Source organism: Streptomyces sp. NPDC002911, assembly GCF_053591835.1.
Genome location: NZ_JBSFUO010000002.1, coordinates 56248 through 286933, shown reverse-complemented (window position 1 = coordinate 286933; position 230686 = coordinate 56248). Strand labels below are relative to the sequence as shown.

Genomic DNA, 230686 nt, shown 5'->3' with positions numbered 1-230686 from the left:
CCGCTCTCGACGCGGACGAGCAGAAGCTGACGGTCCTCACGGACGAGGACGAGGAGATTTCGTACGAATTCGACGAGCTCGACGAGCTGGCCCATGCCTATGCGATGACCATCCACCGTTCGCAGGGCAGTGAGTACCCGGCGGTCGTCATCCCCGTCACCACCAGTGCCTGGATGATGCTCCAACGGAACCTGCTCTACACCGCTGTGACCAGGGCCAAGAGGCTGGTCGTCCTGGTCGGCTCGCGCAAGGCGATCGGTCAGGCCGTCCGTACCGTTTCCGCAGGCAGGCGCTGCACGGCGCTGGATTTCCGGCTTCGGGGCGGAACGGCCGAAGACTTCCCGGGAAAATGATCGATCAAATCGGTGGGATACGTCACTGAGCCCTTCCGGAACCGCGGGGAAGGGGGCAGGATGAGAAAGTTGGCGGCACTCAGTGCCGTCGGTAGGTCCAATGGACGACCCCGAGTGCACTCTCCTGCGCCAAATGGGGGAGGGTGGAGACAGTCAGGGCACCTCGAAGAAGAGGCACTACGTCGGTGAGGGATGACGTGAGCGAGCACACCAACAACGCTGTAGTACTGCGGTACGGCGATGACGAGTACACCTACCCGGTGATCGACAGCACGGTCGGCGACAAGGGCTTCGATATCGGGAAGCTCCGGGCCAATACGGGCCTGGTCACGCTGGACAGCGGATACGGCAACACGGCCGCGTATAAATCCGCCATCACCTACCTCGACGGCGAGCAGGGCATCCTGCGGTACCGCGGATACCCGATCGAGCAGCTCGCGGAGAGCTCGACGTTCCTCGAGGTCGCTTACACGCTGATCAACGGTGACCTTCCCAAGGCCGACGAGCTGTCGGCCTTCAAGAACGAGATCACCCAGCACACGCTGCTGCACGAGGACGTCAAGCGTTTCTTCGACGGCTTCCCGCGCGACGCCCACCCGATGGCCATGCTGTCCTCGGTCGTCAGCGCGCTGTCCACGTTCTACCAGGACAGCCACAACCCGTTCGACGAGAAGCAGCGCCACCTCTCGACGATCCGGTTGCTGGCCAAGCTCCCGACGATCGCGGCGTACGCGTACAAGAAGTCGATCGGTCACCCGTTCGTCTACCCGCGCAACGACCTCGGTTACGTCGAGAACTTCCTGCGCATGACCTTCTCCGTGCCGGCCCAGGAGTACGTGCCGGACCCGGTCGTCGTCTCGGCGCTCGAGAAGCTGCTCATCCTGCACGCGGACCACGAGCAGAACTGTTCGACCTCCACCGTGCGTCTGGTCGGCTCCTCGCAGGCGAACATGTTCGCCTCGATCTCCGCCGGCATCTCGGCCCTGTGGGGTCCGCTGCACGGTGGCGCCAACCAGTCGGTGCTGGAGATGCTCGAGGGCATCCAGGCCAACGGTGGTGACGTCGACAGCTTCATCCAGAAGGTGAAGAACAAGGAGGACGGCGTCCGCCTGATGGGCTTCGGCCACCGGGTGTACAAGTCCTTCGACCCGCGCGCCAAGATCATCAAGGCCGCCGCACACGACGTGCTGTCGTCGCTCGGGAAGTCCGACGAGCTGCTCGACATCGCGCTCAAGCTGGAGGAGCACGCGCTCTCCGACGAGTACTTCGTCTCGCGCAACCTCTACCCCAACGTGGACTTCTACACGGGCCTGATCTACCGCGCCATGGGCTTCCCGACCGAGATGTTCACCGTGCTGTTCGCGCTCGGCCGACTCCCCGGCTGGATCGCCCAGTGGCACGAGATGATCAAGGAGCCGGGATCGCGCATCGGCCGCCCGCGCCAGATCTACACCGGCGAGGTCCTGCGCGACTTCGTCCCGGTCGAGGGCCGCTGAAGCTCTTAGAACCGTTGCTGCACCCCGGCCACTCCGGCCGGCATCCTTCGCCCCGCGTACCGCGCTCGTACAGTCAGAGCGCGGTGTCCGGGGCGATTCGGCGCTCCGGGGCGCCTTGGTTCCATGGCTGCGTTCCGGTGTTCGTGCGCACCCGCCTGCGGTGGACGCGAAAAACGCCCCGCCGTCGATCCCCCCACGGGTCGACGAACAGGGCGTTTCCCATATCCCGGAGCGGATTCCCCCCACGGGATCCGGCCGGGCGTCTGATGGGAGCCTGAACTCCCGTTGTTCCTCAGGTGGTGCGTATTCAGTTCGGTCCTGCTGTGCGGCTGCCGGGGTACGTACGCACGGGAGGGCCGCTCAAAGCTCCCCGGTGGACGTGCCCCGGCCAACGCTTGCCAGGAGCGTCCCCCAAGACACTCCATCGGACGTCCCCCAAGACATCCTTGGCATCGCACTCTTAGACTCACCAACCCGTCAGATGGTTACCCTCAAATCGGTGTGATCTAAGTCTCTTTGTGGGCATTGTGTGAAGGGGTGCGGCCTCGGGTCGTCCGGTCACTGCCAAGACCGGTGGGAACGCCGTTCCCGCATCCGCGATCGTGGCGCTGAACAGCCTGAACGCGGTGAGGGGCGGTGGGGTCACGCGGTGGTCGAGGGTCCGGAAGGGGTTGCTTCCGTTGAGTCACAATGTACGCCTCGATGGGCGGATGGCGGCAGTGGCCACCTTGGGATCTTCATGAACGGGCGTGAGGTCGCCCGTTTTGGATCGTCATCGAAGTGTTTCAGGCACGGCCGATGAGCTCGTAGCCCGCCTCGTCGACGGCGGCGCGTACGGCGTCGTCGGTGAGCGGCGCCGCGGAGGTGACGGTCACCCGGCCGGTGGCGGCCTCGGCCTCCACAGAGGTGACCCCCTCGATCTCCGAGATCTCCTCGGACACCGCCCCTTCGCAGTGGCCGCAGGTCATGCCCTTCACCTCGTACACCACGGTGACGCCGCCCATCTGGACGTCGGACGCCCCGTCGTGGCGGGAGCCGGTGGACGAGCAGCAGGAGCCGGTGGTCCGGGGTGTGTCGGTCTCGGCGGTCATGACGTTCTCCTCTTCGCGGGCACTATGGATGTGGCGGATGTGGCGTGAGTGGGCGCCGGGAAGCCCGGTGCGCCCTGCCCGTACCCCAATTATACCCCTAGGGGGTATGAATGCTCTCTGTCGCCACCCCGTTGGGTGTGTCACACGCCAGGGGCTCCAGGTGGCGGTGCGTCACCGTCTTCGGCGGCCGGTGACCCGGTCGGCTGGTGACCTCGACGATCACGCTGGATGCCGCCCCGGCGGCGCTCGCCGCGACGGGCACCGCGCCCGGAGCGGGAGTCGCGATCATCGAACCGGCGGGAGGGAGCCTGAGCGCGACCGGGACTGTCCTGGCCCCACCCTCCGGGCCGACCGTCTGGGCTCAACGGCCCCGGTTGCCCGGCTGGGACGCGATCCACGCGAGGACGGTGTCCACCCACCAGCGGGGCCTACCGTTGTGGACCTCGTCGGGAGGCGGGAGAAGCCCGCGTCTGCGGTACGAGCGGACCGTGTTCGGCTGGACCCGGATGTGCGCCGCGATGTCCTTGTACGACCAGAGTGTTCTGTCCGTCATGAGAACGCCCCCTCTCTGTACGTCCGTGTGCCTCTGTTCCGGTGAACGAGGGCGTTCCGGGCCGGGCAGGGGGCATCGCGAACCCGTGACACAGGCTCAGAGGAACGCGGACATACGTGACGCGGGAGTGACTGCTGCGGCAGGAGGGGGACCGGGGATGCAGGGAACTCAGGACGCCGGCCGCGCGGGCCCGCACGTGCGGAGGAACGCGCGGGTGCGGCGTGCGATGGGCAGCGGCTTGTCGGGCGGGCAGGGGTACATGTCCTGCTCGACGATGGCGAACAGGTCGGTGCCGAGGGCGCGCGCGGCGTCCAGCACAGGCTCCAGCGCGGGCACTCCGCCCGGTGGCTCGCACATCACGCCGCGCGCCACGGCCGGGCCGAACGGCACCTCGTCCGCCACGACCTCGGCGAGCACCGCCGGGTCGACCTGCTTGAGATGCAGATAGCCGATCCGTTCGCCGTAGGTCTCGATGAGCTTCACACTGTCCCCGCCGCAGTACGCGTAGTGGCCGGTGTCGAGGCAGAGGGAGACCAGGCCGGGGTCGGTGGCGTCGAGGAAGCGGTTGACGTTCTCCTCGCTGTCGATGTGCGTATCGGCGTGCGGGTGCACCACGATCCGCAGCCCGTAGCGGTCCCGCACCTCGCGAGCCAGACGTTCCGTCTGGGTGGTGAGGTCACGCCACTGCGTGGGGGTGAGCGTGCGGTCCTCCAGCACCTCGCCCGTCTTGTCGTCCCGCCAGAACGAGGGGATGACCACCAGATACCCGGCGCCCGTCGCCCGGGTGAGTGCCGCGATGCCCGCGACATGCTCCCAGGTCCGGTCCCAGACCGCCGGGCCGTGGTGCAATCCGGTGAAGACGGTGCCCGCGGAGACGGCGAGATTCCGGCGGGCGGTCTCGTCGGCGAGCCGGGCGGGGTCGGTCGGCAGGTAGCCGTACGGGCCGAGCTCGATCCACTCGTACCCCGCCTCGGACACCTCGTCGAGGAATCGCTCCCAGGGCACCTGCTGCGGGTCTTCGGGGAACCACACCCCCCACGAATCGGGTGCCGAACCGATGCGGATGCGGGCCGGAGAGGGTGCGGAGGAGGTCATATCGCCCACCCTCCAGTCCTCCGGAGGGCATGTCAAGAGTTCGTCCGAATGTCCGGACAAAGTGTTGACAGGGTTCCTGGCGAGGGCTAGACCTGGGAGCGGCCGCCCGGCCGTGGCCGACTCCCGGGACGAGGCGCCGGGCCGGAGCACCGGGTCGAAGGGATGCGTATGCCTGAGCCGTACGACGTGATCACCATGGGGCGGATCGGGGTGGACATCTACCCGCTGCAGACCGGTGTACCGCTGGCCGAGGTCGAGACGTTCGGGAAGTTCCTCGGCGGCTCGCCGTCCAACGTGGCGGTGGCCGCCGCCCGGCTGGGACGCCGTACGGCTGTGATCACCCGGACCGGACGGGACGCCTTCGGCGACTACCTCCACCAGGCGCTGGGGGAGTTCGGGGTGGACGACCGGTGGGTGAGCGCCGTGCCGGAGTATCCGACCCCGGTCACCTTCTGCGAGATCTTCCCGCCGGACCACTTCCCGCTCTACTTCTACCGGCAGCCCAAGGCCCCCGACCTGGAGATCCACAGCGAGGAGCTCGACCTGGACGCGGTGCGGGCCGCCCGGGTCTTCTGGATGACCGGCACCGGACTCTGTGCCGAACCCAGCCGGACCGCGACCCTCACCGCACTCGGGGCCCGTGGTGCGGCAGCGGTGCCGGACGCGTCCGGGCATCCGCGCGTCACCGTCTTCGACCTCGACTGGCGCCCCGTGTTCTGGGGTGAGGGGAAGGACGGTGACGGCGAAGCGGCCCGCGCCCACTACCGCGAGGCGCTCGCCCACGCCACGGTCGCCGTCGGCAACCTCGACGAGTGCGAGATCGCCACCGGAGAACGCGAACCGCACGCGGCCGCCCGCGCCCTGCTCGCCGCAGGCCCCGAACTCGCCGTCGTCAAACAGGGACCGGCAGGTGTCCTCGCCGCTCACCGCGACGGCACCACCGCCGAGATTCCGCCCCTCCCCGTCGACGTCGTCAACGGGCTGGGCGCCGGGGACGCCTTCGGCGGCGCCCTCTGTCACGGGCTCCTCGCCGGCTGGGACACGGAACACGTCATGCGCTACGCCAACGCAGCCGGGGCCATCGTCGCCTCCCGCCTCGCCTGTTCCTCAGCGATGCCGTTCCCGCACGAGGTCGAACGGGCCCTGGCCGACGGCGTGGTCGGCGCAGCCGAAGGAACCGTAGGAGCCACGGGAGCCACAGGAGCGATGGGAGCCACGCCATGACCCCGCCCGCCGCGGCCCGCGTCTCCGATCTCGTCCGGCTTCGTGCCCACCGTCCCGAGGCCGTCGCCGAGGCGGCCGCCGCCCGCCGCAGACGGCCCCTCGTCGGCCCCTCCGGCCGACTGATGATCATCGCGGCGGATCACCCGGCCCGTGGTGCGCTCGCCGTCGGTGACGACGACCTGGCCATGGCCGACCGCTTCGACCTGCTGGAACGCCTGTGCCTCGCCCTGGCCCGCCCCGGCGTCGACGGGGTGCTCGCGGGCGCCGACGTCCTGGAGGACCTGCTGCTCCTCGGTGCCCTGGAGGGCAAGGTCGTCCTCGGTTCCATGAACCGCGGCGGCCTCGCGGGAGCCGCCTTCGAGCTCGACGACCGCTTCACCGGCCACCGCCCCGCCGACCTCTTCCGCCACGGCTACGACGCGGGCAAACTCCTGCTGAGGATCGACCACGACGACCCGGGTTCCCTGGACACCCTGCACACCGCCGCGCGCACGGTGGACGAGATGGCCGCCCTCAAGCTGCCGGTCTTCATCGAGCCGTTCCTCTGCCACCGCACCCGTGACGGCCTCCACACCGACCTGGGATCCGCCGCCGTCACCACCTCCATCGCCATCGCCTCGGGCCTGGGCGGGACGTCCGCGTACACCTGGCTCAAGGTCCCCGTCACCGACGATCCCGGCGACATGGACCGGGTGATGCGGGCCTCGACCCTCCCCGCCGTCCTGCTCGGCGGCGAGGTCACCGGAGATCCGGACACGGTGTACGAGAAATGGCGCGGCGCGCTGCGGCTGCCGACCGTCCAGGGGCTGGTGGTGGGGCGTTCGCTGCTCTACCCCGCCCACGGGGACGTGGCCGGCGCGGTCGACACGGCCGTGGGTCTGCTGTGAACGAGTGGCAGGGGGATGCTGTGAACGAGGGGCACCGGACTTCTGTGAACGAGCGGGGCGACGGGTAGGGATGGAGCCATGACGACGACCGACGAGCAGTCGAGGTACCACCTCAGGGCCGGCGACGCCGCACGGGGCCCCTACGCCCTCGACATCGACCCGGAGCGCGCCGGGTGGGAGCGGTCGAGCCTGCGCGTCCTGGAGCTGGAGCCGGGTGGTGTTCATACGCTGGTCACCGGGGAGAGCGAATGGATCATCCTTCCGTTGTCCGGTGGCTGTACGGTGCAGGCAGCAGATGAGATCTTTGAACTGCTGGGCAGGAACGACGTGTTCGGCGAAGTGACCGATTTCGCCTACGTCCCACGCGACGCCCGCGCCCAGATCGCCTCCGGCGCAGGAGGCCGCTTCGCCCTGGCAGGAGCGAAGTGCGAGCGACGACTCCCCGCTCGCTACGGCCCCGCGCCGGAGGTACCGGTCGAGCTCCGCGGCGCCGGCGCCTGCTCGCGCCAGGTGAACAACTTCGCCGCCGCCGACACGTTCGACTGCGACCGGCTCATCGCCGTCGAGGTCCTCACCCCGGGCGGCAACTGGTCCTCGTACCCGCCCCACAAGCACGACGAGCACCACCCGGGCACCGAGTCCGTGCTCGAGGAGATCTACTACTTCGAGGTCGAGGGCGACGGCCTCGGCTACCACCGGGTTTCGCCGTCCCGCCCCGGAGGCACGGACGTCCTCGCCGAAGTCGCCACAGGGGACGCCGTCCTCATCCCCGACGGCTGGCACGGCCCGTCCGTCGCCCCGCCCGGCCGCACCCTGTACTACCTGAACGTGATGGCGGGACCGGGCGAGCAGCGCGAGTGGCTGATCCGCGACCACCCGGACCACCGCTGGATCCGCGACACCTGGCCCACGCAGCCCGTCGACCCACGGCTTCCCCTCCACGACGTGGAGGACGCCCGGTGACCACACCACGCAGCACGCCCCGCACCGCCTCGAAGCCGACCCGTCGGCTCACCACCGCCCAGGCCCTCATCGCCTTCCTCGCCCGCCAGTACACCGAGCGCGACGGCCGGCGTCACCGCCTGATCAACGCCACCTGGGGCATCTTCGGCCACGGCAACGTCGCCGGCATCGGACAGGCTCTCGTCGAATCCGGCCCCGCGATGCCGTACCTCCAAGGCCGCAGCGAACAGGCCATGGTGCACGCCGCCGTCGGATACGCCCGCCAGTCGGGCCGGCTCTCCGCCCACGCCGTCACCACCTCCATCGGCCCCGGCGCCACCAACCTCGTCACCGGTGCCGCGCTGGCCACCGTCAACCATCTGCCCGTACTGCTCCTGCCCGGCGACACCTTCGCGACCCGCCCCGCCGACCCCGTGCTGCAGCAGCTCGAAGTGCCGCACGCAGGCGACGTGTCGGTCAACGACTGCCTGCGCCCCGTCTCCCGTTACTTCGACCGGATCACCCGCCCCGAGGCGCTGATCCCGGCGGCTCTCCATGCCATGCGCACCCTCGCCGACCCGGCGGACACGGGCGCCGTCACACTCGCGCTGCCGCAGGACGTGCAGGCCGAGGCGTACGACTGGCCGGCGGAGTTCTTCGCGACGCGCGTCTGGAACGTACGCAGGCCGGCCCCCGACCCCCACGAGCTGGAACAGGCCGTCCGCGCGGTGCGCTCGGCACGCCGCCCCCTGATCGTCGCGGGCGGCGGCGTCCACCACAGCGCCGCCGAGGAGACCCTCGCCGCGTTCGCCGCCGACACCCGCATCCCCGTCGCCTCCACCCAGGCCGGCAAGGGATCCCTGCGCCACGACCACCCCGCCGATGTGGGCGGCATCGGCCACACCGGCACCGCCACCGCCGACGCGCTCGCCCGCGAGGCCGACCTGGTCATCGGCATCGGCACCCGCTACACCGACTTCACGACCGCGTCCGGCACCCTTTTCGCCGGCCCCGCCGTCCGCTTCCTCAACCTGAACATCACCGGCTTCGACGCCCACAAGCTCGCCGCCCTCCCCCTCGTCGCGGACGCCCGCACCGCGATCGAAGCCCTCGGCGAGGCCCTCGGCGCCCGCGGACACCGCGTCGACCCCGCCTACGAGAGCGCGTACACCGACGCCAAGGAGCGCTGGGAGCAGCGCGTCGACGCGGCCTTCGCCACCGACGACCCCGACGCCCGGCCCACCCAGGCACAGGTCCTCGGGCTGCTGGACGAGCTGGTCACCGAGGACGACATCCTGATCAACGCGGCGGGCTCCCTCCCCGGCGACCTCCACAAGCTGTGGCGGACCCGTTCCCCGCACCAGTACCACGTCGAATACGGCTACTCCTGCATGGGATACGAGATCCCCGCCGCCCTCGGGGTCCAGCTCGCGGCACCGGGCCGGCCCGTCTGGGCCCTCGTCGGCGACGGCACGTATCTGATGAACCCCACCGAGATCGTCACCGCCGTACAGGAGGGCCTGCCCGTCAAGCTCGTCATCCTGCAGAACCACGGATACGCGTCCATCGGCGGCCTCTCCGAGTCCGTCGGCGCCGAACGCTTCGGCACCGCCTACCGGCACCGCACCGCGGATGGAGCGTTCACCGGCACCCCGCTGCCCGTCGACCTCGCAGCCAACGCGGCATCCCTCGGCATGCGGGTGCTGCGCGCCGAGTCCGTGGGGGAGCTGCGCCAGGCCCTGGCCGAGGCGCGCGGCGCGGACCGTCCCACTTGTGTCTACGTCGAGACCGAAACGGCAGACACAGTGTCGGGGCCTCCGCCGGCACAGGCGTGGTGGGATGTTCCCGTAGCCGAAACCGCGACCCGCCCGTCGGCGGTCGAGGCCAGGAAAATGTACGACCGGCAGACCGCAGCCCGACGCCGCCACCTGTGAAGGAGCACGCTCATGAAGACCGTCGACCACTGGATCGGTGGCAAGCCCTTCGAGCGGGCTGCGGGCACGTCGGGCAACTACGGTCCGGTCACCGACCCCGCGACCGGCGCCGTCACGACCCAGGTCGCGCTCGCCTCCACCGAGGAGGTCGACGCCGCGGTCTCCGCCGCGAAGACGGCGTACGAGACGTGGGGCACCTCCTCGCTCTCCGCCCGCACCGCCGTCCTCTTCCGCTACCGCGCCCTGCTGGACTCCCACCGCGACGAGATCGCCGCGCTGATCACCGCCGAGCACGGCAAGGTGCACTCCGACGCGCTGGGCGAGGTCGCCCGCGGTCTGGAGATCGTCGAGCTGGCCTGCGGCATCACCACCCAGCTCAAGGGCGAGCTGTCGACCCAGGTCTCCAGCCGGGTCGACGTCTCCTCGATCCGGCAGCCGCTCGGCGTCGTCGCCGGCATCACGCCGTTCAACTTCCCCGCCATGGTGCCGATGTGGATGTTCCCGCTGGCGATCGCGTGCGGCAACACCTTCGTCCTGAAGCCCAGCGAGAAGGACCCGTCGGCCGCCAACCTGCTGGCCGAGCTGGCCGCCGAGGCGGGGCTGCCCGACGGTGTGCTGAACGTCCTGCACGGCGACAAGGTCGCCGTGGACGGGCTCCTCGCCCACCCCGACGTCGCCGCCGTCTCCTTCGTCGGCTCCACCCCCGTCGCCCGGTACATCCACGCCACCGCCTCCGCCAACGGCAAACGCGTCCAGGCGCTCGGCGGCGCTAAGAACCACATGCTCGTCCTCCCCGACGCCGACCTGGACGCCGCGGCCGACGCCGCCGTCTCGGCCGCGTACGGGTCAGCCGGTGAGCGCTGCATGGCCATCTCCGCGGTCGTCGCCGTGAGTTCCGTCGCCGACGAGCTGGTCGCGAAGATCCGTGAGCGCGCCGAGAAGATCATGATCGGCCCCGGCACGGACCCCACCTCCGAGATGGGCCCGCTGATCACCGCCGCCCACCGCGACAAGGTCGCCTCCTACGTCACCGGAGCCGCCGCCCAGGGCGCCGACGTCGTCCTCGACGGCACCGGCCACACGGTCGAGGGCTTCGAGGACGGCCACTGGATCGGCCTGTCCCTCCTGGACAACGTCTCCACGGACTCCGACGCCTACCGCGACGAGATCTTCGGCCCCGTCCTGTGCGTCCTGCGCGTCGCCACGTACGAGGACGGCGTCGCCCTCATGAACGCCTCGCCCTTCGGTAACGGCACCGCGATCTTCACCCGCGACGGCGGAGCGGCCCGCCGCTTCCAGCTGGAGATCGAGGCAGGCATGGTCGGCGTCAACGTCCCGATCCCGGTGCCGGTCGGCTACCACTCCTTCGGCGGCTGGAAGGACTCCCTCTTCGGCGACCACCACATCTACGGCAACGACGGCGTGCACTTCTACACCCGTGGCAAGGTCGTCACCACCCGCTGGCCCGACCCGGCCGACGCCCCGGCGGGCGTGGACCTCGGCTTCCCGCGCAATCACTGACCATTCCCGACACGGCGGACGCGGGCGCTCGCCGAGTGGAAGAGTGACCGCATGGAGACGGCGTCGCAGCTTCCGTTCGGCGAGATCCTGACGGACCGCCTGGGAGCGTGGCAGGGGGCGGTGTCCCCGGCGAGTTACTGGAAGCTCAGACGGTGCGGGTGGGCAGGATCGGCCGGGCAGGTGTGCACGCGCATCAGGCCGCGGCCGAGGTAGACATCAGTCGGGTCGATGACGCGCCGGTGGTTGCCGGCGTCCCGGTCCTCGATCGGCAGCCAGCTGCGCGAGGCCCCGTCGCACTCCCACTTGTCAACGGTCAGCAGGGGCGGCATCGCAGCCCCGCACACCTCGCAGTCGACCGGAGCGGGGTCGGTCAGATGCCAGGAGGCGAAGCCTCCGACTTTCCAGCCGGGTGCGATCGACAGGTCGCTCATGTAGTCGGTCTCCTCCGGTTCTGCGGCCCGGGCCACGGCCATTGCCGCCTCGTACTCCTCGTACGTCGCGTAACTCCCTGGCGAGGAGAAGCCGTCCTCCTCTTCCTCGTCGAGGAGTCCTTCCTCCCACGCGCCGATCTCCTCCTGGAGTTTTTCGTCCAGCAGTCCGAGATACTCGTGCTCCACCACTTGCTCCGGGTGCACGACGCACACGGTCGGCACGCATTCCCTGCGGCCGACCACCGGCGGCTCGGGCTGCGGTGTGAGTACGGTGCCGATGTCGGTGGAACGCCGCCATTTCAGCACGACGTCGATGGTGCGGGCGTCGCCGTGTACCTCGAAGGGACACCAGAAGACCTGCAGGAGGTCGTGGCCCTCGGGTCCCACAAGATCCGGGATCTCTCGTGCGTACAACTGGGCAACGGCCAGCATCGGCAACGGGTCGTCGTCATGAAGCCCCGGGACGTGGGTGTCCTCGGGTATGCCGTCGAGCAGGCGCTGTTCGTCCTCTGTGCGCTCCCGTCCCCGGGAGTCGTTCAGGATCCGACGGCGCAGCCGCACGTCGGAGAGCAGGTGGCCCGTGCCCTTCCGGTGGACGGCCGTGCACACCGGCCACGCTTCGTCGGCCGGCCACAGCAGAGGGCCCGCCACCGAACTCTCCTGTGCCCCGGGAGAACCATGACGTGGATGCAGCCGCGTGGCTGTGCGCCGGTGAGCCGCAAGGGCGGGGAAGACCGCTTGCACGTCGAGGGGACGTGGCGGGGTGGTGCGGGGCATGAGACAGCCTTCCAGGCGCGGCAGGTGGCGACCCGGCTCCCGTGGACAGCGGGCGCGAAACTCTACTACGTGGTGGGAGCGGTGGTGGGCCGGTGAACCTCCACCCTGCTGACACTCTGCTTGTTGGCCTCGCGGACCCTGGCGAGCAGCTCAGCCCGGCGCCGCTCGGCGGCCGTCGCGTCATCTGTGTCCAGGTCGCCCGGAGCGGCCCCCTCCGAATGCGGAGCCGTCTCGGAGGTCACTGGCTCGTTCACCTGACGCTCCGCCGGAGTGTGGCGATCAGCTGATGTGCCGTGGACAGGTTGCAGCGCCCCAGGTCCACCAGAGGCCGCGGTACCGCGGCGGCGAGTGACGGGGCGTCGAGACGGAGAGAAGGCAGCTTCACGCCCACGGCGTCCAGCGCTTCCCTCAGGTCTTCCCTGGCCGTCTCGGCCTCCTTGATCCGCTCTGCGGCGGCCCGGCGTTCTTCCGTGCTCACGTGCGGTACTCCTCGATGGTTCGGTCTCGGGTTGTTCCACCACAGAGCATCGGTCCGTATCGGTACGATCACCAGGTGTAGTCATTTTCGAGGCGCCGAGTGAAAACGGGTGACCGCTGTGCCCGCACCGAAGAAGCTGGACCCGACGCAGTCCCTGGAAGCGCTGTACGGCTCGATGCTCCGCAAACTCCGTACGAGAGCGGGCTGGACCCAGCGGGAGCTGGGGAACATGATCCCGATCGCGCACAGCCGCATCGCGCAGTTCGAACTCGGCAACGAGACGCCCGTGTTCGATGTGGCCGACGCCCTTGACCGGCTGCTCAAGGCCGACGGCGACCTGATGGATCTATGGCAGCACGTGGTGCGGACGCCGATCCCGAACTGGGCCATCCGGTACGTCAATCTGGAGCCGAAGGCGACCAAGATCCGGAAGTATGCGGCCCACTCCGTGCCCGGCCTGCTCCAGACCGAGGCGTACACGAGGGCTCTTCTGGGCGTCGCGCGACCGAGCGTGGGGGACGGGCTGGAGAAGCTGCTCGCGGCGCGGATGGCGCGGCAGGGCATCCTGAGCGGAGAGAAGCCGCCCGTGCTGTGGGCGGTGCTCGACGAAGCGGTGCTCCACCGGGTGGTGGACCAGCCGTCCGTCATGTCTGAACAGCTGAACCACCTGATCGACGTGGCCGAAGCCCGCAACGAGATCACCCTGCAAGTTCTGCCGTTCAGCGCGGGAGCCCACCCGCTGTTGGACGGATCAGCAACCGTGCTCTCTTTCGCCTCGCGAGCCGATGTCGCATACCTGGAGGGGTCTCACTCGGGCGAGTTGATCGAGCATGATGCGGGGGTTGCCGAATACGCCTTAGCATTCGATTACTTGCTCAGTCTTGCGCTGTCGCCACGTGCGTCAGTCACTCTGCTCCGTTCCGCACTGGAGGACCTCAATCATGACGCTCGTCTCCCCAGTCGCTCCGCACGCCGCCGCCTGGCGCAAGTCCAGCTACAGCAACACGCAGGGCGGCGACTGCGTGGAAGTCGCTGACGGATTTCCCCGTGCGCTGCCCGTCCGCGACAGCAAGGTGCCTCACGGCCCGACGCTCATGTTCGGGCCCGATGCGTGGTCCGCGTTCATCGGCGAGGTCAAGACGGGCCGCACCGCGTAGCGAAAACCAGGTGCTGTGATGCGCCGAGGTCCCGCATTCTGGGGCGTATGAACGACCGGACAGGCCCGCCCCGTTACGAGATCCGCGCGCAGCACACCGACTCCACCGTCACCGTGTACCAGGCGTACCCGCCGGTGATCGGGCTGCCCGCCGCCCGTGACGGGCGCTTCCCGTCGGCCTGGAAGCGCGACCGCATGACGTGGATCAAGCCGAGCTTCCTATGGATGATGTACCGCTGCGGCTGGGGCACGAAGGAGGGCCAGGAGACCGTGCTCGCAGTCGAGATCACCCGTGACGGCTTCGGGTGGGCGCTGGAGAACGCCGAACTCTCGCACTACGTACGCGACGTGCACGAGGACCAGGGTGCGTGGAAGCGGGCGCTGCGGTCCGCTCCCGCGCGGGTCCAGTGGGACCCCGAGCGTGATCTGGACCTGAATCCGTTGCCGTACCGCTCGCTCCAGCTCGGGCTCTCCGGGGAGGCAGCCCGGCGGTACGCCGACGAGTGGACCGTGTCCGTCCGCGATGTCACACCCCTGGCCCGTGAGATACACGCGGCCGTCCGGGCGGGGGACCGGGAGAAGGCCGCCGCCCTGCTGCCCCGGGAGACACCGCTCGATCTCCGTGCTCCTCGTCCGGTGGCCTCGGCCTCCCGGCTACGACCCTGACTTTCGGCAGTGCCGGCCGGGCCCCGGATTCCGTACCGTCGAGCCGGTGAACCTGAACCTGATGTCGCGCCTCGCGGCCGTGGCCGGATGCGGCGGGCTGAGCCTGGTGAGTCCGTGGTGGGCCGTGCCGACCGTGGTCACCGCGTTCCTGGCGGGGCGGGGCCCCGGGAGAACCGGAACGGTCCTCTGCGCGTGGGCCGCCGTGCTCGCCGCCGGGGTGGTGGCCGCCTCGCTGGTGCCGCCCCTGCTCGCGCTCGGTACCCGGTTCGTCGGGGTGATGGTTCTGGGCGTCCTGCTGCCCTGGTTCGCCGGGCGGTTCTGGCGGCAGTACCAGGAGCTGGTCCGGGCCGGCTGGGAGAGAGCCGAACGGCTGGAGCGGGAGCGGCAGTTGACCGGCGAGCAGGCGCGGCTGGCGGAGCGGGCCCGTATCGCTCAGGACATGCATGACGTGCTCGGCCACGACCTCAGCCTGATCGCCCTGTCGGCGGGCGCCCTCCAGCTCGCACCCGGCCTCGACGAGCAGCAGCGGCGTACCGCCCGGGACATCAGGGCACGGGCAGCCACGGCGGTCGAGCGGCTGGGGGAAGTGGTCGGCGTCCTGAGCGAGGACGCGGAACCGCCGCCGTTGCGGCCGCACGGGCAGGAGCTGACCGAGCTGGTCGGCGATGCGGCCGGGTCCGGGCTGAGGGTCGAACTGCGGGTGGACGGCCAGGCGGGCGGGCTTCCTCCCGTCGTCGCGCGGGCCGTGCACCGGGTCGTGCAGGAGGCGCTGACCAACGTGGCCAGGCACGCGCCCCTCGCGGCGACGACCGTCCAGGTCAGGCACACGGAGACCGAGACCCGGGTGGTCGTCGTCAACGGTCCCGCGAAGACCCCGGCCGGGCGGCCGCCGGGGCAGGGGGGCCGGGGGCTCATCGGACTCCACGAGCGGGTCCGGCTCGCCGGCGGCACCTTCGAGTACGGGCCCAGGGACGGCGGCTTCGCCGTGTCCGCCCGGTTGCCGCACCGTCTCCCGGCACGGCTGCCGGAACGTCGCACTCCTGAGTCCCCGGCCGGGGCGCCGACGGAGTTCCGCAGGACACGGCGGCGCGCGCGCCGCACCCTGACCGCCGCGATCCTGGTCCCGCTGTGCGCCGGCGCGGTGCTGGCCGCCGCGGTGACGGGCTGGGACATGGTGTCGGCGGCACGGTCGACGCTTGGTCCGGGTGACTACGCCCGGCTGCGGGTGGGGCAGGATCGTGCGGAGGTGCGGCGGATGCTCCCGGACCGCCAGTCGGTCCACCGGCCGTCCGGTGGCGAGCGGGCCGAGGGACGAGGAGTGACGTGCGAGTACTACGCGATGACGGCCGACCGCTTCGACAGCCGGTCCGGGGACGCCTACCGGCTCTGCTTCCGCGAGGACCGGTTGATCTCCCTCGACGCCCTGACCGGGTGAGCGCGCGATGACACGGGTCCTGATCGCCGACGACGAGCCGATGATCCGGGCGGGCGTGCGGGCCGTGCTGTCGACCGACCCGGACATCGAGATCGTCGCCGAGGCGGGCGACGGACATGAGGCGGTGGAGCTCGTGCGGCTCCACCGCCCCGATGTGGCCGTGCTCGACGTACGGATGCCGAGGACCAACGGCATCGACGCCGCGGCGGAGATCAGCCGGACCGCTCCCGCCACGGGCATCATCATGCTCACGACGTTCGGTGAGGACGACTACATCCTCCGGGCGCTCGGCTGCGGGGCCGCCGGCTTCCTGATCAAGTCGGGTGAGCCCGAGGAACTCCTCGCGGGCGTACGGGCGGTGGCCGACGGCGCCGCCTATCTGTCACCGAAGGTCGCCGCGCGTGTGGTCGCGCACCTCGCGTCGGGCGGGGCCGGTGTCCAGGCCGGGCGCCGGGCCGCCGCCCGGGAGAAGGTCGCCGGACTGACTCCCAGGGAACGCGAGGTGCTGTCCTTCCTCGGCAGCGGGCTGTCCAACGGGCAGATCGCCCGGCGGCTGCACGTGGTGGAGGGGACCGTCAAGGCGCATGTCAGCTCCGTCCTGTCCCGCCTCGGGGTGGACAACCGCGCCGCCGCCGCCGTCATGGCCCACGAGGCGGGTGTCGTGCCCGCGCATACGGCGGAGAACGGCTGACGCGACGCGCTCCACCGGCCGCTGGGCGACGATCAGGAGCGCCGCCACCACGGCCGCGCCGAGCAGTGCGCCGGCGAGCACGTCGTGCGGGTAGTGGACTCCTGTCAGGACACGCAGCAACGCTGCCGCCACGGCCAACGGCACGGTCACGGCGGCCAGACGGGGCCGTCGGATCGCGAGCCCCGTCGCCAGTGCGGCGGCCAGCGTGGCGTGGTTGCTGGGGAACGACCAGTCGCCGGCCTCCGGACACGCGGCCACGGCCTCGGCGCCGGGCACGGCCCGGCACGGGCGTTCCTCGTCCGTCACCAGCTTCAGCGCCTCACTGATGGCGTACGCCACCACGGTCCCGGCGCCGGTCAGGACGGTTCCGGCAGTCAGGCGAGCGTCCCTGCGGCGCACCGCCGTCCAGCCGAGCAGGAGCAGCAACAGGCCCAGGGCGACCAGGGTGCCCTCGGTGACCGGCTCCAGGAGGTGGGCCGGCCGGTCGGGCGCGTCCGCGACCGTCGCGGTCAACGACCGGTACAGGGACACGGACGCACCCTGGGTCACCTCGGTGGGATCGGCCTGGCCGAGCCCACCTGGTGAAAGGAACACGACGGCGCCGGCGGCCGCCGCCAGAAGGGCTGCCCCGCAGAGCAGGCGGGGGGCCAGGGAAGGTGGATTCTTCATGCCGCCGAACGTACGAGCGGTGACGGGCCGGGCACCCGGGCCGAACGGCAGGGCACGCATACGACGATCGTCAGGGGGGAGCGGCGCCCCGCGACCTGCCGTCAGGCGGTGACGATGTCGGGCTTCAGCGGCAGGAGGGTCTGCGCGATCGTGCCGATGGTGGCGTCGTCCAGGCCCGCCTCCTTCAGCGCACCGGCCAGATGGCCGACGACGCGGTCGAACGCCTCGCTCGTGATGGCCAGTCCCTGGTGTGCGCGCTGCATCGTTCGTCCTGGATACGGCGCCTTGGCGCCCAACGCCTGCCCGACGAAGAGACTTTGGTGCCGCTTGAGCCGTTCCATGTCCCGGCCCTCGAAATATCCGCTGAGTTCGGGGTCCGCGAGGACACGTCCGTAGAAGATGTCGACCACGGCTGCGACCGCGTCCGCTCCGCCGATGTTCTCGAAGAGTGTGGATTCCTTTGCGGTGTCTGTCATCCGGGCAGACTCCGCCCACCACCTTGCGGACCGGTCAGCGCGTGATTGCCCACCAGTTACTTCGCCCACACGCAGGGCCCTCGCGCGGGGTGAGCATCCGTACACACGGCGGTTACCCGGGAGCTCACCCCGGCGCACCCGGACGCGCTCAGGACGGAGTGCCGAACTCCCAGGTCAGCGTGGCGAACACCCCGTCGTCCGCCGCGCCAGCCGAGCGGTAGGTGGCGAGCGCCGCCTCGTCGTCACGCTCCACCCCGACCCACATGTCGTAGCAGCCCCGTGCCCGGGCCTCGGCGGCCAGGGCCTGGGTCAGCGCCCGGCCGATGCCGCGTCGGCGGTACGACTCGTCGACGGAGAGTTCGTACAGGCACATCTCCGTGCCCTTGTCGGGGTGCAGCATCTCGATGCCGGTGACGAACCCGGCCGGGACGGCGTCCACGTACGCGATCATCAGCAGATGGCCGTCCGCCGCCAGGAAGCGGGCCGCCCACTCGGGACGGGGCGGGGCGTCGTAGAGGTGTGCGGCGGCGAGGAGCTCCGCGGTGGTGGTGGCGGGGCGGATGTCCACGTCTGGGCCTTTCGTGTGTTCGGTGTACCGCATGCGGAGTACGTCCGGACCGTGTCGTACCTCTCAGGGAGGCCGCGGACTTCCCCCCGGTGGCATCCTGGCGCACCGTGCGTTCCGTTTAGGGTCGGGGCATGGATAAACCGACTTCCCGGTGGCGGCACCGGCTGCCCCGTACCCCAGGCCGGTGGGCCGCGGTGGTCGCCGCTCTCGCCGTGCTCGTGGGCGCCGGGACCTGGACCGCCGTCGCCGACGTCAGCGAACCGCCCGTGCACCGGCAGGACCGGATGATGAAGATGAACGGGGTGTCGGTCGACACCTCGTACTTCACGTCAGGGGGCACGCAGCGCCGGCCGGCCGTCCTCATCGGGCACGGCTTCGGCGGCAGCAAGAACGAGGTGCGCGCCCAGGCCGAGAAGCTGGCCGCCGACGGGTACGCCGTCATGACGTGGTCCGCCCGCGGATTCGGGAGGACGAGCGGGCAGATCACGCTCAACGCCCCCGACGGCGAGGTCAAGGACGTGTCCGGGCTCATCGACTGGCTGGCGGACCGGCCGGAGGTGGAGCTCGACGCGAAGGGCGACCCGCGCGTCGGTGTCACCGGCGCCTCGTACGGTGGCGCCGTGTCGCTGCTCGCCGCCGGTCACGACGAGCGGGTCGACGCCATCGCACCGGTGATCAGCTACTGGAATCTCGCCGACGCGCTCTTCCCGGACGGGGTGTTCAAGAAACTCTGGGCCGGGATCTTCGTCAGCTCCGGCGGCGGCTGCGAGAAGTTCGAGAAGCAGCTGTGCGAGATGTACGAGCGGGTCGCCGTCAGCGGCAAGCCGGACGCCGCCGCGCGCCAACTCCTGACGGAACGTTCCCCCGAGGCCGTGGCCGACCGGATCGACGTACCCGCGCTCATCCTCCAGGGCCAGAGCGACTCGCTCTTCCCGCTCGGCCAGGCCGACGCCATGGCCAAGGCCATCAAGGGCAACGGCGCGCCCGTGTCCGTCGACTGGATCGCGGGCGGGCACGACGGAGGGGACGACGAGGGTGACCGCGTCGAAGGCCGGGTCGGGGACTGGTTCGACCGGTATCTGAAGGAGGAGAAGGGCGCCGACACGGGGCCGGGGTTCCGTGTGACCCGGACCGGCGGCGTCGACTCCACCGACGGAGCCGCCCTGAAGCGCGGCGCGAGCAGCGCCACGTATCCCGGACTGACCAGCGGCGGGCGGAAGATCGCCCTGACCGGGGCCGGGCAGCAGCCCGTGCCGGGCGGCGGGGGACAGGACCAGCCCGCCACGGGCGGCGGACAGCAGCAGCCCGCGACCGGCGGTGGGCGGAACACCCCCGCCGGCGGCCCGGCCCAGACCTTCCGCAACCCGGCCGGGGCCAACCCGCCCTCCATCTCGGCCGTCCCCGGCATCGGCGGCGGGCTCTCCCAGCTGTCCTCGCTCGGCGTCGGGTTCTCCCTCGACTTCCCCGGGCAGTACGCGCGCTTCGACTCCGCCCCGCTGGACAGCGCCGTTCACGTCACCGGATCGCCCACCGTCCGTGTGAACGTGAAGGCGGACCAGGGCGACGCGGTGCTCTTCGGCAAGGTCTACGACGTCTCGCCGGACGGGAAGCAGCAGGTGCTGCCCTCCCAGCTCGTCTCCCCCTACCGGATCACCCCCGAGGAGCAGGGCGAGCCGGTCGAGCTGACCCTGCCCGCCGTCGACCACGAGGTGGACGCCGGGCACCGGCTCCGCCTCGTCCTCTCCGCGACGGACCTCGCCTACGCCTCACCCGCCGAGCCCGCGACGTACACCGTCTCCCTCGACGGGGCGCTGACCGTCCCGACGGCCCCTGCCGTGCGGACCGCCGCGGTCGTTCTGCCCTGGTGGACCTGGGGGCTCCCGGCGGCCGCGCTCGTCATCGCCGCCGCCCTCCTGCTCACCGCGAGGCGCCGCACCACGACCCCCGCCCCGGACCCGGCGCTGACCGGCGTACCGCTGCAGATCACCGGGCTGTCCAAGAAGTACGCGAAGTCCGCCGACCGGTACGCGGTGCGCGACCTCGGCTTCCGGGTCGAGAAGGGGCAGGTCCTCGGCCTCCTCGGACCGAACGGTGCGGGCAAGACCACCACCCTGCGCATGCTGATGGGACTCATCACCCCCGACGCCGGTGAGATCCGCGTCTTCGGGCACGCGATCCGCCCCGGAGCGCCGGTACTGTCCCGCGTGGGGTCCTTCGTCGAAGGCGCCGGTTTCCTCCCGCACCTGTCGGGCCGCTCCAACCTGGAGCTGTACTGGCAGGCCACCGGGCGGCCCGCCGAGGACGCCCACATCGACGAGGCCCTGGAGATCGCCGGGCTCGGCGACGCCCTGGCCCGCGCCGTGCGCACCTACTCCCAGGGCATGCGGCAGCGTCTCGCCATCGCCCAGGCCATGCTCGGCATGCCGGACCTCCTCATCCTCGACGAACCGACCAACGGGCTGGACCCGCCCCAGATCCGCGAGATGCGGGACGTGATGATCCGGTACGCGGCCGGGGGCCGGACCGTGATCGTCTCCAGCCACCTCCTCTCCGAGGTCGAACAGTCCTGCACCCACCTGGTGGTCATGGACCGCGGCCGTCTCGTCCAGGCCGGCCCGGTCGCCGAGATCACCGGCTCCGGTGACACGCTGCTCGTCACCACGGACGCCGAGGTGTCCGAACCGCTCGTGGACAAGGTGGCAGCCCTCCCGGGCATCGGCTCCGCCGCCGTCGTCCGTCCGGACGACGGCCACGGCCTGCTGGTCCGTCTCGACGGCGCCACAGCCGCGCAGCTGGTCTCCGAACTGGTACGTCTCGACGTACCGGTGACGGGTGTCGGACCGCACCGCCGCCTGGAGGACGCGTTCCTCACCCTCATCTCCCAAGGATCCGCATGAGCTCCGCACCAGAGATCCAGGCCCTCGCCGAAGCCCCCGGATACCACGCCCGCCGTACCCTGCCGCTGCGCGTGGAGGCGATGAGGCAACTGCGCAGGCGGCGCACCCTGCTCATGTTCGGGGTACTGGCAGCCCTGCCGTTCGTCCTGATCATCGCCTTCGCGGTCGGCGGCACTCCGGGCGGTGGCGAGGGGGGCGGCGGCGGAGGCGGTTCGCGGATCAACCTCATGGACGTCGCGACGGAGTCCGCCGCGAACTTCGCTGCGACCTGCCTCTTCGTCTCCGCCGGCTTCCTGCTGGTGGTGCCGGTGGCCCTGTTCTGCGGGGACACCGTGGCCTCCGAGGCGAGCTGGTCCTCGCTGCGCTACCTGCTCGCGGCGCCCGTGCCCCGGGCCAGGCTGCTGTGGAGCAAGCTCGTCGTGGCGCTCGGTTTCAGCCTCGCCGCGATGGTGCTCCTGCCGATGGTCGCCCTGGGCGCGGGAGCGGCGGCGTACGGCTGGGGGCCGCTGAGACTGCCCACAGGGGGCGAGCTCAGCACCTCGGACACCGTGCCACGCCTCGCGCTCGTCGTCGCCTTCATCTTCGTCTCCCAACTCGTCACCGCCGGGCTGGCGTTCTGGCTGTCGACGAAGACGGACGCACCGCTCGGCGCGGTGGGCGGCGCGGTGGGACTGACCATCGTGGGCAACGTCCTGGACGCGGTCACCGCGCTCGGCACCTGGCGTGAATTCCTGCCCGCGCACTGGCAGTTCGCCTGGGCCGACGCGCTCCAGCCCGAACTCGCCTGGGGCGGGATGGTGAAGGGCACGGCCGTATCGGTGACCTTTGCCCTGATTCTGTTCGCCCTCGCCTTCCGAGGGTTCAGCCGTAAGGACATCGTGTCCTGACCTTGATGTTCCGCCCCGCCCGCGCCCGTCGTTGCACCATCGAGACTGTTCCGCAACGCTTCCGACGACTCCGGCCGACCCCCTCGTACGTCACATGCACGAATGTCTACGACGCGGGGGGTACGGATGGACCGCAGGACACGGACTTATCGGGGAGCGCTCGCGCTTCTCCTGGCGGGCGGAATCCTGGTGACCGGCTGCAGCGGGTCGGGCACGAGCAACGACTCCGCCACCGCCGACCGCGGTGTCGCCGGCAGCGGCGGGCCGGCCGGGGGCAGACAGCTCCCCGCCGCTCCGTCCGCCGCGCCGGGGCCGGAGGAGGGGGCGGGCCGGGCGGAGGACGGCACGGTGCGGGAGAGCGCGGCCCCCGACTATCTGTCGACCTTCGCTCTCGACGTGGACACCGCCAGCTATGGATACGCACGCCGCACCCTGAACGACGGACAGCTGCCGGCCGCCGACACGGTGCGCCCGGAGGAATTCGTCAACAGCTTCCGCCAGGGCTACGAGCCACCGGAGGGCAACGGCTTCTCGGTGAGTGTCGACGGCGCCCGGCCCGGTGCCGCCGGATGGTCGCTCGTGCGGGTCGGGCTGGCCACCGAGCCGGCGTCGAAGGCCGGCGAACGCCCGCCCGCCGCACTGACCTTCGTCGTCGACATCTCCGGGTCGATGTCCGAACCGGGCCGTCTCGACCTGGCGAAGACCTCCCTGGGTGTCCTCGCCGACGAACTGCGAGACGACGACTCCGTCTCCCTGGTCACCTTCAGCGACGAGGCCGAGACCAGGCTGCCGATGACGCGCCTCCAGGGCAACCGCACCAAGATCCGGGACGCCATCGAGGGGATGGAACCCACCGACTCCACGAACGTGGCAGCCGGCGTGCAGCAGGGCTACGACGAGGCCGTGGAAGGCCACCGCAAGGGCGCCACCAACCGGGTCGTGCTGCTCTCCGACGCGCTCGCCAACACCGGTGAGACCGACGCGGACGCGATCCTGGAACGCATCGGTGGCGCGCGCAAGGAGTACGGCATCACCTTGTTCGGCGTCGGGGTCGGCAGCGACTACGGCGACCAGCTGATGGAACAGCTCACCAACAAGGGCGACGGCAATACCACGTACATAGCGGACGAGACCCAGGCCAGGAAGGTCTTCGTCGACCAACTGCCCGCCCACGTCGAACTGCGCGCCCGCGACGCCAAGGCCCAGGTCGCCTTCGACCGCGACACCGTCAAGCAGTTCCGGCTGATCGGCTACGAGAACCGCAAGGTCGCCGACGACGACTTCCGGGACGACAGCATCGACGGCGGCGAGGTCGGCCCCGGCCACACGGCGACCGCGCTCTACGCCGTACGGCTCCGCGAGGGGGCCTCCGGCCACGTGGCGACGGCGACCGTGCGCTGGCTGGACCCGAAGACGCGGAAGGCGCACGAGGAGACCGGGTCGGTCGGGACCGGCGCGATCGACGAGAAGCTCTGGGGCGGCGCCACGCCGCCGCGCCTCCAGGTGACCGCGGTGGCCGCGTACTTCGCGGACATCCTGCGCGGCGGCGACCTGCCGGGCACGCCCGCACTCGGCAAACTCGCCACCCGTGCGCGGAAGCTGGCGTCCTCCACCGAGGACGGCTCGGTGGAGAAGCTCGCGACGGCGATCGAGCAGGCCGACCGGATCAAGAACGGCGGACGCGCCGAACCGCCCGCCGACGAGGGCGAAGTCGGCTGACACGCCACCCCGGCTGTCCCGGTCGGTCACGGACAGCCGGGGCAGGCACCGGTCAGGCGAGGTGGAACACCTCGGTCAGCGGGACCATGGCTTCGTCGGCGGCCTCCGACTGCTGGAAGAAGCCGGCCATGTCACGCTGCCAGCGCGCGTTGACCTCCGTCGCCGCCATTGCCTCCCGGGCCGCGTCGAAGTCCTCCGTCTCCAGATAGCCGACCAGCAGGCCGTCCTCGCGGAGGAACAGCGAGTAGTTGTGCCAGCCCGCCTCCGACAGCGCGGCCAGCATCTGTGGCCACACCGCCGCATGGCGCTCGCGGTACTCGTCCTTGCGGTCCTCACGGACCTTCAGCAGAAAGCAGACGCGCTGCATGGAGCCCGGCCCCCCGGTCAGAAGTTGAACGTGTCGATGTTCTTGGAGTCGAAGACGGTCGGCTCGCCGAGGATGACCTCGCCGTCCTTGCCGACGGTGTACTCGCCGAGCTTGCCCGCCTTGAACTTCTCGCCCTCCGCACCGGTGATCTGCCCCGACGCCAGGGCGGCGGCCGCGTACGAGCCGAGGTAGCCGAGCTCCTCCGGGTTCCAGAGCGAGAACTGCTCGACGGTGCCGTCCTTGACGTACTTGCGCATCTGGTTCGGCGTGCCGAGCCCGTTGAGCACGACCTTGCCCTTGTACGAGGAGTCGCTCAGGTAGCGCGCCGCGGCGGCGATGCCGACCGTCGTGGGGGAGATGATGCCCTTGAGGTCGGGGTAGGCCTGCATGAGGCCCTGCGTCTGCTGGAAGGACTTCTGGTCCGCGTCGTCGCCGTACGCGACCTTGACCAGCTCCATCTCCTTGTACTCGGGGAGCTTCAGCTCCTCCTTCATGAACTCGATCCAGGTGTTCTGGTTCGTGGCGTTCTGCGTGGCCGACAGGATCGCGACCTTGCCCTTGTAGCCGAGCTGCTCGCCGAGGTGCTGGACCAGGCTGCGGCCGATCTCCTCGGAGCTCGCCTGGTTGATGAAGAGCTGACGGCAGTCCTTCGCCGTGTCCGAGTCGTACGCGACGACCTTGATGTCCTTCTTCATGGCCTGCTTGAGCGGGCCGCACACAGCGTTGGGGTCGTTCGCCGCGACGAGGATGGCGTCCTGGCGCTGCTGGATCAGGGTGTTGATGTAGGAGACCTGCGAGGACGCGTTCGCATCGGACGGGCCGACCTCCTTGCCCGTGCCGCCGTACTCCTTCGCCGCCGCGATGCCCGCCTCGTCGACGATCTTCTCGTACGGGTTGTTGATCTGCTTGGGCAGGAAGGCGATCTTCAGGCCCTTCTTCAGCGGGGCGTCCGGGTCGGCTTTCGCGGAGCTGTTGCCGGCCTTCGCGCTCCCGCTCTCCTTGCTGTCCTTCGTGGTGCCGGAACAGGCGGTGAGGGCGAGGGCGAGGGAGACGGCGGTGGCTGCGGTCGCGACGGCGCGGCGCCCAGCGGCATTGCGGAGCATCATGGCGGCGTGTGCCTTTCGAAGAGGGAACGAAGACGTACGAAGACGTACGCAGACGGGAGGGAGAAGACCTACGGCTGGGGTGCTGGGGTGTTCGCGGCCCGCCGGTGCCGGCGTTCGACGACCGTGGCGATGATCCGTGGGGTCAGGACGGACGCCACGAGCAGCAGCCCGGTCACGATGACCTGCACCTCGTTGGCGATGTCGTTGAGCGTGAGCAGGTTCTTCAGCAGGCCGATCAGCAGGACACCGGCGACCGCGCCGAAGAGGGTGCCCTTCCCGCCGTCGAAGTCGATGCCGCCGAGCAGGACCGACGCGATGACCAGCATCTCGAAGCCGAGTCCGTTGTCCGCGCGGGCACTTCCGTACCGGAGGGTGAAGATGACACCCGCGAAGGCGGAGAACAGGCCGGTCACGACGAAGAGCAGCAGCTTGATCCGCTTGACCCGGATGCCGGCGAAGTACGCGGCCTCCTCCTGGGCGCCGATGGCGAAGAGCGAGCGGCCCAGGCCGGTGGCGTGCAGCACCACCGCGGTGATCGCTGCCAGGATGATGAAGAGCAGCACCGGATACGTGAGGAAGGTGCCGGGGACGGTCGTGGTGTCGACGGCCCAGTCCGCGTAGACCTGCGGGAAGTCCGTCACCGCGTCGCTGCCGAGCGCCACCGAGGCCAGACCCCGGTAGAGCGCCAGGGTGCCGATGGTGACGGCCAGGGACGGCAGCCCCACCTTGGTGACCAGCCAGCCGTTGAGGAGGCCTCCGGCGACGCCCACCAGGAGCACCACCGGCACGATCGTCTCGAAGGCCCAGCCGGCCTCCCACAGCGCGCCGGTCAGGGCGCTGCCCAGGCCCAGCATGGAGGCGACCGACAGGTCGACCTGCCCGGCGACGACGAGGAGGGTCATCGGTAGGGCGATGATGGCGACTTCGGCGATGTCGTTGAAGGCGAACGCGAGGTTCTCAGCTGAACCGAAGCCCTCCGTGGTCCCCAGCCCGACGACGAGGACCGCCACCAGCAGGACACCGACCGCGGTGTCCCAGCGCAGCGCCAGGCTGCGTACGAGGGAGGGTTTCGTTCCGGCCCGCGGCGTGGGAGCCGTCTTTGTGTCAGGCGCCGTGGTCATGACGGGCGTTCCTCTTCCTCAGTGCGGCGGTCATCCGCAGGTTCACGATCCGGTCGACGCTGATGGCCAGCAGGAGGAGCGCGCCGGTGATGGCGCCCTGCCAGAACGAGTCCACCTTGAGCACCACCAGGACGCTGCCGATGGTGGTGAGCAGCAGGGCGCCGAGCGCGGCGCCCCAGACGGTGCCGGTGCCGCCGGTGATCGCGACACCGCCGACGACGACGGCGCTGACGACGGTCAGCTCCCAGCCGTGCGCGTTGTCCGCGACGACCGTGCCGAAGCGGGCCAGCCACAGGGCCCCCGCGAAGCCTGCGACGGCCCCGGAGAAGGCGTACGCGGCGAGCACCCGGCGGCGGATCGGGATGCCGGCGAGACGCGCGGCCTCGGGGCTCGACCCGATGGCGTACAGCTCGCGCCCCGAGCGGTAGCCGCGCATGAAGTACGCCGTCGCGGCGAGCAGGACGAGTGCGATCAGCGGCAGGTACGGGATGCCCAGCACGCTGCCGCTGCCGAGGCCCAGGATCGCCTCCGGCACGTCGGAGGCGCTGATCTGCTCGCCCTGCGCCCACCAGTAGTCGATGCCCTGGATGATGTAGAGCATGCCCAGGGTCACGACGAGCGCCGGTACCTTGCCGAAGCTGACGAGGGCGCCGGAGACCAGGCCGCAGACGACGCCGATCGCGATGCCGAGCAGCATCACGGTCAGCACACCGTGGTCGCTGCCCGCGACGAACTTGCCGCAGGCGAAGGCGGACAGGCCGACGACGGAGCCGACGGACAGGTCGATGTTGCGGGTGATGACGACCGCGGACTGGCCGACCGCGAGCAGCACCAGGATCGACGCGTTGAGCAGCAGGTCCTTGATGCCCTGGTCGGACAGGAAGCGCGGGTTGGCCAGGTAGGTGCCGAGGATCAGCAGGACCAGAGCCCCGGCGATGGAGATCTCGCGCGCCCGGAAGACCGCGTCCACGAGCGAGGTAGCACTCCGCTCCGGCGCTTTCGCGGTGTCCGGGGGGCTCTCGATGGTGGTGGTCATGCCGCTGCCCTCTCATTGCGTCCGGTGGCCGCGGCCATGACCGACTCCTCGGTGGCGCTCTCGCGCGGGATCTCGGCGACGAGCCGGCCCTCGTGCATCACGAGCACCCGGTCCGCCATGCCGATGACCTCGGGAAGGTCGGAGGAGATCATCAGTACGGCGAGGCCCTCCGCCGCGAGCGAGGAGAGCAGCCGGTGGACCTCCGCCTTGGTGCCGACGTCGATCCCGCGGGTCGGTTCGTCGACGATCAGTACGGCGGGGCCGGTCGCCAGCCACTTGGCCAGCACGACCTTCTGCTGGTTGCCGCCGGACAGTACGCCCACGGTGTCGGCCAGCCGGTTGTACTTGAGCTGGAGACGCACCGCCCAGTCGGCGGCCCGGTCGTGCTCCAGGGCCCGGCTGACGAGGCCGCGCTTGCGGACCTCGTCCAGGCCCGTGAGACCGATGTTGCGCTCGATCGACATATCCATGACCAGCCCGCGCTGACGCCGGTCCTCGGGTACGAGCGCGAGCCCGGCGTCCATCGCTGCCGTCGGCGAACCGGGGCGCAGCACCGTGCCGGCCACCTTCACCTCGCCGGCGTCGGCGCGGTCGACGCCGAAGACCGCCTGGGCGACCTCGGTGCGCCCGGCGCCGACGAGCCCGGCGAGCGCGACGATCTCGCCGCGGCGGACGTCGAAGGACACGTCGCGGAAGACGCCCTCGCGGGTCAGCCGGTGCACCGACAGGGCGACGTCGCCGACCTCGGCCTCCTGCTTGGGGTAGAGGTCGTCGAGGTCACGGCCGACCATCCGGCGCACCAGATCGTCCTCGGTGAGCCCCTCCAGCGGCTCGGAGGAGATCCACCGGCCGTCGCGCAGGGTCGTGACCCGCTGGCACAGCTCGAAGATCTCGTCCAGGCGGTGCGAGATGAACAGCACCGCCGCACCCTCGGAGCGCAGCGTACGGACGACGGAGAAGAGCCGGGCGGTCTCGCTGCCGGTCAGGGCGGCCGTGGGCTCGTCCATGATCAGGACGCGGGCGTCGAAGGAGAGGGCCTTGGCGATCTCGACGATCTGCTGGTCGGCGATCGACAGTCCGCGGGCGGGCCGGTCCGGTGCCAGGTCGACCCCGAGCCTCCGCATCAGCCCGGCGGTGGTCTCGTGCACGGCCTTGCGGTCGATGCGGCCGAGGGAGCGCCGGGGCTGCCGGCCCATGAAGATGTTCTCGGCGATGGACAGGTCGGGGAAGAGCGTCGGCTCCTGGTAGATGACGGCGATGCCGGCGTCACGTGCGTCCGCCGGGCCGTGGAAGACGACGGGCTCGCCGTCGAGGAGCACCTCGCCGCCGTCCGGGCGGTGCACTCCGGCGAGGGCCTTGATCAGGGTCGACTTGCCTGCGCCGTTCTCACCCGCGAGTGCGTGGGCCTCGCCGGGGAACAACTGCAGGGAGACGTCCTGCAGGGCCCGTACGGCACCGAAGGACTTGCTCACGCCCTTCAGGGCCAGGACCGGGGCCGGGCCCGGGGCGGACTTGTTCATGGGAGCTCCTCAGCGGTGGGACTGTTCCGCTCCACGCGCCGTGAAAGGTTTCAATGAGGTTGCTCGGAAGCTAAACGGGGATTGCGGGCACAGTCAATGGGTTGATGGCGAGAAGTTCCAGGAAGAGGGGCGATGTGCGACCTGAATGGGGGGAATGGGTGGGCGCCCTTGACAGTCTTTGGGGCGGCCCACTATCTTCCAGGCGTTTGAATCGATTCACGTAACGGTCGCGCATCGCTCAACTCACAAGTGCGCACCAGGTGTTCTTGCCGGAGGGCCGGGCCCGAGGAGGACGACGAGCCCCGGGCGTTCGACGTACGGCGCGGCCGCCGACGGGTGGCGGCGCCGAGATCGCCTCGGCGTACACCTGGCGGATCCCGTCGGCATACGCGGGAAGGCTCCCGCCTCGACCATGTGACGCGGGGGCGCACCGTACGCCACGAGGGCGCCCCCCGGTCTTCCGGAGGGCGCCCTCAGGCCAGGGATGTGATCAGTGGTCAGGACCCGGCGGCCGCGCCCGTGTATGCCGACGCGAACGTCCAGTCGCCCGAGCCCACTTCGTACACGGCCTCGCCGTGCCCCGTGCGCAGCAGCCGTGCCCCGGCCGTGGCGCCGGGGCGCCCGGAGCTGAACGGGACACGGACCTCGGCCGTCGAACCGGCCGGCACGGTCACCCGCAGCCGGTAGCGTTCGCCGTCCCGCCGCCAGGACGTCGTCGCCTTGCCGTACGGCGTCGTGTAGGACCCCGACGCGGAGGTGAGGTCGCCCACGACCGCCGGATCCACCAGCAGCCTGCGGTAGCCCACCGAGCCCTCCGCCTGCTGGATGCCCGCCACCCGGCCGGTGAACCAGGAGTCGATGGCGCCCAGCATGAAGTGGTTCTGCGACTGTCCCGGGCCGCCGTCCCAGCTCTCGCCGAGCGTGGTGTTGCCCGCCCGTACCTGGTAGCCGTAGCTCGGACTCGTCGTCTGCGTGGCGATCCTGTGCACCACGTCGTCACGGCCCGACTCCGACAGCACCCGGAAGACGGCAGGGAGCGAGATCTCGCCCAGCAGCAGATGATCGTCCGCCGCCTCGATGCTGCCCACCAGGTGGCCCAGCAGCCGCTCCCGCTCGCCCGCCGGGTAGGCACCCATGTCCAGGGCCAGCGACTCGGCGCCCTGTCCGCCGCCGCCGAACGTGCCGGACGCCGGGTCGTAGTACGCGTCGGAGACCGCCTTCGCGCTCGCGTCGGCCTTCGCCCGGTACCCCGCCGCCGCCTCCTCGTCGCCCAGGACACCGGAGATCTCGCTGAGCGCGTCGACGACCCGCCAGTAGCCGTACGTCCCGGCCACCGCGCGCGGGAACGTACGGTCCGGGGTGAACCAGTCGCCCAGGCCGTAGTCGAGGATGCCGTCCTTCACCTGCCGCTCCAGGAACGCGGCGTACGCCTTCATCTGCGGGTAGTACGCGGCCAGCGTGTCCTTGTCGCCGTACGTCGTGTACATCTGCCACGGGACGAGGACGACCGCGCCGCCCCAGTTGGAGTCGTTGCGGTAGCTGCCGGGAAGGCTGGTGTACTCCGGGACCGTGCTCGGGACCAGGCCGTCCTCGGTCTGCGCGTCGCTCATGTCGCGCATGATCTTGCGCAGATAGGCCTGCATGTCGAAGTTGGCCGCCAGGGCCGGGAAGACGAGCTGGTTCTGCTCCAGCCAGCCGAGCTTCTCCCGGCTGGGGCAGTCGGTGAGGACGCTCATCATGTTGCCCTCGATCGACCGCCGGATGATCGAGTGGATGCCGTTGATCAGTTCGTCGGAGCTGGTGAAGTCCCCGGCCGAGGCGTTGTCCGCGCGGAGCACCTTCCCGCGCACCGAGACGGTCGCGCCCTCGGGCAGGCCTCTCAACTCCAGGTAGCGGAAGCCGTGATAGCTGAAGGACGGGTGCCAGGTCTCCGGCCTGGCGCTGCCCGTCGTGTAGCTGTCCCACAGGGGGCCGCCCACATTGCTGATCGACTGGAAGGCGCGGCCGTCCTTCAACGACTCGGACGGGTAGATCCGCACCGCGGTGCCCTTGGGCGCCCGCACCGTGATCTCGGGCCAGCCCGCGATGTTCCGGCCCAGGTCGAAGACCCGGCTCCCCGCCGCGCCCTCGACCTCCTTCCCAGCCAGGGTCTCGACCACCCGGACCGGCTCGGTCTCCCGCGCGCTGAGGACGGCGGGCCGCTCCTCGGTACCGGGAGCGGCCACCTCGGCTGCGTGCTGCCAGCCGGCGCGCGACCCGCGTGGCTCGTCCCAGTGCGGGATCTCGCGGCGCGCGTCGTAGTCCTCGCCTCCGTACCAGTTGGACGACGTCGTCGCGCCGAGCGTGGTGCGCCAGTCGTCGCCGCTGCGGACCGTGCGCACCGAACCGTCGGCCAGGGTGACCTCCAGCCGGGCGATCAGTTTCGGGTCGCTGATGTTGCCGTACAGCTTGCGGTAGCGGTCGGCGGTGGAGACCACGTTCGCCATGCCGTTCCCGAGGGCCACCGCGAGCGTGTTGGCTCCCTTGCCGAGCTGCTTCGTCACGTCGTACGTGGCGTACTGCACCCGGTCCCGGTAGTCGGTGTTCGCCGGTTCGAGCACGGCGTCACCGACCGGCCGGCCGTTGAGCGTCGTCTCGTGGATGCCAAGGCCGGACACGTACAGCCTGGCGCTGCGCACCTTCTGCTCCAGCGCGAAGTCCTTCGCGAACAGCGGCAGCCCGGCGGGAAGGTAGGGCTCCGGCGGGCGCTGCCCGGTGACCTCGGCGATACGGGCGAAGCCCGAGTCCGGCGCGTCCGAGGCGGAGACGGTGTAGTCGACCGGGAAGTTCGGCACCTCGCCGCCCTCGGTCAGGACGTCGGCGCGCGGGTACAGGGCCACCTCGTCGAAGGTCTTCGCGGACTTCATGTCGAGGGTCAGCACGACAGGTCGTCCGGAGACATCGGGCCCGGTGTGTGCGGCGCTCGCATACCCGGCGGCCGTCTGCCGGGCGCTGTTGGGCAGCCCGTCCACGGCGAGGGCGGGCTCCCACGTCTTGCGGAGGGTGTTCGTCTCGGAGGCGGTGACCGCCGAGCCCTTCGCCAGCCCCGAGGCGCCCGTCGTCGAGTCCCGTACGTCGATCTCACCGAGCTGCACCCGCCACGCCTGCTCCGGGAAGGTGTCGGCGAGCGGCAGTCCGAGCTTCGTCACGTCCAGCCGGACGTGACGCGCGGTGGTGCGCGGCACCTTCACCACCACCGGGGTGAGGGTCCGCCCGCTCATCGCCCAGTCCTGGTGGGTGATCCAGTCGGCGCCCGCCCAGTCGCCCTGCTGCGTCAGACCCGTCTCGAAGACGGCCGACTCACTCCAGCCGGAGTCACGCCCGGAGCCGCCGGACCAGAGCATCACGCGCCAGTGGACACGGGTGCGCGACCCGAGCTTCTCACCGGCGTACGTCGCCTCCGGCACGGCGGACCCGACCCTGCCGGAGTCCCACAGGTCCGCCCGTCCCCGCCGCAGCCTGTCCAGCGAGGTGGCCGCCTGGATCCGGTAGGCGGACTGGACGGTGGACCGGGCGCGGGCGGTGGTGCGCCAGCTCAGCGACGGCGTCGTGTCGTCGACGCCGAGCGCCTCGGCGAGGTGCTGCGTGCGCAGCCCGGTCGCCGCGAGGGCGGCCGGGGCGACCGCGTCGGCGGTGACGGCCGTCGGCAGGACGGTCACCAGGGCGGTGAGCCCACTGGCGGCGAGCAGCGCGGGGCGGCGCCGGGCGCGGGAGGCGAGAGGTCTGGATCTGGGCACGCGGGTGCTCCTTGTACGTAAGGGAGGGACGGATCAGACGCGGGGGAGCGCGGCTGTCGCGCGGCGGTACGGGCGGAGGACCACAGGGCCGAGGAGTCCCGACGGGATGGGCTTGTTCCGCTCGTTGGACAGGGTGTTGGAGACCTTCACCACGAGCGTGTTACCGCCGGGACGCAACAGCTCGGTGACCTCGGCGGTGTAGGGGCTCCACAGCAGCGGCGGCAGCTCCGTGCCGTTCAGCGTGACCGCGGCGACCTCCCGTACGACACCGAGGGCGAGCCGGAACCCCCGGCCCCGCAGCGCCGCCCGGTCCAGGGTGAACGTGGTGGAGTACGTGCCGCTGCCGGAGAACAGCGGCTCCAGATCCGTCCAGCTGCCGAGCGGCCGTGTGACCGGCTCAACGCCCTCACGGGCCAGCCGCAGCGTCCAGTCGCCGTCCAGCGGGACCGGGGTGAGCGGATCGGTGACCACGACGGTGCCGCGGTAGGTGCGCGTACCGTCGGTGCCCGCCACGGCGTACCGGCCGGGTGCGTCGGAGACCGCGGTGACCCGCAGCTCACGGCCGTGCCGGGTGACGGTCTCGACGGGAAGCGCCGCATCGGTGAGGTGAGGGCCGGGCCGGGCACCGTGCCGCAGCACGACGGCCTGGGTCTCGTACGGCGCGAGCCGCAGAGGCACCCGTACACCGGCCTCATTCCGCCCCCGCCGGTCGGTGCGGTACACGGGCGCCGGGCGGGCGGTCCCGGTGGCCGGGTCCCATAGCTCAGGAACCCCGGCGGCCGGCAGTGCGGCCACAGTCTCGACCGTCTCGCCGCTCTCGTTGTTGATGAGGAAGGCGGTGTCCTTGCCGCGCACGGTGCGCAGGACCCGCAGCGCCGGTGCGGCCGGTTCCAGGACGGCGGCGGCCACCCCGGCGGCGTACGCCGCGTCCCGCAGCCCGCCGGTGTCCGCCACGCGTACGGCCTGGCCCTTCCCGTTGCGGCGACGGCTCGGCACGCTGTCCCCGAACAGACCGCTGAACGCCCGCTGCAGGGAGCGGTCCTGGCCGTTCGCGTCCTCCAGGGGCAGCTCGCCCACCGCGACGACGGTGCCGCCGTCGCGGACGAACTCGGACAGCTTCCGCACGGTCGCCGCCGTGATGGCGGGGGTCACGGGAAGGACGGCCAGGTCGTAGCGGGCCGCGCCGACCACCAGCCGGCCGTCGCGCACCGCCCCGTGCGCCAACAGCCCGCGGTCACCCGAGAGAGCCCCCTCGTGCACGAGGTCGAAGTCCACCTGGGCCTGCTCCAGCGCTTCGGCGGCGCCGTTGAACGCGCCGTCGACCTCACCCTGCCGCTCGGTGCCCGTCCACTGCTCGGCCGCCCGCTGCGGCTGTACGAGCGCCGTGCGGGCCGCCGAGGTCCCCCGGGCGAGCTCCATCACCCGCCCGATCCAGTCGGAGATCGGCTCCATCGCCCACCACCATGGCGAACGCGGTCCGAACGGCGGCGGGAAGAACACCCGGGTCTCGTCCGTCCACAGGGCGTGCAGCACGGTGAGGTTGACACCCCGGGTGGCGTGCGCACCCAGCAGGGCGCGTACGAAGTCGGGTGCGACGGCCCATCCCATGTTGCCGAAGGCTTCCATCAGCACCCGCTCGCGGCCCATCTGATGGCCGGAGGACGCGGGGTTGCGGGGCGTCATCGTCGAACCGCCCGCCTTGTACTCGGCGGTGATGACGTCCCCGCCGGGGATCTGGGCCCACTGGTTGACCTTGTGCAGGTCCCCGGTCGACCAGATGCGCTTGGAGGGCGAGGTCTCGTCGTACAGCGGATTGGTGATCAGGACGGTCTTCCGCTTCTCGTACCAGCGGCTTTGCTTCTCGAACGCCGCGGCGAAGCGGTCGGAGACCGCCTGCCAGAAGCGGCCGCGCTCGATCCGGCCGCTGCGGCCCAGATCGTCGAAGGCGGACGCGTACGCGAGACCCGGCTCGGTACCCACGGCGCGCAGGGCGTCCTCCAGGGCGGGCGACCACGGCAGCCGCCTGAAGTGGGCCTCGGCGGAGGCGAAGAACGGCTCGTCGTCCCAGAAGCCGGGAACGACCGTGCCGAAGTACCGGCCGAATCGGCGGTGGTACTCCCCCGGCACGATGTCCAGCAGCAGCTCGACCGGTTCGTCGGCGAGCAGATCGACGTAACTGCGGCTGTAGCCCTGGCTGTCGTCGATGAGCGGGGCCCCGCCGAACAGGTCGATCTGCCAGCGGCCCGCGGGGACCTGCCAGCCGTCGCCCGCACGGAGCTCGGACGTCAGATCGGTCAGCGAGCCGGTGTCGGTGGCGCCGACCGGACGGGCGGCCGCGGCGACGGGCTCACCCGCGACGCCCGGACGGGCCGGGAAGTCGCCCGCCGAGGACGGGTCGGTGAAGTCCTGCTCGTACAGGGAGGCGCCCGACGCGTCGGTGACGGTGAGGCTGTCCCACAGCGAGCGCTGGGTGCCGGTGGCACGGACCCCGGCGCTGCCGGAGCCGTACGCGGAGTCGGTGACGGTGCCCTTGTCCTTGCCGTCGAGGGTGACGGAGAGGGCGGACCCGGACACCTTCACCACGAGGGTGTGGAACTTCGTGCTGTTGAAGCCGTCGGTGCGTGTGGTCCTGGCGAGTTCGGTGGCCTCGCCGCCGGTCAGCCGGGACACCGTGACGGCACCGGTCCGGTCGAATTCGACGACGTAACCGTCCGAACCGTCCGCGTTCGCCCGTACGACGAGGGCGGCGACAGAATAATGGTCGCCCTTGGCGCTCGCGGTGACCGTGACATCGGTCCACTCGCCACCGGCCCGGAGCACGGCGGAACCGCCGAGTACGTCCGCGTCGGCCACCAGGCGGCCGGTCTCCGTGCCGACGCCGGTGCTGCTGAGGAGGTCTGTGCGGACGGGGCCCTCGACGACGGTGGTGGAGCGCCACAGAGCCTTGAGTCGCAGGTCGGGGCGGGGCTCGTAGGTTGTTGAGCCGACCGTGCCGCCCTTGACGATGTACTCGCCGGCCCGGCCGCTGGGGAAGTGGTCGTCGTTGAAGATCCAGACCCGCATGCCGGTGCGCTCCGCGACCCGCAGGACGTGCTCGACGATGTCGAACCAGCCCTCGGTGAAGAACTCGGGCTGCATCTCTGCGTTGTCGAAGGGGAAGATGATCACCTCGAACATCCCCTTGGAGCGGAGGTCGGCGAGCTGGGTGTCGACCAGTTCGGGGGTGACCGTGCCGTTCCAGTACCAGTAGACGGCGGGGCGGCTGTCGCGCGGCGGGTCGGTGAAGCGCGCGGGAGAGTAGCCGGAGGCCGGGGCCGCCGTGGGGGACTGCCCCGGTGCGGCGGACGCGATGCCGGGCGAGCCGACGGCGAGGACCGTGCCTGCCGCCCCGGCGGCGGCCACGAACGTGCGTCTGGACAGCGGGAATTCGGGCATGCGGGTTCTCCATGTATCCGTGAACGAGGTGCGCGGGGGGTGAGTCAGAGTGCGGCGACCTGCGCCGCCGTCAGGGCCCGGTTGTGCAGCCGGAAGTCGGCGACCGCGCCGTGCAGGGCCGGGTGCGTGGAGTTCTGCGAACGGCCCAGGTAGTTGCGGGTCGAGGCGCCGAGGAGCAGCGGACTCTGGGTCATCGCCGCGTTGCGGCCCACCTCGGCCCCGTCGACGTACAGGACCCCGGTGCCACCACCGACGGTCAGTGCGACGTGGATCCAGCGGCCGGTGGGCAGGGGGCCGGGTGCGTCGATGACGTCCTCGCCCTCCATGCCGGAGATCTTCAGCGCGGCGCGTGCGGTGCCGGCCCCGGTGCGCGGGGTGAGGAAGAGATAGGTGCCCTTGTGGTACCCGAGATCGAAGATCCGCGCCGAGTTCGCGAGGCTGTCCAGGCGGACGCGGACGCTCACGGTGAGTGCGTCGAGCCCGGACGGCACGGACCTCGGCAGGACGACGTGGCCGCCGGTGCCGTCCAGCTCGACGGCGGCGCGGCCGGCCGGGCCCTGGTCGGTCCAGGCGGCGCCGTCCGCGAGCCGCGCGGGCGGGAAGGAGCCGGTCCGGTCGGCGGACGTGGTGCCCACGCCTTCGTCCAGTGTGTGGCGTACGACCTCGTGCGGACGGGTCGGGCCGGGGGCGACGGCCCAGTACACCGAGTAGTTCTGGTGGTGGACACGGTGGAAGGGCAGCAGACGTATCCGCTGCCCGTCGGCGAGCGCGGTGAACTCCCCGGCCCGGCCGGACGGACCGGTGGCCGGCCGCAGCGAGCTAGGCCGTACGAGCGGAATGGTCGCGAGGTCGGTGTCACCGTGGGCGCCCGCCAGCACATGCGGCCCGTAGGAGACCGACTGGACCTGCGGGTTGTCCGGGGCGGGGCGCCAGACGGGCTCGCGCGGCAGATGGAGCTCCACGGTGTCGCCGCGCTTCCAGGTGCGGCGGATCGCGACGTAGGTGCCCGGTTCGGCCGGATCCCCGCCCGCCGGGCGCCCGTTGACGCGTACGGACGCGGTCCGGCCGTGCCCGCCGGCCAGCCAGCCCGGTATCCGCAGCCGCAGCGTGAATCTGCCGCCGCCCTCGGTGATCGTGAGCCGGGTGAGATCCCCGGCCGGGTCGGGTGTTGTCTGGCGCAGTGTCACAGCCTGTTCCCGCCAGCGCACTTCGGAGGGAATGTAGAGATTGACGTACAGCGATGCGCCTGTCGCGCTGCCGTCCGCGGACCGGAAGTAGACGGAGTCGGCGAACTTCGTGTGGGTCTCCAGACCCGTGCCGTGGTCGCAGGAGAAATTGTCGTAGTCGCTGCTGTAGCTGCCGGGCGCGGACCCGAGCCCGCCCTTGGGCTGTCTGCGCGACCCCGCCCAGAGGCCCGTGTAGTACGTGACGAAGCCGTGCGCGGAGTCCGGGTCCTGCTCGGCGAGGAGCTGGTTGACCAGGGTCCACTCGTAGTGGTCCATGTAGGCCGCCGTGTCCGGGTCGTGCAGGAACAGCTGCCGCCCGAGCTTGAGCATGTTGTAGCTGTTGCAGTTCTCGCACGTGTCCTCGGACAGCCGGCTGACGATCTCGCCGGGCGGCCCGAAGAGCTCCTGGTCGGAGTTGCCGCCGATGGCGTACGAGTGGTCGTCGACGACGGTCTTCCAGAAGTATGCGGCGATGTCGCGGTAGCGGCCCTCTCCGGTCGCCTCGTAACTGCGGGCCGCCCCGACGATCTTGGCGATCTCGGTGTTCGCGTGCCGGCCCGCCAGCTCGTCCCGGCCGGCGGCCAGTGGCCCGTACAGCTCCTCGTGGTCGAAGCGCCGGGCCGTCGCCAGGTGCGCCGGATCGCCGGTCACCAGGAAGAGATTGGTCAGCACCTCGTTCATGCCCCCGAACTCGACCTTCAGGAGGGCCTGCATCCGGTCGTACGCGAGGGGCCCGGTCCGGCCGTCGACCCAGTCGGCCATGGCGCTCAGCACGTCCAGGGCCTGGGCGTCGCCGCAGAGGAGGTACTGGTCGAGCAGTCCGGCCATCACCTTGTGCAGCGTGTAGTACGGGGCCCACGGCTTTCCGCCCGCTTCGAGCTGGTCGAAGATCTCCTCGGGGAAGGCGGAGAGATAGCCGGGCCGGTATCCGGCGGCGGGCGCCGCCGCCTGGCACTCGGCGAGCGCGGCCACGAGGTGGCGGCCCTTGGCCGCGTACGCCTCCTCGCCGGTGTGGGCGTGTGCCTGCGCCAGGGCGGACAGCAGATGGCCGGTGGTGTGCCCGCGCAGCTGGATGTCCGGCGCCTCCCAGCCGCCGCAGGGCTCGGCGTCCGAGGCGATCCCCACGTTGAGGCGGAAGGTGTGCAGCAGCCGGTCCGGGTCGACGAAGAGCAGATAGGCGCAGGTCCGCCGCATGTTCTCGCGGAACGGACTGTCCAGCAGCCGGACGTCGCCCAGGGGCAGGGGGGCGAGCGCCGGAGGGGCGAGTGCCGCTCCGGGGGCGGTCGCGGGCGATGCCGCGGTGGCTCGGGAGGCGGCTGCCGCGGCGCCGCCGGACAGCGCCAGAACCGCGGTGGTCGCCGCTGTCGCGGTCAGCACCTGGCGTCGGGAGGGGGTCGGCGGGCGGTGCGGATGCGGGGGAGGCGAGGCAGACAAGGACCGGACTCCTTCAGGCGGGGAGCGGCCGTCGGACGCGGAGGACCGGCAAGCCGTGAACGAGGCTTTCCCGAAGTTGGGTTGAAACGTTTTACAGCGTCCCGGTGGCAAGCTAAGGGCTGCCGCTGCAAGCGTCAAGACTTCACACAGGAAGTGGGCGACTGAGTAGCACGCACCAATTCATCCCTTTATGCGTCGACCGTTGACCGGTCGGGTGTCAGCGCCGACAGCTTATGCAGGGGAGAAGGCGGTGCACCCCTCTTGTGGTCGGCGCGGTGGACGCATAAGTTCCAGCCGAGATATTGAATCGTTCAAACCTTTACATGTGTCTGCACGGCGGCATGCGTGCCGGCACGGGCGAACCAGCAGGGTGGCGAGATGCAGAACAGACCGGGCGTCGGCGTACAGGCCGTGGGCGACGGGGCGACGAATGCCGAAGCGGATGGCGGCGCGGGTCCGCACACCGGCCTCGGGCGACGAGCCGTCCTCAGGATGGCAGCGGCGGCGGGTGCGCTGGCCGCTCTGCCCCTCTCCGAAGGCGCGGCGACGGCCGCACCCGCGTCTCCGGCCTCCGGCTCCGCCGCCAAGGGCGCCTTCGCCCGCCGCTTCGCGTCCCCCGCCGCTCCCGTACGCCCCAAGTTCCGCTGGTGGTGGCCGGACGCTCTGGTCGACGCCGACGAGATCGAGCGGGAGATCGACCAGATCGCGGCCGCCGGCTTCGGCGGGGTCGAGATCGCCGCGGTCACCCACAGCGTCTCCGAGCCCATCGACCCGGTGCGCCACGGCTGGGGCACCCGCGCCTGGACCGACGCCGTCGAAACCGCCCTCCGGCGGGCCCGTAAGCGGGACATCGTCGTCGACCTCACCCTCGGCCCGGCCTGGCCCGCCGCCGTCCCCGGCATCACGCCCGACAGTCCGGGCGCGGTCAAGGAACTCGCGCACGGCGTCACGGTCCTCCCGGCCGGCACCGCGCTCTCCGGCCCGTTGCCCGAGCCCGTCACGGCCCCGAGCTCCGGCGTCACCGCCCGCACGCTCCACCGGGCCCTGGCCGCCCGGGTCACCGCCGGCACCTCGCCGACCGCCACCCCCGTACAGCTCGACCTCGCCACCGTCACCGACCTCACCTCCCAGGTGCAGGCAGCCGGGACCCTGGAGTGGACGGCCCCCGACAACGGCACCTGGCTCGTCATCGCGTGCTGGGAGCGAGGCTCCGGCCAGCGCCCCGAGGGCCCCGCCCACACCGCCCCGCTCAGCTACGTCGTCGACCACTTCAGCGCGGCGGGCACCCGCGCGGTCATCGACTACTGGGAGGAGCACATCCTCACCTCCCGCATGCGCGCACTGCTGAAGGAGAACGGCGGCGCGCTCTTCGAGGACTCCCTCGAGATGGAGACGCACGCGACGCTCTGGACCCCCGGCATCGAGGCCGCGTTCGAACGCCGCATGGGCTACGCCCTCGCCCCGTACCTTCCCGCGCTCCTCCAGACGAAGGAGAAGTACGTCTTCGCCTTCGACGCCGTCACCAACAAGGCGATCCGGCGGGACTTCATGGAGGTCGTCACCGAGCTGTACGTCGAGAACCACCTGCGGCCGGTACAGACGTGGGCCCACAGCCTCGGCCTGCAGCTGCGCATCCAGCCGTACGGACTCCAGACCGACGCCATGTACAAGGCGGCCCTCCTCGACATCTCCGAGGGCGAGTCGCTCGGCTTCAAGAACCTCGACGACTTCCGCACCCTCGCCGGCGGCCGGGACATGGGCGGCAAGCTCATCCTCTCCAACGAGGCCGGCGGGACCGCGGGCGGCGCCTACGCCACCACCTGGGACGCCACGCTCAAGAAGCTCGTCATCCAGTACGCGGCCGGCGTCAACCAGGCCGTCTTCCACGGCTTCGCGTACGCCTCCGCACCCGGCGCCGCCTGGCCGGGCTTCGCCGCCTTCTCCCCGTACAACGGCGGTACCGGTTACGGCGAGGCATGGGGCCCGCGCCAGCCCACCTGGGGTCATGCCCCCGACATCGCGGGCTACCTGAGCCGCACCCAGCAGGTGCTCCAGACCGGCGTCAACAAGGTCGACGTCGGCGTCCTGTGGCAGAAGGGCTACGCCGGCTCCGGACTCGGCGCTTCCTGGTTCACCGCCGACGGAGTACCCGTCGGCTGGACCCACCTCTTCCTGAGTCCACGCCTGTTGGACCTCCCGAACGCCGTGGTGGAGAACGGCAGGCTCGCGCCCGAGGGGCCCGCCTACAAGGCGCTGCTCGTCGACGGCGACGTCATGATCAACCGTGAGCACACCCTCCAGATCGACGTCGCCGAGAAGCTCCTCGGCTACGCCCGACAGGGCCTGCCGGTCATCGTCATCGGCGACTGGAGCGACGGTCATGTGCCGGGCATGCCCCGCACCGGCGACAACGACAGGCTGCTCGCCCTGATCCGCGAGCTCCTCGCCCGGCCCACCGTGAGCAACGTCCCCGACCGCCCGGACGTCCCGCAGGGCATCGCCGCGCTCGGCCTCACCCGCGACGTCGAGTACGCCGAGTCCTCGATGCTGCTCCACAACCACCGCGCCGACACCGACGCCGACTACTACTTCTTCGCCAACGACGCCGTCAGCAAGAAGAACTCGACCGGCACCCGCATCAGCCACGACGTCACCCTCACCACCCGCCACCGTGATGTCGTGCCCTACCGCCTCGACGCGTGGACCGGCACGATCGAGCCGCTCGCGGCGTACACGCGGCTGCCCGACGGGCGCCTCCGGATCCGCGTGACCCTGGAACCCGGCGCCACCACGATCATCGCGACCGCCCGCCCCGGCCGCTGGGCCACGGGCCCGGCCCCGCAGTGGTACGCCACCGCGACCGAGGCCGCCGAGGTGCGCCGCGCGGCCGACGGCAAGGTCGAGATCCGGGACACCCGCCCGGGTACGTACGCCACGACCCTCGGCGACGGCCGTACGGTCCGGGCACGCCTCGACGACGTACCCGAAGCGATCCCGCTGCCCCGCTGGACGCTGACGGCCGAGGACTGGACCCCGGGGGCCACCCCCTCCACCACCGACAAGAACCGCCGCACGATCGAGCTCGACGGGCTCGTCCCCTGGTCCGAGATCCCGGAGCTCGCCGATTCCTCCGGCATCGGCCGCTACCGCGCCACCGTCCGCCTCGGCGTGCCCTGGACCGGCGGCCACGGCGCGACGCTGGAACTGGGCGAGGTCTTCGACACCTACCGGGTCACCGTCAACGGGCGCCATCTGCCGCCAGCCGACCAGGTGACCACCACCGTCGACGTCGGCCCGTATCTGCGCAGCGGCACCAACACCATCGAGGTGGAGGTCGCCACGACTCTCCTCAACCGGCTGCGGGTGTCGAACGCGCCCGTCTTCGGGGTGACGCAGCGGCAGAAGTACGGCCTGGTGGGGCCGGTGCGGCTCGTCCCGTACGGAAGGGCGGTGGCCCGCCGCTGAGGGAGGACCACCGGGGGAGTCAGCCGGCCGGCCGCACCAGATGCGTGGTGAACCAGTCCTGGGCAAGGTCCGCGACCCGGTCCAGGGCGCCCGGCTCCTCGAACAGGTGGGTGGCGCCCGGGACGATCGCCAGCCGGTTCTCGCACTCCAGCGCGTACTGCGCCTGCCGGTTGAGGTCGATCACCGTGGTGTCGTCGCCGCCCACGATGAGCAGGGTGGGCGCACGCACCCCGGACAGGTCCGCCCCGGCCAGATCGGGGCGCCCGCCGCGCGAGACCACGGCGCCGACACCCGAGTCCGTCCCGGCGGCGGCCCGCAGCGCCGCCGCCGCTCCCGTACTCGCCCCGAAGGAACCCACCGGGAGGGCCACGCGCCGCCGCAGCCAGCTGGTGGTGTCCGCCAGCCGCCCGGCCAGCAGGCCGATGTCGAAGACGTTGGCGCGGTAGACCTCCTCGCCGGGCGTGAGCAGGTCGAAGAGGAGGGTGCCCAGGCCGGCCCGGTTCAGCGCCGTGGCCACCGAGCGGTTGCGCGGGCTGTGACGGCTGCTGCCCGAGCCGTGCGCGAACACCACGACCGCCTCGGCGTCCCCGGGAAGCACGAGATCCCCGGGGAGCGGGACCCCGCCCGCGTCCACCTCGACCTCCTCGGACGTGGCGTGACCACCGGAAGCCCGTGCCAGCAGGGAGACGACCTCCTCGTCGGAGGTCTGGGAGAAGTCCCGGTACCACTCACCCACGGCGGAGAAAAGGCTCGGCGTGGAGAGGCACACGACCTCGTCCACGTCCTCGCCGAGCCTGACGACGACATCGGGCGACGCGACCGGCACGGCCAGCACGACATGGGCGGCCCCCTGCGCCCGTACCACCTGGCAGGCGGCCCGCGCGGTCGCTCCGGTGGCGACCCCGTCGTCCACGACGACCACCGCGCGGCCCCGCAGCGGCAGCCGCGGCCGGCCCTCGCGGTACGACTCCACTCGCCGCGCGAGCTCCGCTTCCTCGGCGCGCTCCACGGAGACGAGATCCTTCTCCCGGACTCCGGCATGGCGGACGATCTCGTCGCTGATGACCCTCACCCCGCCCTCGCCGATGGCACCGAACCCCAGTTCCGGGTGGTAGGGCACGCCCAGCTTGCGGACCACGATCACATCGAGCGGGGCGCCGAGGGCCTGTGCCACCTCGTACGCCACCGGAATCCCGCCGCGCGGCAGCCCCAGTACGACGGGATCGCGCCGCTCCAGATGCCGCAGCGCGACGGCGAGCCGCCGCCCGGCATCCGTGCGGTCGGCGAACAGCACAGTGGTTCACCTCCAACAGGGGCGCACCCTTCCACCTCCGAGACCATCGCATGTGCCCGGATTCGGCAAGTCGGGGACGGCGGGCGTACGGAGCGAATCGGGGTGGTGCTGATCGACAGGCCGGGACCCCGGGCAAGCACGGGTCGGGGCCGAGGCGCCACCGATACGATCGGTGCATGACGACCCCGGAGCGCCAAGAACCACCGAAGATTACGGAGGAGTACTTCCTCGACACCGCCACCGATGTCGAAGCGGAGGCAGAGAACGACGACGCGCTCCCCGATATCGCACGCCCGTGGAACCCGGAACAGATCAGGGTCAACACACGGCAGTTCTCGCTGCGCAACGCCCTCGACATGATCGACGACGAATCGCTGGAGCTCGCTCCGGACTTCCAGCGAGGTCGCGTCTGGAAACTGGGTCAGAAGTCCCGGCTGATCGAGTCGGTACTGCTGCAGATTCCGCTGCCCGCGTTCTACTTCGCCGAGGACACCGACGGATTCATGCGCGTGGTCGACGGCCTCCAGCGCCTTTCGACCATCCATGACTTCGTCCGGGGCGGACCCGACGCGGGATTCGCGCTGAAAGGGCTCGAATACCTCAACACGACGGTGGAGGGGAAACAGTTCGCCGATCTCCCCGCCCCGTGGAAGCGCCGCATCAACAACGCTCAGATCGTCGCGCACGTGATCGACCCGACGACGCCCACGGACGTCATGTACGACATCTTCAAGCGCATCAACACCGGGGGCACGCCGCTCAGCGCACAGGAGATCAGGCACTGCATGAGCGGCGACCGCAGCCGCGCCGTCCTCAAGGAGATGACGTCGACCGCGGAGTTCAACAATGCGACGAACAACCTCGGTGGGCACATCCGCATGAACGACCGCGAGATGGCGCTCCGGTTCGCGGCGTTCTGGCTGATGGGCACGGGCGCGTACGCGAAGTACGCCGCGATGGAGCCCTTCCTCCAGCGCACCACCTACCTGCTGGACACGGAGAGCGAGGTGAGTGACGAGCGGATCGACAAGCTGAAGCGCGCCTTCGGCGCCGCGATGGGGAACGCCCGGATGCTCTTCGGCGAGTACGCCTTCCGGAAGTGGCCGGTGGATGCGAACGGCAGGAACCCGATCAACAGGGCCCTGTTCGAAGCATGGTCGATCACCCTCGCCGACTACCATCCGGACGATTTCCGACACCGCAAGCAGGACGTCGTGGACGCGGCCCGCGACCTGATGACCCACGACTACCAGTACCTCGAGGCGATCACCTCGTCCACCGGTGACGTGCGGCGTGTCAAGTACCGTTTCGAAGCCACCGCGCAGGCCGCCGAGGCGGGCGAGTGATCAGCGCCCTGGGCATCCGCAACTTCAAACGCTTCAGCGACGCCTCTTTCGCCCTTCGGCCGCTCACGGTGCTCACGGGCCTCAACGGCACGGGGAAGAGCACCACGATCCAGGCGTTACTGCTCGCCCGTCAACTGACGGAGGCGGGCAGTGCCGGGGTGGTGCAGTTGAACGGACCGTACGGGCTGGCGCTCGGCGAGGCGCACGAAGTGCTGCACCCGGACGCCGTCGACTCGGCCATCGAGATCCGGCTCGAGAGCGACCGCGTCGAAGCCCCGAGCGTCCACCGCTTCGAGGTTCCCGACGAACAGGCTCTCTATTTGTCGGTGGCGGGTGCCCCGGGCGAGCCGCTGTCCGAACTGACTGGTCGTGGCTGCGGGTTCACCTACCTCTGCGCGGAACGGCTCGGCCCACGCGACCAGCTGGGGGTGTCCGCCGAGCACCCGGAACGGATCGGTGTAGGGGTGCGGGGGGAGTACACCGCTCAGGTTCTCGCCCTGCACGACAGCAAGCAGGTGCGCGCCGAGCTGCTCCACCCGGACACCGCCGCCACGCACGGGGTGACCATTCTGCGTACGCAGGTCGAGACCTGGGCTTCCGACATCATCCGGCCCATCAAGATCACCGCGCAATGGCCCCCTGGTATCACCGCGAGCACCATCCGCTTCCAGGAGCCAGGCCTGCTCAGCGAACCCATCCGGCCCACCAACATGGGCTTCGGTTTCTCGTACGCCCTGCCGGTGATCGTCGCGGGACTACTGACCCGCCCCGGTGATTTGCTGATCGTGGAGAACCCGGAGGCGCATCTGCACCCGGGCGGACAGTCCAAGCTGGGACGATTCCTGGCCCGGGTGGCGGGGGGAGGGGCCCAGGTGATCGTCGAGACGCACAGCGACCATGTGCTCAACGGCGCCCGGCTGGCCGTCGCGGAGGAAGGCGTACTGGCCCCCGAGGACGCGATCGTCCAGTACTTCGGCGCGAGCGGTACGGAAGTGGCGTCAGCCATCGAGTTCACCCGCCAGGGTGAACTCACTGCGTGGCCCCGGGGATTCTTCGACCAGATCCAGCATGACTTGGGAGGGCTGGCACGTGCCAGGCGAGGGGGAAGGTGAACCGTACCGGTTCGTCGTGGACGAGTCGTCCTTCGACTTCAGCGGACTCGACCCACGCCGACTGGGCGATCTGATACACCGGTTCAACGGTGCCCTCGAGGAACTGAGCACGCTGCACACGGTCGCCGTGTCGCCGTTCTGGATCGACACGGAATGCGGTGAGGGAGGGCGGAGTCTCTACGAGATCCTGTACGAGAGCGTCGAACCGCAGGGCCATGACGAACGGTTGCTGATGGGATCGCTCATGGACAGGTGCCCGTCCTGGGAGACCGGACTCGCCGGCCTGGCGGACCAGGTCGGAATCGGCAAGGCCGCACCGTGCACGGCGTGGTCGCTGGGATATGCGCTCTGGCACGGATTGCGCGGACATCGCGTGGCCTGCCTGACCTTCCCCCTGCCCGGTCCCAGGGGCTGGCACCCGGTCACGGCCGAAGGGCGGAAGACCGACGTCTATCTCCTTGCGGACACCGCCGCCCTGCCCGGCTTCTGGCGCGAGCTCTTCGCGCGCGAGAACGTCTCGGAACACGACTTCTTCGACCGGGTGGGCGAAGCCTTCCCTGACCTCGTGTTCGCGGACTCGCTCACCTTCCGCAAGTTCGACGGGGCGTACGCGGAGTTGCGTGACTGGGTCGTCCATGTGCTGACCGTCCTGCACGACCATTTCGCGCATGCCCTGGTCGCGCACCCGGGCAACACCCGTTTCGTCCAGCAGGAGATCGGGAGCCACGGCCTCACGCTGTCCCCCGAGAGCGTGAACACGCGATCGAAGAAGAAGGTGATGAAGCAGCGTGAGGTCGACCACGAGGGCGAGATCTACCTGTGCGAATGGCATGCCAAGCAGCACCCCGCGCGTAACCGGGTGCATTTCAGCCTTCCCGAGCAGCGACTCGGCGACCGCATACTCGTGGGCATCTTCGTGGACCATCTCGACACGTAGCAGGACGAAGTGCTGCGGGCCGGGAGCATGGTCCCGCTGACCTGCTGGGCAGGCCCGGCAGAGACCCGCATCGCGGTCCCTCAGTCCGCGACGTGGACTCCGTAACCACGGGCGAGGTCGGCGAGGCCGTGGTCGTACCCCTGCCCGACGGTACGCAGCCGCCATACCGGCCCGCGGCGGTAGAACTCGGCGAGCAGCATGGTGCGCTCCGTGGTCGCGGCGTCGAGAGTGGACTGGGCGAGGGGTGCGGCGCTGGTGCCGGGAGCGGCGGTGATCTGGATGGCGCCGACGTCGCCGAAGGTGAGTACGCCGTCGACGGCCGCCGCGACGACCACCCGGCGGACGGAGGGCGCGAGCGCGCCGAGTCGGACGCTGACGGTCTGCTCCGTAGGCCCGTCACCGAGGATACGCACCGTACCGGCGGGGTTCTCCGGGGCGCCGTAGAACACGAAGTCCTCGTCGAAGGAGACCTGTTCGTCCTCGTCGACGACGAACGCGACGATGTCGATCTCGCAGTCCGTCCGCTGGGCCCAGGTGGCCGTGACGGTCCACGGGCCCGAAGAGGTCTGACCCGCGGGCAGGTCCAGGACGCCACCTCGTGGCATTACGTGCCGGGCCTGTCCCCGGCCGCTCCGCCCGTTGGGCGGCTCGATGGCCGGCGCCTCGATCCAGGCGGCCGGATGCGTGGGAAATTGCAGCGCGTTGATCCGGCGCATGCGCCGGTCGGCTGCGCCGTCGGTGAGCAGTACGACATCGGTGACGCTCGCGGAGAGATTGATCGCCGCGGATCCACCGAGCTCGACGATGCGGGTGCGGGCGGCCACGGCCTCTGGGTGGGTGCCGCCGAGGACAAGGACCCGCCGTCCGGCCAGGGGCTCGGCCACGGGCAGGGTGGAGGGTGCCGCGGCCTGGGCGGGGACGGGAGCGACAACCGGTTCCGGAACGGGAGTGACAGCCGGTTGCGGAACCACGGTGTCGGCCGTCCCCGCGTGCCGGGTCCCAGGGCGTACGTCCTCGAGCAGGCGGAGGAAGGTGAGTTCGTCGATCACGGGAACGCCCTCGGCGAGGGCACGTCTCGCCTTGAGGGATCCCGAAGCATGGTCATGGGTGACCAGAACGCTGGTGTGACGGCTGACGGAGGACATCACGTTCAGCCCGGCGGAGACGGAACGTCCGACCAGCTCAGGCCGCGGGGTGGCGGTCTCCCCGGTGACGGCGACCTTCATTCCCTGGACCAACGGGCCGTCGGCAGCCAGCCGCCCCGGGTTGCGGAAGTCGCACGAGGCCTTGGGCGACCCGGGCGTGAACGTCGGGTCCTGGCGGGGCGGACAGGCGACCAGAGGCAGCGGCAGATCGAGCTGCGCAGCATCCCGCAGGGTGCCCCGCAGTACCCCCGCCAATACGCGGCTGTCGTCCAGGGCATCGTGGGCCGCCACTTGCGTGACGCCGTAGTGGGCGGCCAGCGTGCCCAGCCGTAGGTCCTCGGTCGGCGGATCCACCCGCCGGTTCAGTGCCAGGGTGCACAGGCGCTGGGTGACCGGGAGGGTCAGCCCCGCCCGTGCGAACTCATGGGCGAGGAAGTCGTAGTCGAACTGGGCGTTGTGGGCGACCAGTACCCGGCCCTGGAGCATCGCGCCGATCTTTCCGGCGACCTGATCGAAGGTCGGCGCGCCCCGCAGCCGTTCGGCGGTGAGTCCGTGCACATGCACCGGACCCGGATCGCAGCCCGGATTGAGCAGTGCCGAGAACTCGCCGGTCTGCACGCCGTCCGGACCGAGAGTCACCACGGCGACCGAGAGGACCCGGTCCCGGCGTGCCACCAGCCCGGAGGTTTCCACGTCCACCACCGCCCAGTCGTAGGCGTAATCCCGCAGACCGGGTGTGTCGAGAGCGACGGACGTGAGAGACATGACGGTAAGAATGGCCGGATATCAGGCTGCCCTTCAACCCGGATGACTATTCATCCGCATATGTCCTCGCGACGTGGTGACCGGCCGGCGGGCACCGATCAGATGCCACGCCCGTCGGGCAGGATGCGGAGTGCATGCCTGGCTTGTCTCTCGTGTGACCTGAGGGAGCTCTGCGGAACGGCTCTTCGGCCACCGCCGAACGCAGTGAGAGCGTGCCGGGTCCTCGTCCAAGGTGCTTGCCGTCATTTCCGGGCCGTTGACGCAGGTGGCTGTTTGCTGCCGTGTGGCTGGCCTGTCACGCCGTTGTGGAGGCTAGCCCGTTTCGTTCGGATCATCTGATCGGTGGTCTGGGTGTGTCGTTGACTGACGCGCAGTGGGCGTGGTCGGTGGCGACGTACGTGGGGAGCGCTCCTGCCCCGCGCTTACCGAGCGTCGGGAGCCATCACCCGGCGGGGAGCACCTGGCCGGACGCACTACGGACGGCCGTAGCCTCGGCCTGTCCCCACGTGAGCACGTCCGGCCCGCAGGGCGGGGCCGACAGGGGGAACATCCCCGACGGCCCGGCTTCCCGCAGCCGCAATCCCAGGCCGGATCCGGACCGGATGCGAATCTGACATTGTCCAGCAGTTGTCCTGCTCGGCAGGGCTCAACGATCGGGAAACGCGCAATGGGCGGTGCGAAAGACCCTTCGAAACCGACGGAATTCCCGCCCTCGGTCATCGGAGAGATTCAGTCCGCTCTGGGAAAGCGTCTGGACGACGTGGCCAAGATTTTGGCCGGCGCCCTTGTGGCGGTGGCCGGCGTCATGACCACCTTGGGGCTCAACAGCAAGTTCGTGTTCGTCGCCCTCAACAACAGATCGTGGCCGATCTACGTGGCCGCCCTCTGCGCCATCATCTCCATCGTCTGCAGCATCGCCGCCCTGCTCATCCGCCCCACAGAACGCGGGGTCCTGTGGAAAACGGGCGTGCTCGTCCTCGGCGTCATCTTCTATATGGCATCCCTGAGCATTGCCGTGGTCGGCGCCGCCCAGGCCGCAGGCGGCAACGGCCGCCCGACCATCACCGACGTCAGACTCGTCGGACCTCGCTCGCTCTTGCGGCTGCGCTTCGGTGTGCGCGCCGACGGTGTCCAGAAGTGGTCGCGCATCGAGGTGTCCGTAAGCCCTGTGAATCCCTCCGAGGAAGGGAGAGACCTCTACTGGAGTGTGCTCAGGCCTGACGAAGAGGGGAAGATCGCGCAGCAGATCGACATCCCGCTCTCGCCTCCGGCCGGAACGTCAGCGGTCTCGATTTCGGCCGCCAACCCCGATGAGTCCGAGTCGGGGAACTGCGATGCCAGGACGCAGCACGGGCCTGCGTGCACGGAGATCGACATCCCCTGACTCGGACCAACTTTGACGGGATCGCCGCTGGACTCGAATCCAGAGATGGTTGCGCCACGCTGGTCCGAGGGGCCCAGGATCCACGGTCGGTGTCGTCGTCGCGTCCGCGCTGGTGGGCGGTTCGATCGGCGCGGCGACCGCCGCACGCCAGCACAGCAAGACGCGCACCGCCCGCTGCGCGGCGGGCCAGCCCCGGCCCGGCGCCGCGCGAAAGACGCCGGCGCCCGCACTGCCGGCCGGGGACTGGCGTCGCAGAGCCGCAGCACGGCATCACGCTCCACACGCCACGACCTCGGGGCGGCACCAGGACCGGTCTCGGCAAGGCGGGCTCGGCCGGTAACCGGACAGCGCCGGACCGCCCTCGTGCTCCTACGGGGCCGGTCCGGTGCTTACGTTGGTTGAACGTGCCCCCAGTTGTAGACCTCCAGGCGGTCGAGCCGGAACCCGGGAAGGTGCGGAGCCGAAGTGCGTACGTCGTCGCGAGGGCTGATTTGCGTCGGGATCCGGGCCGGGTCAACGTAGACGGCTTCGTACAACGCGGAGGCAGCGAACTCCTCGTCTCCGGCCTGGATGTCAGTGCTGTCGATCGGGGTCCGGGTAACTGGTGTGTAGAGCGGGCGTTCCATCGGCAGCGTGACGGTCGGGGCCATGGCGTCGATCTCCGTGACCAGGTCGACGGGTATGTCTCGCAGGCTGGCGGCGCGGGCTTCGATGCCGCTCATCAATTCCATGACGCGCCGGTCCTCCGACCAGATGCGGTCATCGAGGAACCGACGCAACTGTTCGGACAGCTGCCGTACCGTTGCCTGGGTGCGTTCGGCGGCGTCCAGCCAGGCGTGGGGCATGCGCCGCATCCGCGAATCCGGCTCATCGATCGCGTCCGTGGCCTCGACCTCGGCCAGCGACTGCTTCAGTTCCTCTTGGCGCCGGTAGGACAGCAGGAAGTCGTAGAACGCTTGGAAGCTGCGGCCCTGGTCCGACTTGGAGATGCTTTCCCGGCTGCCCAGCACATCGTCGAGCAGCTCGCCCTTGGCTCCGTCCCACACAGCGATACGCTGGCGCAGGTCCCGGTCCAGATCCCGAAAGTTCGCCTCGACCTCACGGAAGTCGGCCAGCAGCTCGTGCGCGGTCGCGGTCACCTGCTGGTACCGATCTCTCAGCCCCGCGCGGTCGAGTACGGACACCTCGCCGTGCTCGACACGTGCGATCTCCTCATCGAGCTCCAGGCGTCGGCGCTTCAGCTCATCGAGCCGCGCTTCTGGATTGCTCTCGGCCCCGAACTTCATCTGCCGCAGCAGCTCGAAGACGGTGTTGAGGCGCGACTCCGTGCCGATGAAGGAACAGGCCTCCAGGGAGCGGACCCACGCGACGGCCCTCTCCACGGCGGATGTCGCGTCGTAATGCGGTTCGTCCGAATCCGGCGGATAGTACTTGCGCGCCAGCCCGCCTGCGTGGCCGACCAGTCGTCCAGGTACGCCTTCGCGGACTTGGGAAACGCCTGCGCTCCGAGCCGTTCGTTCAGCGCGTACAGCTCATCATCCAGTCGGTCAGCCAACTCCACACCTTAGATCGAACGGATTCCCTGCTCGACGAAGACCTTGTCGAACTCCATGTACCCCGCCCTCAAATGCCCGCAGTCTTCTCGGGTCGCTCCATACCCACGCATACACGGTAAAGGGCGCCACTGACAATGCGGCTGCAAACGTCCCTGACCAGCAGGTTCGCTGGCAGGCTGGAGGGAGAGCGGGCAGGTCAGCGCCGATGCCGGTAGGGGTCCGTGTACGGCTCCATGGACTGGCGGACCTCGTCCCGGACCGGATCCATGAGCGGGCCCGGGGCGTAGTACCGGGCGCGGGCCTTGCCCTGGGGGATGAGCCAGCCGCGGGCGACGAGTTCCCGGATGTCGCGGATGGCTTGCTGGTCGCTGAGGTCGGCGTCCTGCTGGTAGACGGTGCGGCGCACCTTCGCGTCCGAGAAGGCGGGCAGCAGGGCGTAGACCACCCGCTCGTCCAAACCGGCGGCCTCGACGCCTTCGACCAGGCGGGTCCAGGCCCGCGACATGACGTCGAAGCGGCGCTGGGCCTGCTGGGCCTGGCGATGGTGGGCGGTCAGGCAGAACCGGATCCATGGGCGGGTGTCCCGCTCGGGGCTCCAGTGCGGGCCGCCCACCTCCTCCAGGATCTGGTAGTAGGCGTAGGTGTTCTGTCCCCGGCCGAGCCATTCCTCGATGGAGGAGAATTCGGGCGGCATAAGGGCCTCGCGGGAGAACACCAGAGTGGACAGGGCGCGGGACATACGTCCGTTGCCGTCTTTCCACGGGTGGATCTTGACGAGGTTGAGGTGGGCCATGGAAGCGCGGACGTGGACGGGGATGTCGAGATCGCCCTCGTTGAGCCAGTCGATGAACTTCGCCATAAGAGCGGGAACGTCCGCCTGGTCCGGTGCGGTGTAGGCGGGGACCAGGGGGTCGTCGGGGCTGGTGACGTAGACGGGTCCGTCGCGCCAGCGGCCGGGGCGTTCGTCGAGGTGGTGGCCCTGAAGCATGAAGTGCAGGCCGTTGAGCAGGCCGGCGTCGTAGCGGAAGCCATCTCCGGCGTCGGCGAGGGCCTGGATGTAGGTCATGCCGCGCTGGTAGCCCTCCAATTCGGCACGCGTCTTCTCCCCGGTCTCCAGAGGCTCCTCGCCAGACATGAGAGCTTCCACGTCGTCGACCGTCGCCGCATACCCCTCGATGGTGTTCGATCCGGCAATCGCGCGGGCGGTGAGGTTACGGCGCAGCTGGCGGGTCCAGCGAGGGGTCGCCCGGAGCATGTGGCGCAGGGAGCGGCGCATGCTCTCGATCTCATCGAGGGCCTGCAGGTCGTCGGCAGTCAGGGAGGGAATCGCATACAGCATGTCTTCACGACATGATAATTGTGTCATCTAGTCAAGCGGGTGGTCCGAATTAGATCACCGTGGACGGAGCGGTCTTGCCGAGGTAGATCTTGAACGCCTCGCGGATCTGCCCACGGGTGTAGCCGACGGTGTTGACGTTGGCCGGCACGACTTCCCGCTCGTATCCGCGCTTGCGGGCGGACAGGTACTTGACCACGCTCGATGCTCCCGTGTTGGACACGAACAGGTTGCGGGTGGTCCGCAGGTCGGCGTGCAGCCCCTCGAAATTGCGCGCGTGGCCGATGCCGACCCGGCTGGCGGTGTAGTACTTGCACTCGATGGCCAACAGGCATTTGTTGCCCCGCGGTGCCATCCGGATCTGCCGTGAGAGCGCCGCCTCGTCGGCGGGCAGGATCAGGACGTCGCACTCGTGCAGCACGCCGGAGTTGCCCTGGACCTGGACGCCGAGGTGAACCTCCAAAGCCGGGGCGCGGTGGAATTCCACCACGGCGTGGGTGTACGGGTGTGTGGTGCTGTACAGCTGGCCGGGGCTGGTGCGGAACACCAGATTGTTGACGGCGTTCCCGTCGACATCCCTGTAGCGGACGGAGGCTCCCAGGCTGCTCGCGGTGGAGGTTGCCAGGGAGAAGAGGTACCCCTCATAGACGTCCCAGGGCTGAGATGCGGAGGTGTAGGAGACCCCGGGGCCGGCGAGCAGGGTCTGAATCTCGTGCAGCAGGGTGTTGACGGCGCTCATCGGCTGATCTCCTCGCGTGCTTCGCGGAACAGGTTCTGAAGGTGTGCGCGGGTGTCCTCGGGAAGGCGGGCGGCGACTTCATGGGTCTGATCGCGGCGCCCGCTGAGTTCCTCGTCGGGGACGAACCGGACGCCGCGCACGGGTGCGCGGTGCAGATCATCCTCAGCGTTCACGATCTTGAGGGTTTCCGCTTCGATCTCGGGCAGTTCCAGGAACAGCCGGCGCAGCGCGTCGAGATGCAGTTCCGTACGCTCGCGGGCGGTCATGGGGCGGGTGGTTACCACTACGGACGCCCCGCGTTTGAGGGACCTGTGAAAAGTGTCCGGGCCCATATCCGCGATGGCGAGCGCTTCGTACTCCTCGGTGTGCGTGCCGCGGCGGCGCTGAAGGAGCTTCTCCTCCGCGACGCCCGTGGCGATGGCCTCGTCAAGTTCATCGATCAGCCAGTCGAGTCCAGCGGACCTGATGAGATCCCTGAGCAGATCTTCCACTTCACGCATTTCGAGTGCGTTCACTCTGTCCTCCGGTCTCGCGTGGGATGGGCGTGGGCTGAGGGCCACAAGTCGGCTGAGCCGCCCAGCCAAGGTGGGCTTCAGGATTCACGGCGGTGCACCGGGAGCTGCTGCAGCCCGGTGCGGACGTCATTCCGTTACCAGCCCCGGATGCGACGGCCGTGGTCCGTGTCCGGGCCGAGGATCGCGTCGGCCACCCGGCCGCCGGAGTCCTTGGCGCCGCCGCCGAAGTTGAGGGTGCCGACGGCGTTGGCGCTGGCGGCGACCCCGTCCCAGTAGCGGGCCTCGCGCTCGAAGCGCACCGGCTCGAGGAGGCGTACCAGCTCCTCCGAGCTCAGCCGCGTGCTGATACTCGCCCAGCTCGTCGCCTGATGGGCAGCGATTTTAACCGCCTCTGACCTGCATAAACGTGTGCCCCCGGCAGGACTCGAACCTGCGGCCAAGCGCTTAGAAGGCGCCTGCTCTATCCACTGAGCTACGGGGGCCGGGTGTCGGCCTGGTGCCTCGGAGGGCCTGGTTCAAGCCATCCGCGACGTTTCCGGGACAAGGATAGGGCTCAGATCACCTCGTCCTGGTTGCTTCACCTGCGTGGCACGATGTGGAGGTTCAGTGAAGCGAACCGATAATCGCAGGTGGGTGCGATTCATGCATCGCTTTTCGCGCCTCGCGGCCCGGGTGTTGTGCACTCGTTATGCCTGCGCCCCACTCGTCCCCTCTGTCCCCCGGGCGGATCCGCCGCGCAGAGGGGGCCTATACGCTTCAAAAAGACGTCAAAATTGGGCATTCTTCCCATGTGGTGACCATGGATGTACGGCCCCAGCTCATCGACGCACTTTCCGCCCTGCGCGACCGTGTCGCTGCCGTGCGTCTTCCACTTCCGCTGCCGGGCGCCCCGCGCGCCCGGCAGGCGCGGACCGAACTGCTCGCCCAGCTCGACGACTACCTCGTACCCCGCCTGAAGGACCCCGAGGCACCGCTGCTCGCGGTGATCGGGGGATCCACCGGCGCGGGCAAGTCGACGCTCGTCAACTCGCTGGTGGGATGCCGGGTCAGTGAGGCCGGTGTGCTGCGCCCGACCACACGGACGCCTGTACTTGTCTGCCACCCGGACGACCACCACTGGTTCGCCGGGGTACGGGTGCTGCCGCAGCTGACCCGGGTGTGGCTGCCCCCGGGGCAGGCCCGGGACCCGGACGGGCTCGACCACCTCGGGGCCGAGGGGGGCGACGACACCGTGGTGCGTGTGGAGACCGCGGCGACCCTGCCCCGGGGGCTCGCGCTCCTGGACGCCCCCGACATCGACTCGCTCGTCGTGCGCAACCGGCTCCTGGCCGCCGAACTCATCTGCGCCGCCGATGTCTGGGTCATGGTGACCACCGCGTCCCGGTACGCGGACGCCGTACCGTGGCATCTGCTGCGTACCGCAAAGGAGTACGACGCCTCCTTGGTCACCGTCCTGGACCGGGTGCCTCACCAGGTGATCGCCGAGGTGTCCCGGCAGTACGCCGCCCTGCTCACCCGGGCCGGCCTGGGAGAGATCCCGCGCTTCACCATTCCGGAGCTGCCCGAGTCCACGGGCGGCGGCACGGGGCTGCTGCCCACCACCGCCGTCGCCCCCCTCCGAGCCTGGCTCACCCACCGGGCGCTGGACCCGGCGGCCCGTCAGCAGGCCGTGGGGCGTACGGCGTCCGGGGTCATCGACTCGCTCAGCGTACGGGTGCCCGAGCTGGCCGGGGCGGTGGCCGCGCAGTACGCCGCGGCCGTGCGGCTGACCGGTGGGGTCGAGGAGGCGTACGGGAAGGGGCTGTCGCGCGTGCGGCGGAGGCTCCAGAACGGTGCCGTGCTCGCCGGCGGCGCCCGCACCCGGTGGCGCGGATATCCGCTCTACAGCACCGCGGGGGAGCTGCTGGACGCACTGGTGGAGAGCCTGGTGGCCCTGTTGCAGTGCGCCGTGGCGGCCTCCGACGAGCAGATTCGTGCGACCTGGCAGCGCGAGCCCGCTGCCGGGATCTTCCGGTTCGAGGACGCCGGCCGGGAGGCGGGCGGATGGGGACCCGCAGAAGACATCCAGGGCCGGATCGGCATGGCCGTACGGCGCTGGCGGCGGGTCCTGGAGGAACTGGCCGAGGAGGAGGCGCGGCTGCTCGAACGCAACGCCGCGCCCGACGCCGAGACGGTGGCGGCACTGCTGGCCGCCGCACTCCTCGGCGGGCGGCGCGCCAGGGGAGCCGGGGAGCAGCTCGCCGAACGCATCGGGGCCCAGGGGGCGCTGCGTCTACGCGACAAGGGCGGGGCACTGCTCACCGACTGCCTGGACCAGGTCATGCACGGCGAGCGCGACCGCCGGCTCGCGCCGCTGGACGCACTTGAAGTCGCCCCCGAGCCGCAGGCCGAACTCATCGCCGCGCTGTCCGTACTGCAGAAGGAGAGGTGGCAGCGATGACTGCCGTCACTGACCAGGACCGGGACCACGGACAGGGACCGGAGCACGACGGTGCGGGGGAGGGCGGGCGGCGCTGGGACGACGGGCTCATCGCGCGGCGGGCCGCCGAGGCGGCACAGGAGATCGCCGAGGAGCGGGCTCTCCGGGAGGACCCGGACGACCCGGAGCCTCAGGTCGAGGCGTACGGACTGCCCGGCAGCCCCCTGCGCCCCCGGCTGGACGCCCTCCGTGAACTGGTCGGGCTCTCCCGCGCTCGCCTCGACGGGGACACGCTCGCCGAGGCGGGGCGGGTGCTCGACGAGGCGTCGGCCCGTCAGCGGCTCTCCTCCCGGCACACGGTCGTCGCCATCGCGGGGGCCACCGGCAGCGGGAAGTCCACCCTCTTCAACGCGCTGGCGGGCGTCCAGATCTCCGACACCGGGCTGCGCAGGCCGACCACCTCGGCGCCGATCGCCTGCAGCTGGACCGACGGCGCCGCCGGGCTGCTCGACCGGCTGGCCGTCCCGGGCCGGCTGCGGCGCAGGCCGGTGCAGGGCTGCACGGCCGTCGACGAGGCGCTGCAGGGCCTCGTCCTGGTGGATCTGCCCGACCACGACTCGGCGGCGACCGGCCACCGGGAACAGGTGGACCGGGTGCTGGCCCTGGTCGACGCGGTGATCTGGGTCGTCGACCCGGAGAAGTACGCCGACGCGGCGCTGCACGAACGCTATCTGCGGCCGCTCGCGGGGCATGCCGAGATCTCCTTCGTCGTGCTCAACCAGATCGACCGGCTCCCCGGCGAGGCCGCCGACCTGGTCCTGGACGATCTGCGCCGGCTGCTCGACGAGGACGGGATGCCGGTGGGGGAACACGGCGAGCCGGGCGTTACGGTCATGCCCCTGTCCGCGCTCACCGGGGCCGGGGTGAATGACCTGCGCGAGCTGCTCGGCAGGTTCGTCCAGGCCCGTACGGCGGCAGCGCGCAGGCTGTCCGCCGATGTGGACGCGGCCGCCGTGCGGCTCCGGCCGGTGTACGTCGCCGAGGGGTGGCCGGGGCTCGGCGAGCGGGCCCGCGAGGAGTTCACCGACCGGCTCGCGGACGCCGTGGGCGCGGGGGCGGCGGGACAGGCGGCGGAACGCGAGTGGCGCAGGAACGCGGGGCGGGCCTGCGGGACGCCCTGGCTGCGGCTGTGGCGCTGGTACGAGTCCACCCGGCAGCTGGGCGGCCTCGACCTGATGGCGCAGGTGCTCGCGCTGCCGGAGGAGGAGGAGCTCACCGCCCGGCAGCGGGTGGAGCAGGCCGTGCGGACGCTGGCGGACGAGGCGGTGGACGGGCTGCCCGCACCGTGGGCGCAGGCGGTGCGCGAGGCTGCGGTGAACGGGGCGAACGGGCTGCCGGAAGCACTGGACGACCTGGCACGGAACGCGCAGGCGGGAGCCGGCGGCCGGTCCCGCGGGAGGGGCGGGAGCGCGGACACGGGGTCCGCTGCGGCGCGCCCGGGCGGTTTCGCGCGCGCACCCGGCGGCGCTCCCGGCGCGGGAGCTCCGGGCGCCCGTGGCAGCAGGCCGCCGCGCCCGGCCTGGTGGCCCGCGGCGGTGCTCGCGCAGGCCTCGATGACGCTGCTCCAGATCTTCGGGGGGCTGTGGCTGCTCGGCCAGATCGTGGGCGTGCTCGATCCCGGCCTGCTCGTCCCGGCCCTGCTCATGCTGGCCGGAGTGGTCGGCGGGCCGCTCGTCGAGTGGTCGTGCGCGGCCGCGGCACGGGGGCCCGCGCGCCGGTACGGGCAGGAGGCGGAACGACGGCTCCGCGAGGCCGCGGCCGGCTGCGGCAGGGCCAGGGTCCTCGACCCGGTGGCGGCGGAACTGGCGCGCTACCGCGAGGTGCGGGAGCGGTATGTGGCGGTGACGGAGTTCTCCACAACCGGCGGGTAATCCACAGGCCTTACAGGACTTCTGGTTTCCATCCAGCATGGTTCGTAACGGATCGGACGGACGACCGGATCGCACGTCATCGCACCGCATCGGCGCAGGGCGGACAGCGGGACGGAAAGCGGACGGAATGTGGCAAGGGAATCGGGGGACACGAAATGAACGAGACCTTGGTGACGCTCGTGGGAAACGCCGCGACCGCGGTGGACTTCCGGGAGACGGCGACAGGACCGACGGCGCGATTCCGCCTGGCGGTGACGCCCCGGCGGTGGGACCGGGAGCAGCAGATCTGGACGGACGGTCGCACCGGTTTCTACACGGTGTGGGCACGGCGGACGCTCGCCGCGAATCTGTCCGGTTCTGTCTCGGTCGGGGAGCCGCTCGTCGTGCACGGCCGCCTGAAAGTGCGAGAGGAGGAGAAGGACGGGGTGTGGAGGACCTCCGTGGACATCGAGGCCATGGCCGTGGGACACGATCTGACGAGGGGGACGGCCGCGTTCCGGCGGGTGGTCAAGGGCGACCCCGCCCTGACGGCGCCTACGCATCGTCAGAAACCGGCCACCAAAATGGCATCGATGTCCTGAAGCAGAGGAGGCGCGCCGAACAGACCCATAACGATTACGAGTCGGAATGCTTATCTGACGGCATGACGGGGGATTCCTCTTCGCCCGCTCCTTACGATTCCCCCGTACTCATGCGGCACTTGAGTTTGCTGGCGAGGCCCCTTCCACACGCGCGTCATGCGTGAGGACCTCGCCCGGAGGGGAATTCTGTGTTTTCTGCGTCTTCAGCATTCACTTCGTCGTCGACGGCGGCGACGGAGGGCTCCACAGGGAGCCGGAGCGGGAGCGGGTGGCGGCACGGCCAGGAGCCTGTCGGGGCCGGGCGGGGCCGCGGCCTCGTCAGAGCGGCGGCCGCGATGCTGGCCGCCGGGCTGGTCACCGCGGGAAGCCTCGTAGGTGCGACGGCCGCAGCCGCGGACGAGACGGGTCAGCACCAGGGCGGGGCGACCGCCGTACTGGACGGGCTGAAGACCTACGACAGCGCCGTGCTGCGCACCGGCGGTGAGGACGGCAAGGCGGGCACGACGCAGGAACTTCCCGCCGGCCTGTTCGAGCTGGATGTCGACGGCGGTGGCCAGCTGAAGACGTACTGCATCGACATCCACAACCCCACACAGGACCGGGCGAAGTACCTGGAGACCCCGTGGGACCAGACCTCGCTCGGAGCCAATGAGGACGCAGGCAAGATCCGCTGGATCCTGCAGCACTCCTACCCGCAGGTCGACGACCTCGCGGAGCTCGCCGACGAGGCCGGCACCGGGCCGCTCACCGCGAAGACGGCGGCTGCGGGCACCCAGGTCGCCATCTGGCGCTTCTCGGACAAGGCCGATATCGAGGCCAAGGACGAGCACGCGGAGAAGCTGGCCGACTGGCTCGAGAAGAAGGCGGAGAGCGTCGCGGAGCCGAAGGCCTCCGTGGCGCTGGAGCCCGCAGCGGTCTCCGGCAAGGCCGGGGAGCGGGTCGGCCCGGTCACTGTCCGTACCGATGCGGGTCAGGTCTCCGTGACCCCGCCTGCCGACGCCGCCGCGAGCGGGGTCAAGATCACCGACAAGGACGGCAAGCCCGTCACCGAGGCGGCCGACGGTACCGGCCTCTACTTCGACATCCCCGAGGACGCCGCGGACGGCTCCGCCTCGCTGGCCGTCCAGGCCACCACGTCCGTGCCCGTCGGCAGGGTCTTCGCCGGGCTGACCAAGAGCCAGACCATGATCCTCGCCGGCTCCAGCGAGTCCACGGTCACGGCGACGGCCAGCGCCACCTGGGCCGAGAAGGGGGCGGTCCCCGCGCTCACCGCGCGGAAGAACTGCGCCAAGGGCGGTGTGGACATCACGGCGAGCAACAAGGGCGACGAGGCGTTCACCTTCGAGCTGGTCGGCGCCGAGCACACCATCGCGGCGGGCGAGACCCGCACGGTGACGATCCCGGTCGCCGAGGACCAGGCGTACGACTTCACGATCACCGGCCCCGGCGGCTTCAGCGAAACCTTCAAGGGCGTCCTGGACTGCGCGACCGCCGGTGCCCCCGCCTCGGGTGACGACATCGGCACCCAGAGCGGTGCCGAGCCCGTGCCCGCCCAGACCGGCACCAGCTCGACCGGCGCGGAGGGCGACCTCGCCGCGACCGGCGGCTCCAGCGCCACCCCCGTCATCGCGGGTGTCGCCATCGCCCTCGTCGTCCTCGGTGGCGGCGCGGTCTTCCTGCTCCGCCGGAAGAAGCCGCAGGGCAGCGGTGAGTGACTGAGCGCAGGCGCAGCGGATACGCGCGCCGGTGAAGAGTCGTGAAGAGCCCGGTACGGACCTCCGTGCCGGGCTCTTCAGGTACCCGGGAACGTACCGGGGACCGGACGGGTTTCCGTCAGGGTGCTGACGTCAGGCAAGATGGGTGTATCTGCCCACACCTCTATTGCTGCCGGACGGTTTCTCTTGGCTGAGTACATCTACACCATGCGCAAGACGCGCAAAGCGCACGGCGACAAGGTGATTCTCGATGACGTCAATCTGAACTTCCTGCCCGGCGCGAAGATCGGTGTCGTGGGGCCCAACGGCGCCGGCAAGTCCACGGTGCTGAAGATCATGGCGGGCCTGGAGCAGCCGTCCAACGGCGACGCGTTCATCTCGCCCGGATTCAGCGTCGGCATCCTCATGCAGGAGCCGAAGCTCGACGAGAGCAAGACCGTCCTGGAGAACGTGCAGGACGGCGCAGCCGAGATCATGGGCAAGCTCACGCGCTTCAACGAGGTCGCCGAGCTCATGGCGACGGATTACTCCGACGCGCTCATGGACGAGATGGGCAAGCTCCAGGAGGACCTGGACCACGCCAACGCGTGGGACCTGGACGCCCAGCTGGAGCAGGCCATGGACGCCCTGGGCTGCCCGCCCGGCGACTGGCCCGTGACCACTCTCTCCGGTGGCGAGAAGCGCCGTGTGGCGCTCTGCAAGCTGCTGATCGAGGCCCCGGACCTGCTCCTCCTCGACGAGCCCACCAACCACCTCGACGCCGAGTCGGTGAACTGGCTGGAGCAGCACCTCTCGAAGTACGCGGGCGCCGTCGTCGCCGTGACGCACGACCGGTACTTCCTGAACAACGTCGCCGAGTGGATCCTCGAGCTCGACCGCGGCCGCGCTCTCCCCTACGAGGGCAACTACTCCACGTACCTGGAGAAGAAGGCCACCCGCCTCAAGGTCGAGGGCCGCAAGGACGAGAAGCGCCAGAAGCGGCTCAAGGAAGAGCTGGAGTGGGTCCGCTCCAACGCCAAGGGCCGCCAGACCAAGTCCAAGGCACGTCTCGCCCGTTACGAGGAGATGGCGGCCGAGGCGGACAAGATGCGGAAGCTGGACTTCGAGGAGATCCAGATCCCGCCGGGCCCGCGGCTCGGTTCCATCGTCGTCGAGGTCGAGAACCTCTCCAAGGCCTTCGGCGACAAGGTCCTCATCGACGACCTGTCGTTCACGCTGCCGCGCAACGGCATCGTCGGCATCATCGGTCCGAACGGCGCGGGCAAGACCACGCTGTTCAAGATGATCCAGGGCCTGGAGACGCCGGACTCCGGCGCCATCAAGGTCGGCGACACGGTCAAGATCTCCTACGTCGACCAGTCCCGCGCCAACATCGATCCGAAGAAGACCCTCTGGGCCGTCGTGTCGGACGAGCTGGACTACATCAACGTCGGCCAGGTCGAGATGCCCTCGCGGGCGTACGTCTCCGCGTTCGGCTTCAAGGGCCCGGACCAGCAGAAGCCGGCCGGTGTCCTCTCCGGTGGTGAGCGCAACCGTCTGAACCTGGCGCTGACGCTCAAGGAGGGCGGCAACCTGCTGCTCCTCGACGAGCCCACCAACGACCTCGACGTCGAGACCCTGTCCTCGCTCGAGAACGCGCTGCTGGAGTTCCCCGGAGCCGCTGTGGTCATCTCCCACGACCGCTGGTTCCTGGACCGCGTCGCCACGCACATCCTGGCGTACGAGGGCGACTCCAAGTGGTACTGGTTCGAGGGCAACTTCGAGTCGTACGAGAAGAACAAGGTGGAGCGCCTGGGTGCGGACGCGACCCGCCCGCACCGCGCCACGTACAAGAAGCTCACGCGAGGCTGATCGACTTGGCCCGTCACATCTACAGCTGCCCGCTGCGCTGGTCGGACATGGATGCCTTCGGCCACGTGAACAACGTGGTCTTCCTCCGCTACCTGGAGGAGGCGCGCATCGACTTCATGTTCCGGCTGGCGCCGGGGGACGGTTCGCCGTCCTTCTCCGGCGGGTCCGTCGTGGCCCGGCACGAGATCGACTACGTGCGCCCGCTGGTCCACCGGCACGCGCCGGTGACCGTCGAGTCCTGGGTCACGAAGATAAGTGCCGCGTCGCTGACGATCGCGTACGAGGTCAAGGACCCCGAGCAGGTCTACGTGAGGGCGTCGACGGTCGTCGTGCCTTACAACCTGGCGGAGGAGCGGCCCCGGCGGATCACCGCCGAGGAGAAACTCTTCCTGCAGGAGTATCTGGACCAGGAGCCCGCCGTCGCATGACAGTGCCAGTACGGTCGCTGCGGTTCGCCGACGCGAGGGAGGCGGCGGATCTCGCCGCCTTCCTCGGCCGGCTGCTCCACTACGACCGGGCCGCGGCCGTCCGCCTCCAGGCGGGCGGCGGCGCGCTGGCCGTCTTCGGCCGGCCGCCGTCGTTCGAGGTCCTCGCGATCCGCACGGTCCGGCTGGCCGGGGCCCATGACTTCGACGTCACGGTCTCGGCCGGTGAACTCCTCGAAGCGCTGAGCACGGACGGGGCCGACGAAGCGGCCGGCCTGAGCGCCCTGCCGGTGCCCGTCACGGGGCCACCGTGGGCAGGCATGCTGCCGCCGCGCGGCGGCTGGCAGGAGCGCCCCGGACTACCGGGGCCCGTCGACCTGCGCACACAACTCACCCACGCCGTGGCCGAATTCCGGACCCGCGACGCGGCGCTGCCCGAGGACCGGCGTACGCGGGCGGAACGCGACCTGATCGGCCGCGACATCTGGTCCCGGACGGTCGGGGACACCGAGCTTCCGCTGCGCGCCGTGCACGCCGCCCAGTCCCTCGGCTTCCTGCGCCCGGCACCCGACTTCCCCGTCGCGCTGCTCACGGCCGGCCCCTGGCTGCGGCTGCGTACCCCCTTCGGCTCGATCGCCCTGCGGGGCGCGGGCGGCGGCCTCGGCACGCTCGCCGTGACGGTCGGAACGGTCTGAACCCAGGTCCGACCTCAGGTTCGGCTCCAGGTCCGACCCCAGGCCCCCCAGGCCCACCCCCGGGGTCACTCCGCGGGTGCGTCCGGCCACACCCCGATGTGGTCCTGCTCCAGCATCACCCGGCGCTCCGTCTCCGGCAGGGGAAGCCCCTTCGCGTCGCCGGCCGCGAACTCCGCATCGGTGGTGAACGTGGTGTTCGGCTCGATGAGGTCAGAACGGGACCATGGACGTTATGCGGCAGATGTGCGTACATGGGCTCAGTCGGCCGTGTTGATCATCGAGGCGGCGGCGTAGGTGAGGTAGTCCCACAACTGCCGCTCCTGCTCCGGGGGAAGCCCGAGCTCGTCGAGGGCCACCCGCATGTGGCCGAGCCAGGCGTCGTGCGCCGCCCTGTCCACCTGGAAAGGGGCGTGCCGCATGCGCAGCCGGGGATGCCCCCGCTGGTCGCTGTAGGTGCGCGGACCGCCCCAGTACTGCATCAGGAACAGCGCGAACCGTTCCTCGGCGGGGCCGAGGTCCGCCTCCGGGTACATCGGCCGCAGCAGCGGGTCGTCCGCGACGCCCTGGTAGAAGCGGTGGACCAGGCGCCGGAAGGTCTTCTCGCCGCCGGCCTGCTCGTAGAAGGTCTGCTCCTGCAGCGTGTCGCGCGGAATCTCTGTCACCCGTCCATCGTCGCAGACGCACCGGCCGAGGACCGGGGTCCTAGGACCCCGGTCCGAAACGTACGCTCCCGGGTCCCGCCTGACTCAGTCGCGGCGGACCGTGATGGTCGTCCAGGCACCGACATGCACCTGGTCGCCGTCCTGGAGCGGGACGGGGACATAGGGCTGGATCGGGTCCTCGGCGCCGTTGAGCGTGGTGCCGTTGGTGGAGTTCTGGTCGACCACGGCCCAACTGCCGTCCGGCTGCTGCACCAGCACGGCGTGCTGGTGCGAGACACCCGGGTCCTCCGGCGGTACTGCGAGATCGATGTCGGGGGACTCACCGGTGCTGTGCCGGCGGCGGCCGATGGTGATCTGGCTGCCGGTGAGCGACAGGTGCTGCTCCGGGGAGTACGCGGGCAGGTTGAGCCCGGTCGCCTCGGGGCCGCTGCGCTGCATCATCGCCAGGAAGTAGTCGCGGTCCGGGGCGATGACGGCCTTCCAGCTGCCAGGCGTCTCGTCCCGTCCGGCCTGGACGGGACCCTGGCCGGGGAACCGCTGCGGTGCCTGCGAGGACTGCGGTGCCTGAGGCGTCTGCGGGCCCTGCTGGAAGGCCTGCGGAGGCTGCTGCTGCGAGGAGGGCGGCGGCAGCATCCAGTCGTCGTCCCCGCCGGTCTGTGGCGTCTGCGGCCGCTGAGGCGCGGGCGGCGCGGACTGCTGCTGGAACGACGGCGGAGGCGGCCCCTGCCGCTGCGGCTCGAACGGCGGCGGCGGGCCCTGCTGCCCAGGAGCCTGTCGGTCCGGCTGCTGTCCCTGCGGCTCGAACGGCGACGGTGACTGCTGCTGGAACGACGGCGGAGGCGGCGGCGGCCCCTGCTGGAAGGAGAACGGGGGCGGCGGCGGCCCAGGGCGGCCTGACTGCTCGGGCGCGAGCGGCTCGGCCGGCCGGTTCATCTGCGAGGGCCGGGAGCTCTGGTACTCGAACGGGTCATGCTGCTGCGGGCTCTGCTGCTGCGGTGGTGGGCCCTGCTGCGCCTGGAAGCCGGGCGGCAGGTTCAGGCCGGGCGCCGGGCCACCCGCGCCGCCCTGCGGCGCCAGTGGGGTGTACGACGTAGCCGTGTTCGTGCGGAAGTTCCAGCGGCATTCCTCGCAGTACGGCGCATTCGCCTCACGCGGGGTGCGGCACTGCGGGCAGAGCTCGGCCTGTGCGGTCGGCCGCCCGGCGCCGGGCGGCTGCGGGTAGCTGTAACCGGGCGGCGGAGGAGGCGACGGCGGGACCGCGCCCGCGGGCGCGCCCGTCCCTGCCATGCGATGTCCGCAGACCTCGCACCAGTCTTCGGAACCCGACTGGTGTCCGTTCGGGCAGGTCGGCATGTCGGCGCTTCCCCCTCTCCTCGTCCGGCCCGGAGGCCGTCATGCTTGTCGGTGCGCCGTCCGGTGGCCCGGGGCGGCTATTTCTTGACGCGAACTGTCTTGGTCGAGCGCGTTTCGAGCGTCATCTCGTCCGCTTCCGCGACCCTCGCCTTCAGTCGCACAGTACCCGTCGCCGCGTCGACGACATCGACCACCTTCGAAAGCAGTTTCGCAGTATCCGCATTTCCGGAGGCTGACGCGAGCTGCACCGCACGGCCCAGTTTCGCCGTCGCGCCGTCGAAGTCTCCAGATTTACGCGCATCCAGTCCCTGTTGGATGACTTGTGCCAGTTCCGCCTGTCCTGTGTAGTGCGCCACCTGCGGGTTGATCGAGGTGGACGCGGCCATGTCGTCCGTCCACACGGCCCGTACGAGGCCCTGGGAAAGGGTCTGCGGGGCGCCGCCGTCCGACGGGGGCGGCAGGATCAGCGAGGCCCGGGCCGCCAGCATCTCCTGGCCGATCCCGGCCTCCGGAACCCTCACACATACGTGGTAGTCCCGGGATTCGTCGCCCCAGGAGCCGGTCGGATAGTCGCCGGTGCGCGGCCCCGCCTCGGTGCGGCGGCCGGTCAGTTCGGCGACCGTGGGCGCCACCTGCTTGACGAACACGATCTCGACGCCGACGGGTGTCCAGAGCCGCAGCGCCACATCCGCGACTTCCTTGCCCATCGCGTTCTCCATCATCTGTGTGAAGTCCGCGGCGAGGCCGGCCGGATCGGCGACGATGTCCGCCGTGCCGAGCAGGGCGGAGGCGATCGCTGTGACTTCTTTCACCTCCCAGTCGGTGCCGACACCTCTCGCGTCACAGGTGAACCGGCCCGCACAGGAATCCAGAGCGGCCAGCAGATCCTCCGGCGCTTCGTGCTCGTTGCGCCCGTCGGTGAGGAGGATGCCGTGCCTGATGTCCACCTCGGCTGCCCCGAGCAGCCGGTCGGCCAGCCGCAGCCAGGTCCCGATCGCGGTTCCCCCGCCCGCGCTCAGCCGGCGCAGGGCCTCCTTCGCCTGGGCCTTGGTCCGTGGGCCGGCCGTGGCCAGCCGCCCCTTGCCCGGGTACACGTCCTCGGCCGCGTGCGTGCCCGCGACCACGGCGAACCGCGTGCCGTCACGCAGGGTGTCGATGGCCGCCGCCGTCGCGTCGCGCGCGTTGCGCATCTTCGTCGGCGGGTAGTCCATCGAGCCCGAACAGTCGACCATCAGCACCACGGCGGCGCCGGGCGCTCCACCCGCCAGAGGTACGCCGCCGGTCGTACCCCCGCCCGTGGACGTGACGGTGACGATCGCGTTGACGTCGCGGCCGCCCTCGGGCAGGAATTCGTTCTGGTACACCTCGACGGAGAACTGCGGCACGCTGGACTTGGAGAAATTGGCCATCTGATCGGCTCCTCGATGCTCCACGTATGTCAGACGAAGGCGTATGTCAGACGAAGGCGTATGTCGGACGAAGGCATAGGTGCGGACAGAGTTCGGGGCGCGGGACGCACGCGCCGGGCTCAGGACGGGAACGGCGTAGGGACGGGGTGGAACGCCGGCCGGGCACCGGCGGACCGGGCGCGGCTCAGGCCGATCCTGCCCCTGGGGCGGCGACCGCGAACGGCAGCAGCGCCACTGTTACGTTGTCGTGGCCCCCGCCGTCGAGCGCGTGACCGACCAGCACCTGGGCGCCGTGCAAGGGGCGTTCGTATGCGTCGGGCGGCACGGCCGCGGCCATCTCCGCCGCGGATTCCGCGTAGTTCCACAGGCCATCGGTGCACACCACCACCAGGCCCGGTCGGTCCGGTTCGAACGAGGCGGTGTGCGGCTCCAGTTCGTAGGCGTCGGCGCCGAGCCAGCCCGTGATGGCGTGGGCGCGCTCGTCGGCGTACGCCTCCGCCTCGTTCATCAGGCCGGCCGCCACCATCTGCGCGGCCCAGGAGTCGTCCTCCGTGAGCCGCGCCGGCGGGTCGGAGCGGTCCTCGGGGACCCAGTAGACACGGCTGTCGCCGACCCAGCCGATGACCAGCAGGCCGCCCGCCACGATCGCGCCGACCAGGGTGCAGGCCGGGGCGTTCTGATGGCGGTGCTGATCGTGCTCCATAGCCTGACCGGGGCCCGGCGTCAGTGCGTTGACCGCTTCGGACGCGGCCGTGATCGCCTCGTGCATCGCCTGCTGCGGATGCGTACCGCGCGGGAGCGACTCGAGCAGTGCCTCGTTGGCGGCGCTCGCAGCGGCGGCCGACGCCTCGTCGGGGCGGCTCGCCGACGAGACGCCGTCGCACACGATGGCGACGACGGCAGGTGAGCCGTCCGGCAGGGCGGTGCAGGACACCGCGAACGCGTCCTCGTTGCGGTGGTGACGCAGGCCCCGGTCGCTGACCGCCGCCACCGAACCCAGCTCCTGCTCCATGTGATCGCGCTCGCGGGGCTGGGCGTGGCCGCAGTTCTCGCAGTAGCCGTCGGTGTCCACATGGCCCGAGCGGCACGCCACACAGACCTTGGCGCCGGCCGCCGAGCCACCGGCCGTGGCGTGCTCCACGGTACGGGGGTCGGGCGCGGCCAGTTCGAAGTCGCCCGAGGCGTCCGGGCCGTGCTGGGCGGCGGCCTCCGGAGCGTCCGGCTCGTCGAAGCGGACCGCCGTCCGGTCCGCGGTGGGCAGCGGCTTGCCGCCCGAGTCCACGCCCGGGAGGTCGGCCGGGCGGTGCGTGGGCGCCGGCAGGTCGGAGCTGTCCGTCTCGGAGGCGGGAGGCCACTCCACCTGGCGGGCGGCGGCAGGCGCAGGCCCGCCCTGCGCGGGCACCGTGAGGGCGACCGTCGGGCGGTCGACGGGCAACGCCGGCACGGCGGAGAGGTCGTACCCGCACGCTCCGCAGAACAGGTCGCCCGGCTCCAGCGGTTCCTCGCAGCTGGGGCACCCCGGCAAGGAGGCCTGCTGGTGGATCTGTGACATCTTCACACCCAGGTCCGGGGGCGGAAACGGTTGGCCCGCTCCACCAGTTCAATCCTCTCGTCGCCCCGCTGCGCGAGCCGGGCGAGTATCCGGTACGAGCGTTCCAGACCGAACCTGAGACTTCGCTCGTCCAGCTCACAGCCCAGTACCGTCCTCGGACCCGCGGCTGCGGGGGAGAGCGGAGCCGCCGGCTGCGCCGTGGGACTACCGGAGAGTATCCAGTCAAGTGCCGTACCCAGTACCTCGGCCGACAGTTGTTCACGTCTCACCGCGTCCAGGCCGTAGCCCTGCAGCGCGGTCACCTGGTCCGCGGCGGCGGACAGGTCGTCGATCAGCGGCTCGTGCGGGGCCCGCTCACGGAGCCGGGCCCGCACCGCGGCCACCCGGGCCGCGGTGTAGTGGATCGACGACTCCGGTACGGACTCCAGGGTCCGCACCGCCGCGGCCCGGTCACCGGCGGCGACCTGGACCCGGGCCAGACCGAAGGCAGAGCTGACGAAACCCGGGTCCGTCGCCCACACCAGGCGGTAGTACTCCGCGGCGTTGTCCAGCTGCCCCAGCACCTCCGCGCAGACACCCAGCGCGAGCTTCGGCGCGGGCTCGCCGGGAAAGGCGTCGTAGACCGCGTCGAAGGACAAGGCGGCGTTCCGGTGGTCACCGGTCACCAGCGAGGTGATCCCGCGGTACCAGACCACCCGCCAGTCGTCCGGGTGCTGCGCCTCCGCCTCCGTCAGCGTCCGCACGGCGGAGCTGAGTTCGTCCGTCTCCAGGCGGGCGCGCAGCTCGCGCAGCCGGGTCTCGAGCGAGGCGGCGGGCACGGAGTGCAGGGCGGCGATCAGCTCTGCGGACGCCGACGTCATCACCCCGGCGAGGAATCCGGCGTTGGGGTCGTTCGGGTCGACCCGGGGAACCGGCAGGGCCAGCGAGGCCGCTCGTGCGTCGAAGGCGGCGAGCCGGGGAGCTGCGCCGGGGTACGCGGCCGGGAGAGGCCCCGGCCCCGGGACCGCCGCGCGAGGTGCCGGAACGGCCGCCGGGGCCGGCGGGTACGCCGTCGCGCCGCCCCGGGTACCGCTTTCGGTGCTGCCCCGGACGTGGGTGTCCGGCGCGTGCAGCGGCCCGGCGCCCACGCCCTGCGGGGCCGCGACGGCGGGAGCGGCCGGCATGGCCGGGGCGGCCACCGGGGCAGGGGCGGGGCGGACCGTGGCCGGGGCAGCCCTCCCGCGGCGGCGCCAGGAGCGTCCCGTGCCACCGGACGGATCCGTCCGGACGCCGATCCGCGACACCTCATGGGTCAGCTCCGCGAACAACTCCGTGTCCGTCACCCGCGTTTCCACACCGAACAGGGTGGAGAGCGCCGAGCGCGGACGTCCCGTCTGCAGGGCGACCACCTCCCGCAGCACCCCCGTCAACTGCTCCGCCATCTCCGCGGCCGAGGAGAACCGGCGGTCCGGGTCCGGGTCCGTGGCCCGCACCAGCAGCCGGTAGAACGACTCGTATCTCCGGAACACCTCGATGTGGTCCGGATCGGGCAGCGAGTCCACGAAGACGTTCGTGTACCCCTGGAAGTCGAAGGTCAGCACCGCGAGAGTCCGCGCGACCGTGTAGAGGTCGGAGGCGACGGACGGGCCGACCTCCGCGACCTCGGGCGCCTGGTAGCCGACGGTGCCGTAGATGGCCGACTCGGCGTCGTCCGTCCTGCGCACCGCGCCCATGTCGATGAGCTTGAGCTGGTCCTCGGTCTGGATCGCGTTGTCGACCTTGAAGTCGCAGTACAGCACGTTGCGGCTGTGCAGGTGGCCGAGCGCCTCCAGCGCCTCGATCCCGTACGAGCAGGCCTGCTCGACGGGCAGCGGGTCCCGCTTCCCGGCGGGTGTACGGCGCTCGTTGGCGATCTCCTTGAGTGACTTCCCGCCGACGTACTCCATCACGATGTAGCCGTCGAGTGACCCCGTGCGCTGGTCGAGGTGTTCCACGAAGTTGTAGATGCGGACGATGTTGGAGTGCTCGATCTCCGCGAGGAAGCGCCGCTCGGAGATGGCTGCCGCCATGGCGTCCTGGTCCCCGGTGTCCAGCAGGCCCTTGAGGACCACCCAGCGGTCGGACACCGCGCGGTCGACGGCGAGATAGACCCAGCCGAGACCACCGTGCGCCAGGCACCCCGCCACCTCGTACTGCCCGTGCACGATGTCACCGCCGCGCAGCTTGGGTACGAAGGAGTAGGGGTGGCCGCACTTGGTGCAGAACCCCTCGGTACGGCCCGGCCGTTCGCCGCGGGCGCGGCCCACCGGCGCGCCGCAGCCGGAACGCGAGCAGAATCGCTTCCGCTCGGGGACCTCGGGATTTTCCATCACCGCGGTGTGCGGGTCGGGCCGCGGTACGTCGGGGACGAGCACCAGGCCCGCACCCAGCCTGCCGCGCCCGGAGGCGGAGCCCGTCGAGGCGCCCGAGGAGCGCACCGACACCGAGGGGGAGGTGGAGTTTCCGGACAGCGAACGGGACAGCCGCCCGGAGACCGAACGGCGGGAGGTCGACGAGCGGGACGAGGAGCGCGCGGACGCCTGTGAACCGGTCCGCTGCGAGGTGCTGCCGCTTCCCCTGCCGCCGCCCGCGACTCCGGTGGGCGGTGAACTCACCGTGCCCGTCGGCGACACGACCGGCGCGAGGCCGCAGGTGTCGCAGTACAGCTCGCCGCCTCCCATGTCCTCGTAGCCGCCCTCGCACGAGGGGCGCTGGCACTCCGTACTCATGATGTCTCCCCGTGTCCGTCGTGCTCGCTCGGACGGCGCGGTGTCAGCAGAGCCGTGGCGGCGTGCTGATAGCGCAGCACCACCTGTTCGGCGACGCGCAGATCGCACGGCGCGCTCCACAGCATCCGTCGGGCCGCGTCGTACCGCTGGATAAGGAGCGGGTCCCCGGCCAGGCCGTGCCGGGCCACCTTCGCCCTGTACGCGTCCAGCCTGCCGCGCAGCTCCGCACGGACCGCGAGCGGCGCCGTGACGGACGTCAGAGATTCGCGGGCGCGCAGCAGTTCGTCCTCGGCCTCCCGCTCCAGCGAATCCAGCAGCGGCGACAGCCGGCTCCACTGGGCGTGCCTGCGGTACTCCGACGCCACCGCCAGACGCTCCTGCAGCGCGGTCGGCGGCCCGCTGACCGCGGGTACCTCGGAGGCGGCGATCTTCGCCAGCACCTCGCCGCGCGCCGACCGGGCCTCGGCGAGCGTACGGTTCGCGCGCGACAGCAGGTCACGCAGCTGGACCAGGCGCCGCTCGGCGTCCTGCCGGACCGCGAGCACCGCCTCGATCTCCCGGCGCACGTCCTCCAGAGCGCGGGCCGCCCGGTCGTAGCGCGTCGTGTCCGGCCGCCCTCCGCCGGGTGCTGCACTGCCGGGGCCCGGCATCCAGAACGCCAGCGGATCGGAGATCACCTGCGCCCGCAGCGTGGCCAGCTCCTGGGCGATCGACTCCAGGTCGTCACCGGCCGGGTGCTCCCCGGGCAGCACCCCGACGGAGTGCGCCAGCGAGCGGGTGCGGCGCAGCTCGACGGCCAGCAGGTCTATCCGGGCGGGCAGCGCCGACCACACGGAGTCCGACGTGACGACCATGTCCAGCGCGTGGGCGTACAGGTCGTTCATCCGGGCGACCAGCTCCTCCAGCGTGATCCGCTCGGAGAGCCGGGCCGGGCCGGCGAGCGAGGTGCCCCCGGCCGCTCCCTGGTTCGCCACGGTCACACCGTCGCCGCGCAGCAGGCCGGTCAGGGCCACCAGGTCGCTCCTGCCGGGGTAGCGTCGCCTGCCCCGGATCTCACGGGCCGACGCCAGCGCCTCGCCGTAGGCGTCGAAGTACCTCCAGAGCAGCGTGATCGACTGCTCGGCGGAGGCCCAGCGTTCCTTGGTGACACCGGTCAGATCAGCGCCCTGCAGGAGCCGGCGGCCGGTGTGGTCCTGCAGGGCGAGGAGCGAACTCTCGATGGCCTCGTGCTCCGCACCGAGCCGCGCCAGCGCACGGTCCGCCTCGTCCCGGTCCATGACCGGGCCGGGGGGCCTCCCCGCGAAGCCGGGGAAGGATCCCGCCACGCCCATCGATCAACTCTCCGTTCGTGCCGCCGGGCCCGGGGGCCCGGACGGGTTCAGTTACTGCGGTACTCGGGCGCCGGGGGGCCCTCGATGCCGGGCAGCCCTTCCGACAACCACGCGCGGTACGACTTCATCCAGGGACTGTTGTCACCGCCCTGGCGGTAGGCGTCCAGCACGTGGTTGATACGGGCCACCAGATCGTCGGCGCCGAGCTTCGCCGCGACGCCGTAGTACTCGGTGGTGAACGGTTCGTCGCCCTTGAGTTCCACCGCCGGGTCCTGGGCCGCCTGGCCGGCCGCCAGCGCGTTGTCCGTGACCACCGCGTCGACCTCGCCGAGCTGCAACCGCACCAGGCAGTCCAGCTGGTTGGGGACCGTCAGCTGGTCCTCGTCGAGCTCGGTTTCGTCGTGCTCGTCCTCGAAGACCGCGCCGAAGGACTTCTCGTCCAGCGCGTCGTACGCCGTGGAACCCTCCGCCGTGCAGATCCGCTTGCCCTTCAGCGACTTGTCGTACCCGCTGATCTCCGAGTCCTTCGGGGCCAGGACCTGCTGACCGGCCTGGAAGTAGGCCGTGGAGAAGGACACCTGGGCAGCGCGCTCGCAGTTGATCGTCATCGTGCGTACGACGACGTCCACCTTGTCGTGCTCCAGCGCCGCGATGCGCTGGTTCGTGGGAATGGCGCGGAAGATCACCGCATCGGGATTCCCGAGGATGTCCTCCGCGATGGCCCGCACCAGATCGATGTCGAAGCCTTCGAGCGTGCCGCCGGCCTCCGGATCCCGGTGTGGATTCCGGTAGCCCCACTGGAAGCTGTTCTGGTCGACACCGGCTATCAGCTTCCCGCGCGCCCTGATCCTCTCGATGCTGGGGCCGTCGTCGTCCGACGCCGGCAGGCTCGCCTCCGGATCCGTGCATTCCTCGGCCTCGGCGGGCACCGCGGAGGGGGCGCCATGGCCCGCGCTCCGCCCGCCGAACGTTCCGTCGCCGTGCGCCAGTGGCAGCAAGGTGAGCGAGGCCGTGACGGCACAGGCCACCGCCATGCCCGTCACACCGCCCCAGCCGCGCAGCCTGCCGCGCGCGGCCCAGCCTTTCGCCCCGGTCATCCCTCGTCCTCTCACCGGTACTCCGAGAGCCTGCGGTTGACCCCGACGATCGCGGCGACCGCACCCAGTACGGCGAGGACGGCGGCCCCGACCGGCAGCCCGCCCAGCGCCCCGCGCCCGTCCTCCGCCGCCGCGTCGAACTCGCCCTGTTCGAGGGCGATCGCCTTCTCCAGCGCGTCGTCGACCTCCTCGAAGGACTCACCTGTGGAGTCCTTCGGACCGATGATCTGCTGCAGCGCGCTGTCGTACTCGCCCCGGTCGTCCGTGGCCCGGGCCTTCTTGTGGCGGTCCTGCCACTCCGAGACACTGGTGATGGCGTCAGCCACCGGCTTACTGCCCGTGTCGTCGTCGGCGAGCTTCTCCGCGCTCTCGAGCTGTGCGCCGAGGGCCTTCATACCTGTGCTGTAGTCGGTCTCGTACTGGTCCCGGGTGCCGTCGGGGGTGAGTACGGCACCACGGGCGACCAGGGTGAGGTTTTCATTGGCGCGTGCTTTCAGCGAGTTGATCCGGGCCTTGTTGAGGACATCGAGTGACTCCTGCCCGTGCACCATCGCGCCACGCAGCTCCGCTCTGGCCACCGTGTGCCCCACGGCCAGCCACAGCAACACCACCGTGGCAGCGGCGGTCGCCGCGAGCAGTCCGTGGTTGAAGACGCGGTTCGTCCTGCGGTAGTTGCGCCGCTGCATCCACACGAGCGCGACCAGCGCGACGATGCCGGCGGCCAGCGAGACGTAAGGCCACTGCCGCGCATCGGCCGAGTCGGTGCCGAGCCGGCCTGTCTCCTGCGCGTACAACCGCTCGGCCGCGGGGAGGAGTTCGTCCGTCATCTTCTGGTTGGCGTACCGCAGGTAGGCGCCGCCGAGTGGCAGGCCCTGGCGGTTGTTGGCCCGGGCCCGCTCGATCAGGCCCGTGTACTCGGGGAGAAGCTCGCCCAGGGTGGTGATCTCCCGGTGCGACGAGGTCGACGCATCGGTGTTCGCTGCGGCCTCGACCAGCAGCCGGGAGGCCTCCTTGATGTCCGCCTCGTACTTGGTGTGCACATCCGGGGGCTCCTGTGCCCCCGCCAGGAAGCCGCTCGCCGCCATCGTGTCCGCGTCGGCCAGCGAACGGTAGATGCCCGCGGCGCCCGCGCTCAGCGGCTGACTGCGGGTCACCACGTCGTCGGCGGACGAGGCCCGCCCGGAGGTCTCCAGGAAGGTGACTCCTCCGAACACCACGACCAGCAGGGCCAGTGCGGCGCCGATGATCTGCAGCCTGCCCGGCTCGGTCGTCGCCGCGGCGCGCAGCCGTTCGACGGCCACGGACGGGACGCCACGGCGCGGCGCGGGTACGGTCACGGGCGCGGGCGCGGACGACGGATCGTGTCCGGGCTCACGCAGCGCGGCTCCGTTCGGCGGGTGTGTCACTTGACCTCCCCCTCGGTCACCGACGTCGGCCCGGCCCCCCGGCCGATCGGGGGACGACTGGTCCTGGCCAGAAGTATGGCCCCATGGGGCCCGGTCCACCAGAAAGGCCCAAATTCCGTGCTGTCTCCCCGTATTCGATCAGGAGCAGCGCAAGTGATCAAGGCGCCCGGCCGGGGAGGCCCCTGAGCGGACCGACCTCCCCTGTTGTCTCCCCCATCATGGAACACGATCGGGACATCTGATCGGTTCCCGAACCCATCGGTTCCCGGACGCAACGGGCGTTCCGTGCGGCACGGCACGGGACGCCTTCTCGGCCGCCGGTCCTCAGACGTACTGCGTCCGCAGCCTGTTGTGCACCTCCGGGGCGGCCCCCGTGTGGTCCAGACCCAGCAGCCCGGCTCCCAGCACCGGCGGCGCCGAGACGACCCGGATCACCGCCTTCGGTGCCCGTACGGTGAGGAGCCGGGCGATCCGGTCGTCCAGCGCCGGGTGGCGGGCCGCCAGCACGCTCCCGCCCAGGACCACCGGCACCTCCTCCTCCAGCAGGCCGAGCCGGGCCAGCGAGACCGAGGCCATCGCCACGACCTCGTCGCCGAGCCGGTCCACCAGACCGCGCGCGATCCGGTCGCCGGCCGCGGCGGTGGCGAACAGTACCGGTGTCATCTCGTGCCGTCGCGCGTACGGGACGTGCCCCAGGTGCAGTGCCTCGATCAGCGCGCACATCGAGTCGAGCCCGAAGTGTCCGGGCAGGGTCAGCATCAGCCCGGTCGGCTCCCCGCGTCCGTCCTCGGCCCTCGCCGCGAACCACATCGCCTCCTCCGCGAGCCCTGCACCTCCGCCCCAGTCACCGGACATCCGGCCGATCGCGGGGAAGCGGGCGGTGGCCCCGTCCGGGCGCATGCCGACACAGTTGATCCCCGCCCCGCACACCACGGCCACCCCCCGGGGCTCGTCGGCCCCCGCACGCAGTATCGCGAAGGTGTCGTTGCGGACCTCCACGGTGCGGCCCCAGCGCCGGGCCTCCAAGGCCTGTGCCAACTCGCGTTCCTCGACCGGGAGATCCGCGTTGGCGAGGCAGGCCGACACGTGCTCGACACCGTCCACCCCGGCCCGCGCGAGTGCCGGCCGGACCGCCTCCGCCAGCCCGTCCAAGGCCGCGCCGACCCCGACGGCCGGCGGCTGGAATCCGCCACCGCGTGCGGCGCCGAGGACCGTGCCCTCGGCGCCGATCACAGCCACGTCGGTCTTGCTGTTGCCCGCGTCGATCGCGAGCACATGTGCGGTCAGGCCCACGCCAGGTGCTCCCGGTTGTGCGCGATCAGCTTGTCGGTGAGCGCCTCGGCGTACTCGAACTGTCCGATCAGGGGGTGGGCCATCAGCGCCTTGAAAACGCGGTCCCGGCCACCGTGCAACGCCGCTTCCAGAGCCAGGCCCTCGTAGGCGGTGACGTGTCCGATCAGCCCGGCGTACAGCGGGTCGAGCGCGGGCACGGCGAGCGGTGTCGCGCCCGTGCCGTCGACCCGGGCCTGTACCTCGACCACCGCGTCGTCCGGCAGGAAGGGCAGCGTCCCGTTGTTGTACGTGTTGACGACCTGCACGGCGGAGCCGCCCCCGCCGAGCAGCGAGGACGCCAGGTCCACGGCCGCCTCCGAGTAGAAGGCGCCGCCGCGTTCGCCCAGCAGCGCGGGCTTCTCGTCCAGCGCCGGGTCGCCGTACATCTCCAGGAGTTCCTCCTCCATCGCGGCGACCTCGGCGGCGCGGGACGGCTTCGTACCGAGTTCCCGTACGACCTCGTCGTGCGCGTAGAAGTACCGCAGGTAGTACGAGGGGACCACGCCGAGCCGGTCGACGATCTGCCGTGGCATGCGCAGGTCGCCGGCGATCGCGTCGCCGTGCTCCGCGAGCAGCTTCGGCAGGACGTTCTCGCCGTCCGGCCCGCCCAGACGCACCCCGAGCTCCCACGTCAGGTGGTTGAGCCCGACATGGTCGAGGTGCACCTCGGCGGGAGTCACATCGAGCAGCGCGGCGAACTTGCGCTGGAAGCCGATCGCCACGTTGCACAGGCCGACGGCCTTGTGCCCGGCCTGGAGCAGCGCCCGGGTGACGATCCCGACCGGGTTGGTGAAGTCGATGATCCAGGCGTCGGGACTGGTGCGGCGTACCCGCTCGGCGATGTCCAGGACGACCGGAACCGTGCGCAGCGCCTTGGCGAGACCGCCCGCTCCGGTGGTCTCCTGGCCGACGCAGCCGCATTCCAGCGGCCAGGTCTCGTCCTGGTTGCGGGCGGCCTGTCCGCCGACGCGGAGCTGGAGCAGCACCGCGTCGGCCCCGGCGACCCCGGCGTCCAGGTCGGAGGTGGTGACGATCTTCCCCGGGTGGCCCTGCTTGGCGAAGATCCGCCGGGCCAGACCGCCGACCAGATCCAGCCGGTCGGCCGCCGGGTCGACGAGCACCAGCTCCTCGACCGGCAGGGTGTCCCGCAGCCGCGCGAAACCGTCGATCAGTTCGGGGGTGTAGGTGGACCCGCCGCCAACTACTGCGAGCTTCATGCTTCTCAGCCCTTTACTCCGGTGAGGGTGACGCCTTCTGCGAAGGCCTTCTGTGCGAAGAAGAAGCACGATGACGACCGGCGCCTGCAGCCGGACAGCAGCACCGCGGCTGCGCCGAGCGCCAGGGGCACGCGGGTACGGATGCGCCATGGCGCCATAGCGGACTTCCTTTGCAGGGTGCGGGGAGACTTCGCGGAAGAAGCCCGGTGCGTGGGGCTCACCGGGCACGGCGGTGCCGTACGCGCCGCGGGGTACGGGCGGCACGACGAGGGCGTTCGGGCGGTGGCGGTTCAGGTGGTGTCGAAGACGCTGTCGCGCGCCTGGGCGAGGGCGGTTCGCAGGGCGCCGGTCAGGATCGGATCGCCGTCGATGTCGCTGATCCGGAGCAGCGGCCTGGGCAGCGCCAGACCGGCCATCTCGGCCTCGACCCGCCTACGGAGGTTCTCCCCGCCGGCCTGGGCCACGAGGCCCGAGAGGACGACCAGCTCGGGATCGACCACGGCGACCACGGACGCGAGTCCGGTGGCCAGCCGGCGGGCGACCTCGGCACACACGGCCTCGTCGGCGAGGGCCTCGGTCGGCGGCCTGCCGTCGGCCAGGTCGCGTACGGCGGGGCTGGAGACCTGGCTCTGGAAGCCGCCCCCCGCGTCGGGGCCGGCCCAGTCGGCCGCGCCGCCGCGGGCGAGCGGGGCACCGGGCAGCGGCATGTAGCCGATCTCCCCCGCGCCGCCCGTCGCGCCGCGCAGGAGGGTGCCGCCCAGTACGATCGCGGCGCCCACGCCCTCGTCGAGCCAGACGAGCACGAAGTGGTCGTGGTCCTGCGCGGCGCCCTCGTACTGCTCGGCGATGGCCGCGAGGTTCACGTCGTTCTCGATGACCACCGGCCTGCCGACCACCTCGGCGAGGTCGGCGGTCAGGGTGCGCGAGTGCCAGCCGGGCAGATGGGGTGCGTAGCGCAACTGGCCGGTGTGCGGGTCGATCGCGCCCGGTGTGCCCACCACCACGGCGGCGAGGTCGTCATGGCCGAGACCGGTCGGACGCAGGGCGCCGTCCACGGCCTCGGCGACGAGCTGGGCGGTACGGTGACGTACGTCCTCCGCGACCGCCTCGGCCTCCACACGGCAGGAGCCGACCACCGTGCCGGTGATGTCGGCGACCACCGCGTCGATGCCGGTAGGGCCGACGCAGAGCGCCGCGACGTGGGCGGCGGCCGGGTCGATCTCGTACAGCACGGCGTTGGGCCCGGGGCGTCCGCTCCGGCTGCCTGTCGAGCGGACCAGACCCGCCTCCTCCAGCCGTGCCAGCAGTTGGGATGCGGTCGGCTTGGAGAGCCCGGTCAGCTCCCCGACACGGGTACGCGTGAGGGGGCCTCGGGAGACCAGGAGATCGAGCGCGGCCCGGTCGTTCATGGCGCGCAGAACGCGGGGGGTGCCCGGTGTGGTTCCGGCCATGAGCGAGCCGCCTTCTGTTAGGAAAGTTTCCTATCTGTGAGAGGAAGGTATGGGCGAGTCACGGAACCGTCAATGGGAAGCGCCCCCGAGGCAACCGAAGCTTTACCCGCGGGGACGCTGCGCGCCGGCTGTTCAGTTGGTGCTGCCTGCCACGGCACCGGTCATTTCGTCATGCTCGGCGGCGGTATCGGGGTCGCCGCCAGCGACTGCGGCGACGTCGCCGAGGCGTACGCCGACGGGGCCGCCATGCCGGCCGTCGGGTCGGCGGCGCCGCCGGCCGCCTCGACGGCCAGCGGGCCGACCATGCGGATGCCCGCCGCGTCCAGGGCCTGCTTGATCCGCCAGCGCAGCTCGCGCTCGACGCCCAGGGCCTTGCCCGGCATGGTCTTCGCCGTGACCCGTACGGTCATCGAGTCCAGCAGCACCGCGTCCAGGCCGAGGATCTCCACAGGACCCCACAGCCGCTCCGACCAGGGCTCTTCCTTGGTCATGGTCTCCGTCGCCTCGTTGATCGCGGCGCGGACCCGGTCCAGGTCCTCCGTCGGGCGGACGGTGACGTCGACACCGGCCGTGGACCAGCCCTGGCTGAGGTTGCCGATCCGCTTCACCTCGCCGTTGCGGACGTACCAGATCTCGCCGTTGTCGCCGCGCAGCTTGGTGACGCGCAGGCCGACCTCGATGACCTCGCCGGAGGCGACGCCCGCGTCGACCGAGTCGCCGACGCCGTACTGGTCCTCCAGGATCATGAAGACCCCGGAGAGGAAGTCGGTGACGAGATTGCGCGCACCGAAGCCCAGGGCCACACCGGCGACCCCCGCAGAGGCCAGCAGCGGGGCCAGATTGATCTGAAAGGCGCCCAGAATCATCAGGGCCGCGGTGCCGAGTATCAGGAACGACGTGACCGAGCGGAGTACGGAACCGATGGCTTCGGAGCGCTGGCGGCGGCGCTCGGCGTTGACCAGCAGGCCGCCGAGAGCCGTGCCCTCCACCGCCTGGGCGCTGCGGTTCATCCGGTCGATGAGGTTGGTCAGGGCACGCCGGATCAGATAGCGGAGCACGATCGCGATGGCTGCGATGAGGATGATGCGGAGACCGGTGTTCAGCCAGGTGGACCAGTTCTCCTCGACCCAGCCTGCGGCGTTCCCGGCCCGTTCGGCGGCTTCGTCCAGCGAGCCCGCGGCGCCGGGAGGCGGAGCCGCGGTCAGGAGGGCGGACAGGGACACGGCGGGGACCTCCAGGTGGGGTGGCAGCGGACCAACCACAGTAACGAAGCAGGGGGAGTGGTTCGTTGCCGCTGACGGAGGAGAGACACGTCTCACCCGGGGACGCAGGGGGTGTGGCCGGTCCCACAGCGGGGCCGGCCGCCCTGCTGAAGTACTCGTTCCAGGGCGCCAGGGCCGTGCGGACGGCCGGCCGGGGAGGAAAATCCCTCCAGCCCGTTACCCGTACGTGGTGGCGCTCGGACCAGGCATGAGGAGAGACTGAGACCGGATCGTCCCGGCGCGAGCCACGCGTCGCCGGCGTACAAGGAGGCATCCACGTGCCGCATGTCCTGGTTCTCAACGCTTCGTACGAGCCGCTCGGCGTCGTACCTCTCCGCCGCGCGCTCGTCCTCGTCCTCGAGAACAAGGCCATCTGCCTCGAGGAGTCCGGCGCCTTCATGCACAGTGCCACCCGTGCCGTGCCCGCGCCCAGCGTCGTCCGCCTCAAGCGGTTCGTGCGGGTCCCGTACCGGGGTCCCGTTCCGCTCACCCGCCGTGCGCTCTTCGCGAGAGACGGTGGCCGTTGCATGTACTGCGGGGCCGCCGCGACCAGCGTCGACCATGTGATCCCGCGCAGCCGCGGCGGGCAGCACGCCTGGGAAAACGTGGTGGCGGCCTGTCGCCGCTGCAATCACGTCAAAGCGGACCGCCATCTGCCCGAGCTGGGCTGGCGGCTGCGCCACCAGCCGGCGCCGCCCAGTGGTCTCGCCTGGCGGATCATCGGGACCGGGCACCGGGATCCGCGCTGGCTGCCCTACCTGCAGCCGTTCGGCGCGGACGACGTGATGGCCCGGATCGATGGCGTCTCCGCCTGAGGAACCGAGTCTTCACGTCGCCCGTGTGCGTGCGGCCCGCGTCAGCGGCCGTCTTCCCGCCCGGCGACGGCGTAGGCCTCGACCGACCAGAGTGAGTAGCCGTACTGCGTGGCCCGGCCGTCGCCCTGGACCCTGATGAAGCGGGTGTCCTTCGCGTCCATCCTGACCGACTCGCGCCCGCCCCCACCCTCCCGCACGGTCGCCGCCGTACGCCAGGTGCGGCCGTCCGGGGAGACCTGCACGCGATAGCGGGAGGCGTAGGCGTCCTGCCACCGCAGTACGACCTGGCCCAGCCTCACCGGCCCGGGCAGCTCGGCCTGCCACCAGGCACCGTCCTCGACAGGTGAGGACCAGCGGGTCTCCGGGTCGCCGTCGGAGGCCGCCGCCGCCGGGAAGTCCGGGGTCTCGTCGCCGGACGAGGACGCCTTGGCCGTACGCACCAGGTCGGGGCCCGCCGTGCGCGGGAAAGCCCGGACGGTCAGGGTGCTCTCCTGGCCCTCGAAACGCAGCGGCACCTCGTACTCGCCGGCCGGGGTGTCGGCCGGCACGGTGATGTCCACGGGGATCTCGGTGAGGGAGCCGCGTGTCACCGTCGTCCGTTTCGGGACCTTCACCTCGATGCCCTTGGGCGCCTTCGCCGTGAGCGTGCCCTGCACCTTGCCGGGGCGCCCGCCGGCCAGCCGCGCCTCCACCCGCTGTGTGCCGCCGCCGATCACTGCGTCCGTCCTGTCGCGGACGAGGGCGAGCCGGGCCGCCGGTTCGTCGGCGAACCACGGGACGATCGCCCGGACCTCCGGGGCGCCCGAGGACGCGGGCGTGCCCGTCACCGGGGCCAGGGGCCCGACGAGGAGCGGGCGGACGGACGGAACGGTGACCCGCACCGCGTCCGCGCGCAGGCCCTTCACCGCCGTCTGCGTCCAGCCTGTTGCCGAGACCGGGCCCAGGCCGCGCCATCCCTCGCCCGGGACGTGGACCTCGAGGACCGCGTCCGCCGTCTTGTCGTCCGGCCGGGTCAGCGTGGTGACGGCCTCCAACGGGCGGGCACGGTCGAGCCTGAGCGTGTAGCCCTGCGCGTCCCGGCTCGCCGATCCCGCGTCGCGGTCGGTGCCGTTCCAGGCTTCGGCCTCCTTGAGGACCCGGTCCAGGAACGGGTCAAGGACGCCCTTGCCGACCGTCGCCGTGCTCGCCCGGATCTTCGCGCGCAGAGGCTCGAGCGCCAGCTGGGCCTGCCAGGCGGCCGCCCCGTCGCCCCGCTCCTGCGCCCGCAGGAGGTCGACGGCGAGTTCGCCCGCCCTGCCGTACCGGGCCAGCTGCTCGGTCCACGGTCGCACCTCGTGCTGGAGCCGGCCGCTCGCGGGGGCCTTCAGCCGGTCCTGGGCCTGCCGCATCACACCGAAGGCGGCCCGCAGCTCACGTGCCGCCGTGTCGCCGTCCGACGTGTCCGCGCCGTCCGCGGCCGAACGCGCGGCCCAGAACGCCTCCATAAGCGGCCGGAGGTACGCGGACTCGTCACCGCCCAGCACCGAGGTGGCGCTGTTGCCCGCCAGGGCGCCCAGCGCCGCCCGGGTGGTGGGGTCGCCGCCCGCGAGGTCGTCCATGGCGGCCTGCCAGGAGTCCTGAGGCCGGTATCCCTTCGGGTTCCAGGCGAAGTCGGCGGCCGTGAACAGGGGGATACGGGAGGCCGAGGGCTGCTCCATGGCGTTGGCCAGCAGCGCCGCGGAGCCGCTGGCCACCGCCGGGTCGCGGCCGGTGTACGGGCCGAGGAAGATCCGGTCCCGCGCGTAGTCGTTGACCGGATAGTTGTCCATGGTGACCAGAGGGTGGCGGAAGGCGTCGCGCGCACCCGCCAGCTCCCGCCCGGTGATCGTCTCGGGTACGACCCCGACCCCGGTCCAGGCCACCTCCACCCGGTCGTCCAGCGCCGCGGCGAGCGCCGTGCGGTAGTCGGTGGCGCCGTCCTGGTAGAACTCGGTCGGCATCACCGACAGCGGCTGCGCGTCCGGGTGCCGGTCCGCGAGATGACGGGCGACCGCACTCGCGACCCGTGCCTGCGCCCTGGCCGCCGCCTCGGGCCCGCTGCCGAACGTCTCCGCGTCCTGGTCGCAGTGCCATTCGCTGTAGCTGACGTTCTGGAACTGCAGCTGGAAGGCCCGTACGCCCAGCGCCCACATCGCGTCGATCTTCCGGGTGAGCGCCCGCACGTCCGCGTCGGAGGCCATGCACATCGCCTGCCCGGGCGAGACGGCCCAGCCGAGCGTCACATGCTCGGCCCGCGCCTTCTCGGCCAGCGCACGGAAGTCGGCGCGCTCGTCGGCGGGGTACGGATCGCGCCAGCGGGTCTGCCGGTACGGGTCGTCGCCGGCCGCGTAGAGGTAGCGGTTCTGCTTCGTGCGCCCCATGAAGGCGAGCTGGGCGAGCCGCTCCTCGCGGGTCCACGGCTGCCCGTAGAAACTCTCGGCCGTCCCGCGCACGGCGGTGCCCGGCCAGTCGCGGACCACGGCTCCGGCGACGGTGCCGTCCTTCACGAGCTGGCGCAAGGTCTGGACCGCGTGGAACAGGCCGTCCTCGCCGACGCCGTCCAGAGCGACCGTGGGCCGGTCCTCGGCCCTGCCCACGGCGAGGCGATAGCCCCCGGACGGCAGATCGGAGCGCTCGGGTGCGCGCAGCGCCCGCAGGGCCCGGCCCGCGTCGGCGCCACCGATCCGGATCACCGGGCCCTTGCCTGGCAGCGCGTCGTGCACCGTGTGTACCCCTGCTTCGCGCAGCAGCGTCCTGAGCGCCTGCACGGCGTACGGATCGGCTTCCGCGTCGGCGAGGAGGGTGACCTCGGCTCCCAGGGCGACGGCCTGCCCGGACGCCTTGACGGACTGCGGCCGGGGCCAGACGGCGGGCAGCAGTGTGTCACCGGCGCGATCCTCAGCCGTCGCGGCAGGGGCGACGGGGGCCGCGACGGCGGCCGGCGCGAACGGGCCGAGCAGCCCGCCGATCACCGCGACGGCGACGGCCGTCGCATGTCTCCTGCGCCCGAGCTGCACGCCGTACTCCTTCGAAGACCCTCGCCCGGCAGTGACGTCCGAGCCCACCACCAGGGCGCGGGGGTGTCAATGCGCATGGCCGGTTTGACGGAAATGCCCGCTGTATTGGCTGGTGTGGCGTGTGGGCATGTGGGGAAGGGTTGACGGGTGGCTGAAAACCGCCCATACCTGGCGTACGGGGGAACGGAGTGTGACCCACGGCACGTTGGGCTCGTTGTCATAACGCCTATGTCACGTCCACGTCTGCTCCCGCGCCCGCTGGGTAGGCCTGCTGTGTCCTGTTGTCCATGGCCAGGAGGCCAACGTGCCCGCTTCCGCGCAGCTTCTGCTCTCCGCCCTCTCCAAACAGGTACCGAGCCCCATGGGTCCCGTTCCGCCGGCAGGCGAGAAGTCCCCGTCCCTCACCACCCCTCCGATGATCAGTGAGCTCCCGCTCGCCGATGTCTCCCACCTGACCGGTGAACCCGCCTTCGCCGACAGCGCCCCGCTCACCAGCGAGCCCCCGCTCGCCGACGCCACACCTCTCACGAGCGAGCCACCGCTCGCCGCCGTCGCCCCTCTGACCAGCGAGCCGACAGCACCCGGCACCGCAGGGGGCATGGAGTCCCCAGGAGTCTGAATGGGCTTGTCCCGGCTCGCCGCACTGCACGGCGTCGCCACCTCCTTCTCCCCGTCCGCGGATGTCACGGTGTCCGTCCCCGACGACACGGTCACGTCCGTGCTCGCCGCGCTGGGCGTCGCCGCCGCCACTCCCGCGGAGGTGCGGAGATCACTCGACGCAGCCGAATCGGCAGCGACCTCCCGACTGCTCCCGTTGACGGTGGTGGCCTGGTCGGGAGAGCCGCTGCCGGCCGCGCTCACCGCACTTCCGCCCGGCGCGGCCCTGACGGTCGACCCCGAACCGGGAACCACCGGCGCGCCTTCGCCCCTGCGTATGCGGGTGCTCCCCGCCCCGGCCACGCACGCGCCGGATGCGCCCAAGACGCCCTCCTGGTGGACCGAACCGCCCCTGGGCGTCCACCGGCTGACCGTCCGTACCCCGGACCACCGCCACGCCACCGCCACGCTCGTCGTCGCTCCGGACCGCGTACCCCGGCCGCCTGCCCGTACGCACGGATTCCTCGTCCAGCTCTACTCGATGCTGTCCGCCCGTTCCTGGGGCATGGGCGACCTCGCGGACCTGGCCGACCTCGCCGCCTGGGCGGGACGGACCCTGGGGAGCGACTTCGTACAGGTCAATCCGCTGCACGCTGCCGTACCGGGCAGGCCGGCCGACCCGTCGCCGTACCGCCCCTCCTCGCGCCGCTTCCCCGACCCCGTCCATCTGCACATCGAGTCGATCCCGGAGTACGGCCATGTCGCCGAGCCCGGGAGGGCGGCCCTGGACGACCTGCGCCAGGAAGCCGCGGCACTGCGCGAAGCCGTGCTGAACAAGGGCGCGCTGATCGACCGGGACGCCGTCCGGGATCTCAAGTACCAGGCCCTGGAGATCGTCCACGAAGTCCCCCTGACCCCCGGCCGCCGCGCCGCCTACTGCGACTTCCTCGCCGAACAGGGGCAGACCCTGGAGGACCACGCCCTGTGGTGCGCCCTGGCCGAGGTGCACGGCCCCCTGTGGCGCGAATGGCCCGAAGGGCTGCGCGACCCACGCTCCTCGGAGAGTGCCCGTGCCCGCGCCGCGCTGCTGGACCGGGTCGACTTCCACTGCCGGCTGGCCTGGCTCACGGACACCCAGCTCGCCACCGCCCAGAGCGCCGCCCGGGAGTCCGGGATGGCCGTCGGGATCGTCCACGACCTCGCCGTCGGCGTCCATCCCGACGGCGCCGACACCTGGGCCCAGCAGGACGCCTTCGCGCACGGCATGTCGGTCGGCGCACCCCCCGACGCCTTCAACGCCCACGGTCAGAACTGGGGCCTGCCCCCCTGGCGGCCCGACGCCCTCGCGGCGTCCGGTTACGCCCCCTACCGCAACCTCCTGCGTGGCCTCCTCGCCCACGCCGGAGCGCTGCGCATCGACCACGTCATGGGGCTCTTCCGGCTCTGGTGGGTGCCCGAAGGGCGCCCGCCCACCGAGGGCGCGTACGTCAGCCAGGACGCCGAGGCGATGCTCGCCGTCCTCGTCCTGGAGGCACACCGGGCCGGTTCCGTCGTCATAGGGGAGGACCTCGGCACCGTCGAGCCCGGCGTACGCGAGGCGCTCGCCCGGCGCGGGGTGCTCGGCACCTCCGTGCTCTGGTTCGAGCGTGACTGGGGCGGCACCGGGCGCCCGCTCGCCCCCGGGAAATGGCGCCAGGACTGCGTGGCCACGGCGACCACCCATGACCTGCCGTCCACCGCAGCCCGGCTGACGGGTGAACACGTGACGCTTCGCCACAGGCTCGGTCTGCTCACCCGGAGCCTGGAGCAGGAGCTCGCCGAGGACGCCGCCGACACCGCCGAGTGGCTGGGCTACCTGGCCCGGCTCCGGCTGCTGCCCGAGGGCGACGGTGACGAGGAGGCGGCCGTCCGCGCCGTCCACCGGTTCCTGCTGCGCACCCCGGCCCGGATGGCCGGGGTCTGGCTCCCGGACGCCGTGGGGGACCGCCGCCCGCAGAACATCCCCGGCACCTGGGACCAGTACCCCAACTGGCGCCTGCCCATCGCCGATGCGGAAGGCCACCCCGTCACGCTGGAGGAGATCACCGCGTCGCCCAGGCTGCACAGGCTGATGGCCGTCCTGAGGGACGGCCCCGAGGCCCGTACGGCACCCCCGGGCGCGCGCCCCTCGTAGGCGTTCGCTACGTTTGCACCGTGGACAAGAAGAACGCTATGCGCGCCGGCGCCGTCGCGGCCGGTACGACGCTGATGATGCTGCTCATGTCGTCCCCCGCGCTCGCGCTCACCCGCGACGACGGCGACGACCCGGGCCCGGGCCTGAACGTGCTGGAGACCCTCGGCCTCTACGTCGCGGCACCGATCGTCCTGTTCCTGGTGATCGCGGGACTCGTCATGGTCCTCGACAAGTCCGAGAAGCAAGCCTAGGGCCTCTCCTCCGGTTCGTGCCGGGCTCGCCTGCTCCACACGCAAGCCCCCGGCCGGCCGACTGAAGTGCGCCGCCGGTACTTCGTACCGCGCGGCACACCGGCATGTCCGGGCACCCGGTAGGTTTCGGCCATGACCGAGTGGGACGTCAAGAAGCTCCGCATCCTGCGCACCCTGCGCGACCGGGGCACGGTCACCGCCACGGCCGAAGCCCTGCTCATGACCCCGTCGGCCGTCTCGCAACAGCTGGCCAACCTCGCCCGGCAGCTCGGGGTCCCGCTGCTGGAGGCCCAGGGCCGCCGTGTCCGGCTCACCGATGCCGCGCACCTCGTACTGCGCCACGCCGAGGCGGTCTTCGCCCAGCTGGAACGGGCCGACGCCGAGCTGACCGGCTATCTGCGGGGCGAGGCGGGCGAGGTGCGGATCGGTGCCTTCTCGACCGCCGTGCCCGCCCTCGTCGTACCGGCCGTGCAACTCCTGGGGGCCGAGGACCGGCCAGGACCCCGGGTGCGCGTACGGGAGGCGGAGGCGGCCCAGGCCTACGAGCTGCTGGCGGCCGGCGAGGTGGATCTGGCGCTCTCCCTGGCGGCACACGCTCCGACGGCCCGGGACCCCCGCTTCACCCTGCTGCCGCTCCTGGCCGACCCGTTGGACGTGGCACTGCCCGCCGGGCACCCCCTCGCCGGGACACCCGCCCTGCGGCTGGCCGGCCTCTCCCAGGAAGTCTGGATCTTCGGCGGGTCCGGCCCGTGGTCGGAGATCACCACCGCCGCGTGCGAGGCCGCGGGTTTCGTCCCCGAGCAGGCCCACAGCGCCTCCGGCTGGACGGCGATCCTCGCCATGGTGCGGGCGGGCATGGGCGTCGCCCTGGTCCCCCGGATGGTCTCGGCCTCCGACCGGCCGCGCGACGGCGTGGTGATGCGGGTCCTGGAGGCCGACCGGCCGTACCGCCATGTGGTGGCGGCCGTACGTCGGGGGGCGGAAAGCGGTCCGGCGCTCGCACGGGTGCTGGCGGCGCTGCACAGGGTGGCGGGCGCATCCTTTCAGCAGAACTGAAAGAACCGTACGAAAACTTTCGATGGACCTGATCGGTGGCGCGGCGGCACAGTGGACCCATGCCCACCGACAAGATCCAGACGGAGCCCGATTCCACCGACCTGCACGCCAACGACGCGGCCCCTTACGGCGGCGGTGACCCCTACGCCGACTACCGCGCGGGCGGCTTCCCCTTCACCGAGCTGGTCGACCTCGCGGACCGCCGCCTCGGCGCGGGCGTGATCGCGGCCAACGACGAGTTCTTCGCCGAGCGTGAGAACCTCCTGATCCGCGAACCTGCCGTCTTCGACCCCGAGCGCTTCGGCCACAAGGGCAAGATCATGGACGGCTGGGAGACCCGCCGCCGCCGGGGCACGGGCGGCGACCACCCCTTCCCCGCCCCCGAGGACCACGACTGGGCGATCGTCCGGCTGGGCACACCCGGGATCATCCGCGGCATCGTCGTCGACACCGCGCACTTCCGTGGCAACTACCCGCAGCGCGTCTCCGTCCAGGCGGCGGCTGTGGAAGGCGCTCCCGGACCGGAAGAGCTCCTCGCCGAGGACGTGAAGTGGGAGGAGCTCGTCCCCCCGACCCCCGTACGCGGCCACGCCGCCAACGGCTTCGAGATCACGGGCGACCGCCGTCACACGCACCTGCGGATCTGCCAGCACCCCGACGGCGGCATAGCCCGCCTCCGGGTCCACGGCGAGGTCGTCCCCGACCCGGCCTGGCTCGCCGCGCTCGGCACGATCGACCTGATCTCGATCCTGAACGGCGGCATGTACGAGGACGCCTCGGACCGCTTCTACTCCTCGCCGGCCCAGATCATCCTGCCCGGCACCTCGCGGAAGATGGACGACGGCTGGGAGAACCGCCGCCGCCGTGTCCGCGACACGAACGACTGGGTCCGCTTCCGCCTCCCCGCCCAGGGAGCGGTCCGCGCGGTCGAGATCGACACGGCCTACCTCAAGGGCAACGCGGCCGGCTGGATCGGCCTCCAGGGCCGCGACGGGGAGAGCGGCGACTGGTTCGAGATCCTGCCGCGCACCCGGCTCCAGCCCGACACCCTGCACCGCTTCCTCCTGGACACCGAAACCGTGGTCACCCATGTACGCCTCGACGCCTACCCCGACGGGGGCGTGGCCCGGATGCGCCTGCACGGCTCGCTGACGGAAGCGGGCGCAGCCGAGTTGACCCGCCGCTACGAGGAGTCGGTGGCCTGACCCGTCAGCTCTCAGTCCCCTCGCGTGGACGGCTGCGCCCCGGCGCCCGTCCGCCGGGCGGACAACGGCGCGAAGGCCGCCCGAGCCGCCGATCACCCGCGGCGTCAGCAGCGCGAGGGCTCCGACGTCGACGAGGGGGGCCGAGGTGACGTCGCCCGCCCGGTGGGGCGGAGCGCCGGTGGTGCAGCCGACGCGAAGGGGGCGCCCCACGGGGAGCGCCCCCACCGCCCGTGTTCCGGTCCGCTACGCGGTCGCCGCCGCCGCGTCCGCCGCCTGCGCCCTCAGCGCACGCTCCACGCCTGCCCTGGACTCCGACATCAGCCGGCGCAGCGCCGCGCTCGGCTGCGCCGTCGCCAGCCAGGCGTCCGTGGCGTCCAGGGTCTCCTGGGAGACCTGGAGGGCCGGGTACAGGCCGACCGCGATCTGCTGGGCCATCTCGTGGCTGCGCGAGTCCCAGACGCCCTTGACCGCCGCGAAGTACTTCTCCGCGTACGGGGCCAGCAGCTCACGCTGCTCGGTCTGGACGAAGCCGCCGATGACCGACTCCTGAAGGGAGTTCGGCAGCTTGTCCGACTCGACGACCGACGCCCACGCCTCGGCCTTCGCCTCCTCGGAGGGCTGGGCCGCGCGCGCGGCCGCCGCGTGGCGCTCGCCCGCGGCCGTCCGGTCGCGCTCGTACTCGGCGGCGATCTCCTCCTCGTCCAGCAGGCCCGTCGCAGCCAGGCGCTGCACGAACGCCCAGCGCAGCTCCGTGTCGACGGCCAGGCCCTCGATCTCCTGGGTACCGTCCAGCAGCGACTGCAGCACGTCCAGGTGGAGCGGGCTGCGCGCCGTCGCGGCGAAGGCGCGGGCCCAGGCCAGCTGGTGGTCGCCGGCCGGCGCCGCCGCGCGCAGATGTGCCAGCGTCGCCTCGGTCCACTGGTTCAGACCCGCCTCGCGCCACTCCGGGGCAGCGTAGAGGTCCAGGGCCAGCTTCACCTGGCGGTGCAGCGACTGCACGACGCCGATGTCCGACTCCTTGCCGATCCCGGAGAGGACCAGCGCCAGGTAGTCGCGCGTCGCCAGTTCGCCGTCACGCGTCATGTCCCAGGCCGAGGCCCAGCTCAGGGCGCGGGGCAGGGACTCGGCGAAGTCGCCCAGGTGTGCGGTGACGACCCGCAGCGACTCCTCGTCGAGGCGGACCTTCGCGTACGACAGGTCGTCGTCGTTCAGCAGGACCACGGCCGGGCGGGCCGTGCCGGACGGGAACGGCACGGGCGTGCGCTCGCCGTCGACGTCCAGCTCGATCCGGTCCGTGCGGACCAGCTTCCCGGCCGCGTCGAGGTCGTAGCAGCCGACGGCGATCCGGTGCGGGCGCAGCGTCGGCTCGCCCTTCGCCCCGGCGGGAAGCGCGGGAGCCTCCTGCAGCACGGTGAACGAGGTGACGTGGCCGTTCTCGTCGGTCTCGATCTCCGGGCGCAGGATGTTGATGCCGGCCGTCTCCAGCCACGCCTTCGACCAGGTCTTCAGGTCACGGCCCGAGGTCTCCTCCAGCGCCCCGAGCAGGTCCGACAGGCGCGTGTTCCCGTAGGCGTGCGCCTTGAAGTACGCCTGCACACCCTTGAAGAACGCGTCCTTGCCGACGTACGCCACGAGCTGCTTCAGGACCGAGGCGCCCTTCGCGTACGTGATCCCGTCGAAGTTCACCAGGACGTCGTCGAGGTCCCGGATGTCCGCCATGATCGGGTGCGTCGACGGCAGCTGGTCCTGCCGGTACGCCCACGTCTTCATGGAGTTGGCGAACGTGGTCCAGGAGTGCGGCCACTTCGAGCCCGCGGCGTCCGCCTGGCACGCGATCGAGGTGTACGTGGCGAACGACTCGTTCAGCCACAGGTCGTTCCACCACTCCATGGTGACCAGGTCGCCGAACCACATGTGGGCCAGCTCGTGGAGGATGGTCTCGGCGCGCGTCTCGTAGGCGGCGTCGGTGACCTTCGAACGGAACACGTACTGGTCGCGGATGGTGACCGCGCCGGCGTTCTCCATGGCCCCGGCGTTGAACTCCGGGACGAAGAGCTGGTCGTACTTGGCGAAGGGGTACGCGTAGTCGAACTTCTCCTGGAACCAGTCGAAGCCCTGCCGCGTGACCGCGAAGATCTCGTCCGCGTCGAGGTACTCGGCGAGCGACGGCCGGCAGTAGATGCCGAGCGGAACGGACTGGCCGTCCTTCTCGTAGCTGCTGTGCACCGCGTGGTACGGGCCGGCGATCAGGGCGGTGATGTACGTGGAGATGCGCGGCGTCGGCTCGAAGGACCAGACGTCGTCCTTGGGCTCGGGCGTCGGCGAGTTGGAGATCACCGTCCAGCCGGAGGGCGCCTTCACGGTGAACCGGAAGGTCGCCTTCAGGTCGGGCTGCTCGAAGCTGGCGAACACCCGGCGGGCGTCCGGCACCTCGAACTGGGTGTAGAGGTACGCCTGCTCGTCGACCGGGTCGACGAAACGGTGCAGGCCCTCGCCGGTGTTCGTGTACGAGCAGTCGGCGACGACCTTCAGCTCGTTGGCACCGGCCTGGAGGTGCTTCAGCGTGATCCGGGCGTCCCGGAAGACGGCGGCGATGTCCAGGTCCTTGCCGTTGAGCACGATGTCGTGCACGGCCGGGGCGACCAGATCGATGAAGGTCTCCGCACCGGCCTCGGCGGAGTCGAAGCGCACGGTGGTGACGGACCGGTAGGTGCCGCCCTCCTGCGCGCCGGAGAGGTCGAGATCGATCTCGTACGCGTCCACGGTCAGCAGGCGCGCCCGCTCCTGTGCCTCTTCGCGGGTCAGATTCGTGCCAGGCACGCGGTCATCTCCTTGATATGCGACGTTTTTGGCCATCCTTCCACGTGGGGCGGGCGCAGCGCGATGTCCGTTTTCCGCCGGACCGGCGGAGGCGATCGGGCCACCCTCGGATCATGACCACTTACGCGGCCCGGCCCATCGGGCCGGATGCTCTGACAGATCTCCGCACGACCGACGACGCCGGACGTCCCTGCGCCCCGTACACGGCCACGGAGAGCGGTGACCCCCTGCGCTGCTGCCTGCGCGGTGCCGGACCGGGGGAGAGGATCGCCCTCGTCTCGTACGCGCCGCTGCGGCGCTGGGCGGCGGAGACCTGGGCGCGCCCCGGGGCGTACGACGAGCTGGGCCCGGTCTTCATCCACGCCGAGGAGTGCGAGGGCCCGGCGGCGGACCGGGCCGGCTACCCGTTCTCGAGTACGGGCGCGCTGCGCGCGGTCCGGCGCTACAACGCGGACGGCGAGATCGTCGGCGGCCGGCTGCTGGAGGTCCCGGCCGACGAGGAGCGGGGCTACGACGAGGCCCTCGCGGAGGCCTTCGCGGACCCGGAGGTGGCGCTGGCGCACGTCCGGGCCGTGGAGTACGGGTGCTTCCACTTCGAGGTGCGACGGGGGTGACAGCGGTACTCAGGAGAAAACGGATCCTTCCGGCAGAACGCGCGGAATGGGATCACTGTGAAGCTGCCGCAGGAGGACATCGACTTCCTCGACGCGTATGCCGCGGCGGTCGGCCTGCCTTCCCGGTCCGCTGTACTCCACGTGGCCGTCGCACTGCTGAGGGCGGCTGATCAGGAAGCGGACCGTGGAGCGCAGTGAGCCCGGTCCGGCAGGACGGCGAAAGGGTGGCCACCGGAAAACCGGTGACCACCCTTCGCGGTGCGGGCGTCAGCCCTTCAGCTCCGCCGCCACCAGCTCCGCGATCTGCACCGCGTTCAGCGCGGCGCCCTTGCGCAGGTTGTCGTTGGAGACGAACAGCGCGAGGCCGTGCTCGACGGTCTCGTCGGACCGGATGCGACCCACGAAGGACGCGTCCTTGCCGGCCGCCTGGAGCGGGGTGGGAATCTCGGAGAGCTCGACGCCCTCGGCGTCCTTCAGCAGTTCGTAGGCGCGCTCGACGCTGATCGGCCGGGCGAAACGGGCGTTGATCTGGAGGGAGTGGCCGGAGAACACCGGGACACGGACGCAGGTGCCGGACACCTTGAGCTCCGGGATCTCCAGGATCTTGCGGGACTCGTTGCGGAGCTTCTGCTCCTCGTCGGTCTCGAAGGAGCCGTCGTCGACGATCGAGCCGGCCAGCGGCAGCACGTTGAAGGCGATCGGGCGCTTGTAGACGTTCGGCTCGGGGAAGTCGACCGCGTCGCCGCCGTGCGTCAGCTTGTCCGCGTCGGCGACGACCTTGGACGCCTGGCCGTGCAGCTCGGCGACACCTGCGACCCCGGACCCGGACACCGCCTGGTAGGTGGCGACGGTCAGCGCGTCGAGCTGCGCTTCCTGGTGCAGGGGGCGCAGCACGGGCATGGCGGCCATCGTGGTGCAGTTCGGGTTGGCGATGATGCCCTTGGGGCGGTTCTTGATCGCGTGCGCGTTGACCTCGGAGACCACCAGCGGAACCTCGGGGTCCTTGCGCCAGGCGGAGGAGTTGTCGATCACGACGGCACCCTGCGAGGCGACCTTCTCGGCCAGCGCCTTCGACGTGGCGCCGCCGGCGGAGAACAGCACGATGTCCAGCCCGGTGTAGTCCGCGGTGGAGGCGTCCTCCACCGTGATGTCCGTGCCCTCGTAGGAGAGGGTGGAGCCCGCGGAACGGGCGGAGGCGAAGAGCCGCAGTTCGGCGACGGGGAACTTCCGCTCGGCCAGGATCCTGCGCATGACTGTGCCGACCTGACCGGTGGCGCCGACGATTCCGACCTTCACAGGAACTCCCTCACAGATGCGAACGGGCACGGTTGCCGGTCCATGATGCGTATGTCCCAGGCTTCCTTGTCCAATCCATTGTCCGGCAGGCGGACGGGGTGCGCACAGAGCAGTGGGGCGGGCGCCCTTGCGAGCACCCGCCCCACTGTCCGTGCGTGTCGTGCGGATCACACGGTCGCGGTGGTTACGGCATGGTTACGGCGCGACCTTCTCGATCACGACGCTGCCGGTGCCCGCCGCGGTGCCGCGGGCGTTCGCCAGCTGGACCTCGCCGAAGAACTGCCGGCCCTCGGGAGCCGCTCCGGCGACCACGACCTCGGCGCCGACCTGGGCGGACGCGCCGTTGGCCAGGTTCACGGCCTTCGACTCGTCGACCTTGATCTCACCGAGCGACGGTGCGTAGAACACGTCGCGGTAGTCGTACTCCGTGGTCCCGGCCGGGACCGAGTAGCCCTCGATGACGATGGTGTACGTACCCGCCGCCGGGTTCACCAGGCTGACCGACTCCTCCGAGCCGGCCGTCGTCGAGGCACCCACCTCGGTCGAGCCCTTGAGGACACGCAGGTCGATGTCCGCGTTGGCGTCCGAGGTGCCTCCGATGGCGACGTCCAGCTTCTCGACGCCCTCACCGAGGGTGACCTCCTTCACGTACGCGCCGCCGGTGGCGATCGACGGACGCTCGACGTCGGCCGAGCCCAGCGAGCCGCCCTTGAGCTTGCCCTCCAGGTCACCGGCATGGTTGGTGACCGTCCAGTCCACCGCGGCCGGGGTGCCGATCTTCGCCTCGGCGATGGTCTGCACCGCAGGGTCGAAGGAGGCGCCGAGCAGCGAGACATCCAGCTTGTACGGGTTGTCCAGCAGCGGCGACGTGCGGCGGGACTCGACCTCGATCTCCCAGACGCCGGGCTGCGGGTCCTTGTAGGAGCGCGTGTCCGGGCGGCAGGTGTTGGCCGGGTTCTCGTAGTTCGGGTAGCAGTGGACCGTGGCGCTGTCCTCCACCGCGACCCCGTAGGGGTGCAGGGAGATGAACCGTGTCTGGCTGCCCGAGCGCAGGGCGCTCAGCGCGACCTCGAGGGTCTCCGCGCCCTCCGGCACGTTCAGGAAGTACGACGTGGTGCCGTTGCGCTGCACCGAGCCGGTCGTCGAGAACGCGTAACCCGGCTTCACCAGGTCCTCGGCGACGACCACCGTGGAGAGGATCTGCTGGTCCACGCCGGTGGTCTTCTTGTCGTCCACCACCAGGATCGCGCTGTGGACACCGGCCGTGCGGGCCTTCGCCTGGACCTTGACGGTCACCGGCTTGCCGAGCGGCAGCGAGACGGTGCTCGAACCGGTCAGCTTGAAGGTGCCGTCGTTGTTCTTCCAGGACAGCTTGTGGCTGACGGCCTTGTCCGGACCCGTGGTGCGGGTGACGGTGACGTCGTACGACTTCTTCTGGCCGGCCTTCAGGCCGCCCTCACGGTCGTACAGGCCCGTACCGAAGCCCGGGGTCTTCAGAGCGAAGTCGATCGCGGTGTCGACCGGGGCCTTCACGGTGTACTCGTGTGCCGAGGTGCCCTTCTTCTCGATCTGCTTCCAGGCACCGACGATGTTCATCAGACCGGCACCCTGGGCGTGCGCGGGCACCCCGTCGATGTGGGTGGCCGTGCTGGTCAGCGCGGTCCGCAGGTCGGCCGGGGGCAGCTCGATGCGCTTCTGCTCCGCGGCGGACAGCAGCAGCGCCGCCGCACCGGCTGCCTGCGGCGAGGACATCGAGGTGCCCTGCAGCATGGAGTAGCCGGCAGGGAGCGAGTAGCCCGCCTCCTTGACCGGACCGCCGGGGATCCAGGTCTGGGTGGTGTTGATGGATGCGCCCGGGGCCGTCAGGATCGGCGCGAAGCCGCCGTCCTCACGCGGACCGCGCGAGGAGAAGGGCAGCATGTCGTACTTCTTGGTGACGTCCGAGCCGTAGTTGGCCGCCCACGTCTCCTTGGAGATGGACGCGCCGACCGAGATGACGTGGTCCGCGAGGCCGGGGTCCCCGATGGTGTTGACACCCGGGCCGTCGTTGCCGGCCGAGATGACCAGCTGGACGCCGTATATGTCGATGAGCCGCTTGTAGAGCTCGGCGCGGGCGTTGTTGCCGTCGTTGAGCGGCGGCAGGCCGCCGATCGACATGTTGACGACGTCGACGCCACGGTTCACGACGAGGTCGATCATGCCTTCGGTCAGCGCGATGTTGGTGCAGCCGCCGGACCAGGTGCAGGCACGCGAGGAGACGACCTTGGCGCCGGGCGCCGCGCCGTTCATCTTGCCGCCGAACAGGCCGTTGGCCGCGGTGATGCCGGCGACGTGCGTGCCGTGCTCGCTCTGGATGATTCCGATGCTGACGTAGTCGGCCGTGTTGCCGGCCGCGTCGAAGACGACGTCCTCACGGGTCTCGACGACGAACGGGATGCGCTCGACGACGTCGGTCCGCGGGTCGTCCGTACCGAAGTAGGCGACCTGGTGCTTGTCCTTGTACGGCTCGAGTGCGACGTCGTTGCCGAAGTCCGCGTCGCTGTTCAGGTCGACGCGGGTGGTCCCGGTGACCGGGTCGTGGAGCACACCCCACTGGTCGGTGGTGTCACCGTCGCGGTTGAGGTCACCGGCCATGTCGCCGCCCCGCGTGGCGGACTCCTTGAAGAGGCTGAAGCTGTACGAGCCCTCCGGCGCGGAGTACGTCGTGCCGCCGTTCGTGAACGTCGGGCCGGACACCTTCTGGTTCATCCGCAGCCAGGTGCCGTCGCCGTCGTTGACGGGGTCGGTGGCCGTCACCCAGTCGACGATCTTGCGCTCGCCGGTGGTGGTCTTCTGCAGCGCGGGGTGACCGAGGTCGACACCGGAATCCAGGACACCGATGGTGATCCCGCGGCCGTCGGCCTTCGGGTGCTGCTTGACGAAGTCGACCGCGCCCGTCTCGAAGGACGGGTTGTACGGGTTCTTCGCCGGGGTCTTCCTGCCGGGGGCCGGGTAACTGCCCGTGGCCTTCTGCTGCTTCGCTCCCGCTGCCCGGTCGCCCGTGGGCGTCGGGTCGTCCAGCTCGATCTCCTGCTTGAGATCGATGCCGTGGACGGACGACAGCTTCTGCGCCGCCTCGATGGTGGCTTCGGCGTGCGCGGTCGGCACGGTCGCCCGGACGTAGCCGAGCTTGTCGTACGTCTGCCCCAGCACGGACCCCTTGACGGCGTCCAGCTGCTCGGCGACCTGCTCGGTCGCACCGGGGGCGGTGGCGACCATCATCGTGATGTTCTTCTCGCCCTTGGCCTCGGCCTTCGCCAGCACGTCGGCGTCGGCCTCGCCCAGCTTGTCGCCCTTCGCGCTCGCGGCGGCGGGCTTCACCGGGGAGGCCGCCGGGTCGTCGGCGGCGAAGACCGGGGCGGCGCCGGTGGCGGCCAGTGCGGCCGCCAGACCGGCTGCGGCCGCGACGCGCGCCGCGCGTCTCGCCCCGGGTATGGACCTGGGGGATTCCTTGGTCATCAGCGTCCCTGTTTGTGAAAGAAAGAGAGAGTCCGGAATTCGGTACCCGATGACCGCTCAGCCTTTCGTAGAAGACAGGGGTTTGTGGAGGGTTGACGGGGACCAGAAACAGACATGGCGCACATCCGCCACCGGTTCCATTGCGCCACTCACCGGGGCAGGACCCCGCATACGCGGCCGTCCACGGTCCTCGGCCGCCGTCCTCGCGATACGCAGCACCACCGACAGCTGTGCCGGACAGCAGGACACCGCGCACCCGGTCGTCGTCCGTGGGCGGTTCCGGGTGCAGGAGGTACACGCCGGGGAGCAGCTGCTGCCACGGACCGTCGGGCAGGCACCGGGCAGCGGTCTGCGTGGCGGACTGCACGCGGTGGCGCACTTGGTCCACCGGGGCGCGGGGACAGCGGGGTGTTCTGGTTCAGGCCGGGGAGGTTCCGCAGGCCCGCAGGCCCGCAGGCCCGCAGGTCCGCAGAAGTGCGGCAGATCGAATGCCGAAAAGCGTGGTCGTGGCGGGGATCGTACGGCGCACGCCACGCACGCATGTGCGGGGCGTGCGCCATGACTTCACGCCGCCGCGTCGCGCTCCTGACCCCGCAGCGCCCGTGCCAGATCGTCCCGCGCCTCCAGGACCAGCCGGCGGAGCGCCGGTGCCGCGTCCGGGTGCGAGGTCAGCCACGCGTCCGTCGCGGCAAGGGTCGCGGGGTCGTCCTGCAGCCCCGGGAACAGGCCCTTGACCACGTCCATGCCGATCTGGATGGAACGCTCCGCCCACACCCGCTCGATCGCCTCGAAGTACGAGGCCGTGTACGGCGCCAGCAGTTCACGCTGCGAGGGCTGCCCGAAGCCCGCGATCGTCGCCTCGACGAGCGCGTTGGACAGCTTGTCCGACTCCACGACCACCGCCCACGCCTGCGCCTTGACCGCTGCTGACGGGCGGGAGGCCAGGCACCGCACGTGGTGCCGCTTACCCGACGCCGTGTCGTCACGGGCGAGTTCGGCGTCCACGGCCGCCTCGTCGGCCTTGCCGTGCGAGGCCAGCGGGGACAGGAACGCCCACCGCAGCTCCTGGTCGACGTCCAGGCCGTCGATCACGGCCGAGCCGTCGAGCAGTTCGCCCAGCAGCTGGAAGTCCGCGTCCGACTCGGCGACAGCGGCGAAGAACCGGGCCCACGTCAGCTGGTGCTGGCTGCCCGGCTCCGCGCGCCGCAACTCCGCCGACGCGCCCTCGGCCAGCGCCCGGCCGCCCTCCTCGCGCCAGGCCGGCGTGGCGTAGTGCACCAGCGCCGACTGCGCCCAGGCGTGCAGCACCTGCAGGACGCCGATGTCGCTCTCCCGGCCGGCGTGCGCCAGCACCAGGGCGACGAAGTCCCGGGCCGGCAGCAGCGCGTCCCGCGTCATGTTCCACAGCGCGGACCAGCAGAGCGCCCGGGCGAGGGGATCGGTGATGTCACCGAGGTGCGCGCGCAGGGTGGCCAGGGACCCTTCGTCGAACCGGACCTTGCAGTACGTGAGGTCGTCGTCGTTGACCAGGACCAGGTCGGGCTTCTCGGCCCCGGCCAGCTCCGCGACCACGGTGTGCTCCCCGGCGACATCGGTCTCGGCGCGGGCGTACCGCACCAGCGCGCCGTCCGGGGAGAGCCGGTACAGGCCCACAGCGACCCGGTGCGGGCGCAGCTCCGGGTGGGAGACGGCGGCCTCCTGGGCCACGGAGAGTTCCGCGATCCTGCCCTCGCCGTCGTACGCCACGACCGGGGTCAGGACGTTGACGCCGGCCGTCTGGAGCCACGCGCGCGACCAGGCCGTCATGTCACGCCCGGACGTCTCGGCCAGCACCGAGAGAAGGTCGCCCAGCCGCGTGTTGCCGTAGGCGTGCTGCTTGAAGTAGCGGCGCGCGCCTTCGAGGAACGCGTCCCGCCCCACGTACGCCACGAGCTGCTTGAGCACCGAGGCGCCCTTGGCGTACGTGATGCCGTCGAAGTTCAGCTTGGCGTCCTCAAGGTCACGGATGTCGGCCGTGATCGGGTGCGTGGACGGCAGCTGGTCGGCACGGTAGGCCCATGCCTTGCGGTTGTTGGCGAAGGTGATCCAGCCGTTGGTGAAGCGGGTCGCCTCCACCATCGACAACGACCCCATGAAGTCGGCGAAGGACTCCTTCAGCCACAGGTCGTCCCACCACTGCATGGTGACCAGGTCGCCGAACCACATGTGCGCCATCTCGTGCAGGATGACGTTGGCACGGCGCTCGTAGGAGGCCGAGGTGACCTTGCCGCGGTAGATGTACTCCTCGCGGAAGGTGACGAGGCCCGGGTTCTCCATCGCGCCGAGGTTGTACTCGGGCACGAACGCCTGGTCGTACTTCCCGAAGGGGTACGGGTAGTCGAAGTGGTCGTGGAAGAAGTCCAGGCCCTGCTTGGTGATCAGGAAGACGTCGTCCGCGTCGAAGTGGCGCGCGAGCCCCTTGCGGCACATCGCGCCGAGCGGGATCTCCAGCTTCGTACCGTCGTCGAACGTACGGGAGTAGTGGTCGCTCACGTAGTGGTACGGGCCCGCGACGACCACCGTGATGTACGTCGAGATCGGCAGGGTCTCCGCGAACCGGTGGACCTCGCCCTCCTGCGACTCCTCCGCGCCGTTGCTCCAGACGCGCCAGCCCTCGGGAGCCGTCACCTCGAAGCGGTACGGCGCCTTCAGGTCGGGCTGTTCGAAGGTGGCGAAGACGCGCCGGGCGTCGGCCGGTTCGTACTGCGTGTAGAGGTAGACCTCGCCGTCCTCCGGGTCGACGAAGCGGTGCATGCCCTCGCCGGTCCGGCTGTACGCGCACTGCGCGTCGACCACCAGGACGTTCTCGCCGGCGGTGAGGTTCTCCAGCGCGATCCGGGTGCCGTCGAAGACGGTCGCGGGGTCCAGGTCCTTGCCGTTCAGCGTCACCGCGTCCACGGACGGGGCCAGCAGATCGGCGAAGGTCGAGGCCCCGGAGTGGGCGGCGCGGAAGCGGATCGTGGTCTGCGAGCGGAAGGTGCGCGGACCGGCGTCGCCGCCCCCGTCGGGCTCACCGACGGCGGAGCGGAGGTCGAGGGCGACCTCGTAACCGTCGACGGTCAGCAGCTCGGCCCTCTCGCGGGCCTCGTCGCGGGACAGGTTCTCACCGGGCACGGAGCACTCCTTTGTGTCTCGATCGAAGACCTTTGATCCTCCCACGCGGCCGTCAGCGCCCGCGCGCGGGAATGGCGGGAGGGCCCCCTGGTGTTCCGGCTCACAAAGGCAGACCGACCTCATGAGGAGAGACATGCCCGAGAACAGCACGGCCGCCGGCAAGGTCCCGGCCGATTTCTGGTTCGACCCGCTCTGCCCCTGGGCCTGGATGACCTCCCGCTGGATGCTGGAGGTGGAGAAGGTCCGCGACGTCGAGGTGCGCTGGCACGTGATGAGCCTGGCCGTGCTCAACGAGCCCAGGCTCGACGAGCTGCCCGAGGAGTACCAGGACATGATGCGCACCCAGGCATGGGCACCGGTCCGCGTCGTCGTCGCCGCCCAGCAGAAGCACGGCGACGGGATCGTCGGCCCGCTCTACACGGCCCTCGGCACCCGCATCCACAACAACGGTGAGGGCCCCACCCGCGAGGCCATCGCCGGCGCCCTCGCGGACGTCGGCCTGCCGGCCGAGCTCCTGGAGTACGCCGACTCCGACGCGTACGACAAGGAGCTGCGCGCCTCCCACCAGGAGGGCATCGACAAGGTCGGCCAGGACGTCGGCACCCCGGTCATCGCGGTGCCCGGCGCCGACGGCGAGCAGATCGCGTTCTTCGGCCCGGTCGTCACCCCCGCCCCGAAGGGCGAGGAGGCCGCGAAGCTCTGGGACGGCACGCTGCTGGTGGCGTCGATCCCCGGCTTCTACGAGATCAAGCGGACCCGAACGCAGGGCCCCGTCTTCGACTGACCCGGCCCGCCGGTACGGGCTGCTGGACCCGGGCCCGTACCGGGCGTGTCAGCGGGCGCGGCGGATACGGACCGGACCGCGGGCCTCGCTCGGCTCGACGGCGCGGCCGGCCTGGGTGATCTCCACCTCGCCGGCCGTGACCAGCCGCCCGGCCGCGCGGCGGGCCGGTTCCATGAGCTGGCGCCAACCGTCGTCGTCCCCGTCGTACACCGCTCGCGCGGCATCGGAGGGGCAGATCGTCGCGGTCGGTGCACGACGTTCCAGCAATTTCAGGATGGCTCGTTCCAAGCGCCGGTCCGTCTGCCGTTCCTGCTCCGTCACCCTGCCAGTCTCGCACCGGCGGCGACGGACAGCAGGGCGGGCACGACATGCGTACGGGCATGGGAGAGCCCCCGCGAGTCATGTCCTCGCGAGGGCTCTCCGTTCATCCGCCTGCCCGGTGACGGTTGAGAAGACGATCACGAGGCAGGACGCTCGGGTCTCTCCGTCAGGGAGCGAGCAGCAGCACGTCCGCGCGCTCCTTGGCCGCGGCGAAGCGCTTCGCCACGTCCTGCCAGTTGACGACGCGCCACATGGCCTCGATGAAGTCCACCTTCTGGTTCTTGTACTGCAGGTAGAAGGCGTGCTCCCAGGCGTCGAAGACCAGGATCGGGACCGAGCCCTGGCCCACGTTGCCCTGGTGGTCGTAGACCTGCTCGACGATCAGCCGGCCGCTGACCGGCTCGTACGCCAGGACGCCCCAGCCGGAGCCCTGGGTGGTCGCCGCGGCCTTCGTCAGCTGCGCCTTGAAGCCGGCGTACGAACCGAAGGACTCCGCGATCGCGTCGGCCAGCTCGCCCACACCGTCCGCCGCGAGGGGCTCGCCACCGCCGTCGCCGGTCATGTTGTGCCAGTAGATCGAGTGCAGGATGTGGCCGGAGAGATGGAACGCGAGGTTCTTCTGGAGCCCGTTGATCGCGCCCCAGGCCTCCTTGTCGCGGGCTTCTGCCAGCTGCTCCAGGGTGTCGTTCGCACCCTTGACGTACGCGGCGTGGTGCTTGTCGTGATGGAGCTCGATGATCTGCGGATTGATGACCGGTTCGAGCGCCGCGTAGTCGTACGGGAGTTCCGGGAGCGTGTACGTGGCCATGTGGTCGAACCCTCCAACTGCTACCTGGTTGTTGTTGCAACTCTTTCGCAATTGCAGGCTAGCAGGAGGAGAGCCCGTAGGTGATCAGTCGTTCGTCCTAGGACCGCAGGGCGTCGCGTGCGATCACCGCAAGGTCGGGGAAGTCCGTCACGACGGCGTCCACACCTCGGCCGAAGTGGAAGGCGTATTCGGCGAACGCGTCACCGAAGTCGTTCGGCGCGGTGCCCTTCCGGTATTCGGCCGGGAGGTACTGGTTCTCGGCGCGGAAGGTGTACGCCCCGACCTTCAGCCCAGCCGCGTGGGCGTCGTCCAGCAGGGTGAGCGGGGGCACCAGCGAGGACTTGTCCGGGCCCGTCCACCGGGCGTACGAGGCGATCTCGCGCAGCCCCGCCGGCGTCATCATCTCCTTGTACGTCACCGGGTGGCCGTACGGTCCGCCGCTCGTCCCCAGCGCCTGCCACAGAGGGAGACCGAGGCGCGCCGCGGCCACCTCGCGGAGACTGGACGGGTCGAAGGACTGGACCACGCAGTCGCGGGCGGTCAGCCGGTTGCGGCGGACGAGCCTGATGAGCTCCGGCTCCAGGGGCAGGCCGGCCGAGCGGAAGTACGCCGGGTGCTTCGTCTCCGGGAAGACCGCGATCCGGCGGCCGGATTCCTTCGACAGGGCGCGGGCCAGGTCGATGACCTCCTGGAAGGTCATGATCCGCTCGCGGCCGTCGAAGACCGTGTTGCGGTTGCGGACCAGAGGGAGCCGCTCCACCGCGCGCAGGGTCTTCAGCTCGGCGAGGGTGAAGTCCTCGGTGAACCAGCCGGTGACCGCGCGTCCGTCCACCGTCTTGGTCGTGCGGCGGCCGGCGAACTCCAGGTGCCGGGACACATCCGTGGTACCGGAGATCTCGTTCTCGTGCCGCACCACCAGGACGTGGTCCTTCGTCGGGACCAGGTCGGGCTCGATCCAGTCGGCTCCGGCCCGTACCGCGAAGGTGTAGGCGGACGCGGTGTGTTCGGGCCGCCACCCGGCGGCGCCCCGGTGGCCGATGACGAGAGGGCCTCTTCCGGCCCCGTGCGGTTCCGAGGCGAGGGCGGGGGCCGTCGCGGTGGCGGAGACGGCCGCTGTCGCCAGAAGGACCGAGCGGCGTCGTGGGTGCTGGAGGGTCATGCGGGCTCCTCGATAGGCGCGGAGCAACCACCGAAGCCACACGGGGTTACGCCGGGGCGGACGGAACCTTGCTGCCTCATGTACGGCCACGCGTACGGTACTCGGCAGGCGGCGGAGGAGGAAGCATGCAGCTACGGCACGGGCGGCCCGAGGAGGCCGCGGCGCTGACGGAGATGGCCCTGCGGTCCAAAGCCCACTGGGGCTACGACGAGGCGTTCATCGCCGCCTGCCGCGACGAACTGACCGTCCACCCGGGCGACATGCGTGACCGGCGCACGGTGGTCGCGGAAGAGGGCGGACGACTCCTGGGCTTCACCGCCCTGTCCGGGGAACCACCCGAGGGTGCCCTCGCGATGATGTTCGTCGAGCCCGACACCATCGGGCAGGGCGTGGGCCGACGCCTGTTCGAGCACACGATGGCGCAGGCCCGCCGGCTCGGCTTCGACGCGCTCACGATCGACGCCGACCCGAACGCCGCATCGTTCTACACGGCCATGGGGGCCGCCCGGGTCGGGGCCACTCCTTCGGGCTCGATCCCGGGGCGAGAACTGCCCCTGCTCAGGATCGCGCTCGCCCCGGTCTCCTGAACGGCACGCCCGCACCGGGAAGGGCGTCGCGATCACGCCCGTGCCCCGGCTCCGGCGTCACCACGGCGGAGGTCGCGGCCATCACCGTGATCGCTGTCGTGGCGGAGCTCCGCTGAGCGACGTCACCGGCGAGCGCCGCCGCCACACCCTCCATAGCCGGCAACAGGGAGGGGTGCAGGCCGAGGGCTTGGCCCGTCATCGCATCCGGGGTGAGCCATCGCGCTCCTGGTACGACGGGCTCGCCGAGAAGGCGCTGGAGGCCGCGGCCCTGAGCGGGCGGCTCGGGCCACTACTTCCGTACGGAGGCGGGCGGGATGCTTCTGCGGGCTCAGCCGGGCTGAGGCGCGGCCGCCTCCAGATCGTCGATGCTGCCGGACATGATGGCGCGGACGTGCGCCGTGACGTGTTCGGCCGGCCAGTCCCACCAGGCGACGGCGAGGAGCCGGACGATGTCCGCCTCGTCGTAGCGGGTGCGGAGCAGCTTCGCCGGATTGCCGCCGACGATGCCGTAGTCCGGTACGTCGGACGTGACGACGGAGCCGGCGGCGATGATCGCGCCGTTCCCGATCCGCACGCCGGGCATCACCGTCACGCGGTAGCCGAACCACACGTCGTGGCCGACCACGGTGTCGCCCCGGCCCGGCAGCCCGGTCAGCAGGTCGAAGTGGTCGGCCCAGGAGCCGCCCATGGTGGGGAACGGAAACGTGGACGGCCCGTCCATACGGTGGTTGGCGCCGTTCATGATGAACCGGACCCCGGTGCCCAGCGCGCAGTAGCGGCCGATCACGAGCTTCTCGGGACCGTAGTGGTACAGCACGTTGCGGGTCTCGAACGCGGTCGCGTCATCGGGGTCGTCGTAGTACGAGTACGCGCCGATCTCGACGAGCGGGGACGTGACCAGGGGCTGGAGCTGTACGACGCGCGGCTGCCCGGGCATGGGGTGCAGCACGGTCGGGTCCGGGGGAAGGGGGCTCATGGGAGCACCCTGGCAGAACGCCCGTGCCGCACGCACTCAGTTTTGGTCCGGGGCGCTGCCGAGCATCCGCATCACGAACATGACCAGCAGTCCGGAGATGGCCGTACGCGATGACGATCGAGGGACCGGCAGCGGCGATGCCCGCACCCGAGCCGACCAACATCCCGGCGCCGATCACACCACCCAGGGCGATGGACAGGCTCAGTTCACCGGTCGGGCCGAGGCCGGCACACAGTCCTGCTGTACGGGCGCGCTGCTCACACAAGGTGCTCATCCGCCTACGGCTTCGCCCGCAGCTCCCGCACGGCCGCCACGAGCAGCACCAGAGCGGTGGCCCCCGCCGACCACAGCACCTGCGGGCGGGCCACGTCATCAGTGAGCATCAGCAGCAGGACGGCCAGCAGACCGGCCAGGGTCACCCAGGTCAGATAGGGGAAGCACCACATTCGCAGCGCCAGGGCGCCGGGCGCCTCCCGTTCGAGCCGGCGTCGCAGCCGCAGCTGCGAAGCGGCGATCAGGCCCCACACGAACAGCAGGACCGCCCCGACCGAGTTGAGCATGTAGAGGAAGACGGTGTCGGGCCACAGGAGATTGAGCAGTACGGAGACGAAGCCGAAGGCCACCGAGGCCAGCACCGCCCGCCGGGGCACCCCGCCCCCCTGCCCGCCGGACACCTTCAGCAGCCCGCGCGGTGCCTCGCCGCGTTCGGCCAGCGAGAAGATCATCCGGGATGAGCCGTACAGATTGGCGTTGAGCGCCGAGAGCAGCGCCACGAACACCACGATGTTCATGATCTGTCCGGCCGACGGCGCCCCGATCGAATCCAGGACCTTCACATAGGGGCTGAGCCCGGCTTGCTGAGCGGTCCACGGCAGCACGGTCACGATCACCAGCATCGAGCCGACATAGAAGAAGAGGATGCGCACCACCGCGCTGCGCACCGCACGCCCCACGGCACGCGCCGGATCGTCGGTCTCGGCTGCCGCGATCGTCACGACCTCCAGCCCGCCGAAGGCGAACACCACGGTGAGTACGCCGGACACCACGCCGTCCCAGCCGTTCGGCAGGAAGCCGCCCTGGCCGGTGAGGTTCGTCAGTCCCACCGGATCGGTGTCCGGCAGGACGCCGAGGACGGCCAGCAGGCCGAGCGCCAGAAAGGCCACGATCGCGGCCACCTTCAGCCCGGCGAACCAGAACTCGAACTCGCCGAAGTTCTTCACGGCCGTCAGGTTGGCCACGGTGAACACCACCATGAACAGCAGCACCCAGAGCCACTGATCCATGGCGGGCACCCAGGCGTGGGCGATCTGCGCGGCGGCCGTCGCCTCCACGGCGAGCACCACCACCAGCATGAACCAGTAGAGCCAGCCCACGCTGAAGCCGGCCCAGCGGCCCAGCGCGCGTTCCGCGTGGACGGAGAACGAGCCGGACGCCGGCATAGCCGCCGACATCTCGCCGAGCATCCGCATCACCAGCATCGCGAGCGTGCCCGCGATCAGATACGAGACGACGACGCCGGGCCCGGCGGCCGCGATCCCGGCGCCCGACCCGACGAAGAGACCGGCGCCGATCACCCCGCCCAGACCGAGCATCGTCAGGTGGCGCTGCTTCAGGCCGTGGGCCAGGGGCTCGGACGGCAGGGGGGAGGGCGTGGGGGGCTTGTCGTGCATGAGCTGTGGATCACTCTCGGATCATTTTATGGGGAACCTACAGTCTCATGGGGCAGCTCCCCTTCCCGAACGAGGGTCCGGGTACACCTCCACCTCAGTGACCAGCATCACGCCGGCCGGTGATTGCGCAGCCGTCTTTGTCCGAACCCGACTAACCGTTCAACCGCCGCTTTGTGGGCGGCTGATGGTGATCGGGTCAGGTGCCGTCGGCTAACGTCACCCTCAGATCCGTCCCTGCCTGCCGACCTCACCCGCGGAGTCCCGATGAGCACTGCTGCCGCCCCCACCCGTACCGGAGCGGTCCTCGCCGACCTGCTGCCCGCAGCCCGGCACCGCTACGCCGTGGACGCGGCCCTGGTCGTCGGCGGCGCCGCCCTCACCGGCATCGCGGCCCAGATCGCCGTTCCCGTGCCCGGCTCGCCGGTCCCCGTCACCGGCCAGACGTTCGCCGCGCTGCTCATCGGCACCGCGTTCGGTGCCCGCCGCGGCTTCCTCTCCCTCGCCCTGTACGCGCTCGTCGGCATGGCCGGCGTGCCGTGGTTCTCCGAGGGCACCTCCGGCCCTGGCGGCGCGTCGTTCGGATACGTGCTGGGCATGCTGCTCGCCGCCACGGTCGTCGGCGGCCTGGCCCGCCGCGGCGGTGACCGGTCCGTGCTGCGGACAGCGGGCACCATGGCGGTCGGCTCCCTCGTCATCTACGCGGTCGGCGTGCCCTACCTGGCGCTCTCCACCGGCATGTCGATGAGCGCCGCCGTCGCGGCCGGCCTGGTGCCGTTCCTGATCGGCGACGCGCTCAAGGCCGCACTGGCCATGGGTGCGCTGCCCGCCTCCTGGAAGCTCGTCGGGCGTCGCGGCTGACGCCGCAGGCACCACCGAAGAGGCTCGCCGGGTCGTGACGGACCGGCGAGCCTCTGGTGTTTCCGGGTTGCACCTGACCTCCGCCGTCAGGTGGGAGAACGGGTCACTCGGCCGGTGCCGCCGCCTTCGCCTTCCGGCTGCGGGCGTCGCGTACCAGCGAGATCCCCACGACCAGGGCCGCGACCAACAGGGAGAGCAGGACCTGCTCCCGCCCGGCGTCGTCGGTCAGCATGTAGACGAGGACGAACGAGATCATCGCGATCGTCGCCCAGGTCAGATACGGGAAGAGCCACATCCGTACGACGAGCTTCTCGGGCGACTCGCGCAGGATGATGCCGCGCATCCGCAGCTGGGTGAAGCAGATCACCAGCCACACGAACAGGGCGACCGCGCCGGAGGAGTTCAGCAGGAACGCGAACACCGTGTCGGGCCACTGGTAGTTGAAGAACACGGCGACGAAGCCGAACACGACGGACGACAGGATGGCCGCCTGCGGCACGCCCCGCTTGTTCACCGTGGCGAACGCCTTGGGCGCGTCGCCCCGCTGTCCCAGCGAGAAGGCCATGCGCGAAGCCGTGTAGAGGCCGGAGTTGAGGCACGACAGCACGGCCGTCAGCACGATGACGTCCATGACCTGGCCGGCGTGCGGGATGCCGATGACGTTCAGCGCGGCGACGTACGAGCCGTCCTCGACGATCGACGGGTCGTTCCACGGCAGCAGCGTGAGCACGACGAAGATCGATCCGAGGTAGAAGATGGCGATACGCCAGATCACACTGTTGGTGGCCTTGGAGACGGCGCGCTGCGGGTCCTCGGACTCCCCGGCCGCCAGCGTCACGATCTCGCTGCCCATGAAGGAGAAGACGACCATCAGCACACCCGTGAGGACGGCACCCGGTCCTTCGGGGAAGAACCCGCCGGTGTCCGTGAGGTGGGAGAGGCCCGACCCCGCGTGGTCCGCCCCCGGCAGCAGGCCGAAGACGGCGAGCAGGCCGACGACGACGAACGCGGCGATGGCCACGACCTTGATCCCCGCGAACCAGAACTCGAACTCGCCGTACGAGCCGACGGAGACCAGGTTGGTCGCCGTGAGCACCACCATGACGATCAGGGCCCATGCCCACTGCGGCACGCCGGGGACCCAGCTCTCCAGGATCTTGGCACCCGCCGTGGCCTCGACGGCGAGCACCACGACCCAGAAGAACCAGTACAGCCAGCCGATGGAGAAGCCCGCCCAGCGGCCCAGGGCCTGGTCGGCGTAGGCGGAGAAGGAGCCGGAGCTCGGCCGGGCGACGGCCATCTCGCCGAGCATCCGCATGACGAAGACGACCATCAGGCCGACCAGCGCGTACGACAGGAGAATGGCCGGCCCCGCGGCGGCGATGCCGGCGCCGGAGCCGACGAAGAGGCCCGCTCCGATCACTCCGCCGATGGCGATCATCGAGAGGTGACGGTTCTTGAGACCGGCCTGGAGCCCGCCGGAGGAGTCCGGCTTATCCGGCTCGCCGGGCTGTTGGCCCGGTCCAGCCAGAGTCGTCTGCGACGTCATGGATCGAATCCTTACGTTTCCTGATCACGTGTGTCGGGGCATGCCTCTGCGGGGGTGCTGCGAAGGCAAGGCCACGTATTCAAGCCGGTGCGACACCAGAGCCGGAACCCCCTCATCCGGTCCTTGACCCGATCATTGCCCGAGTGGTTCTGCCCACAGGCCCCGCGTCCTCCCACGGGGCTGTGTGTCCCGACCCCGCTGGCGGTTACCCGGTCCTGCTCGTGCCACACTTCGCTCCATGCGCGTGTACATCGGCTCCGATCATGCTGGCTACGAACTGAAGAATCACCTGGTTACGTGGCTCACGGCTCACGGCCACGAGCCCGTCGACTGCGGTCCCCACATCTATGACGCCCAGGACGACTACCCGCCGTTCTGCCTCCGCGCCGCCGAGCGGACGGCCGCGGACAAGGACAGCCTCGGCATCGTCATCGGCGGCTCCGGCAACGGCGAGCAGATCGCCGCGAACAAGGTCAAGGGCGTTCGCGCCGCGCTCGCCTGGAGCGAACAGACCGCCGCGCTCGGCCGTGAGCACAACGACGCCAACGTGGTGGCCGTCGGCGGCCGGATGCACACGCTCGAGGAGTCCACGAAGTTCGTCGAGATCTTCCTGAGCACCCCGTACTCGGGTGAGGAGCGCCACACCCGCCGCATCGAGATGCTGGCGCGGTACGAGAGCACCGGCGAACTCCCCCCGATTCCGGCCCACCACCCGCAGCAGGGCTGAACGGCCCGCATCCGCATCCCCTGTGCCGCCGGGTCGTACACCCGGCGGCACACCGCGTTACCAGGAGACCCACCGTGCCCGAGGGGCATACGATCCACCGCCTCGCCGCAGACCATCACGAGCGGTTCGCCGGCCGTCCGGTACGGGTGAGCAGCCCCCAGGGCACGTTCTCCGACAGCGCGGCACTCCTGGACGGCAGGACCTTCACCGGTGTCGACGCCCATGGCAAGCACCTCTTCCTGGGCTTCGAGGGATCGGCCTGGGTCCACATCCATCTCGGGCTCTTCGGCAAGCTCGGCTTCGGCAGGGTCCCGGCGCCGCCCCCCACCGACACGGTCCGGCTGCGCCTGCGTAACGACGCCCACCACGCCGATCTTCGCGGTCCCACCACCTGCGCCCTGATCACCGCCCCCGAGAAGAGCGCGATACACGACCGGCTCGGCCCGGACCCGCTGCGCGCCGACGAGGACGGCGAGCGGGCCTGGCAGCGGATCTCCCGCAGCCGCGTCACCGTCGCCGCCCTGCTGATGGACCAGAAGGTCGTCGCGGGCGTCGGCAACGTCTACCGCGCGGAAGTCCTCTTCCGGCACGGCATCGACCCGTACCGTCCCGGCAGGGACCTCACCCGGGACGAGTGGGACGCGCTCTGGGCCGACCTCGGTGTCCTGATGCGCGACGGTGTGCGGGACAACCGCATCGACACCGTCCGCCCCGAGCATCTGCCGGAGGCGATGGGCCGGCTCCCGAGGGTCGACGACCACGGCGGCGAGGTGTACGTCTACCGCCGGGCCAGGCAGGCGTGTCACATCTGCGGTACCGAGGTGCGTACGGCGGACCTGGCGGCCCGCAACCTCTTCTGGTGCCCCGCCTGCCAGCCGTCCGTACCGGGGCGGTAGGCACGCCGGAGGCCGCGCGGGCTCAGAGACCGTGCGGGGCACCACGGCTGCACGTCCGCGGAGAACGCGAGCGCGGTCCCGGCCGGCGCGCCCGTGTCTCCCGCACCTGCCCGGCCGCCGCCGGCGTCGTCAGCGACACCCCGCCCAGGTAGGCGGCTTCGCACGCGGATACGGAAAGAGCCGGTTCGGTTCGTCATCCGTCCGCCGGCCGGCGGACGCGCCGTCCCGGTGGCCGATGGCACGCTGCGGCTCGGCCGGCGACGGGTACGGCTCGCGGGTCTCCGGGGACGGTGACGCCGCCGGAGTCCGACTCAAGACAGCCGAGCCACGCATCCCGTTCCGAGGCCGACGACATCCGCAATTCCGTGGTCATCAGCCCTGCTCATCAAGGCCGTACCACCCAGGGAGGCCCACTTTCGAACACATTGCCACGAGGTCCCCCTGCACCGGAGGCCGTCGGGTGGATAAGGTCCCGACAATGGCACGTCGCGGAGGACCAGACACCTACCCCGCCCGGTGGCGAAGAGCAGCACACCGGGCGCGCATAGCGCTGCGCAGATCCGGTGTCGACTACTTCCGCGGTGACGGCGCCGACTGGATAGCCCTGGCCGGTCTGCTGGTCACCATTCCGGTGATCACCGGCATCACGCTGCTCGACCCGGTGTGGTGCTCGCCGACCGCCCTGGCCCTGCCGGTCGTGGCGGGCGGTCTGCTGCTGCGGCCGGCCAGTCTGCTGAGTCTCTACGCGACCGCGGCAGCCGCCCTGATCGTGGAGTCCATCGTCCTCGGCCCTTACGCGGACGGGCCTGCCCGGGTCACCCCGGGCACCGTCCTGGTCGTCGCGGCCTGCGGCTTCTTCGGGCTGGTCATCGCCCAGTTCCGGGCCAGGGTCGGGGTGCCGTGGCGACGCGGCGGCACCATGCTCTTCGACCTGCGCGAACGGATCCGGGTCCAGAGCGCCCTGCCGCTGCTCCCCGACGGCTGGCACCGCGAGATGGCGCTCCGCCCCGCCGGCGGCCAGTCCTTCTCCGGCGACTTCGTCGTCGCCGCCCGCACCAACGGCGGCCGCACTCTGGAAGTGGTGCTCACCGACGTGTCCGGCAAGGGCATGGACGCGGGTTCCCGCGCCCTGCTGCTGTCCGGAGCCTTCGGCGGCCTCCTGGGGTCCCTGCCGCCGCACGGCTTCCTGCCCGCGGCGAACGCCTATCTGCTGCGCCAGGACTGGGACGAGGGCTTCGCCACCTCCATCCATCTGGTCCTGGACCTGGACTCCGGCGACTACGAACTTCTCTCGGCCGGCCATCCCCCCGCCCTGCAGCTGCACGCAGGCAGCGGCCAGTGGGAGGAGCAGGCCGCCGAGGGCCCCCTGCTCGGTGTGTACGACGGGGCGGAGTTCGACGCGGTGAAGGGCTCGCTGGCGCCCGGGGACGTCCTGATGCTCTTCACGGACGGCTTGGTGGAGGCGTCCGACCGGGACATCGCCGATGGCATCGACCGGCTGACAGGGGAGGCCGACCGCTATGTCGCGACGGGCTTCGAGGGCGCGGCCTGGCACCTGATCGAAGCCTGCGCGAAGGACGTCAACGACGACCGCGCGCTTCTGCTGCTGTCCCGCCACGCCTGAACCGTAACGAAGCGGTTGAAACGGTACAGGCGTCAAGCGGGGCATTCGACTGTCACCCGAACGTGAAATCTTTCCGGCTATGTCGTCCCGGGTGCGCGTGCACCGCCCCCGCACCCGGGTCCTCCGTCCGCTCCTCGCTCCTCAGACCGGTACCACCTCTTTGTCGGTTTCCTGGTCCCGCCTACGCCCTCCGGGCAGGATCCGGGCGAGCCAGTGCGAGCGGCCGGCAGCCAGCGGTGACAGGACGGCGAGCACGAGCACGTAGCCGGCGATGAACGGGGAGAGCCGTTCGTCCAGGCCGGCGCCCGCCGCCATCGTGGCGAGGATCAGGGCGAACTCACCGCGGGCCAGCAGGGTGGTGGAGACGTTCGCCGTGGCCTTGGGGCCGAAGGCGTAGATCTTGGCCGTGGCCATACCGGCGAAGACGTTCATCGCCACGGTCACCGCGACGGCCGCCAGTACCGGCCACACCACGCTCGGCAGGTCGCCGGGGTTGATGGACAGTCCGAAGGCGAAGAAGAAGATCGCACCGAACGCGTCCCGCAGCGGATGCACCAACTTCATGATGCGCGCGCCCGAGGAGGTGCTGCCCAGCATCAGACCGACCATGAACGCGCCGATCGCGTCGGCCACACCGAACCATTCCGAGACCCCGGCCACGAAGACGGCGGCTCCGAGGAAGGAGATGACGAGGAGCTCGTCGTCCTTGGTGTTCATCAGCTTGCCGATGAGCTTCGTGCCGAACCGGGCCGCCAGGGCGAGCAGCAGCAGGAAGCCGAAGGCCTTGCCTCCGTCGAGCACCGCCGCCCCGAGGCTGTCGGCACCGGACAGGATCGGCTGCAGCGCGGCCAGATAGAGGGCGAGGAAGACGTCCTCGACGACGATGATGCCGAGGATCGGCCGCGTCTCCGGATTACCGATCCGGCCGAGGTCCACCAGGACCTTCGTGACGATGGCCGACGACGAGATGCCGAGCACGCCCGCGAGCACCAGGGCCTCCGAGGTGCCCCATCCGAGCGCGAAGCCGAAGCCGAGACCCGCACCGACGTTCAGGGCGAGATAGGCGCCGCCGGCGAGCGCCATCTTGCGCCCGCCCGTCTTCAGATCGTCCAGGTGGAATTCGAGGCCGAGGTAGAAGAGCAGCAGCACCAGACCGAGCGCGGAGAGCATCTCAAGGTCATGCGGATCGTCGAGGAGGACGACCCCGGGGGTGTAGGGGCCGAGCAGGATCCCGGCGAGGATGAACAGGGGGATGGTCGGCAGCCCGATCCGGCCGCCGACGCGGGCGAGGACGGCGGCGGCAAGGAAGGCGCCCCCCATGGCGATGAGCGTGTCTGCGTGTCCGATGAGCCTGTCTCCTTCGGTAGGTCAAAAGCGCGTCAAGGAACCGTCAGTAATTAGTTTACCGAACGATTCGGGGTGCACTCGTGGACCCTTCGAAGTGCCGCGGTTGACCGGCGTACAGTCGGCGCATGCCGATCCCGTGTCTGACCCTGTCCCAGGTGGAGGCGATCGCCCGCGAGGCCCATCGCGAACAGACCGACAAGGCGGGGCGCCCGTATGCCGAGCATCTGGCCGCGGTGGCCGAGGGCGTGCGGGTCCGGGGCGGCAGCGAGGAGCAGGTGGCCGCGGCCTGGCTGCACGACGCGGTGGAGGACGGCGCGCTGTCCGGGCAGTGGCTGGAGGAGGCCCCGCTGTCCCGGCGGGTGAAAGAAATGGTCCTCGCCGTCACCAAGCGGGACGGCGAGGACCTCTTCACGTACACCGGGCGGATTCTCGCCACGCCAGGTGCACTGCTGATCAAGGAGTCGGATCTGGCGCACAACGCGGACCCGGACCGGCTGGCGGTCCTGGAGCCGGCGACCCGTACCCGATTGACCGAGAAGTATGCGCAGGTACGCGACCTGTTGGGGCTCGACGGGGGTGCGAGGCCCGACGAACGGCGGGATCAAGCCATCCCCGACGCAGGTTGACGTCCCGACGGGACCGGCCCCGACGGAAGGGGGCCGATCCGGACAGGCTCAGCGCTTGACGGGGCTCCGGCGGAACGCCCAGTTCATGTCCGGCTCGGTGGCGAAGCGCAGCACGCGCCGGACCGGTGGGGTGCACAGCAGGGTCACGGCGGCGGCCGCGACGACGGAGACGACGACGAGTCCCACGGGGCCCGAGAGCCACTCGTAACGGTCGAACAGCCCGTAGTAGCCGGCGCCCTTCACCAGGAAGCCGTGCAACAGGTAGCCGCAGATCGTCCCGGCGCCCAGCACGGTGAACCACATGTGCCGGCGCGGCACCCAGGCGAGGAACGCGATCGTCAGCAGCAGCGCGCATCCGAACATCGCCAGGGTCATCACGGGCCCCGTCCACCACTGGAAGTCCATCTCCTGGGCGCTGTTGCTGCGGTAGAACCAGCCGAGCCTCATGTGCGGCGCGGCCCAGTAGGCGAAGACCAGGGCCCCGGCGAACAGCGGAAGCGACAGCAGCCGCACCTCGCGCCGCCGGACCAGCTGGAAGTGCTCGGGCTTCATCAGCAGGCCGAGCACGAAGAACGGCAGGAGCTGACAGACGCGCTGCAGGTCCAGATCGTCACCGATGTCCGGCGACACCGAGGCGAGCATGGCGATCGCGAGGGCGACCGGGAGCGGGTGGCGCAGGGACTGCCACAGCGGTGTGGTGACCCGCCAGATGAACAGGGCGATCAGGAACCAGGTGAGGAACAGCGGGTCGAGCAGGGTGATGGATGTGTCGCCCGCGCCGCCGGCGTACCGCTTGAAGAGTGAATAGGCGGTCTCGAAGAGCACGTAGGGCACCACGACCCCGGTCACGAGGCGCTTCACCTTGGCCGAGCTCATGTCGAAGGACCGCGAGAAATAGCCCGATACGAGGATGAACGCCGGCATGTGGAACGTGTAGACGACCATGTACAGCGCTCGTGTCGCACGGCTGCCGTCCATCACCGGTTCCCACGCGTGGGCCACGGCGACGAGCACGATCGCGAGGTACTTCACATTGTCGAAGTACGCGTCACGCCGCTTGGCCGGTGCGGGCGTCCCGGTGTGTCCCGGCTTGGTCCTGGTGGCGGGGGTGAGCGCCCCCGGGGCCGTCAGGGTCTGCTCGCGTCTCGGCTCCGGCTCCCGGCTCTCCGGGGTGATCGGGGCCCTCTGGAATTCACTCGGAGCTTTGGACATCTGATGCACCTTAGCCCCGCCGATCGCTTTGCGTAAAACCCCCGAGGAATATCGAGACTTCCCGGTCATTCGGAAGTGAAACCACCGGCAAACGTCCGTTACGGGATGATTCATACCGCTTAAATGGTGCATATCGGCGAGAGGTTGGCGAGAGTGAAATTCGTCGCACGAACTCCTGGTAAATCGCTGTGGATGAAGTGTGGGGATATGGAAACGATCACGGCGGTCGATATTCGAACTGGCCTGCGCACAGCGGGCGCACAGCAAATGCCTGCGGCCCGCGCTGCCGCGGCCAGTGCGCCCTGCGCGCCTGACTGCACCCGGGCGCACGCGGGCGCGAGGATGGCGGGATCCGGCCGTCCTGCCCCCTCACCCGGCAGCAAGCACAGGGAAGTTGGTGGCACGATGGTCGCGACGGAGGCGTGCTGGGCCGCACGCCGCCGGGCCGGCAAGGCGGACCGACCAAGGGTGTGATCAGTCGTGGCCATTTCACTGTCTGTGGTGCTTCTGCTGGGGATCGTCCTGGTGGTGTTCATCCGCGGCGGATCCATCAAGGGCGGGCCGGCGGTCGTCGCCGTGCTCTTCGGCTTCTTCCTGGCTTCGACGGGCATGGCGCCGTCCATCAACAGATTCATGAACTCGATAGCCGAAACGATCAACCAGATCAGCTTCTGACGCCCCGCCCGGGCGTACGCGTGTCCACCCCGGCCACGGCGGCTGCCGGCCGGGCGTCCACGCCTGCCCATCGCGCACGGGACGTCCGGAGCCTGCCGGCCGAAAGGATGGTCATGCCCGCCTACGCCATAGCCCACCTGAGAGAGGCTGACCCGCACCCGGAGATCGCCGAGTACATCGAGCGGCTTCCCGCCACCTTCGAGGCGCACGGCGGGCGCTACCTCGTGCACATGACTCCGCACGAGGTGAAGGAGGGGGACTGGCCCGGACACGTCGTGATGATCGGCTTCCCCGGCATCGACGAGGCGCGGGCCTGGTGGGACTCGCCTGCCTACCGGGAGATCGCGCCGCTGCGCTCACGGCACATCGAGGGCGACGTCATCCTGGTCGAGGGCGTCCCCGAGGGCTACGACCCGACGCCGGCCGCGAAGGCGATGCGCGAGGCCATGGCCGCCGAGTAGCACCGAACCGGAAGGGCCGGTCCGGAGGATCTCTCCTCCGGACCGGCCCTTCCCATGGAGCGGGCGACGGGAATCGAACCCGCGTAGCTAGTTTGGAAGACTAGGGCTCTACCATTGAGCTACGCCCGCAAGCGCCACACCGCAGGCCCGGTGGACCGCGGTACGGAAAGCATCGTAGCGGGTCGGGGGAGGTGCGCGCACACCCGTATCGGCGTGCGCCGGTGACGGCCTCGGTAAAGCGGCCGACGCGACGCTCTTCTGCATGTACCCTTCGTGTCGCACCGACGGGGTGTGGCGCAGCTTGGTAGCGCGTCCGCTTTGGGAGCGGAAGGTCGTCGGTTCGAATCCGGCCACCCCGACCACCAGCAAGATCGCATTGTGGGAGTCCTCCCCCTTGCCGTTACTATGCAAATTGCGTGCCCGTGTGTCTGATGTACCGGGCTCGGTCCGCGAAGCCGCCTCTCGGCGGCCCAGCAGAACCCCAAGAAGTCAGCCACCAAGGAGACCGAACCGTGAAGAGCGCCGTGGAGACCCTGAACCCGACTCGGGTTCGGCTCAGCATCGAGGTGCCCTTCGAGGAGCTCAAGGACAGCCTCGACGCGGCGTACAAGAAGATCAACCAGCAGGTCACGGTGAAGGGCTTCCGTAAGGGCAAGATCCCCAACCGCGTCATCGACCAGCGGTTCGGCCGTGGTGCTGTGCTGGAGGAGGCCGTCAACGACGCCCTCCCGAAGTTCTACACCGAGGCTGTCAACGAGGGCGAGCTCAACGTTCTGGGCCAGCCCGAGGTTGACATCACCGAGCTCAAGGACGGCGAACTGCTGGCCTTCACCGCCGAGGTGGATGTCCGTCCCGAGATCGAGATTCCGGACTACTCCGGCATCGAGGTCACCGTGGACGCACTCGAAGTCACCGAAGAAGAAATCGACAAGGCCGTGGAGCAGCTCCGCGAGCGCTTCGCCTCGACCAATCCGGTCGAGCGCGCCGCCGCCGAGGGCGATGTCGTGACGATCGACCTGGAGGCCAAGGTCGACGGAGAGGTCCTCGAGGACGGCGTGGCCGCGGGTGTCTCGTACACCATCGGTTCCGGCGAGCTCCTCGAAGGCATCGACGAGGCCGTGACCGGCCTGGAGGCCGGTGGCGAGGCCACCTTCACCTCCGAGCTGAAGGGCGGCTCCGCCGAAGGCAAGGAAGCGGAGGTCACCGTCAAGGTCGCCACCGTCGCCTCCCGCGAACTGCCCGAGCTGGACGACGACTTCGCGCAGATGGCGAGCGAGTTCGACACGCTCGCCGAGCTCCGCGAGGACAGCCGCAAGCGCCTCGAGAACACCAAGCAGTACGACCAGGCCACCCAGGCCCAGGAGCGTGTCCTCGAGGAGCTGCTGAAGCTGGCCGAGGTCCCGATCCCCGAGAAGCTTCTCGCGGACGAGGTCCAGACCCGCAAGCACAACCTCGAGCACCACCAGCTCGGCCAGATGGGTCTCGACCTCGAGAAGTACCTCGAGATCCAGGGCAAGACCCTGGAGGAGTTCGAGAACGAGACCTCCGAGCAGGCCGTCAAGGGCATCAAGACCCAGTTCATCCTTGACGAGCTCGTCAACAAGGAGAAGCTGAACGTCAACCAGGAGGAGCTCACCGAGCACCTCATGCGGCGTGCGCAGTCCTCCGGCATGAGCCCCGACCAGTTCGCCCAGGCCGTCGTCGAAGGCGGCCAGGTTCCGATGCTCGTCGGCGAGGTCGCCCGCGGCAAGGCGCTCGCCGTTGTCGTCGAGGCCGCCAAGGTCGTCGACACCAACGGTGAGGTCGTCGAGCTCGACGACGACGAGGACGCGGCGGACGCCACGGAAGAGGCCACCGAGACGGTCGAGGCCGCCGAGGACGCCACCGAGGCAGCCGACGAGAAGAAGGACGGGAAGAACGAGGCCTGAGCCTCGCTCCCCTCGTTGATCTGATCCGCGCGGCGGGCCCCGGACGTTCCCGTCCGGGGCCCGCCGCCGTATCGGCCCGCGCCCCGGGAGCGACCTGGGTCGCCCCGGGAGCGACCCAGGGAACCCTTGTGCGGACTGCTTACCTTGCGCTCCCAGCGAACAGTTGGGGAAGCGGGATGGCGTTGTCCCACCTGCGCGTTAGGGTCCATGAAGAGGAAGGGTCGGGTAGTCCCGGCCCACCCGGTACGAAGACGCTGAGACGGCCGGAGCCGTCAGAGACGAGCAGGTGGATACGTGACGAATCTGATGCCCTACGCCGCCGGAGAGCCGTCCCTCGGTGGAGGCCTCGGTGACCAGGTCTACAGCCGACTGCTCGGCGAGCGCATCATCTTCCTCGGTCAGCAGGTCGACGATGACATCGCCAACAAGATCACCGCACAGCTTCTGCTCCTTGCCGCGGAACCTGACAAGGACATCTACCTCTACATCAACAGCCCCGGCGGTTCGGTGACGGCTGGCATGGCGGTCTACGACACCATGCAGTACATCCCGAACGACGTGGTCACCATCGGCATGGGCATGGCGGCCTCGATGGGCCAGTTCCTGCTCACCGGTGGTACGGCGGGCAAGCGCTTCGCGCTCCCGAACACCGACATCCTCATGCACCAGGGTTCGGCCGGCATCGGCGGTACCGCCTCGGACATCAAGATCCAGGCGCAGTACCTGCTCCGTACGAAGACTCGGATGGCCGAGATCACCGCCCACCACTCCGGCCAGACCGTGGAGACGATCATCCGCGACGGCGACCGCGACCGCTGGTACACGGCGGAGGAGGCCAAGGACTACGGCCTCATCGACGAAATCATCTCGGTCGCGTCGGGCATCCCGGGCGGCGGCGGCACCGGCGCCTGATCCGGGCGTGCACGACCTCGCACCCTCTCGTACGCCGAGACCTCCAGCCCACATGAACGCCACCAGGATGGTGAACACCCACATGAACAACTTCTCCGGCGCCTCCGCGAGCGGCCTTTACACCGGCCCGCAGGTGGACAACCGCTACGTCGTCCCGCGCTTCGTGGAGCGCACCTCGCAGGGTGTGCGTGAGTACGACCCGTACGCGAAGCTCTTCGAGGAGCGCGTGATCTTCCTCGGCGTCCAGATCGACGACGCCTCGGCCAACGACGTCATGGCGCAGCTGCTGTGCCTGGAGTCGATGGACCCGGACCGCGACATCTCGATCTACATCAACAGCCCTGGCGGCTCGTTCACCGCGCTCACCGCGATCTACGACACGATGCAGTTCGTGAAGCCGGACATCCAGACGGTCTGCATGGGCCAGGCGGCGTCCGCCGCCGCCGTCCTGCTGGCCGCGGGCACCCCGGGCAAGCGCATGGCGCTCCCGCACGCCCGTGTGCTGATCCACCAGCCGTCCTCGCAGACCGGCCGTGAGCAGCTCTCCGACCTGGAGATCGCGGCCAACGAGATCCTGCGGATGCGCACCCAGCTCGAGGAGATGCTGGCGAAGCACTCCACGACCCCGCTGGAGAAGATCAGCGAGGACATCGAGCGCGACAAGATCCTGACCGCTGACGACGCACTCGCGTACGGTCTGGTGGACCAGATCGTCTCCACCCGTAAGACCACCGCAGGCGCGTCCGTCTGACGTCGGTCTTTCCCCTTGGCACATCCCGTATCCACGGCCCGGCCGTGTGAACCGTGCCAAGGGGGGCCCGAACGGGGGCCCAGGCAAGGTACCGTCGGATAGAGGCACCAGGAGCCGCTGAACCAGGCTGCTCCCAGGCGAAGGGGAAGCACCTCGTGGCACGCATCGGTGATGGCGGCGACCTGCTCAAGTGCTCGTTCTGCGGAAAGAGCCAGAAGCAGGTGAAGAAGCTCATCGCGGGACCCGGTGTGTACATCTGCGACGAGTGCATCGATCTCTGCAACGAGATCATCGAGGAGGAGCTCTCCGAGACCTCCGAGGTGCGGTGGGAGGAGCTTCCCAAGCCGCGCGAGATCTACGAGTTCCTCGAGGGGTACGTCGTCGGGCAGGAGCCCGCGAAGAAGGCCCTCTCGGTCGCTGTGTACAACCACTACAAGCGGGTCCAGGCCGGGGAGAACGGCGGCGGAGCGAATCGCGACGACGCGATCGAGCTGGCCAAGTCCAACATCCTGCTGCTGGGCCCCACGGGCTCCGGCAAGACGCTCCTCGCGCAGACGCTGGCCCGCATGCTCAACGTCCCGTTCGCCATCGCGGACGCGACGGCGCTGACGGAGGCCGGCTATGTCGGCGAGGACGTCGAGAACATCCTGCTGAAGCTGATCCAGGCCGCGGACTACGACGTCAAGAAGGCCGAGACCGGGATCATCTACATCGACGAGATCGACAAGGTCGCCCGCAAGAGCGAGAACCCGTCGATCACCCGCGATGTGTCCGGCGAGGGCGTCCAGCAGGCCCTGCTGAAGATCCTGGAGGGCACCACCGCCTCCGTACCGCCGCAGGGCGGACGGAAGCACCCGCACCAGGAGTTCATCCAGATCGACACGACGAACGTGCTGTTCATCGTGGGCGGCGCCTTCTCGGGTCTGGAGAAGATCATCGAGTCGCGGGCCGGCGCCAAGGGCATCGGCTTCGGCGCGACGATCCGCTCCAAGCTGGAGATCCAGGCGAGCGACCAGTTCCAGGAGGTCATGCCGGAGGACCTGGTGAAGTTCGGGATGATCCCCGAGTTCATCGGCCGTCTGCCCGTGCTGACCTCGGTGCACAACCTGGACCGCGAGGCGCTGCTCCAGATCCTGATCGAGCCGCGCAACGCGCTGGTGAAGCAGTACCAGCGGCTGTTCGAACTCGACGGTGTGGAGCTGGACTTCGAGCGGGAGGCGCTCGAGGCCATCGCCGACCAGGCGATCCTCCGCCAGACGGGCGCGCGCGGTCTGCGCGCCATCATGGAAGAGGTCCTCCAGTCCGTGATGTACGAGGTGCCGTCCCGCAAGGACGTGGCCCGTGTCGTCATCACCCCGGACGTCGTCCGCAACAACGTCAATCCGACACTGGTCCCGCGCGAACCGCGCACGATCGGCAAGAACGACGGCGGCCGCCACGAGAAGTCCGCGTAGCGGCGGCGGTACATACGCCGAAGGGGCGCCCGGCCACCGGCCGGGCGCCCCTTCGGCGTTGATCAGATCTTGGTGCGTGAGGTGTTGTACAGCTTGGCGGCGAGGGCGGCCACCTCGTCCTGCGGCATGGCCTTGCCCGCCAGCGCCGCCCCGCGGTCGGCACCCACGACCATGGCGAGTGTGCTGTCGTCGGCCCACGCGCAGAGCGGGGTGACAATTGCCGCGGGCCCGTTCTCCGCCGAACCGTCGGCAGCCTTGTTGACCGTCTTGACGTTCTGACACTTCATCAGCGCGCCTTCGAATCCCTCGGGTTCGACGGTCTCGGCGTCGCCGACGAACGTGGCGCCTTCACCCTGCCCCGCCTGCGCGGGATTGGCGAAGACGAAGTCGAGTACCTTCGCGGGGTCGCTCACCTCGCCCCAGTAACCCGTGAGCATGAGCGCCTTCGCCACGGGCACCTCCTGCCCGCCACCGCTCAGATACGAGGCGCCGACCTTGTTCGGATTCTTGATCCCCATGGCCTCGGCCTCGGCCTTCAAGGTGCCCGTCAGGGGGGTCGACTTCTCCGCCACAGCCCTCTTGTAGTCGTCCACAGCGGCGGCAGGTGTGAGTTTGTATCCCTTCGTGGAGGCAACCGATGCGGAGTCGGAGGACGTCAGGAAGTACACCCCTCCCGCGACGACGGCCAGCGCCACGACGGCCGCGCCGACGATCAGCCCGGTCTTCTTCTTCGGCGCACCCGGGGGCGGCGGAACCTGGCCGCCGTAGGGCTGCTGGCCGTACGGACCCGGCTGCTGGCCGTACGGACCCGGCTGCTGCGCCTGCGGATAGCCGTAGCCCTGCGGGGGCTGCTGCGGCGGAACACCCTGGGGGGCCTGCTGCGGGTAGCCGTAGCCGGGCTGGCCCTGCGGCTGGCCCTGCGGCGGCGGACCGCCGTACGGGCCCGGTTGCTGGCCGTACGGCCCGGGCTGGCCCTGTGGCGGCTGTCCGCCGTACGGCCCCGGCTGGTTGTAGCTCATGGCGCTGTCCCCTCCAGAATGTTTACGCGTTGCGAACATCCTGACGGAAGGGGTTCCGGCACAGGGCATCGCAGCTCACACCGTTACTGAACAATCCCGTTTCAGTGCACGACTGTGACGGCCCTAAACTGTCCCCCGTGACCGAGAACACTCAGCAGCAGACAGCCGGCAACCCCGAACTGCCGACCCAGTACGCGCCGGCCGAGGTGGAGGGGAAGCTGTACGAGCGCTGGGTAGAACGTGGGTATTTCGAAGCCGACGAGCACAGCGACAAGCCGCCCTACAGCATCGTCATCCCCCCGCCGAACGTCACCGGCAGCCTCCACCTGGGGCACGCCTTCGAGCACACCCTGATCGACGCTCTCGTCCGCCGTAAGCGCATGCAGGGCTTCGAAGCGCTGTACCAGCCGGGCATGGACCACGCGGGCATCGCCACCCAGAACGTCGTCGAGCGAGAGCTGGGCAAGGAGGGCAAGTCCCGTCACGACCTGGGCCGGGAGGCCTTCGTCGAGCGCGTCTGGCAGTGGAAGAACGAGTCGGGCGGCCAGATCTCCGGCCAGATGCGCCGTCTCGGCGAGGGCGTCGCCTGGTCCCGTGAGCGCTTCACCATGGACGAGGGCCTGTCCAAGGCCGTCCAGACCGTCTTCAAGCAGATGTACGACGACGGGCTGATCTACCGCGCCGAGCGCATCATCAACTGGTGCCCCCGGTGTCTCACCGCGATCTCCGACATCGAGGTCGAGTACCAGGAGGACGACGGCGAGCTCGTCTCCATGACGTACGGCGAGGGCGACGAGACGATCGTCGTCGCCACCACCCGCGCCGAGACGATGCTCGGTGACACGGCGGTCGCCGTCCACCCCGACGACGAGCGCTACAAGCACCTGGTCGGCAAGCAGATCAAGCTGCCGCTCACCAACCGCACGATCCCGGTCGTCGCCGACCACCACGTCGACCCGGAGTTCGGCACCGGTGCCGTCAAGGTGACGCCCGCCCACGACCCGAACGACTTCGACATCGGCAGGCGCCACGACCTGCCGTTCCTCACGGTCATGGACGAGCGGGCCGTCATCACCGTCCCCGGTCCCTTCGAGGGCCTGGACCGCCTCGAGGCGCGCTCCGCCATCGTCGCCGCCCTGCGTGCCGAGGGCCGGATCGTCACCGAGAAGCGCCCGTACGTCCACTCCGTGGGCCACTGCTCGCGCTGCAAGACGACCATCGAGCCGCGCCTCTCCCTCCAGTGGTGGGTGAAGGTCGCCCCGCTCGCCAAGGCGGCCGGTGACGCCGTCCGCGACGGCAGCGTCAAGATCCACCCGCAGGAGATGGAGAAGCGCTACTTCGACTGGGTCGACAACCTCCACGACTGGACGATCTCCCGCCAGCTCTGGTGGGGTCACCGCATCCCTGTCTGGTACGGGCCGAACGGCGAGGTCGTCTGCGTCGGACCGGACGACGAGGCGCCCACCGGCGAGGGCTGGACGCAGGACAGCGATGTCCTCGACACCTGGTTCTCCTCCGGCCTGTGGCCGTTCTCGACGCTCGGCTGGCCCGAACAGACCGACAGCCTCGCGAAGTTCTACCCGAACTCGGTCCTGGTCACCGGCTACGACATCCTCTTCTTCTGGGTCGCCCGGATGATGATGTTCGGTCTGTACGTCAACGACGGCGTCCCGCCTTTCGGCACCATCGTTCTGCACGGAATGGTCCGCGACGAGCACGGCAAGAAGATGTCGAAGTCCTTCGGCAACGTGGTCGACCCGCTTGACTGGATGGACAAGTACGGCTCAGACGCGCTGCGCTTCACCCTCGCGCGCGGCGCCAACCCGGGCACGGACGTTCCGATCGGTGAGGACTGGGTCCAGGGTTCGGCGAAGTTCTCCAACAAGATCTGGAACGCCACCCGCTTCGCGCTGATGAACGGCGCCACGATCGAGGGCGAACTGCCGTCCGCCGACGAGATGTCGGTGACCGACCGCTGGATCCTGTCGCGCCTGGCCAGGACGGTCGCGGATGTCGACGCGTACTACGACGACTTCCAGTTCGCCAAGATCAGCGAATCACTGCGGCACTTCGCCTGGGACGAGGTCTTCGACTGGTACGTCGAGCTGTCCAAGACCACGTTCTTCGCGGGCGGCCGCCCGGCCGAGGTCTCGGGCCGGGTCCTGGGCGAGGTCCTCGACGTGATGCTGCGTCTGCTGCACCCGATCGTGCCGTTCGTCACCGAGGCTCTGTGGACCGCGCTCACCGGCCGTGAGTCCGTCGTCATCGCGGACTGGCCGACCGACTCCGGCTTCCGCGACGAGGCGGCCGAGAAGGAGATCGAGCTCGTTCAGCAGGTCGTCACCGAGGTCCGCCGCTTCCGTAACGACCAGGGCCTCCAGCCCGGCCAGAAGGTCCCGGCCGAGCTCACCCTGACCGGCACCGCGCTGGCCCCGCACGAGGCGGCCATCCGGCAGCTGCTGCGCCTGCAGCCCGCCGGGGACGGCTTCCAGGCCACCGCTTCGCTGCCGGTCGCCGGTGCCACCGTCGCGCTCGACCTGTCCGGCACGATCGACGTCGCGGCCGAGCGCAAGCGCCTGACCAAGGACCTGGAGGCCGCCGAGAAGGAGAAGGCCCAGGCCACCGGCAAGCTCGGCAACGAGGCCTTCCTGGCCAAGGCCCCGGACGCCGTGGTCGGCAAGATCCGTGGCCGGCTCGCCAAGGCCGAGGCCGACATCGAGAGGATCGCCGCCCAGCTGGCGAACCTGCCGAAGGGCTGACGACCTCGAGCCGGAAGCCCCCGCGCCCCCGACCGACCGGGAGCGCGGGGGCTTCGCCGTGCCCGGGAGGAGGCGCGGCCCCGGGCGCTGCGCACGATGTCCCCGGCCATCCGTAGACTGGCCCTGTGAGTGAGCCCCGCCCTTCAGACCGGCACGACGCGTCCGATCCCGACGACACCTTCGCGGAGATCGTCGACGAGGAGACCCAGCGCGACCCCGACCTGGCGGTGATCGAGGCCGGGAGCCGGACACTGCGCACCCAGTCGGGCCCGCCCCAGGGCGAGGCGGTCCCGGACCGCCCCGCCGACCCCGAGACCGACCGCGCGCTGCGCGCGGTGGAGCAGGAGCTCGCCGGACGCTGGGGCGAGACCAAGCTCGAGCCCTCGGTGACCCGTATCGCCGCCCTGATGGACGTGCTGGGCGAACCCCAGCGCGCCTACCCCTCGATCCACATCACGGGGACGAACGGCAAGACCAGCACGGCCCGCATGATCGAGGCCCTGCTGAGCGCCTTCGAGCTCCGTACCGGCCGCTACACCTCCCCGCACGTCCAGTCGGTCACCGAGCGGATCAGCCTGGACGGCGCCCCGATCGAGGCCGAGCGTTTCATCGAGACGTACGACGACATCAAGCCGTACGTCGAGATGGTCGATGCCCAGCAGCCCTACCGGCTCTCGTTCTTCGAGGTGCTGACGGGCATGGCGTACGCGGCCTTCGCCGACGCGCCGGTCGACGTCGCGGTCGTCGAGGTCGGCATGGGCGGGACCTGGGACGCGACGAACGTCATCGACTCCTCGGTCGCCGTCGTCACCCCCATCTCGCTGGACCACACCGACCGCCTCGGCTCCACCCCCGCCGAGATCGCCGGTGAGAAGGCCGGCGTCATCAAGCAGGGCGCGACGGTGATCCTGGCCCAGCAGCCGGTGGACGCCGCGCAGGTCATGCTGAAGAAGGCCGTCGAGGTGGACGCCACGGTGGCCCGCGAGGGCATGGAGTTCGGCATCGTCTCCCGCGAGATCGCGGTCGGCGGTCAGCTGCTGACCCTGCGGGGCCTGGGTGGCGAGTACGACAACATCTTCCTTCCGCTCTACGGGGCACACCAGGCGCACAACGCGGCCGTGGCGCTCGCCGCCGTCGAGGCGTTCTTCGGTATCGGCGCGGAGCAGGCCCGCAGCCTCGATGGGGAAGCGGTCCGCAAGGCCTTCCTCTCGGTGCTCTCGCCGGGCCGTCTGGAGGTCGTCCGGTCCAGCCCGACCGTCGTCCTGGACGCGGCGCACAACCCGGCCGGCGGCCTTGCCGCCGCCGAGGGGATCTCCGAGTCGTTCAGCTTCTCCCGGCTGATCGGGGTCGTCGGCGCCAGCGACGGCAAGGACGTCCGGGGGCTCCTCGAAGCCTTCGAGCCGATCTTCGCCGAGATCGTCGTCACCCAGAACTCCAGTCCGCGCGCCATGGACGCGGACACGCTCGCCGCGGTCGCCGTCGAGGTCTTCGGCAACGACCGCGTGCAGGTCGAGCCGCGGCTGGACGACGCGCTGGAGGCGGCGATCACCCTCGCCGAGGAAGAGGCCGAATACGCGGGCGCCGGAGTCCTGGTGACCGGGTCCGTGATCACGGTCGGCGAGGCCCGGCTGCTCCTGGGAAGGCGCTGACCTGTGCGTACGCTCTGCGCTTCGACGCTGATCGGTGAATTCTTCGTCATCGGTTTCGCCGGACTCGTGGCGATGAAGTCCGACGACATGTCCATGGCCACGGTCTGGACGGTCTGCGGCATCGGCATGCTGCTGTCCGTCCTGCTCTGCGGTGTGATCACCCGGCCCGGTGGCGTACAGCTCGGCTGGGGGCTCCAGATCCTGCTGGTGCTGGGCGGTTTCTTCGTCCCGATGATGTTCATCCTCGGCGTGATCTTCGGCGCCCTGTGGTGGGCCTCGGTGCACTACGGCCGCCGGATCGACGAGGCCAAGGCGCGGTGGGCGGCGCAGGCCGAGGCGCCGGAGAGCGCACAGGCTCCGGCCCAGGGATGACGCAGCGTAAGCCCGGCCGTAGGCCGGTCGGCGTACCCCTGTAATCTCGCCCTCACCCGCACCGAAAGCCTGCAAGGAGCCGCACATGACTCAGCGCACCCTCGTCCTTCTCAAGCCCGACGCCGTCCGGCGTGGGCTGATCGGCGAGATCGTCGGCCGTATCGAACGCAAGGCCGGGTGGACGATCACCGCGCTGGAGCTGCGCACGCTCGACGAGGAGACCCTGGAGCAGCACTACGGCGAGCACAAGGGCCGGCCGTTCTACGAGCCGCTCGTCGAGTTCATGGCCTCCGGTCCCGTCGTCGCCCTGGTGGCCGAAGGCGAGCGGGTCATCGAGGGCGTCCGCGCCCTGGCAGGCCCGACGGACCCGATCGCCGCCGCGCCCGGCTCGATCCGTGGTGACTTCGGCACGATCACCCGGGAGAACCTCATCCACGCCTCGGACTCCGAGGAGTCCGCAGAGCGAGAACTGAAGCTTTTCTTTCCCGGACTCTCCTGACTTCGGCTCCGCCAATCAGCGCTCATGACCTGGGGCGACCGAAGTAATTCGGTCGCCCTTTGGCATAGGGTCACGTATCGCGGGAACGCATCCCCCCGACGTAACGTCACCATGGGTGGAACGGGCAGCCGTTCTGCTCGCCATGGCGAAGGACCCTCGCGCTGTGTCCGTGCATACGGCACTACGATGGAAGCTTCCACGCCCGCAGCGCCAACCCTCGCCTACCTGAAACAAGCCATTCTTCGCTTCTTGGGAAGGCCCGACGCATCCTCATGGGGAACAAGGGGAACTCAATGTCGTTCATCGGCCGTGACATGGCTATCGACCTCGGGACTGCCAACACGCTGGTGTACGTCAGGGGGCGCGGCATCGTTCTGAACGAGCCGTCCGTCGTGGCCATCAACACCAACACCGGCGGAATCCTGGCGGTCGGCGCCGAGGCAAAGAAGATGATCGGCCGCACGCCGGGGAACATCGTTGCCGTGCGGCCCCTGAAGGACGGCGTGATCGCCGACTTCGAGATCACGGAGCGTATGCTCCGCTACTTCATCCTGAAGATTCACAAGCGCCGCTACCTGGCCCGCCCGCGGGTCGTCGTCTGTGTGCCCTCCGGCATCACAGGGGTCGAGCGACGCGCCGTCATCGAGGCATCGACGCAGGCCGGCGCGCGTCAGGTGCACATCATCGAGGAGCCCATGGCCGCAGCCATCGGCTCGGGCCTGCCGGTCCACGAGGCCACCGGCAACATGGTCGTCGACATCGGTGGCGGCACCACCGAGGTCGCGGTGATCTCGCTCGGCGGAATCGTCACCGCCCAGTCGATCCGGGTCGCCGGTGACGAGCTGGACAACGCGATCATCCAGCACATCAAGAAGGAGTACTCCCTCCTCCTCGGTGAGCGCACCGCCGAACAGATCAAGATCACGATCGGCTCGGCGTTCGAGATGGAGAAGGACGAGCACACCGAGATCCGCGGACGTGACCTGGTCTCGGGCCTGCCCAAGACCGTCGTGATCTCCGCGACCGAGGTGCGCAAGGCCATCGAGGAACCAGTCAACGCGATCGTCGACGCGGTGAAGACGACCCTCGACAAGTGCCCGCCGGAGCTCTCGGGCGACATCATGGACCGCGGCATCGTCCTCACCGGCGGCGGCGCGCTCCTGCGCGGGCTCGACGAGCGCCTCCGCCACGAGACGGGCATGCCGATTCACATCGCCGAGGACCCGCTGGACTCGGTGGCGCTCGGATCCGGTAAGTGCGTCGAGGAGTTCGAGGCACTCCAGCAGGTGCTGGACGCGCAGCCCCGACGGTAGAAGACAACGTTCCGCCGTACGGGCACTGCCGTCCCGTACGGCGGAACGTTGGTATACAGGCACGAACATTCCGACGAGGAAGGCACGGCCGCCGCACGTGAGGGACACACGAGAGAGCCGGCTGCTCCTGGTGCTGCTGATCGCCATCGCATTCGCCCTGATCACGGTCGATATCCGCGGTGGCGAGGAGTCACCGGTGGACGGAGCCCGGCAGGCCGCCGCCACGGTCTTCGGACCGGTCGAGAACGGCGTCGCGGCCGCGGTGGACCCGGTGGGCAACGCCATCGGCGCCGTACGGGACTCCGGTGACCGGCACGACCGGATCGCGGCCCTGGAGCACGAGAACGCCGAGCTGAAGACGCAGCTCGGCAGCGATGACCGCAACGCCAGCAAGGTCCGCCAGCTCGACTCCATGCTGAAGAGCGCGGGAGCCGGCCAGTACGGCATCAAGGCCGCGCAGGTCATCGCCATAGGAGCGGCCCAGGGCTTCTCCTGGACCATCACCATCGACGCCGGGGCGGACGACGGCCTCCAGCGCGACATGACCGTACTGAACGGTGAAGGGCTCGTCGGCCGGGTCACCACCGTCGGTCCCGGCACCGCGACCGTCCTGCTTGCCAACGACCCCGACTTCACCGTCGGCACCCGGATGGAGAAGACCGACGAGCTCGGCTTCGCCAACGGACAGGGATCCCGGCCGCTCTCGGTCCAGTTCCTCAACGGCAAGGCCGACGTGAAGAAGGGCGACCGGCTGGTCACCTTCGGCTCGAGCAAGGACAAGCCCTTCGTCCCCGGCGTGCCGGTCGGCGAGGTCGTCCGCGTCGACCCGTCCGGCGGCGACCTGACCCGGACCGTCTACGTCCGCCCGTACGTCGGCTTCACCAAGCTCGACATCGTGGGCATCGTCGTCCAGGCGCCCCGCGAGGACCCCCGCGACATGGTCCTGCCGAAGCAGCCCGAGAAGCCGGAGAAGTCCAAGCCCACCCCGACCGTCACCGTCACCGTCCAGCCGAACGGCGACCTCGTCGACGGCAGCGGACAGGTCGTCGGAAACGTCAACGAGAAGCCCGACGCGTCCGCGTCCCCGGGCGCTTCACCGGACGCCTCCGGCGACGCCGACACGGCCGCCGGTGACGCGGCGAACGAGCAGGAACAGGGCTGATCCCCATGCGCTTGAACAGGACTCTGCTCTCCGTCGCCCTGGTCGTGGTCGCCCTCGTCCTCCAGGTCGCCGTACTTGCCCGTCTTCAGCTCCCCGGCGCCACCCCCGACCTGCTGCTTCTCGTCGTTCTCGGACTCGCGTTCGTCTACGGGCCCGTCAGCGGAACCCTCATCGGCTTCGGTGCGGGCCTCCTCGCCGATCTGGCACCGCCCGCCGACCACGCCGCCGGGCGCTACGCCCTGGTGCTCTGCGTCATCGGCTACCTCGCCGGAATGGCCCGACCCGAGAACGGCCAGCTCAAGTCGGCGTTCACCCCGATGGCCTTCGTCGTCGCCGCTGCGCTCGGATCGACCCTGCTGTACGCCGGTGTCGGCTCCCTCGTCGGCGACACGGCCGCCCGTCATGTGGGCCTGGGCAGCCTGTTGGTCACCGCAGCGGTGTACGACCTGCTCCTGGCGCCGTTCACCGTTCCGCTGATCATGGCGCTCGCCAGACGCACCGAGAACGACCCGGTTGCCGACAGTTCCGGCAGCGGCGACGTCGCCGCCGGCTGGCTGGCCTCGGGCACCGGGCTGCGGATCGGCAGCCAGCGGGGCGGGATGCGCCTGAGGGCCGCCCGCAGCCGCGCCGCACGTGCAGGAAGGATCAAGGGGGTCAAGCGACTGTGAGGCTGCGTTCTTCCGGGGGTAACCCCCGTACCCCCGGCCGACCCACCACCACCGGGGGCGCCCCGTGAGCAACATCCCGGAGACCGGCCGGACCCCGCGGGTCCAGATCCGTCTCGTCGTCATCCAGGTCCTCGTCTTCTCCCTGCTCCTGACGCTCGGTGGGCGGCTCTGGTACCTCCAGATCCGCAACGGGCAGGAGTACACCGACGAGGCCAAGAACAATCACGTCCAGCAGGTCGTGCAGCCCGCCGTCCGCGGTTCCATCCTCGACGCGCGCGGCGTGCCCCTCGCCGACAACGAGACCCGCCTCGTCGTCTCCGCGAGCCGCACCGAGCTGATGAAGATGAAGGACGACGGCGTCGGCGTCCTCACGCGTCTGGCCGCCGTCCTCGGCATGAAGCCCGAGGACGTCCACGACAAGGTCCGGCTCTGCGACGCCAAGACCCCGCAGCCCTGCTGGAACGGCTCGCCCTACCAGCCGATCCCGGTCACCGACGAGGCCACCACCCAGCAGGCCCTCACGATCCGTGAGCGCGCCGAGGACTTCCCCGGCATCACGGCCGAACCCACCGCCGTACGCCGCTACGCCGCACCCGGCAAGGCCAACACCGCCCAGGTCCTCGGCTACCTCTCGCCCGTCACCGACCAAGAGGTCACCAAGGCACAGGACACCGATTCGCCCTACCTCCGCTCCGACCAGGTCGGCCGCTCCGGCCTGGAGCGCACCTACGACAAGGAGCTGCGCGGCAAGGCCGGCGTCACCCGCTACGAGGTCGACAACCTCGGCCGCGTCATCGGCGAGGCGCAGAACGACGAGGCCGAGCCCGGTTCCAGCGTCGTCACCTCCATCGACGCCCGGGTCCAGGCCGTCGCCGAGTACGAGCTCAACAAGGCGATGGAGACGGCCCGCAAGGAGATGGACCGCAACACCAACGAGCTGTACAAGGCGGACTCCGGCGCCGTCGTGGTCATGGAGGCCAAGACAGGCCGCATCGTGTCCATGGCGTCCCTGCCGACGTACGACCCCAACGCCTGGATCGGCGGTATCTCCGCCAAGGACTACGCGAAGCTCACCGGCAAGAAGTCCAACTTCCCGCTGCTGAACCGCGCCATCCAGGGAACCGCCGCACCCGGGTCGATCTTCAAGGTCATCTCCTCGACCGCCGCGGTCAACGCCGGATACGACTTCGACGGCAGCTACCCGTGCCCGAGCTCGTACTCCATCGGCGGCCAGGTCTTCAAGAACTTCGAGTCCCAGGGCTACGGCAGCATCAGCCTCGGGCGTGCCCTCGAGGTCTCCTGCGACACCGTCTACTACGGCCTGGCGCACAAGGAATGGGCGAAGGACGGGGGAAACAAGCCGAAGAAGAACCCGGGGGACTGGTTCTACAAGACGGCCCACCAGTTCGGGCTCGGCAAGGAGACCGGCATCGACCTCCCCAACGAGGTCGCCGGCCGTGTTCCCGACCGCCAGTGGAAGCAGGACTTCTACGACGCCAACAAGGCGTCCTGGTGCAAGCAGGGCAAGAAGGACGGCACGTACGTCGAGAAGATCGCCTACGAAGGCTGCCTCGAGGGCAACAAGATGCGCGCCGGTGACTCCGTCAACTACTCGATCGGCCAGGGCGACACGCTCGTCACCCCCATACAGATGGCGACGATCTACGCCGCGATCTCCAACGGCGGAACCCTGTACGACCCGACCGTCGGCAAGGCGGTCGTCAGCGGCGACGGCAGGACCGTCCAGGAGATCGCACCCCAGGCCCACGGCAAGCTGCCGTTCAGGGGAGACACGCGCGACAAGATAGACGAAGCCCTCGCGGGAGTCGCGACCCGGGGCAGCGCCGCCTGGCGATTCGGCGGATGGCCCCAGGACAAGATCCCGATGCACGCCAAGACGGGCACCGCCGAGGTCTACGGCAAGCAGACGACCTCGTGGTTCGCCACGTACACCAAGGACTACTCGATCGTCATGACGATCTCCCAGGGTGGTACGGGTTCGGGCGCTTCGGGGCCGGCCGTACGCAACATCTACAACGCGCTCTACGGGCTCGACGCGAGCGGCAAGCAGGACCTCAAGAAGGCGCTGCTGCCCGCCCCGCAGAAGAACCTGCCCCATATCAAGCCGGACGGCCAGATCGAGTCGCCCAAGATCAGGCCTTACACCCCCGCGCCCGTCGACGACGGTACGCAGGCGCTCGCCGGCGCCCTCCCCGGGGCGCTGGGGAGGCGTGACTGATGGCAGGATTCTCCGTCTCGCGCTACGCCCCCGAACCGCGCTCCGCCTGGACCAAGCTCACCGCCCGCGACTCCGTCGTGCGGCGGCTGGACTGGCCGCTGCTCGGATCGGCCCTCGCGCTGTCCTTCGTCGGCTCGCTGCTGGTCTGGTCGGCGACCCGGGGCCGCGAGTCGCTCACCCACGGCGACCCGTACTACTTCCTGTTCCGGCACGCGCTCAACACCGGCATCGGCCTCGTGCTGATGATCGGCACCATCTGGCTCGGGCACCGCACCCTGCGGGGAGCGGTACCGGTCCTGTACGGCCTCTCGGTCGTGCTGGTCCTGGCGGTGCTCACTCCGCTCGGCGCCACCGTCAACGGCGCGCACGCCTGGATCGTCCTCCCCGCGGGCTTCTCGCTCCAGCCCTCGGAGTTCACCAAGATCACGATCATCCTCGGCATGGCGATGCTGCTCGCCGCCCGGGTCGACGCCGGTGACCAGGCGCATCCCGACCACCGGACCGTCGCCAAGGCGCTCGGCCTGGCGGTCGTCCCGATGGCGATCGTCATGCTGATGCCCGACCTCGGCTCCGTCATGGTCATGGCCGTCATCGTCCTCGGTGTGCTCCTCGCCTCCGGTGCCTCCAACCGCTGGATCTTCGGGCTCCTCGGCGCGGGCGCGGCCGGCGCGGTGGCCGTCTGGCAGCTCGGCGTGCTCGACGACTACCAGATCGCCCGCTTCGCGGCCTTCGCCAATCCGGCGCTCGACCCGGCAGGCGTGGGCTACAACACCAACCAGGCCCGTATCGCCATCGGTTCCGGCGGACTCACGGGAACGGGGCTGTTCAAGGGATCCCAGACGACGGGTCAGTTCGTCCCCGAACAGCAGACGGACTTCGTCTTCACCGTCGCGGGCGAGGAGCTCGGCTTCCTCGGAGCCGGACTGATCATCGTCCTGCTCGGCGTCGTCCTGTGGCGGGCCTGCCGTATCGCCCGCGGGACGACCGAGCTGTACGGGACGATCGTGGCCGCCGGCATCATCGCCTGGTTCGCCTTCCAGTCCTTCGAGAACATCGGGATGACACTCGGGATCATGCCGGTGGCCGGACTTCCGCTGCCGTTCGTGTCCTACGGAGGCTCGTCGATGTTCGCCGTCTGGGTGGCGATCGGACTACTCCAGTCGATCAAGGTGCAACGACCGATGTCGGCCTGACCAGTGAGACCGCCCGGCACATGCAGGGCGGACTCAGCTCCGCCCTGCATACCCGCGGACATCGCGGATAGATTCGTCATATGGCGGACTCAAAGCGTGAGATCGAGCGAAAGTACGAAGCGACTCCCGAGACCCGGCTGCCCGATCTGACCCGTGCGGCCGGGGTCTCGGCCGTCGTCCACCGCGGACCGAGCGAACTCGACGCGGTCTACTACGACACCGAGGACTTCCGGCTGGCAGCGGCCTCTCTCACGCTGCGCCGCAGAACGGGCGGGGACGACGCCGGGTGGCACCTCAAGATCCCCGTCTCCGCCGGCGTCCGCGACGAGATCCAGGCCCCGCTCACCGACTCCCTGCCGCCCGACCTCGGCGCGCTGCTCCGCTCCCGCGTACGGAACACGCCTGTGGCCCCCGTCGTACGGATCCTCTCCGCCCGGGACGTCCACCACCTCCTCGACGAGGACGGGGCCCTGCTCGCCGAGCTGAGCATCGACGAGGTCCTCGCGGAGCGCCTCACCGAGAAGGGGCACGGTGCCACCTCCGCGTGGACCGAGGTGGAGGTCGAGCTGGCCGACGACGGCGACCCCGCCCTCCTCGACGCCGTCGAGCGGCGGCTGCGCAAGGCTGGTGTCCGGCCCTCCGACGCCCCGTCCAAGCTGGCCAGGGCGCTGGCCGAGACCGCTCCGGGGAAGGGCTCGAAGATCCGGAAGGCCGCTTCCCCGAGTAGCGCCGGCGACCATGTACTCGCCTACGTATGCCGCCAGGTCGCCGCCCTCGTCGAGCTGGACCCCGCCGTACGCCGCGACCTGCCCGACAGCGTGCACCGCATGCGGGTCGCCACCCGCCGGCTGCGCAGTGCCTTCAGGACGTACCGCAAAATACTCGACCGGACCGTCACCGATCCGCTCCGCGAGGAGCTGAAGTGGCTCGCCGCCGAGCTCGGGGTCGACCGTGACCAGGAAGTCCTCGACGCACGGCTCCGCTCCCACGTCGCCGCTCTGCCCGCGCCCCTGCTCCTGGGGCCCGTGCGTGCCAGGCTGAAGCTCACGTCCGTCGCCAGGCGCACCGGTTCGCGGCAGCGGGTCACCTCCGTGCTCGACACGGAGCGCTACCTGGTCCTGCTGGACTCCCTCGACGCCCTCCTCGCCGACCCGCCCTTGCTCCCCGCCGCCGCGCGGTCACCACGGGACGCCCTGCCCCGTGCCGTGCTCAAGGACTACGAACGCCTCGCCACCCGCGTCGGGCAGGCCCTGGACCAGCCGCCGGGCGAGGACCGCGACGTGGCCATGCACGAGGCGCGCAAGGCCGCCAAGCGCGTCCGCTACGCCGCCGAGGCCGCCAGGCCCGCCCTGGGAAAGCCGGCCAAGAGGTTCGCCAAGCGGATGAAGTCCGTGCAGTCGGTCCTCGGCGACCACCAGGACAGCGTCGTGGCCCGGAACGCCCTGCGCACCCTGGCGGCCCAGGCGCACGGCGCGGGGGAGTCCGCGTTCACCTGGGGGCTGCTGTACGGCCGGGAGGAGGCCGCGGCGGCTGCACGGGAACGCGAGCTTCCCGGGACCTGGGCCCGGGCGTCCCGCCCCGGACTGCGCGCGGCGCTGAAGGGCTGAGTACCGGGTTACGCTTGATGGTCACCCCTGCCAGCTACGAAGGTCCACAGATGTCTGCCGAGTCGGTCTTCCCGCAGCTCGAAGCTCTGCTCCCGCATGTGCAGAAGCCCATCCAGTACGTCGGCGGTGAGCTGAACTCCACCGTCAAACCGTGGGACGAATGCGACGTCCGCTGGGCACTCATGTACCCGGACGCCTACGAGGTCGGACTCCCCAACCAGGGCGTCATGATCCTCTACGAAGTGCTCAACGAGCGCGAGGGCGTTCTCGCCGAGCGCACGTACAGCGTGTGGCCGGACCTCGAGGAGCTGATGCGCGAGCACAAGGTGCCGCAGTTCACCGTGGACAGCCACCGTCCCGTCGGCGCCTTCGACGTGTTCGGCCTCAGCTTCTCCACCGAGCTCGGCTACACCAACATGTTCACGGCCCTGGACCTCGCGGGCATCCCGCTGGAGTCCAAGGACCGCACCGTCGATCACCCGATCGTGCTGGCGGGCGGCCACGCCGCCTTCAACCCCGAGCCGATCGCGGACTTCATCGACTGCGCGGTCATCGGCGACGGTGAGCAGGCCGTCCTGGAGATCACCGAGATCATCCGTGCGTGGAAGGCCGAGGGCCGGCCCGGCGGCCGCGAGGAGGTGCTGTTCCGCCTCGCGAGGACGGGCGGCGTCTACGTCCCCGGCTTCTACGACGTCGAATACCTCCCCGACGGCCGCATCGGCCGCGTCGTGCCCAACAAGTCCGGCGTGCCGTGGCGCGTGTCCAAGCACACCGTCATGGACCTCGACGAATGGCCGTACCCCAAGCAGCCGCTCGTCCCCCTCGCCGAGACCGTCCACGAGCGGATGTCCGTGGAGATCTTCCGCGGCTGCACCCGCGGCTGCCGTTTCTGTCAGGCCGGCATGATCACGCGCCCCGTGCGGGAGCGAAGCATCACCGGCATCGGCGAGATGGTGGAGAAGGGGCTCAAGGCCACCGGCTTCGAGGAGGTCGGCCTCCTGTCGCTCTCCTCCGCGGACCACAGCGAGATCGGTGAGATCGCCAAGGGCCTCGCCGATCGGTACACCGACGACAAGATCGGCCTCTCGCTGCCCTCCACCCGCGTCGACGCGTTCAACGTGGACCTGGCCAACGAACTGACCCGCAACGGCCGCAGGTCCGGCCTCACCTTCGCCCCCGAGGGTGGCTCCGAGCGCATGCGCAAGGTCATCAACAAGATGGTCTCGGAGGAGGACCTGATCCGCACGGTCGCCACCGCGTACGGCAACGGCTGGCGCCAGGTGAAGCTGTACTTCATGTGCGGTCTGCCCACCGAGACCGACGAGGACGTCCTCCAGATCGGCGACATGGCGGTCAACGTCATCGCCAAGGGCCGCGAGGTCTCCGGGCAGAACGACATCCGCTGCACCGTCTCCATCGGCGGCTTCGTGCCCAAGCCGCACACCCCCTTCCAATGGGCTCCGCAGCTCGGCGCCGAGGAGACCGACGCCCGGCTGAAGAAGCTCCGGGACAAGATCCGCGACGACAAGAAGTACGGCCGCTCCATCGGCTTCCGCTACCACGACGGCAAGCCCGGCATCGTCGAGGGCCTGCTCTCCCGCGGTGACCGCCGGGTCGGCTCCGTCATCCGCGAGGTCTACGAATCCGGCGGCCGTTTCGACGGCTGGCGCGAGCACTTCAGCTACGACCTCTGGATGAAGAGCGCCGAGAAGACGCTCCCCGCCTTCGGCGTCGACGTCGACTGGTACACCACCCGCGAGCGGACGTACGAGGAGGTCCTGCCCTGGGACCACCTGGACTCCGGCCTCGACAAGGACTGGCTCTGGGAGGACTGGCAGGACTCGCTCGACGAGACCGAGGTCGAGGACTGCCGCTGGACGCCGTGCTTCGACTGCGGGGTGTGCCCGCAGCTCGACCTGGACATCCAGATCGGCCCCACCGGCAAGAAACTCCTGCCGTTGACGGTAGTCAAGTAGACCATCGGGCGACAGCCGGTGACGTAAGCCCGGCCCGGGAAACTCCGGGCCGGGCTTACGCGTCCTCCACGGCATGGACCTGGAGGAGCAGCACCGCACACCCGCGCCGTACCAAGGCGAGGAGGGCTGTCCGACGGTCCTCGTCAGAATTCCGGTGAGGATCGTGGTGCTGGTCCTGGTCCTGCCCGTACGCGTGCTCTCGGACGTCCTCGTCGCGGGTGGCCGTGTCGCCGGAGCGGGTGCGCGACGAGGTCTGGGCACCCGCCGAGCGGGCCGCGCTGGAAGGCGGGACGCGCGGGCTCGCAGCGCCCTGGCATCGGCCCGGGAGGCCCTCCGCGCGGCGCGCAGGGTGGCGGGCGCTGGTGGGAGCACCGCAGGTCACGGAGGCGCGGAAACTCGACGGGTCCGCTGCGCGTACCCTGGGTAGGACAACGACTGTCCCCAGCGCGGCGTCCGCATCCGAGATCTCCCTGCTTGCCGACGAAACCGTCAAGCGGGGGTGAGCCGGAGTGGCACCCCGGGGCACCCCGTATTTCGTGGGCGGCCGCCACCACGGCAGCCCCGCACCGAGGAGAAGAACCACTGGGCAAGCGACAGCCCGAAGGCCCGCCGCCCGCACCGGCGGTGCAGCGCATCCGACTGCGTTACACCAAGCGGGGCCGCCTCCGGTTCACCAGCCACAGAGACTTCCAGCGAGCCTTCGAGCGGGCGCTGCGCCGCTCCGAGGTCCCCATGGCCTACTCGGCGGGCTTCACCCCGCACCCGAAGGTGTCGTACGCCAACGCCGCCCCCACGGGCACGGGCAGCGAGGCCGAGTTCCTGGAGATCGCCCTCACCGAGGCGCGGGATCCTGACACCCTGCGCACGCTGCTCGACGCGTCGATGCCCGAAGGCCTCGACGTCATCGACGCGGTGGAGGTCCGCACCTCCGGCCTCGCCGACCGGCTGACCGCCTCCGTATGGGAGATGCGGCTGGACGGGGTCGGCGTTCAGGACGCCGAAAAGGCCGTCGCCGCCTTCCTGGCCGCCGAGACCGTCGAGGTCCAGCGCCGCGCCAAGAACGGCATGCGGACCTTCGACGCCCGTGCGGCCGTGGTCGGCCTGGAGGCCCTTGATCCACAGGCTGATAGGTCCGGGGACGGGCCCTGTGCGATACTGCGGCTGGTAGTACGGCACGTGACACCTGCCGTGCGACCCGACGACGTCCTGTCCGGTCTCCGAGCTGTGGCCGACCTAACGCCGCCGGTCCCCGCAGCGGTGACCAGGCTGGCGCAGGGGCTCTTCGACGAGGAGTCCGGCACGGTGACCGACCCGCTCGCGCCCGACCGCGAGGCAGCCCCGGCCGTTTCCACGGCCGATCCGGCCGCCGCCGCGACGGTGCCGGAAGGTGCAGGTTCCGCGTAAGGCGGTCGTTGTAGCGCAGCCCTTGGACTCGGGAGCCACCTGGGTCGGGCCGCGCACCGCCCCATAAGACTTTCGCCAGGCCGTGCGTAGCGCGTACGGAACCGGCGAGCCAGACATCAGCTCCCGTGCGGCGCCCGCGCCCCGGACGGCGGTATCGCGCACATCACGCGAATCGCGTCGGACCGGAATCAGGTGTGGCGCCCGGGAGCGCGACGGGAGAACCGCCCGCATGCACGAGCCGAACGAACCCGGTACCACCGGGAACACCGACAACAACAACGCCCCCGGGGACAAGCTGCCGCCGCGCCGCAGGCGCCGCGCGGCATCCCGCCCCGCTGGGCCGCCTGGCGCGCAGGGTGCGGCCGCCGCGGAGGACGTCACGCCGGCCGTCCCTGCCGCTGCCGAAGAAATCGAGCCCGCCGCCGAGCCCGCGCCGCCGGTGCGTGCGCGTCGCCGTGCGGTCCGTAAGGCGACCGCTCCGGCGGGTGCGCCGGAGGCCGCCGAGGTCGTGGAGCCGGTCGCGGAGACCGCTCCGGCCGAGGTGGAGGCCGAGGAACCCGCCGAGGTGGAGGCCGAGGAAACGGCAGAGCCTGCCGCCGAGCCCGCGCCGCCGGTGCGTGCGCGTCGCCGTGCGGTCCGTAAGGCGACCGCTCCGGCGGGTGCGCCGGAGGCCGCCGAGGTCGTGGAGCCGGTCGCGGAGACCGCCCCGGACGAGGAGGAGGCCGAGGAGACCGCCGAGGCGCCCGTCGTCGAGGCCCCCGCAGCGGAGGCCCCCCGTGGCCGTCGCCGCGCCACCCGTAAGGCCACAGCTCCGGCAGGTGCCCCCCAGCAGCAGGCCGAGGCCGCCGCGCAGGACACCGTCGTGGCCGAGCCGGTGAAGACCCCGGAGCCCGTCGCCGAAGCCGCACCCGCGGAGGCCGAGGCCGCCGCCGCGCCGCGAGGCCGTGCCCGCCGCCGTGCCTCCGCTCCTGCCGGTGCGCCGCAGACCGCACAGCACACGGAAGCCCCGGCCGCGATCGTCGCCGAGCCGGTCGCGGAGCCCGTCGCCGAGCCCGCCCGGACCGAAGAGGTCACCGAGGCACCCGCCGCCGACGCTGCGCCCCCGTCGCGCCCTCGCCGTCGCGCATCCCGTAAGGCGAGCGCTCCGGCCGGCTCCCCGCAGCCTGTCGAGGAGGTCGCCGAGGCGGCCGCAGAGAAGGGCGAGAGCCTGCCCGCCGCAGTGGCGGAGGAGCTGGCGTCCGAGACCGAGCAGGTCGAGGAGGCCGCGCCGCGAGGCCGCCAGCGCCGCCGGGCCGGCTCGGCCGCGGGCCGTCCCGAGTTCACCGGCAAGACCGAGGAGCCGGCCCGCAAGGGCCGTCGCGTGACGCGCCCCGCCGTGGCCGTGTTCCAGGCCCCGGTCTTCGCCGAGCCGATGTTCCAGACCCCGGAGACCGCGGCTGCCGCGGCGGCCGCCGTCGACTCCACTCCGGCGTACGACGAGAGCGACGAATACGAGGAGCAGAAGCCCGCCGACCGCGCGCCGCGCAAGGCCGAGGGCAGGCAGGCCGCTGAGGCCGCAGCTCCCGCCGAGGCCGCCGAGGCCGCGCCTCAGGGCGGTTCGCGCCGTCGCCGCCGCCGTCGTGGCGAGGCCGTCGAGACCGAACCGGCCGCGACCCCGGTCACGCTTCCGGCCGAGCAGCCCGCCGCTGCCCCTGCCGCCACCTCCGTCGAGGACGAGCACGAGGCAGAGCCCGAGACGGACGCCGAGCACGAGGGCGAGGAGACGGACGAGTACGGGGACCGCCCCTCGCGCCGCCGTCGCCGTGGTGGCCGCCGCCGTCGTCGTGGTGAGGCGAACGACACGGACGACGCGGAGCAGCAGGACGATACCTCCGCGGACCACGCCGAGGACGAGCGGCAGGCCCAGGACGACGAGGACGACGAGGACCACGAGTCCTCCGCCGGGTCCAGCAGCAGCCGTCGTCGTCGCCGTCGTCGCCGCCGTAGCGGGGAGCCCTCGGGCGAGGAGACGGTCACGGGCGCGGACGACCCGGAGCGTACGGTCGTCAAGGTCCGCGAGCCGCGTAAGAAGGAGGCCGAGCGCGAGCCCGGCACCGGCTTCGACGAGGTCCAGTCCATCAAGGGCTCGACCCGCATGGAGGCCAAGAAGCAGCGCCGCCGAGAGGGGCGTGAGCAGGGCCGCCGTCGGGTCCCGATCATCACCGAGGCCGAGTTCCTGGCCCGCCGCGAGGCGGTCGAGCGCGTCATGGTCGTCCGTCAGAGCGGCGAGCGGACCCAGATCGGCGTCCTCGAGGACAACGTGCTCGTCGAGCACTACGTCAACAAGGAGCAGGCCACCAGCTACGTCGGCAACGTCTACCTGGGCAAGGTGCAGAACGTGCTGCCGTCCATGGAGGCCGCGTTCGTCGACATCGGCAAGGGCCGCAACGCCGTCCTGTACGCGGGAGAGGTCAACTTCGAGGCGCTCGGCATGGCCCATGGGCCGCGCCGTATCGAGACCGCGTTGAAGTCCGGCCAGTCCGTCCTCGTCCAGGTGACGAAGGACCCGATCGGCCACAAGGGCGCCCGCCTGACCAGCCAGGTCTCGCTGCCCGGCCGGTACCTGGTCTACGTGCCCGAGGGTTCGATGACCGGCATCAGCCGCAAGCTGCCCGACACCGAACGCGCCCGGCTGAAGACCATCCTCAAGAAGATCGTTCCCGAGGACGCGGGCGTCATCGTGCGCACCGCCGCCGAGGGCGCGAGCGAGGACGAGCTGCGCCGCGACGTCGAGCGGCTGCAGGGCCAGTGGGACGAGATCCAGAAGAAGTCCAAGAACACCAGCAGCTCGAATGCACCGACGCTGCTCTACGGCGAGCCGGACATGACCGTCCGGGTCGTCCGGGACATCTTCAACGAGGACTTCTCGAAGGTGATCGTCAGCGGTGACGACGCCTGGGAGACCATCCACGGCTATGTCTCGCACGTGGCACCGGACCTGACGGACCGGCTGTCGCGCTGGACCTCCGAGGTCGACGTCTTCGCGACGTACCGCATCGACGAGCAGCTGATGAAGGCGCTGGACCGCAAGGTCTACCTGCCGAGCGGCGGCTCGCTGGTGATCGACAAGACCGAGGCGATGGTCGTCGTCGACGTCAACACCGGTAAGTTCACCGGTCAGGGCGGGAACCTCGAGGAGACCGTCACCAAGAACAACCTGGAGGCGGCCGAGGAGATCGTGCGTCAGCTGCGGCTGCGCGACCTCGGTGGCATCGTCGTCGTCGACTTCATCGACATGGTGCTCGAGTCCAACCGGGATCTGGTGCTGCGGCGGCTGCTGGAGTGCCTGGGCCGCGACCGCACGAAGCACCAGGTCGCCGAGGTCACGTCGCTGGGCCTGGTCCAGATGACGCGTAAGCGGGTGGGCCAGGGTCTGCTGGAGTCCTTCTCCGAGACCTGTGTCCACTGCAACGGGCGCGGCGTGATCGTCCACATGGAGCAGCCCACGGCCGTCGGTGGCGGCGGTGGCAAGCGGTCCAAGAAGCGCGGCCGCGGCGGTGCCGGGCACGAGTACGAGCACGGCCAGGATTACGAGCACGCCGAGCAGCCGGCCGAGGTCGAGACCGAGGCCGAGGTGGCCGCCGAGGTCGCCGCCCCGCTGGCGCTGCCCGAGCCGGAGTTCGTCGCCGACGAGGAGCTCTACAGCAGCGCGGCCGAGGCCGAGGCGGCGGCGTCGCGCGGCCGTGGCCGTCGGCGCGCCACCCGGAAGGTCACGGCTCCGGCCGGCGCACCCGCCAAGGTGGCCGAGACCGCTCCGGCGGCTCCGGTGATCGAGGCGGAGCCGCAGCCCGAGCCGGCAGCCGAGACCCCGGTGGCGACTGCCGCCCCCGAGGCGGAGGCAGCAGCCCCCGAGGCCGCACCCCCGGCCCGCACGCGTCGCAGGGCGACCCGGAAGGCGACCGCTCCGGCGGGCTCGCCCAAGCAGGCCGACGTGACGCCGGCGGTGCATCCGGCCGAGCCCGCGGCGGAGCCCGTCGCGGTCGAGGACCCGGTCGTCGAGGCCCCCGCGGCCCCGGCGCCCGCTCCCTCGGAGGAGGCTCCGGCACCCGAGGCCCCGGCGGTTGAGGCTCCGGCAGCTGACGAGGAGTCCGCTCCGGCCGCCCCGCCGCGCGCCCGTCGCCGGGCGACCCGGAAGGCCACCGCTCCGGCGGGGTCTCCGGCCGGCACCGAAGAGGCAGCGGCCGTCGTGGTCACGGCTACCGGCTCCGACACGCCCGATGCCCCTGGCACCGACGAGGCCGAAGCGGAAACTCCGGTGAAGAAGGCCGCGGCGCGGAAGACCGCGAAGAAGGCCACGGCGAAGAAGGCGGCCACAAAGAAGACGGCCGCCAAGACGGTGGCGAAGAAGACCGCCGCGAAGAAGACGACGACGAAGAAGGCAGCGGCGAAGAAGACCGTCGCCGCCGAGCAGTCATCGCCTTCCGTGTCGGCTCCGGCTTCGTCCGACGACTCGGTGCCGACCGCCGACTGAGTAATCCGTGACCGCTCGTTCATCGATCCGTGTCCCGCCTCGAAGCCTTCGAGGCGGGACACGTCTTTTGTTTCAGAACTGATGCACAGGCGGGTAACAGGCCTGAAATCACCTGAGAAATTCCTGATAATGTGACGGCGGTCGCTGCCTGTGAAGTTCCTGCGAAGGAATTACGGTCAGTGACCGACCCGGTTCATCACCGACTGGGTCCTGTTTCCTCGGTAGGGCGTCGGCATTGCGCCGGTGGGGTTATGCGCGGCCTCGTGAGACGTCCCGCACCCCAGACCTCTGCCTGTGAAGAGCTTTTGGCGGTGTTCAAGGAGGATGTCCATGACGAGCATCAACGAGCAGCCGATTCCTGCTGCCCGCCCGGTCATCGGTGAAGAGGAGATCGAGGCCGCGGTACGTGTGCTGCGCAGCGGTCGCGTCGTGCAGGGCCCCGAGGTCGCGGCCTTCGAAGAGGGCTTCTCCGAGCTGGTCGACGGCCGTCACTGCGTCGCCGTCAACTCCGGTACCTCCGCGCTGCACATGCTCCTGCTCGCCCTCGGTATCGGCCCGGGCGACGAGGTGATCGTCCCTTCCTTCTCCTTCGCCGCCTCCGCCAACGCCGTCCGGCTGGTCGGCGCAGACGTGGTGTTCGCCGACATCGAGCCCGGCAGCTACGGTCTGGACCCGGCCGCCGTCGAGGCAGCCGTCACGCCGCGTACGGCCGCCGTCATGCCGGTGCATCTCTACGGTCATCCGGCGGCGATGGACAAGCTCATGCCCATCGCGCGGAAGCACAAACTCGCTGTTGTCGAGGACGCGTGCCAGGCACACGCCGCGGCCCTGAACGGCACCCCCGTCGGCGCTTTCGGTGAAGGCGGAACGTTCAGCTTCTACCCGACGAAGAACATGCACGCGCTCGAGGGCGGCATGGTCACCACGGCCGACGCCGAACTCGCCCGCACCCTGCGCCTCCTGCGTAACCAGGGCATGGAGCAGCGGTACGCCAACGAGATCGTCGGCGCCAACATGCGCATGACGGACGTGTCCGCCGCCGTCGGCCGCGTACAGCTCACCAAGGTGGGCGGCTGGACCGAGCAGCGCCGCGCCAACGCCGCGTACCTCGACGCGCACATCAGCGCCCCGAATGTCACCACGCCGCCGGTCGCCGAGGGCGCCCGCCACGTCTACCACCAGTACACGATCCGGGTGCAGGGCGACCGTGAGGCCGTGATGGCCAAGCTCACCGAGGCGGGCATCGGCAACGCCGTCTACTACCCGACCCCGATCCACCGGCTGAAGCCGTACTGGGAGCCGGACCAGAAGGCCGGCCGGAACTGGGACCTGCCCGAGACCGAGCGCGCCGCGGCCGAGGTCGTCTCGCTGCCCGTCCACCCGTCGCTCGGTGAGGGCGACCTCGAGCGCATCGCGAACGCAGTGAACGCACTGGGGGAGAGCTTGTGACCGCCGCCGTACTGAAGGCCGGCCTCGTCGGCCTCGGCTCCATGGGGCGTCACCACGCCCGCGTCCTCGCCGGTCTCGAAGGCGTGGAACTGGTCGGCGTCGTCGATCCGATGGGCGACAAGAACGGCTGGGCGCAGGGCGCACCCGTCCTGGCGACCGTCGAGGAGCTCATCGCGCTCGGCATCGACTACGCGGTCGTGGCCTGCCCGACCGCCCTGCACGAAGAGGTCGGCCTCCAGTTGGCCGACGCGGGCGTCTGCGCCCTGATCGAGAAGCCGCTGGCCGACACCGTCGAGGGCGCCCGCCGCCTCGTCGAGGCCTTCGAGTCGCGTGGCCTGGTGGCCGGCGTCGGCCACATCGAGCGCTGCAACCCGGCCCTGCTCTCGCTGCGCGGCCGTCTGGAGGCCGGCGAGCTGGGCGACGTCTTCCAGGTCGTCACCCGCCGCCAGGGTCCTTTCCCCCACCGCATCGCGGACGTCGGCGTGGTCAAGGACCTGGCCACGCACGACATCGACCTGACGGGCTGGGTGACCGGCCGGACGTACACCTCGATCGCGGCCCACACCGTCTCCAAGTCCGGCCGCCCGCACGAGGACATGGTCTCCGCGGTGGGTCAGCTCTCCGACGGCACGATGGTCAACCACCTGGTCAACTGGCTGAGCCCGCTCAAGGAGCGCTTCACGTCGGTCACCGGTGAGCGCGGCTGCTACATCGCCGACACCCTCACCGCCGACCTCACGTTCCACTCGAACGCCGCGGTGACCACCGAATGGGAGGCGCTGCGCGCGTTCCGCGGTGTCTCCGAGGGCGACATGATCCGCTACGCGATTCCGAAGCGCGAGCCGCTGCTGGTCGAGCACGAGCTCTTCCGGGACGCCGTGCTGGGCGAGCCGGCCGACATCTGCACCTTGCGGCAGGGGCTGCGTACCGTCGAGGTGGCGGCGGCGGTTCTGGAATCCGCGTCGACCGGGCGCTCCGTGCGGCTGGACGAGAGAGAGACAGAGGGCGTGGCCAATTGACCGCGCCCGATGTTTCCGTGGTCGTAGCCGTCTACAACACGATGCCGTATCTCACCGAGTGCCTGAACTCGCTCGTGGGACAGAGCATCGGTGTCGACCGGCTCGAGGTCATCGCAGTGGACGACGGGTCCACCGACGAGAGCGGCGCGGAACTGCACCGCTTCGCGGCGAGGTACCCGGGCACCGTCAAGGTCATCCACCAGGAGAACTCCGGTGGGCCGGCGGCACCGAGCAACCGTGCCCTGGAGGTGGCCACCGGACGATACGTGTATTTCATCGGTTCCGACGACTACCTGGGCGAGGAAGCCCTCGCGCGCATGGTGGGCTACGCCGACGAGCACGAGTCCGACGTGGTCATCGGCAAGATGGTCGGAACCAACGGCCGGTATGTGCACCAGAAGCTCTACAAGAAGAGCGATCCCGACATCAGCCTCTTCCGTTCGGAACTGCCGTTCACACTGGCGAACACGAAGCTCTTCCGCCGAGAGTTGGTGGAGCGGCACGGGCTGCGTTTTCCCGAGGACCTGCCGGTGGGCAGCGACCAGCCGTTCACCATCGAGGCGTGCGTCCGGGCCCGGAAGATCTCGGTCCTCTCGGACTACACCTTCTACTACGCGGTGAAGCGCCAAGACGCCGGCAACATCACGTACCGGGCCGATCACCTCTCCCGGCTGCGCTGCACCACGAAGATCATGGAACATGCCGCCTCGCTGGTGGAAGCGGGACCCGACCGGGACGCGCTCTTCAAGCGGCACTTCACCTGGGAGCTCGCCAAACTCATCCAGGACGACTTCCTCGTGCTCGACGCCACAACCCGGCGGGAGGTCTGCAAGGGCGTCGCCGCACTCGCCGACGAGTACCTCACCGACGAGCTCAGGGACTCCCTGGACGTCAAGCGCCGGGTGCGGATCTGCCTCGCGCAGGCGGGAGCCGTGGACGAACTGGTCCGCGCCATCACCGAAGAGGCGGAGCACGGGGCCCCGCCCTTCCACCTCGAGGACGGCCGGGCGTTCGCGATGTACCCCGGCTTCCGCGACGGAACCCTGGGCGTTCCCGACCGCGTCTACGAACTGGTCGGTGAGGCCGTGCCCGGACGGCTGGCGCAGGGGACCGAGCTCATCGCCGCCGAATGGGACCAGGACGGCGACGATCTGTCTCTCGTGCTCACGGCCCGGACCGGTGTCCTCGGTGACACCAGCTCCCTGACCGTGCGCCTGGCAAAGGGGGCCATGCCCAAGAGCGCGGACAGGCCCGGGGCCCGCCGGCTTCCGTCCGGCCACGAACTCGCTGCTCCAGGAGGAGAGTTCAGCCGTAGGGCGACCGACGACGGCCGGGCGACGACGGTACGGGCCCGGATCCCCGTCCACGCCGCGAAGTCGAAGCTGGGCGTCCGTGTGTATGTGGACGTGGCAGGCTCGACCTACGAGATCCCGGTGAAGACCGGCGGAAAGCCGCTGCCCCTGGCCCGCCGCTGGCGGCAGGCGGTCCCGTACAGGGTGTCGGCGAACCAGAACCCCAAGGGCAGGCTCGTGATCACGACGGCGCCCCTGTGGGAGATCAAACCCGGTGCGGGCAAGCGGCTGCGCCACATGCTGTCCAGGCTGAAGAGGAAAGTATCCCGATGAACATCTGTGTAGTCGCGCTCGGCAAGATCGGCCTTCCGCTCGCCGTGCAGTTCGCTGCCAAGGGCCATACGGTCATCGGCGCGGACGTCAACGAGAAGGTCGTCGAGCTGGTCAACGCGGCCACCGAGCCGTTCCCCGGCGAGCACGACCTGGACGCCAAGCTCAAGGAGACCGTGGGCGCGGGCCTGCTCTCCGCGACGACGGACACCACGGCCGCGGTCGCCGCGTCCGACGCCGTCGTGGTCGTCGTCCCGCTCTTCGTGGACGCCGAGGGGACCCCGGACTTCGGCTGGATGGATTCGGCGACGAAGGCCATCGCCGCCGGCCTGAAGCCGGGCACCCTCGTCAGTTACGAGACCACCCTGCCGGTGGGCACCACGCGTACTCGCTGGGCGCCCATGCTCGCGGAGGGCTCCGGGCTCACCCCGGGACGCGACTTCCACCTCGTCTTCTCCCCGGAGCGCGTGCTGACCGGCCGCGTCTTCGCCGACCTGCGCCGCTACCCCAAGCTCGTCGGCGGCATCGACGAGGGGTCCGCGCAGCGCGGTGTGGAGTTCTACGAGGCCGTGCTCGACTTCGACGACCGTGAGGACCTGCCGCGCCCGAACGGCGTCTGGGACCTCGGTACGGCGGAGGCATCCGAACTCGCGAAGCTCGCCGAGACCACCTACCGCGACGTCAACATCGGTCTGGCGAACCAGTTCGCCCGGTTCGCCGACAAGAACGACATCGACATCAAGAAGGTCATCGAGGCCTGTAACAGCCAGCCCTACAGCCATATCCACCAGCCGGGCATCGCCGTCGGCGGCCACTGCATCCCGATCTACCCGCGGATGTACCTGTGGAACGACCCGGAGGCGACTGTCGTGCGCTCGGCCCGTGAGGCCAATGCCGCGATGCCCGAGTACGCCGTCGACCTGCTGGCAGCCGCCTACGGGGACCTGGACGGTGTCGGGGTCCTGGTGCTGGGCGCCGCCTATCGCGGTGGCGTCAAGGAGACCGCCTTCTCCGGTGTCTTCGCAGTGGCGGAGGCGCTGAAGACGCGCGGCGCGGTGCCGTTCGTCTCGGACCCGATGTACACGCCCGAGGAGCTGACCGCGCACGGCCTCGTGCCGCACGAGGGCCAGACGGTCACCGCCGCGATCCTCCAGGCCGACCACGCGGAGTACCGCGAGCTGGCCGCCGCCGACCTGCCGGACGTACGCGTCCTGGTCGACGGCCGCCGTACGACGGACCCGGCCAACTGGACCGGTGTCCGCCGCGTCGTCATCGGCGGCTGAGTCCACCCGCACCGTTCGAGAGGCCCCGGCGGCTGTCGCCGGGGCCTCTCGCTGCCCAGGAAAGCGAGCATCGGGCACCACATGATCAAGAAAGCAGTCATTCCCGCCGCGGGTCTCGGGACGCGCTTCCTGCCTGCCACGAAGGCCACACCGAAGGAGATGCTCCCGGTCGTGGACAAGCCCGCGATCCAGTACGTCGTGGAAGAAGCGGCAGCGGCGGGTCTGTCCGACGTACTGATGATCACAGGCCGCAACAAGCGCCCGCTCGAGGACCACTTCGACCGCAACTACGAACTGGAGTCGGCCCTCACACGCAAGGGTGACGCGGAGCGGCTGCTCAAGGTTCAGGAGTCCAGCGAACTGGCCACGATGCACTACGTGCGCCAAGGCGACCCGAAGGGCCTCGGGCACGCCGTGCTCTGTGCCGAGCCGCATGTGGGCGACGAGGCGTTCGCGGTCCTCCTCGGCGACGACCTGATAGATCCTCGCGATCCCCTCCTCTCCCGCATGATCGAGATCCAGGAGCGTGAGGGGGGAAGCGTCGTCGCGCTCATGGAAGTGGATCCGGGTCAGGTCCACCTCTACGGCTGTGCGGCGGCCGAGGCCACCGCCGAGCCGGGTGTCGTCCGCATCACCGGGCTCGTCGAGAAACCCGAGCCGGCATACGCGCCGAGTAACCTCGCGGTGATCGGGCGGTACGTGCTGGACCCGTCCGTGTTCCGCGTGCTGAACCGGACGGAACCCGGCAGAGGGGGCGAGATCCAGTTGACCGACGCCTTGCAGGAGCTTGCGGGCGACGAGGAGCTGGGTGGCCCGGTTCATGGTGTCGTCTTCAAGGGCCGCCGCTACGACACGGGCGACCGCGGTGACTATCTGCGCGCCATCGTGGGACTCGCCTGCGAACGTGAGGACCTGGGGCCCGATTTCCGGACATGGCTCCGGCGGTTCGTCACGGAGGAGATGGCCGGCGTCTGACCGCTGTCCTGCCGGGTCCCCGTGACGCGAGTCGTTCCGCAGGGCGCGGACGGCGGCGAACTCGCGTCACGGAACTCCGGTCAGCGGCGGTGCAGCTCCAGAAGCTCGACCACGCGCTCGGCCGCCTTGCCGTCGCCGTATGGAAGGCCGCGGTCCGTTGCCGGTGCGGGACGCAGGGCGATGTCCGCCCATGCGGATGCCTGGAGCCGGTGCGGGTCGGGAACCAGCTGGTTCCAACCGCCCTGGAGCGTCTCCACCCACTCGGTCTCCGGGCGGATGGTCGTGCATACGCGGTCCAGGAGGAACGCCTCCTTCTGCAGTCCGCCCGAGTCCGTGACCACACCGGCGGAACCCATCACCGCAGCGATCAGTCCGGCATAGGGGAGAGGCCTTCCGGCGTGGAGGGAACCACGGTTCAGGTCGATTCCGTGCTCCTCGGCGCGTGCGACGAGACGGGGGTGCGCCAGCAGTGCCACCGGTACCGGGAGAGCCGCCAGGGAGTCCAGCAACGCCGCGAGCCGCTCAGGGGAGTCGGTGTTGTCGGGGCGGTGGAGGGTTGCAAGCAGATAGGGAGCGTCCGGATCGATGCCGTCCGGCAACGCAGGCTTGTGGTGCTCACCGGACGTGACCGCGTCCCTGATGCGGAGGCAGACGTCCACCATGACGTCACCGGCCAACACGGAGCGCTCGGTCAGCCCTTCGGTGGCCAGGTGGCGCATGGCCTCCTGGGTCGGAGCGAGAAGGAGGTCGGCCGCGTGATCCGTGAGGATGCGGTTGTGCTCCTCCGGCATCCGGCGGTTGAAGGAACGCAGACCGGCTTCCAGGTGGGCCACGGGCAAGTGCATCTTGACTGCGGAAAGGGCACCGGCCAGCGTGGAGTTGGTGTCCCCGTACACCAGCACCCAGTCAGGGCGCTCGGCTTCGAGAACCGGATCCATGGCCGTCAGTACCCCGCCCGTCTGCGCGCCGTGGCTGCCGGAACCGATGCCGAGGTGGACATCCGGGTCGGGGATGCCCAAACCGGAGAAGAAGACATCGGACAGGTCCGCGTCGTAGTGCTGGCCTGTGTGCACGATCACATGCTGATGGCCGGTTCCGGCGAATGCGGCAGCGATCGGTGCGAGCTTGACCAACTGCGGGCGCGCCCCGACGACACTAAGGACCTTCACAGTGTTTGTACTCCTTGCAGATGTTGTTACCGGCAGGCTACGTGTTCTGCGCATGGGCGCTCGACGTGTCAGCGGGTGAGAGGCGATCGCTGTTCGGAATCGCCCCGATGATAAAGTGTCCGCCTACCGGTTGTGCTAGGGAAGAAGTCGTCAATGAGTGAGGCAGCGTCCCGGGACGCGGCTGTTGTCACGCCGTGGTATCCGTCTCGTGAGCTGCCTTTCCGAGGGGCGTTCGTCCAGGCAATGGTCGACGCCACCGCTCCGGGCTGCGACAGTCTGCTCGTCTACCACTGTGACACCTGGGTGTCCCGCATGGATCAGCAAACTGTGGAAGCGGTTGAGGCGGCGAACCGTACCCTTGCTCCACTGGCAGTGCGGCCCGTCCCGACGGTGGGCGGCGCACAGCTCGTCCACCTCGCCGTGACCACTCCGCGCGGTCAGGACTTCGGAGCGCTGGCACGGAACCACGAGCGCCAGCTGCGCGCAGCGTTGAGCGGCAAGCCGATCGACGCGCCTGTGGTGCATGCTCACGTCGGGTTGCCGGGAGGGTGGGCCGCTCTGCAGAACGCTCGCCCTGACGCCCGTGTGTTCGTCACCGAACACGCCACCTACCTGGATCGCGTGCTGGCTGAACCGGAGGCCCGGGAGCTGTACGACGAGCTGCTGCACCGGGTCGACGGCTTCTTCGCGGTCGGTGACCCGATCCGGGACGTGCTGACGGCGGAGTTCCCGCACCACGTGGACAAGATTCAGCAGATCCCCAACCCGATCTCGTTCGAGACGCAGCGCACCACCCCCGTCTCCGCACTGCGCCGGTGGCTGTTCCTGGGTGGACTGATCCCGCGCAAGGGTGTCGCCTGGCTCGTCGAAGCCTTCGCGCAGTGCCACGCCAAGGATCCTCAGCTGACGCTCACCATGGTGGGCGAGGGGGAGCTGCGCGCCCAGCTCACGGAGCGGGTCGTCGAGTTGGGGCTGGCGGACTCCGTCTCGTTCCTGGGAGCCGTTCCTCCGGAGAAGGCACTCACTCTGATGCGTGAGCACGATCTCCTCGTGCACCCCAGCCGCTACGAGACGTTCGGGATGACCGTGGTGGAGGCGGTCGCCGCAGGTATGCCCGTCCTGGTCACGCGGTGCGGCGGCCCGGAGGAGACGCTCGCCGGGATAGAGACCGAGGCCGGCGAACTCATCGACGTCGAGGAGAACGCGGAGTCGATCAGTGAGGGTTACTGGCGACTGCGCAACCGTTTTGAGCACGGCCTGGATCTGACGCGCGCCCAGGAGGTCCTGGCGAGCCGTTACGGCTACGAGGCTGTTGCTGATGCTCATTACCGGCTCTGGTTCCCCGCGGCTGCGCAGAACCGGAGTGAGGGTACCGAACGGGCCGGCGCCCTCGATTGATGGAGTGACATGCAGGTTCTGTTCCTGGCCCTGGGCGGGTCACGCAAGCGCGCGGTGCTGGACGAGTCGGCCGAGGCCATGTCGAACGGCGCTCAGGTCGTGGTGGTGGTGGACAAGAAGAAGTCCTGGCAAGGTGTGCAGTTCGCGCCAGGAGTCGCCGTGACGACGTTGGCCGCACTGGAAGCCCGGCATCTGCCCAGGCGGATGGAGCACGCGGTGCTGTACCGGGCGCCGCGGGCCACGGTTCGCGCTGTAGGGCGTGGGCCACTGCGTGGCCGGGCCCGACGGGTGCTCAAGACGTATGAACGACGTGTTGCGGCCAGGTTGCACCGCAAGGTATTCCTGCCACTGCACCGACGGGTGTGGCCCGATGCCAAGGCCCGAATGGTACGTGCGCCTTTCGAGGCACGCGGGGGGCTCGATCTCCTTGTCGTGAGTGACGCGCTCTCCGTGCCCCGTGCGGCTCAGCTCATGGAAGCATGGACGGCCGACGGCTCGGCCCCGAGGGTCTGCTACGGCCTCGACTACGACGTACCCCCGAATGCTCAGCGGTCGCTGATCGCCCTCGATAAGGACACCGATGAACAACCGTAGTGGCCGGCGACTCAGAGTGCTCTACCTGGCTTTCTACTTTCCACCGTCCCGTGCGAGTGGGGTGTACCGGGCCAGGGCAACGGCGAATCACCTGGCGGCGAAGGACTGGGACGTCACGGTGTGCGCCGCGCCCCTCGACTTCCTTTACGACGTCATCGGGTCGGTCGACGAGGGACTTTCGGAGACCGTCGATCCCCGCATCCGCGTGGAGCGGCCTTCTCTGAATCAGTATTCCTGGCAGCAGGATCTGCGCAGCTTCAGCACTCTGCGCCGTACGTTCCCGCTCATGGCGAAGCGTCTCTACGAGTTCGGGCAGGAGAAGATCTTTCCTGAGCGTTACGCTTCGTGGGCATGGGCGTCGGTGGCCCGCGGCCTGAAGCTGCACGCGAGGAAGCGCTTCGACGTGGTCGTGGCGACGGGGAACCCCTTCGCCTCGTTCGGTGCCGCCTGGCTGTTCAACCGCCTCACCGGTGTCCCGTACGTCATGGACTACCGCGACTCCTGGACTCTGGACCTCTTCACGGACGAGCCCGGCTATCCGGAGGGCCACGTCGCCTGGAGTTGGGAGAAGAAGTGCCTGGAGCGGGCTTCCGCCGCGGTCTTCGTCAACGAAGCCCTGCGAGGCTGGCACGCGGAGCGTTACCCGGATGTAGCTGAACGCATGATGGTGGTCCCGAACGGCTGGGATGCAGATGTGATTCCTGCGGCCGGGACAGTGGAACGGGACGAGAGTCCGCTTGAGGCCGGTCAAACGCAGCGACCGCTCAAATTCGCCTATCTCGGCACACTCACTGCCAAGCAGCCGGTCGAAGAGATGGCCGACGCTTTCAAGATCGCCCGTCGGCACCCGGAGCTTGCCGACGCCGAGCTGCAGATACATGGTCACCTGGGCTTCTTCAAGAACAGCCCACAGTCCCTACTCATGCGCCTCGGGCTTGACGACGCCGCCCGTGAGCGCGGTGACGAGGACACCGGTCTGCGCTACTGCGGCCCGGTGTCGAAGACAGAGGTGGGGCAGGTCTACGAGGACGCCGACGTGCTGGTCTTCCTGGCCGGCGGGGGTAAGTACGTGACCTCGGGCAAGATTTTCGAGTACATGGCGTTCGGGCACCCCATTGTCTCCGTCCACGCGCCGGATATCGCCGCTCAGGATGTGCTGGAAGGCTATCCACTGTGGTTCAACGCGAACGGTCTCGACGTAGATGCCCTGGCCGCTTCGATGGTGGCTGCTGGAAAGGCTGCCAGAGACCTTGCGCCGGAGCAGCGCGAAGCGGCGCGAAGGCATGCTGATGTCTACACGCGAGAAGCCGTCCTCATTCCGTTCGAGGAGCGGCTCAGAGAAATCGTGGGCCGTCCGGTCGCTGAATAGGCAGAAAATCTCCGACAAACAGCCGATGCCCGAATCCTGTTGATTCGGGCATCGGCTGTTTCGCTGTCCACGGCGCGCTGAGCCGGCGGTCATCAAGAGCAGCGCGGGCTCGCCGTGCGAGCCCGCGCTGCTGCTGTCACGCCTTCTTGGCCGAGTAGGTCGTCCGGTCGAGGTTCGTCGTCACCGTGAGGTTCGGGAACGACTTGGCCCACTTCCAGCCGGTCACGGTGCTGTTGATGTCGCACACGAACACATGATCCGTCAGGTCCAGCCGAAGCTCCGGCAGGGCCTTGCGCCGGGCGATGCGGGAGAGCAGTTGCGGCCGCACCTCTCGGTACCCACGGTTGAAGACGTTCTTGTGAAACGCGTTGGCCGCCTTGGAGTGCACCCGTTGCGTGGCGGCGACCACGAGTTCGGAGGTGATGGCCGTCCGACGCTTCCGGGCCATCCTGCGCGCGCGGTTGAGTATGGCCCGCGGTGCCTTGTAGATGACGAAGCGCTCACCACGGGGAATCAGCAGCCGCTTCTCACCCTGCTCGATGCTGACCAGGGTGACGCGTGGATCCAGGCCGGTGCGCCGCCAGGCGGAGTTGTTGGCGGTCACCACCGTGACGTGCACACCGCGCTCCAGCAGGTGGTTCGCGAAGTCCGCGACACGGCGCGGCTTCGGAGGTGCGAGGGCGAGCAGCACGGCCCTGCCGACCTGTTCGGCGCCTTCGGCAGACGGCTCCGCAGCGGTCTCCGACGTCTCGGTCCCGAGTCCAGCCGCCGGGGCAGGGCCGCTCCGCACGTTCGCCGACGGGGCGGCATCGGCGTCGGCGGAGACCGGCGTACCGACAGCGGCCGGATCCGACGGGCGGTTCAGATACACGTCCATCAGCTGCTGCGCCACCGCCGGAGCCCCGTACCGCTGTTCGAGGACTTCGCGTGCCGCGGGAAGATCGAGCTCGCTCGCTCGGGCGCGAAGATCCCAGTAGGCGTCGGCGATGACCTGAGGGTCGTCGCTGATATCCATCATCGAGCCGGCCGTGGTCTCGATGCCGGCCAGCGTTTCCTCCGGCCCGAAACTCCGGGTGACGAGTACCGGAAGTCCGGCCGCGACGGCCTCGACTATGGTCATGCCGAAGGTCTCGATCTTGCTCGCGTGCACGAGCAGGTCGTGCCGGTGCATCAGCCCGTTGACCTCGTCCGGCGTCACCGGAGGAAGAATGCTGAAGCGATCGCCGAGTCCGAGGGCCTCGGCCCGGGCGAGGAGATCCTCCTCCAGGGCACCGCTGCCCACCATGGAGAGCGTGACCAGGGGGTCTTTCTCCGCGACAAGCGCGAAGGCCTCCAGCAGTTCACTTACTCCCTTGTGTTTGACCAGCCGGCCGACGTACAGCCATTTGCGCAGTTCCTGGGAGTAGTCGCAACCGGTCAAGAAGGAGTCGAAATCGACGACGTTCGGGACCACCCGCAACTTTTCGGCGACGTCCGGGAACTCGGCGGCGATCTGGTCGCGCAGATATGTGCTGACGCAGAGGAAGGCGTCCGCCCGCACCAGCACGTCGTGGTAGAGAGCGCGAGCGGCGGGCTGGGAAAAGATTTTGTTCAGGAAGGTGGCGTGTTCCGTCACGACGATGCGGGCGTCGGGCTGGGCCAGTCGCATGGCGAGCACGCCGCCGTAGATACCGGCGTGAGCATGGATGACAGGGGCCTTGATCCGCCCGCCGGGCAATGCCTTCCGCAACGCCGTTTCCTGCGCGGTGACCCACGGGCTGTAGTTCTTCCGGTGGACGAGAGGCACCGGGACGCGGAGAAGAGAGCCCTCGGGGGTGTCCAGGACAGGGACCAGGTCCCTGTTGTCCTGGAGACGATCGGTCGTGATCTTGATCGCGTCGTTCAGAGCGGCGTCCGCGGGGCCTGACCAGTCCTCGGTGTGGATGATCGAGAGCCGGTCGAACTTGTCGGCGACGCTGCGAGTCGCCATTTTCACGAAGGCGCCCGCGTAGGGGTTGTTCGGCGAGGGGTACCACGGGGTGATCACGGCGAGGTCGGCGGCCTCCGCGACGCGCCCGTCAGGAGCGTACGGTTCCAAGCGAAGTGTGACGTCGGGTCGCTGCTTCGTCAGCGTCCAAGCTGTCGGCAGGGCCTGGGCGTCGCCCGCGACGACGGTGTCGACGGAGGAGGCGGGTCCTGTCTTGGCCAGGACGAATTTCTTTGCCGCCTTCAGCACCGAGCCCTTCTTGTCCGGGGCGAGCTGGACGACCTCGACGTTGTCGAGGGCTTCCAGCTCCGTGACGGCCTCCGTCCAGTTCTCCGTGGCCGGTACGACCAGCAGGACCCGGACGCCGGAGTCCGACAGCCTCTTCACGTGCTCGCGTGCCGCTCGCACTCGGTAACTGCCGTGTGCGAGATAGAGCACGTGGCTATTCATTTGAATCCCTTCGCACGTTCACTCTGCGCCCTGATGATCACATAGAGGCGTTATCGAGAAGGTCGCACATCCGTGCGGCGCAGCGGAAGTCAGCTTATCGCGGGCGCACCGTGACGAGATGCTGACGGACGCGCCGCGGGCCCTTGCCGCCGGGGCTCAGCCGGACCGGTCGGGGCGCCACCCTCTGCCGAAGGGCGCACGGCGTTCGATCGGGGCGTCGACGGATGACGGGACACCGGCAGCGGACGGCCGAGCCCGGAGAACGGCGTGGTGCAACGGCCCTCCGGAGGCGAGGCGTGAAGACACGCCGCCCGGGTTGCCCGCCCGCCCCGGGGCCGCGTAGTGCCGGCCCGTCCAGGAGTCAGCCCGCGCGCTCAGCCAGGACGCCGTCCTTCTCCTCATACAGCGCACCGCTCTGCGGGCAGGCCCAGACCCCGGGCTCGCCCGCCTGCTCGGTGAGGCGCTGTCCGCTTCGGCCGACCCAGCCGATCTGCCGTGCCGGTACGCCGACGACCAGCGCGAAGTCCGGCACGTCCTTCGTGACGACGGCGCCGGCCGCGACCATCGCCCAGCGTCCGACCCGCACGGGAGCGACACAGACGGAGCGGGCTCCCAGAGAAGCGCCTTCCGCGACCTTCACTCCGACGGCCTCCCAGTCACCGCCACGCTTCTGCTTGCCCTGGGGGTCGACCGAGCGCGGGTTGTGGTCGTTGGTGAGGACCACGGCGGGGCCGACGAAGACACCGTCGCCGAGCTCGGCCGGCTCGTACACGAGGGCGTAGTTCTGCAGCTTGACGTTGTCCCCGATCTGTACGCCCGTACCCACGTACGCGCCTCTGCCGACCACACAGCCTTCGCCGAGCTTGGCCCCCTCACGGATCTGGGCGAGCTCCCACACGCTGCTGCCGGCGCCGATCTCGGCGCTGTCGTCGACCTGCGCGGTGGGCTGAACCCTGTAGTTCACGTGTCATACCTTCCGAAGAGCGGACTTGCCGAGAGCATACGAGTTGCGGCGCGGCGGCTGTGGACCCGATCCTCGTCGTGTGCACGGGACCGTCGGCCGCAGCCTGCGGGGACACGCCCGCGCGGCATCCTCACGTACGGACGCCGCCCATCCGGGCCCTTCGGCGTACGTCCTATGTGTCGGAGGCCGACGGGCCCGGACTCGGCGCGGTGGGCTGGAGTCTCTCACCTACCGACGTCCCGGAACGACGGGAGGCCACGGCGCCACCGCCCGGCCCTGCCCGGCGGAGCAGGCGTTCCAGCGGGTGCTCCACCCACTGGTAGGCCATCGCTGCGACGACCAGGCTGATCCCCAGCGCCAGCAGCCAGAGCTTGAGCGTGGCGGCCTGCGTGTCCGGGCGGCCCAGGTGACCGACGAGCGCTCTGATCACGATCTCGTGGAACAGGTACCACGCGAAGGACCAGTGCCCGAGCCGGATCATCCAGGGTCCGCCCAGACCTGTTCTGCGGCCATCGAGGTCGGCCCTGGCAGCTGCGGCCACGAGGAGGGCGAAGAGCGGTGCGGACAGCAGGTGCGAGGCACTGTACGGGCTGTGCCAGAAGCCGTCGGGGACCGCCCGTGACCAGGGAATCAGTGCGATGTGGCCGGCCAGGACGAGTGCGATGGCTACGGGAAGGCGTACCGGTGGCCGCCATCCGCGTCTGACCGCCAGGCCCACGACCACACCGAGAACGAACTGGAGGGTGCGCGTCGGCGGGAAGTAGTCGAGTGCCCAGAGCCGGATCGCCGGATCGTCGAACAGCGCCCCGGATGCCCAGACGGCCGCCGATGCGGCGCACAGCGCGACGGCGCACCACATCCTTCCGCGGGCCGAACGAAGCAACGGCAGCATCAGCAGCAGCGGAAACACGAGATAGAACCAGGCTTCGTCACTGAGTGACCAGGCGGCGGGGTTGCCGCCCACCAGGTACTGATGCTCGGGCGTCCAGGAGTTGACGAGACCCAGCGTGGCGGCGACGCCCCGGAGGGAGACCTCGGTTCCCATGACACGCCACACCGCGACGGAGGTGACGACGGATGCCGCCAACAGGGGCCAGATCCTGGCGAAGCGCCTCCAGTAGAAGACGGCGGGAGGCACGGCCTTCCCGTCGTAGGTCCACGCCAGGACGAAGCCCGACAGCACGAAGAAAAAGGTCACCCCGCTGCGCCCATACCAGGTCAGGTCGCTGATCCAGGGCAGTTTTCCTGTTTGCCTCGACAAGTGGTAGAGGACGACCGCCAGCGCCGCCCAGAAGCGCAGGCCGGTCAGTGAGGGGAGCCGGTCACGCGTGTTGTGGGCGGATATCAGGCCGGCCGACATGTGGTCACCATCTTCGAATGCGGGGGAGTCTTTCCGGGGTGACGCGCCTGCCGAGGGCCCGGTCTGTGTCTGTGCGGCGGGCGCGTAGAGGCCGTGCCCCCGGACAGCCCAAGGAGCAGAGTAATGGGCAGCGAGGGCGAGCTCCTGCTCACCCGTCGCGGAATGCCCTGCCCGGTCGCGCCCTCCGGTGTGAGCTGATGCGCGGGGCAGCGCCGACGCAAGCGTACGCACGGTGAGATCCGCCGTCTTCCATCACACCTCCGGGCCCCCGTCCTCCTCGGTGCGTCGGAGCAGGCGGGCTGCGGCATCGCGGTGACAGTTCTGCACCATGATCCGGCGCAGGGACAGACGCCTGGAAGCGTGGGCCACCTCCCGCCCGCACCACCACGGTGATCAGATCCGACCGCTCCAGGTCACGCACCGCGGCCAGGACAGGGAGGGATGGAGCCGGTGCGTCGCGTGGTGCGCCCGCATCGGAACGACCCGCGCATGCCCGTTGATCACGCTGCCGCACCGCGAGAATTCAAGGCCGACAGGGGCAAGCCAAGTCCGTACACCGAAAGCCGGCCTTGCCGTCGCCGGTGACGTCGCGGCCGTGGGACTGATCGGTGCCGGTGCTGCCCATGGCTCAGGGAACCCCCCCCCGCACCCCCGAGAGGGATGCGGGGAAGAGTCGGTGATCATCCCCGCCGCTCAGATGATGCGGTAGGCCCCCCAGCCGGTGCCGGCCTGGTAGCGGGTGCCGAAGGTCTCCATGCCGGATTTTCCGGTGCCGGGGTAGACCCACAAGGTGCCGTCGGATGCCTGACGGGTCAGTACATCGGTGAGCCCGTCACTGTTGAAGTCGCCGGTGCGGGTGGCGTTCTGGGTCTGCCAGCTTCTGCCGGCCTGGTAGCGGGTGCCGAAGGTCTCCATGCCGGATTTCCCGGTGCCGGGGTAGACCCACAAGGTGCCGTCGGATGCCTGACGGGACAATACGTCAGTGCGCCCGTCGTTGTTGAGGTCGCCGGTGGTGATGACGTTCTGGGTCTGCCAGCTGGTGCCGATCTGGTAGCGGGTGCCGAGGGTTTCCATGCCGGGCTTTCCGGTGCCGGGGTAGACCCACAAGGTGCCGTCGGATGCCTGACGGGTCAGTACATCGGTGAGCCCGTCACTGTTGAGGTCCCCGGTGCGGGTGATGTTCTGGGTCTGCCAGCTTCTGCCGATCTGGTAGCGGGTTCCGAAGGCCTCCATGCCGGACTTTCCGGTGCCGGGGTAGACCCACAAGGTGCCGTCGGATGCCTGACGGGACAGGAGGTCACCGATGCCGTCGTTGTTGAGGTCGCCGGTGGTGACGACGTCCTGGCTCTGCCAGCTGGTGCCGGCCTGGAAGCGGGCGCCGAGGGTGCTGCCGCTCGCCTTCCCGGTGCCGGGATAGATCCACAGAATGCCGTCGTCCTTGACCGCCGCGAGGTCGGCCTTGCCGTCACCGGTGAGGTCATCCGGATTGCGGGAGGTGGCGTGATCGACCCAGTCGCCGATGTCGTCAACACGGATGTCGATGGCACCAGTACGTGTCTCGGCGGCATCGGCGCCGAGACATCCGCCTTGCCAGGAGCGAGAGTTGATGGCGACGAGGGTCGTGATGCCGTTGACGGTGCGCAAGGCGGGACCGCCGGCGTCGCCCTTGCAGACGGTCGCGGTGTCGGAGCCGACGAGGTCCACTGTCGTGTCCGTGGTGGAGGCGACGGTGAACGTGCCGGTGTGGAGCTTGTCGGGCACCCATTCGGTCTTGGTGCGCCCGAATCCGGCCTTCACCAGCTCCTCACCCGCAGCGGCGGGCGTGGTCGCCAACCGGACGGGTGTGATGCTCGGATCGGTGATCCGGCCGGCGAGTTTGACGAGTACCAGATCCCGGTCGGCATGTGGGACGAGCCGGATGGCCGGCAGGACGCTGCCGCTGGTCTGGGTCAGGTCGGTGCGACCGACGGTCACGGTGGTGGTGACGGCGGGTTTGCCTACGGGGGGTCTGCCGTCTGCGGCGAAGCAGGCGGCGGTGGTCAGGACCCATTGCGAGTCGACGAGAGTGCCGGTGCAGGCGGTCTGTCCACCGACGTTGATCTTCGCGACGTAGTTCAGCTGTGCCGGGGCGTCGGTTCCGGTGAGTGCGGTGGCGTGGGTGGTCACGGCCGCGGCTGGAACGGCGCTCAGCACGACGGGGGCCGCGAGCAGAGCAGCGGCCAACGCGGAGAGGCGGGGGCGTCTGGAGAGGTACATGAACGTGGATTCCTAGGGACAGGGGCCGCGCGTCCTCTGGGTATCGGATCGCGCAGCGGTGGGCATGACGGTGCCGGCCTGCGGTTACTTGGAGGATCTGCTCTCGACGAGCACGTGATCGCGGCCCTCGGTGTCCGTGGCCTCGCCCACCGAGGTCCAGGTGCTCTTGGTGATTCGAACGGCCTCTCGTCGGCACCTACGGTCATGTCGACCGCAGTCGTGCAGTCGTTGCAGAGGACGATCACTGTCACCGCACCCGACCTCCGTGGGCAGTGAACCTAGTTGTTGTAGGTGCTGAAGAAGCGGGCGGAGGCGAAGGCCCAGCTGCTGGCGGGGGCACTCCAGCCGGCGAGGCCGCCGTTGAACAGGGCGTCGGCCCGGGCTGTCCAGGTCCACATCTTCACCGTGCCGTCGGCCTGGTGGTTGAGTGTGGCGAGGTCGTCGCGGCCGTCGCCGTTGTAGTCGCCCGTGACGAACTGCATGCGGCTGACGTTCAGGTTGCCGGGAGGACTGTTGAGCGTGACCTTGGCGGAACCGAAGCGGTCCTTGCCGTCGACGTTCTCCGACAGGATGGTGGAGGTCTTGTCGCTGCCGTCGGTGTAGTCGTACCAGACCAGCGCGTCGTCGCGACCGTCGCCGTTGAAGTCACCGGAGTGCGGGGTGGTGCGGTTCCAGTCCAGGGAGGCGCTCTGCCACCACGCGGCGGGAGCGGCGAAGCCGCCGTCGGGAGCTGCCGGGAAGACATAGGTCTTCACGGAGTCGTCCCCCTGGCCGTAGAAGACGCTGAGGTCGTCGCGGCCGTCGCCGTTGAAGTCACCGGTGATGAACTTGGAGCGCGTGCGCAGCCAGCTGCCCGCGGGGGCGGACCAGGAGCTGAAGGGCGCGTCGAAAGTCCCCTTGGCCGTGCTGGTGAACGTCCAGAGCTTGGTGGTTCCGTCGGTGTAGTTGTACCAGACAGCCATGTCGTCGCGGCCGTCCCCGTTGAAGTCACCGGCCTGCGGGGTCATGTAGCTGATGTGGAAGCTGCCGGCCGGGGCACTCCATGCGGTGAACGGAGTGTCGAAGCCGCCGTCGATCCTGCCCTGCGCGACCCACAGCTTGATGCTGGTGTCGCCGTAGCCCTTGAGGACGGCCATGTCACCGCGTCCGTCGCCGTTGAAGTCACCGGTGATGTACTTCATGGCCCTCGTGTCCCAGACACCGTCCGCGACATCGTAGGACATGAAGGGCTTGGTGATGGCGCCGTCGGTGCCTCCGAGGAAGCTGTGGATGGCATCGCGGCCGTCGGTGTAGTTGTACCAAGCGGCCATGTCACTGCGGCCGTCGCCGTTGTAGTCGTGGCGGATGGCCGTGCCACTCGACCACACCGACTGGGCCTGTGCGTTGAGTACCACGAAGTTGCCGCGGTCCTGGAGGACGGCGGTGCCGCCGGTGGCGGGCGTCCCGGCTTCCCAGAGGTTGGCGGTATCGGCGGAATTACGTACGACGAGGTTTCCGTCCGCGTTCAGCAGGGCGGTCGCACCGGCGTCGGTGGTTCCCGTGGACCAGAGGGTCTTGCCCGCGTTGGAGGTGATGACCAGGTTGCCGTCGGTCTGCATGGTGAGCTTGATCGAGGCGGAGGCGAGAGTTTCCCCGGGAAGCAGGCGCTGGCCGAGGCTGAGGCGGGAGCCGAGGACGGTGTTGTCGGCTCGGGCGGCTATGGCGCCGATGCGGGTCTCGGTCTCGCCGAAGCAGCCGCTTTGCCATGAGCGGCTGCTGACGCCGACGAGTTCGAGCTTCCCGTTGGCGGTGCGCAGCAGGGGACCGCCGGTGTCGCCCTTGCAGATCGCGTCGGTGGCGGTCTTACCGGTGATGCCGAGTTCGGTGGCGTCGGCGGTGTCGACGGTGAAGGCCGCGGTGTGGAGTTTGTCAGGCACCCACTCGGTCTTCGTGCGGCCATACCCGGCAGCTGTGAGGGTGTCGCCCGCGGCGACGGGGGTGTTGGCCACCGCGACCGGGGTGATGCCGGTGGCGGGGGTCGCAAGGCGGGCCATGACGAGGTCGCGTCCGGCCCGAGGCACCAGGTCGACGATCTCGCTGACATGTCCCCCGCCGGCATTCAGATCGACGCGGCCGATCGTGGCCACTGTTTTCACCGCCGGCTTACCCACGGACAGTTCGGTGGCTCCGTCCGTGAAGCAGCTGCTCGCGGTCAGGACCCACTGGGTGTCGACGAGGGATCCGGTGCAGGCCCGTTCGGTCTCGCCGTCACCGATCTCGATTTTCGCGGTGAAGGCGTAGGTGTTGTCGGCGACCGGGTCGCCGACGACTGCCTGAGCCGGTGAGGTGAGGGTGACGGAGCCGACCGCTGCGACAGCGGCCAGCAGGGATGTCGCCCGCACTCTGCGGGAGGTTCTGAAGGACACGTTGATTCCTTGAGGTGCGCAAGCGGCGGGTGGTCAGCTCTCGGCCGTGACCGGAGACTCCGGCGGGCCGTGCCGGTGCCCGGGCCCATGGCGGGCCCGGGCACCGATCTGTGCGCGGGGGGTCAGACGACGCTGCCGCTCCAGTGCTTGACGGGCGCCTGGAGGTCGGTCCCGGTGCTGGTGAAGGAGAACAGGGAGTCGATGCGGCGGCCGTCGGCGGTCGTTCCGGAGCGGTAGAGGACGCCGATGTCGTCCTTGCCGTCCTTGTTGAAGTCGCCGGTGACGGGCTGGCCGGCGGCCCAGCTGAAGGAGCCGGTGCTCGTCCAGACCTCGCGGGGAGCGGCGAAGTCGGTGCCGTCGCCGGCGAGGGTGAACAGGGCGGACCGGTGGACGCCTTCCGCCGTGGTGCCTCGGTTGTAGAGGATGCCGATGTCGGCCCGGCCGTCTCCCGTGTAGTCGCCGGAAGTCAGCTTGCTGGCGCTCCAGTTGAAGGATCCGCTGCTGGTCCAGGACTTGCGGGGGTTGTTGAAGACGGTGCCGTCGCTGGTGAAGGTGTAGAGCGAGGAGATGAACTTGCCGTCGGCGGACTTGCCTCCGTTGTAGAGGACGGCGACGTCGTCCTTGCCGTCCTTGTTGAAGTCGCCGGAGGTGACCTGGCCGGCGGACCAGGTGAAGCCGCCGGGGGTGGTCCAGGTCTTGCGGGGGTTGTCGAAGTCGGTGCCGTTGCTGGTGAAGGTGTAGAGCGAGGAGATCCTTCCGGTGTCGGAGGATCCGTTGTCGTAGAAGACTGCGACGTCGTCCTTGCCGTCACCGTTGTAGTCGCCGGAGGTCACCTTGCTCCGGTCCCACGTGAAACCGCCGGGTGTGGTCCAGGTCTTGCGCGGGGCCTTGAAACCGGTGCCGGTGCTGGTGAAGGTGTAGAGCGAGGAGACGGCTCCGGTGTCGGAGGATCCGCTGTCGTAGAAGACTGCGACATCGTCCTTGCCGTCACCGTCGAAGTCACCCGAGGTCAGCTTGCTGGAAGCCCAGGTGAAGCCGCCAGGGGTGCTCCATACGTTCTTGGGGGCGGCGAAGCCGGTGCCGGTGCTGTAGAAGGCGAACAGCGAGGACCGGTTCTTGCCCTCGGGGGAGGTGCCGTTGTCGTAGAAGGCGGCGATGTCCTCCTTGCCGTCCGCGTTGAAGTCACCGGAGGCGACCTGGGCCTCACCGGGTAGGGCACGAACCTGCTGCACCCAGTCCGTGATGTCGTCGAGGCGGGTTTCGACTGCGCCGTTGCGGGTTTCCTCGGAGCCGAGGCAGCCGGCCTGCCAGGAGGCGCTGTGGACGGCGACGAGTTCGGCCTTGCCGTCGGTCTCGCGCAGCGCGGGACCGCCGGCGTCGCCCTTGCAGATGCTGCCGCCGTCCCGGGTGACGGCGACGGTGGTGGCATCGGCCTGCGTGACCGTGAAGGCGCCGGCGTGCAGACGGTCCGGCACCCAGGTGTCCTTGGTGCGGCCGTAGCCCACGGCCTGCAGCGTCTCACCGGCTGTGGGCGGGGCGGCGGCGAGGAGGACGGGGGTGATGTCGGTGACCGGGGTGGCGAGCTTGGCCATCACCAGGTCACGGTCCGCGCGGGGGACCAGCTCGGTGATCTCGACGACCTTGCCCCCGCTGCCGGACAGGTCCGTACGCCCGATGGTCGCCGTGGCCTTCTCCGCCGGTGCGCCGGCGGGTATCGGGAAGGCGGGCTGTCCGGCGGCCGCGAAGCAGCTGCTGGCGGTGAGGACGTACTGGGCGTCGACGAGGGAGCCGGTGCAGGCGCGGCTCGTGTCGCCGGCGCCGATCTGGATCCTCGCGGTGAAGGCGTAGGCGCCGTCGGCGACCGCGTCACCGATGACAGCCTGCGCCGGAGTGGTGAGCGTGAACGCGCCGGCCGCGGTGGCGGCGGCGAGCCCGGCAATGACCCGCACACGGCGGGAGGGTCTCAAGGGCACGGAAATTCCTCGCTTGGGTTGTGCGCCGTACAGGCACGCACCGGAGAAGGCAGGCGCCCGCCTCGCCGGGCCGGCGCCTCGAATGGCGGAACCGGCTGTCGCGGGTGGCCTGCGGTAACGGGCCAACATGCCTACGCCTCATACGCGTCGGGCGTGTGAGAGCGCCGGCGGAGTGGGGCCTACGCGGAGGTGGAGAGCTCCACGAGAACGTAGTCGCGGCCCTCCGGGTCTGCGGACTGCCCGACGGCCTTCCACTCGTCCTTGGCGACGGAGATGTTCTGCTCGTCGCCCTCCGTGGTCAGCGTTACATCGGTCTCGTGCGAGGTGCTGCCCTTGACCCCGTAGACCTCCGGAACTTCCAGGCTCAGGTAGCCGGAGTCACCGATGGCGCGGAAACAGAACCGGCCCTTGGTGCGCGAGTACACCTCCAGAAGGCTGCCGCCGGATGCGCAGTCCGCGAGAGTGATGTGTCCGTCGCCGCGCTTGAGGACGATACCGAGTTCCGCCTCGATCTTGTCCGCCTGCGGGTAGGCGAAGTCCTCGACGGCATAAGGAGGAAGCTCGTCCGCTGCGGTGGCCGCAGTTCTGACCTGAGCCTCGTCGGCATGTGCCACGGTGACAACTGCTGCGATGCAGGCAGCGGCTGCCACACCGGTCGCGACCACGCGCCGTGCAAACTTCATGATGGTTTCCTTTTTTCGTTCCGGGATATGTTCCGTATTGATTGTTCCCCGACTGTCCGAAACAGGGCAGGTGGCCATATTTCCGGAAGTCGGTGGCTCAAGTTCGCGTATTCAAGCATGAGTTGCGGAAGGGCGTCATGCCCACCCTGCATATTCCGTGGCCCAGCCGGCCCCTACCGCGGCCGTCACCGGAACAACCAGCAGCGCCACGCCCATCACCAGCGGCAACCGGCCTCGGGCCCGTACCACTTGACGCACCGAAAACGCCTTCTCCAGTGCCGCGTCCGACCCCTTGACCGACAGGGGCGTGACCACACCCATCACCACGAGCGCTGCCTCACGCCCCCGTAGACGCGTCTGGCCGTGCGGAGAAAGGGTCCATGACGACACCCACCCCGAGAACGGCGCCAGTGCCAGTGCGACGCCCCACAGGAAGCCGGTGCACGTGGCAAGGGTGGCCGGCCACGACACCTCCGTGAGCCGCAGAGCCAGGGCCGTCACGACGGTCACCGGAAGCGGCAGAGCCGCGATCCACCGTTCTCGCCTCACCGGTAGCCATCGCAGCAGCAGGCAGGTGAGCATGAGTTCAGGAATCAGCACCGCGAGCGCCCACAGGGGGATGGTCACAGACGTCTCCTCACTTCCAGGGAACTTCAGGACGGCGGTGGGTGCGGGGCTTTCACAGCACGATGGCCATGGCCATCACGACAGCCGCAAAGGTGAGAAAGAAAAGCGCGCTCTGCTTTCCCGTAATGGGTTCCATCGGCTTTCCCGAAAGCATCACTTCGCGCTGCCTGCGGAGGTACTTCGTGAAGATGATCCGGCAAAGGGTGAGGCCCAGCATGGTGACTGTGTACAGCACCAGTGGAGTGTCTCCTTCGGAATCACGCGCGGCCGAATCCAGGACCACGGCTGCGGCTCCGGAAAGCGGGAGCAATGCAGCGAGCAGCCTGCCCTTCGTCGTGGTGGCCAGGAATTGAGCCGCCGCCGCAAGTGCGATGCCGGACACGATGGCAGCGATCCACCAGTGTGTGGTGGAGAACGAAGAGGTGAACATGGAGCTTTCCTTGCTGGCCTACTGGAAGAACAGGTTTGGCGTACAGGGTGGGGCGAGCACCGGCCGCCCCACCCGGCTACGTCGGCGGTCTACCAGGTGAGCCAGCCGATGACTGCGGTGGCCGTGTCACTCACGACGCCGGAGACCTTCGCGCCGATCTCCTCCGCCACTCCGAACTTGCTGAACAGTCTGCCCTTGCCGAAGAAGATGCCGCCGACCACGAACAGCCCGAGGGCTGTGTGGAACTGACTGCTGTCCCAGCCGTATCCCCATCCGCTCAGGCCGGCGCTGACCCCCTGCAGGCCCCATGAGATGAGACCGGCCCCGAGGGCGAGCCCACCGAGGACCGGTGCGGCGGGCGGGAAGAGCAGGGCGCCCACACCGAGGACGACCGAGGCGGTGCCGAAGACGGTGCTCCAGTGGCCGGTGGCCGCTGCCCAGTCCTTCGGGTCCTTGATGTTCTCCGGCCACATGCCCAGCCACTTGGTGTCGCCGGTGTCGTCGTTCTCAGGCTTGTCCGAGGGGTTGGTGCCGTTCTGCTGGTTCTTCCTCGCCTCCTCGGCGGCCTTCTTCGCCGCCGTGGCTGCTTCGACCCGCCGCTTCTGCGCAGCGATCGCATGGGCTTCGCTGGCGGCCGCCGCGGCGGCGCGCGCGTCCTGGCCGGCCTGCTGGGCGGAGGCCGCCGCCTGAGCGGCGGAGGCCTGCGCCTCCACCGCGAACGCTACGGCCTGCTGGGCCGACGCCGAGGCCTGACGCATCGAGTAGTTCGCTGTACGCGCCGCGCCGCGTGCGGTCGACGCGGCAGCGTTCGCGTCCTTGGCCGACTGGGCCGCAGCCGCCGCCGACTTGTCCGCCGCGTCCGCGTTCGTCTGCGCCTCGGCGGCTGAATCCGCCGCGTCCTTGGCGTAGCCCTCGGCCTTGGCCGCCCATTCGGTCGCTTCCTGCGCGGCCTTACGCGCCTCCGCAGCGGCCTTGGAGGCCCGTGCGGCGTCCTCCATGGCCTTCGCCGCGACCTTCGCGGCGTGGGCGAGGGTCGCGCGGATCGCGGAGACGTGGGTGGCGTGGTCGTGATCAAGACGGGCGATGTTGAATCTGTCGCGGATGATGAAGGCGCGCCGCATCCGCGAGGAGCCCTCCAGGACGATCTGCGCGGCCGAGCGCATGTAGGGGCCGCCGGTCTCCAGGAGTCGGAACACCTCTACCCGGTCGTCCTCCTTCGTCGCCTCCGCGAGATCGACGGAGAGGAAGTGGTGCAGAGCCTCGGCCGTCCCGGCGTCCAACGCGGCCTGGGCCTTCGCCTTGACGGTCTTGCCCGGGTCCTGGGCCAGGACCTTGAACACCATCACCCGGTTGTCCACGGCCGACGCCTCGATGGCCCCGGTCTCCAGGAACTCGGTGGCTGCGTCCGGGCCGTCGGCGGCCAATGCCCTCTCGGCGGACTCGGCGACGGCGGCCGTCGAGGCCTGAGCGAGGGCGAGCACGTTCTCCCGGTCGTCCTGCTGCTGGGCCAGCAGACGGTCGGCGTCGAGCCAGTTGGTCACATCGTGGTCGGAGCCGGCGAGGGCGAACTCGGCGGCACCTCGGGTCCACGTGCCGCTGGAGTCGAGGAGCCGCACGGCCGCCTTGCGGCCGACCGTGACCGCGGATGCGGTATTCCCGGCCGCCAGTGCCGCCTCGGCGGTGGTGATGAGTCCCTTGATCTCGTCCGAGGTCTGGGCAGCCTGGGTACGCTGCTTCTCCACCCGTAGGGCGTCGTCGGTCTCGGCCTGCGCTTGCAGCCGGGCCTCCAGGATGCCGAGCTCGGTGTCCTCGGCGATCCGGGCGGTCTCCGCCGTACGGGCCGCCTGCTCCACCTCCTGGGCTTCCTTCACGGCGTCGGACGCCGTGTTGGCCGCCTCCACCGCCGCCTCCGCGAAGGCCGTGGAGCGCTTGGCGTACTCGATCGCCTTGCCTGCGTTGTCCGCCGCCTCCTCGGCCGCGTCTGCTGCCTTGTCGGCGTGGGCGGCAGCGCTGTTGGCGGCGTCACGGGCCACCCTGGCGGCAGCCGCGGCGCGGTTCGCCAAGGTCTGCGCGGTGCCCGCGGCTCGGGTCGCCCGAGCGGCGGCGGCGTTGGCCTCGGCGGCAGCCTCCCGGGCCTTGGCGGCCTGGGCCTTCGCGGCGCCCGCGGAGGTGGCGGCGTCGGCCGAGGCGCTGGCGGCCGCGGCGGCGTTGCGGGCCGCGTTCGCGGCGGCTGAGCCGGCGGACGACGCCTGGCTGGAGGCGACGGCGGCCTGGTCGGCGGCCTTGGCCGCCGTACGCGCACGGGCAGCGGCGTTGCGGGCGCCCTGGGCCGCTTGGCGCGCGGCGGAGGCCTTGGTGGCGTCCTTGGACGCGGATATCGCGGCGTGGTAAGCGCGGGAGGCGGCGTTTCCGGCCGACGCCGCGGCAGCGGCGGCCGCCTGTGCGGCCTGTGCGGCGCGGCCGGAGGCGGCCTGGGCCGTCCGGGAGGCGTAGATGGCGGTGTTGGCGGCGGACGCCGCTCCGCGCGCGGCGCTCGCGGCGTTGTTCGCCGCGTTGGCCGACTTGCGGACGTCCTGCTGGGCGGCCGTCGCCTCCGCCGCCGCCTTCAGCGCGGCGGTCTTGGCCTTCTCGGCGGCCTCCTTCGCGCGCTCGGAGGCGGCGACAGCCTTCTCCGTCGTCTGCTGGGCGCGCTTGCCCTCCCGCTCCACGATCTCGACCAACTGCTCGATGGTCGCGGATTCCTCGTCACGGGCGCGGGCGATGTGCTGGCCGGAGGAGAGGAACAGACGGATCGCCTCGGGGGACCCGTCGTCCAGAGCGCGCTCCGCGTACTTCTTCACCTCGGGCGACGCGGTGCTGAGGATGGAGAAGACCGCCACATGGTCGTCCTCCTGCTGCGCGGTGTACTGGGTCGTGCCCAGGAACGTCTCCAGCGCTTCCTTGGTGTTCTGCGCCAGTGCCTTGGTGGCTTCCCGCTTCACCGCGGTGCCGCCGTGGTTGAGGAGAGAGAACACCGCCACCCGCAGATCCTCCTCGACCGGCCTGGCGTAGCCCTCGCGCAGGAACGCGGCAATCGCCTCGTCCCCGGCGGACAAGGCTGTGCTCGCTGTCTCCTGCACGGACCTGCCCGCGCCGGAAAGGCTGGCGAGGACGGCGAAGCGGTTGTCCACCGCCCGCATGGCGGGAAGCTCGGTGGTGAGGAATGCGGTCAGCGCGGCCGGTGTTCCGACGAGGGCGGCAGCAGCAGCCTCCCGCACGGCGGTCCCGCCGGTCTTGTAGGCCCAGACGGCCTTGCCCTGATCGGTGCCGGGCAGGCCGTTCTCCGGATCGCCGGGGGCTGTTGCCGCCTGAGCGGGGGTGGCGCTCAGAGTGAGGATCGACGGCAGGGCGGGGACCGCCGCTGCTCCGGCGACGGTGGCAAGTATCCGGCGTCTGCTCCACAACGAAGGCGACAAGACGTGCGTCCTTCCCATTCAGGATACGGCGGTGCAGACACACCTATCGCCTCCAACCGCCCCTGTTGCCGGTGGGGTTGTAGGTAAAGGGTGGCGTGCTCTGCGATTCGGCAGAAACATAACCTGTCCTCGCACAACTGTTCACGCTTCGTGAGATTTTTCTTCACAAACACGCTTTGGTGCCAGCGCGTCCCAGTGCGAGGCCGTCCCGCGCAGGAGGGGGAAGAGGGCGGCGTGCTCCGGTAGTTGCGGTCGTAGTCGTGCGGGCTCGCACGCGTGCTCCGAGGTGGCATGCCGATGAGCTCCTGGCGTGCGCCCCGTTCGAGCGGTGCGCTTGCGCAGCGGCATCACCCAGGCGGGACCGGTCAACCTCGCCGTCGGGTCGTACAGCAGGCCGACGTCGACACTTCTGGACCGGGGCGGGAGTATGGGGCGTCCCTTTGACCTGTTGCGTCAGGCCGCGCGGGCCGCCGGGCCCGGCTGAGCTCGAACCAGAGGTCTTCCGCTTCGGCCGAAGAGCCGTCGCCGAACGGGGAGCACCGAGTTCCGTACCGCATCGAGCGACAGGCGATGCTGCGCGAGGGGCGTCCCACCCCCACCTTGCCGCCATGGTTCACGAGGCCGCCCTACGCGGGGCACGCGAAGTTCCCGAGGTCACGCGTGAGCGGTCGGACGTCCTGCTGTCCGAGGGGAGCGGGGGCAACGTGACTGTCCTGGTCATCCCCGTTCGGTGAGGTGCCCTTCCCCGCCCTCCGGGCAGTCGATCACGTACGCGTCCTGCCTGCGCCGCTTCACGCACGCTGTGGTCGCGGGTTCCTTCGAAGGGGCGTCGGGGCCTTTTCCGGCGAGCGACGGTCCACGTCGACCAGGGAGGCCCTCGCCATGACCGAGGAGGCCGCAAGGAATGGCGCACAAAGCGTTCCGTGTTTCTCCCCGACGGCCTGTGACGAGGCGGCGCACCCGGTTTGACCCCCGTGCCCCCGCCCCGTAATCTTGATCCTCGGCGTGTTTCTGTGCGCCTACCCCCTGAGCACATCCCTCCCGGTGATCCGTCCCCGGGGGAGGCCGCTCGTCCTTCCGGACTGTCGTGGGCCCCGGCCCGCGCGGGCGGCTGGCATCAGGGGATCCGTTCCGAGTGAGAGAGAGATCCGCGTGTACGCCATCGTGCGCAGCGGTGGTCGCCAGCACAAGGTTGCTGTCGGCGACATCGTTGAGGTTGACAAGATTCCCACCGCCGAGGTTGGCGACACGGTCGAGCTCTCGACCCTGCTCGTTGTCGACGGTGACGCCGTGACCAGCGACCCCTGGGTTCTGGACGGCATCAAGGTCCAGGCCGAGATCGTGGACCACCACAAGGGCGCGAAGATCGACATCCTTCGCTACAAGAACAAGACGGGTTACCGCCGTCGTCAGGGTCACCGCCAGCAGTACACGGCGATCAAGGTCACCGGTATCCCCGCGGCTGCGAAGTAAGGGACTGAGGAGACATGGCACATAAGAAGGGCGCATCGTCCACTCGGAACGGGCGCGATTCCAATGCTCAGCGGCTCGGCGTGAAGCGCTTCGGCGGTCAGGCCGTCAACGCCGGTGAGATCCTGGTCCGCCAGCGCGGTACCCACTTCCACCCGGGCACGGGCGTCGGCCGTGGCGGCGACGACACGCTGTTCGCGCTGACCGCCGGTGCGGTGGAGTTCGGTACGCACCGTGGCCGCAAGGTCGTGAACATCGTTCCCGTCGCTGCCTGAGTCAGGCAACGGCCGAACGACACAGCACCTTCCGAGGGCGGATCTCAGCTTTCCCGGTAATCGGGGAAGCGGGTCCGCCCTCGGCGCGTTACGTCAAGAGACATTCCCGTATTTTTCCGCAGTACCTGGAGGCCCCACCATGACCACCTTCGTGGACCGCGTCGAGCTGCATGCCGCCGCGGGTAACGGAGGCCACGGCGTGGCCTCCGTACACCGTGAGAAGTTCAAGCCGCTGGGCGGCCCCGACGGGGGCAACGGCGGACGCGGCGGCGATGTCATCCTCGTCGTCGAGCAGGCCGTCACCACGCTGCTGGACTACCACCACAGCCCCCACCGCAAGGCCACGAACGGCCAGCCCGGCGCCGGTGACAACCGCTCCGGCAAGGACGGCCAGGACCTCGTGCTGCCCGTCCCGGACGGCACCGTCGTCCTCGACAAGGCCGGGAACGTCCTCGCCGACCTGGTCGGCCAGGGCACCACCTTCGTCGCCGGTCAGGGCGGCCGCGGTGGTCTCGGCAACGCCGCGCTGGCCTCTGCCCGCCGCAAGGCGCCCGGCTTCGCGCTGCTCGGCGAGCCGGGGGAGAGCCGGGACATCGTCCTGGAGCTCAAGACCGTCGCCGACGTCGCGCTCGTGGGCTACCCGAGCGCGGGCAAGTCCTCGCTGATCTCGGTGCTCTCCGCGGCCAAGCCGAAGATCGCGGACTACCCGTTCACGACCCTCGTCCCCAATTTGGGCGTCGTCACGGCCGGTTCGACCGTCTACACCATCGCCGACGTCCCGGGGCTCATCCCGGGCGCCAGCCAGGGCAAGGGCCTCGGCCTGGAGTTCCTGCGGCACGTCGAGCGCTGCTCCGTCCTCGTGCACGTCCTGGACACCGCGACGCTGGAGTCGGACCGCGACCCCGTCTCGGACCTCGACATGATCGAGGAGGAACTGCGGCTGTACGGCGGTCTCGAGAACCGTCCGCGCATCGTCGCCCTCAACAAGGTCGACATCCCGGACGGCCAGGACCTCGCCGACATGATCCGCCCGGACCTGGAGGCGCGGGGCTACCGCGTCTTCGAAGTCTCGGCCATCGCGCGCAAGGGTCTCAACGAGCTCTCGTACGCCCTCGCCGGGATCATCGCCGAGGCGCGCGCCGGCAAGCCGAAGGAGGAGTCGACCCGGGTCGTCATCCGTCCCAAGGCCGTCGACGACGCAGGCTTCACGGTGACCGTGGAGGAGGACGGCATCTACCGCGTGCGCGGCGAGAAGCCCGAGCGCTGGATCCGCCAGACCGACTTCAACAACGACGAGGCCGTCGGCTACCTCGCCGACCGGCTCAACCGGCTCGGTGTCGAGGACGCGCTCCGTAAGGCGGGTGCCCAGGCCGGTGACGGCGTGGCCATCGGCGCCGAGGACAACGCGGTCGTCTTCGACTGGGAGCCGACCATGGCCGCCGGTGCGGAGATGCTGGGCCGACGTGGCGAGGACCATCGTCTCGAGGCTCCCCGCCCTGCCGCGACGCGCCGCCGCGAGCGCGAGTCCGAGCGCGATGTCGCGCAGCGCGAGTACGACGAGTTCGACCCCTTCTAGCCGTCCCGCCGGGTGCCCCCGCACGGCGGGGGTGCCCGGCTCCGGCCCGGACCCGATCAGGATGCACAGCGAACTGCCAGGCAGGGGGCGGTTCCGCGACCGGTGATGTGCGGATTGCGTAACACGTCTGTGGAGTCTGTCACTCCGGTACGGGCCGTCGAGGGCCCAATCTGCCTGGCCAGGCGGTGAACTGTGGGTTTCCCAGAGGCGAGCACCGGTAAACGTCCACCTTGCGAGACGGTCACGGAGAGTGCGACCATCACACTGTTCCCCCCTGTCATCGCAAGGTAGGTCGTCTGTGTCTGTGCCGCATGAAGCCAAGCCCCGGACCACAGCGGTCGTGCTCGCCGGTGGGACCGGTCAGCGTGTGGGACTGTCGATCCCCAAGCAGCTGCTGAAGATCGCCGGTAAGGCAGTCATCGAGCACACGCTGACCATCTTCGAGAACGCCGAGGGCATCGACGATGTCATCGTGCTGATGGCGCCCGGCTTCGTGCCCGACGTCGAGAAGATCGTCGCCAAGGCCGGGCTGACCAAGGTCATCAAGATCATCGAGGGTGGCAACACCCGGAACGAGACCACCGAGCGTGCCATCGCGGCCCTCGGTGAAGGGCTCGCCGAGGGCGAGGACCGTAATGTCCTCTTCCATGACGCGGTCCGCCCGCTTCTGTCACAGCGCGTGATCAAGGACTGCGTCGACGCCCTCGGCCGCTACCAGGCGGTGGACGTCGCCATCCCGTCCGCCGACACGATCATCGTGACCCGCACCCACGGTGAGGACGGCGAATTCATCACCGACGTCCCGGACCGGTCCCGGCTGCGCCGCGGCCAGACCCCGCAGGCGTTCAAGCTGTCCACGATCCGCAAGGCGTACGAGGTCGCGGCCGGCGACCCGAATTTCCAGGCCACCGACGACTGCTCGGTCGTCCTGCGGTACCTCCCCGACGTGCCGATCTACGTGGTCGCGGGCGACGAGTACAACATGAAGGTGACCCAGCCGGTCGACGTCTTCATCACCGACAAGCTCTTCCAGCTGGCCTCCACGGCGGCCCCGCGCCAGGCCGACGAGGCCGCCTACCGCGACCTGCTCTCGGGCAAGACCCTGGTCGTCTTCGGCGGTTCGTACGGCATCGGTGCCGACATCGCCACGCTGGCCGAGCAGTACGGCGCCAGTGTGTACGCGCTGGGCCGCTCCACCACCGGCACGCACGTCGAGAACCCGGAGCACATCGACGAGGCGCTGTCCAAGGCGTACGCCGAGACCGGCCGCATCGACTACGTGATCAACACCGCGGGCGTGCTGCGCATCGGCAAGCTGGCGGAGACGGACACCACGACCATCCAGGAAGCGCTGAACGTCAACTACCTGGCGCCCGTGCAGATCGCCCGTGCCTCGTACAAGTACCTGGCGGAGACCCAGGGCCAGCTGCTGCTGTACACCTCCAGCAGCTATACGCGGGGCCGCGCCGAGTACAGCCTCTACTCCTCGACCAAGGCCGCGATGGTGAACCTCACGCAGGCGCTGGCCGACGAGTGGGCGGGCGAGGGCGTCAGGGTGAACTGCGTCAACCCGGAGCGCACCGCGACCCCCATGCGGACCAAGGCGTTCGGCCAGGAGCCGGAGGGATCGCTGCTCTCCTCCGAGGCTGTGGCGCGCACCTCGCTGGACGTCCTCCTGTCTGCGATGACGGGCCACGTCATCGACGTACGGCAGCAGGACCCGACCCGTGACGTCACCGAAGCCTCGGGATTCGAGCAGGCGCTGGCTTCGGTTCTGGACCGTCAAGAAGATGTGTAATAATTCTTGACAAATGTACTTATACGGGCCTCTGGATTCACCTTTCGGTGAATCCAGAGGCCCGAGTGCGTGAAGCCGCATCTTCACATTTCCCTCTATACGTGAAACAACCGGCACCCCCTGGAGCAGGTTCTTCGTGATTTCGACAGCCATTCGCCTGGCCCGTGTGGGCAGTCGGGCAGAACTGTTGGCAGCAATACTGATGGTGCTGGGTTACCCCTGCGTCCTGGTTGCCGCTCTTCTTCCTGATATCTGGTTCTTCGCGGCGGCCACGGCTGTCACGTACGTCGCGGACAGGTATCTGCACCAGCGAGGCAGCTACCTGATCAACCGGCTCGGCAAGGTGCGGGCGGGGCTGCCCATCCGTTTCCTCCTTCGCCAGCTGTTGATCATCCTGCTGCTGGCCCGGCTGGACCTCGCCGAGGAACCGCTCTTCTACGCGGCAGTCGCGTGCTTCCTGCTCTTCTACGGCCTGCAGGCCCCGCACGGCGCGCTGACCACGCTCATCCGGCTGCGCCGCAACCTGCCGATCGTCACCCGTAACGTGGACCTGCACGCCGTCCGCATCCCCGACGCCCCGCCGCGCTTGCTGCTGCACCGCTCCAGCGAGAAGATGCTCCACCTCGACCTCCCCGCGGTGGCAGGCGTCCTGGTCGCCGCCGGGACGGGCGAAAACCTCATCGGGTACATCGGCGCCGGTGTGACCTTGCTGCTGGCTGTCGGCTACAACGCCCTGCTCGTGCCGTATCTGCGCCGGAGCCGGCGGGCGCCGTCGGCCCCCGCGGTGCTGAAGGCCCTGGACACCTGGCTGAGCGAGTACCAGCCGACCGTCGTGCTCTACTTCTCCGGCTCCAGCGAGTCCGCCTACCAGGGCAACATGTGGCTCGACACCATGGCCGCCGTCGAGGGGCGTCCGCTGATCGTGATGCGCGAGCGCAACCTGGTACCGCAGCTCGCGGACACCTCCGTCCCCGTGGTCTGCGTGCCCGCCGGCACCCACCTGATGAACCTGAACCTCTCCACCGCCCGGGTGTGCCTGTATCCGGCCAACGTCGGCAAGAACATCCACATGCTGCGTGTCCCGACCATGAAGCACGTGTTCATCGGCCACGGCGACAGCGACAAGCTGGCCAGCGTCAACCCGTACTCCAAGGTGTACGACGAGGTGTGGACGGCCGGCCGCGCGGGCCGCGACCGGTACGCCCTGGCCGACGTCGGCATCCGCGACGAGGACATCGTCGAGGTCGGGCGGCCGCAGCTGGCGCCGATCGAGAGCTGGACCGGCACCACGAAGAACCCGATCCCGACGGTGCTGTACGCCCCCACCTGGGAGGGCTGGGACGACAACCCCGGCAACACCTCGCTGCTGCTGGCCGGTGAGAACATCGTCCGCCGTCTGCTGAACGCGGACAGCCCGGTCCGGGTCATCTACAAGCCGCACCCCTTCACCGGCATTCGCAGCGCCAAGGCCAAGGCCGTCAACGCCCGGATCAAGGCCCTGGTCGTCAAGTCCACGCAGGACCGCGCCGCCGACCCGCGCTGGGGGAAGGAGGCCTCGGCCGCTGCGCAGGGGCAGCGCGCGGCCAAGGCCGAACTGGCGCGCATCGAAGCCCGTCTGGCCGAGCTGGCGAAGCCCGGCCGTGCCGGGGGTGACGAGTCGGAGGAGTCGCGGGTCGCTCTCGCCGACCCGGCCCGCAAGGCCGAGATCGCCACGCTGCGGGCCGAGTGGAACGACGCCTACTGGCGTTCCTTCGGCTGGTGGGAGCACAAGACGGTGACGGGCTCGCAGCCGAAGCTGTACGACTGCTTCAACCAGTCCGACGCCATGGTTTCGGACATCTCCAGTGTGGTGTCCGACTTCATCGCGAGCGGCAAGCCGTACGCGGTCACGGACTCGGCGGAGCTCGGTGCGGAGGAGTTCAAGCGCCAGAACACCGCGGTACGGGCGGCCGTCATCCTCTCCAACGGCGCGGAGAAGATCGACGAGCTGCTGCGCGCCGTGGCGGACCCGTCGGCGGACACGCTCGCCGAAGCCCGCCACGAGCTGAAGACCTACCTGCTGGGCCCGGACGAGCCGACCTCCATGGAGCAGTTCAACGCCGCCGTGCATGCGCTTGCGGCCAAGGCCGAGGCTCGCAACGCGGGCGTCGCCCAGCTCATCGGCGGGCAGCAGCCCGCCACGCTTCCCGACCCCGAGGCGGCGTCCAGTGGTGCCGGGGACGGAGTGGCGGAGCTCGTCGCGGAGGCCGAGGCCGCGGTCGACCCGGACGCGCCGTCCCCGGATGCCGACGCGGGAATCGGCACAGGTCCTTCGGCTATCCGCTGACGGTGATCGACTGGCGGTGATCCGCTGACCGCAGCGTGACCGGCCGACGGCGAGAAGTGGCGCCGTCGGCCGGGACCGGAGCTGACAGCCGGTGTCATCCAATTGACATCCAGTTGTTCGAAATGTGTCCGACTAGTGGCGCAACCTACTCAACGGCCCGTCCGTCTTCTCCTCGGGGAGGGGAACGTACGGGCCGTTCGGCGTGTCCGTGCATAGAACGGGGCGTGTAGCGTCGTACTAGCGTTTCTCCTTATTTGTACGTTTATGTGTGAACCGGGGAGAGATGAGCACCACCACACCAGATGTGACCGTCATCATCGGCGCCTACGAAGCGATGCCCTACCTGATCCGCTGCCTGGAGTCCGTCGAAGCGCAGACGCTTCCGGCCGGGCGCATGGAGATCGTGGCCGTCGACGACGGGTCCACCGACGGCACGGGGGAGTACCTGGAGGAGTTCGCCGCCCGGACCGCCATCGACATGCGCGTCGTGCGCCAGGAGAACTCCGGTGGTCCCAGCGGCCCGCGTAACGTCGGGCTCGGTCTCGCCCGTGGCCGGTACGTCTTCTTCCTCGACGCGGACGACTACTTCGGGGAGGAGGCCCTGGAGCGGATGGTCGCGATGGGCGACCGGGCCGGCACGGATGTGGTACTCGGGAAGGTCGTCGGCGTCAACCGCGGAGCGGCGAAGTCGATGTGGAAGCAGACGGTCGAGCGGGCCGATCTCTACTCCTCCAACATCAAATTCACTCTGAGTGCCCAGAAGCTGTTCCGGCGGGACCTTCTGGTGCGGCTGGGGATGAGGTTCGACGAGGAGCTCAAGACGGGTGAGGACGCGCTCTTCACCATGGAGGCGTATCTGCGGGGCAACGGTGTCTCCGTCGTGGCGGACTACACCTGCTACTACCTGGTGGGCCGGGACGACGGTAAGCACGTGACGAAGAGCGGCAGTTACCTGCTCCGCTTCGATTCGGCCCGGGCTCTGACGGGCCTCATCGCCGCTCATGTCCCGCCGGGGCCGAAGCGGGACGTCCTGATGGTCCGGCCGTTCGTCATCACCCTGCTCCCGCAGTTCGGGACCGCTCTGCTGCGGCAGTCCGACGAAGTGCGGAAGAAGAAGATGGAGCTGGCCGCGCCACTGCTGGAGAACTACTGGTCACCGGGGCTGGCCCGCCGCCTCAAAGTCCATGAGCGGCTCCGGCTGATATGCGTCTCGGAGGGCAGGCTCGACCTGCTTCTGGACATCCTGGAGTTCATGAGGGACGAGAAGAAACCCCGCGCGGTCCGCAAGGGGCTCCGAGGCCGGCTGTATCTGGTCTACCCGCACTTCGGTGAGAGCCCGGAGCTGCCCCTGTCGGCGTACGAGATGACCGTGACCGAATGGATCGGCAAGAAGCGGATCGAGGTGCCGGGGCGCCAGTCCACTGCCGCCTTCATGCGGCGACTGGCAGGCAAGGCGCGCAGGACGGCCCGGTCCGCGGGCCTGCACAGACCGCACCGCGCCCACAAGGTCTGAGGCGTGCGCGGTGCGGCAGTGAACGTGATCGCTACCGCTCGGGGCGCAGCAGCCTCCGGACCGGGCGCCCTACCACGCGCCGGGCGCGCCGGTAGGCGGACGGCCACGAGGCTGTTCCCTCGCCCGCCTGCACCTTGATACTGACCGGGCCGGTCCTCTTCTTGAGCTGGCTGCGCAACTGGGCGTTCTGAGCGGCCAGTTCATCCATCCGGCTCTGCATGAAGCTGAAACGGCTGCTGAGTGAATCGAGGTCGGTCCCGGTCCACGGGCGGACGGCGGGCGGGAGGGCGAGCTGGGACATCCGGGCGTCGAACGCCGTGCCGCCGTCGCCGTGATGGAAGGTGTTCTCCAGGCCGTTACGCTCCATGAAGCCGGTGAAGCGGAGAAAACGTTCCTTGTGGCCGTTCACCAGCTCGCCGAAGTCTGCCGCCTCGTACAGCTCGGCGGGGTCGATGTCCCTGGGCGTCTCGGAGATCTTGCGGTGCGGGATGCCGAAGTACCGGCAGAGCTCCAGGGTCCGCGAGTCGCTGCAGAGCACGGTGCTCGGGACGCCGGCCAGCAGCGCCGCTATGTTGCCGTGGATGCGCGAGCCGAACGAGAAGTCGAACGCGCGCAGTTCGTCGATCCAGGTGGCCGGGTCGACGTAGAGCCGGACCTTGCCCTCGCGGTACATCGGGTGGGACGGGTGGGTCGGCATGGAGGTCTGCGCCCCGATCGGGTTCGACGTCTCCCGCCAGTGGAGCAGTTGGGCCTCGAGCAGGTTCTGGCCGACGAACCGCAGATGCGGATAGCGCTCGTGGGCCTGGCGGATGATGGCGTCGAGACCGTGCGACCGTACGGCGCTGTGCGAGCCGTTCACCGAGATGCGCGATTCCGCGGTGAGCGACTCGGACTTCTTCTTGAGCGTGAACGTCTCACCGTTCATGAACATGGAGGGGCAGCCGATGACCTCGACGTCCCGGAAGCCCATGTCCTTCAGGTACTGCTCGGTGAACTCGCCCCGCACACCGATGGACGCGCTGCGGTCGAGTACCTCGGTGACGAATTCCCTGACGGTCGGCTCCATCGGCTTCAGCCGGGCCGCGTCGTACTGGAGGTCGGCCTGCGCGCCGACGCCCAGAACGACGACGGGGATGCGCAGCTTCTTGATCAGCTGCGTCATCCGCTTCAGGGACCGCTCGAAGGTCGGGCGGAACGCGTTCGCCAGTGGCACGACGAAGACGTCGAACTCCTCGTTGATGCGCTCGGCCGCCGCCTGCTCCGTGCGGATGCCGTTGGAGGAGACCTCTGTCCGCGGCGTCGTCAGAATCTTGTGCGCCGCGTCACTGAAGATCAGGTTGCCCGCGTTGGTCGCGAAGACGTCTCTGTCGAGGGACTGTTCGAGCGAAGCCACCTCGAAGGGGCTTTTGCCTGATCTGAGGAGAATGCGCCTCTGGCGGGTGTGTTCATCTGTCACGTAAGAGAGGGTAGCCCTATGGGCGACGAGTGGAGATTACGTAATTACTCCATTCGAGGGCGTGTCGAAACGTGACCTGAGGCGGTTGGCTGGTGTAATGAGGGCTGCGCGGTGACAGGAACTGAGACGGCGCGGTACCGACCCCGCCCCTCGCGTAGATTGAGGCGAACCGAGCAGGTCGACGTGATGGGGACGGGCGTACGTGTCAGGGGCAAGGGAATCCGAAGGTGCGGCAAGGGAACCCGAAGGCGCGCTCCGCACACCCGCTGGGGGCGGCGAGGGGCGTAGGCGGGGTGTGACCGACGCCCGCCGGATCGTGGTCAAAGTCGGGTCCTCCTCACTCACCACCGCGGCGGGAGGGCTCGACGCCGATCGGGTGGATGCGCTCGTCGACACGCTCACCAAGGTGAGGAGCGGCGGGGAGCGCGAGATCGTCCTCGTCTCCAGCGGCGCCATCGCGGCGGGCCTCGCCCCGCTCGGGCTCGTCCGCAGGCCCAAGGACCTGGCCCGGCAGCAGGCCGCGGCCAGCGTCGGCCAGGGGTTGCTCGTCGCCCGCTACACCGCATCCTTCGCCCGCTACGGAGTACGGGTCGGGCAAGTGCTCCTGACCGCCGACGACACCAGTCGGCGCGCTCACTACCGCAACGCCTACAGCACGCTCGAGCAGCTTCTGGAGATGGGCGCGTTCCCCGTCGTCAACGAGAACGACACGGTGGCCACCGACGAGATCAGGTTCGGGGACAACGACAGGCTCGCCGCGGTCGTCGCGCATCTGGTCCATGCCGACCTCCTCGTGCTCCTGTCCGACGTCGACGGCCTCTACGACGGGGACCCGAGCACGCCGGGCACCTCTCGCATCGCCGAGGTGAGCGGACCGGCCGACCTGGAAGGCGTCACCATCGGCAGTGCGGGGAAGGCGGGCGTCGGTACCGGAGGCATGGTCACGAAGGTCGAAGCGGCACGGATCGCCACCGCTGCCGGGATCCCGGTCGTCCTCACCTCGGCGAGCCGCGTCGCCGACGCCCTCGCGGGGCGCGACACCGGCACGTACTTCCACCGCACCGGGCGCCGTTCGGCGGACCGGCTGCTCTGGCTCGCCCACGCCTCGACCCCGCAGGGCGCCCTCATGCTCGACGACGGGGCCGTCCGCGCCGTCGTCGAGCGCCGTACGTCGTTGCTGCCTGCCGGAATCTCGGCGGTAGAGGGCGAATTCTCCGCAGGGGACCCGGTCGAGCTGCGGGACCCTGCCGGCCGGGCGGTCGCCCGCGGGCTCGTCAACTTCGACGCCAAGGAGATCCCCCAGCTACTCGGCCGGTCCACTCGCGATCTCGCGCGTGAACTGGGCCCCGCCTACGAGCGGGAAGTCGTACACAGGGACGATCTCGTCGTCCTCACGCCCCGCCAGGCCCCCTGAAACGGCTGAAAGTCCAGCCTTCGGGCGGAGACCTTCACGAAAACCGCCCCACGCCCGGTCGCGGGCTGCTCAACTTTGTCACAGGGACACAAGGGGTCAGCACAGCTACGCATTCACAGGAGGCCGCCGGTGAGACGAGCGCGCCCGGGGGCGCCGCCCCGCGGAACGGGCAGTCGCGCCCTGACCAGCGTCGGAGCGGGATCCGGCTTCGTCGGTACGCCCACCGACCAGACCCTCGAGCAGGAACCGGTGGTGACGGACGAGGAACTGACCCGCTCCAAGCTGTGGCACATCACCCTCAGTGTCTCCGGCACCGAGACGCCGCTGAGGGAGGTCAGGCGCGGGCTGGAACAGCTGGCGCACGATCATCCGTTCCTGCTGACCAGCCGGTATGCCGGTGACCATGCGGAGATCCGCTACTGGGAAGAGGCCCGGGACCTTCACGACGCCGCCGCGGTGGCGCTGCGGCTGTGGGGCGAGCACCGCTCCAGCGCGAAGCTTCCGCCCTGGGAGATCGTCGGCCTGGAGGTCATCGACCGGGAGACGTACCACCTGCGTATCGCCGAGGGCTACGGCCCGCCACCCGCCGCCCCCGTCGGGGTGCATCCGTACTGACCGGGCGTAACGGACCAGGTGCACCGGCCCCGGGGCCCGTCGTACCGGGCCCGGTGCGCAGCCACCGATACGCCTGTCTCGCATGACGGGAAACGTGACGGATGTCCGCGGCGTGCGCACTACCCTGCGGGCATGACCACGCTTTCGCCGTACGACAACATGTCCCCGGTCGCCCAGGCCGCTTACCGGGCACGCGCCGCCGCCGACGACATCGCGCCACTCCCGCGGGCGGCGAAGGACGACGCCCTGCTGGCGATCGCGGACGCGCTCGAGGTGCGCACCAGCGAGATCGTCGAGGCCAACGCCGAGGACGTCGCGAAGGCCAGGGAGGCCGGGACGAGCGAGTCGATCGTCGACAGGCTCACGCTCACCCCGGAGCGGATCCGTGCGATCGCCGCGGACGCGCGGGACGTGGCGGCGCTGCCCGACCCGGTCGGCGAAGTGGTCCGGGGCTCCACCCTGCCCAACGGTATCGATCTGCGCCAGGTGCGGGTGCCGCTCGGGGTGGTCGGCATCATCTACGAGGCCCGGCCCAATGTGACGGTCGACGCGGCCGCGCTCTGTCTGAAGTCGGGCAACGCGGTGCTGCTGCGTGGATCCTCGTCCGCGTACGCCTCGAACACCGCACTCGTGCGGGTGCTCCGCGACGCGGTGGGCGGGTCCGGTCTGCCGGCGGACGCCGTGCAGCTCGTCCCGGGCGAGAACCGCGATTCGGTGCGCGAACTGATGCGGGCCCGCGGCCTCGTCGACGTACTGATCCCGCGCGGCGGCGCCTCCCTGATCCGTACGGTCGTGGAGGAGTCGACGGTCCCCGTCATCGAGACCGGCACCGGCAACTGCCACGTGTACGTCGACGCGCAGACCGACCTCGGTATGGCCGTCGAGATCCTGATCAACTCCAAGGCGCAGCGCCCGAGCGTGTGCAACGCCGCCGAGACCCTCCTGGTCCACAAGGACGTCGCCGCGGACTTCATGCCCCTGGCCCTGGACGCACTGGCCGCGGCCGGGGTGACGGTGCACGGCGACGAGCGGGTGCTCGCGTACGCCGAGGGGTCCAAGGCCACCGTCGTGCCGGCGACGCCGGAGGACTGGGAGACCGAATACCTCTCGTACGACATCGCGGCCGCGGTCGTCGAGTCGCTGGAATCCGCCGTGGCGCACATCCGGCTCTGGTCCTCCGGCCACACCGAGGCGATCGTCACCACCTCACAGGCGGCGGCCCGCCGGTTCACCCAATTGGTGGATTCCACGACGGTCGCGGTAAACGCCTCCACGCGCTTCACGGACGGCAGTCAGTTCGGATTCGGCGCGGAGATCGGCATCTCGACGCAGAAGCTGCATGCCCGCGGACCGATGGGGCTGCCGGAGCTGACATCGACGAAGTACATCGTCACCGGCGACGGTCACATCCGTTAGCGGGGGCGCCCCCGGCGGGGCGGCCAGGCGTCGGTCGGCCAGGCGTCGGTCGGCCGGTGGATGGCGGCGGGGAGTTCGCGGGCTCCCTGCCGAAATCGTGCCGCCGGGGCTACGCTGAAGTTGTGCCGGACGACGTGGGGGGCAGGCCGTTCCCGGACGGCTGGGAGCCCGACGACGACCGCGGAGGCGCGGACGAGGACTTCGCCTTCGTGGCGTTCGACGAGGACTTCGTCCGGTCCGCCGCGATCCACGAACCCACCGCGGTCGAGCGTCTGCTGGCCGCAGCGGAGGCCCGCGCCGAAGCCGAAGCGCGCAGGGCGCGTTCGGGCGGCGGTGCTCCGGACGACGACCTCTACGACGACGGCTACGGCCCGGACGGCGTGTACGGCCGCGAGAGGGCCTTCGGTGACCCGTACGACCCCGATGACCCCGACGGCCTCCACGGGGGCGACGACGGCCCCTACGGGCGGCATGGTGGCTCTCTACGTCCTTACCGAGGTGCGGCTCGGTGGCACCGGTCGGTCGCCTGGCTTCTGGCCCTGCTGATGGCCATCGGGATGGTGGCGCTGGCCTTCAGCGCCGTGTACCGAGGCGGTGCGGAAAACCGGCAGGACCAAGTGCCGCCCCCGGCGACCAGCGGAGTCGACAAGCCGGGCGCGGCCCCCTCCGCTTCCGCCGACTACTCCCGCCCCGTGGTGTCCGCCGTTCCTCGCACGCCTTGAGCCCGTCGCGGGGGAGGCGGGACCTCGTGTCTCCCAGCTGCCCACCCGGCGGCGCTCCACCTGCGCTCCTACCCTCAGGGCGTTTACCTTGATGACGATCGACCCTATTTGAAGGTATGACCCCGTCTGTGACCTGTGACCTGTGACCTGTGACCTGTGACCTGTGACCCGTGACCCCCCTCCCCCCGTCCCCGTCCCCGGGGAGAGGGCCAGCCACTTGTCCATGTGCCGAACCCGTGACGGACCGGTCCGCCCGACGCCAAGCGGCTGAGGCGGATCCCAGCGCCAGCCCCCGCCGGTGGCGCCGAGGATCGGGAGAAGTCATGACACGCCGCGGTAAACCGCCGGAAGGGCCGCCCGACGACCCCTCGGGCGGGGAGGACGAGTACCGCTCACTCGTCTTCGACGAATCCTTCGTCCGCGCTGCCCGGCTGCAGGAATTCTCCGCCCAGGAGCGCATGGGTGATCACGCGCGCGCCGTACGCTCCCTCCCCGGCCGTGGCACCCGCCGACACCGCTCCAGGGCCGGCATCGCTCTTGTGCTGCTGATCGCCCTGGCATTCGCCACTGCCGTCTACATCGGCTTCCGCAACCCCTATCCGGCCCCCGTCGGCAGGCGGGCCGAACCGCTCCGGACCACGATGGTTCCCCTTGCCCCCCAAGGCCCCGTACCCGGAGGGACCGCCGCATCGCTCCTCGCCGACGGCCCGGCCGCGGGGTATCGCACCGGCGCCTCGGGCATCAACCTGCCGTCGGTCCGGCGGACGAAGAACTTCTCGGACAGCCAGGTCACCATCGCCCTGACCACGATCAAGGACTACCTGGTGGTCTCCTCCCTCGATCCCGACGTGCTCACCGGCGGGGTACTCCGACCGGTGGGGCGGCTGCTCGACCCCGACCAGACGGCGCAGTTCGACCGGAGCATGGACTCACCGGCCGACGACGGTGAGCACAGCGCGACCGGCTGGCTGGTGCGCTTCGACCCGGCCGAGGTGGAACTGGCCGACCCTGGCATCCGGGTCCACGGCACCCTCTCCTACACGGAGGTGGGGGCGGACACCCTGGAGGTGGTGTCCGACCACACCTTCACCTACGCGCTGCGGCCCGTCGTGTCCGGTTCCCACCGGGCCGACGGCACCTCGCTGTTCACCGTGCGTCGCGTCCTGCACTTCCTGCTCGACCGGGAAGACATCCGGCTGCATCGGTTGGAGGTCCGCAGCGCCTACGTCCAGGCCGGTCCGCAGTCGTGCTCGGCAGGGAGAACGGGTGCTCTGCACCCGCTGCTCGCAGGTGAACAGGCGGACGACCGGGGCCCCGCAGGCACCGACCCGTACGCCACGGGTGTGCCCGCGGCGGCCCTCTGCGGCACGTTGACCGTCAGCTCGCCGACTCAGGGCCCTCCTCGGGGCCCGGACGCCGCCAGGTCCCCTCGGAGTCGTCCGTAGCGTCCGAGGCCGGTGCATCACCCTTGCCCGCGGCGCCACCGCCACCGGCGCTCCCGCTGCTCCCGCCGCTCGCGCCAGTGAACTTGTCCCGGAGCTTGCCTCCCAGATCGCCCGCACCACCTGCGATGTCACCGACGAGCTTCATCAGCGGGTCCTTGCTGGTGCGCACCGTGTCGGCGTAATGCGCCGCGGACTCACGGAAGGAGTCCGTCACCGATGTGTCGTTGTCCTCGTCACGCCTGGGGTAGTGGCCGTCCATGATGCGCTGGAAGTCCCGTGTCTCCGACCACTTCTTCAGCTCGGCCGCCCGGACCGTGGTGAACGGATGCGTTCGGGGCAGCACATTGAGGATCTTGAGTACGGAGTCGCGGAGGTCGCCGCCCTTCTCGTACTCGTCGGCCTGGGCGAGGAAGGCGTCGACATTCATCTCGTGGAGATGATTGCCGCCGGCGATCTTCATCAGCCCTCGCATCGAGGCACGCAGATCCTGTCCCACCAGCAGCCCGGCCCGGTCCGCGGAGAGCTCCGACTTGCGGAACCACTCACGCAGCGCGGTCACGATCGCCATGATCGCGACATTACCGAGCGGGATCCACGCCACCTTGAGCGCGAGATTGGTGAGGAAGAGCAATATCGTGCGGTACACCGCGTGACCGGAGAGGGCATGGCCCACCTCGTGGCCGACGACGGCCCGCATCTCCTCCTCGTCGAGCAGTTCCACCAGCCCGGTCGTCACCACGATGATCGGCTCGTCGAGGCCGATGCACATGGCGTTGGGCTGCGGGTCCTGGTTGACGTACATCGGCGGGACCTTCTTGAGGTCCAGGATGTAACAGGCGTCGCGCAGCATGTCGTTGAGATGAGTGAACTGGGCGTCACTCACCCGTACGGAGTCCGACAGGAAGAGCAGCCGCAGACTGCGCTCGGGCAGCAGGCCGCTCAGTGCCTTGAACGCGGTGTCGAAACCGCTCAGCTTGCGCAGGGCCACCAGGGCCGAGCGGTCCGCCGGGTGCTCGTAGGCCCGCGAGGAGATGTCCGGGAATCGCCTGCGCTGCCTGCTCGGCGAGCTTTCGTGACTGGTGTCGGTCATAGGTGGCCCCCTGTTCGTACGAGACGTTGCTCGTCCCCCTGGCAAAAGCCAGCGTATGCGCTGGAGCTACGGTGTGCGGGGGGGCTGTGGATAACTTTGAGGAGCGCCCGGAATGCCGCACACCGCCGTCATACTTGCCGCCGTGTCCGAGGGCCAGGGGCCGGGCGACACGCTCCGCGTCGTGCTGCTCGTCGCGCTCGTCGGAGCCGCCCTGCTCGCCTGGTTCCTGCTGCGCGGATATCGCAATGACGGCACCAACGACTGAGTCGGCGTGAGCGTGCCCGTGGCGCCCGCATACGATGTGCGCGACGTCTCCCTCCTGATTCCCGATGGATAGGTCCTGCAGAAGATGAGCCTCTCGAGCACCGCGCACCAGCTGGTCACCCTCGCCTCCGAAGGCGAGCAGGGTGGTAATCACGAAAGCCTCAGCCCGTACCTCACCGGTGTCGGCGCGCTGGTCGCGCTGCTGCTCCTGCTGTGGATCACCACTAGTTTCAACCGCGACCGCTGACGGCAGAGGCGAACGGCTGTACCAGTAGGGTCTGCACGCATGGGAGAGCAGGAAGTGCCTACCGGCCGCGGCAAGCGCCGACTCGGCGTGATGGGCGGGACTTTTGACCCGATTCATCACGGACACCTGGTGGCGGCCAGTGAAGTGGCCGCCCACTTCCACCTCGACGAAGTCATCTTCGTCCCGACCGGGCAGCCGTGGCAGAAGAGCCACAAGCAGGTGTCCCCGGCCGAGGACCGCTATCTGATGACGGTCATCGCGACCGCGTCCAACCCGCAGTTCTCGGTCAGCCGCAGCGACATCGACCGCGGCGGGCCGACGTACACGATCGATACGCTACGGGATCTGCGCACGGTCCATGGCGACGCCGATCTCTTCTTCATCACCGGCGCCGACGCCCTGTCCCAGATCCTGACCTGGCGGGACGCCGAGGAGTTGTTCTCGCTCTCCCACTTCATCGGAGTGACCCGGCCGGGCCACGTGCTGACGGACGACGGGCTGCCCGAGGGCGGCGTCTCGCTGGTGGAGGTGCCCGCACTGGCGATTTCGTCCACGGACTGCCGCGCCAGGGTCGCGCAGGGGGAGCCGGTCTGGTATCTGGTGCCGGACGGTGTCGTCCGCTACATCGACAAGCGCCAGCTGTACCGCGGCGAATGAGCCACGGAGAGGGGCACCTGTGAACGACCGACAGAACCCGTACGACCCGTACCAGCAGCAGCCGCTGATCATCGGCTACGACGAGTACGGGCAGCCGGTCTATCAGCAGCAGGGGCAGCAGCAGTACGACCCGTATGCCCAGCAGGAACCGCAGCAGCAGGACGTGCGGTCGCAGCAAGAGGGCTACGGTTACGACCCGTACACCGGCGCGCAGCAGTACGACCCGTACGCTGCCCAGCACGCCCAGCAGCAGGCGCAGCCGACGCAGCAGGAGTACGGGTACGGCCAGGGGGGCTACAGCGACGGCGGCTACGGTGCGTACGGCTACGACACGGGCCGACAGCCCGCGGTGGACGACTCCACCCAGCAGTGGCACGTACCCGAAGCCCCTTCCGGACCGGCGGCACCGGCAGCACCGGCAGCGCCGGTGTCGGTGCCAGGCCGGCGGCGCGAACCCGAACCGGAAGCCGATGCCGTTGTTTTTGGACAGCGCCGTGCCGACAGCGACTACGGAACCGAACAGTTCGCCTTCATCGAGGAGCCCGATGAGGACTCCGAAGATGTCATCGACTGGCTGAAATTCACCGAGAGCCGGAGCGAGCGTCGTGAGGAAGCACGCCGGCGCGGGCGCAACCGGATGGTCGCGCTCATAGTCGTCGTGGCCCTCGTGGTCGTCGGCGGCGCGGGCTACCTCTGGTTCGCCGGAATGGTCCCGGGAGTCTCCGGCACGGACGAGCAGAACACTACGGCGTCGGGCCCGCAGAAGCGTGACGTCATCGTCGTCCATCTGCACGACACCAAGAAGGGCGGCACCTCCACGGCGCTGCTCGTCGACAACGTCACCACCGGACAGGGCACCACCGTCCTGCTCCCCGACTCGCTTGCCGTGGCCGCGGACGACGGGTCCACCACTACCCTCGGCAAGTCCGTGGACGACGACGGGTCCACCGGCACCCGGGAGTCGATCGACACCCTGCTCAGCACCAGCATCAGTGGCACCTGGCGGCTCGACACCCCGTACCTCGAGAATCTCGTGGAGCTCGTGGGCAACATCGAGGTCGACACCGACACGGATGTGCCCGACTCCAAGAAGGGCGCCTCGCCGCTCGTGAGTAAGGGGGAGGCACAGACGCTGAGCGGCCCGATGGCCGTCGCGTACGCCACCTACCTGGGCGAGGGCGAGCAGGAGGCCAAGCAGCTGATGCGCTTCGGCCAGGTGATGCGCAGCGTGCTGCGCAAGCTGTCGGAGGACCCCGAGGCCGCGACCGTCACCATCGAGACCCTCGCGCAGATCCTGGACCCGTCTCTGCCGGAGCAGGACCTGGGCGCGTCGCTGGCGAAGCTCGCCGGGCACGCCAAGGTGGGCGACTACAAGACGGAGCTGCTCCCGGTCCAGAGCGACGGCACCCTCACGGAGCAGGCGACCGAACGCGTCGTCAAGGACGTCCTGGGCGGCAAGGTGAAAACCCCGGACCAGGGCGCGGCGGTACGCGTCGGCATCAAGAACGCCACGGGGAACACCAGCGGTACGGATTACGCCAGGATCCAGCTCGTCAACGGCGGCTATGCCTTCGTCGACAGTGGCAGGACGGACACCGCCGCTGCGTCCCAGGTGGTCTACGGGGCCGCGGACGACAAGGCGAAGGCGGTCGAGGTCGCCAAGACCCTTGGCCTGCCGGAGACCTCGGTGAAGAAGGGGGAGCCCGCCACGAACGCCGACGTGTCCGTCGCCCTCGGGCAGGACTACAAGATCCCTGAGCAGCAGCAGTAAGGGCTGTCGGCGGTCCGTGAGACCCTAGAGGTTGATCTGACCGCCGACGAAAGCCTGCATGTGACCGCCACGGACCGCTCCATCGAGCTCATCAACGCCGCCGCCCAGGCGGCGGCCGACCGGCTCGCGCACGACATCATCGCCTACGACGTCAGCGAGGTGCTGTCGATCACCGACGCATTCCTGCTGGCCTCGGCTCCCAACGACCGCCAGGTCAAGTCGATCGTCGACGAGATCGAGGAGCGGCTACAGAAGGAGCTCGGCGCCAAGCCGGTACGCCGCGAGGGCGACCGCGACGCCCGCTGGATCCTTCTCGACTACGTCGACATCGTGATCCATGTCCAGCACAGCGAGGAGCGTGTGTTCTACGCGCTCGAACGGCTGTGGAAGGACTGCCCCGAGATCGCCCTCCCGGAGGACGCGCTCAAGACCCGGGGCAAGGCCGAGGAGCACGCCCAGCTCAACGGCGGCACGGAAGGTGAACAGAGCTGAACGGCAGCAGGAGCGGCAGGGGACGCAAGATCGTCCTCTGGCGGCACGGCCAGACGGCGTGGAATCTGGAGCGCCGTTTCCAGGGCACCACGGACATCGAGCTGACCGAGACCGGCGTCGGTCAGGCACGCCGCGCCGCCCGGCTGCTCGCCTCGCTGCGGCCGAACGCGATCGTGGCGTCCGACCTGCGGCGGGCAGCGGCCACGGCCGCCGAGCTCGCGTCGGTCACCGGCCTCGACGTCACACGCGACTCCGCGCTGCGCGAGACGTATGCGGGCGCCTGGCAGGGCCTCACGCACGAGGAGATCGTCGGGCAGTACGGCGAGCAGTACGCCGCGTGGAAGCGCGGTGAGCCGGTCCGCAGGGGCGGTGGCGAGCTGGAGACCGAGGTGGCCGACCGGGCCGCCCCGGTCGTCCTGGAGCATGCCGACAAGCTGCCCGACGCGGGCACGCTCGTCGTCGTGAGTCATGGCGGCACGATCCGGACCACCATCGGCCGTCTGCTCGGGCTCGAGGCCCTCCACTGGGAGGGGCTCGGCGGGCTTTCCAACTGCTGCTGGTCCGTGCTCGGCGAAGGCGCACGCGGCTGGCGCCTACTCGAGCACAACGCCGGGACGCTCCCCGAACCGGTGCTCGGGGACGACGACTAGCGGGCGCCCGGAGGGACTCTCCGGGGGCCGGGGGCCGGATTTCACTTTCCGGCTCGCCGCAGGCTAAAGTTCTTCTTGTTCGCAGCGCGGAAACGCAGGGAAAAACAGCGAACAGCGGGGCTATAGCTCAGTTGGTAGAGCGCCTGCATGGCATGCAGGAGGTCAGGAGTTCAATTCTCCTTAGCTCCACAGTCAAGATCCCGTCCCCGGCAGGGGGCGGGATTTTTTTGCGGGTTGCGCAGATCCGGTGCTGCGGCCCGTGCCGGCGGTGCCTCAACTGCCCCGGCCCGCCTGGGACAAGGGCCGACGGGGTGTTCCGGCGCCATCCTCGCAGGTGGGCCGACCGGGCCGGTGTCCTCCTCTGACGACAAAGGCGGGCAGCGGGGCGGTCGTCGGGCTGACCTCCGTGCGGGGCCATGGCAGAATCGGACCGCCGGAGGGGGCGACGGACCGATCGGGAGGGAGCGCGATGCCTGCGAGCCGCGTACGGGCCCCGGGCCTGCCCCTTACCCCCACCGTGACCCGCCGCTCCATCACCCGCCGTTCCATGGCGACTCGCTCTCCCGGTTCTTCGCAAGAGGGTTCCTTCGCTTGTGCGGCCCGCGGCCGCCCGCGGAGCTGAGCGGATGGGTGCACACAGGCGGAAGTGCGACTGGTGCGGTAGCGGTACGCCCATCGTCAGGGACATGGAACCCGTCAACGCGGAGTTCCAGTACTGGTGTGAAGAGTGTGCGCGGGCGCTGATCATAAAAGGCGACCCCATCGAGACGTACCGGGAGCTCGAAGGGGAGCCCATCTACGGCCGGCTCCTGGAGGAACACTGCACCCTCAAGCGGTTCTACTCGTTCGCCACCGCCTGACGCGGTGCCTCCGGTCGACTGCTCATGATCGGAACAGTCGCTGGTCAGGACGTTGCGCACCGGTCATATCCGGACAGGGTGGAAACGATTTTTGATGGGCCGGGGGGACCGTGTAATGTTCTCGATGTCGCCAGGGAAACCGAGCGGCAAACAACACGGGGCTATAGCTCAGTTGGTAGAGCGCCTGCATGGCATGCAGGAGGTCAGGAGTTCAATTCTCCTTAGCTCCACAGTGAAGAAGCGGGTCATCCTGGTCGGATGACCCGCTTCTTGTTGTACCCGCCCTCGGATCAGCCGTGTCCGGTGCCCAGGGGCACCAGCCGGGCACTCGGTAGCGAGGGCCGTCCGGCGGGTGCCTGCTCGAGACGGAGGACAGGGGCGGCAGTGCCGTACGGCACGCTGGGCCCGTTCGCGCAGGTGCATCGGAGCGGCGGTGCCCACGAGCGCGGCTCCGGGGTGGGCAGGTGCGCCGCGAGGTCGTCGGTGAACGCCGAGAGCGTGGCTGCCAGGAAGCGGTCGGATCCGAAGTGACCGACGATCGGCCGCACACTGCGCCGTGTGGGCGCCCTCGCGACCGCGCGCAGCTTCTCGACGAGAACCAGGGCCGAGAGGGGGGTGATCCCGCCCTGCACGGGCGGCTCTTCCTTGGCCGGGACTCACTGAAGGGCTCAAGGGGGGGGAGGAGTGGATCCTGCGCGGAGGCTTCATGTGGGCGCCTCCGAATGGCTCGGCGATGCGGTCCCGTGAGCCTCCGCCAACCTGAAAATCGCTGGTCAGCAGGGTTGGTGTGACCCGGGGTGCTTGTGCTGGTCGGGGGCTGGAGTCTGCGCTGTAGATCGCCGTCAGCGGGCGGCTGCCGGTTCCTGCTCGCGGCGGGCGGACGGCCTTCTACGATCCGGTGTACGGATCCCGAGCTGCTGGAGCGGATCACCGCGCGGCGTGCGGAACTGGACGAACTCGAAGAACAGCTGGCCAACCAGCTGTCGGAGGTCCGGGCCGAGCGCGACGAACTCGCCGTCGCCGAGAAGGTTCTTGAGCGGATGAGCGAGTAGCTTGCGGAGGAGCGGGCCTCGGCCGGGCCGGCGCCCGGGCAGGTGGGCGGCCGGGCGGTGATGATGATCCCGCACCGCACGTCCGGCGTGGAGGAGACCATGCTTCCGCCGGACTACCAGCGCATCCTGGCCGTCGTGCGGGAGGTTGCCGGGCCGGTCATGGCTCGGCAGGTCGGCGAGGTGCTGGGGGTGGACGTCAGCGTGCGAGCCGGACTGGAGCCGTTGTGCGGGAAGCTGGTCAGGCTGGCCGACCGCGGCTGGCTTCGGTTCCCAAGTCTGCTTATCGGGGACGTTTTCTCTGCCCGTGCAGCGATCCGTACGCCCCTAGACGGTGCGGGAGCGCGGGGCGCGCCTACGGCAGCGGGGTTTGCATGTGCCGTAGCGGCATGTGGTCCAGTAGGCGTCGAGCACTACATCGAGAGGTTCCCGCGCATGCCCCTTCCTGCGATTCCCCGCCGGGTCAAGATCGGCGATGCCGCCGCGTTCGCCGGGACCACACCCCGCGCGATCCGCCACTACCACGCCATCGGGCTCCTCGCCGAACCGGAACGCGGCAGCGACGACCGTCGCCGCTACGCATACGACGACATGATCCGCCTGCTGTGGATCCGCAAGATGGCTGATGCGGGTATCTCCCTGGACGACATCCAGGCCGGCTTTGAGGGCGCCACCGGCATCGAGCAGTCCCTGGCCCGGCTGGAGGAGTCCCTCGCCTCCAAGGCGGCCGCCATCGAAGCCCAGCGGGCCGCCGTGCACCGCCTCCGCGAGGTGGGCAACCCCCTGGGCCTGCTCTCACCGCTGGTCAGTGGCCGCCTGCATGATCTGCCGCCCGGGGCCCTGCGCCCGGCCGATCTGGATACCCTTCTGGTCACGGAGCGTGTCTTCGGCTCCCTGGGCGCCGCCATCCAGGCCGACCGGTTCATCGTCCTGGCCACCCACCCCGAGCTGCGGGCCGAGGAAGACCGCCTGGCCGAGGCCGAGGCGGCCCTGGACGACACCATGTCCCCCGACGACCCCCGCATCGAAGACCTGGCTGACCAGCGGTGTGCTCATGAGACCGCCGTGGGAGCCACCATCGACAGATCCGGCCTGGACGAGGCCCTCGACGACCTCCTGGACCAGGAGGACGAGCACGCTGGCGAGGAGGAAGGCGAGGCGAGGATGAGCCCGATGGAGGCCATCGGCAAGATGCCGTACGACTTCTCCCCGGCCCGCGTCCGGTACGAGGAACGTGTCATCGAACTGCTTCACTCGGCCGACAAGGACGGCGACACCCCACGGACCTGCTGACTGGCATCGGCGCTCGGGGCGAACCCGACAAGAGCAGCCCGGAGGGTACGGGCGTGATGTGTCAGTCGGCTCCCAGAGTGGCGGGCCCCACGCCGCTTCTCGGCCGGATGTCTCCCGAACCGGGTGCCGGGCCCGTGCGGTACCCTGACGCCATGCGTGCCGTACGCCTTCTGCTTAGCGAGCCGCGCTGATCACTCCCGACCGGTGAGAATGCCTGGTCGGACTCGGCGCGGCGTCCCCTCCTGTGCGAGGGGATTTTTCGTTTCCGTAGACGTGTGTCCGTAGACGTGGGCGCCGGCAGATGACGATCGATGGAGCTTTGAGGATCATGAGCGAGACGAATACCGCGGCCGAGGTGGCCGCGCCGCACCGCTATACGGCAGCGATGGCCGCCGACATCGAGGCACGCTGGCAGGACTTCTGGGACGCCGAGGGGACGTACGAGGCTCCGAATCCGACCGGGGATCTGGCGGTCGATCCGGAGCGGGCCGCCAAGCCGAAGAAATTCATCATGGACATGTTCCCGTACCCGTCGGGGTCCGGTCTGCATGTCGGTCACCCGCTGGGCTACATCGCCACCGACGTCTACGCCCGTCACCAGCGGATGACCGGGCACAACGTCCTGCATACCCTGGGCTTCGACGCCTTCGGCCTGCCCGCCGAGCAGTACGCCGTACAGACGGGCACGCACCCGCGGGCGTCCACCGAGGCCAACATGGAGAACATGAAGGCCCAGCTGCGTCGGCTGGGCCTGGGCCACGACAAGCGCCGCTCCTTCGCGACGATCGACGCGGACTACTACAAGTGGACCCAGTGGATCTTCCTGCAGATCTTCAACTCCTGGTACGACACAGAGGCCGACCGGGCCCGGCCGATCGCCGAGCTGGTCGCCCAGTTCGAGAGCGGCTCGCGCCCGGTCCCCGACGGCCGCGAGTGGGGCGCGCTGAGCGCCGCCGACCGCGCCGGGATCCTGGGGCAGTACCGCCTGGCCTATGCCTCGGACGCGCCCGTCAACTGGGCGCCCGGGCTGGGCACCGTGCTGGCCAACGAAGAGGTGACGGCCGACGGCCGCTCCGAACGCGGTAACTTCCCGGTCTTCAAGGCCAAGCTGCGTCAGTGGAACATGCGCATCACGGCCTACGCGGACCGGCTGCTGAACGACCTGGACGGGCTGGACTGGCCAGACGCCATCAAGCTGCAGCAGCGCAACTGGATCGGCCGTTCCGAGGGCGCTCGCGTCGACTTCCCGGTCGACGGAGCCGGCGACATCACCGTTTTCACCACCCGCCAGGACACCTTGTTCGGTGCCACCTACATGGTGCTGGCACCGGAACACGAGCTGGTCGAGCGGATCATCCCCGCCGCCTGGCCCGAGGGTACCCACCCGGTGTGGACCGGGGGCCACGCGAACCCGGCCGAGGCTGTCACCGCGTACCGCAAGCAGGCCGCCGCCAAGTCCGATGTGGAACGGCAGGCAGAGGCCAAGGACAAGACCGGTGTCTTCACGGGCGCCTACGCGACCAACCCGGTCAGCGGCGAGAAGGTCCCTGTCTTCATCGCCGACTACGTCCTGATGGGCTACGGCACCGGCGCGATCATGGCCGTACCGGCGCACGACGCACGCGACTTCGCTTTCGCGCGCGCCTTCGAGCTGCCGATGCGCTGCGTTGTCGAGCCGTCGGACGACCGCGGCCTGAACCCCGCGACGTGGGAGGACGCGTTCGGCTCGTACGAGGCGAAGCTGGTCAACTCCGCCAACGAGGACATCTCGCTGGACGGCCTGGGCGTCGTCGAGGCCAAGGCGAAGATCACCGAGTGGATGCAGGCGCGCGGCGTCGGCGAGGGCACCGTCAACTTCCGGCTGAGGGACTGGCTGTTCAGCCGTCAGCGTTACTGGGGCGAGCCCTTCCCGATCGTGTACGACGAGGAGGGCATCGCCCACCCGCTGCCCGAGTCGATGCTGCCGCTGGAACTGCCCGAGGTCGAGGACTACTCGCCGCGCACCTTCGACCCGGAGGATGCCGACACCCAGCCCGAGACCCCGCTGTCCCGCAACGCCGACTGGGTCAACGTGACCCTGGACCTGGGCGACGGCGCTGGCCTGCGAAGTTACCGCCGCGAGACCAACACCATGCCGAACTGGGCGGGCTCGTGCTGGTACGAGCTGCGCTACCTGGATCCGCACAACGACCAGCGGCTGGTCGACCCGGCGATCGAGCAGTACTGGATGGGGCCGCGCGAGGGTCAGCCGACCGGTGGCGTCGACCTGTACGTCGGCGGCTCCGAGCACGCGGTGCTGCACCTGCTGTACGCCCGCTTCTGGTCGAAGGTGCTGCACGACCTGGGGCACATCTCGTCCGCGGAGCCGTTCCACAAGCTGTACAACCAGGGCATGATCCAGGCCTTCGTCTATCGGGACAGCCGCGGCATCGCGGTCCCGGCCGCTGAGGTCGAGGAGCGCGACGGGGCTTACTACCACGCCGGCGAGAAGGTCAGCCGCGTCCTGGGCAAGATGGGCAAGTCCCTGAAGAACGCCGTCACGCCCGACGAGATCTGCGGTGAGTACGGGGCGGACACCCTGCGGCTGTACGAGATGGCCATGGGCCCGCTGGACGTCTCGCGTCCGTGGGACACCCGGGCGGTGGTCGGCCAGTACCGGCTGCTGCAGCGGCTGTGGCGCAACGTCGTCGACGAGGAGACCGGTGAGGTCACCGTCGTGGACAAGGAGCCCGGCCAGGACACGCTGCGGGCGCTGCACAAGGCCATCGACGGTGTCGGCCAGGACATGGCCGGGATGCGGTTCAACACCGCCATCGCCAAGGTCACCGAACTGAACAACCACCTGACGAAGGCGGGCGGCCCGCTGTCACGGTCAGTCGCCGAGCGGCTCGTGCTGCTGGTCGCACCGTTGGCGCCGCACGTGGCGGAGGAGCTCTGGCGCCGGCTGGGCCACACCGAGTCCGTCGTGCACCAGGACTTCCCGGTCGCCGACCCGGCCTATGTCGTGGACGAGACGGTGACCTGCGTGGTGCAGATCAAGGGCAAGGTCAAGGCCCGCCTGGAGATCTCCCCGTCGATCTCGGACGAGGAACTGGAGACGCTGGCCCTGGCCGACGAGAACGTCGTCGCCGCGCTCGGCGGGGCCGGAATCCGCAAGGTGGTCGTGAGGGCGCCGAAGCTGGTCAACATCGTCCCCGCGTGACAGTTGCGCCCGGGCGGTTTGCCCGGGCGCCAGGGCTTATCCCTGAACGGGCAGGTTGGGGGTTCCTGTGGAACCCTCGGCCTGCCCAGTCCGTTTACGGTAGAAGGGGCGACCGCACGCGGGCAGCCTATTCGACGACCGAGGGGCGTTCATGGACGACGTGATCCTGATCCTGACGCTGCTGTTCGTGGCCTTCACCGCACTCGGGGTGTACGCCGGCGTGAAGGCGGTGCGCGCGGCCAAGCGCGGTGTCGACCGGACGATCACGCAGGCGCGCCGCTCCGTGGAGGACACCGCTCTGCGGGCCAAGAGCTACGGACAGCCCGGTGTGCCGGGGGAGCTGGCGCAGTTGAGGCTCACGCTGCGTACATCGATGCGGGCCACGCAGGACGCGTTGGACGCCGGGGTCGCGGAGGACGCCTCCCTCTCGGAGTCGCTGGGGCTCTTCCAGCGTCTGAGCGCACACGGACACGAGCTCGACAACGACCTCAAGCGTCTGGAACGCGAGCCGGACCGGGCGACAGTGGCCACGCTGCTGCCGGAGCTGAAGGAACGCACCGAGCGCATCACACACTCGGCGGAATCGCTGCGCTGGGCGGCGCGTGACCGGGCCAGGCAGTTCGCCGACGACGATCTTGCCGCGCTCAACGCGCAGATCGACCTGGAGGCAGGGGCCCTCAGGCACTGGACGACCGAGGAGCCGTCGGCCCCGGGCGGTACGGCTGCGTACAGCTGGAGCGGGCCGGCCGACGAGGAGACACCGCCCGCGCTCACCCCGCCGGACCCGCAGCTGCGCACGGATTATCCGTGGCAGAAGTCCGCCAGGCCGGAGACCACGAACTGACGCACATCGGCTGTGGAGACATCCCACAGCCGGGGTGACGGGGGGATGTCTCCCGACTCGGTCCGCACGCTGCGAAAGGCCGGAGGCGCGTCACGGATGACTACCGGACCGACCGGAAACGATCAGCAGGCGGGTCCCGGGCTGCCGCGCCCCCGCCCCGGAAGGTAACCTCCGGCTCATGTCCCGCCATGTCGCGATCGTCACCGATTCAACGGCCTACCTGCCGCCCCAGACGATGGAACGGCACGGCATCACCACGGTGCCGCTGACCGTCGTCCTGGGTGATCAGGCCCTGGAGGAAGGTACGGAGATCTCGGCCCGGTCGCTGGCGCTGGCTCTGCAGAAGCGCCGCTCCGTGACCACGTCACGGCCCAGCCCGGAAGTCTTCGCCGCCGCGTACCGCGCCGTGGCCGAGGCGGGTGCCACCGGAATCGTCTCCCTCCATCTGTCGGCCGAGTTCTCCGGTACCTACGACGCCGCCGCGCTGGCGGCGAAGGACGCACCGGTGCCGGTGCGCGTGGTCGACACCGGCATGGTTGCCATGGCCCTGGGATTCTGCGCGCTCGCCGCGGCCGAGGCCGCCGAGGCGGGTGGCGGCTTGGACGAGGCGGTCGCAGCGGCCGAGAAGCGGGCGGCGGGCACGTCGGCGTTCTTCTACGTCGATACGCTGGACTATCTGCGCCGAGGCGGGCGCATCGGTGCCGCCCAGGCACTGCTGGGGTCGGCCCTGGCCGTCAAACCGCTGCTTCAGCTCGACGGCGGCCGGATCGAGATGCTGGAGAAGGTGCGGACGGCGTCCAAGGCGATCGCGAGGCTCGAGGAGATCGTCACCGTGCGCGCCGGCACCGGTGCGGTGGACATCGCCGTCCACCACCTGGCCGCTCCGGACGGCGCCGAGAGGCTGGCGGAGCGGCTACGGGGACGGGTGCCGGGGCTAGTCGATCTTCATGTGAGCGAAGTGGGTGCGGTGATCGGGGCCCACACCGGGCCCGGGCTGCTGGGAGCGGTGGTCGCACCGCGCTGAATCTCACTCCGGCGGGTGGTGAGGTTATCCACAACTGGTGAGTTATCCACCGTAATCGGGGCGGCTCGGCGGATTTCGGAGGAAGTGTCTAGCGTCGTGAGACATGACCTTCCGACCACTTTCCACAGTCGGCCGTGCCATCGGACGGCAGAGCCCGGCCGGCGGCGCCACGAACCCGCCCACGCACAGGCTCTCGGATCTGCCCGCGCACGTCACCATGGACTTGCCCAGGCGCCCGCCCGCCCATCGGGCCATGCACCGTGCCGCACCTCGTGTGTTGTCCCGCGGGCCCGGCCCGGCTGGGCGTGCCCGGTCCAGGCCCGGTGTCCGCCCCGGTGGAGCGGCCGGTACCTCGCCCGGCACCGCCTCGGTCGCCCGGCGCGGGCGCCGGAGACGCACGGTGCGCGGATCGGACGCCGGGATCGCGGCAGCTTCCCGGCTCCGGGCGGACGCCCTCATGGCCGCCGACCGGGGGGCGACGCGGACTGCGGCGGTGGCTGGGGCGGGAACGGCCGGGGCGCTGTCCGGCGCGCCTGGACGCTCCCGTGCGGCACCTTCCTGGGCAGTGGACCCGCCACTGCCCACGCCCGACGTGAGCTCCGCGGCAGCGCCGCCGGTCAGGCCGTCACCCCCGCTGCGCCGCGGGGCGTCCGACGGTTCCGCCGCGCGGCCACGGTGGTGGCGGGAGGCTGGGCCCGCTCTGCGGGATCGGTTACCCCTGTGGATGCAGCTGCGCTGCGGCTTGGAGCCACGCGCGCTCGCCGCGCTCGCCGTCGTCCTGGTCGGCGCCGCGGTGCTCGCGGGGACACACTTCTGGTCGGCCCGTCCTGAGCCCGTCCGGCCTCCCGACCGGGTCACGGAGGCCGCCGCGGTGCAGGCGGGCGGGCCGGGGACACCGCAGGCCCAGCCGGCCGGTCTCCCGCCCGCTCCGGACGAGGGATCGAAGACCGGTGCCGCACCCGGCGGACAGATCGTCGTCGACGTGAGCGGCAAGGTGCGTCGGCCGGGGATCCAGTACCTGCCGGCCGGCTCCCGCGTCGCGGACGCCCTGCGCGCCGCGGGAGGCATCCGTACAGGAACCGATGTCACCGCACTCAACCGCGCACGCGTCCTGACGGACGGTGAGCAGGTAGCGGTGGGTCTGCCTGTCGCGCCGCCACCCGCGGGCGGAACACGTGCAGATGGCGCGGCGGGAGAGGCCGGACCGGCGGCGCCGGTGAGCCTCGGCACGGCAACCGTCGAGCAGCTCGAAACCCTCCCCGGCGTCGGGCCGGTGCTCGCCCAGCACATCGTCGACTACCGCACCGAGCACGGAGGGTACCGCTCCGTCGACGAGCTCCGTGAGGTCAACGGCATCGGGGACCGCCGGTTCGCGGACCTCCGGCCGCTGGTCAGGCCATGAACGAGGCCGTGACCGGAGCCGACGTCCACACACACTCGGGGCAGCGGCTGGGCGCTGCCGACCCACGTCAGGAAGCTCCGGCCGACCTGCGGCTGGTCCCTCCCGCCCTGGCGGCCTGGGCGGCAGCCGTCGTGGCACTGGGGGCGCCGGGACGGTGGGTGGCGGTCGGGGCGGTGCTCTGCGCATGCGCCGGGCTGGGCCTCGTCGCCGTACGGCGAGTCGTACCGCGAGCCGTGACACGAGCGGCACCGGACCCAGCGGGCCTCGGGGGACAGGCAGGTCCGATGTGGCAGGCGGGGCCGGCAGAGCGGGTGGGTCCGGCGGCCGGGCCGCCAGGACCGGTGAGGCCACCCCGGCGAGCGGGGACACGCACCACGGCTGTGGCCGGGGCGCTGCTCTGCGCGGCTGCCGGGGCGGCGGCTGCCGGGCTGCACGGCGCGGACGCGCGCAGTGGTCCCGTCCCCGGACTGGCGGAGTCGTATGCGCGGGTCGAGGCGGAGGTGACCGTCACGTCCGATCCCCGGCAGACCCGGCCGCGCGTTCGGGGCGACCGCAGCACACCCGTATCCCTGCTTCTCGAAGCGGAGGTCGACCGGCTGGCCGCTCCGGACGGCACGGTCACCGAACTCCGCACCCCGGTGCTCGTCATGGTCGCCCCCGGGGACGCGGCGGCGCGGTGGCAGCGGCTGCTGCCCTCGACCGGAATCCGGATCAGCGGGCGGCTCTCCCCGCCGCGCCACGAGGGGGAGCGCATCGCGGCCGTACTCGGCACCGACGCGGACGGCCCACCGCGGGTCATCAGAGGGCCCACCCTCCTCCAACGCGTCGCGGGGGATCTGCGATCCGGCCTGCGCGAGGCCACCGACGGGCTCGACGCCGATGCCCGGGCACTCCTGCCGGGCCTGGTCGTCGGCGACACCTCACGGGTTCCGCCCGACCTGCACGACGCCTTCAAAGCCACCGACCTCACCCACCTGTTGGCCGTGTCGGGCGCCAACCTGTCGATCCTGCTCTTCCTCCTCATCGGTCCACCGGGCTCCGCGTTGCGCAGCGAACGCCGCGGCCTGGCGCCCCGGCTGGGCATCTCCCTGCGCATGACCGCCCTGACCGGCGGCGGCGTCGCACTCGCCTTCGTGATCGTCTGCCGCGCCGAGCCGAGCGTTCTGCGTGCGGCTGCCTGCGGTCTGATCACGCTGCTCGCCATCGGTACCGGCCGACGCAGATCGCTGATTCCCGCACTGGCCGCGGCCGTTCTGCTGCTGGTGCTGTACGACCCGTGGCTGGCCCGCAGTTACGGCTTCCTGCTGTCCGTGCTCGCCACCGGCGCGCTCCTCACCCTCGCACCGAAGTGGAGCGACGCCCTTCAGCGGCACGGGGTCCCGGGACGACTTGCCGAGGTGCTGGCCGCCGCGGGCGCCGCTCAGGCGGTCTGCGCACCCGTGGTCGTGGTTCTCGCGTCACGCGTCAGCCTGGTGGCGATCCCCTGCAACCTGCTGGCCGAATTCGCGGTGGCGCCCGCGACCGTCCTGGGTTTCGCCGCGCTCGCTGTTGCCCCCGCGTCCATGCCGGTGGCGGAGACGCTGGCCGAGGTCGCCGGCTGGCCCGTCGGATGGATCGCGTCCGTGGCCCGCACCGGGGCCGCGCTTCCCGGGGCGGAGGCCGACTGGCCGGGCGGGTGGCGCGGTGCGGCCCTCCTGGCTGTGCTCACGGCCCTGCTGGTGCTGTCGGCCCGCCGCCTGGCCCGCCACCCCTGGGTCTGTTCCGCCGCCGCGCTCCTGCTGGTGCTCGCGGTGCTGAGACCGGTGCCGCTCACCCGGTTCGTGACGGGATGGCCGCCGCCGGGCTGGGCTTTCGCTCTCTGTGACGTGGGGCAGGGCGACGCCATGGTCCTTGCCGCCGGAGAGGGGACGGCGGTGGTGGTGGACGCCGGTCCTGAACCCCGCCTGGTGGACCGGTGTCTGCGTGACCTCGGCATCACCCGTGTGCCTCTGCTGCTGCTGACACACTTCCACGCCGACCATGTGCGTGGCCTGCCGGGTCTGCTGAGCGGCCGCGAGGTCGGCGCGATCCAGACGACGAGCCTCGACGAACCGCCGGAGCAGGCAGCCTTCGTGAAGCGAACAGCCGCGGCGGCGCACGTCCCGATGGTCCGGGCCGTTCCCGGCGAGCGACGCCGGACCGGGCCCCTCGACTGGCAGGTCCTCTGGCCCGCGGCCGGCGCTCAGGGGACGGTTTCGGCGCACGTGACCGAGGAGCCCAATGATTCCAGCGTCACGCTCCTCGTCCGGTCCGGCGGGCTGACCCTGCTACTCCTCGGCGATCTCGAACCCCCCGCCCAGCAGGGGGTGCTGCGCAGCCATCCGGCACTTCCCCAGGTGGACGTGCTCAAGGTCGCGCACCATGGCTCCGCCCATCAGGACGCCGCGCTTCTGCGCAGCGCACGCCCGAGGCTCGCGTTGATCAGCTGCGGCAGGGACAATCCGTACGGCCATCCTGCGGCCCGTACGGTCGAAGCGCTCGAAGCGACGGGAGCGAAGGTTCTGCGCACCGACCTCCATGGTGCGATCGCGGTGACAGGTGCCGGCGCGGAGCTGCGTGCGGCAGGCCGGCCATGAACGCGCGGTGCGCCCGGTGCCGTGTCCCGCTGACGGGCCGGTCCCCGCGAACCTGCAGGCCCCCGCTGTCGGACCCGCCAGGTGCCGTCGGGCATCAGGTCGCGCCCTGCCGGCTCGTTCTCATCGCGCCACGCCTGGACGGCGTACGGCGTGATGCGCGGATACACCCAGCGGGGCGTCCGCGCAGATCCCAGTGGAGCTTTCCCGCGAGGGCGTCACCCGACTCGGCGGGAAGGTCCGCTCCTTCCACGATCTCGGCCGTTCCCTCGAACAGCCCTGCACCCCCCTGCACCCCCCTGCGCCCGCTCGAGCTGGACGCCCGCGCCGAACAGGGCGATCCCTGCGGCAGGTTCCGCTTCCGGGAGGCGCCGCAGGAAAACCTCGATCTGTTACGCGACGGTACGCGGCAGTTCCGCCTGGATCTGCGGCCGCTCGTGCCGACGGACCGCCGGGCCGGCCGGTTCCTGCTGACGAGGGCTGACGAGGGCTGACGACCCCCCGGCTGACCGGTGTACCCGCGCGGCCGAACTTCGCGCACCGGCGTGCGCGGCCACGCCTCTAAGGCACCTCCAGCCACCCCTCGTACTCCGCGGCGAACGCGTCGAGCGTTGCGGAGTCCAGCCGGGCGTCCGGGTCCTCCACCACCACCAGCCACTGCGCGTCCTCGGCGTCGTCCTCGCCGGCCAGGGCGTCCCGGACGAGATGCGGCTCCTCGGAGACGCCGAACCGGTCCGACAGCTCCCCGGCCACTTCCTCGGCCGTGTCACGGTCGGGCAGCACCAGTACATGTCTCACATCGCTCACCCGGCCATTCTCCGGTATGCCCGGCCGGCGATACGCCGGGGCAGCTGCCCCGGCGGCGTTGTCACAGGGGCGTGGGATGCTGGACCGCGATGGCCACCAGACGCAATTCCACCGACGATCCGCTCGCCCCCGTCACGCTTGCCGTAGGCCAGGAAGACCTGCTCCTGGACCGTGCCGTGCAGCATGTGGTGGCCGCGGCCCGCGCCTCCGACGCCGACACGGACGTCCGCGACCTCATGCCGGACCAGCTGCAGCCCGGCACGCTCGCGGAGCTCACCAGTCCCTCACTCTTCGCCGAGCGCAAGGTGGTGATCGTGCGCAACGCGCACGATCTCTCCGCCGACACCGTCAAGGACGTCAAGGCGTACCTGGGTGCCCCCGCTGAGGAGATCACCCTCGTGCTCCTGCACGCGGGCGGGGCCAAGGGCAAGGGGCTGCTGGACGCGGTGCGGAAGGCGGGGGCGCGTGAGGTGGCGTGCCCCAAGACCACCAAACCGGCCGAGCGGCTGTCCTTCGTACGGTCGGAATTCCGGGTGCTCGGACGCTCTGCCACCCCGGAGGCGTGTCAGGCGCTGGTGGACTCCATCGGCAGCGACCTGCGGGAGCTGGCGAGTGCTGTTTCGCAGCTGGCCGCGGATGTCGAAGGCACCATCGACGAAGCGGTGGTCGGCCGCTACTACACAGGGCGTGCGGAGGCCTCTTCCTTCACCGTCGCCGACCGTGCCGTCGAAGGCCGGGCGGCGGAAGCGCTGGAGGCGTTGCGGTGGTCGCTGTCCACCGGCGTCGCCCCCGTCCTGATCACCAGCGCCCTCGCGCAGGGCGTCCGGGCGATCGGCAAGCTCTCGTCAGCCCGGGGCGGGCGGCCGGCCGACCTGGCCCGCGAGCTCGGTATGCCGCCCTGGAAGATCGACCGGGTCCGCCAGCAGATGCGTGGCTGGACACCGGATGGAGTAGCGGCGGCGCTGATCGCGGTCGCGGCGGCGGATGCCGGTGTCAAGGGCGGCGGGGACGACCCCGAGTACGCCCTGGAGAAGGCAGTGGTCGCCGTCGCCCGCGCGGCACGCTCCGGCGGCCGCTGAGCCCCGCGCCGCACCCTCGGCACGTCGCGGGCCATGCACGAAGGCCCCGGCCGCAGTCCTGGGGAGGACACGTCCGGGGCCTTCGATTCACGCTTTTTTGCGCCGCACCCGCGTGGCGAACGCAGGTTCGGTGTGCGGCGCGAGGTGCCGGTCAGGAGCGGGAGAGAGGGCCCGCTGAGTCCGTTCCGGCGATCACATCAGTAGCTCAGCCCTGGAGGGCGGCAACCTTGACAGCCAGCGCCGACTTCTTGTTGGCAGCGGCGTTCTTGTGGATGACACCCTTCGAGACAGCCTTGTCGAGCTGGCGGGAGGCGTCGCGGACGGCCACAGTGGCCTTCTCGACGTCACCGGCAGCGGCAGCCTCACGGGCCTTGCGGATCGAGGTCTTGAGCGAGGACTTGACGGCCTTGTTGCGCAGGCGCGCCTTCTCGTTCGTCTTGTTCCGCTTGATCTGGGACTTGATGTTCGCCACGAAAGAGCCTTTTCAGGTTCGTTGGATCTTCTATGTGCGCCACGCCGCTTCTGAGGGCCACGAGGCACAGCTGCCCACGGTAGCAGTCACCCTCGGACCGGCCCAAACCGGTCCCGGCCCCACAGGCGTGGGACCATGGAGGCTACGTATCGATCCGTCCGACCCGACATCGACCCGAGACACGGCGTCCGGCGTCTCAAGAATCAGGACCCTGCGTGCCCGCGACTCCTACCAACGTGCCCGAGCCGAGCCGTACCGACCCGGCGCTGATCCGCAACTTCTGCATCATCGCGCACATCGACCACGGCAAGTCGACTCTTGCCGACCGGATGCTCCAGCTGACGGGAGTGGTCGACCAGCGGCAGATGCGCGCCCAGTATCTCGACCGGATGGACATCGAGCGCGAGCGCGGCATCACCATCAAGTCCCAGGCGGTACGTCTGCCGTGGGCGCCCAACGAGGGTGAGGACAAGGGCACGACCCACATCCTCAACATGATCGACACGCCGGGCCACGTGGACTTCACCTACGAGGTCTCCCGCTCCCTGGCCGCCTGCGAGGGCACTGTCCTCCTGGTCGACGCGGCTCAGGGCATCGAGGCGCAGACGCTGGCCAACCTCTACCTGGCGATGGAGAACGACCTCACCATCGTCCCGGTGCTCAACAAGATCGACCTGCCCGCCGCGCAGCCCGAGAAGTTCTCCGAGGAGCTGGCCAACCTCATCGGCTGCCAGCCCGAGGACGTGCTCAAGGTCTCCGCGAAGACCGGTATCGGCGTGGACGCGCTGCTCGACCGGGTGGTCCGGGACGTCCCGGCCCCGATCGGCCAGGCGGACGCCCCGGCCCGTGCGATGATCTTCGACTCGGTCTACGACGCGTACCGCGGTGTCGTCACCTACGTCAGGGTCGTCGACGGCCAGCTCAACAAGCGTGAGCGCATCCGGATGATGTCGACGGGCGCCACCCACGAGCTGCTGGAGATCGGTGTCTCCTCCCCGGAGATGACCCCGGCCGACGGCATCGGTGTGGGTGAGGTCGGCTACATCATCACCGGTGTGAAGGATGTCCGGCAGTCCAAGGTCGGTGACACCATCACCTCCCTGCACAAGGGTGCGACCGAGGCGCTGGGCGGTTACAAGGACCCCAAGCCGATGGTGTTCTCGGGGCTCTACCCCCTGGACGGCTCCGACTACCCGGACCTGCGCGAGGCCCTGGACAAGCTCCAGCTCAACGACGCCGCCCTGGTGTACGAACCGGAGACGTCGGCCGCGCTCGGCTTCGGCTTCCGCGTGGGCTTCCTCGGCCTGCTGCACCTCGACGTGATCCGTGAGCGCCTGGAGCGCGAGTTCGGTCTCGAACTCATCGCCACCGCCCCCAACGTGGTCTACCGGGTGGAGATGGAGGACGGCTCGGAGCACATCGTCACCAACCCGAGCGAGTTCCCCGAGGGCAAGATCGGCAAGGTGCACGAGCCGGTCGTGAGGGCCACGGTCCTGGCGCCCAGTGAGTTCATCGGCGCGATCATGGAGCTCTGTCAGAACCGGCGAGGCACTCTGCTCGGCATGGACTACCTCTCCGAGGACCGGGTGGAGATCCGCTACACCCTGCCGCTCGCCGAGATCGTCTTCGACTTCTTCGACCAGCTGAAGTCCAAGACCCGCGGTTACGCCTCGCTCGACTACGAGCCCACGGGCGAGCAGTCCGCCCAGCTCGTCAAGGTCGACATCCTGCTGCACGGCGACAAGGTCGACGCCTTCTCGGCGGTCACGCACAAGGACAAGGCCTACGCGTACGGCGTCCGGCTCGTGGCCAAGCTGCAGAAGCTCATCCCCCGGCAGAACTTCGAGGTGCCGATCCAGGCCGCCATCGGTTCCCGGGTCATCGCACGCGAGACCGTCCGCGCCATCCGCAAGGACGTCCTCGCCAAGTGCTACGGCGGTGACATCTCCCGTAAGCGGAAGCTGCTGGAGAAGCAGAAGGAGGGCAAGAAGCGGATGAAGATGGTCGGCAACGTCGAGGTGCCGCAGGACGCGTTCATCTCCGTCCTGTCGACCGACGAATCCGCCGGCGAGGGCAAGAGCGAGGGCAAGAGCAAGAAGTAGCACCGGCCGCCCTGCCCGGGTCCACCCGGGAGTACGTCCTCGGGCGTACCCGGAAGTAGCCCATCGGGCCCCTGTGCCGCGGACACCCGCGGCACAGGGGCCCGGTTCGTTACCAAGCGGCGGCCTGTTGCCTCTTACGCGACGGTCTTGCGCGCTCTACTCTGATCACCACCCGTTAGTTACTCGCCAGTTAAACAAGCAGGCCGAGCGGGAACGAGAAGCAGGAAACACAAGCAGCAGCATTTATAGCCGGTCGTAGCAATGCCGCAGGCCCGGAGGACGTCGTGAGCGACACACAGACCTTGATCGATAGCCGACCGCCCTCCGTGGCGACTCTCTTCATCGACCGCGTGGCGGCCACCCCGGACGGGGAGGCGTACCGCTACCCGGTGCCGGCTGCCTCGGGTCAGGGCCCGGACGAATGGAAGTCGCTCACCTGGGCACAGGCCGCCGAGCGGGTCCACGCCATCGCGGCCGGTCTGATCGCTCTGGGTGTCCGGCCGGAGGAGCGTGTCGCGCTCGCCTCGTCCACCCGCGTCGAATGGATCCTCGCCGACCTCGGCGTGATGTGCGCGGGCGCGGCGACCACGACGATCTACCCCTCCACGAACACCGAGGAGTCCGCCTTCATCCTGGCCGACTCCGACAGCCGCGTCCTGATCGCCGAGGACGCCGCCCAGCTGGCGAAGGCACGGGAGCACCGGGCCGAGCTGCCCGAACTGGCGCATGTCGTCGTCATCGATCCGGCCGGCGCCGACGCCGTCGAGGGCGACCCCGAGGGCTGGGTCCTCACCCTGGCCGAACTCGAGGCCCGGGGTGCCGAACACCTGGTGAAGAACCCGGACGCGGTCACCGACCGGGTCGACGCCATCACCGCGGACCAGCTGGCGACCCTGATCTACACCTCGGGCACCACCGGCCGCCCCAAGGGCGTACGGCTGCCGCACGACAACTGGTCGTACATGGCCAAGGCGACCGTGGCGACCGGCCTGATCGCCGGGGACGACGTCCAGTACCTCTGGCTGCCGCTCGCGCACGTCTTCGGCAAGGTGCTCACGTCCGGCCAGATCGAGGTCGGTCACGTCACGGCCGTCGACGGACGCGTCGACAAGATCATCGAGAACCTGCCGGTGGTCCAGCCGACCTACATGGCGGCCGTTCCCCGCATTTTCGAGAAGGTCTACAACGGGGTCGCGGCCAAGGCGCGGGCCGGCGGCGGCGCCAAGTACAAGATCTTCCAGTGGGCGGCCGGCGTCGCCCGCGAGTACGCCACGGTGTCGCAGGACAACTTCCGGCGCACCGGCAAGGCCTCCGTGCCGTTCGCCCTCGGCGCCAAGCACAAGGTCGCCGACACCCTCGTCTTCGCGAAGATCCGTGAGGCCTTCGGCGGGCGGCTCCGCGCCTGCGTCTCCGGCTCGGCCGCCCTCGCCCCCGACATCGGTCTCTTCTTCTCCGGTGCCGGCATCCACATCCTGGAGGGCTACGGGCTCACCGAGTCCAGCGCCGCCTCCTTCGTCAACCCTGGCGAGGCCTACCGCACCGGGACCGTCGGCAAGCCGCTCCCCGGCACCGAGGTCCGGATCGCCGACGACGGTGAGATCCTGCTGCGCGGCCCCGGCCTGATGGAGGGCTACCACCGGCTGCCCGAGAAGACCGCCGAGGTGCTGGAGTCCGACGGCTGGTTCCACACCGGGGACATCGGCGAGCTCTCCGATGACGGCTATCTGCGGATCACCGACCGCAAGAAGGACCTGATCAAGACGTCCGGGGGCAAGTACATCGCCCCGGCGGAGGTCGAAGGGCAGTTCAAGGCGGTGTGCCCGTTCGTCTCCAACATCCTGGTGCACGGCGCGGACCGTAACTTCTGCACCGCCCTCATCGCCCTCGACGAGCCGACCATCCTCGGGTGGGCGCAGGAGAACGGACTGGGCGGCAAGCCGTACGCCGACGTGGTGGCCTCCCCGCAGGCCGTGAAGCTCATCGAGGGCTATGTACAGAAGCTCAACGAAGGCCTGCAGCGCTGGCAGACCATCAAGAAGTTCCGTCTCCTGCCGCGCGACCTCGACATCGAGCACGGCGAGCTGACCCCCAGCCTCAAGCTGAAGCGGCCGGTCGTCGAGCGCGAGTACCAGGACCTCATCGACGACATGTACGCGGGCTCCCGCGAGGCGTAACCGCCGAAGAGAGTACGTCGGAGCGGGGCCGGGGGCCCGGGAGTACCCACCGGTCCCGGCTCGTTCCCTTCCGACTCCGGCCACTTCCGTGACTCGGCGCTTATGGGCACGACCGGTCTGTCACTCTGTCGTAGAACGTCAGCGGCGTTTCGCGAGACTGTCAGGAGCCGCACCGTGGGGCCCATTCCCTTGCAACGGGACGTCGTCCAGCGTCCCGGCACCGTCATCGCCGGTCAGGGCGGCGAGCCGTTTCCGATCGCCCGCACCAGCCTGCCCGGAATCCCGCAGGCCTCGGCCGCGGCCCGCAGATTCGTCCGGGCGGCGCTCGCCGACTGGTCCGGGCTCGGTCTGCCCACCACCGGTGAGTTCGGCGAACGGCTCACCGACGACGCTCTGACCGTGGCCAGCGAACTGGTCACCAACGCGGTCGTGCACGCCGGTACGAACGTCGAGCTGCTGCTTCGGCTGGAGGACTCGGCCGGGCCCGAGCCGGCCGCGCTGGTGCTGGAGATCACCGACCACCACCCCGCCCGCTCGGTGCGCGACGACCGCACCCAGCGGCCCGACCCCGCCGAGTACGGCCGAGGGCTGCAGCTCGTCGCCACCCTCGCCGAATCCTGGGGCATCACCTACCGCACCGGCCTCAAGACCGTCTGGGCCAGACTCCTCGGCGACGACCGTTACGGCCTGCCCGACGCCCCGGGCACCGACGACGGCACCCGCAGACGCGGTCCGCGCGCCGGCGACATGCTCGTCCCCGCAGGCGGGCACGCCGCGCGCGACGACGCCGGCTGGGACGGGCGCGGCGGGCTCTCCTTCCTCGCCGAGGCCTCCGGCCTCCTCGCGGGCCAGCTCGACGAGAACCTGGTGGCCTCGATAGCGGGCCGGCTCCTGGTGCCCCGCCTCGCCGACTGGTGTGCGATATGGCTGGAATGCGAGGGCGGCGGCCCGGCGGCCGCTCCCCGGCTCGCGGGGGTCTGGCACAGCGACGAGGCGCGGACCGAGCTGCTGCGGCCCGCACTGGAGAAGGAGCCACTCCGCCTGCCGGGAAGCGTCGGTACCGGCCCCGTATCCATGCCGTGGCCGGGAGGCGCGACGGCGGAGCGCGGGGAGGGCACAGGCGCCGCGCTCGCCCACCGCATCACCTCGGGCGGACGCACGCTCGGCGCCGTCCTCGTGGGCCGCGAGGGCGCCGACCACATCCCCGACGAGGTCGCCGCCCTCCTCGCGGACTTCGTACGCCGGGTCGGCCTCGCGGTGGGCGCCGCCCGCGCCTACACCCGCCAGGCCACCATCAGCCGCGTCCTCCAGCGCGGCCTGTTGCCCAGCAAGGTCGCCGACATACCTGGCGTCACCAGCGCCCTGGTGTACGAGCCGGGGGACGACGGCGTGGTCGGCGGCGACTTCTACGACCTCTTTCCGTGCCCCGGCGGCCGATGGTGCTTCGTGCTCGGGGACGTCCAGGGCAGCGGTCCCGAAGCCGCCGTCGTCACCGGCCTCGCCCGGCCCTGGCTGCGCCTGCTGTCCCGGGAGGGATTCCGCGTCGGTGAGGTCCTCGACCGGCTCAACCGGCTCCTCCTGGACGACGCCATGGAAGCGGCCGAGGCCGCCGCCCTCATGGTCGCGGCGGCCGGCGGTCAGCAGATCCAGGGCGGCGAACAGATGCAGGACGGCTCCCAGTCCCGCTTCCTCTCCCTGCTGTACGGCGACCTCGTGCCGCTCCCGGACGGCGGTGTGCGCTGCACCGTGGCGAGCGCCGGCCATCCGCTCCCACTGCTGCTGCGCCCCGACGGCTCCGTACGCCCGGCCGCCGAGCCGCAGGTGCTGCTCGGGGTCGTCGAGGATGTGGCGTACGAGAGCCAGAGCTTCGACCTGGCGCCGGGCGACAGCCTCCTCTGTGTCACCGACGGGGTGACCGAGCGGCGCTCGGGGCGGCTGATGTTCGACGACGGCGACGGCCTCGCACGGGTCCTGGCCGGCTGCGCCGGGCTTCCGGCCGCCGGGATAGCAGACCGGATCAAGCGGGCCGTCCATGCCTTCGCCGAGCGCCCGCCCGACGACGACCTGGCCTTGCTCGTGATCCAGGTGGACTGATACGGACCGCAGCTGTGCGGGGCAGCTCCGCCGGCGAGTGACAATGGACGGTATGCCTTCCGTACTGCCCGATGGTGAGCCCGTGCCCGACGACGGGGCGCTGCCCCGCCATGCCCTGGAAGGCGCGGCCGGCCGGCCGCTCGGCTTCTACCTGCACGTGCCGTACTGCGCCACGCGCTGCGGCTACTGCGACTTCAACACCTACACCGCGACCGAGCTGCGCGGTTCCGGCGGCGCCCTGGCGTCCCGGGACAACTACGCGGCCCATCTGACCGAGGAGGTCCGCCAGGCCCGAAAGGTGCTCGGCGACGACCCCCGCCCGGTCCGCACGGTCTTCGTCGGCGGCGGTACACCGACGCTGCTGCCCGCCGCCGACCTCGTCCGGATGCTCGCGGCGATCCGTGAGGAGTTCGGGCTGGCGGAGGACGCCGAGATCACCACGGAGGCCAATCCCGAGTCCGTCGATCCGGCGTATCTCGCGGAGCTGCGGGAAGGCGGCTTCAACCGGATCTCCTTCGGCATGCAGAGCGCCCGGCAGCACGTCCTGAAGATCCTGGACCGCACCCACACTCCCGGCAGGCCCGAGGCCTGTGTCGCCGAGGCCCGTGCGGCCGGCTTCGAGCACGTCAACCTCGACCTGATCTACGGGACCCCCGGCGAGTCCGACGACGACTGGCGGGCCTCCCTCGACGCGGCGATCGGCGCCGGACCCGACCATGTGTCGGCGTATGCGCTGATCGTCGAGGAGGGGACCCAGCTCGCCCGGCGTATCCGCCGCGGTGAGGTTTCGATGACCGACGACGACGTCCACGCCGACCGCTATCTGATCGCCGACGAGGCGATGGCGGCGGCGGGCTTCTCCTGGTACGAGGTGTCGAACTGGTCCCGGACGCCCGAGGGCCGCTGCCTGCACAACGAGCTGTACTGGCGCGGCGCCGACTGGTGGGGCGCCGGACCGGGGGCGCACAGCCACGTCGGCGGGGTGCGCTGGTGGAACGTCAAGCACCCCGGGGCCTACGCGCAGGCCTTGGCCGAGGGCCGTTCGCCCGGCGCGGGACGTGAGGTGCTCGGTGACGAGGACCGTCGGGTCGAGCGCATTCTGCTGGAGCTGCGGCTCGTCGAGGGCTGCCCGCTGACCCTGCTCGCCCCCGCCGGCCTCGCGGCGGCCGGCCGCGCGGTGACGGACGGGCTGCTGGAGCCCGGGCCGTACGGTGAGGGCCGCGCGGTCCTCACCCTGCGGGGCCGGCTGCTGGCCGACGCCGTGGTGCGGAACCTGGTGGACTGAGGCCGTACGGGGCGCCCGCGTACCACGGAGACGCCCTACGCCCACCGGGCAGCCGCGTGGGTGAGGGGAGTCCGGCCACCCGCTGCCCGGCCGCACACGATGCGTCTCTGCGTGCGTCCGGTCCCGGGCCGGTGGCCTCGACGACGTTCACTCTGCCCGAGGCCGGACATCCGCGTGTCGACACCCTCGACCCGGCCCACGAGGTGTGCGCGGGGATCGGGTACCGGGTCCTGGTCAACGGTCCCGGGGCTTCAGCCAGGGAGGGTGACGAAGTCAATCAATTCCTCGACGCGGCCCAGCAGTTGCGGCTCCAGGTCCTTGTACGAGCCAACCTTGGAAAGAATGTGCTGCCAGGCCGCACCGGTGTTCTCCGGCCAGCCCAGCGCACGGCACACGCCCGTCTTCCAGTCCTGGCCGCGCGGCACCACCGGCCACCCGGAAATGCCCACGGACGACGGCTTCACGGCCTCCCAGACATCGATGTACGGATGGCCCACCACCAGCACGTGCGCGTCGGTGACCTGAGCGGCGATCCGGGACTCCTTGGATCCGGGCACCAGATGGTCGACCAGGACACCGAGCCGGGCGTCCGGGCCGGGCATGAACTCCCGCACGATCGCCGGCAGGTCGTCGACGCCCTCCAGATACTCGACCACCACGCCCTCGATGCGCAGGTCGTCGCCCCAGACCCGCTCGACGAGCTCGGCGTCGTGCCGCCCCTCCACATAGATCCGGCTCGCCCTCGCCACGCGTGCCCGCGCCCCGGGTACCGCCACCGAACCGGAGGCCGTACGGGAGGGGCGGGCGGGACCGCCGGCCGACGGGCGTACGAGGGTGACCACCTTGCCCTCCAGCAGGAAGCCGCGCGGCTCCATCGGGAACACCCGGTGCTTACCGAAGCGGTCCTCCAGCGTGACCGTCGGCCCCTGGGCCGTCCTCTCGCACAGGATCACCGCCCCGCAGAAGCCGGTGTGGGCCTCCTCGACGACCAGATCGGGCTCGGCGGGGACCTCGGGAGCGTGGGCGGACTTCTTCCACGGCGGAGTCAGATCCGGCTGGTAGCTGCGCATGGCACGACGATAAACGGCCGCCCTTTCACGACACGCCGAAGCGGGCGGCCAGTTGGTCGCGCTGGGCCCGCACGAAGGCCGCGTCCACCACCGCGCCGTGGCCCGGCACGTACAGCGCGTCCTCGCCGCCCAGCTCCAGCAGCCGGTCCAGCGCGGCCGGCCAGCGCGAGGGGACCGCATCCCGGCCCGCCTGCGGTTCGCCGGACTCCTCGACCAGATCGCCGCAGAGCACCACGACGGGGGAGCCCGGCACGAGTACCACGAGGTCGTGGCCGCTGTGACCGGGGCCCACATTGGCCAGCAGCACCTGGAACCCGCCGCCGAGGTCGAGCGTCCACTCGCCGCTGACCTGATGTCGCGGGGCCACCAGGGCGTCCGTGGCCGCCGTGGCGTCCGCCTCACTCATCCCGTGCCGCAGCGCGTCCGCGCGCAGCTCCTCGGCGCCCCGCCGCAGCAGATCCGCCGTGCCGACCGCCCCGTAGACCTCCGCCCCGGAGAAGGCGGCGGTGCCCAGAACGTGGTCGAAGTGCGGATGGCTCAGTGCGATATGCGTCACCCTCCGGCCCAGCATCGCCTCCGCCTGGGTCCGCAGCTCGACGCCCTCCCGGAGCGTCGAACCGGTGTCGTAGAGCAGCACGCCCTCCGCTCCGGCCACCAGCGCGGCGGTCGCGTCCCAGACGGGAAGGCGCCGCCGCCCCGTACCGTTGCCCAACCGCTCCCAGCCGAGCTCTTCCCAAGAGACGTCCATAGGGCGACGCTATCGGCAACGACCTGCGCAGTCCCGTGACGGCGTGGCCGGCCGCCCTTGCCCCGGGCCCACCCCGCCCCCGTACACTGACCAGGGGGACTGCTGGCACTCGAACGCACAGAGTGCCAGGTAGACACCGGAGAACCACAGCTGGAGGTGTGCGCGGTGCTCAGTGAACGCAGACTCGAAGTGCTGCGCGCCATCGTCCAGGACTACGTCGGCACCGAGGAGCCCGTCGGCTCCAAGGCGCTCACGGAGCGGCACAGGCTCGGGGTCTCCCCGGCGACTGTCCGCAACGACATGGCGGTGCTGGAGGACGAGGGCTTCATCGCCCAGCCGCACACGAGTGCGGGCCGTATTCCGACGGACAAGGGCTACCGTCTCTTTGTCGACAAGCTCGCGGGCGTCAAACCCCTGTCGTCGCCGGAGCGCCGGGCCATTCAGAATTTTCTCGACGGCGCGGTCGACCTCGACGACGTCGTGGGCCGCACGGTCCGGCTGCTCGCGCAGCTGACCAGGCAGGTCGCCGTCGTGCAGTACCCCTCGCTGACCCGGTCGACGGTCCGGCACGTGGAGCTGCTGTCGCTGGCTCCGGCTCGGCTGATGCTGGTACTGATCACGGACACGGGCCGGGTCGAACAGCGTATGATCGATTGCCCTGCACCGTTCGGTGACACGTCACTGGCCGATCTGCGGGCCCGGCTCAACAGCCGGGTCGTCGGACGACGCTTCGCGGACGTCCCCCGGCTGGTGCAGGACCTGCCTGAGGCCTTCGAAAACGAGGACCGGGGAACCGTATCCACGGTGCTCTCCGTTCTTCTCGAAACTCTGGTCGAAGAAACGGAGGAGCGGCTGATCATCGGCGGCACCTCCAATCTCACCCGCTTCGGGCACGATTTCCCTGTGATGATCCGGCCGGTGCTGGAGGCATTGGAGGAGCAGGTCGTGCTGCTGAAGCTGCTCGGTGAGGCAACGGATTCAGGCATGACCGTACGGATCGGGCACGAGAACGCCCATGAGGGCCTCAACTCCACGTCCGTCGTCGCGGTCGGCTACGGTTCGGGCGACGAGGCAGTCGCCAAACTCGGCGTGGTCGGACCGACCCGCATGGACTACCCCGGAACGATGGGAGCGGTACGCGCAGTGGCACGTTACGTCGGACAGATCCTGGCGGATTCGTAAGTGGCCACGGACTACTACGCCGTACTCGGCGTGCGCCGCGACGCATCTCAGGACGAGATCAAGAAGGCATTCCGTCGGCTCGCTCGCGAGCTGCACCCGGATGTCAACCCGGATCCGAAGACCCAGGAGCGGTTCAAGGAGATCAACGCCGCTTACGAGGTGTTGTCGGACCCGCAGAAGAAGCAGGTCTACGACCTCGGCGGTGACCCGCTGTCCGCCTCTGGCGGCGGCGGTGGAGCGGGAGGGTTCGGAGCCGGCGGCTTCGGCAACTTCAGCGACATCATGGACGCGTTCTTCGGCAACGCCGCCCAGCGCGGGCCCCGTTCGCGGACACGGCGCGGCCAGGACGCGATGATCCGGCTGGAGATCGACCTCAACGAGGCGGCCTTCGGTACGACCAAGGACATCCAGGTCGACACGGCGGTCGTCTGTACGACCTGCAGTGGCGAGGGCGCCGCACCCGGCACCTCCGCGCAGACCTGTGACATGTGCCGCGGCCGTGGCGAGGTCTCCCAGGTCACCAGGTCCTTCCTCGGCCAGGTCATGACCTCACGGCCCTGCCCGCAGTGTCAGGGCTTCGGCACGGTCGTCCCGACGCCGTGCCCCGAGTGCGCCGGTGACGGCCGTATCCGCTCGCGGCGCACCCTCACCGTGAAGATCCCCGCCGGTGTCGACAACGGCACCCGGATCCAGCTCGCGGGCGAGGGTGAGGTCGGCCCCGGCGGCGGCCCCGCCGGCGACCTGTACGTCGAGATCCACGAGCTCTCCCACGCCGTGTTCCAACGGCGGGGAGACGACCTGCACTGCACGGTCACCATTCCGATGACGGCCGCTGCGCTCGGTACGCAGGTGCCGCTCGAGACGCTCGACGGTCTGGAGGAGATCGACATCAGGCCGGGCACCCAGTCCGGTCAGTCGGTCCCGCTGCACGGGCGGGGCATCACGCACCTGCGCGGTGGCGGGCGCGGGGACCTGATCGTGCACGTCGAGGTCCTGACCCCGACGAAGATGGACCCCGAACAGGAGCGCCTCCTGCGGGAGCTGTCCAAGCTGCGCGGCGAGGAGCGGCCCACCGGTCAGTTCCAGCCAGGGCAGCAGGGGCTGTTCTCCCGCCTGAAGGACGCCTTCAACGGCCGCTGAGCCGTGTCACCGCACCGTCCGCCGGTCCCGCACCGGCGGGCGGTGCGGTGTGTGCGGCGGCCGGTCCGCTGTATATGCGGCGGCCGGTCCGCTGTATATAGGGCCGATTCGGCACGATCCGCCGGACGTGGCACGATGCCGTCATGTCCTTGGCGCTGACCGATCTCTGCCGGTATCCGATCGTGCAGGCCCCGATGGCGGGTGGTGTCTCCCGCCCGGAGCTGGCCGCAGCCGTCACCGAGGCCGGAGGCATCGGTTTCCTCGCCGCCGGTTACAAGACCGCGGACGGGATGTACAACGAGGTCGAGCAGCTGCGGAGGTTGACCGGCGGGTGCTTCGGCGTCAACCTCTTCATGCCGCAGCCGCTGGTCGCCGACCCCAGTGCGGTCGAGGTCTACCGCCACCAGCTCGCCGGCGAGGGCGCCTGGTACGAGACCCCTCTCGGCGACCCGGACTCCAGCGGCGACGACGGCTACGAGGCCAAGGTCGCGATCCTGCTGGAAGACCCCGTACCCGTGGTGTCCTTCACCTTCGGGTGCCCCACCCGTGAGGTACTCGAGGCGTTCGCCGCCGCCGGCACGCTCACCGTCGTCACGGTCACCTCGCCCCAGGAGGCGCGGAACGCCCAGTGGGCGGGCGCCGCCGCCCTCTGTGTCCAGGGCGGAGAGGCGGGCGGCCATCAGTCCACGCACCGCGACGATCCGCAGGGCGGTCTCAGCGGCACCGGACTGCTCTCCCTGATCGCCGAGGTCCGCGAATCCGTGCGGCTGCCCGTGATCGCGGCCGGCGGGCTGATGCGCGGCTCCCAGATCACCGGCGTCCTCGCGGCCGGGGCCGACGCGGCGCAGCTCGGTACGGCATTCCTGGCCTGCCCCGAGTCGGGGGCGCACCCGCTGCACAAGCAGGCCCTGACCAACCCGCTGTTCGTTACCACGACCCTGACCCGGGCCTTCTCCGGCCGCCCCGCGCGGGGGCTGGTCAACCGGTTCGTCCGGGAGCACGGCCCGTACGCCCCCGCCGCCTACCCGCAGGTGCACCTGCTGACCAGCGGGCTGCGCAGGGCCGCCGCCAAGGCCGGGGACGCGCAGGGTATGGCCCTGTGGGCGGGCCAGGGACACCGCATGGCACGCGAGCTGCCCGCCGGGGAGCTCGTGGGCCTGCTCGCCGCCGAAATGGAAGCCGCACGTGCGGCAGTAAGTGTGAGGAGTGCCCAGTGACGGCACCGGTCTTCGTGGTCGAACGACTGCCCGGTGGGCCGGAGTTCGTCCTGGACGGACCCGAGGGGCGGCACGCCGTGTCCGTGAAGCGGCTGAACCCGGGGGAGGACGTCGTCCTGACCGATGGGCGGGGCCGGTGGGCGGAAGGCGTCGTACGGGCGGCCGAGGGCAAGGACCGGCTCGTCGTCGGCGGTCTGGAGCCGGTGCGCGAGGAGCCGGCGCCCACTCCCTCCATCACCGTCGTCCAGGCGCTGCCCAAGGGCGACCGCGGTGAGCTCGCCGTGGAGACGATGACCGAGACGGGCGTCGACTCGATCGTGCCGTGGCAGGCCGCGCGCTGCATCACGCAGTGGAAGGGCGACCGCGGGCTCAAGTCCCTGGCCAAGTGGCGCAGCACCGCACGTGAGGCGGGGAAGCAGTCGCGCCGGGTCCGTTTCCCCGAGGTGGCGGAGGCCATGACGACCAAACAGGTCGCCGCCCTGCTGGCCGGGGCGGACTTCGCGGGGGTCCTGCACGAGGACCGGGACACCGGCAGCGAACCGCTCGCCACCGCCGAACTCCCCGCCCAAGGCACGATCGTGCTGGTCGTGGGCCCGGAGGGCGGGGTCTCCCCCCAGGAGCTTGCCGCTTTCGCCGAGGCGGGCGCGCCCGCGTACCGGCTCGGCCCCAGTGTACTGCGCACCTCGACCGCGGGGACGGCCGCGGCGGCCCTGCTGATGGGACGCACCGGGCGCTGGAGCTGAGGGCCGGAGACCCCAGGAGCCGTTCCGAGGACCGGGCGAGCGTCCCCCAGCAGGCGCTGTTCCCGGACCGGGCTCGAAACCCATCCTGATGACTGTCGGGGTGTTCACAGGCCCGGGACACGCTGACCGTCCGTCCGCCGGGTACGGCCGGATAGCATGCCGGTGTACCGATCACGCTCACCGAACGACCGAGGAGGCCCGGGCCATGGCGGGAGAACCGCAGACCGACTGCCTGTTCTGCAAGATCGTCACGGGTGACATCCCGGCGACGATCGTCCGCGAGAGCGACACGACCGTCGCCTTCCGCGACATAAACCCCCAGGCTCCGACCCACGTCCTGGTCATTCCCAAGGCGCACTACCCGGACGCCGCCGCCCTCGCCGCCGCCGAACCGCAGACCGCCGCCGCGGTGCTGCGCGAGGCGGGCCTGGTCGCCGCCGACGAGAAGATCGTCGAGGGCGGCTACCGCATCGTCCTCAACACCGGTGCCGGCGCCGGACAGACCGTCTTCCACGCGCACGCCCACGTCCTGGGCGGCCGCGGGATGCAGTGGCCCCCCGGCTAGGGTCACCACCCGTGTCCGTACGAGAACTCGTGGTCCTCGGCACCGCCAGCCAGGTGCCGACACGTCACCGTAACCACAACGGCTACCTGCTGCGCTGGGACGGCGAGGGCATCCTCTTCGACCCGGGCGAGGGGACCCAGCGTCAGATGCTGCGGGCCGGCGTCGCCGCGCACGACATCAACCGGATCTGCGTCACGCACTTCCACGGCGACCACTCCCTCGGCCTGGCCGGAGTGATTCAGCGGATCAACCTGGACCAGGTCCCGCACCCCGTCACCGCCCACTTCCCGGCGAGCGGACAGCGCTTCTTCGACCGGCTGCGGTACGCGACCGCCTACCGCGAGTCGGTCCGGCTGACCGAGGCCCCGGTCGCCGCCGACGGCGCCCTCGCGACCACTGACGCGTACACCCTCGACAGCCACCGGCTCTCGCACCCCGTCGATTCCTACGGCTACCGCCTCACCGAGCCCGACCGGCTGCGCATGCTGCCCGCGAAGCTCGCCGAGCACGGCATCGGCGGGCCCGACGTTGGACGGATCCAGCGGGAGGGGGCCCTGCGCGGCGTCCCTCTGGAAGAGGTCTCCGAGCCCCGCCGCGGACAGCGCTTCGCGTTCGTCATGGACACCCGGCTGTGCGACGGGGCGTTCGCCCTCGCCGAGGGATGCGACATGCTGGTCATCGAGTCGACGTTCCTCGACGAGGACAGCCGGCTCGCCGCCGACCACGGCCACCTCACCGCCGGACAGGCGGCCCGGGTGGCGAAGGAGTCGGGCGTACGGCACCTCGTGCTGACGCACTTCTCCCAGCGCTACACCGACCCCGACGCCTTCGAGCGCCAGGCCAGGGCGGCCGGCTTCGAAGGTGAACTGACCATCGCCCAGGACCTGATCACGGTCCCGGTGCCCACCCGCCACACGTGACGAGAACCCCGTGCACCTCCCCAAAGCCGAACTCCACCTCCACATCGAAGGGACCCTCGAACCCGAGCTGGCCTTCGCCCTCGCCGCACGCAACGGCGTGGACCTGCCCTACGCGGACACCGAAGAGCTGCGTACCGCCTACCTCTTCGACGACCTGCAGAGCTTCCTCGACCTCTACTACGCCCTCATGGCGGTGCTGCGCACCGAGGAGGACTTCGCCGAGCTGATCGACGCCTACCTCGCCCGCGCCGCCGCCCAGGGCGTCCGGCACGCGGAGATCTTCTTCGACCCGCAGGCCCACACCGGCCGTGGCGTCCCGATCGGCACCGTGATCGAGGGGCTCGGCAGGGCGCTGGATCGCAGCGAGGAGACGCACGGCGTCTCCACCCAGCTGATCATGTGCTTCCTGCGCGACAAGTCCGCCGAGTCGGCGCTGGAGACCCTGGAAGCCGCCAGGCCCTATCTGCACCGCATCAGCGGCGTGGGCCTCGACTCGGCGGAGGTCGGCCACCCGCCCGCGAAGTTCCGCGAGGTGTACGCGGCGGCCACGGCCCTCGGCCTGCGCAAGGTGGCCCACGCGGGCGAGGAGGGCCCGCCGGAGTACATCCGGGAGGCCCTGGACGTCCTCGGCGTCGAACGGATCGACCACGGCCTGCGCTGCATGGAGGACCCGGAGCTGGTGGACCGGCTGGTCTCCGAGCGGATCCCGCTGACGCTCTGTCCGCTCTCGAACGTACGGCTGCGCGCCATCGACGTCCTGGAGCGGCACCCGCTGCGGTCCATGATGGACGCGGGCCTGCTCTGCACGGTGAACTCCGACGACCCGGCCTACTTCGGCGGATACGTCGGAGACACCTTCCACGCCGTGCACGAGGCGCTCGGCCTGGGCCGTGAGCAGCTGCGCACTTTGGCCCGCAACTCCTTCGAAGCGGCCTTCCTCGACCACGACGAGGAGCGCAGGGCGCGCTACCTCTCCGAGGTCGAGGCGTACGCGTTCGACTGACCGGCCCCGCCGGCCGTCCGGAACGCGCTCCGCACCGGACGCCTGCGCCGCAGCGCGGGCATGCTGATCTCCGCGACCGCCTGCTCCGGCGCACCCAGCTTGGGTACCGCGCCGGACAGGCTGTTGGTCGTGGCGGCGAGGAGCGCGGCCGGGGCACCGCCCCTGCGCCGGACGGAACCGGGCACCAGCGGGCGTCCTCCGGTGTGCAGCGCCACCGCGGTGACGGGGGCCGCGACCAGGAGGGTGGCGGCCCCCAGGACCAGGCCCATCACCGCGTAGCCCGCCTGCTCGGACAGCACACTGCCGAGGAGGGGGCCGCAGGCCGTACCGACGGATGAGGCCGAACCCGCGAGAACCGCCCAGCGGCCGCGCACGTCCAGCGAGGCCGCCAGCCCGATCAGATACGACAGGACCACCGGGTAGAAGGTGTTCCACACGATCTCACCGGTCGCGAACGACCCCAGGTCGTCGGCCGAGGAGCTGAGCACGATGCTCCCCGCGATGATCATCGTGCCGAGACCGATCGGCACCGCCCGCCCGAGCCGGGCTCCCAGCACGCCGGCACCCATGACGCCCAGCAGTCCCGCGCCCAGAGCGGCGGCGAACACGGCTCCGACGGTCACCTCGGAGAGGCCGACCTGGTCGGCACCGATGCGGCTGCTCACGCCCCACAGGGCGTTCTGCGCCATGGACCAGACGAGCATCCCGCCGGCCAGCACGAGCCCTGACCGCCGGTGCGGCAGCCGTCCCTGCACCGGCGACGTCCCGCCGACGGGCGTGGAGCCGCCCAGCCGGGCGGTGGCGGGCCAGACGAGCAGGGCGACCAGCGCGATGGCCGCGAACGGCAGCCGGTGGCCGCCGCCCAGGTGGGGGACCGTCAGATAGAGGGCCCCGGCCGTCGCGGAGACGCTGAGCAGCCCGAGCGACGAGGTCCGGTGCGGATCGTGCTGCGCCGCGATGCCGGACGCCGCGACGGCGGTCGCCGTACCGGAGCCGAAACCACCGACCACGACGCCCAGGATCACCAGCGGCACCGAGGTGGTCAGCGCCGCGCAGCCGTAGCCGAGCACGGCGAGCAGCAGCCCCGCACGTGCCGGTCTCCGCGACCCGTATCTCTCGACACGTTCTGCCAGCGCGAAGCCGGCCGTGGCCGAGCTGAGCAGGAGGGCGCTGCCGACCAGACCGGCCTGGGCCGAGCTCAGCCCCAGATAGGTGCTGAGGCGGCCGACGATCGTGGGGAGCAGATAGGCGGCGAGGTAACCGGCGGTGAACACGGCCACCAGAGGCCACGCGGCGCGAGTGCGCGAGGACATGGGCGTTTCCTGAAGACATGCCGGAGGAGGCAGAAGGAGGCAGGGGAGGGTAAGGCAGGGGAGCGGGAAGCGGGGGAACGCGGGAGAAGCGGCACTCGTCGTCGACTGTCCCGATCGGTGCTCGCGGGGCAATTTGTATCAAGCGCGCCCAGCCGACGGACAGTCAGCTCGATGTGATCTAGATCACATGTAGGTTTATGGGTCCTGGGGCCGGGTAGCAGCGCACGTTTACGCAGGTGAGGGTGAGTGCGCGCGGTACGGCGCGGGCCCTCCGGATACGGCGATGAATCCGGCACACTGGCCGGATCACGCACTGTTCAGATGAGCCACGGCCGGGGAGCGCACGGTGAGCACAGCCAATCAAGGCATCGACCCGCTGCTCGGGCTGCGCGCACCGCAGGACCCGGCCTGTGATGTCTTCCTGACGGGCACGGTCTTCCTGGACATCATCTTCACGGGCCTGGACAGCGCACCGGTGCGCGGGACGGAGTCGTGGGCCCAGGGGATGGGCTCCAGCCCCGGTGGCGTCGCCAACATGGCCACCGCGCTGGCCCGGCTCGGCCTGCACACCTCGCTGGCCGCGGCCTTCGGCGACGACCACTACGGCGAGTACTGCTGGGACGCACTCGAACAGGGCGAGGGCATCGACCTGTCCATGTCGCGTACGGTCCCCGGCTGGCACTCGCCCGTCACCGTCTCCATGGCGTACGAGGGCGAGCGCACGATGGTCTCGCACGGTCATGAGGCCCCGGCCCCCACCGCTTCCGCAGTGCCCGGACGCACGCTCCCGTACTGCCCGCCGCGCGCCCGCGCCGCCGTCGCCTCGCTGACTCCGGGCCGCAGCGAGCCCTGGGTGGCCGGGGCCGCCCGGGACGGCGCGATGGTCTTCGCCGACGTCGGCTGGGACGAGACGGGCCGCTGGGACCTGGATGCCCTGCCCGACCTGGGGCACTGCCTGGCCTTCCTGCCCAACGCCGAGGAGGCCATGCGCTACACCCGCACCGACTGCCCGCGCGCCGCCGCCCACGCCCTGGCGGAACGGGTGCCCCTCGCCGTGGTCACCCTGGGGGCGGAGGGTGCCTACGCGGTGGACCGGGAGGCCGGGACGGCCGCCGAGGTGCCCGCCATCGAGGCGGAGGCCCTGGACCCCACCGGAGCGGGCGACGTCTTCGTCGCCGGGTTCGTCACCGGGACGCTGGCCGGCTGGCCGCTCGCGGACCGAATCGCCTTCGCCGGCCTGACGGCGGCCCTGTCGGTGCAGGAGTTCGGCGGATCACTGTCCGCCCCCGGATGGGCGGAGATCGCCGGCTGGTGGCACCAGGTGCGCACCTGCGCCGGCCAGGACCCGGCGGCGCTGGAGCGCTACGCCTTCCTGGAGGAGCTTCTGCCCGCCGCGAGCAGGTCATGGCCCCTGCGCCGCGCCGTCCCGACCATCGGCTTCCGCCAGTGAAGGGCTGATGATCACCAGGTAAAACCTCTCGGCGTTGTCGGTACGGAGTCGTAGGCTGGTACTCCAGAGGCGGTCGAGCAGCGACGGCCCTGCAACGGGAGGTATGTGCAGGCCCGAGGGCCGGCCCATGACTCAGTCACCTACACAGCCGCAGGCGCGTGCCCAGATCAGCATTCCGGCCGCACACCCCATGGTGATGCTCCTGGGGTCGGGCGATTCGCTGCTGCGCGTGATCGAAACGGCGTTCCCGGCCGTCGATATCCATGTCCGGGGCAACGAGATAAGCGCGACTGGAAGCGCGGCCGACGTCGCCCTGATCCAGCGCCTTTTCGACGAGATGGTGCTGGTGCTCCGCACCGGTCTGCCAATGACGGAGGACGCTGTGGAACGCTCGATCGCCATGCTCAGGGCGAGCGGGAACGGCACCGGGGACGGCGCCGAGACCCCCGCGGAGGTGCTCACCCAGAACATCCTCTCCAGCCGCGGCCGCACCATCCGCCCCAAGACGCTCAACCAGAAGCGGTACGTCGACGCGATCGACAAGCACACCATCGTCTTCGGTATCGGCCCCGCAGGCACCGGCAAGACCTATCTCGCCATGGCCAAGGCGGTCCAGGCCCTGCAGTCCAAGCAGGTCAGCCGGATCATCCTCACCAGGCCCGCCGTCGAGGCGGGGGAGCGGCTCGGCTTCCTGCCCGGCACACTCTTCGACAAGATCGACCCGTATCTGCGCCCGCTCTACGACGCCCTGCACGACATGCTCGACCCGGACTCGATCCCCCGGCTGATGGCCGCGGGAACGATCGAGGTCGCGCCGCTGGCGTACATGCGTGGACGTACGTTGAACGACGCCTTCATCATCCTGGACGAGGCGCAGAACACCAGCGCCGAGCAGATGAAGATGTTCCTCACCCGCCTCGGCTTCGACTCGAAGATCGTCGTCACCGGTGACGTCACGCAGGTGGACCTGCCGACCGGCACCAAGAGCGGTCTCCGCCAGGTCCAGGAGATCCTTCAGGACGTGGATGACGTGCACTTCTCCCGGCTCACCTCCCAGGATGTCGTCCGGCACAAGCTCGTCGGCCGTATCGTCGACGCGTACGAGGAGTACGACAACGGCAAGGCCCCGACCGGCCGCAACGGGAAGTAGTCGCAGCGCACCATGTCGATCGACGTCAACAACGAGTCCGGAACCGAGGTCGACGAGCAGGCGATCCTCGACATCGCCCGCTACGCGCTCGCCCGGATGCGGATCCACCCGCTGTCCGAACTCTCGGTGATCGTGGTGGACACCGCCGCCATGGAGCAGCTCCACATCCAGTGGATGGACCTCCCGGGCCCGACGGATGTCATGTCCTTCCCGATGGACGAGCTCCGTCCCCCGGCCAAGGACGACGAGGAGCCCCCGCAGGGGCTCCTCGGTGACATCGTGCTCTGCCCGGAGGTCGCGAAGAAGCAGGGCGAGGACGCCGAGACACAGCACTCCATGGACGAGGAGCTCCAGCTCCTCACCGTCCACGGGGTGCTGCACCTTCTCGGCTACGACCACGAGGAGCCGGACGAGAAGGTCGAGATGTTCGGCCTCCAGGCGGCCATCGTCGACGGCTGGCGCGGTGAGCGCGGACTGACCGGTCCGTCCCCCGCCCCCACCGTCTCGTGAGCGTGCCCCTCATCTCCGGCGCCGTCCTGCTGATCGTCGTCGGCTGGCTCGCGGCCTGTGCCGAGGCCGGGATCGCGCGTACGTCGAGCTTCCGCGCGGCCGAGGCCGTGCGGGCAGGACGCCGGGGCGGCGCCAAGCTGGAACAGGTCGCCGCCGACCCCACCCGCTATCTCAACGTGGCGCTGCTCGTCCGGGTCGCCTGCGAGATGTCGGCCGGCGTGCTCGTCACGTACGCCTGCCTCAAGGAGATTTCCGAGACCTGGGAGGCCCTGGCCGTCGCCATGGGCGTGATGGTCCTCGTCAGCTACGTCGCGATCGGGGTCTCGCCGCGCACCATCGGCCGCCAGCACCCGCTGAACACCGCCACGGCCGCGGCGTACGTCCTGCTGCCGCTGGCCAGGATCATGGGGCCGATCCCGCAGCTGCTGATCCTCCTGGGCAACGCGCTGACCCCGGGCAAGGGTTTCCGCAAGGGCCCCTTCGCCAGCGAGGCCGAACTGCGCGCGATGGTCGACCTCGCCGAGCAGGAGTCGCTCATCGAGGACGAGGAGCGCCGTATGGTGCACTCGGTCTTCGAGCTCGGCGACACCCTCGTGCGCGAGGTCATGGTGCCCCGCACCGACCTGGTCTGCATCGAGCGGTACAAGACGGTCCGTCAGGCACTGACCCTCGCGCTGCGCTCCGGCTTCTCACGTGTCCCGGTCACCGGGGAGAACGAGGACGACATCGTCGGCATCGTCTACCTCAAGGACCTGGTCCGCAAGACGCACATCAACCGGGACGCGGAGGCGGACCTGGTCTCCACGGCGATGCGCCCCGCCGCGTTCGTCCCCGACACGAAGAACGCCGGCGACCTGCTGCGCGAGATGCAGCAGGACCGCAATCACGTCGCCGTCGTCATCGACGAGTACGGCGGCACGGCCGGCATCGTCACCATCGAGGACATCCTCGAGGAGATCGTCGGCGAGATCACCGACGAGTACGACCGCGAGCTTCCGCCGGTCCAGGAGCTGGAGAACGGCTGCTTCCGGGTGACCGCCCGGCTCGACATCGGCGACCTCGGTGAGCTGTTCGGCCTCGACGCCTACGACGACGAGGACGTGGAGACGGTCGGCGGTCTGCTGGCGAAGGCACTCGGGCGGGTCCCGATCTCCGGAGCCTCCTCGATCGTCGACCTCCCCGACGGGCGCAAGCTCCGCCTCACCGCGGAGTCCCCGGCGGGCCGCAGGAACAAGATCGTCACGGTGCTGGTGGAACCGGAGGGAATGGAAACGGCATGACTCCCCAGGAGCTGCGCACCTTCTGTCTGGAGTTCAACGCGAGCACGGAGGAGTTCCCCTTCGGGCCCGAGGCCTCGGTATTCAAGGTCCTGGGGAAGGTGTTCGCCATCGGTGTGCTCGACGCGCGGCCTCTGCAGGTCAGCCTCAAATGTGATCCGGATGAGGCGTTGCGGCTCCGCAAGGAGCACGCCGCGATCGTCCCCGGCTGGCACCTGAACAAGCGTCACTGGAACACCGTGACGGTCTC

The 230686-nt window shown here is 70.2% G+C and carries 179 protein-coding genes, 5 tRNA genes and 3 pseudogenes (2 of these 187 running past the window's edge); 114 read left to right on the top strand and 73 right to left on the bottom strand.

Annotated elements, in window-relative coordinates:
• Positions 1-353 carry the 3' end of an SF1B family DNA helicase RecD2 gene (gene recD2, locus ACWD04_RS04155; protein WP_451127884.1) on the top strand. Its footprint begins 1879 nt before the window's first position, so only the last 353 of its 2232 coding nucleotides appear in the window; the start codon falls outside the window, past its left edge; its stop codon occupies positions 351-353.
• 197 nt (positions 354-550) lie between these two features.
• Complete coding sequence (locus ACWD04_RS04150; protein ID WP_451127882.1) at positions 551-1849, top strand: citrate synthase; 1299 nt, start codon at positions 551-553, stop codon at positions 1847-1849.
• A 785-nt stretch (positions 1850-2634) separates the two neighbouring features.
• On the opposite strand, the gene ACWD04_RS04145 is transcribed toward ACWD04_RS04150, so the two are convergent.
• The 3 genes from ACWD04_RS04145 to ACWD04_RS04135 form a co-directional block, all read right to left on the bottom strand.
• Positions 2635-2940: a heavy-metal-associated domain-containing protein gene (locus tag ACWD04_RS04145; protein WP_451127880.1), complete on the bottom strand. Its 306-nt coding sequence runs from the start codon at positions 2938-2940 to the stop codon at positions 2635-2637.
• 361 nt (positions 2941-3301) lie between these two features.
• Positions 3302-3493, bottom strand: a complete 192-nt coding sequence (locus tag ACWD04_RS04140; protein WP_451127878.1) for a helix-turn-helix transcriptional regulator — start codon at positions 3491-3493, stop codon at positions 3302-3304.
• 168 nt (positions 3494-3661) lie between these two features.
• A complete protein-coding gene (locus ACWD04_RS04135; RefSeq protein ID WP_451127876.1) occupies positions 3662-4588 on the bottom strand; it encodes a sugar phosphate isomerase/epimerase family protein in 927 nt (308 codons plus the stop codon).
• A gap of 168 nt (positions 4589-4756) precedes the next feature.
• Between ACWD04_RS04135 and iolC the strand changes: the two genes are divergently transcribed.
• The 5 genes from iolC to ACWD04_RS04110 all read left to right on the top strand — a co-directional run bounded on the left by iolC (position 4757) and on the right by ACWD04_RS04110 (position 11096).
• A complete protein-coding gene (gene iolC, locus ACWD04_RS04130) occupies positions 4757-5812 on the top strand; it encodes a 5-dehydro-2-deoxygluconokinase (protein ID WP_451127874.1) in 1056 nt (351 codons plus the stop codon).
• Positions 5809-6699, top strand: a complete 891-nt coding sequence (locus tag ACWD04_RS04125; RefSeq protein WP_451127872.1) for a Cgl0159 family (beta/alpha)8-fold protein — start codon at positions 5809-5811, stop codon at positions 6697-6699. Before iolC ends, ACWD04_RS04125 begins: the two co-directional genes overlap by 4 nt.
• Before the next feature lie 78 nt (positions 6700-6777).
• Entirely contained in the window at positions 6778-7662 is an 885-nt protein-coding gene (gene iolB, locus ACWD04_RS04120; RefSeq protein ID WP_451127870.1) for a 5-deoxy-glucuronate isomerase, read from the top strand.
• On the top strand, positions 7659-9575 hold the full coding sequence (iolD, locus tag ACWD04_RS04115) for a 3D-(3,5/4)-trihydroxycyclohexane-1,2-dione acylhydrolase (decyclizing) (protein WP_451127868.1): 1917 nt from the start codon (positions 7659-7661) through the stop codon (positions 9573-9575). Before iolB ends, iolD begins: the two co-directional genes overlap by 4 nt.
• A 12-nt stretch (positions 9576-9587) precedes the next feature.
• The gene (locus tag ACWD04_RS04110) at positions 9588-11096 is read left to right on the top strand and encodes a CoA-acylating methylmalonate-semialdehyde dehydrogenase (RefSeq protein ID WP_451127866.1); all 1509 of its coding nucleotides are present in this window, start codon (positions 9588-9590) and stop codon (positions 11094-11096) included.
• A gap of 134 nt (positions 11097-11230) precedes the next feature.
• Here the strand turns inward: ACWD04_RS04110 and ACWD04_RS04105 are convergent, their stop codons facing one another.
• The 3 genes from ACWD04_RS04105 to ACWD04_RS04095 form a co-directional block, all read right to left on the bottom strand.
• Positions 11231-12178 carry a hypothetical protein gene (locus ACWD04_RS04105; protein ID WP_451127864.1) on the bottom strand — a complete coding sequence of 316 codons (948 nt, stop codon included), beginning with the start codon at positions 12176-12178 and terminating at the stop codon, positions 11231-11233.
• A gap of 191 nt (positions 12179-12369) precedes the next feature.
• Positions 12370-12558: a hypothetical protein gene (locus ACWD04_RS04100; RefSeq protein WP_451127862.1), complete on the bottom strand. Its 189-nt coding sequence runs from the start codon at positions 12556-12558 to the stop codon at positions 12370-12372.
• A complete protein-coding gene (locus ACWD04_RS04095) occupies positions 12555-12782 on the bottom strand; it encodes a hypothetical protein (protein WP_451127860.1) in 228 nt (75 codons plus the stop codon). The genes ACWD04_RS04100 and ACWD04_RS04095 overlap by 4 nt, the downstream gene beginning before the upstream one ends.
• Before the next feature lie 109 nt (positions 12783-12891).
• On the opposite strand from ACWD04_RS04095, the gene ACWD04_RS04090 reads away from it, so the two are divergent.
• From ACWD04_RS04090 to ACWD04_RS04070, 5 genes are read left to right on the top strand one after another with little or no spacing between them, the layout of a single operon-like run.
• Positions 12892-13818 carry a helix-turn-helix domain-containing protein gene (locus ACWD04_RS04090; RefSeq protein ID WP_451127859.1) on the top strand — a complete coding sequence of 309 codons (927 nt, stop codon included), beginning with the start codon at positions 12892-12894 and terminating at the stop codon, positions 13816-13818.
• A complete protein-coding gene (locus tag ACWD04_RS04085; protein ID WP_451127857.1) occupies positions 13724-13939 on the top strand; it encodes a DUF397 domain-containing protein in 216 nt (71 codons plus the stop codon). The genes ACWD04_RS04090 and ACWD04_RS04085 overlap by 95 nt, the downstream gene beginning before the upstream one ends.
• 47 nt (positions 13940-13986) lie before the next feature.
• Entirely contained in the window at positions 13987-14604 is a 618-nt protein-coding gene (locus ACWD04_RS04080; protein ID WP_451127855.1) for a DUF4291 domain-containing protein, read from the top strand.
• 46 nt (positions 14605-14650) lie between these two features.
• A complete protein-coding gene (locus ACWD04_RS04075; protein WP_451127853.1) occupies positions 14651-16039 on the top strand; it encodes a sensor histidine kinase in 1389 nt (462 codons plus the stop codon).
• A gap of 7 nt (positions 16040-16046) precedes the next feature.
• Positions 16047-16730 carry a response regulator gene (locus ACWD04_RS04070; RefSeq protein ID WP_451127851.1) on the top strand — a complete coding sequence of 228 codons (684 nt, stop codon included), beginning with the start codon at positions 16047-16049 and terminating at the stop codon, positions 16728-16730.
• Between the two features lie 18 nt (positions 16731-16748).
• On the opposite strand, the pseudogene ACWD04_RS04065 reads toward ACWD04_RS04070, so the two are convergent.
• From ACWD04_RS04065 to ACWD04_RS04055, 3 genes and pseudogenes are all read right to left on the bottom strand, one after another.
• Positions 16749-17399 (bottom strand): annotated as a pseudogene (locus ACWD04_RS04065) (phosphatase PAP2 family protein); the annotation flags it as partial.
• 101 nt (positions 17400-17500) lie between these two features.
• Positions 17501-17875: a group I truncated hemoglobin gene (locus ACWD04_RS04060; protein WP_451127849.1), complete on the bottom strand. Its 375-nt coding sequence runs from the start codon at positions 17873-17875 to the stop codon at positions 17501-17503.
• A gap of 148 nt (positions 17876-18023) precedes the next feature.
• Entirely contained in the window at positions 18024-18443 is a 420-nt protein-coding gene (locus tag ACWD04_RS04055; RefSeq protein ID WP_451127847.1) for an N-acetyltransferase family protein, read from the bottom strand.
• Positions 18444-18574: 131 nt separating this feature from the next.
• On the opposite strand from ACWD04_RS04055, the gene ACWD04_RS04050 reads away from it, so the two are divergent.
• The 3 genes from ACWD04_RS04050 (at position 18575) to ACWD04_RS04040 (ending at position 23946) form a co-directional block, all read left to right on the top strand.
• Positions 18575-21340 carry an alpha/beta fold hydrolase gene (locus tag ACWD04_RS04050; RefSeq protein WP_451127845.1) on the top strand — a complete coding sequence of 922 codons (2766 nt, stop codon included), beginning with the start codon at positions 18575-18577 and terminating at the stop codon, positions 21338-21340.
• Complete coding sequence (locus tag ACWD04_RS04045; RefSeq protein WP_451127843.1) at positions 21337-22227, top strand: ABC transporter permease; 891 nt, start codon at positions 21337-21339, stop codon at positions 22225-22227. Before ACWD04_RS04050 ends, ACWD04_RS04045 begins: the two co-directional genes overlap by 4 nt.
• A gap of 126 nt (positions 22228-22353) precedes the next feature.
• Complete coding sequence (locus ACWD04_RS04040; RefSeq protein ID WP_451128388.1) at positions 22354-23946, top strand: YfbK domain-containing protein; 1593 nt, start codon at positions 22354-22356, stop codon at positions 23944-23946.
• Between the two features lie 52 nt (positions 23947-23998).
• On the opposite strand, the gene ACWD04_RS04035 is transcribed toward ACWD04_RS04040, so the two are convergent.
• The 8 genes from ACWD04_RS04035 to ACWD04_RS04000 all read right to left on the bottom strand — a co-directional run bounded on the left by ACWD04_RS04035 (position 23999) and on the right by ACWD04_RS04000 (position 38967).
• A complete protein-coding gene (locus tag ACWD04_RS04035; protein ID WP_451127841.1) occupies positions 23999-24313 on the bottom strand; it encodes an L-rhamnose mutarotase in 315 nt (104 codons plus the stop codon).
• 17 nt (positions 24314-24330) lie between these two features.
• Positions 24331-25419, bottom strand: a complete 1089-nt coding sequence (gene rhaS, locus ACWD04_RS04030; protein WP_451127839.1) for a rhamnose ABC transporter substrate-binding protein — start codon at positions 25417-25419, stop codon at positions 24331-24333.
• A gap of 68 nt (positions 25420-25487) precedes the next feature.
• Positions 25488-26540 (bottom strand): ABC transporter permease, encoded by a 1053-nt coding sequence (locus ACWD04_RS04025; RefSeq protein WP_451127837.1) that lies wholly within the window; start codon positions 26538-26540, stop codon positions 25488-25490.
• Positions 26524-27576: an ABC transporter permease gene (locus tag ACWD04_RS04020; protein WP_388754532.1), complete on the bottom strand. Its 1053-nt coding sequence runs from the start codon at positions 27574-27576 to the stop codon at positions 26524-26526. The genes ACWD04_RS04025 and ACWD04_RS04020 overlap by 17 nt, the downstream gene beginning before the upstream one ends.
• On the bottom strand, positions 27573-29096 hold the full coding sequence (locus ACWD04_RS04015; RefSeq protein ID WP_451127835.1) for a sugar ABC transporter ATP-binding protein: 1524 nt from the start codon (positions 29094-29096) through the stop codon (positions 27573-27575). The genes ACWD04_RS04020 and ACWD04_RS04015 overlap by 4 nt, the downstream gene beginning before the upstream one ends.
• Before the next feature lie 497 nt (positions 29097-29593).
• Positions 29594-32872 (bottom strand): family 78 glycoside hydrolase catalytic domain, encoded by a 3279-nt coding sequence (locus ACWD04_RS04010; protein WP_451127833.1) that lies wholly within the window; start codon positions 32870-32872, stop codon positions 29594-29596.
• Positions 32873-32905: 33 nt separating this feature from the next.
• Positions 32906-36307, bottom strand: coding sequence for a glycosyl hydrolase (locus ACWD04_RS04005; RefSeq protein WP_451127832.1), 3402 nt, complete (start codon positions 36305-36307; stop codon positions 32906-32908).
• A 44-nt stretch (positions 36308-36351) separates the two neighbouring features.
• On the bottom strand, positions 36352-38967 hold the full coding sequence (locus tag ACWD04_RS04000) for a beta-L-arabinofuranosidase domain-containing protein (protein ID WP_451127830.1): 2616 nt from the start codon (positions 38965-38967) through the stop codon (positions 36352-36354).
• Positions 38968-39345: 378 nt separating this feature from the next.
• Between ACWD04_RS04000 and ACWD04_RS03995 the strand changes: the two genes are divergently transcribed.
• Positions 39346-42432, top strand: coding sequence for a glycosyl hydrolase (locus ACWD04_RS03995; protein ID WP_451127828.1), 3087 nt, complete (start codon positions 39346-39348; stop codon positions 42430-42432).
• A gap of 19 nt (positions 42433-42451) precedes the next feature.
• Here ACWD04_RS03995 and ACWD04_RS03990 read toward each other — a convergent pair whose 3' ends face one another.
• Entirely contained in the window at positions 42452-43726 is a 1275-nt protein-coding gene (locus ACWD04_RS03990) for a phosphoribosyltransferase family protein (RefSeq protein WP_451127826.1), read from the bottom strand.
• Between the two features lie 176 nt (positions 43727-43902).
• Here ACWD04_RS03990 and ACWD04_RS03985 point away from each other — a divergent pair, with 176 nt between their 5' ends.
• Genes ACWD04_RS03985 through ACWD04_RS03975 form a run of 3 tightly spaced genes read left to right on the top strand, consistent with a single transcriptional unit; the run spans position 43903 to position 47121 of the window.
• Entirely contained in the window at positions 43903-45072 is a 1170-nt protein-coding gene (locus ACWD04_RS03985) for a DUF262 domain-containing protein (protein ID WP_451127824.1), read from the top strand.
• The gene (locus tag ACWD04_RS03980; RefSeq protein ID WP_451127822.1) at positions 45069-46184 is read left to right on the top strand and encodes a DUF3696 domain-containing protein; all 1116 of its coding nucleotides are present in this window, start codon (positions 45069-45071) and stop codon (positions 46182-46184) included. The genes ACWD04_RS03985 and ACWD04_RS03980 overlap by 4 nt, the downstream gene beginning before the upstream one ends.
• A 16-nt stretch (positions 46185-46200) precedes the next feature.
• Positions 46201-47121: a hypothetical protein gene (locus tag ACWD04_RS03975; protein WP_451127820.1), complete on the top strand. Its 921-nt coding sequence runs from the start codon at positions 46201-46203 to the stop codon at positions 47119-47121.
• Positions 47122-47201: 80 nt separating this feature from the next.
• Here the strand turns inward: ACWD04_RS03975 and ACWD04_RS03970 are convergent, their stop codons facing one another.
• Positions 47202-49031: a TerD family protein gene (locus tag ACWD04_RS03970; protein ID WP_451127818.1), complete on the bottom strand. Its 1830-nt coding sequence runs from the start codon at positions 49029-49031 to the stop codon at positions 47202-47204.
• Between the two features lie 667 nt (positions 49032-49698).
• On the opposite strand from ACWD04_RS03970, the gene ACWD04_RS03965 reads away from it, so the two are divergent.
• The gene (locus ACWD04_RS03965) at positions 49699-50415 is read left to right on the top strand and encodes a hypothetical protein (protein WP_451127816.1); all 717 of its coding nucleotides are present in this window, start codon (positions 49699-49701) and stop codon (positions 50413-50415) included.
• 389 nt (positions 50416-50804) lie between these two features.
• Here the strand turns inward: ACWD04_RS03965 and ACWD04_RS03960 are convergent, their stop codons facing one another.
• From ACWD04_RS03960 to ACWD04_RS03935, 6 genes are all read right to left on the bottom strand, one after another.
• The gene (locus ACWD04_RS03960) at positions 50805-51857 is read right to left on the bottom strand and encodes a DUF3375 domain-containing protein (protein ID WP_451128386.1); all 1053 of its coding nucleotides are present in this window, start codon (positions 51855-51857) and stop codon (positions 50805-50807) included.
• A gap of 310 nt (positions 51858-52167) precedes the next feature.
• Complete coding sequence (locus ACWD04_RS03955) at positions 52168-53310, bottom strand: Fic family protein (RefSeq protein ID WP_451127814.1); 1143 nt, start codon at positions 53308-53310, stop codon at positions 52168-52170.
• Between the two features lie 49 nt (positions 53311-53359).
• Complete coding sequence (locus ACWD04_RS03950) at positions 53360-54046, bottom strand: hypothetical protein (protein WP_451127812.1); 687 nt, start codon at positions 54044-54046, stop codon at positions 53360-53362.
• Positions 54043-54561 carry a hypothetical protein gene (locus tag ACWD04_RS03945; protein ID WP_451127810.1) on the bottom strand — a complete coding sequence of 173 codons (519 nt, stop codon included), beginning with the start codon at positions 54559-54561 and terminating at the stop codon, positions 54043-54045. Before ACWD04_RS03945 ends, ACWD04_RS03950 begins: the two co-directional genes overlap by 4 nt.
• 134 nt (positions 54562-54695) lie before the next feature.
• Positions 54696-54860 carry a hypothetical protein gene (locus ACWD04_RS03940; RefSeq protein ID WP_451127808.1) on the bottom strand — a complete coding sequence of 55 codons (165 nt, stop codon included), beginning with the start codon at positions 54858-54860 and terminating at the stop codon, positions 54696-54698.
• Between the two features lie 110 nt (positions 54861-54970).
• Positions 54971-55043, bottom strand: a tRNA-Arg gene (locus ACWD04_RS03935).
• 317 nt (positions 55044-55360) lie between these two features.
• Between ACWD04_RS03935 and ACWD04_RS03930 the strand changes: the two genes are divergently transcribed.
• The 7 genes from ACWD04_RS03930 to ACWD04_RS03900 all read left to right on the top strand — a co-directional run bounded on the left by ACWD04_RS03930 (position 55361) and on the right by ACWD04_RS03900 (position 64178).
• The gene (locus tag ACWD04_RS03930) at positions 55361-57001 is read left to right on the top strand and encodes a dynamin family protein (RefSeq protein WP_451127806.1); all 1641 of its coding nucleotides are present in this window, start codon (positions 55361-55363) and stop codon (positions 56999-57001) included.
• Positions 56998-58911, top strand: coding sequence for a GTPase (locus ACWD04_RS03925; protein WP_451127804.1), 1914 nt, complete (start codon positions 56998-57000; stop codon positions 58909-58911). The genes ACWD04_RS03930 and ACWD04_RS03925 overlap by 4 nt, the downstream gene beginning before the upstream one ends.
• Before the next feature lie 155 nt (positions 58912-59066).
• Positions 59067-59492 (top strand): single-stranded DNA-binding protein, encoded by a 426-nt coding sequence (locus ACWD04_RS03920; protein WP_451127802.1) that lies wholly within the window; start codon positions 59067-59069, stop codon positions 59490-59492.
• Positions 59493-59680: 188 nt separating this feature from the next.
• Positions 59681-61207: a Cys-Gln thioester bond-forming surface protein gene (locus ACWD04_RS03915; protein WP_451127800.1), complete on the top strand. Its 1527-nt coding sequence runs from the start codon at positions 59681-59683 to the stop codon at positions 61205-61207.
• 186 nt (positions 61208-61393) lie between these two features.
• On the top strand, positions 61394-63058 hold the full coding sequence (ettA, locus tag ACWD04_RS03910) for an energy-dependent translational throttle protein EttA (RefSeq protein ID WP_451127798.1): 1665 nt from the start codon (positions 61394-61396) through the stop codon (positions 63056-63058).
• Positions 63059-63063: 5 nt separating this feature from the next.
• The gene (locus tag ACWD04_RS03905) at positions 63064-63486 is read left to right on the top strand and encodes an acyl-CoA thioesterase (protein WP_451127796.1); all 423 of its coding nucleotides are present in this window, start codon (positions 63064-63066) and stop codon (positions 63484-63486) included.
• Positions 63483-64178 carry a hypothetical protein gene (locus ACWD04_RS03900; RefSeq protein WP_451127794.1) on the top strand — a complete coding sequence of 232 codons (696 nt, stop codon included), beginning with the start codon at positions 63483-63485 and terminating at the stop codon, positions 64176-64178. The genes ACWD04_RS03905 and ACWD04_RS03900 overlap by 4 nt, the downstream gene beginning before the upstream one ends.
• A gap of 257 nt (positions 64179-64435) precedes the next feature.
• Here ACWD04_RS03900 and ACWD04_RS03895 read toward each other — a convergent pair whose 3' ends face one another.
• The 13 genes and pseudogenes from ACWD04_RS03895 to ACWD04_RS03835 form a co-directional block, all read right to left on the bottom strand.
• Positions 64436-64840: a globin gene (locus ACWD04_RS03895; protein WP_451127792.1), complete on the bottom strand. Its 405-nt coding sequence runs from the start codon at positions 64838-64840 to the stop codon at positions 64436-64438.
• Positions 64841-64924: 84 nt separating this feature from the next.
• On the bottom strand, positions 64925-66193 hold the full coding sequence (locus tag ACWD04_RS03890) for an FHA domain-containing protein (protein ID WP_451127790.1): 1269 nt from the start codon (positions 66191-66193) through the stop codon (positions 64925-64927).
• Positions 66194-66270: 77 nt separating this feature from the next.
• Positions 66271-67602 (bottom strand): vWA domain-containing protein, encoded by a 1332-nt coding sequence (locus ACWD04_RS03885; RefSeq protein WP_451127788.1) that lies wholly within the window; start codon positions 67600-67602, stop codon positions 66271-66273.
• A 184-nt stretch (positions 67603-67786) separates the two neighbouring features.
• A complete protein-coding gene (locus tag ACWD04_RS03880; RefSeq protein WP_451127786.1) occupies positions 67787-69154 on the bottom strand; it encodes a PP2C family serine/threonine-protein phosphatase in 1368 nt (455 codons plus the stop codon).
• Positions 69155-69156: 2 nt separating this feature from the next.
• Positions 69157-71901, bottom strand: coding sequence for a tetratricopeptide repeat protein (locus tag ACWD04_RS03875; protein WP_451127784.1), 2745 nt, complete (start codon positions 71899-71901; stop codon positions 69157-69159).
• Positions 71898-73232: a hypothetical protein gene (locus ACWD04_RS03870; protein ID WP_451127782.1), complete on the bottom strand. Its 1335-nt coding sequence runs from the start codon at positions 73230-73232 to the stop codon at positions 71898-71900. The genes ACWD04_RS03875 and ACWD04_RS03870 overlap by 4 nt, the downstream gene beginning before the upstream one ends.
• 47 nt (positions 73233-73279) lie before the next feature.
• The gene (locus ACWD04_RS03865) at positions 73280-74329 is read right to left on the bottom strand and encodes a glutamate ABC transporter substrate-binding protein (protein ID WP_451127780.1); all 1050 of its coding nucleotides are present in this window, start codon (positions 74327-74329) and stop codon (positions 73280-73282) included.
• An 11-nt stretch (positions 74330-74340) separates the two neighbouring features.
• Positions 74341-75735: a hypothetical protein gene (locus ACWD04_RS03860; RefSeq protein ID WP_451127778.1), complete on the bottom strand. Its 1395-nt coding sequence runs from the start codon at positions 75733-75735 to the stop codon at positions 74341-74343.
• Positions 75736-76059: 324 nt separating this feature from the next.
• Positions 76060-77028: an N-acetylglucosamine kinase gene (locus ACWD04_RS03855; RefSeq protein ID WP_451127776.1), complete on the bottom strand. Its 969-nt coding sequence runs from the start codon at positions 77026-77028 to the stop codon at positions 76060-76062.
• Positions 77019-78284: a 6-phospho-beta-glucosidase gene (locus ACWD04_RS03850; RefSeq protein ID WP_451127774.1), complete on the bottom strand. Its 1266-nt coding sequence runs from the start codon at positions 78282-78284 to the stop codon at positions 77019-77021. Before ACWD04_RS03850 ends, ACWD04_RS03855 begins: the two co-directional genes overlap by 10 nt.
• Positions 78285-78289: 5 nt before the next feature.
• A pseudogene (locus ACWD04_RS03845) lies at positions 78290-78386 on the bottom strand (carbohydrate ABC transporter permease); the annotation flags it as partial.
• A gap of 188 nt (positions 78387-78574) precedes the next feature.
• Positions 78575-79735 (bottom strand): ROK family transcriptional regulator, encoded by a 1161-nt coding sequence (locus ACWD04_RS03840; RefSeq protein WP_451127772.1) that lies wholly within the window; start codon positions 79733-79735, stop codon positions 78575-78577.
• A 161-nt stretch (positions 79736-79896) separates the two neighbouring features.
• Positions 79897-80958 (bottom strand): mechanosensitive ion channel family protein, encoded by a 1062-nt coding sequence (locus tag ACWD04_RS03835; protein WP_451127770.1) that lies wholly within the window; start codon positions 80956-80958, stop codon positions 79897-79899.
• Positions 80959-81275: 317 nt separating this feature from the next.
• Between ACWD04_RS03835 and ACWD04_RS03830 the strand changes: the two genes are divergently transcribed.
• Positions 81276-81812 carry an HNH endonuclease gene (locus ACWD04_RS03830; protein WP_399833898.1) on the top strand — a complete coding sequence of 179 codons (537 nt, stop codon included), beginning with the start codon at positions 81276-81278 and terminating at the stop codon, positions 81810-81812.
• A 41-nt stretch (positions 81813-81853) separates the two neighbouring features.
• Here ACWD04_RS03830 and ACWD04_RS03825 read toward each other — a convergent pair whose 3' ends face one another.
• Complete coding sequence (locus ACWD04_RS03825; protein WP_451127768.1) at positions 81854-84847, bottom strand: beta-N-acetylglucosaminidase domain-containing protein; 2994 nt, start codon at positions 84845-84847, stop codon at positions 81854-81856.
• Positions 84848-85151: 304 nt separating this feature from the next.
• Here ACWD04_RS03825 and ACWD04_RS03820 point away from each other — a divergent pair, with 304 nt between their 5' ends.
• From ACWD04_RS03820 to alc, 5 genes are all read left to right on the top strand, one after another.
• The gene (locus ACWD04_RS03820; protein WP_451127766.1) at positions 85152-85466 is read left to right on the top strand and encodes a hypothetical protein; all 315 of its coding nucleotides are present in this window, start codon (positions 85152-85154) and stop codon (positions 85464-85466) included.
• Complete coding sequence (gene malQ / locus ACWD04_RS03815; RefSeq protein WP_451127764.1) at positions 85467-87617, top strand: 4-alpha-glucanotransferase; 2151 nt, start codon at positions 85467-85469, stop codon at positions 87615-87617.
• Positions 87618-87637: 20 nt separating this feature from the next.
• On the top strand, positions 87638-87868 hold the full coding sequence (locus ACWD04_RS03810; RefSeq protein ID WP_239580428.1) for a hypothetical protein: 231 nt from the start codon (positions 87638-87640) through the stop codon (positions 87866-87868).
• Positions 87869-88000: 132 nt separating this feature from the next.
• Complete coding sequence (locus ACWD04_RS03805) at positions 88001-88924, top strand: LysR family transcriptional regulator (RefSeq protein ID WP_451127762.1); 924 nt, start codon at positions 88001-88003, stop codon at positions 88922-88924.
• 59 nt (positions 88925-88983) lie between these two features.
• Positions 88984-90129 carry an allantoicase gene (alc, locus tag ACWD04_RS03800; protein WP_451127760.1) on the top strand — a complete coding sequence of 382 codons (1146 nt, stop codon included), beginning with the start codon at positions 88984-88986 and terminating at the stop codon, positions 90127-90129.
• Between the two features lie 243 nt (positions 90130-90372).
• On the opposite strand, the gene pepN (ACWD04_RS03795) is transcribed toward alc, so the two are convergent.
• Positions 90373-92949 (bottom strand): aminopeptidase N, encoded by a 2577-nt coding sequence (pepN, locus tag ACWD04_RS03795; protein ID WP_451127758.1) that lies wholly within the window; start codon positions 92947-92949, stop codon positions 90373-90375.
• A 113-nt stretch (positions 92950-93062) separates the two neighbouring features.
• On the opposite strand from pepN (ACWD04_RS03795), the gene ACWD04_RS03790 reads away from it, so the two are divergent.
• Together ACWD04_RS03790 and ACWD04_RS03785 are read left to right on the top strand one after the other, a co-directional pair.
• A complete protein-coding gene (locus ACWD04_RS03790) occupies positions 93063-93563 on the top strand; it encodes a DUF1203 domain-containing protein (protein WP_451127756.1) in 501 nt (166 codons plus the stop codon).
• Between the two features lie 57 nt (positions 93564-93620).
• Complete coding sequence (locus ACWD04_RS03785; RefSeq protein ID WP_451127754.1) at positions 93621-93761, top strand: hypothetical protein; 141 nt, start codon at positions 93621-93623, stop codon at positions 93759-93761.
• A gap of 69 nt (positions 93762-93830) precedes the next feature.
• Here the strand turns inward: ACWD04_RS03785 and ACWD04_RS03780 are convergent, their stop codons facing one another.
• The 3 genes from ACWD04_RS03780 to pepN (ACWD04_RS03770) form a co-directional block, all read right to left on the bottom strand.
• Positions 93831-94859: an aspartate-semialdehyde dehydrogenase gene (locus tag ACWD04_RS03780; RefSeq protein WP_451127752.1), complete on the bottom strand. Its 1029-nt coding sequence runs from the start codon at positions 94857-94859 to the stop codon at positions 93831-93833.
• Positions 94860-95054: 195 nt separating this feature from the next.
• Complete coding sequence (locus tag ACWD04_RS03775; RefSeq protein WP_451127751.1) at positions 95055-98357, bottom strand: S8 family serine peptidase; 3303 nt, start codon at positions 98355-98357, stop codon at positions 95055-95057.
• A gap of 564 nt (positions 98358-98921) precedes the next feature.
• Positions 98922-101510 carry an aminopeptidase N gene (gene pepN, locus ACWD04_RS03770; protein ID WP_451127749.1) on the bottom strand — a complete coding sequence of 863 codons (2589 nt, stop codon included), beginning with the start codon at positions 101508-101510 and terminating at the stop codon, positions 98922-98924.
• A gap of 133 nt (positions 101511-101643) precedes the next feature.
• Between pepN (ACWD04_RS03770) and ACWD04_RS03765 the strand changes: the two genes are divergently transcribed.
• Positions 101644-102294: a mycothiol-dependent nitroreductase Rv2466c family protein gene (locus ACWD04_RS03765; RefSeq protein WP_451127747.1), complete on the top strand. Its 651-nt coding sequence runs from the start codon at positions 101644-101646 to the stop codon at positions 102292-102294.
• Between the two features lie 48 nt (positions 102295-102342).
• Here the strand turns inward: ACWD04_RS03765 and ACWD04_RS03760 are convergent, their stop codons facing one another.
• The 3 genes from ACWD04_RS03760 to ACWD04_RS03750 all read right to left on the bottom strand — a co-directional run bounded on the left by ACWD04_RS03760 (position 102343) and on the right by ACWD04_RS03750 (position 104582).
• Entirely contained in the window at positions 102343-102615 is a 273-nt protein-coding gene (locus ACWD04_RS03760) for a DUF3253 domain-containing protein (protein ID WP_451127745.1), read from the bottom strand.
• 166 nt (positions 102616-102781) lie between these two features.
• Positions 102782-103423, bottom strand: coding sequence for a superoxide dismutase (locus tag ACWD04_RS03755; protein ID WP_451127743.1), 642 nt, complete (start codon positions 103421-103423; stop codon positions 102782-102784).
• 97 nt (positions 103424-103520) lie between these two features.
• The gene (locus ACWD04_RS03750) at positions 103521-104582 is read right to left on the bottom strand and encodes a glycerophosphodiester phosphodiesterase family protein (protein WP_451127741.1); all 1062 of its coding nucleotides are present in this window, start codon (positions 104580-104582) and stop codon (positions 103521-103523) included.
• A gap of 125 nt (positions 104583-104707) precedes the next feature.
• On the opposite strand from ACWD04_RS03750, the gene ACWD04_RS03745 reads away from it, so the two are divergent.
• On the top strand, positions 104708-105169 hold the full coding sequence (locus ACWD04_RS03745) for a GNAT family N-acetyltransferase (RefSeq protein WP_451127739.1): 462 nt from the start codon (positions 104708-104710) through the stop codon (positions 105167-105169).
• A 328-nt stretch (positions 105170-105497) separates the two neighbouring features.
• Here ACWD04_RS03745 and ACWD04_RS03740 read toward each other — a convergent pair whose 3' ends face one another.
• The 3 genes and pseudogenes from ACWD04_RS03740 to ACWD04_RS03730 form a co-directional block, all read right to left on the bottom strand.
• Positions 105498-106145, bottom strand: a complete 648-nt coding sequence (locus ACWD04_RS03740; RefSeq protein WP_451127737.1) for a CatB-related O-acetyltransferase — start codon at positions 106143-106145, stop codon at positions 105498-105500.
• 57 nt (positions 106146-106202) lie between these two features.
• Positions 106203-106419: pseudogene (locus ACWD04_RS03735) on the bottom strand (amino acid transporter); the annotation flags it as partial.
• Between the two features lie 4 nt (positions 106420-106423).
• Positions 106424-107815: an amino acid permease gene (locus ACWD04_RS03730; protein WP_451127735.1), complete on the bottom strand. Its 1392-nt coding sequence runs from the start codon at positions 107813-107815 to the stop codon at positions 106424-106426.
• A gap of 264 nt (positions 107816-108079) precedes the next feature.
• Between ACWD04_RS03730 and ACWD04_RS03725 the strand changes: the two genes are divergently transcribed.
• Positions 108080-108673 (top strand): biotin transporter BioY, encoded by a 594-nt coding sequence (locus ACWD04_RS03725; RefSeq protein WP_451127733.1) that lies wholly within the window; start codon positions 108080-108082, stop codon positions 108671-108673.
• Between the two features lie 103 nt (positions 108674-108776).
• Here ACWD04_RS03725 and ACWD04_RS03720 read toward each other — a convergent pair whose 3' ends face one another.
• Positions 108777-110222: an amino acid permease gene (locus ACWD04_RS03720; RefSeq protein WP_451127731.1), complete on the bottom strand. Its 1446-nt coding sequence runs from the start codon at positions 110220-110222 to the stop codon at positions 108777-108779.
• 238 nt (positions 110223-110460) lie between these two features.
• On the opposite strand from ACWD04_RS03720, the gene ACWD04_RS03715 reads away from it, so the two are divergent.
• The 3 genes from ACWD04_RS03715 (at position 110461) to ACWD04_RS03705 (ending at position 113469) form a co-directional block, all read left to right on the top strand.
• Entirely contained in the window at positions 110461-110949 is a 489-nt protein-coding gene (locus tag ACWD04_RS03715; protein ID WP_451127729.1) for a ribose-5-phosphate isomerase, read from the top strand.
• A gap of 74 nt (positions 110950-111023) precedes the next feature.
• Complete coding sequence (locus ACWD04_RS03710) at positions 111024-111845, top strand: Fpg/Nei family DNA glycosylase (RefSeq protein ID WP_451127727.1); 822 nt, start codon at positions 111024-111026, stop codon at positions 111843-111845.
• A 478-nt stretch (positions 111846-112323) separates the two neighbouring features.
• Positions 112324-113469 carry a PP2C family protein-serine/threonine phosphatase gene (locus ACWD04_RS03705; protein WP_451127725.1) on the top strand — a complete coding sequence of 382 codons (1146 nt, stop codon included), beginning with the start codon at positions 112324-112326 and terminating at the stop codon, positions 113467-113469.
• A gap of 141 nt (positions 113470-113610) precedes the next feature.
• On the opposite strand, the gene ACWD04_RS03700 is transcribed toward ACWD04_RS03705, so the two are convergent.
• Positions 113611-114789, bottom strand: coding sequence for a cation:proton antiporter (locus tag ACWD04_RS03700; RefSeq protein ID WP_451127723.1), 1179 nt, complete (start codon positions 114787-114789; stop codon positions 113611-113613).
• A gap of 152 nt (positions 114790-114941) precedes the next feature.
• Between ACWD04_RS03700 and ACWD04_RS03695 the strand changes: the two genes are divergently transcribed.
• The gene (locus tag ACWD04_RS03695; protein WP_451127721.1) at positions 114942-115442 is read left to right on the top strand and encodes an HD domain-containing protein; all 501 of its coding nucleotides are present in this window, start codon (positions 114942-114944) and stop codon (positions 115440-115442) included.
• A 48-nt stretch (positions 115443-115490) separates the two neighbouring features.
• On the opposite strand, the gene ACWD04_RS03690 is transcribed toward ACWD04_RS03695, so the two are convergent.
• Positions 115491-116654 (bottom strand): acyltransferase family protein, encoded by a 1164-nt coding sequence (locus ACWD04_RS03690; RefSeq protein WP_451127719.1) that lies wholly within the window; start codon positions 116652-116654, stop codon positions 115491-115493.
• 480 nt (positions 116655-117134) lie between these two features.
• On the opposite strand from ACWD04_RS03690, the gene ACWD04_RS03685 reads away from it, so the two are divergent.
• A complete protein-coding gene (locus ACWD04_RS03685; protein WP_451127717.1) occupies positions 117135-117329 on the top strand; it encodes a hypothetical protein in 195 nt (64 codons plus the stop codon).
• Between the two features lie 113 nt (positions 117330-117442).
• Positions 117443-117790 (top strand): DUF1330 domain-containing protein, encoded by a 348-nt coding sequence (locus tag ACWD04_RS03680; RefSeq protein ID WP_451127715.1) that lies wholly within the window; start codon positions 117443-117445, stop codon positions 117788-117790.
• A 55-nt stretch (positions 117791-117845) separates the two neighbouring features.
• Here ACWD04_RS03680 and ACWD04_RS03675 read toward each other — a convergent pair.
• Positions 117846-117919 (bottom strand) — tRNA-Gly (locus ACWD04_RS03675).
• Between the two features lie 156 nt (positions 117920-118075).
• On the opposite strand from ACWD04_RS03675, the gene ACWD04_RS03670 reads away from it, so the two are divergent.
• The 5 genes from ACWD04_RS03670 to clpX all read left to right on the top strand — a co-directional run bounded on the left by ACWD04_RS03670 (position 118076) and on the right by clpX (position 122835).
• Positions 118076-118152: transfer RNA gene (locus tag ACWD04_RS03670), tRNA-Pro, on the top strand.
• A 150-nt stretch (positions 118153-118302) separates the two neighbouring features.
• Positions 118303-119718 (top strand): trigger factor, encoded by a 1416-nt coding sequence (gene tig, locus ACWD04_RS03665; RefSeq protein ID WP_451127713.1) that lies wholly within the window; start codon positions 118303-118305, stop codon positions 119716-119718.
• A 306-nt stretch (positions 119719-120024) separates the two neighbouring features.
• Positions 120025-120630: an ATP-dependent Clp protease proteolytic subunit gene (locus ACWD04_RS03660; protein WP_031091967.1), complete on the top strand. Its 606-nt coding sequence runs from the start codon at positions 120025-120027 to the stop codon at positions 120628-120630.
• 67 nt (positions 120631-120697) lie between these two features.
• Complete coding sequence (locus tag ACWD04_RS03655; protein WP_031091966.1) at positions 120698-121381, top strand: ATP-dependent Clp protease proteolytic subunit; 684 nt, start codon at positions 120698-120700, stop codon at positions 121379-121381.
• A 155-nt stretch (positions 121382-121536) separates the two neighbouring features.
• Positions 121537-122835: an ATP-dependent Clp protease ATP-binding subunit ClpX gene (gene clpX, locus ACWD04_RS03650; protein WP_451127711.1), complete on the top strand. Its 1299-nt coding sequence runs from the start codon at positions 121537-121539 to the stop codon at positions 122833-122835.
• 62 nt (positions 122836-122897) lie between these two features.
• Here clpX and ACWD04_RS03645 read toward each other — a convergent pair whose 3' ends face one another.
• Entirely contained in the window at positions 122898-123854 is a 957-nt protein-coding gene (locus ACWD04_RS03645; RefSeq protein WP_451127709.1) for a hypothetical protein, read from the bottom strand.
• Between the two features lie 137 nt (positions 123855-123991).
• Between ACWD04_RS03645 and ACWD04_RS03640 the strand changes: the two genes are divergently transcribed.
• The 18 genes from ACWD04_RS03640 (at position 123992) to galU (ending at position 151553) form a co-directional block, all read left to right on the top strand.
• A complete protein-coding gene (locus tag ACWD04_RS03640; RefSeq protein ID WP_451127707.1) occupies positions 123992-126613 on the top strand; it encodes a valine--tRNA ligase in 2622 nt (873 codons plus the stop codon).
• Between the two features lie 125 nt (positions 126614-126738).
• Positions 126739-128262 (top strand): bifunctional tetrahydrofolate synthase/dihydrofolate synthase, encoded by a 1524-nt coding sequence (gene folC / locus ACWD04_RS03635; protein WP_451127705.1) that lies wholly within the window; start codon positions 126739-126741, stop codon positions 128260-128262.
• 3 nt (positions 128263-128265) lie between these two features.
• Positions 128266-128634 carry a DUF4233 domain-containing protein gene (locus ACWD04_RS03630; RefSeq protein ID WP_451127703.1) on the top strand — a complete coding sequence of 123 codons (369 nt, stop codon included), beginning with the start codon at positions 128266-128268 and terminating at the stop codon, positions 128632-128634.
• 85 nt (positions 128635-128719) lie between these two features.
• Positions 128720-129133 carry a nucleoside-diphosphate kinase gene (gene ndk, locus ACWD04_RS03625; RefSeq protein ID WP_451127701.1) on the top strand — a complete coding sequence of 138 codons (414 nt, stop codon included), beginning with the start codon at positions 128720-128722 and terminating at the stop codon, positions 129131-129133.
• A gap of 293 nt (positions 129134-129426) precedes the next feature.
• On the top strand, positions 129427-130446 hold the full coding sequence (locus tag ACWD04_RS03620) for a rod shape-determining protein (protein WP_451127699.1): 1020 nt from the start codon (positions 129427-129429) through the stop codon (positions 130444-130446).
• Positions 130447-130543: 97 nt separating this feature from the next.
• Positions 130544-131608: a rod shape-determining protein MreC gene (gene mreC / locus ACWD04_RS03615; protein WP_451127697.1), complete on the top strand. Its 1065-nt coding sequence runs from the start codon at positions 130544-130546 to the stop codon at positions 131606-131608.
• Positions 131609-131613: 5 nt separating this feature from the next.
• Positions 131614-132276 carry a rod shape-determining protein MreD gene (gene mreD / locus ACWD04_RS03610; protein ID WP_451127695.1) on the top strand — a complete coding sequence of 221 codons (663 nt, stop codon included), beginning with the start codon at positions 131614-131616 and terminating at the stop codon, positions 132274-132276.
• A gap of 64 nt (positions 132277-132340) precedes the next feature.
• The gene (mrdA, locus tag ACWD04_RS03605) at positions 132341-134515 is read left to right on the top strand and encodes a penicillin-binding protein 2 (protein ID WP_451127693.1); all 2175 of its coding nucleotides are present in this window, start codon (positions 132341-132343) and stop codon (positions 134513-134515) included.
• A complete protein-coding gene (gene rodA / locus ACWD04_RS03600; RefSeq protein WP_451127691.1) occupies positions 134515-135708 on the top strand; it encodes a rod shape-determining protein RodA in 1194 nt (397 codons plus the stop codon). Before mrdA ends, rodA begins: the two co-directional genes overlap by 1 nt.
• Positions 135709-135788: 80 nt before the next feature.
• Entirely contained in the window at positions 135789-137315 is a 1527-nt protein-coding gene (locus tag ACWD04_RS03595) for a CYTH and CHAD domain-containing protein (RefSeq protein WP_451127689.1), read from the top strand.
• Positions 137316-137365: 50 nt separating this feature from the next.
• Entirely contained in the window at positions 137366-139291 is a 1926-nt protein-coding gene (locus ACWD04_RS03590; RefSeq protein WP_451127687.1) for a TIGR03960 family B12-binding radical SAM protein, read from the top strand.
• A 624-nt stretch (positions 139292-139915) separates the two neighbouring features.
• On the top strand, positions 139916-140695 hold the full coding sequence (locus tag ACWD04_RS03585) for a TIGR03936 family radical SAM-associated protein (protein ID WP_451127685.1): 780 nt from the start codon (positions 139916-139918) through the stop codon (positions 140693-140695).
• Between the two features lie 229 nt (positions 140696-140924).
• Positions 140925-145205: an Rne/Rng family ribonuclease gene (locus ACWD04_RS03580; protein ID WP_451127683.1), complete on the top strand. Its 4281-nt coding sequence runs from the start codon at positions 140925-140927 to the stop codon at positions 145203-145205.
• A 330-nt stretch (positions 145206-145535) separates the two neighbouring features.
• Complete coding sequence (locus ACWD04_RS03575) at positions 145536-146654, top strand: DegT/DnrJ/EryC1/StrS family aminotransferase (protein ID WP_451127681.1); 1119 nt, start codon at positions 145536-145538, stop codon at positions 146652-146654.
• Positions 146651-147673 carry a Gfo/Idh/MocA family protein gene (locus tag ACWD04_RS03570; protein ID WP_451127679.1) on the top strand — a complete coding sequence of 341 codons (1023 nt, stop codon included), beginning with the start codon at positions 146651-146653 and terminating at the stop codon, positions 147671-147673. Before ACWD04_RS03575 ends, ACWD04_RS03570 begins: the two co-directional genes overlap by 4 nt.
• Complete coding sequence (locus ACWD04_RS03565) at positions 147670-149298, top strand: glycosyltransferase family 2 protein (protein WP_451127677.1); 1629 nt, start codon at positions 147670-147672, stop codon at positions 149296-149298. Before ACWD04_RS03570 ends, ACWD04_RS03565 begins: the two co-directional genes overlap by 4 nt.
• Positions 149295-150578, top strand: coding sequence for a nucleotide sugar dehydrogenase (locus tag ACWD04_RS03560; protein WP_451127675.1), 1284 nt, complete (start codon positions 149295-149297; stop codon positions 150576-150578). Before ACWD04_RS03565 ends, ACWD04_RS03560 begins: the two co-directional genes overlap by 4 nt.
• 81 nt (positions 150579-150659) lie before the next feature.
• Complete coding sequence (galU, locus tag ACWD04_RS03555) at positions 150660-151553, top strand: UTP--glucose-1-phosphate uridylyltransferase GalU (RefSeq protein WP_451127670.1); 894 nt, start codon at positions 150660-150662, stop codon at positions 151551-151553.
• An 80-nt stretch (positions 151554-151633) separates the two neighbouring features.
• Here galU and wecB read toward each other — a convergent pair whose 3' ends face one another.
• Positions 151634-152722 (bottom strand): non-hydrolyzing UDP-N-acetylglucosamine 2-epimerase, encoded by a 1089-nt coding sequence (gene wecB, locus ACWD04_RS03550; protein WP_451127668.1) that lies wholly within the window; start codon positions 152720-152722, stop codon positions 151634-151636.
• A 153-nt stretch (positions 152723-152875) separates the two neighbouring features.
• Between wecB and ACWD04_RS03545 the strand changes: the two genes are divergently transcribed.
• Genes ACWD04_RS03545 through ACWD04_RS03535 form a run of 3 tightly spaced genes read left to right on the top strand, consistent with a single transcriptional unit; the run spans position 152876 to position 156083 of the window.
• Entirely contained in the window at positions 152876-154120 is a 1245-nt protein-coding gene (locus tag ACWD04_RS03545; protein WP_451127666.1) for a glycosyltransferase family 4 protein, read from the top strand.
• A 9-nt stretch (positions 154121-154129) separates the two neighbouring features.
• Positions 154130-154714, top strand: coding sequence for a hypothetical protein (locus tag ACWD04_RS03540; RefSeq protein WP_451127664.1), 585 nt, complete (start codon positions 154130-154132; stop codon positions 154712-154714).
• A complete protein-coding gene (locus tag ACWD04_RS03535; RefSeq protein ID WP_451127662.1) occupies positions 154701-156083 on the top strand; it encodes a glycosyltransferase in 1383 nt (460 codons plus the stop codon). The genes ACWD04_RS03540 and ACWD04_RS03535 overlap by 14 nt, the downstream gene beginning before the upstream one ends.
• 136 nt (positions 156084-156219) lie before the next feature.
• Here ACWD04_RS03535 and ACWD04_RS03530 read toward each other — a convergent pair whose 3' ends face one another.
• The 10 genes from ACWD04_RS03530 to ACWD04_RS03485 all read right to left on the bottom strand — a co-directional run bounded on the left by ACWD04_RS03530 (position 156220) and on the right by ACWD04_RS03485 (position 172652).
• Positions 156220-158499, bottom strand: a complete 2280-nt coding sequence (locus ACWD04_RS03530) for a glycosyltransferase family 4 protein (RefSeq protein ID WP_451127660.1) — start codon at positions 158497-158499, stop codon at positions 156220-156222.
• 361 nt (positions 158500-158860) lie between these two features.
• A complete protein-coding gene (locus ACWD04_RS03525; protein ID WP_451127658.1) occupies positions 158861-159463 on the bottom strand; it encodes an acyltransferase in 603 nt (200 codons plus the stop codon).
• 172 nt (positions 159464-159635) lie between these two features.
• A complete protein-coding gene (locus ACWD04_RS03520; protein WP_451127656.1) occupies positions 159636-160823 on the bottom strand; it encodes an acyltransferase family protein in 1188 nt (395 codons plus the stop codon).
• Positions 160824-161516: 693 nt separating this feature from the next.
• Complete coding sequence (locus ACWD04_RS03515; RefSeq protein WP_451127654.1) at positions 161517-163079, bottom strand: FG-GAP-like repeat-containing protein; 1563 nt, start codon at positions 163077-163079, stop codon at positions 161517-161519.
• Between the two features lie 278 nt (positions 163080-163357).
• Complete coding sequence (locus tag ACWD04_RS03510; RefSeq protein WP_451127652.1) at positions 163358-165484, bottom strand: FG-GAP-like repeat-containing protein; 2127 nt, start codon at positions 165482-165484, stop codon at positions 163358-163360.
• A 122-nt stretch (positions 165485-165606) separates the two neighbouring features.
• Positions 165607-167457 carry an FG-GAP-like repeat-containing protein gene (locus ACWD04_RS03505; protein ID WP_451127650.1) on the bottom strand — a complete coding sequence of 617 codons (1851 nt, stop codon included), beginning with the start codon at positions 167455-167457 and terminating at the stop codon, positions 165607-165609.
• Positions 167458-167636: 179 nt separating this feature from the next.
• The gene (locus ACWD04_RS03500) at positions 167637-168140 is read right to left on the bottom strand and encodes a hypothetical protein (RefSeq protein ID WP_451127648.1); all 504 of its coding nucleotides are present in this window, start codon (positions 168138-168140) and stop codon (positions 167637-167639) included.
• A gap of 135 nt (positions 168141-168275) precedes the next feature.
• Positions 168276-168767 (bottom strand): hypothetical protein, encoded by a 492-nt coding sequence (locus ACWD04_RS03495; protein WP_451127646.1) that lies wholly within the window; start codon positions 168765-168767, stop codon positions 168276-168278.
• A gap of 52 nt (positions 168768-168819) precedes the next feature.
• Positions 168820-169197, bottom strand: a complete 378-nt coding sequence (locus ACWD04_RS03490) for a hypothetical protein (RefSeq protein WP_451127644.1) — start codon at positions 169195-169197, stop codon at positions 168820-168822.
• A gap of 89 nt (positions 169198-169286) precedes the next feature.
• The gene (locus tag ACWD04_RS03485) at positions 169287-172652 is read right to left on the bottom strand and encodes an ALF repeat-containing protein (protein ID WP_451127642.1); all 3366 of its coding nucleotides are present in this window, start codon (positions 172650-172652) and stop codon (positions 169287-169289) included.
• A gap of 1152 nt (positions 172653-173804) precedes the next feature.
• Between ACWD04_RS03485 and rplU the strand changes: the two genes are divergently transcribed.
• The 6 genes from rplU (at position 173805) to ACWD04_RS03455 (ending at position 181610) form a co-directional block, all read left to right on the top strand.
• A complete protein-coding gene (rplU, locus tag ACWD04_RS03480) occupies positions 173805-174125 on the top strand; it encodes a 50S ribosomal protein L21 (RefSeq protein ID WP_451127640.1) in 321 nt (106 codons plus the stop codon).
• A 14-nt stretch (positions 174126-174139) separates the two neighbouring features.
• On the top strand, positions 174140-174397 hold the full coding sequence (gene rpmA, locus ACWD04_RS03475; RefSeq protein WP_014045902.1) for a 50S ribosomal protein L27: 258 nt from the start codon (positions 174140-174142) through the stop codon (positions 174395-174397).
• A 139-nt stretch (positions 174398-174536) separates the two neighbouring features.
• Positions 174537-175973, top strand: a complete 1437-nt coding sequence (gene obgE, locus ACWD04_RS03470; protein WP_451127638.1) for a GTPase ObgE — start codon at positions 174537-174539, stop codon at positions 175971-175973.
• Between the two features lie 298 nt (positions 175974-176271).
• On the top strand, positions 176272-177771 hold the full coding sequence (locus ACWD04_RS03465) for an SDR family NAD(P)-dependent oxidoreductase (protein WP_451127636.1): 1500 nt from the start codon (positions 176272-176274) through the stop codon (positions 177769-177771).
• Between the two features lie 136 nt (positions 177772-177907).
• Entirely contained in the window at positions 177908-180097 is a 2190-nt protein-coding gene (locus ACWD04_RS03460) for a hypothetical protein (protein ID WP_451127634.1), read from the top strand.
• A gap of 283 nt (positions 180098-180380) precedes the next feature.
• The gene (locus ACWD04_RS03455; protein WP_451127632.1) at positions 180381-181610 is read left to right on the top strand and encodes a glycosyltransferase family 2 protein; all 1230 of its coding nucleotides are present in this window, start codon (positions 180381-180383) and stop codon (positions 181608-181610) included.
• 31 nt (positions 181611-181641) lie between these two features.
• Here the strand turns inward: ACWD04_RS03455 and ACWD04_RS03450 are convergent, their stop codons facing one another.
• Positions 181642-183066, bottom strand: coding sequence for a polysaccharide pyruvyl transferase family protein (locus ACWD04_RS03450; protein ID WP_451127630.1), 1425 nt, complete (start codon positions 183064-183066; stop codon positions 181642-181644).
• A gap of 295 nt (positions 183067-183361) precedes the next feature.
• On the opposite strand from ACWD04_RS03450, the gene proB reads away from it, so the two are divergent.
• The 5 genes from proB to ACWD04_RS03425 all read left to right on the top strand — a co-directional run bounded on the left by proB (position 183362) and on the right by ACWD04_RS03425 (position 188678).
• Positions 183362-184480, top strand: coding sequence for a glutamate 5-kinase (gene proB, locus ACWD04_RS03445; RefSeq protein ID WP_451127628.1), 1119 nt, complete (start codon positions 183362-183364; stop codon positions 184478-184480).
• Between the two features lie 129 nt (positions 184481-184609).
• Complete coding sequence (locus ACWD04_RS03440) at positions 184610-185095, top strand: hypothetical protein (protein ID WP_451127626.1); 486 nt, start codon at positions 184610-184612, stop codon at positions 185093-185095.
• Between the two features lie 132 nt (positions 185096-185227).
• Positions 185228-186511, top strand: a complete 1284-nt coding sequence (locus tag ACWD04_RS03435; protein WP_451127624.1) for a glutamate-5-semialdehyde dehydrogenase — start codon at positions 185228-185230, stop codon at positions 186509-186511.
• Between the two features lie 122 nt (positions 186512-186633).
• A complete protein-coding gene (locus ACWD04_RS03430; RefSeq protein WP_451127622.1) occupies positions 186634-187233 on the top strand; it encodes an SCO2584 family spore wall biosynthesis protein in 600 nt (199 codons plus the stop codon).
• 323 nt (positions 187234-187556) lie between these two features.
• Positions 187557-188678 carry an SCO2583 family membrane protein gene (locus ACWD04_RS03425; RefSeq protein WP_451127620.1) on the top strand — a complete coding sequence of 374 codons (1122 nt, stop codon included), beginning with the start codon at positions 187557-187559 and terminating at the stop codon, positions 188676-188678.
• Here the strand turns inward: ACWD04_RS03425 and ACWD04_RS03420 are convergent.
• The gene (locus ACWD04_RS03420) at positions 188611-189768 is read right to left on the bottom strand and encodes a M48 family metallopeptidase (protein ID WP_451127618.1); all 1158 of its coding nucleotides are present in this window, start codon (positions 189766-189768) and stop codon (positions 188611-188613) included. The two genes, ACWD04_RS03425 and ACWD04_RS03420, sit on opposite strands and share 68 nt — an antisense overlap.
• A 112-nt stretch (positions 189769-189880) precedes the next feature.
• On the opposite strand from ACWD04_RS03420, the gene ACWD04_RS03415 reads away from it, so the two are divergent.
• The 9 genes from ACWD04_RS03415 (at position 189881) to ACWD04_RS03375 (ending at position 194939) form a co-directional block, all read left to right on the top strand.
• Positions 189881-190033, top strand: a complete 153-nt coding sequence (locus tag ACWD04_RS03415) for a hypothetical protein (RefSeq protein WP_451127616.1) — start codon at positions 189881-189883, stop codon at positions 190031-190033.
• 84 nt (positions 190034-190117) lie between these two features.
• The gene (locus ACWD04_RS03410; protein WP_451127614.1) at positions 190118-190279 is read left to right on the top strand and encodes a hypothetical protein; all 162 of its coding nucleotides are present in this window, start codon (positions 190118-190120) and stop codon (positions 190277-190279) included.
• A gap of 39 nt (positions 190280-190318) precedes the next feature.
• Positions 190319-190936 (top strand): nicotinate-nucleotide adenylyltransferase, encoded by a 618-nt coding sequence (gene nadD, locus ACWD04_RS03405; protein WP_351276953.1) that lies wholly within the window; start codon positions 190319-190321, stop codon positions 190934-190936.
• 19 nt (positions 190937-190955) lie between these two features.
• Positions 190956-192707, top strand: coding sequence for an LCP family protein (locus ACWD04_RS03400; protein ID WP_451127612.1), 1752 nt, complete (start codon positions 190956-190958; stop codon positions 192705-192707).
• Positions 192708-192767: 60 nt separating this feature from the next.
• Positions 192768-193199: a ribosome silencing factor gene (gene rsfS / locus ACWD04_RS03395; RefSeq protein WP_451127610.1), complete on the top strand. Its 432-nt coding sequence runs from the start codon at positions 192768-192770 to the stop codon at positions 193197-193199.
• Positions 193196-193849 (top strand): histidine phosphatase family protein, encoded by a 654-nt coding sequence (locus ACWD04_RS03390; RefSeq protein WP_451128384.1) that lies wholly within the window; start codon positions 193196-193198, stop codon positions 193847-193849. The genes rsfS and ACWD04_RS03390 overlap by 4 nt, the downstream gene beginning before the upstream one ends.
• Before the next feature lie 116 nt (positions 193850-193965).
• Positions 193966-194038, top strand: a tRNA-Ala gene (locus ACWD04_RS03385).
• 437 nt (positions 194039-194475) lie between these two features.
• Complete coding sequence (locus ACWD04_RS03380) at positions 194476-194709, top strand: hypothetical protein (protein WP_451127608.1); 234 nt, start codon at positions 194476-194478, stop codon at positions 194707-194709.
• Positions 194710-194866: 157 nt separating this feature from the next.
• A tRNA-Ala gene (locus tag ACWD04_RS03375) sits at positions 194867-194939 on the top strand.
• Positions 194940-194999: 60 nt separating this feature from the next.
• Here ACWD04_RS03375 and ACWD04_RS03370 read toward each other — a convergent pair.
• A complete protein-coding gene (locus tag ACWD04_RS03370; protein WP_451127606.1) occupies positions 195000-195341 on the bottom strand; it encodes a hypothetical protein in 342 nt (113 codons plus the stop codon).
• Positions 195342-195506: 165 nt separating this feature from the next.
• Here ACWD04_RS03370 and ACWD04_RS03365 point away from each other — a divergent pair, with 165 nt between their 5' ends.
• The 7 genes from ACWD04_RS03365 to ACWD04_RS03335 all read left to right on the top strand — a co-directional run bounded on the left by ACWD04_RS03365 (position 195507) and on the right by ACWD04_RS03335 (position 206138).
• Positions 195507-195761: a hypothetical protein gene (locus tag ACWD04_RS03365; protein WP_451127604.1), complete on the top strand. Its 255-nt coding sequence runs from the start codon at positions 195507-195509 to the stop codon at positions 195759-195761.
• 432 nt (positions 195762-196193) lie between these two features.
• Positions 196194-197051 carry a MerR family transcriptional regulator gene (locus ACWD04_RS03360; RefSeq protein WP_451127602.1) on the top strand — a complete coding sequence of 286 codons (858 nt, stop codon included), beginning with the start codon at positions 196194-196196 and terminating at the stop codon, positions 197049-197051.
• A gap of 328 nt (positions 197052-197379) precedes the next feature.
• Positions 197380-200253: a leucine--tRNA ligase gene (gene leuS / locus ACWD04_RS03355; RefSeq protein WP_451127600.1), complete on the top strand. Its 2874-nt coding sequence runs from the start codon at positions 197380-197382 to the stop codon at positions 200251-200253.
• A 151-nt stretch (positions 200254-200404) separates the two neighbouring features.
• Positions 200405-201097, top strand: coding sequence for a hypothetical protein (locus ACWD04_RS03350; protein WP_451127598.1), 693 nt, complete (start codon positions 200405-200407; stop codon positions 201095-201097).
• A 178-nt stretch (positions 201098-201275) separates the two neighbouring features.
• Positions 201276-202121, top strand: a complete 846-nt coding sequence (locus tag ACWD04_RS03345; RefSeq protein WP_451127596.1) for a DegV family protein — start codon at positions 201276-201278, stop codon at positions 202119-202121.
• Between the two features lie 724 nt (positions 202122-202845).
• Positions 202846-203523, top strand: coding sequence for a helix-hairpin-helix domain-containing protein (locus ACWD04_RS03340; RefSeq protein WP_451127594.1), 678 nt, complete (start codon positions 202846-202848; stop codon positions 203521-203523).
• Positions 203520-206138 (top strand): ComEC/Rec2 family competence protein, encoded by a 2619-nt coding sequence (locus ACWD04_RS03335; protein ID WP_451127592.1) that lies wholly within the window; start codon positions 203520-203522, stop codon positions 206136-206138. The genes ACWD04_RS03340 and ACWD04_RS03335 overlap by 4 nt, the downstream gene beginning before the upstream one ends.
• A 558-nt stretch (positions 206139-206696) precedes the next feature.
• Here the strand turns inward: ACWD04_RS03335 and ACWD04_RS03330 are convergent.
• Complete coding sequence (locus tag ACWD04_RS03330; protein WP_451127590.1) at positions 206697-206942, bottom strand: hypothetical protein; 246 nt, start codon at positions 206940-206942, stop codon at positions 206697-206699.
• Positions 206943-207031: 89 nt separating this feature from the next.
• Between ACWD04_RS03330 and holA the strand changes: the two genes are divergently transcribed.
• Complete coding sequence (holA, locus tag ACWD04_RS03325; protein ID WP_451127588.1) at positions 207032-208021, top strand: DNA polymerase III subunit delta; 990 nt, start codon at positions 207032-207034, stop codon at positions 208019-208021.
• 205 nt (positions 208022-208226) lie between these two features.
• On the opposite strand, the gene rpsT is transcribed toward holA, so the two are convergent.
• The gene (rpsT, locus tag ACWD04_RS03320) at positions 208227-208493 is read right to left on the bottom strand and encodes a 30S ribosomal protein S20 (protein ID WP_389194523.1); all 267 of its coding nucleotides are present in this window, start codon (positions 208491-208493) and stop codon (positions 208227-208229) included.
• A gap of 215 nt (positions 208494-208708) precedes the next feature.
• Between rpsT and lepA the strand changes: the two genes are divergently transcribed.
• The 4 genes from lepA (at position 208709) to hemW (ending at position 216148) form a co-directional block, all read left to right on the top strand.
• On the top strand, positions 208709-210595 hold the full coding sequence (gene lepA, locus ACWD04_RS03315) for a translation elongation factor 4 (protein WP_451127585.1): 1887 nt from the start codon (positions 208709-208711) through the stop codon (positions 210593-210595).
• A 284-nt stretch (positions 210596-210879) separates the two neighbouring features.
• Entirely contained in the window at positions 210880-212769 is a 1890-nt protein-coding gene (locus tag ACWD04_RS03310) for an AMP-dependent synthetase/ligase (protein ID WP_451127583.1), read from the top strand.
• Positions 212770-212943: 174 nt separating this feature from the next.
• Positions 212944-214863, top strand: coding sequence for a SpoIIE family protein phosphatase (locus ACWD04_RS03305; RefSeq protein WP_451127581.1), 1920 nt, complete (start codon positions 212944-212946; stop codon positions 214861-214863).
• A gap of 52 nt (positions 214864-214915) precedes the next feature.
• The gene (gene hemW / locus ACWD04_RS03300; RefSeq protein WP_451127579.1) at positions 214916-216148 is read left to right on the top strand and encodes a radical SAM family heme chaperone HemW; all 1233 of its coding nucleotides are present in this window, start codon (positions 214916-214918) and stop codon (positions 216146-216148) included.
• Positions 216149-216399: 251 nt separating this feature from the next.
• Here the strand turns inward: hemW and ACWD04_RS03295 are convergent, their stop codons facing one another.
• Together ACWD04_RS03295 and ACWD04_RS03290 are read right to left on the bottom strand one after the other, a co-directional pair.
• Complete coding sequence (locus ACWD04_RS03295; RefSeq protein WP_451127577.1) at positions 216400-217218, bottom strand: DUF3097 domain-containing protein; 819 nt, start codon at positions 217216-217218, stop codon at positions 216400-216402.
• Positions 217219-217243: 25 nt separating this feature from the next.
• Positions 217244-217966, bottom strand: coding sequence for an MBL fold metallo-hydrolase (locus tag ACWD04_RS03290; protein ID WP_451127575.1), 723 nt, complete (start codon positions 217964-217966; stop codon positions 217244-217246).
• A gap of 165 nt (positions 217967-218131) precedes the next feature.
• On the opposite strand from ACWD04_RS03290, the gene hrcA reads away from it, so the two are divergent.
• The 7 genes from hrcA to ACWD04_RS03255 all read left to right on the top strand — a co-directional run bounded on the left by hrcA (position 218132) and on the right by ACWD04_RS03255 (position 224736).
• Positions 218132-219148, top strand: a complete 1017-nt coding sequence (gene hrcA / locus ACWD04_RS03285; protein WP_451127573.1) for a heat-inducible transcriptional repressor HrcA — start codon at positions 218132-218134, stop codon at positions 219146-219148.
• The gene (gene dnaJ / locus ACWD04_RS03280; protein ID WP_451127571.1) at positions 219149-220288 is read left to right on the top strand and encodes a molecular chaperone DnaJ; all 1140 of its coding nucleotides are present in this window, start codon (positions 219149-219151) and stop codon (positions 220286-220288) included. It begins immediately after the preceding gene.
• Positions 220289-220431: 143 nt separating this feature from the next.
• Positions 220432-221505, top strand: coding sequence for a nitronate monooxygenase (locus ACWD04_RS03275; protein ID WP_451127569.1), 1074 nt, complete (start codon positions 220432-220434; stop codon positions 221503-221505).
• Positions 221502-222248: a 16S rRNA (uracil(1498)-N(3))-methyltransferase gene (locus ACWD04_RS03270; RefSeq protein WP_451127567.1), complete on the top strand. Its 747-nt coding sequence runs from the start codon at positions 221502-221504 to the stop codon at positions 222246-222248. The genes ACWD04_RS03275 and ACWD04_RS03270 overlap by 4 nt, the downstream gene beginning before the upstream one ends.
• Before the next feature lie 205 nt (positions 222249-222453).
• On the top strand, positions 222454-222813 hold the full coding sequence (locus ACWD04_RS03265; RefSeq protein ID WP_451127565.1) for a histidine triad nucleotide-binding protein: 360 nt from the start codon (positions 222454-222456) through the stop codon (positions 222811-222813).
• Positions 222814-222824: 11 nt separating this feature from the next.
• On the top strand, positions 222825-223733 hold the full coding sequence (locus ACWD04_RS03260) for a ribonuclease Z (RefSeq protein ID WP_451127563.1): 909 nt from the start codon (positions 222825-222827) through the stop codon (positions 223731-223733).
• A gap of 10 nt (positions 223734-223743) precedes the next feature.
• Entirely contained in the window at positions 223744-224736 is a 993-nt protein-coding gene (locus ACWD04_RS03255) for an adenosine deaminase (RefSeq protein WP_451127561.1), read from the top strand.
• On the opposite strand, the gene ACWD04_RS03250 is transcribed toward ACWD04_RS03255, so the two are convergent.
• Positions 224700-226049 carry an MFS transporter gene (locus ACWD04_RS03250; protein ID WP_451127559.1) on the bottom strand — a complete coding sequence of 450 codons (1350 nt, stop codon included), beginning with the start codon at positions 226047-226049 and terminating at the stop codon, positions 224700-224702. The genes ACWD04_RS03255 and ACWD04_RS03250 overlap by 37 nt on opposite strands.
• 346 nt (positions 226050-226395) lie before the next feature.
• Here ACWD04_RS03250 and ACWD04_RS03245 point away from each other — a divergent pair, with 346 nt between their 5' ends.
• The 5 genes from ACWD04_RS03245 to ACWD04_RS03225 form a co-directional block, all read left to right on the top strand.
• Positions 226396-227499, top strand: a complete 1104-nt coding sequence (locus ACWD04_RS03245) for a carbohydrate kinase family protein (protein ID WP_451127557.1) — start codon at positions 226396-226398, stop codon at positions 227497-227499.
• A 127-nt stretch (positions 227500-227626) separates the two neighbouring features.
• A complete protein-coding gene (locus tag ACWD04_RS03240) occupies positions 227627-228649 on the top strand; it encodes a PhoH family protein (protein WP_451127555.1) in 1023 nt (340 codons plus the stop codon).
• 12 nt (positions 228650-228661) lie between these two features.
• Positions 228662-229159 carry an rRNA maturation RNase YbeY gene (gene ybeY, locus ACWD04_RS03235; protein WP_451127553.1) on the top strand — a complete coding sequence of 166 codons (498 nt, stop codon included), beginning with the start codon at positions 228662-228664 and terminating at the stop codon, positions 229157-229159.
• Complete coding sequence (locus ACWD04_RS03230; RefSeq protein WP_451127551.1) at positions 229156-230439, top strand: hemolysin family protein; 1284 nt, start codon at positions 229156-229158, stop codon at positions 230437-230439. The genes ybeY and ACWD04_RS03230 overlap by 4 nt, the downstream gene beginning before the upstream one ends.
• Positions 230436-230686, top strand: the 5' portion of a protein-coding gene (locus ACWD04_RS03225) for an MmcQ/YjbR family DNA-binding protein (protein WP_451127549.1). The gene runs 103 nt beyond the window's last position; 251 of the gene's 354 nt are visible here — the first part of the coding sequence; the start codon lies at positions 230436-230438; the stop codon falls past the right edge of the window. The genes ACWD04_RS03230 and ACWD04_RS03225 overlap by 4 nt, the downstream gene beginning before the upstream one ends.

What these genes read in the sequence shown, in the direction of transcription:
- ACWD04_RS04145 (WP_451127880.1), bottom strand. Translation starts at nt 2,940, where the DNA reads ATGACCGCCGAGACCGACACACCCCGGACCACCGGCTCCTGCTGCTCG.
- ACWD04_RS04140 (WP_451127878.1), bottom strand. Translation starts at nt 3,493, where the DNA reads ATGACGGACAGAACACTCTGGTCGTACAAGGACATCGCGGCGCACATC.
- ACWD04_RS04135 (WP_451127876.1), bottom strand. Translation starts at nt 4,588, where the DNA reads ATGACCTCCTCCGCACCCTCTCCGGCCCGCATCCGCATCGGTTCGGCA.
- iolC (WP_451127874.1), top strand. Translation starts at nt 4,757, where the DNA reads ATGCCTGAGCCGTACGACGTGATCACCATGGGGCGGATCGGGGTGGAC.
- ACWD04_RS04125 (WP_451127872.1), top strand. Translation starts at nt 5,809, where the DNA reads ATGACCCCGCCCGCCGCGGCCCGCGTCTCCGATCTCGTCCGGCTTCGT.
- iolB (WP_451127870.1), top strand. Translation starts at nt 6,778, where the DNA reads ATGACGACGACCGACGAGCAGTCGAGGTACCACCTCAGGGCCGGCGAC.
- ACWD04_RS04110 (WP_451127866.1), top strand. Translation starts at nt 9,588, where the DNA reads ATGAAGACCGTCGACCACTGGATCGGTGGCAAGCCCTTCGAGCGGGCT.
- ACWD04_RS04085 (WP_451127857.1), top strand. Translation starts at nt 13,724, where the DNA reads ATGACGCTCGTCTCCCCAGTCGCTCCGCACGCCGCCGCCTGGCGCAAG.
- ACWD04_RS04080 (WP_451127855.1), top strand. Translation starts at nt 13,987, where the DNA reads ATGAACGACCGGACAGGCCCGCCCCGTTACGAGATCCGCGCGCAGCAC.
- ACWD04_RS04070 (WP_451127851.1), top strand. Translation starts at nt 16,047, where the DNA reads ATGACACGGGTCCTGATCGCCGACGACGAGCCGATGATCCGGGCGGGC.
- ACWD04_RS04060 (WP_451127849.1), bottom strand. Translation starts at nt 17,875, where the DNA reads ATGACAGACACCGCAAAGGAATCCACACTCTTCGAGAACATCGGCGGA.
- ACWD04_RS04050 (WP_451127845.1), top strand. Translation starts at nt 18,575, where the DNA reads ATGGATAAACCGACTTCCCGGTGGCGGCACCGGCTGCCCCGTACCCCA.
- ACWD04_RS04045 (WP_451127843.1), top strand. Translation starts at nt 21,337, where the DNA reads ATGAGCTCCGCACCAGAGATCCAGGCCCTCGCCGAAGCCCCCGGATAC.
- ACWD04_RS04040 (WP_451128388.1), top strand. Translation starts at nt 22,354, where the DNA reads ATGGACCGCAGGACACGGACTTATCGGGGAGCGCTCGCGCTTCTCCTG.
- ACWD04_RS04035 (WP_451127841.1), bottom strand. Translation starts at nt 24,313, where the DNA reads ATGCAGCGCGTCTGCTTTCTGCTGAAGGTCCGTGAGGACCGCAAGGAC.
- rhaS (WP_451127839.1), bottom strand. Translation starts at nt 25,419, where the DNA reads ATGATGCTCCGCAATGCCGCTGGGCGCCGCGCCGTCGCGACCGCAGCC.
- ACWD04_RS04025 (WP_451127837.1), bottom strand. Translation starts at nt 26,540, where the DNA reads ATGACCACGGCGCCTGACACAAAGACGGCTCCCACGCCGCGGGCCGGA.
- ACWD04_RS04020 (WP_388754532.1), bottom strand. Translation starts at nt 27,576, where the DNA reads ATGACCACCACCATCGAGAGCCCCCCGGACACCGCGAAAGCGCCGGAG.
- ACWD04_RS04015 (WP_451127835.1), bottom strand. Translation starts at nt 29,096, where the DNA reads ATGAACAAGTCCGCCCCGGGCCCGGCCCCGGTCCTGGCCCTGAAGGGC.
- ACWD04_RS04005 (WP_451127832.1), bottom strand. Translation starts at nt 36,307, where the DNA reads ATGCCCGAATTCCCGCTGTCCAGACGCACGTTCGTGGCCGCCGCCGGG.
- ACWD04_RS03995 (WP_451127828.1), top strand. Translation starts at nt 39,346, where the DNA reads ATGCAGAACAGACCGGGCGTCGGCGTACAGGCCGTGGGCGACGGGGCG.
- ACWD04_RS03985 (WP_451127824.1), top strand. Translation starts at nt 43,903, where the DNA reads ATGACGACCCCGGAGCGCCAAGAACCACCGAAGATTACGGAGGAGTAC.
- ACWD04_RS03970 (WP_451127818.1), bottom strand. Translation starts at nt 49,031, where the DNA reads ATGTCTCTCACGTCCGTCGCTCTCGACACACCCGGTCTGCGGGATTAC.
- ACWD04_RS03965 (WP_451127816.1), top strand. Translation starts at nt 49,699, where the DNA reads ATGGGCGGTGCGAAAGACCCTTCGAAACCGACGGAATTCCCGCCCTCG.
- ACWD04_RS03955 (WP_451127814.1), bottom strand. Translation starts at nt 53,310, where the DNA reads ATGCTGTATGCGATTCCCTCCCTGACTGCCGACGACCTGCAGGCCCTC.
- ACWD04_RS03950 (WP_451127812.1), bottom strand. Translation starts at nt 54,046, where the DNA reads ATGAGCGCCGTCAACACCCTGCTGCACGAGATTCAGACCCTGCTCGCC.
- ACWD04_RS03930 (WP_451127806.1), top strand. Translation starts at nt 55,361, where the DNA reads ATGGATGTACGGCCCCAGCTCATCGACGCACTTTCCGCCCTGCGCGAC.
- ACWD04_RS03925 (WP_451127804.1), top strand. Translation starts at nt 56,998, where the DNA reads ATGACTGCCGTCACTGACCAGGACCGGGACCACGGACAGGGACCGGAG.
- ACWD04_RS03920 (WP_451127802.1), top strand. Translation starts at nt 59,067, where the DNA reads ATGAACGAGACCTTGGTGACGCTCGTGGGAAACGCCGCGACCGCGGTG.
- ACWD04_RS03900 (WP_451127794.1), top strand. Translation starts at nt 63,483, where the DNA reads ATGACAGTGCCAGTACGGTCGCTGCGGTTCGCCGACGCGAGGGAGGCG.
- ACWD04_RS03890 (WP_451127790.1), bottom strand. Translation starts at nt 66,193, where the DNA reads ATGCCGACCTGCCCGAACGGACACCAGTCGGGTTCCGAAGACTGGTGC.
- ACWD04_RS03885 (WP_451127788.1), bottom strand. Translation starts at nt 67,602, where the DNA reads ATGGCCAATTTCTCCAAGTCCAGCGTGCCGCAGTTCTCCGTCGAGGTG.
- ACWD04_RS03880 (WP_451127786.1), bottom strand. Translation starts at nt 69,154, where the DNA reads ATGTCACAGATCCACCAGCAGGCCTCCTTGCCGGGGTGCCCCAGCTGC.
- ACWD04_RS03875 (WP_451127784.1), bottom strand. Translation starts at nt 71,901, where the DNA reads ATGAGTACGGAGTGCCAGCGCCCCTCGTGCGAGGGCGGCTACGAGGAC.
- ACWD04_RS03870 (WP_451127782.1), bottom strand. Translation starts at nt 73,232, where the DNA reads ATGGGCGTGGCGGGATCCTTCCCCGGCTTCGCGGGGAGGCCCCCCGGC.
- ACWD04_RS03865 (WP_451127780.1), bottom strand. Translation starts at nt 74,329, where the DNA reads ATGACCGGGGCGAAAGGCTGGGCCGCGCGCGGCAGGCTGCGCGGCTGG.
- ACWD04_RS03850 (WP_451127774.1), bottom strand. Translation starts at nt 78,284, where the DNA reads ATGAAGCTCGCAGTAGTTGGCGGCGGGTCCACCTACACCCCCGAACTG.
- ACWD04_RS03840 (WP_451127772.1), bottom strand. Translation starts at nt 79,735, where the DNA reads ATGGCCGGAACCACACCGGGCACCCCCCGCGTTCTGCGCGCCATGAAC.
- malQ (WP_451127764.1), top strand. Translation starts at nt 85,467, where the DNA reads ATGGGCTTGTCCCGGCTCGCCGCACTGCACGGCGTCGCCACCTCCTTC.
- ACWD04_RS03805 (WP_451127762.1), top strand. Translation starts at nt 88,001, where the DNA reads ATGACCGAGTGGGACGTCAAGAAGCTCCGCATCCTGCGCACCCTGCGC.
- alc (WP_451127760.1), top strand. Translation starts at nt 88,984, where the DNA reads ATGCCCACCGACAAGATCCAGACGGAGCCCGATTCCACCGACCTGCAC.
- ACWD04_RS03790 (WP_451127756.1), top strand. Translation starts at nt 93,063, where the DNA reads ATGACCACTTACGCGGCCCGGCCCATCGGGCCGGATGCTCTGACAGAT.
- ACWD04_RS03775 (WP_451127751.1), bottom strand. Translation starts at nt 98,357, where the DNA reads ATGACCAAGGAATCCCCCAGGTCCATACCCGGGGCGAGACGCGCGGCG.
- ACWD04_RS03765 (WP_451127747.1), top strand. Translation starts at nt 101,644, where the DNA reads ATGCCCGAGAACAGCACGGCCGCCGGCAAGGTCCCGGCCGATTTCTGG.
- ACWD04_RS03755 (WP_451127743.1), bottom strand. Translation starts at nt 103,423, where the DNA reads ATGGCCACGTACACGCTCCCGGAACTCCCGTACGACTACGCGGCGCTC.
- ACWD04_RS03750 (WP_451127741.1), bottom strand. Translation starts at nt 104,582, where the DNA reads ATGACCCTCCAGCACCCACGACGCCGCTCGGTCCTTCTGGCGACAGCG.
- ACWD04_RS03745 (WP_451127739.1), top strand. Translation starts at nt 104,708, where the DNA reads ATGCAGCTACGGCACGGGCGGCCCGAGGAGGCCGCGGCGCTGACGGAG.
- ACWD04_RS03740 (WP_451127737.1), bottom strand. Translation starts at nt 106,145, where the DNA reads ATGAGCCCCCTTCCCCCGGACCCGACCGTGCTGCACCCCATGCCCGGG.
- ACWD04_RS03730 (WP_451127735.1), bottom strand. Translation starts at nt 107,815, where the DNA reads ATGCACGACAAGCCCCCCACGCCCTCCCCCCTGCCGTCCGAGCCCCTG.
- ACWD04_RS03725 (WP_451127733.1), top strand. Translation starts at nt 108,080, where the DNA reads ATGAGCACTGCTGCCGCCCCCACCCGTACCGGAGCGGTCCTCGCCGAC.
- ACWD04_RS03720 (WP_451127731.1), bottom strand. Translation starts at nt 110,222, where the DNA reads ATGACGTCGCAGACGACTCTGGCTGGACCGGGCCAACAGCCCGGCGAG.
- ACWD04_RS03715 (WP_451127729.1), top strand. Translation starts at nt 110,461, where the DNA reads ATGCGCGTGTACATCGGCTCCGATCATGCTGGCTACGAACTGAAGAAT.
- ACWD04_RS03705 (WP_451127725.1), top strand. Translation starts at nt 112,324, where the DNA reads ATGGCACGTCGCGGAGGACCAGACACCTACCCCGCCCGGTGGCGAAGA.
- ACWD04_RS03700 (WP_451127723.1), bottom strand. Translation starts at nt 114,789, where the DNA reads ATGGGGGGCGCCTTCCTTGCCGCCGCCGTCCTCGCCCGCGTCGGCGGC.
- ACWD04_RS03695 (WP_451127721.1), top strand. Translation starts at nt 114,942, where the DNA reads ATGCCGATCCCGTGTCTGACCCTGTCCCAGGTGGAGGCGATCGCCCGC.
- ACWD04_RS03690 (WP_451127719.1), bottom strand. Translation starts at nt 116,654, where the DNA reads ATGTCCAAAGCTCCGAGTGAATTCCAGAGGGCCCCGATCACCCCGGAG.
- ACWD04_RS03680 (WP_451127715.1), top strand. Translation starts at nt 117,443, where the DNA reads ATGCCCGCCTACGCCATAGCCCACCTGAGAGAGGCTGACCCGCACCCG.
- ACWD04_RS03660 (WP_031091967.1), top strand. Translation starts at nt 120,025, where the DNA reads ATGCCCTACGCCGCCGGAGAGCCGTCCCTCGGTGGAGGCCTCGGTGAC.
- ACWD04_RS03655 (WP_031091966.1), top strand. Translation starts at nt 120,698, where the DNA reads ATGGTGAACACCCACATGAACAACTTCTCCGGCGCCTCCGCGAGCGGC.
- ACWD04_RS03645 (WP_451127709.1), bottom strand. Translation starts at nt 123,854, where the DNA reads ATGAGCTACAACCAGCCGGGGCCGTACGGCGGACAGCCGCCACAGGGC.
- ndk (WP_451127701.1), top strand. Translation starts at nt 128,720, where the DNA reads ATGACTCAGCGCACCCTCGTCCTTCTCAAGCCCGACGCCGTCCGGCGT.
- ACWD04_RS03620 (WP_451127699.1), top strand. Translation starts at nt 129,427, where the DNA reads ATGTCGTTCATCGGCCGTGACATGGCTATCGACCTCGGGACTGCCAAC.
- mreD (WP_451127695.1), top strand. Translation starts at nt 131,614, where the DNA reads ATGCGCTTGAACAGGACTCTGCTCTCCGTCGCCCTGGTCGTGGTCGCC.
- rodA (WP_451127691.1), top strand. Translation starts at nt 134,515, where the DNA reads ATGGCAGGATTCTCCGTCTCGCGCTACGCCCCCGAACCGCGCTCCGCC.
- ACWD04_RS03595 (WP_451127689.1), top strand. Translation starts at nt 135,789, where the DNA reads ATGGCGGACTCAAAGCGTGAGATCGAGCGAAAGTACGAAGCGACTCCC.
- ACWD04_RS03590 (WP_451127687.1), top strand. Translation starts at nt 137,366, where the DNA reads ATGTCTGCCGAGTCGGTCTTCCCGCAGCTCGAAGCTCTGCTCCCGCAT.
- ACWD04_RS03580 (WP_451127683.1), top strand. Translation starts at nt 140,925, where the DNA reads ATGCACGAGCCGAACGAACCCGGTACCACCGGGAACACCGACAACAAC.
- ACWD04_RS03575 (WP_451127681.1), top strand. Translation starts at nt 145,536, where the DNA reads ATGACGAGCATCAACGAGCAGCCGATTCCTGCTGCCCGCCCGGTCATC.
- ACWD04_RS03560 (WP_451127675.1), top strand. Translation starts at nt 149,295, where the DNA reads ATGAACATCTGTGTAGTCGCGCTCGGCAAGATCGGCCTTCCGCTCGCC.
- galU (WP_451127670.1), top strand. Translation starts at nt 150,660, where the DNA reads ATGATCAAGAAAGCAGTCATTCCCGCCGCGGGTCTCGGGACGCGCTTC.
- ACWD04_RS03545 (WP_451127666.1), top strand. Translation starts at nt 152,876, where the DNA reads ATGAGTGAGGCAGCGTCCCGGGACGCGGCTGTTGTCACGCCGTGGTAT.
- ACWD04_RS03540 (WP_451127664.1), top strand. Translation starts at nt 154,130, where the DNA reads ATGCAGGTTCTGTTCCTGGCCCTGGGCGGGTCACGCAAGCGCGCGGTG.
- ACWD04_RS03535 (WP_451127662.1), top strand. Translation starts at nt 154,701, where the DNA reads ATGAACAACCGTAGTGGCCGGCGACTCAGAGTGCTCTACCTGGCTTTC.
- ACWD04_RS03530 (WP_451127660.1), bottom strand. Translation starts at nt 158,499, where the DNA reads ATGAATAGCCACGTGCTCTATCTCGCACACGGCAGTTACCGAGTGCGA.
- ACWD04_RS03520 (WP_451127656.1), bottom strand. Translation starts at nt 160,823, where the DNA reads ATGTCGGCCGGCCTGATATCCGCCCACAACACGCGTGACCGGCTCCCC.
- ACWD04_RS03515 (WP_451127654.1), bottom strand. Translation starts at nt 163,079, where the DNA reads ATGTACCTCTCCAGACGCCCCCGCCTCTCCGCGTTGGCCGCTGCTCTG.
- ACWD04_RS03500 (WP_451127648.1), bottom strand. Translation starts at nt 168,140, where the DNA reads ATGAAGTTTGCACGGCGCGTGGTCGCGACCGGTGTGGCAGCCGCTGCC.
- ACWD04_RS03490 (WP_451127644.1), bottom strand. Translation starts at nt 169,197, where the DNA reads ATGTTCACCTCTTCGTTCTCCACCACACACTGGTGGATCGCTGCCATC.
- rpmA (WP_014045902.1), top strand. Translation starts at nt 174,140, where the DNA reads ATGGCACATAAGAAGGGCGCATCGTCCACTCGGAACGGGCGCGATTCC.
- obgE (WP_451127638.1), top strand. Translation starts at nt 174,537, where the DNA reads ATGACCACCTTCGTGGACCGCGTCGAGCTGCATGCCGCCGCGGGTAAC.
- ACWD04_RS03455 (WP_451127632.1), top strand. Translation starts at nt 180,381, where the DNA reads ATGAGCACCACCACACCAGATGTGACCGTCATCATCGGCGCCTACGAA.
- ACWD04_RS03435 (WP_451127624.1), top strand. Translation starts at nt 185,228, where the DNA reads ATGACCACGCTTTCGCCGTACGACAACATGTCCCCGGTCGCCCAGGCC.
- ACWD04_RS03425 (WP_451127620.1), top strand. Translation starts at nt 187,557, where the DNA reads ATGACACGCCGCGGTAAACCGCCGGAAGGGCCGCCCGACGACCCCTCG.
- ACWD04_RS03420 (WP_451127618.1), bottom strand. Translation starts at nt 189,768, where the DNA reads ATGACCGACACCAGTCACGAAAGCTCGCCGAGCAGGCAGCGCAGGCGA.
- ACWD04_RS03415 (WP_451127616.1), top strand. Translation starts at nt 189,881, where the DNA reads ATGCCGCACACCGCCGTCATACTTGCCGCCGTGTCCGAGGGCCAGGGG.
- ACWD04_RS03410 (WP_451127614.1), top strand. Translation starts at nt 190,118, where the DNA reads ATGAGCCTCTCGAGCACCGCGCACCAGCTGGTCACCCTCGCCTCCGAA.
- nadD (WP_351276953.1), top strand. Translation starts at nt 190,319, where the DNA reads ATGGGAGAGCAGGAAGTGCCTACCGGCCGCGGCAAGCGCCGACTCGGC.
- ACWD04_RS03380 (WP_451127608.1), top strand. Translation starts at nt 194,476, where the DNA reads ATGGGTGCACACAGGCGGAAGTGCGACTGGTGCGGTAGCGGTACGCCC.
- ACWD04_RS03360 (WP_451127602.1), top strand. Translation starts at nt 196,194, where the DNA reads ATGCCCCTTCCTGCGATTCCCCGCCGGGTCAAGATCGGCGATGCCGCC.
- leuS (WP_451127600.1), top strand. Translation starts at nt 197,380, where the DNA reads ATGAGCGAGACGAATACCGCGGCCGAGGTGGCCGCGCCGCACCGCTAT.
- ACWD04_RS03350 (WP_451127598.1), top strand. Translation starts at nt 200,405, where the DNA reads ATGGACGACGTGATCCTGATCCTGACGCTGCTGTTCGTGGCCTTCACC.
- ACWD04_RS03345 (WP_451127596.1), top strand. Translation starts at nt 201,276, where the DNA reads ATGTCCCGCCATGTCGCGATCGTCACCGATTCAACGGCCTACCTGCCG.
- ACWD04_RS03340 (WP_451127594.1), top strand. Translation starts at nt 202,846, where the DNA reads ATGCAGCTGCGCTGCGGCTTGGAGCCACGCGCGCTCGCCGCGCTCGCC.
- ACWD04_RS03335 (WP_451127592.1), top strand. Translation starts at nt 203,520, where the DNA reads ATGAACGAGGCCGTGACCGGAGCCGACGTCCACACACACTCGGGGCAG.
- holA (WP_451127588.1), top strand. Translation starts at nt 207,032, where the DNA reads ATGGCCACCAGACGCAATTCCACCGACGATCCGCTCGCCCCCGTCACG.
- hemW (WP_451127579.1), top strand. Translation starts at nt 214,916, where the DNA reads ATGCCTTCCGTACTGCCCGATGGTGAGCCCGTGCCCGACGACGGGGCG.
- ACWD04_RS03295 (WP_451127577.1), bottom strand. Translation starts at nt 217,218, where the DNA reads ATGCGCAGCTACCAGCCGGATCTGACTCCGCCGTGGAAGAAGTCCGCC.
- ACWD04_RS03290 (WP_451127575.1), bottom strand. Translation starts at nt 217,966, where the DNA reads ATGGACGTCTCTTGGGAAGAGCTCGGCTGGGAGCGGTTGGGCAACGGT.
- ACWD04_RS03275 (WP_451127569.1), top strand. Translation starts at nt 220,432, where the DNA reads ATGTCCTTGGCGCTGACCGATCTCTGCCGGTATCCGATCGTGCAGGCC.
- ACWD04_RS03265 (WP_451127565.1), top strand. Translation starts at nt 222,454, where the DNA reads ATGGCGGGAGAACCGCAGACCGACTGCCTGTTCTGCAAGATCGTCACG.
- ACWD04_RS03250 (WP_451127559.1), bottom strand. Translation starts at nt 226,049, where the DNA reads ATGTCCTCGCGCACTCGCGCCGCGTGGCCTCTGGTGGCCGTGTTCACC.
- ACWD04_RS03240 (WP_451127555.1), top strand. Translation starts at nt 227,627, where the DNA reads ATGACTCAGTCACCTACACAGCCGCAGGCGCGTGCCCAGATCAGCATT.
- ybeY (WP_451127553.1), top strand. Translation starts at nt 228,662, where the DNA reads ATGTCGATCGACGTCAACAACGAGTCCGGAACCGAGGTCGACGAGCAG.